This is a genomic window from Bradyrhizobium sp. DOA9 (assembly GCF_000617845.2).
Classification (GTDB): Bacteria; Pseudomonadota; Alphaproteobacteria; order Rhizobiales; family Xanthobacteraceae; genus Bradyrhizobium.
This window is the reverse complement of the sequence record NZ_DF820425.1, coordinates 7,690-236,089: the sequence shown is the minus strand read 5'-3', so window position 1 is coordinate 236,089 and position 228,400 is coordinate 7,690. Positions and strand designations below refer to the sequence as shown.

Here is a 228,400-nt window from a genome sequence, read left to right as displayed (position 1 = left end):
CGAGCAGCGCTGGCCTGCGGAGCGGAACGCGGAAGTCACGACATCGTCGGCGACTTGCTCGGGCAGCGCGGTCGCATCCGCGATCATGGCATTGATGCCGCCGGTCTCCGCGATCAGCGGCACGATCGGCCCCTCCTTGGCAGCCAGCGTCCGGTTGATCGCTCGTGCCACCTCGGTCGAGCCGGTGAAGACGACGCCCGCGACATCAGGATGCGCGGTCAGCACGGCGCCGATGCGGCCGTCGCCGGTGACGAGATGCAGCGCGCTTGTGGGGATGCCGGCCTCGTGCAGCAGCGCGACGGCCTCGCGCGCGATGCGCGGGGTCTGCTCGGCAGGCTTTGCAACCACGCTGTTGCCGGCCATCAGCGCCGCGGTCACCTGGCCCAGGAAGATCGCGAGCGGAAAATTCCACGGCGAGATCGCGACGAACACGCCGCGGCCGCGCAGGCTAAGCACATTGCTCTCGCCGGTCGGGCCCGGCATGGTCGCATCGACGCCGAACAGCTTGCGGCCCTGCGCGGCGTAGTAACGGCAGAAATCGGCGGCCTCGCGCAGCTCGGACAGAGCGTCGTCGAGCGTCTTGCCGCCCTCGGCTTGCAGCAGCGCGATGAAACGGGCGCCGCGGCTTTCCAGGAGATGCGCGGCCTGCTCCAGCGCCGCCGCGCGTGTGCCTGCAGGCGTGCGGCTCCAGCCGGCAAAGCCGGCGCGCGCAGCCGTCACCGCCGCGTTGGCCTGATCCGGTGTTGCGCCAGCGACAGGCTTGAGTTCGGCCGCCTCGCCCCTGACGTCGGCCAGCAGCTGATCCAGTGCGGCCCGCTCACCGAATTCGACGCCGCGCGAATTGCGCCGCTCCGGCGCGAACAGATCGGCCGGCAACGGAATTTTGGCATGAGGCGCCTGTTGCGGCCGGCCGATGGCATCCGCGGGGCGCTGCAGCAGCGCCGTGACAGGCACGCGATAATCGGCCGCCTGCGCCACGAACGACGAATTCGCGCCGTTCTCGAGCAGCCGCCGCACCAGATAGGCGAGCAGATCGCGATGGCTGCCAACCGGCGCATAGGTGCGGTAGGCGATGTCGGGATGATCTTTTGCCAGTTGCTCGTAGAGCGCTTCGCCCATGCCGTGCAGGCGCTGGAACTCGAAGCCGCCGCCATCAGCTGCGAGTTCCAGCACGGTCGCGACCGTCAGCGCGTTGTGGGTGGCGAATTGCGGGAAGATGCGCGGCCGCAAGGCGAGAAGCTTCGTCGCGCAGGCGACGAAGTTCAGATCGGTCATGGCCTTGCGCGTGAACACGGGATAGCCGCCCAGCCCGCGCTCCTGCGCGCGCTTGATCTCGGTGTCCCAATAGGCACCCTTGACCAGCCGCACCATCAGCTTGCGGTCATGCGCGCGAGCCAGCGCATCGACATAGTCGATCACGGCGCTGGCGCGCTTCTGATAGGCCTGGATCGCGAGCCCAAAGCCGTCCCATCCGGAAAGCGAGGGATCGGCGAGCGTTGCCGCGATGACGTCGAGCGACAGCTCCAGGCGGTCGGCCTCCTCGGCATCCACGGTGAAGTTCAGGTCGTAGGTCTTGGCGCGCTGCGCGAGGTTCAGCAGCAGCGGCACCAGCTCTTGCATTACGCGCGTGCGGCTGATCGCCTCGAAGCGCGGATGCAGCGCCGAGAGCTTGACGGAGATGCCGGGCCGGTCGGGCAGGGGATGGTTGCCCGCCGCCTTGCCGATCGTCTCGATCGCGCTGGCATAGGCGTCGAAATAGCGCTTGGCGTCGGCGGCCGTGCGCGCGCCTTCGCCGAGCATGTCGAAGGAATAGCGCGGCTTCTGGCCGGAGCGCGGCCGGGCCCGCTCCAGCGCCTGCTCGATGGTCTCACCCAGCACGAAATGATTGCCCATCAGCCGCATCGCCTGGCGCGTCGCGGTGCGCACCGCCGGTGCGCCGAGCCGCTTCACCAGCCGACCGATGGTGCCGTCGGGCGTCTCGCCCGGCTGGATCACCCGGGCCGACAGGCCGAGTGCCCAGGCCGAGGCGTTGACCAGGAACGCCGTGGACTTGGTCTCGTGATGGATGAAATCGCCCTCGCCAAGCTTGTCCTCGATGAACTGGTCGGCGGTGCGTGCATCGGGCACGCGCAGCAGCGCTTCCGCCAGCACCATCAGCGCCAGTCCCTCCTTGGTCGACAGCGCGAACTCCCGCAGCATGTCCTCGACCCCACCCAGCCGGTCGTCGCGCTTGCGGATGGCCTCGATCAGCCGCGTCGCGGTGCGGTCGATCCGCGCCTCCTGCGCCGGGACGAGATGCGAGGCCTTCAGAAGCCTTGCGGCGATCTCGGAATCATCGGGGGCGGAAGGCGCGGAGAAGGGCGGCGGGATGTTCGGCATGGCGTGTCCTGTGGCTGGAATCCAGGATAAGGCCCGCGTGACCGCAGTTCGATAGACAATCTAGCTAATTTGCCTTAGAAAATGAAGGCAGGAAGCAGCTTGGCCTGATAAATTATGGAACTGGACCGAACCGACCGGAAAATCCTCTCGATTTTGCAGGAGGACGGGCGCATCGCCAATGTCGAGCTCGCCGAGCGCATCGGGCTGTCGCCGACCTCGATCGGCGAGCGGCTGAAGCGCCTGCAGCGCGAGGGCTTTGTCGAAGGCTATGGCGCGCGGCTCAATCCGCACCGGCTCGGCCTTGGGCTCCTGGTGTTCGTCGAGGTGCTGCTGGACAAGACCACGCCGGACAATTTCGAGCGGTTCGCGCGGGCCGTGAAGCTCGCCCCTGAAGTGCTGGAGTGTCACATGGTTGCCGGCGGCTTCGACTATCTCGTGAAGGCGCGGCTGGCCGACATGACCGCCTATCGACGCTTTCTCGGCGAGACCCTGCTGTCGATGCCGGGCGTGCGCGAGACGCGGACCTATGCGGTGATGGAGGAGATCAAGCGCGACGCACCGCTGCCGGTGGGTTAGCGAAGTGCAGTCGCGATTGTCATTGCTGTGGTTCGATAAGCGGTCTTCGCAGGAAAAATAGCTATCCTCGTGCAATCGCAACGCCTGTCGTCGAATGCACCGGCCGTCTTCTTAAAATTTATTGGCCCGCTCCCGGACAAATCCGGGAGGCAGCAAAGGCTGGCGCGGGCTTATACTTTGAGGTTCTCCGCGGAGGTCTTGCCCCGGTTTGCGATCTCTTCGTATTCCACCGTCTGTCCCTCGTTGAGCGTGGACAAACCGGCCTTCTGCACTGCCGAGATATGCACGAACACATCCTTGCCACCCGACGCAGGCTGGATAAATCCATAACCCTTCGTCGGGTTGAACCACTTGACCGTACCTTTAGCCATCACGACTTCTCCGCGGGTCTTCCTCCGAGATCTCGAACCGCCAGTCCCCGCCAACCGGCCGGTTCGGTCCTAACAGGATACGCGGAATGTGGCAGGCTTGGTAGCTCAAACCACATCGCCATTTTGCCGAATTCCGCTCAACTTCGCGGCGTTTCTGCCGCTTTTGCCCGTTTCGCGGTCAAATGGCCGGCACGCGTGCCGGGCGTCCGTCAGTACGTCGCAGCCAGATAATCGACGATCTTGCCGATATCGGCATCGTCGATCGGTGCGCCATAGACCTTGATCATCTTGGTCACCTCGGCCTGCCAGAAGGCCCTCTTGTCCTTCATCGGCGGCTGCGTGGCGACGTAATCGGACGAATGGCAGGCGCCGCAATTGCCCTGCACCACCTCGAGATTGGGACCGGGCTTGAAGGCTGCGACCTCGTCGGGGGTCTTGTAATTGACCGGCGCTGCAAGTGACGAGCCCATCAATGCGGCGACGGCGAGCGTCATGGCGAGGAGAACAATGCGCTGCATGATCGGTCTCCTTCAGGCCACGCTGACGCGGACGGTTTCGACGACGTTGCGCAAATAGCCCGCCGGGTTCCAGCGCGGGGTGTCCGGCTGGGTCTCACCGCCGTTGCCAATGGCGCGGACCTTGAGCTCAACGCTGCCGGATGCGAGCTTCACCGGCAGCTTCCATTCGCGGAAGGCGTACTTGCCGAGATCCTTGCCGAGCTTGGCGCCGACCCAGGTCTTGCCGCCGTCGGTGGAGACCTCGACCTGCTTGATGCCCTTGCCGCCATCGAAAGCGATGCCGCGCAGGGTCACGGCGCCCGCCTTCAGCCTGGCGCCATCGGGAACGCTGGTGATGAAGGAGCGGATGGTGAAGCGATTGATCGGGATCGTCGCCTTCGGCGCGGTGCCCGGCTCGACTGCGTTGTTCGGCGTGTCGGGGATGCGATAGGCCGATTTCATCCAGAAGCCGTCATAGACGTTGTCGATGACGTTGATCTCGTTGAGGTGCTTGACCCAGTAGGTGCCGTAATAGCCGGGCACGATCAGGCGTAGCGGGAAACCGTTGAGGAACGGCAGGTCCTCGCCGTTCATGCCATAGGCCAGCATCACCTCGCCGTCGCTGGCGTGATCGAGATCGAGCGCCTTGATGAAATCCGGCGTCTTGTCGTTGACCGGTCCGTCCATGCCGTTGAAGGTGACCTGCCTGGCGCCGCTTTGCACGCCGGCCATCTCCAGCACCGCCTTCAGCGGCACGCCGCGCCAGCGCGCGCAGCCCATCGCGCCATTGGCGAGTTGGCCGCCGGCAACGCGCGGCTCGAAGAAGCCGCGGCTGTTGCCGGAGCACTGGTTGACGGCGACGATCTCCGTCGCCTTTAGCTTCCTGATGTCTTTCAGCGACAATTTCAGGGGCTTGTCGACCTTGCCCTTGACTTCCAGCGTGAACTTGTCGGGGTCGAGATCGTAGGGCAGGTCGGAGAGGTGATAGCGCACGAAGAATGCGTTGTTCGGCGTGATCGGGCCGTCGTTGAACACCGCAAACGGCGTCTCGAGTTGCGGCGGCCGGCTGGTAAGCCCGATCATCGGCCGCTTCTGCGGATACTTAACCAGCGGCCGTTCGCCGTTGGCGAAGGGCAGGGTCACGGTGTCGAGGGCCAGCGCCTTGGTGGCGCCCAATCCTGCCGCCAGCGCGGCGAGGCCGCTCCCTTGAGCAGATCGCGTCGATCGAACATTCTCGTCTCCTCCCGGAGCTTTTCTTCCGGCCGCGGTCATCACCGTAGCCTGCGCTCATCTGTCGCAACGATTTGGATGAAGTCAATTCGTGCTTTCGCAGCAAGCCCATGCCGCTGCGCTGCAGCAGGCCGGTGTTGCGTCTGTAATGAGATGAGGCGAGCTGCGGCGGCGACGGCGGTGTGCCACACCTCTCCCGCTTGCGAGAGCTTTGCACAAGAGGAGGATTTGCGATTCTCTAGGGCCTGTGGTGGAGGCGGATTCGGATGGCATATCGAGAGGTTGGGCAACCGAGCTTCGCGGACGCGCTGGTATCGCGGCGAGGGAAGGGTAGCCCGGTGCTGAAGCGGATTGGCGAACTGGTCGACTGGGCGGCAGTGGAGAGAGTGCTGAATGGTCTTCCGGAGCCGGAGCGCGGCCCTCCGCCCTATCCGCGACTGGTGCTGTTCAAGGCGCTGCTGCTGCAGCAATGGTATGGGCTTTCCGATCCGGCGCTGGAGGAAGCGCTCGACGACCGGGCCTCGTTCCGCGCCTTCTGCGGCTTTGTGCTGAGCGACGAGACGCCTGATCACACGACGATCTGGCGATTCCGCGAGGCTTTGCAGCGAGCCGGTCTGGACGAGAAGCTGTTCGCCGAGATCCTGCATCAGATCGACGCACGCGGGCTGGTGCTGCGCCGGGGCACATTGATCGATGCGAGCCTGATCTCGGCAGCAGTAAAGCCGCCGAAGCCGCCAGAGGACCCGCAGCCGCCCGGCCCGGACGGCCGTGAACCGAGCAAGCTGGTCAACAGCAAGCGCGATCCAGATGCACGCTGGACCAAGAAGGGCGGCAAGCGGTACTTCGGCTACAAAGCCCATATCGGCATGGATCAGAGTTCGGCCATCGTCCGCCGCAGCAAGCTGACCGACGCTGCGGTCAACGACACGGTGCCCGCCGACGAGTTGGTCTGTGGTGATGAGAAGGCGGTCTATGCCGACCAAGCCTATGACAAGCACGAGCGCCGCAGCGGGCTCGCCGCGCGAGGAATCAAGCCGAGGCTGATGTTCCGGCCGAACAAGCATCATCCGCTCACCGAGCGGCAGAAGCGCTTCAACAATGCCGTGGGAAAGCGCCGCGCACCGGTCGAGCAGGTCTTCGCGCGCCTCAAGGGCAGCTACCGCTGGGCGCGCGCTCGCTATCTGGGTTTGGCGCGCAATCAGACGCATCTGCGCCTGATCTGCCTCGCCATGAACCTCAAACGATGGGCGGTGCTGTGCCCGATAGGAGCCGCAGCGTGACCACCACCCGCCGCTACCCCGCGGCCACGAAAAACAGACGCCCCACCCCTCTGGGGCTACGCGAGGCCGTTCAAAAAAAGCCCCATATCGAACTTCACTCCAGCACAACTCATTACGCAAAGCTCTCGCTTGCGGGAGAGGTCGGCGCGTCCGGGCGATGCGAAGCATCGTCCTGTGCGCCGGGTGAGGGCTCTCTCCTCTAGGGGAGTGTCCCGTTGCGGAGACACCCTCTCCCCAGCCCTCCCCCGCAAGCGGGGGAGGGAGCGCATCGAGCTTGCCGCTCGCTCCTCACGCCGCCACCCGCTCGCTGCGATCGACCAGCCCCGCCAGCTCCCTCGCATTCGCCACCACGCGCACCGCGAGCGGCTCGTCGCGGCCGCGGATGGCGACCTCCTGCTGCGGCAGGGCGTCCTCGGCAATATCAGCGGTGCGGCGAACTTCTTCCGAGACGATGGTCTCGCAGGCCAGCGTCTTGGTCATGTCCTGCAGGCGGGCGGCGACGTTGACGGCATCGCCGAGCGCGGTGAAGACGATGTGATCGCGGTAGCCGATGTCGCCGATGATGACCTCGCCGCCGTGGATGCCAATGCCGAAGCGGATCGGCTGGCGCAGATCGTGGCTCAGGAGATCGTTGAGCGCGTCGATATGCATGGCGATTCCGGCTGCGGCCTTCAGCGCCTGCCGGCACGCGGTTTGCGGGTCGGCCGCGAGCCCGAACAGCGCCAGCATGCCGTCGCCGACGAACTGGTTCGGTTGGCCGCCGTTCTCGATCACGGCCTGCGACACCGCGCCGAGGAAGCGGTTGACGATGAAGACCGTGTCGAACGGCAGGCGCTTCTCGGCCAGCTGCGTCGAGCCGCGCATGTCCACGAACAGGCTGACGAGATAGCGCTCCTGGCCGATGCTTGCGGATGTCGAGGCTTCGCCGCCCGTCGCATGGGTGTGGGGCGCGAAGAGCTGGAAGAAGGAGAGATCTGACGTCGGGCGCAGCTGACAAGCCAGCCGGATCGAGGGATCGGCGGTACCGACGCGGGTAAGTACGAAGGCCTCGCGCTGCGACGGAGTGGGCAGGGTATCATGATCGCCGATGATGCGGATACGGCAGGTCGAGCAGCGGGCGCGGCCGCCGCAGACGCTGGCATGCGGCACGTTGTGACGCAGGCTCGCTTCCAGCACGGACAGGCCCTTGGGAACCCGTACCGTCTTGCCGTTGCCGTAGGACAGCGCGATCATGCCGCCGCGCCGTTCGCGCAGGGCGCGCACGCCGCGCGCCGCCAGCACCAGTCCGAGCAGTCCGAAATAGCCGATGGTGAGACCGCTCGCGATGCGCTCGAGCGTGTCGCCTTCCGCGACCGTGCCGACCTGGCGGCGGCTGAGATGCTGCTTGCGCCATTCGCCATCGTCACTGTCGGCGGCGACGCTGCGGCCGCCCTGGTAGATGCCGAGCAGCGAGAGTGCCGGGATCAGCACCGCTGCCGCGAGCAGATAGGGCGCCGCGCGCGGGAAGAATGGCTTCAGCCGAAGCCAGAAATAGACGCCGATGCAGCCGTGCACCCAGGCAATGAGAAGCAGGATCGTCATCTGCCAGAGCAGGCCCGGCGCCGCGACGAAGAACAGATAGAGCTCCTGCGGATAGAGCTTCTCGTGTCCGTACAGCGTCTGTGCAAGCCGCACGCCGATGACGTGGCCCATGACGAGGACGGGGATGCTCAAGCCGAGCACGAGCTGGAGCGGCTCGATCGTCCGCCAGCGGAACTGGCGGCGCTGATACAGCGCGTAGAGGCCGAGCCCCATATGGATGAGTGCGGCCGTGTAGAACACGATCGCGACCGGGAGGAACTGCCAGAACAGCGTGTGGTAGTAGACCCCGGTCTCCATGGCGTCGACCGAGATGTTGCCGAGCGCATGGTTGAGGAAATGACTGACGACAAAGCAGAACAGGATGATGCCGCAGACGAGCCGCACCTGCCGCACCCCGGTGGCGCCGACGACGGACATCTGTCTGGGAGCAAGGGCCATGATTCGGTTGTATCAGCTCATCGAGGAGACCAGCCAGCGTAGCCTTTAATTCCCCATATGGACAGGTTGTGAAATCACTTGCCCGGGACCATCCCAGGGGAGCTTGCCCCACATTGACTCCCCCTGCCAAGTCGGGGAAAAGCGCGGCCGTGACGATCGCTCCCGACATCTCTGCGAAGCCAGACGGCGCCGAACGCCGCCTCATCCTGATTGCCGCAGCGATCATTGCCGCGATGACGCTGCTCCGCATCGTCTACGCCTCCGCCATCGAGCTGCGCACCGACGAAGCCTATTACTGGACCTGGTCCAGGGAGGCTGCGCTCAGCTTCCTCGATCATCCCCCCGGCATCGCCTGGCTGATCCGCTTCGGGACCGCGATCTTCGGCGACACCAATCTCGGCGTCCGCTTCGGCGGCATCGTCGCGATGCTGGTGACGCAGCTGCTGCTCGCCGACATCGTCCGCCGCCTCACCCATGATGCGCGCGCGATCGCGTTCGCGGTGCTGATGCCGGAGGCCGCGCTCTATTACGGCCTGCTGATGGCCAAAGTCGCGCCCGACATCGCCATGATCCCGTTTGCGGTCGCGATGATATGGTCGCTGGTGCGGCTGGCGCAGGGCGGTGATGGTCGCTGGTGGCTGGCGGCCGGACTGTTCGCGGGCCTCGCGATGCTCTCGAAATTCACCGTGATCATGTTCGCGCCGGCGGTTGCCGCCTTTCTGCTGGTGCCGGATTGGCGCTGGCGCTGGCTGCGCAGCCCTTACCCCTATCTCGCCGTCGTCGTCGCTTTGGCGGTGTTCTCGCCGGTGCTGATCTGGAACGCGCAGCACGACTGGGCCTCGTTCCGCTTCCAGGGCGTGCGCGCCACCGCCAATTACGGCGTTTCGTTGCGTACGACCGGCGATTACATCGGCCTGCAATTCGGCCTGGTCGGCTTCGTCATGCTGCCGGTGGTGTTGACGGGCCTGGTGCTGACGGCGTGGCGCGGCTATCGTACGCGCGAGCCGGTCGCGATCCTGTTGTCGACCGCGGTGCTGGTGCCGTTCGCCTATTTCTTCTTCAAGTCGCTGACGCTTCGCGTCGGTGACACCTGGCCGATGTTCATGTGGCCGGTCGGTTTTGCCGCCACCGCGGTCAATCTCGTCACGATGAGGAAAGAGGGGTGGTCCGCCCGGATGCTGGAATCCTCGCTGTTCTGGGCCAGGACAGCGATCGTCTCAGGGATCGCCTTCGTCATCATCGTGTTCCTCTACTACGTTGCCGCGCCCTGGAATTGGCTCGGCAAGCTCGACCCGATCGGCGCCGAAGCCGGCTACGAGCAGGTGGCCGCGCGCGCGCAAGCCGCCCTCGAGGCGACAGGCGCGACCTGGATCGCGACCACGGACTACCGCACCTACGCCATGATGAGCTGGCTGTTCCGTGGCCGCGTGCCCGTGATCGAGATCAACGAGCGCGGCCGCTTCCAGGATTTCCGCGATCCCGGCATGGACAAGATCAAGGGCCACGCCGGAATCTATGTCGGGCGCGAGCCGGACGATCGTTCATCGCTGTGGGAGAGCATCCCCGCCCAGCGCGAGCAACTCGGCCGGGTCGACCGCCAATGGCGTGGTGTCGTGACGGACACCTATGTGCTGGAGAAGCTGACCGGCTGGACCCCGGAGCTGTCACCGCCCAAGGACTCGCCGCTATTCCAGTGGAAGGTGCTGGCGGGCGCTTACCCTCCCCTGGAGGGGTCCGGGACGAGCGTAGCTCGCCCGTGGTCGATCGCGCGCAGCGCGAGCGGGGTGGGGTGATCTCTCCACGCGGGCAGTGTTGGATGGGGAGAGACCGTCACCCCACCCCGGCTCGCATCGCTGGCGCGCTGCGAGCCGACCCTCCCCCTCCAGGGCAGGGTAAGAAAGCGCCGCTACTCCTCCCCGTCCTTCTTCCGCAGCAGATCGGTCGCCAGATCCGACAGCTTCGGCGGCGGCAGGGCCGCGAACGGCAGCGGCCGCGTGACATCGATCGCGGCCAATCCCAGCCGCGCCGTCAGTAGTCCGTTCAGCACGCCTTCGCCGAGCCGCTGTGACAGCTTTGCCGCAATGCCATGGCCGAGCATCTGCTGCACCAGGCTGTCACTCGCGGCCATGCCTCCGGTGATGGCGAGATGGGCGATGACGTGGCGAAGCAGGCGGATCATGCCGAGCGCGCCGGGACGGCCGCCATAGAGATAAGCGAGCTGGCGGATCAGGCGCAGCGCGGCCACGAGCACGAACAGCACGTCGATTGCCGCGCGCGGGCTCACCGCGGTCACGATCGAGACCTTTTGCGCGGCTGAGGACACCAGCCGCCGCGCCTCGGCATCCAGCGGCGACATCAGCTCGCGCTCGGCGAGGCGGATCATGTCGGCGCCGTCGATGATCTCGCCGGCATGACTCTCCAGCGTGGCGCGGGCACGCGCCAGCTGCGGGTTCTGGTGCGCGATCTTCAGGAGATCCTGCACGATGACGCGGCTCTCCTTGCGATCGTCGCTGGCGAGCACGGCCGTTGCGCGCTGATGCAGCTTCTCGATGGTCGCAAGCCGCGCCAGCCCGAACGCCTCGCGCCCGATCACCACCGCGAGCGCCAGCGCGGTGACGGCGGCGAAGGCAAGCCCGACGAAGCCGAGCGTTTGGTTGCGCGCGAACAGATCCTCGATCAAATGGACGACGCCGAGCCCGGTGCCGAGCAGCGTCAATCCGGCGAGCCCCGACCAGAACAGCGCGCCCCAGGGAAAGCCGCGCCGCGCCGGCAGCGCGGCTTGCACCGGCACCGGCAGCAGCGCCGGATCGGGCTCCGGCGTGATCTGGATGGTGGCGCGACCGAGGCGGCTGGTCTCGTCGGTCTCGGTGACGACGACGCCGGGATCGTCGAGCCGGAACGTCGCCGGCCGCCGGGGCTTCGATCGCTCGGTCATGACAGCTTGTCTCCGATCAGGAACTGCAAGGCACGGTCGAGGCGGATGTGTGGCAGCGTCGGTTCATCCGTGCCCTCGCGCTCGAGCTTCGGCGGGCGGAAGCGCAGGAAGCGGAAATCGCTGTTCCCCGCCGCCTCCGTCGCGAGCCCGCGGAAGGCATCCGCCCCGTTGAACAGCGGTTCGGGATCGAGCGGCAGGTCGCCCGGAAAGGTCGCAACCTCGGTGTTGCCGTCGAAGAACTCGCCGCCGGCGCTTTCGCCTGCGGCCGGTGTTCCCAGGATCGACGGCAACTTGTCGCGGCCCCGGGCCACCTGCGCTTCGCGCGTGGCGCGCACGGCGGCAAGCGCGACGACGTCGATCGCCGCGCCGGTCGTTTCCGCGCGCGCGACCGCGCGCGAGACGGCGCGGCGCAGCACCGCCTCGAGCCGGTCGTGGCTGGAATGATGCAGATGATCCGCCTTGGTCGCCGCGAACAGGATGCGGTCGATGCGCGGCCGGAACAGGCTGGAGAGGATCGTGCTGCGGCCGATGTTGAAGCAGTCGAGAATGCCTGATAGCGCGGCTTCGAGATCGTGCAGCGCCTCGGGGCCGGAATTGAACGCGGCGAGCGCATCGGCCAGCACGATCTGGCGATCGAGCCGCGCAAAATGATCGCGAAAGAACGGCCGCACCACGACGTCCTTGTAGGCTTCGAAGCGCCGCACCATCATCGCCCACAGCGATCCCTCGGGTGCCTGCATGCCCGCGGGCACGTCGAGCGGCGCAAAGGTCAGCGCCGGCGTGTCGGCGAGATTTCCGGGCATCAGGAAGCGGCCGGGCGGCAGCAGGCTCATCGCGAAGCGCTCGTCGCGGCACGCGCGCAAATAATCGGTAAAGAGCTTTGCGGCCGTCAGCGTCGCCTGCTCGTCCTCGCGCGCCTCAGGCTTGAGCGTTGCGAGATGGCTGTGCCACTCGGCCGCGAGATGCGCGCGCGGCGCCTCGCGCGACAGCGCCAGGCTCTCCGCAGACCATTGCTCGTAGCTCTTCTGGAGCAGCGGCAGGTCCAGCAGCCATTCGCCGGGATAGTCGACGATGTCGAGCGTCAGCGTGCGGTCGGCGCCGTTCGGGCGCTGGTAGTCGATCACGAGACGGAGCTCGCTGATGTCCACGGTCGAGCTCGGCCATCGCCGTTCCTCGATCAGCGCGCGCAGATGGCTCTCATAGGAAAAGCGCGGCACGGCATCGTCCGGCTGCGGCGCCAGATGCGCCCGCGCAATCCGGCCCGAGGCATAGGCCTCGAACACCGGAAACCGGCCGCCGCGCGTCAGGCCGTGGATCAGCGCGGTGATGAACACCGTCTTACCGGCACGCGACAGGCCGGTGACACCAAGCCGCACCGTCGGATTGAAGAAATGCTCGCCATAGTCGATCAGCGCCCGCGCCGACAGCCGCGCCTCCTCGACGATATCCTGGAAACTGAATGCCATATGAACGTGAGGGATCTCGGGCGAGGGATACGTAAATCGGATTAGTCACAAAAGTGGCAATTGCCTGAGGAAATTCAAGCTTTCATACTTCCACCGCCTTTGTCGGCAAATCAGCCGCTTGAACGACCCGCCGGTCCCGAAACACCCATACAGAGGCCATTGCCTCGAGCCGTTGCCGGATTGCCATGACCGTCTTCCAGTTGAAGCAGCTTGCATCCTCTTCCGTCCACGCCGGGGCCGACGCGATCGGCTGGGACTACGATCGCGCGGAGCTGATCGCCGACGGCATCGTCCATGGGATCGGCGTGCTCGCAGGTCTCATCGCCGCAACGGTGCTGGTGGTGCTGACGGCGGTCTATGCCGACGCCACCGACATCGCCGGCGTCTCCGTCTATGTCGCCGGCCTGCTCTCGATGCTGGTGCTGTCGGCGACCTATAATCTCTGGCCGGTCTCGCGCGCCAAATGGCTGCTGCGCCGCTTCGACCATTCCGCGATCTATCTCTTGATCGCCGCGACCTATACGCCTTTCATCCTGGCGCTGAAGGACAGCGTGTTCGCGCTGGTGCTGCTCGCCGGCGTCTGGTGCGTGGCAATCCTCGGCATCGTGCTGAAGCTGCTCTATCCCGGCCGGTTCGACCGCGTCTCGGTCGGCATCTATCTCGCGATGGGATGGAGCGGCGTGATGCTCTATGAGCCGGTGGTCAGGGCGTTGCCTGCGCTGGTGCTGGGCTTCATCCTTGCCGGCGGGTTGCTCTACAGCTTTGGCGTGATCTTCCACGCCTGGCGGCGGCTGCGCTTTCAGAATGCGATCTGGCACGGCTTTGTCTTGGCCGGTGCGGCATGCCATTATACCGCGGTGCTCGACCTCGTGTTGAGCTGAGAAGTTTCCGCGAAGCGGTATAATAGGACGAGAGGAGACGTCGCATGCAGGTGACCGGCAAGGTCGTGGTCGTCACGGGCGGCGCTAACGGCATCGGCAAGGCGCTGTGCGAGGCCTTTCACAATGCGGGCGCGGCCAAGGTCGTGGTCGCGGACATGGACGCCGCCAATGCGAGAGCGGTCGCGGCCATGGTCGACGGCGCCGCCTTCAAATGCGACGTCGCGCAGGAAAAGGACGTCGCCCACGTCATCGAGGAGACCGAGCGGCAGTTCGGCCCGATCGCGCTGTTCTGCTCCAATGCCGGCATCGGCGGCGGCTTCGATCCGATGTCGGTCAATGCCGGTGGCGCCTCCGACGAGCCGTGGCAGCGCAGCTGGGCGATCCACGTCATGGCGCATGTCTATGCGGCACGGCATCTGATCCCGCGCATGAAGGCGCGCGGCGGCGGCTATTTCCTCAACACCATCTCGGCCGCGGGCCTGTTGTCGCAGGTTGGCAGCCCGGCCTATTCCACCACCAAGCATGCCGCGGTCGGCTTTGCCGAGAATCTCGCGATCTCGCACAAGGCTCACAACATCAAGGTCTCGATCCTCTGCCCTCAGGGCGTCGACACCAACATGCTGCGATCGATCCCCAAGGGCCCGCAATCCGGCGACGGCGACCTGACGCCCGAGCAGGTGGCGAAAGACGTGCTTGCCGGCCTCGAGCAGGAAACCTTCCTGATCCTGCCGCACCCGCAAGTGCTCGGCTATATGCGCAAGAAGACCGAGAATTACGACCGCTGGATCGGCGGCATGGCCAAGATCCAGGCCAGGATGCGGGAAGAGTTCGGGAAGTAGTCGCTATCGTTGCCGCAAATGACGCTGTCATGCCCCGCCTAGTGCGCAATTGCGCACTAGGCGGGCGACGACACCGAGCTTGTGGCTAGACCGCCGCTTCCACCTCATCTCCCACCCGGCTCGCCCGCAGCGCCCGCGCATAGAGCATCATGCCCTCGCGCACCTTGCGCTGCTCGGCTTCCGTCAACGCTGCCAGCGCGCCGCGCACTTGCTGCCGGCCGAAGGCATGGAGTGCCTCCAACGTGCGCCGGCCCTTCGCCGTCAGCGACAGCTGCTTGCTGCGCGCATCCGCCTCGTCCGGCGTCTCCCTGAGCTCGCCGCAATCGATCAGCTTGCGCACCAGGCGGCTGACGCTGGATTTCTCCAGAAGCAGGAAATCCCCGAGCTCGCCCGAATTCATCGGCCCGCGGATGCCGATCTCCAGGATCGTGTGCACCGCCGAGGGCGGATAGTCCGAGGCCGCCACCGTCGCATCCATGAAGCCGAGTTCGCGCACCATCAGGCGAGATGCGGCGCGGATGTCGTCGATCAGCGAAAGCTCGGCCATCTTGACTCCCGGCATATAGTTGTATCATACAACTATATGCGCGCAACGGCGCGCGCAAGTGTTTTGGAGTAGGCCATGAGCGGAGCTTCGCCGACCGGCATGCGGATGAGCGGGAAGGTCTGCCTGGTCACGGGCGGCGGCAGCGGCATCGGGCGCGCCACGGCCTTGCGGATGGCTACCGAAGGGGCGGACGCGGTCATCATCGCAGGCCGGCGCGAGGCCGAGATCGAGGCCGCCGCCGCGGCGTGCCGCGAGCTCGGCACGGAGGCGATCGCGCTCCAGACCGACATCACGAAGGAAGATGAGGTCGCGCGCCTCGTCGGCACCGCCGTCGCGCGCTGCGGCCGGCTCGACGTCGCCTTCAACAATGCCGGCTTCCAGGAGCGCCGCGCGCCGCTGGAGGAGCAGGGCACCGACACCTACGACAGCGTGTTCGACACCAATGTCCGTGCGCTGTTCCTCTGCCTGCGTCACCAATTGCCGGCGATGCTGGCGCAGGGGCGCGGCTGCATCGTCGTCAATACCTCCGTCAGCGGCGTGCGCAATCCCAATCCGGGCTTCTCGCTCTATTCGGCCTCCAAGGCCGCTGCGATCTCGCTGACGCGATCAGTGGCGCTGGAGAACGCCCCCCGCGGCATCCGCATCAACGCCATCGCGCCGGGCCGCGTCGTCACCGACATGATGCTGCGCTCCGGCGTCGGCGATATCGCGACGGTGAGCGCGGGATTGCCGCTGCGGCGGATGGGGAGCCCGGAGGAGGTGGCGGAGGCTGTGGTGTGGCTGTCGTCGGATGCGTCCTCTTACGTGGTTGGCCACGTGCTGGCGGCCGACGGGGGATTTCTGGCGTCGTAGTTAATGATGCCGTGGCGCCTCAATGCTTCTGCCCGTACAGCACCGGCACCGCGGAATCCACGGCGACCTCGACGAGGCTCGTGCCTTCATGCGCCATGCCGCGCTTGAGCGCTTCGCCCAGCTCCGCCGCCTTCGTCACCCGCACCGCATGGCATCCCATGCCCTCCGCGAGCCGCACGAAATCGATCCCCGGCAGCTCAAGCCCGGGCACGTTGCGCACCTGCATCACCTGGCTGAACGAGCGCATCGCGCCGTAGCCGGAATTGTTGATGACGACGACCGTCAGCGGCAGCTTGCGCTGCGCCGCGGTCCACAGCGCCTGGATCGAATACATCGCCGAGCCATCGCCGATCAGGCAGACCGTGCGCTGTTTCGGCTTGCCGAGCGCCATGCCGACCGCGGCCGGCAGCGAATAGCCGAGGCCGCCGCTCGACATGGTGTAAAAGCTGTCCTGGCCGCGCATCGGCAGGAATTTCTGCATCGCCGGCCGGTGCGAGGGAATTTCCTCGACCAGCGAGGCGCCCTCGGGCAGCGCTCGCGACAGCGCGTGCAGCAGGAGTTCCACCGGCAGCGGATCGGCGGCCTGCGGCGCCGGCGGCAGCGTGCGGCCTTTTGGCGCCGCGCGCTTGCTCTCCGGCAGCAGGTCGAGCAGCAGGCCGAGCGCCGGCTTCATCGTCGCGATGATGCTGGTGCCTGATGGCGTCACCGCGGCGGCATCCGCATCATCCGTGATCTGGAAGATCGTCGCGCCGCCGTCGAAGATCGCGGCATGGCCCTCGACGTGGAAGGTGAACACCGGCGCCCCGATGACGACGACGAGGTCGTGCGCGCGCAGCGCTTCGGACAGCTGCGCCGGCGAGGCGTGCAGGAAACCCGCGAATTGCGGATGCCGCTCGGGGAACGAACAGCGTGCCGAGAACGGGCTGACCCAGACGCTCGCCTTCGTCCTCTCGGCGACACGCACCATCAGCTCCACCGCGCCGGCGCGATCGACACCGGGGCCGACGACGAGGGCAGGGTGTTTGCTTGAGGCGAGCGCCGCAACCAGCGCCTTCATCGGCTCCAGCTCTGGCCCGATCTCGCGACTCACTATCCGCGCCTCGACCGGCGCGCAGGCGTGGGCCCAGTCGTCGATCGGGATCGACACGAAGGTCGGCCCGCACGGCGGCTGCATTGCGGTGTAATAGGCGCGCGCGATCGCGGCCGGTACGTCCTCGGGCCGCGCGGGCTCGACGCTGTATTTGACGTAAGGCCGCGGAAACTCGGAGGCGCGCTCGGCATAGAGGAACGCCTGCAGAGGCAGGATCGAGCGCGCCTGCTGGCCCGCGGTGATCACCAGCGGGGTCTGGTTGCGATGCGCGGTGTAGATGTTGCCGAGCGCGTTGCCGACGCCGGCCGCCGAATGCAGATTGACGAAACCGGCATTGCGCGTCGCCTGCGCATAACCGTCGGCCATGCCGACGGCGGACGCTTCCTGCAGCGCCAGCACGTAGTCGATGTCGTCGGGCCAGTCGCTGAGGAACGGCAGCTCGGTCGAACCAGGGTTGCCGAACACTTTTGTGATGCCGAAGGCGCGCAAGAGGTCGAGCGTCGCCTGCTTGACGGTGACGGACTTGCTGCCGGTCTTGCCGTTCTTGGCCATGGTTTCCGTCCCCGTTGTTTATCGGCGCGCTCCCCGCCCCGTCCGTCATTGCGAGCGAAGCGAAGCAATCCAGGATCTCTCCGCGGAGGCAGTCTGGATTGCTTCGCTACGCTCGCAATGACGAGGAGAGACTATCACCACACCGCAGTCCCCTTCATCGTCGGCTGCCCTTCCGCGTTCGCGGTCCACAACTCCATGCTCTCGCCGCTGTCGTTGGCGTTGACCGAGAACTCCGTGCCTTCGAACAGCGGCTGCAGCCCGCGATACGAGAACTTCTTCGGCGCCTTGCCGCCGTGCAGTTTGGCCGCCATCTCGACGATCAGCGCCGCCTGAAGCGGGCCGTGGAAGATCAGGCCCGGATAGCCCTCGACCTTGGTGACGTAGTCGCGGTCGTAATGGATGCGGTGGCCGTTGAAGGTCAGCGCGGAGTAGCGAAACAGCAGCACGGGATCGGATACATGCGTTTCGCGATGCTGCGCCTTGGGAGGCGGAGGCGGCGCCTTGCCGCCAGCCGGCGCGCCGCCGGTCATCTCGCGATAGACGATGTCCTGCCGCTCGCGGATCGCCGTGCCCCGCGGCGAGGAGATGCTGTGCTCGACCGAGACGAAGCACAGCGTGCCGGTCGAGCCTGATTTCACCTGCACGTCGGCGATGCGCGATGTCCGCGTCGATTCATCGCCGACGCGCAAGGGCTGCAAAAACTCGATCTCGCCGCCGGCCCACATCCGGCGCGGCAGCGGCACCGGCGGCAGAAAGCCGCCGCGGGTTGGGTGGCCGTCGGGCCCGAGCATCGACATCGGGAACACCGGCTGTGCCAGGCACCAGTGCACCGTGAACGGCGCAGCGTCGCCTGCCTTGGGCTCGCCGACCTCCTGGAACAGCGTCGCGCGCAGGCCCTTCACGAGCTGCGCGGTGACGATGTCGGTGGCCTCCTGGCTGCGGCCGATCCATTGCCTGAGATGATCGATGTCGAGCTTCTCGGTCATGACGCCTCGCTCTCTTTATTTGGACTGGGTGCGCTCGCCAATGGCGGGCACGGCGCCGTAGCTACGCGTCTCGCCGACGACGATCGGCGCCGGCGCGGGATAGCTGACGCGGCCGTTCGGCGTGTCGACCTCGATGCGGCGCAGATGCGGATGGTTGGCAAGGTCGGCCATGGTGTTGACCTCGGCAAAGGCGATGTCAGCGTCCGACAGCCGCTTGAGCAGCTCATCGCGCGTCATCTTGCCGAAGGCATCGGCCACCGTCGTGTCGGTGAAGTCGCGGTTGCGCACGCGCTCGACCATGTTGGCGACGCGGGGATCGGCCGGCAGGTCCGGCTGGTCCAGCACCTTCGCGCACAGCGTCTTCCACTCGCGCTCGCTCTGGATCGAGATCAGGATGTCCTTGCCGTCCTTCGAGGTGAACACGCCATAGGGCGCGATTGAGGGATGGCGCAGGCCCATGCGCTTGGGCGGATTGCCGGCTTCGGCATTGAGCAGCGGCACCGTGCACCAATCCGCCATCACGTCGAACATCGAGATGCGGATGTCGGCGCCCTTGCCGGTGCGCCCACGCGCGATCAGCGCTTCCAGGATTGCGGCATGTGCGGTGGCGCCGGTCGCGACGTCGACGATCGACATGCCGACGCGCGAGGCGCCATCGGGATTGCCGGTGATCGAGGCGAGGCCGCTCTCGGCCTGGATCAGGAGATCATAGGCCTTGCGATGCGCGTAGGGGCCCTCGTCGCCATAGCCGGTGATCGTGCACGAGATCAGCTTCGGATAGTCTTTAAGTAAGCGCTCGCGCGAAAAACCGAGCTTGTCCATCGAGCCCGGCTTGAGGTTTTGAATGAGCACATCCGCGCTCGCGATCAGCCTCTCCAGCTCGGCGCAGCCTTCTTTGGTGGCGAGATCGACCACGGCGGATTGCTTGCCGCGGTTGAGCCACACAAAGTAGCTGCTCTGGCCCTTGGCCGCCGCGTCATAACCGCGGGCGAAATCGCCTTCGGGCCGTTCGATCTTGATCACCTCCGCGCCGGCATCCGCCAGGCGCGAGGAGCAGAACGGCGCCGCCACCGCCTGCTCGACCGCAATCACCCTGATCCCGTCCAATGCTCCCATGGCGCGGCCTCAGTACGAGCGCGGCATGCCGAGCACGTGCTCGGCGACGAAGGACAGCACGAGGTTGGTCGAGATCGGCGCCACCTGGTACAGCCGCGTCTCGCGGAATTTGCGCTCGACGTCGTATTCCTCGGCGAAGCCGAAGCCGCCATGGGTCTGGATGCAGGCATTCGCCGCTTCCCAGGACGCATCCGCCGCCAGCATCTTGGCCATGTTGGCCTCGGCGCCGCAGTCGAGCCCGGCCTCGTATTTGCGCGTGGCTTCCTTCACCATCAGCTCGGCCGCGCGCATCGAGGCGTAGGCCTTGGCGATCGGGAATTGGATGCCCTGATTCTGGCCAATCGGCCGGCCGAACACGGCGCGCTCCTTGGCGTAAGTAGTCGCCTTCGCGATGAACCACTTTGCGTCGCCGACGCATTCGGCCGCGATCAGGATGCGCTCGGCATTCATGCCGGAGAGGATGTAGCGAAAACCCTTGCCTTCCTCGCCGATCAAGTTCTCCGCCGGCACCCTCATATCGGTGAAGAACACTTCGGTAGTGGCGTGGTTCATCATGGTGCGGATCGGACGGATCTCGAGGCCGTTATTCTTGGCCTCGCGCATGTCGACGATGAACACCGACAGGCCGTCGGTGCGTTTCTTGACCTGGTCCTTCGGCGTGGTGCGCGCCAGCAGCACCATGAGGTCGGAATGCTCGGCGCGGCTGGTCCAGATCTTCTGGCCGTTGACGATGTAGCTGTCGTTGCCGTCCTTGCGCGCGAACGTCTTCAGCGAGGAGGTGTCGGTGCCGCTGGTCGGCTCGGTGACGCCGAAGGCCTGAAGGCGCAGTTCGCCGCTCGCGATCTTCGGCAGGTATTTTGCCTTCTGCTCGGCATTGCCGTGCCGCAGCACCGTGCCCATCGTGTACATCTGCGCATGGCAGCCGCCGCCGTTGCAGCCGGCGCGCTGGATCTCCTCCAGGATCGCCGCGGCCGCCGACAGTTTCAGGCCGGCGCCGCCATATTCCTCGGGGATCAGCACCGACAGATAGCCGGCCTCGGTCAGCGCATCGACGAACGCCTTGGGGTAGGCCATCTCGCGGTCGAGCTTGCGCCAATATTCGCCGGGGAACTGCGCGCAGAGCTTGGCAACGGCCTCGCGGATGTCGGCGTAATCTTCGGTGTGGTGTTCTTGGCTCATGGCGTTTCCAATTCTCAGCGGCAGTTAAGATAACGCCGGCCAACCCACGGGCGTTGTGAAAACAATGCCCGCCCCCTATGCTCATTTGTTATAGCGTATGGAGTAGCCTTCCAGGATTGGCAAGCATGGATTTCCGGCAGCTCAGGACGTTCAGTTGCGTGGCGGAGCTCGGCAGCCTGTCCAAGGCCTCCGACACCTTGCGCGTGGCGCAGCCGGCGCTCTCCCGGCAGATCAAGCTGCTGGAGCACGAGCTGCGCACCGAGCTGTTCACCCGCAACGGCCGCGGCATGGTGCTGACCGAGGCCGGCCGCCTCCTGCTGGCGCGCACCTCCGGCATCGTGCGGCAGATCGACCAGATCCGCGACGACATCCAGTCGGCCAAGGGCCCGCCCTCGGGGCAGGTCGTGCTCGGCCTGGTTCCGACCGTGAGCTGCGTGCTGTCGGCGCGCTTTGCGCGGCGCTGCGTCGAAAAATTTCCCGGCATCTCGCTGCGCATCGTCGAGAGCTACAGCGGCCATCTGGTCGAATGGCTGCATCGCGGCGAGATGGATCTCGCCATCCTGTACGGCCGCTCGGCCGATCTGCATCTCAACGTGCAGAGCCTGGGGCGCGACACCATCGTCGCGGTCGGTCCGCGCGGCTGCGGCCTGGCGCGCAAGAAGAGCGTCGACATCGGCTGGCTGCTGCGGCAGCGCCTGGTGCTGCCCTCTCATTCCCACGGCCTCCGCGCGCTGATCGAGCACGCCGCGGCCCAGCGCAAGATCAAGCTCGACGTCCAGCTCGAGGCGGATTCGTTCCGCGTGCTGACGAGCCTCGTCGAGGAGGGCCTCGGATTCGCGCTGCTGCCGCCGTCCTCGGTCCACGGCGAGGTCGCGGACGGGCGGCTGGAAACCGCCCCCGTATCCAGGCCGATGACGCGCGAGCTCATTTTCGCTTCTCCAATCGACCGCCCGGCCTCGACCGCCTCGCTTGCCATCACCGCGCTGTTGCGCGAGGAGGTCGCCGCCTGCCGCAAGGACGGCGTCTGGGACATCAAGCTGAGCTAGATGGCGTGTGGTAGAACAGCCGCGCGCCATCGTGCCTTCGCATCTGGCGCGAGCTGTCATGCCGGAATTTTATAGCTGGGACCCATCAGCGAAACCAGCAGTCCAATACGACGCTCAGGCCTTTCCGCGTCATTGCGAGCGCAGCGAAGCAATCCAGACTGTTTCCGCAGCGGCAGTCTGGATTGCTTCGTCGCACCAGTGCAAAATTGCTTCGCAATTTTGTCACGGGCTCCTCGCAATGACGGAGGAGACCGCCGGCGACGGGCGATGGAGCCTACCCCGGAATCCTTACCGGCAACGACTCGTATCCCTTGATAAAGCTGGAATAGATCCGCTTCGGCTCGCCCACCACCTCGATGCGGTCGAAGCGCTTCAGCATCTCCTCCCAGACGATGCGCAGCTGCAGCTCGGCGAGGCGCATGCCGACGCAGCGGTGGATGCCGAAGCCGAAGGAGAGATGGGTGCGCGGGCGCGGGCGGTCGATGATGAACTCGTTCGGATTGTCGAACATCTCCTCGTCGCGGTTGCCCGAGACGTACCACATCACGACGCGGTCGCCCTTGCGGATCGGCTTGCCGCCGATCTCGGTGTCCTGCAATGCGGTGCGACGCATATGCGCCAGCGGCGTCTGCCAGCGGATCACCTCCGGCACCATGGAATCGATCAGCTCCGGATTGGCGCGCAGCTTGTCGTACTGCTCCGGGTTCTCGTTCAGCGCCAGCACCGAGCCGGTCATGGTGTTGCGCGTGGTGTCGTTGCCGCCGACGATGAGCAGGATGATGTTGCCCATGAGGTTGTCGGGGTCCATGTGGCGCGTGGCCTCGTTGTGCGCCATCAGCGACAACAAGTCGTTCCGCGGCGCCGAGTTGACACGCTCGTTCCAGAGCTTGGACATGTAGGCATAGCACTCGTCCATCTCGCGGCGGCGTTCCTCGGCGGAAGCGACGATGCCGCTCTTGGGCAGGGCGGTGGAGACGTCCGACCAGCGCGTCAGCTTGCGCCGCTCCTCCCAGGGGAAGTCGAACAGGGTCGCCAGCATCTGCGTGGTCAGCTCGATCGAGACGCGCTCGACGAAATTGAAGGTCTCGTTGCGCGGCAGATTGTCGAGCACGGTCTGCGAGCGCTGGCGGATCAGCTTGGCCAGCTCGTCCAGGTGTGCCGGCGTGAACATCGGCGACACCGTCTTGCGCTGCGCCGAATGCCGGGGCTGGTCCATCGCGATGAAGCTCGGATAGTCGTAACCTTCCGGCACGTCGCGGATCGAGATGCCGCCGAGCTTGGAGTCCGAGGAGAAGATGCCGTGATTGGTATCGACATGCATGATGTCGTTGTACTTCACCACCGACCAGTACGGCTCGATCGGCGCGTTGGTGCAGTAATGCACCGGCTCTTCCTTGCGCAACCGCTCGAACCAGGGCCACAGCGTGTCGTCCTGGAACAGCCGGGGCGCGCCGGGGTGGAATTGCGCCAGCGGCGTCGCATAGGCTTCCTCGCGGGCCCTGCGCATGCGTTCGGCCTTGTCCACTTTAACCGGCGCTTGGATGTTCATGATCGTGGCTCCGTTGCGTTCGACTCACGCAGCAATCTTCACCGGCAGCGTTTCGATACCCTTCACAAAACTCGAATAGACCCGCTTGGGTTCGCCGACCACATCAATATGGTCGAATCGCTTGAGAATTTCCTCCCAAATAATCTTGAGCTGAAGCTCGGCGAGCCGCAAGCCCACGCAGCGGTGGATGCCGAAGCCGAAGGAGAGGTGGGTGCGCGGGCGGGCGCGGTCGATGATGAACTCGTAGGGCTTCTCGATCGCCTCCTCGTCGCGGTTGCCCGAGACGTACCACATCACGACTTTGTCACCCTTCTTGATCTGCTTGCCGCGGAATTCGAAATCGGAGAGCGCCGTGCGGCGCATATGCGCCAGCGGCGTCTGCCAGCGGATCACCTCGGGCACGAAGCTGTCGAGCAGGTCAGGGTTCTCGCGCAGCTTGCGGTACTGCTCCGGATGCTGGCTCAGCGCGAGAAGCGAGCCCGACATGGTGTTGCGGGTGGTGTCGTTGCCGCCGACGATCAAAAGGATGAGATTGCCGAGGAAGTTCCTGGCGTCCATGTCGCGCGTAGCAGCGCCATGCGCCATCATCGACAACAGGTCGCTCTTGGGCGGCTGTTCGCTGCGCTCCTTCCAGAGGCGGGAGAAATAAGCCGCGCATTCGGCCAGCTCGCCCATCCGCTCGTCCTCGGTCGCGACGAGACCGTCGGGACCGGGAATGGTGGTGGCGACGTCGGACCAGCGCGTCAGCTTGCGGCGGTCCTCCCACGGAAAGTCGAACAATACCGCGAGCATCTGCGTGGTGAGCTCGATCGAGACCTGGTCGACCCAATCGAACACCTCGCCACGGGGCAGCTTGTCCAGGCACTCGGCCGAACGCTTGCGGATGTTGATGGCGAGGTTGTCCAGATGCGTCGGCGTGAACATCGGCGCCACGGTCTTGCGCTGGGCCGCATGGCGCGGCGGGTCCATCGAAATGAAACTCTCGCGGCGCAGATCCGGATCGATGTCGCGGATGGTGATGCCGCCGAGCGCGGAAGCGGAGGAGAACACCGCATGGTTGGTCTCGATCTCCATGATGTCGTTGTAGCGCGTCACCGACCAGTACGGGCCGAACATCGAATCCTTGCAATAGTGCACGGGATCCTCGCGGCGCAGCCGATCGAAATAAGGCCAGAACGTATCGGTCCTGAACAACTCCGGATCGCCCGGATCGAACTGCTCCAGCGGCAGCGACATGGCGCGCTCGCGCAAGGCGTCGAGCTTGGCCGCGCTTTCCATGGTCCCATGCATGACCTTTCTCCCTCGATATCAACCGCGCGTCGTTGAATTCTGCGCTGCGGTATTTGATTTGCAATTACAGCCGGTTGTCAGCGCGGGGGCAAGGGAGAGTTTTGCCACATCCAACCTTCACGAGAGCGTCGAACGGCCGTCACGTCGCCATATGACCGTGACCTCCGACACGCTCCGGGCTGGAGAATCGTGCGAGAAACCGGCTGGAATCGAGCTAAATCGAACCCGCCCATCTTGGGGATCGACTAACCTCTGATCTATAGTTTGGCCCGAACAGATCCGCATCCCGAGGTTGCCGCCCGTGAACGACATGCAATGGACCCACATCGGGGCCGAGCCCTTGCCCCCGCCGCTGCCGCCGACGCGGGTCGATTTCTCCGGCAACCGCTCCGAGTTCCGCAAGCTGGTCACCAAGGGGGCCATGCTGGAGCTCGTCACCTTCGGCTTCTACCGGTTCTGGCTCGTCACCGACATCCGCCGCCATCTGTGGACGCACACCGCGATCGACGGCGATGCGGCCGAATACACCGGACGGGCCAGGGAGCTCCTGGTCGGCTTCCTGTTCGCGCTTGCGATCCTGGTGCCGATCTATCTCGCCTATTTTCTCGTCGGCATCGAGTTCGAGCGCTGGCAGGCCTTTGCCTCGACGCCGCTGTTCATCGCCTTCTACGCCTTCGGCCAGTTCGCGATTTTTCGCGCGCGGCGCTACCGCCTGACGCGCACGGTCTGGCGCGGCGTCCGGTTCTGGATGGACGGCTCGGGCTGGGCCTATTCATTCCGCGCGATGCTGTGGGGCTTGCTGGTGCTCCTGACGCTCGGTCTCGCGCTGCCCTGGCGCGCGGCTGCGCTCGAACGCTACAAGATGCGGCACACCCATTACGGCGATCTCCGCGGCGATTTCGAAGCCGACGGCTGGACCTTCTTCAAGCGCGGCTGGTGGCTGTGGTTGCTCAGCCCGATCGCGGTCGTCGTCTTCCCGCTCGCGCCGTTCTTCTATGCCGAGTTCAAGGCGCGCGAATGGCGCTGGTGGCTCGACGGCATCCGCATCGGCGGCGTCAGCCTGTCCTCGAACCTGCCGCACGACGCCTTCTACGGCCTGTACTGGAAAGTGATCGGGTGGTGGATGCTGCTGACGGTCGCGTTCGCGGCCTATATGGGCGGCAGCGCCTGGCTCGTCGTCTCGCTCACCGGCGTTTCCGCCGAGGAGGTCTTCGCCGGCGACAATGCGACGAAGAGCATCCCGATGGTGGCGATGATGGTGATCGGCTATTTCGCGCTCGCCCTCGCCATCAACATCGTCATGCGGGTCTATCTTCAGCGCGATCTCTGGGCCAAGGTGCTGGAGACCGTCGAGGTGCACGACATCGGGGCCGCGGCGGACGTGCGCGGCAGCGGTCAGCTCGCCGGCGCGCTCGGCGAAGGCTTTGCCGACGGGCTCGATGTCGCGGGATTCTGAGCTGTGAGTGACGTGTTTGCCGGGACCCCGGCGCAGTCGGAAAGGCCGACCATCTTCTTCGACGGCGTGTCGAGCCGCAGACGGCCGGTAACGCTGACGCTCAGTGATGCGCTCGAGATCGTCGAGGACGGCGCGACGCCCGTTCTCTGGCCTTATGCGGACATTCGTCGCGCCGACAGTCCGCCTGGAATCCTGCGCCTGGCTGCGACGTCAGCGCCGCCTCTGGCCCGGCTGGAGATCCGCGATGCCGCGCTCGCCGCGGAGGTGGCCGCCCGCTGCGCGCGCCTCGACGAGCATCGGACCACGCGCAGCGGCGTCGCGAAGATCGTGGGCTGGTCGGTGGCCGCCGCCGTCTCCATCGTCTGCGTCGTCCTGTTCGGCGTACCGCTCGCCGCCGACCGGCTTGCGCCGCTGGTGCCACAGCCCGTGGAGCGGCGCATCGGCGATGCGGCCGAGGTCCAGATGAAGACCATCTTCGGCCGCAGCGCGTGCGAAGACCCCGCGGGCAAGGCCGCCTTCAACAAGCTCGTCAACCGCCTGCGCGATGCGGCCGGCCTCGACGACACCATGACGGCCGGCGTGCTGCCGACCGCGGTGCCGAATGCCTTCGCGCTGCCCGGCGGCAAGGTGTTCGTGCTGAAGGGCCTGCTCGACAAGGCCGAGAATCCCGACGAGCTTGCCGGCATCCTCGCCCACGAGCTCGGCCATCTCAAGCATCACGACAACATGCGCGGCCTGATCTACAATGGCGGCACCTCGTTCCTGATCGGCCTCTTGTTCGGCGACGTCACCGGCTCATCGGCCGTGATCTTCGCCTCGCGCAGCCTGGTCGAAGCGTCCTATTCGCGCGAAGCCGAGACCGGCGCCGACACATTCGCGATCGAGATCATGCATGCGCTCGGCCGTTCGCCCAAGCCCGCGGCCGAGCTGTTGTTCCGCATCACCGGCAAGGAGGGCGGCTCTGGCCTGACGAATATCCTCGCCAGCCATCCGCTGACCGAGGACCGCCTCGCGCGCATGACGAAGGAGGACCGGCCCGCCAGCGGCCCGCCGCTGCTGACCGACAAGGAGTGGCAGGCGCTGAAGGGTATCTGCGGCAGCGGGAAGGTGTGACGACCCGCTGGAAAGGAACAAACGCTCCAGACAGGCATATCCTCTCTGACAACGATAGGATGTAGCGCATGTCTTACGGTCGCTTCGCCGCGATGATCGCGGCCTCCACGCTGATCATGTTCGGGCTGATGTACCTCAATACATTCGCCCTGGAGCACGTCTGGTATAGCCAGACCCGAACCTGGATGGCGCTGCTGATGGGAGCCGTCATGGCTGTCGTGATGCTGGGCTTCATGTGGGGGATGTACCGGAACCGTGCAGCGAACATCGCCATTTTGGCCACCAGCGTCGTGGTGTTTGCGGCCTCTCTGTGGCTGGTCCGCAGCCAGGAGACCGTGTCCGACGTCGCCTACATGAAAGCGATGATCCCGCATCACTCGATCGCGGTGCTCACGAGCGAGCGCGCACACATCAGGGATCCCCGCGTTCGCAAGCTGGCCGACGACATTATCGAAGCACAGGTGCGGGAGATCGGCGAGATGAAACGGCTGATCGAGGAGCCGAAGGAGAGGCCGATGGCGGCAGATGCGAAGGACCTGCCGCCAAGGCCGCCCATCTGACGGTCACTTCGCCGGCGCAGCAGGCGGATTCGATCCGGTCGTGACGCTCGGCGCGTTGTTCGGATTGGTCGAGGTCGCCTGCGGACCCACCTCGCGTCCATTGTAGAAGAAAACGGCCGCGACCACTGCGATCACGAAGATCGCGCCGACTGCCCAGCCGACCGGGCTGTTGCGGCGCGCACGGTCAGTCCTGGGGTCATCATTCTGATAGGTCATCGTGCTCTCCCTGTTGGTGCAGGAGAACCTCGCGCGCTGGAAGCTGTTCCTAAAGCGCGCTCAGCGCTTACCGTGTTCCGTAGGCGCGGTCGCCGGCATCGCCCAGGCCCGGCAGGATGAACCCGTTGTCGTCGAGCCCTTCATCCACCGCCGCGGTCCAGATCGGCACGTCCGGATGCAATCCGCGCAGCCGCTCGAGCCCTTCGGGAGCTGCGATCAGGCAGGCCAGGCGGATGTCCCTGGCGCCGCGCTCCTTCAGCCGGTCGATGGCTGCGACGGCGGTGTTGGCCGTGGCGACCACCGGCGTCACCACGATGGCGAGGCGCTCGCTGAGATCGGAGGGCGATTTGAAGAAATACTCCACGGCGGCAAAGCTGTGCGGCTCGCGGTAGAGCCCGATATGGGCGACGCGCGCGGTCGGCACCAGGTCCATCATGCCGTCGACGAAGGTGGTGCCGGCGCGCAGCATCGGCACGAACACCAGCTTCTTGCCGGCGATCTTGGCCGAGTGCATCGTCGCCAGCGGCGTCTCGATCACGGTGTCGGCGAGCGGCAGGTCGCGCGTCACCTCGTAGCAGAGCAGCATGCCGATTTCCTTGATCAGCTCGCGGAACGACTTGGTCGAGATGGATTTGTCCCGCACCAGCGTCAGCTTGTGCTGCACCAGCGGATGATCGACGATCGTGACGCCTTCCATGTAATGCTCCTGAAATTCACCAAGGCGTCATTGCGAGTGCGGCGAAGCAATCCAGAATCTGTCCGCGGTAGTACTCTGGATTGCTTCGCTGCGCTCGCAATGACGCGCGTGGCCGAAAATCTCTATCCATGCTCTAAAAAACCGTGCCGTCGCTGATCACCTTGAGCGGCGGCGATCCATCGGGACGGCGAGCAAACGCAATGGCGCGGCCCGCCGCCCAGGTGCCGCCTTCGAGGATGCTCGCGAGCGGCAAGGTCTCAAGCGTGCGGCCGAGCTTGGCGCGAATGCGCTCCGCCAGCCTGTCGAGCAATGCAACCGTCAGCGCGCGCCACTCCACGACGAGCAGCGAATCCACGGCGTGCGCACGCGCGGCGTCGGCGGCATCGCGCAGGCGCAGCACCTCATGGTCGACGAACAGGCCGCCATTGCGATATTCGGCAAGGCCCGTGAGGCCGTCGATGTCGGTCACTTTGATGCCGGCGCGCTGCAGCGGCTCGATCAGCGAATAGCTCAGCCATTGCGACAGCTTGTGCAGCGGCACGAGGCCTGCCGTGCCGTCGTCCGCCTTGATCGCGGGATGCCGCCAGCAATCGCCGAGCGGGACGCCCGCGAGCTTGAGCCGCGAGGGCCAGATCGGTCCAAGCTGGTTCAGCACCGCGGACAGAATGGCGGGCGCAGCAATGGCGCCGCCACTCGCTTGCGCCGCGATATGATCGAACAGCCCGCCCGGGCGCGGCGTATCGTGCAAGCCGAAGATTTCAGGGCGTGCTGCAACTTGCTTGCCCAGGCGACGCAGCAGATCGGTGCGCCCCTCGAGGCCGAGCAGCGGATTGTTGTCAGTTACACGGAACCCTGATCGGAGCCGATCGATGGACAACTGCGCGATCACATCCGCATCGACGCGGAAGGGAGAGCGTGGATCGCCGGAAAACGCGCCGTCCACAAACATGTTGAGACTGGCAAGCGCAAGCCCCTCGGATCGACCGAAATCCCTCCTCGTCTTGACGTCCCGGTAGCGCCACGTAGCGCCGGCGCCGGCATCCAGCAGCACGCTGACGATCGCAAGATCGAATTCGGCACGCGCACGCGCGGCGTGATCCGGCCAAGACGCGACTTCCACTTCCTCTAAGGACGACCAGCGGTCGATGCCGCCGAGCACGAAATGCCGCCAGCGCGCATGGAACGGAATGTCGAGCGTCGGATAGGCTTTGCGCGTGACCGCGAGCACGGCCTCGGCAACGCCATCCATGCGGTCGAGATCGATGGTGAAATGGGTGAGCCCGCCGGCGAGGCCGAGCTCCAGCATCTGCCGGGCGCGCGCGCGAACCGCCTTTGCGGTGAGCAGCGCGCGCGCCTGCGATTCCAAGGTCTCCGCCATCGCGATCAGTATTTTTCCAGCGAACGCCCGACCACGCCGTCCACGGACTGCTCCGGCGCGATGTCGGTGGAGTAATAGCCGGCGGCCTTCTTCGCGGCGATCTCGACATGGGCGTCAGCGGGAATCAGCTCCAGCGGGATCGGCACGCGCTCGACGATGTCGATGCCTTGCGAAGTCAGCGCGTCGTATTTCATGTCGCTCATCGACAGGAAGCGATCGATGCGCTTGAGGCCGAGCCAGTGGATCGTGTCCGGCATCAATTGCTGGAAGCGCGCGTCCTGGACGCCGGCCACGCATTCGGTGCGCTCGAAATAAGCGGCGGCCGCATCGCCATCCTCCTGCCGCTTGCGCGCATTGTAGACCAGGAACTTGGTCACCTCGCCGAGCGCGCGGCCCTCTTTGCGGTTGTAGACGACGAGCCCGAGCCCGCCCTCCTGCGCGCCGCGCGCGGATTCCTCGATGCCGTGGATCAGATAGGGTCGGCAGGTGCAGATGTCGGAGCCGAACACGTCGGACCCGTTGCATTCGTCATGCACGCGGCAGGTGACTTTGGTGCGATGGTCCGGCAGTTTCGTCACGTCGCCGAACAGATAGACCGTGGTGCCGCCGATCGGCGGCAGGAACACCTTCATGTCCGAACGCGTGACGAGCTCGGGGAACATGCCGGCGGTCTGCTCGAACAGCGTGCGCCGCAACTCGGTCTCGCCGGTGCCGAAGCGCGTCGCAAGGCCCGGCAGATACCACACCGGATCGATTGCGATCTTCACCACCGAGACGCTGCCATTGGCGTGCACGACCTCGCCGTCGGCGCGCAGCCGCTTTGCGGCGAGCGCGTCGCGGATCTCCGGCAGGTCGAGCCGCGCCCGCGTCACCGCGATGCTCGGGCGGATGTCCGCGCCCTCGGCGATCTCCTGGCGAAAATTCTCGGCGACCAGATGCCCCCAGGGATCGAGCGCGACGATCTTGGCGGGATCGCTCCATTGCGGGAACGGGCCGATGGTCGCGGCCGGAAAGGTGTTGGTGAGGTCAGGCCTTCGAATTGGATCTAGCGCGCCGGCGGAGACGGCGAGCGCGCGATACATCGCGTAGGACCCGCCATGGCTGCCGATCACGTTGCGATCCCCGGCGCGCGACACCGTTCCGATGATCGGTCCCCGCGCGCGCGCATCGGCGGCGCCCCAATGGATGGGAAAGGCGGCCTTCCGGCCCGGCTCCGGATGTGAGGTCAGGCGGATGTGGTCGGTACGGTTGGCACGGCTCATGTCCAGGCTCCCAAAAAGCCAACGGCCCGCCGCTCGGACGGGCCTGGCTCGCTTGCGACGCGAACCGGCGGCGCAAGCTCAATCCAACATATTGTAGCGGCCGGCGACGACAGACAAGTTAATCGTGGCAGGGCACAGGGGCCGTTCGCGGCCAAATTCCCGTCATCAAGAGCGCCGCCGGGCCTGCGAGGCCAGTTTAAGGAATTGAAATAGTTCTATTTTTCGTGTTTTCAAGGAGGTGTTGCTTCGTTTCGTGCGGCGGGCTTCCAGTTCGGCGCACCGCGCTGCCCCTGTCTTGGAGACTGCCATGCCTGCCGCCAGCTACATCGATCCCCGCAACGGAAAGCTCTATCCCCTGGACCAGCCGCGCTGGTGCTCGGACGAGCGCACGCCGCTGCTGGTGACGCCGGGGGCGGGCATCTCGCGCGAGGACATCGATGGCCAGACGCGGTCGCTCTGGCGCTACCGGGCGGCGCTGCCGGTCGAGATCAAGCACCCGATCACGCTCGGCGAGGGTTGCACGCCGCTGGTCGAGCAGCAATGGGGCGCCCTGCGTCCGCTGTTCAAGCTCGAATGGTTCAACCCGACCGGCAGCTTCAAGGATCGCGGCTCGGCGGTGATGCTGTCCTTCCTGCGGCAGATCGGCATCGACGCCATTCTGGAGGATTCCTCCGGCAACGGCGGCTCGTCGATGGCGGGGCTGGGCGCCGCCGGCGGCATGCGCGTCAAGATTCTCGCGCCGGCCTCGACGTCGCCGGCCAAGATCGCACAGGTCCGCGCCTACGGCGCCAGCGTGCAGCTCGTCGAGGGCCCGCGCGAGGAATCCGAAGCCGAGGCCATTCGCCAGTCGAGCCAGACCTTCTACGCCAGCCACAACTGGCAGCCCTTCTTCCTCGAAGGCACCAAGTCGCTGGCCTACGAGATCTGGGAAGATCTCGGTTTTCGCGCGCCCGACAATATCGTCGTTCCCGTCGGTGCCGGCAGCTCTCTGCTCGGCTGCGCCTTCGGCTTCCGCGAGCTGTTGAAGACCGGGCAGATCTCGAAGCTGCCGCGCCTGTTCGCGGCGCAGCCGCTCAATTGCTCGCCGATCGATGCAAGCTTCAAGGCCGGTGTCGATACGCCCGTCGCGCGTGAGGTGAGCAAGACCGTCGCCGAGGGCACCGCCATCAAAAATCCCCTGCGTCTGCGCGAGATCATCGCCGCACTTCGCGAGAGCGGCGGCGGCACCATCGCGCTCACCGAGGACGAGATCGTCGCCGCCCTGCGCCGCCTCGCGCGGCAGGGCCTGTTCGCCGAACCGACCAGCGCCAGCGCCGCTGCGGCGCTTGACAAGCTCGCGGCTGCCGGGGCCATCAAGGCGAACGAGACCACGGTCGCGGTCCTCACCGGCACCGGGCTGAAGGCCGCGACCACTGTTGCCGATCTGGTGCAGTAGCGGCGCTACAACTTGCTCCGTCATTGCGAGCGCAGCGAAGCAATCCAGTCTGTCACCGCGGAATAATTCTGGATTGCTTCGCTGCGCAATGACGAGTGAACTCACCTCACTCCTTCAGGTCATTCACCCGCTTCACCCAGGCGCGCACGTCCTTGAGCACGGCGGGCAGCACCGCCTTGACCTCCGCCACGGTCATGCCCGCCTTGATGCGGGGATCGTACAGCAGGTTGAGGATGTACTGGTCGTAGATGTCGAAATAGCCCATCGAGACGTTGTCGTTGAACATCGTCCAGGGCACGCTCGCGGTGTCGTTGATCGGCCCGAGCGATTGCAGCAGCTCCTCATAGGCGCAATCGAGGAAGGTGAAGTCGCCGTTGTCGACGGTGAGGATGACGTCGGAATGCTCGATCTCGAAATCGTCGTTCTTGCGGAAGCCGGACAGGCATTGCGGATCGAGCGAGGAGCGGATCTCGCGCGCCTTCTCGGCGCCGTAGAAGCTCGAGATGGTGCGGAAGAGATCGCGGTCGCGCACCAGCTTCACGCGCACGTTCGCCGCTTCGTTGGTCTCGATCATGGCGATGTCGAGATGCTGCACACGCTTGCCGATGTCGGCCACGACCTTGGCGAGCTGCGCCTTGCGATCGGCGCGGTCGCTCTCGGCGTAGACGCGCACCGGCCCGTCGAACTTGCGGATGCGGTCGACGCGGCCGGCAAGATGGTATTCGGCGCCGAATGCCGTCTTCAGGAAGCCGTCGACGATCTCGCTGTCGGTGAAGCTCTTCTTCTCTGCGCGCTGGCGCGAGGAGATCGCCGGCAGCTCGCCGGCCGCAGCCATGGTTGCGGTGTCAGGCGCACAGGTGAGCGTGACGAGCGCCAGCAGGGCGAGGCGAAGGCCGGGCGAGGGCGGGACAATTGCGCTCATCGTGCTGTGACGCTGCCGCATTCGCGCCGCGCGCACAAGACCGCAAATTCACGCGCCCTGCCGGTTCCGGCGGTGGCTGCTGTCAGTTGTTCAGCACCACCACGGTGGTGCCGACCGAGACGCGGCTATAGAGGTCGGTGACGTCGTCGTTGGTCATGCGGAAGCAGCCCGAGGAGACGGCCTGACCGATCGTCTCAGGCTCGTTGGAGCCGTGGATGCGGTACAGCGTCGAGCCGAGATACATGGCGCGGGCGCCGAGCGGGTTGTCGATGCCGCCCTTCATGTGGCGCGGCAAGTCCGGCCGGCGCGCCAGCATCTGCGAGGGCGGCGTCCAGTCCGGCCATTCCTTCTTGGCGGTGATCCTGTGCACCCCGGCCCAGCGGAAGCCGTCGCGGCCGACGCCGATGCCGTAGCGCAGCGCCTGCCCGTTCCCGAGTACCAGATAGAGCCGCCGCTCGGCGGTGTTCACCACGACGGTGCCGGGGGCGTAGCTGCCGTTGTACATGACGGTGGTGCGGGGAATCGGGCTCGCGCCGCCGCGGCCGATATAGCCGCCGGAACTGGTGCCCGTGAAATCTATCATCCCCGTCGCGGATGCGTCGGCTGCGCCAGCCAGCAGCAGCGCCATTGCGGCCATCGGTGCGGCAAAAAACCGGATCATTGTCTTCCCCAGAAAAAATCGATTCAACCCGAACCAGAGGCCATATTTGCGCGCATTTCGCAAGCCACGGGCCCGTGAGGGTCGCATCGTTGACGACTGGCGTTACCAAATCGCAACTCCCGCCAATTTGCCGGAAAGCGTTAGCCAAATCCGCGTCTCGTCACGCGGGGCAGAGCCGCAATGCCCGCTATTGCTTTGACGGGCCGCGCGAACAATGATTGACCGAACGGATTACTGGAAACGCCGGTTGCGGGAGCAGACAGAATGAACGGTGCGGAAAGCCTGGTGCGGACGATGGTCAAGGGCGGGGTGGACGTCTGCTTCACCAACCCCGGCACCTCCGAGATGCATTTCGTCGCGGCGCTCGACCGTGTCCCCGGCATGCGCTGCGTGCTCGGCCTGTTCGAAGGCGTGGTGACCGGCGCGGCCGACGGCTATTTCCGCATGAAGGGTACACCGGCCTCGACCCTGCTGCATCTCGGCCCCGGCCTCGCCAACGGCCTTGCCAATCTGCACAACGCCAAGAAGGCCAATTCCGGCATCGTCAACATCGTCGGCCAGCATGCCGTCTACCACATCGGCTACAACGCGCCGCTGACCTCGGACATCGAAGGCCTGGCCCGGCCGATGTCGTCCTGGGTGCGCACCTCGCCGGATGCCAAATCGGTTGCCGCCGACGGCGCGGCGGCAATTGCCGCCGCCAAAAGCGCGCCGCCGCAGATCGCGACCCTGATCCTGCCCGCCGACACCGCCTGGAACGAAGCCGACGGCCTCGCCGAGGTTCCGGCCGAGCAGCAGCGCGCCAGCTATTCGCCGCAGGCGGTCGAGCAGGCCGCGAAGATCCTGCACGGCGACGGCGAGGGCACGCTGCTCCTGATGACCGGCAGCGCGCTCAGCGAGCAGGGTCTGGCGCTGGCCGAGCGCATTGCCGGCAAGACCGGCTGCACGGTGATGGGCCCGACCTTCCGTCCGAAGATGGCGCGCGGCCGTGGCCGTTTCTCGATCGACCGCATCCATTACGTGATCGAGAACGCGCTGCCGATGCTGGCGAAGTTCCGTCACATCGTGCTGGTCGAGTCCGACGATCCCGTGGCGTTCTTCGCCTATCCGAACAAGCCGAGCATGCTCAAGCCGCAGGGCTGCGAGGTGCATCGCATGACCTCCTGGGGCGAGAATTCGGTCGCAGCCCTCGAGGCGCTTGCCGGCGCCGTGAAGGCCAGCACCAGGGACGTCAAGCCGCAGGCCTTGGCTGAGCTGGTCAAGCCGACCGGCGCGCTCACCTTCGCCTCGATCGCGCAGGCCATTGCCTGTGCGATCCCCGAGAACGCGATCATGGTCGACGAATCCCTCACCACCGGCCGCGGCTTCTTCCCGCCGACGGCGGCGGCCGCCCCGCACGACTGGCTGCAGAACATGGGCGGCTCGATCGGCTTCTCGACGCCGCTGTCGATCGGCGCGGCGATCGCCTGCCCGGACCGCAAGGTCATCACCATGGTCGGCGACGGCAGCGCGATGTACACGATCCAGTCGCTGTGGACCCAGGCGCGCGAGAACCTCGACATCGTCACCATCGTGTTCGCCAACCGCATCTACCAGATTCTGCGCGGCGAGTTCGACAATGTCGGCGCCGGCGAGCCCGGCCAGCGCGCCAACGACATGCTGCGCCTCGACCGGCCGACGCTGGACTTCGTGGCGCTGGCCAAGGGCATGGGCGTGCCCGGCCGCGCCGTCACCAACGCCGACGAGTTCAACAAGGCGCTGGCGGAGGCCGTCGCCGAGCCCGGCCCGCGGCTGATCGAAGTGCAGATGTAGGGCGTCAACAGAAGGAGCGCCGTGAGCCCGGAGGCACGATGCAGACCGAGCTGAACAAGGTGATCGCGACGCTCCGGGACTTCTACGCCCAAGAGGGTTTCCTGTTCGAGAAGGATGTCGGCGAGCGGGCGGTGACGCACCGTTTCGCCGTACATCTGGAAAGGCAGTTTTCGGGCTGGTCGGTCGATTGCAATTACGACCGGCTCGGCGAGCGCACGCTGCATCTGCCGCACGGCACCATCATCTCGACCGACGACCATCTCGGCAAGTCGATCTACCCCGATGTCGTCGTGCATCAGCGCGAGATCCCGAACAATCTGCTCGCCGTGGAAATCCGCAAGGCGAGCAATCACACCCCGCTCGAGCACGATCAGCACAAGCTGCGGGCGCTGACCGACGTCCATGTCTGGTTTCCCTATTGGATCGGCGTGCTGCTGGTGCTGGACAGGCTCCATGTGACGACGTCGGAAGTCTATGTCAGCGGTGCCGCCGACGAGGCGCTGTCACGCTGGTTCGCCTCGCGGCTGGAGGAGACCGGCCTCGGGGCGCGCGCATAGCGGCGTGCGAGTGTGACACACGCAGCGATGCCATGACGGCGGGCCATGCCGGTAATGTGATCCCCACCACAGTTCCGGCGGGGGATCGGACCTATTGTCGACGGACTTGCACGCGTCGATGCCGGAGGCCTACGCTGGCCCATTCGGATCAGGCATATTTGGAGGTTCTGATGCAGAAATCATATTTCCTGGCTGCGACGGCAGCGCTGGTGCTCATGATGCAATCGCCGCTCGCGCTGGCGCAGGGCACTCCAGCCACGGGGGGAACCGCTGCGCCTGCCGCGACGAGCACTGCTCCGGCCGCGACGACCACCGACACGTCCAGCCAGCCCGGTGACGGCAAGAAGAGCGCCTCGAAAAAGCCGGCGAAGAAGAAGATGACCCGGCAGCAGGAGATCGATCATTCGGTCGACACCGGCACCGTGCCGGCGCGCTACCGCAGCTCGGTGCCCAAGCAGTACCAGCAGTACATTCCGTTCGACAAACAGTAACGGATCGCACGGCGGCACGACGTGAGCGAACGGTGCCGCCGGTCATTCGGAGCGGGGGGAGTGATGAGTGACGAGGTGAAGGATGCCGGCCTTGTGGCCATGATCAGCAGCATCCTGGGAGGCAACAAGCGCGCGGACAATGTTGCACCGCCTCCGCTCGTCGAGGTGCCGCCGATCGTGCCGGCGGATCCCGCGGAGCCGGTCGAGACGTCCGAAACCGATGCGGCGGCCAAGGCCGAGAGCGCACCCGATGCCGCGCCGGCGACCGCCAAGCCGGCCGAGCCGCTCGCGCAAATCGCCACCACGCGGGAGGGCAAGCGCCTGCTGCCGGCGGAGGCGATCGCCGACCTCGTGCTCGGCGAGCTGCGCAAGCTGGACAACTTCCCGAGCTCCGGCGTTTCGGTTACGGTCTATGGTTACCGGCACTGGAACGCGATGCTCACCTTCGCGCCGTTCTCGACCAGTTTCCAGAACGCAACCCGGTTCCGTCAGGCCGTGCCGGATCTCGTCTTCAGGCTCCGCCGTTTCGTCGAACTTGAGATATAGTCTGGCTCGTCGGCGCCTCAGGGCGTCGCCAACGAAACAGTTCGACAGGATCTTCAATTGAGCGTCGCCTTCACCAAGGAAGAGAGCGCCGAAACCGCGTCCGAGACGCTGTTGCCGGACCGCCCGATCTCGCCGCATCCGAACCTCGTGACCGAAGCAGGCTTCAAGGCATTGCAGACGCAGCTCGCCGAAGCGCGCGCGGCCTATGAAGCCGCGCAAGCCATCGAGGACGTCAACGAGAAGCGCCGGCAGTCGGCCGTTCCGCTGCGCGATCTGCGCTATCTCACCGAACGCTTGCGCACGGCGCAGGTGATGCCCGATCCTGCTTCGACGGAAATCGTCGCCTTCGGCAGCACCGTCAGCTTCAGCCGCGCCGACGGCCGCGTCCAGACCTACCGCATCGTCGGTGAGGACGAGGCCGATCCCAAGGCCGGCTCGATCTCGTTCGTTGCGCCGGTTGCGAGGTCGCTGATGGGAAAAGCGGTCGGCGACGTCGTCGGCACTGGCGCGCAGGAGATCGAGATTCTGTCGATTGCCTAGAGGCGGGCGCCCGGGGAAGCTTGCGTGGCAAAGAGCGCCATCGACAGCAGCAATCCCATTGGCCTAGAGCATGATCCGGAACAGCGCGAGGCCGTCGTCTCCGCCAAACGAAGTTGATGATCGGATGAGACGGTTTTTGTCGGGAGCCTTGCCGTTCTACGCGCTGGCCGGGCTGGCCATGTGCATGTACCTCGTTCTGTACCGGACGAGCCTGTTCGACCTGAATGCCATCGTCCATGGCGCGACCGGGTCGGCATGGTTTCCGGCCTTCATGTTCGTCTGCGTGCTGGTGGAAGCGGTCTTTCCGTATTTCGGCTATTTTCCCGGAACCGCCCTCATCCTGATGTCCGTGGCGCTCAGTCCGAAGGCCGTTGATGGCTCGGTCTTCGCCGCGGCGTGGCTCGCCATCATCCTGGGTGCCGTTCTCAGCTACGGACAGGCTCGTTTCTTCAGGCCGTTCCTGCAGCGGGTGGCCTCCAAGGCGGCCCTGCGCCGATGCGAGTCCCTGTTCGACGCCTATGGCCGCTATGCGCGCATTGCCTTGTTCGTTCATCCCAACGCCTGCGCGATGTATTTCACGGCGCTCGGACTGCTCGGCCGCAGCCTGACGCGCGAGCTCGCTTATCTCTGCGTGGGTGCCGCGGCCGCGGTGGCCATTCTGTTCGTCATCGTGACCAGGCTGGTGTCGTCCGTCGGCCCCACCGACGACGGCGAATTGCAGGTGCTGCTGGCCGCCGCGTTGGTCGCGATCGGGACCTTGATCGGTCTCTACACGGCCTGGCGGCCACAGCGCGCGGCGTGAACCGCCGCTCTCCGCCGTCGTTGCGGGGAGCTCTTGCCGGCAGCGCAACGCCGGTCAGCTCGCTCGATCGGTCGATGAGCCGGTTCGGTCGATCGGGAAGGCCAATCGACGCGTAGTCAATCGAAAATCAACCCCCGGTATGTCTGGTCCGAAGCACCTGATGGTGGAATAATTCCCGGCGATATCTTGATTTTATTTTGACGTCGGCCGCGAACCGGCTGGCGACGTGGATTTTCATCATGGCCGCGCTTCCTCAGGACGTTGTGGCGGATTTGCAGCAGGAGAACGCGCGGCTCCAGGCCGAATTGCGCGCCGCACAGGATCGCGAGACCGCCACCGCGGACATTCTCAGGATCATTGCCAGTTCGCCATCGGAGGTGAAGCCGGTCTTCGATGCAATCGCGAGGCGCGCAAATGCCTTGCTCGGCGGCTTTTCGACGACCGTATTCCGCTTCATCGACGGCCATGCCCATTTGGCGGCGTTCACGCCGACGAATTCTGCCGCCGATGAAGCTTTGACGAAGATGTTCCCGCGTCCGATTTCCGATTTCGAGAGTTTTGCGAGGACAGAGGCCGGCAAGGTGGTGCCCACCCCCGATACCGAAGCGCTGACGAACGACATCAAATTCATCGCGCGCGCCCGCGGCTTTCGCAGCATGTTGTTCGTTCCGCTTGCGACCGGCGGCGTGGTGATCGGCATGATCAGCGTCACGCGGGCCGAGCCGGGGGCGTTCGCTCCGAATCATGTGCAACTTCTGCAGACCTTCGCCGACCAGGCTGTCATCGCCATCGAGAACGTGCGGCTGTTCGACGAGGTGCAGGCGCGTACCGACGATTTGCGGGAATCGCTGCAGCAGCAGACCGCGACCGCCGACGTGTTGAAGGTCATCAGCCGCTCCGCGTTCGATCTGCAAACGGTTCTCGACACGTTGACGGAATCGGCGGCGTCGCTGTGTGGTGCCGACATGGCGGCAATCGTCCGGCACGATGGCGATGGCGGCTACTATCATGCAACCCGGTACAATTTCTCGCCCGAATGGGCCAAGGTCTCGGCGGACGTTCGGCTCAATGCTGGACGCGGCAGCCTGGTCGGGCGCGTCCTGCTCTGCGGCAAGGCCGTGCAGATCCCGGATGTCCTGGTCGATCCCGACTATGCCTATCCCGAGCAACAGAGGGCCGGCGGCTACCGCACCCTTCTGGGCGTGCCCCTGCTTCGGTCCGGAGAAGCGATCGGCGTGCTGTTCCTGGGCCGCAAGACCGTGAACTCGTTCACGGACAAGCAGATCGACCTGGTCTCCACCTTCGCGGATCAGGCCGTGATCGCGATCGAGAATGTGCGGCTGTTCGACGAGGTGCAGGCGAAGACCCGCGATCTCGCCGAATCGCTCCAGCAGCAAACCGCGACTGCCGATGTGCTGAAGGTGATCAGCCGCTCGACCTTCGATCTGCAAACCGTGCTCGACACGCTGGTCGATTCGGCGGCGCGGCTGTGCGAGGCGGAGATGGCCTTCATCATGCGCCGCGAGGGCGATGAATATCAGGCCGGAGCGGCGGTCGGGTTTTCCGAGGACTACATCGCCTTTCTGCAGGCTCATCCGATCGTCCCCGGCCGTGGCACGGTCACGGGTCGAGCCGTCCTCGAACGCCGCCCGGTGCAGATCCTCGACGTCGCGGCCGATCCCGAATACGGCCTGCAGGCGTCGGTCACGATGGCTGGTCAACGCACGGCGCTCGGTGTCCCGCTCCTGCGCGAGAATGAGCCGATCGGCGCGATCGTGATCGCCCGCAAGCGCGTGCAGCCCTTCACCGAAAAGCAGATCGAGCTCGCAGCCACATTTGCCGATCAGGCCGTGATCGCCATCGAGAATGCGCGGTTGCTCAAGGAGTTGCGCGAACGTACTGAGGATCTCAGCGAGTCGCTGCGCCAGCAGACCGCAACGGCCGACGTGCTCAAGGTGATCAGCCGTTCGGCGTTCGACTTGCCCAATGTTCTCGAGACGCTTGTCAGCTCGGCCGCACGGCTCTGCGGCGACCCGAGAGCCGCGATCTATCTCATTGGCGGCGGGCTACTGCACCTGGAAGCCTCCCACAACAACCCACCGGAATGGGTCGCGCTACGCAAGAGCCAGCCGCTTGCGCCGGGCCGCGACACGCCGAGCGGCCGGGCAGTGCTTACTGGCCGGGTCGACCATGTCGCCGATCTCATGAAAGACCCCGACTTCTCGCGGCATGACCTCGCGAGAATCGGCGGCTATCGCGCGACCCTCAACATACCCCTAATACGCGAGGGCACCGCGATCGGGGTTCTCAGTTTGGCGCGACCGGAGCCGGGCCCGTTTACCCAGCGACAGATCGAGATCGTGCAGACCTTTGCCGACCAGGCGGTGATCGCCATCGAGAATGTCCGGCTGTTCGAACAATTGCAGACCAGGACGCGAGATCTATCCGAGGCGCTGACGTACCAGACCGGTAGCGCCAATATCTTGAGGGTGATCGCTTCATCTCCGACCGAAGTCGGACCGGTGCTCGAGGCGATCGTGGAAAGCGCATGCGGGCTTTGTGAGGCATATGATGCGCTGGTCGTTCTGAGGGATGGCGACGATATCGTCATCCAGGCGCACCATGGCCAAGTTCCCGTGGTGTGGAGCCGACGATCGATCAGTGTCGAATCGCCTACCGGCCGGGCGATCATCGATCGCCGCACCGTTCATGTGCACGACCTGCTTGGGCCCGAAGGAGAGCAATATCCAACTGGACGCGAATATGCGCTTCGCTCCAACGTTCGGACCGTCTTGAGCGTGCCGCTCTTGCGCGAAGGCGAGAGCATGGGGGCGATCGTGCTGCGTCGTATGGAGGTGCGCCCATTCGACGACAAGCAGATCACCCTGCTGCAGACCTTTGCCGATCAGGCTGTTATCGCCATCGGCAATGTGCGTCTGTTCGAGCAATTGAATGAATCGCTGGAGCGGCAGACGGCAACGTCGGAGGTGCTGGAAACCATAAGCGCTTCGTCGGGCGGACTCAGTCCGGTCTTCCACAAGATGCTGGAGAATGCGACGCGAATTTGCGGGGCCGGTTTTGGCACCATGAATCTCTACGAGGAGGGCGGCTTTCGCACGGTCGCATTGCACAACGCGCCGCAAGCCTATGTCGATACCCGGCTCTACCAGCACATTCGCCCGCATCCCGCGAGCGGGCTCGGCACCGTCGAGAAGACTCATCAGACGGTTCACATCGACGACATCAGGACGCAGCCGCCCTATGTCGAAGGCAACCCCAACGTTCGCGCGCTCGCCGACCTTGCCGGGGCAAGGACCCTCGTCATCGTGCCCATGCTCAAGGAAGACGAGCTGATTGGCACCATCACGATCTTCCGCCAGGAAGTGAAACCCTTCACGGACAAGCAGATCGAGCTCGTGTCCAACTTCGCACACCAGGGCGTGATCGCGATCGAGAATGCACGCCTGCTGAATGAATTGCGCGAGCGCACGATGGAATTGTCGCAATCGCTCGAGGAATTGCGAAACGCGCAGGATCGGCTGATCCAGACCGAGAAGCTTGCCTCGCTCGGGCAGCTCACCGCCGGCATTGCGCACGAGATCAAGAACCCGCTCAACTTCGTCAACAACTTTGCTGCGCTGTCCTCCGAACTCGCCGACGAACTCGCCGACGCGCTGCGTTCGGCCAATCTGGGCGAGGCGGAGAGGCAGGACATCGACGCGCTGATCCACATGCTGAGAGGTAATTTGGAGAAGATCGTGCAGCACGGAACGCGCGCCGATTCCATCGTCAAGAACATGCTTCTGCACTCCCGTGAAGGATCTGGCGAACGCCGCGCGGCCGACATCAACGCCATCCTCGAAGAGAGTCTCAACCTCGCCTACCACGGTGCCCGCGCTGAAAGAGCCGGCTTCAACATCACGCTCGAAAGAAAGCTCGATCCGTCTGCGGGAGCGCTCGAGCTGTATCCGCAGGAAATCACGCGGGTGTTCCTCAACCTGGTCTCAAACGGCTTCTACGCGGCCGGCAAGCAAAAGGACGCCGCCGGTGACGGCTTCGAGCCGAGGCTGTGCGCGACGACCACAGACCTCGGCGGCGCCGTCGAAATCCGCATTCGCGACAATGGCACCGGCATTCCGGCCGATGTCAGGGAGAAGATATTCAATCCATTCTTCACGACCAAGCCGGCCGGCGAAGGAACCGGTCTTGGCCTTTCGATCTGCCACGACATCATTGTGAAACAGCACGGCGGCAGTATCGAGGTCGATACCGAGCCGGGCGAATATACCGAGTTCATCATTACGCTGCCGCGTACGCGGGCGGCACCGTTGCAGACCGGAGGCAGAAATTGAGCGTCTATATCATGGTGGTCGACGACGAGCCCGATGTCGAGGCGCTGTTCCGCCAGCAGTTTCGGCGCGATCTGCGCGCCGGTCGTTTTCTGATGGAGTTCGTATCCTCGGCACCCCTCGCGTTGCAGCGCGCGGCCGAGATCGAGGATGCCACCCTGATTCTGATCCTGTCCGACATCAACATGCCCGGAATGAGCGGACTGGAGATGCTGCCTATCGTGCGCTCGGCTCGCCCCGATGTACCTGTCATCATGATCACGGCCTATGGTGATGCCGAGACCAGGCGCAAGGCACTGGAGAAGGGCGCCGCCGACCTGTTGACCAAGCCAATCGACTTCGCCGCGCTGCGCCAGGAGATCGATGCGAGGCTCGAGCAGGCTGCATGATTGCAACCACTCTCGAGGACAAGCTGAACCACGCGCAAAGTTGAACGATCGCAGGCGCTAGCCGAATTGAAAGCAGGCATCCTCCGTCAATCTTCGTCGGAAAAATCGGAGATTCAAGATGAAGACGCTCCTGGTCCCGCTTCAGAACATTCCAATGATGACAGCCACGCTCGATGTGGCCGTAAATCTCGCGCGACGATCCGGCGCCTATATCGAAGGTTTTCCACTCCGCTTCGGCATCCCCCAATATGCGGCCGCCGAATTGGCCACCGGCATTCTCCTGGACACGTATCAAGTGATGAGCGAAGCCGAATTGAACGACATGCGCAACTTTTTCGAAGCATTCATGCTGAAGCACGATGTTCCTCGAGCCGCTGTGGGATCGAACCCGCCATGCTTCGGCTGGCTGGAGACCGCGCCCGAGGGCGAAGAATTTGTCGGAAGTCACGGGCGCGCCTTCGACCTGATCGTGATGGCGCGGTCCGACGTCGATGCTGTGGGCCCTCACCGTCGCGCCATTGAGTCCGCGCTTTTCGAGAGCGGCAGGCCCGTTCTGCTGGCGCCGTTGAATGCTCCAAGAAGCGTCGCAACGAACATCATGATTCACTGGAACGGGAGTACCGAGCAAGCGCGGGCAAATGCATTTGCCATGCCGTTGCTTCGTCAGGCCGGAAGGGTGTCGGTCCTGACCGTGATCGGTGGCCAGGCGGTGCCGGGACCATCTGCCGATCAGATCGCTCGGCAACTCCATTACAATGGCATCGCGGCCAGCTTGATCAGCGTTGAACTGGACGGACGCGAAACTGGCGAAGCGGTCCTCGATGCCGCCCGGGCACACGGTTGCGATCTATTGATCAAGGGAGCCTTCACCCGCACGCGGCTACGGCAGATGATATTCGGTGGGGCGACCAGCTATATCATGGAGCACGCGGATTTGCCCGTTCTTATGGCTCACTAGCGCCGCACGGAGGCGGCGCTGTTCTGGGCTACAGACAGGCCCGCTTTGTCAGGCCGCCCCCGAAGCCGATCGGTGTCGAGGTGGCCGCGAGCTTGGGCAGGCTTTGGGCCGACTTGGTCGGCGACCGTGCGCCACGGCACTTGTCCGGCCTCGGCATCGTCCTGCGCGCAAACCCGTGCCCGGACAAGCCGCCGAACGACCAATTCGAATCAAGCGCGGCATGGCCCGGTCATCTCGATGTCGTGTCAGCGTCACAGCCGTTGGTTAACGGAGCGTTCGTGCCAGTACCAAGCCAAAAGCCAGGGAGCAAAGCATGTCGCACCATCACCACGGCGATCATCGCCACATCGGTCCGTTCAAGAAGATCAAGTTTGGAACCAACGCAGACGACACCATTCAAGGGTCGGACCACGGCGACATCATCCTTGGCTTCGGCGGTAATGACACCATCAATGCCGGCCTCGGCGATGACATCGTGTTCGGTGGCCGCGGCAATGATTGGATCGAGGGCGGCAAGGGAAACGATTTGCTGTTCGGGGGAATCGGCAATGACGCCCTGATCGGCGGCGACGGCAGCGACGATTTGCGTGGCGGCCACGGCCGGGATCTGCTCCTCGGCGGCGCAGGCCGGGATCATCTCATCGGCGACGAGGGCAACGATAAGTTCCTGCTCCGCAAGGGCATGGGCGTGGATACGATCGAGCATTTCGATTCCGGCGATCGCATCGACGTCCGCGACTTCAACATTCCAAGCTTCCAGACGCTGATCAATTCCGCGCACCAGATCGGCCACAACGTTCAGATCAATCTGGGCAATGGCGACGCGTTGATCATCGAGCATGCCCGCATTTCTGACCTTCACGCCGAGCAGTTCATTCTCTCCAATGAGGTGAAGGGCGCATCGAGCTCACAGACGCCCTACCTGCTCAGCAGCAATCCCAACGTTTTTACCGAATCGTTGCTGACGACCGGAGACAGCGTGAACGGCTACAAGATGGCCGGCATCCCGGACGGCCTCGGCGCGTTCGACAATGGCGACGGCACCTTCACCGTGCTGATGAACCACGAACTTCCCTCGGCGGCGGGCATTGCTCGCGCTCATGGCGGCACCGGCGCATTCGTGTCGGAGTGGGTGATCGACAAGACGAGTTTGCAGGTCCTGTCGGGCAAGGATCTCATCCACGACGTCTGGATGTACGAGGGCGGCACCTATGTCGACCACAACGCCGGCAACAGCCCGGTGACGTTCAACCGTTTCTGTTCGGCAGACCTCGCCGATTCGGGCGCATTCTACAACGCGCAGACGGGCCTCGGTTTCGACGGCAGGCTCTATCTGAACGGCGAAGAGGGCGGCGTCGAGGGCCGCGCCTTTGCGCATGTCGTCGGCGGTGCCCAGGATGGTAACAGCTACGAGCTGGCCTGGCTCGGCAACATGGCCTACGAGAACGTTGTCGCCAATGCGCATACCGGGGACAAGACGGTCGTCGCCATGATGGACGACGGCCAGAACGGCCAGGTCTACTTCTATTCCGGGACCAAGCAGTCGACCGGCAATGCCATCGAAAAGGCCGGGCTGACCGGCGGCCATCTGCTCGGAATTCACGTGACCGATTTCGAAGGTTCGGCGAATAATGCACCGAGCAGCACCACTGCCCTGGGTGCCGACGAGAAGTCCGCCTTCACCATGATCGATCTCGGAGACGTCAGCGGAAAGACCGGCGCGCTCATCGATTCGGACAGCGAAACTGCAGGCGTGACGAGCTTCCTGCGGCCGGAAGACGGCGCATGGGATACCCTCAATCCCAACCGCTTCTATTTCGTGACGACGAATGCGTTCAACGCGCCGAGCCAGCTGTGGGCGCTGGACTTCACCGACGCGTCGCACCCCGAGCTCGGCGGCACTATCAAGCTGCTGCTCAACGGCAGCGAAGGCCAGCAGATGCTCGACAACATCGCCGTCGACTCCCACGGCAAGGTCATTCTCTGCGAGGACGTCGGCAACAATGCCCACCTCGGCAAGGTCTGGCAGTACGATCCTGCGACCGACGCGGTCACGCAGCTTGCCCAGCACGATGCGAGCCGCTTCGTGACGGGAGGTGCAAACTTCCTGACCCAGGACGAAGAGGCGTCGGGTGTCATCGACGTCACGCATATCCTCGGCAACGCCGGCGAAAACGTCTATTTGATCGACACCCAATCCCACCTCAATGTTGGGGGCGAGCTCGTCGAAGGCGGCCAGTTGCAGCTGGTCCACCAATATCTCGTCTGACGCCAGTAGCCCGACGAAGATACCGCTCGATGTGGAGGTGCCGGGCGTTCCCGCCGGCGCCTCCGCCATTGTCAAACGATTGTCATGAACGATCGACAGTTAGAAGCGGTTTCATCGCTTTTGTCGTGAAGGCCGGTCATTTCAGCACGATCACCATATCGTAAGCCGCGGAGTCATTGCGTGTGATGTTGGCTACGCAAGCAGACGTTGCCGCGGATGAAGGATCGGAGCTGCGCGCTGCCCTTCGATCTTGCCGCACGGCCCTTGTGGGCATCGCGGCCTTCAGCGGGTTGATCAATATCCTCAGCTTGACCGGTTCCCTCTACATGCTGGAGGTCTATGATCGGGTGCTGCCTGGCCGCAGCGTATCCACGCTGGCCGGTCTGACGATCATTGTGGCCCTGCTCTTCGTCCTTCAGGGCACATTGGAAGTGGTTCGCGGTCGAATGCTGGTCCGCATCGGGAACCAGGTCGATTGGCGCATCGGTGACCGCGTCTATGATCTCCTGATTCGCCTTCCGCTTCGCACACGCGGTGGCGGCGACGGACTGCAGCCGCTTCGCGACATCGATACCGTACGATCGGTGATGTCGGGATCCGGTCTTCCTGCCCTGTTCGACCTGCCCTGGTTGCCGTTCTACCTCGCCATCTGTTTTGCTTTCCATCCGCTGATTGGCGCCACAGCCCTCGGCGGCGCGCTCGTGCTGGTGCTGTTGACGCTGGTCACCGACCGGCTGTCCCGGCAATCGGTCCGGAAGGCGTCGAGCTATGCCGCTGCGCGCAACCGCCTTGCCGAAGCCAGTCGCCGCAACGCGGAGGTCTTGATCGCGATGTCGATGTCGTCCCGGTTCCTGGAACGATGGCGGAAGCTGGGCGATGCTCATCGCAGGCAGCAGAGGATCACCAATGATATCTCGGGAGGCTTCGGGGTCACGGGACGCATGCTGCGCATGATGCTGCAATCGGCCGTGCTCGGCGTTGGTGCCTATCTCGTCATTCGACAGGAAGCATCCGGCGGAATCATCATTGCCAGTTCGATCCTGACCGGTCGCGCCCTTGCACCCGTGGATGTCACGATCGGCAACTGGAAAAATTTCATCGCCGCGGCCCAAAGCTGGCGGCGCCTCACCGGACTCATGGCGGCGTTGCCGGCGTCCGCCGAAAGACTGCCGTTGCGGCCTCCGACGCGATTCCTCGTCGTGGACAAGTTGTCCGTCGCGGCCCCCGGCTCGGAAAAGCTCCTGGTCGCGGATGTCAGCTTTCACCTGAAGGCAGGCAGCGCGCTTGGCGTTGTCGGCGCCAGCGGCTCCGGAAAATCCTCGCTGGTGCGCGCCCTTGTCGGCGCATGGCGGCCATCGCGCGGCGTCATCCGGCTCGACGGCGCATCGCTGGAGCAATGGTCGCCTGACGCATTGGGAAATCACGTTGGATACCTGCCTCAGGACGTCGAATTGTTCGAGGGCACCATCGCCGAGAACATCGCACGGTTTGCACCTGATGCTTCGATGGAGCAGATCCTCGCCGCAGCCGAAGCCGCCGGCGTTCACCAGCTTCTCGTCAGCCTGCCGGATGGATACAACACCCAGATCGGCGAGCAGGGCGCATTGTTGTCGGCCGGGCAAAGGCAGCGCGTGGCGCTGGCGCGGGCGCTGTACGGAAATCCCTTCCTGGTCGTGCTCGACGAGCCCAATTCCAATCTGGACATCGAAGGCGAGGAGGCCCTGACGCGCGCAATCCTCGCGGTCCGGGCCCGCGGCGGCGTCGTCGTCATCGTCGCACATCGCTCCAGCGCACTGGCCGCCGTTGACTTCGTGATGACGATGGCCCATGGCCGGCAGCAGGCGTTCGGGTCCAAGGAGGACGTGCAGGCGCTGGTGGCGAGGCGCGAAGCTGGCCCGCCTGCCGGGCCGTTCAAGGTTGTCGTCCCGCAACAGGCCGCATCGACATGATGACCGCGACATACGGCGAAGATCGCAGCCTGCGTCATCATCTGCTTGCCGGCCTTTTTCTGGCGGTGGGGTTGACCGGCGGGATCGGTGGCTGGGCCGCCACCACCGAGCTGTCGGGAGCAGTGACCGCCGCCGGCTCCGTGGTCGTCGATTCCAACGTCAAGAAGGTCCAGCATCTCACCGGCGGTATCGTCGGAGAGTTGATGGTCCGCGAAGGCGACCATGTTCGTGCCGGTGAGACATTGGTGCGGCTCGACGAAACCGCGCTGCGTGCCGGGCTCGCCATCTATACCAAGGGACTGGACGAGATGCGCGCCCGCAAGGCTCGTCTGGCCAGCGAGCGGGACGGCGCCGACCATCTCGTTGTTCCTCAGGAGCTGCTCGATAATTCTTCCGCGGAATTCGTTGCGGCGGTGGGCAGCGAACGCAAGCTGTTCGAATTGCGCGCCAACGCGCGTCGCGGCCAGAAGGCCCAGCTTCGCCAGCGAATCGCGCAGCTCGAGGATGAAATCCGCGGCTTTGCGGCTTTGCAGCAAGCCAAGGCGGAAGAGATCGAATTGATCCAGCGCGAGCTTACCGGAGTGCGCGGCCTCTGGGAGAAGAACCTGGTCCAGATAAACCGCCTTACCCTTCTGGAGCGCGAAGCCGCGCGTCTCAAGGGCGAACTGGCGCAGTCGATCGCGTCCACGGCGCAAGTCCATGGCAAGGTCACCGAAATCGAGCTGCAGATCCTGCAGATCGACCAAGAGCTCAGCAGCGAGGTTGCGAAGGAATTGCGCGAGATCGACGGCAAGATCGGCGAATTCATCGAGCGCAAGGTGACGGCCGAAGATCAATTGAAGCGGGTTGACATACGCGCGCCGCAAAGCGGCGTGGTTCATCAACTCAACGTCCACACGGTCGGCGGGGTGGTAAGCCCGGCCGATCCCGTCATGCTGATCGTGCCGGAAGCCGATCTGTTGATGGTGGAAGCCAAGGTTTCTCCGGCGGACATCGACCAGCTGTACGTCGGCCAACCGGCAAGCCTGCGATTCTCCGCATTCAACCAGCGCACGACGCCGGAGATCGAAGGCAAGGTCAGCCGTATCTCCGCCGATGTGACGCCGGATCAACGCACGGGTCAGAGTTTTTACACGGTACGCGTCTCGATCATGCCCGAGGAGCTGGCGCGACTCGGCAATGTCAAGCTCATGCCCGGCATGCCCGCGGAAGTCTTTGCCAGGACCTACGATCGCAGCATCCTGTCGTATTTCACCAAGCCCCTCCTGGATCAGGTCGCGCGGGCTTTCCGCGAGCGTTGATGCGGGGGGCGCTGCCATCGGCCACCAAGGTTTTCACTTGGCGAGTGACCCGTTCAGGTAGGACCGGGCCGCCCAGGCCCGCTTGGTCCAGTCGAGGTCGTCGAGCGAGCCCTCTCCGCCGAGGTGCCATCCGCTGTTGAGATAGACCAATCGGGCCGGCGATCAGTCGTCGCGCTTAACACTTGCGCCTGAGCCGTGTTCCGCAAGGGCAGGTTTCGCCGGAAGGACATTCCGCGCAGCAGACGGCTCGGAAACTGGCGACCCCATTGCACGCTCGGCACACAAATCGCCGACGCAAGGCGTGATGACGCGATCGCCTTCGCTCAGTCGTTCAACGGCAGCATCAGCGTGCTGTTCGACGTCGTGGACTGCGTTGCTTTTTCCGCCCGTGCGCGTGGTTGCGGAGCAGGGATCGCCGCTTCGGGCTCCGCGAGCTGGCGGCCTGCTCATCGATGCGCTCGGCCGATCCAGCTGCAAAGGTTGTCCTGGAGCCTCTTCCGACAATGCCATCCTGCCCCTGTTTTGCCCGACGGAGCAAGAAAAATTCGGAAAAGTCGTAACCCCTTGATTCCGCTGGTGCGGTCTACTGTGCATGGGGTTGTTTTCGAGTTTTTTGACAGACCGGAAGCAAGACCCGCAAGTCCGTCTACGCTCTTCGAGCTACGCCGGACACGCTTCGCTACTCTTGGGCGTGGCTACGCCACGCGAAGCCTTTTGGCGAAGCGTGGTGGGCGCACAAGGGATCGAACCTTGGACCTCTCCCGTGTGAAGGGAACGCTCTCCCGCTGAGCTATGCGCCCGGGACCATCATGCAGGCGGCCGCAACCTTGCGGCCGGCCGGCACATCGGAGCCCGCGATTTAGAAGTGCCGGCCCATGGTGTCAAGTTTTCAAGGCGGTGCCGGGGCGGAAAACCTTCGGCAGGTCGCGAGGGAAGCCGGATTTCGGCCGGTTACGCGCCCTGCTGGCGGGCGCGGGAGGCGTGGGCCTGGAGCGCGCGGATGCGCTCGGCGAGCGTTCCGCCGCCTTCGGGCAGGCGGGGCGCAGAACCGCTGCTGGTCGCGGCGCCGCCCGTCGCGGCGTCGTTGGCCAGGCGCGGCGCGGGCTTCGGCGGCTGGCCGGCCTCGGCCGCGAGCAGCGCCTCGATCGGCGAGTTCGGGCCTTCGAGCTGCATCGCGAGTTTTGCCACCTCGGCGGCGATGTCGTTGATGCGCTCGCGCAAGAGCGCGTTCTCCATGCGCTCGGTCGCCCAGGAGCTCTCCGCCTGCTGCTGGATGGCGTTGACGTCGCGCTGGAGTTTCGCGCGCTCGTCGCGCGCGCTGCGCAACTGCTCCTCCAGCGCGGCCTTTTCCGCGCGCAGCTGCTCCATCGCGGCCGACGACTTGCCGCCGCTGAGGCCCGCGATCTCGACGCGCAGCTCCTTGATGGTGCGCTCGCTCGCCTCGTTGGCCTGGCGCAGCTGGTTGTTCTCGTAGTCGCGCTCGGCGAGCAGCTTGCCCTGCGTGGCGAGGCGTCCCTCGAGATCGGCGACGCGGCCCGACAGCATCTCGGCCTCCTTGACCTGCGCGATGAGCTGGCGGTCGAGTTCGGTGACGCGCTGGCTCAGATTCTCGACGCGGCCGCGGGCCTCGGCGAGCTCGCGCGAGGCGGTCTCGGAGTCGGTGCGCTCCTGTGCGAGGCGCGCTTGCGTCGCGGCAAATTCCTTCTCGGCATCGCCGACGCGGTGCTTCAGTTCCTCGATCTGCGCCCGCACCGCGACCAGCTCGACCTGGCGGCTCTCCGCCATCATCGAACGGTCGGACAGTTCGGAGTTGATCTTGGCGAGCTCGGCCTGCTTGTCCGTCAACGCGATCTCGGCTTCGCGCAAGGACGCCGTCTTGGCGGCGAATTCCTCCTCGGTGGCGCGGAGCTGCTCCTTCACCGCCTTCTCGCGCGCCTCCAGCGCGAAGATGGTGGCGTTCTTCTCGCCGAGCTCGATCTTCATGCGATTGATGGCGTCGCTCTTCTTGCCGAGCTCGGCGAGCTGGCTCGTGGTCTTGTTCTTGAGCTGCTCGACGCTCATCTCGAGCCGGCGGGCCGACATGGCGAATTCGGCGCGGAGCTGGTCCTTGTCGGCCTGGATCTCCGCCATCGACAGCGGGGTGGCAGCTTCCAACCGGCGCGTGGTCAGGCGCACCGCGCGGTTATGCACCAGCGGCACGATCGCGAGCCCGCACAGCATCGAGAGCAGGAAACCGATCGCCAGGTACATGATCGGTTCGACCATGGGCCAGAACTCCCAAGCTTAAGGAAAAATTCACCAACGACAATGCCATGGCGGGCCGGCAAAAAGCCAGCCCCGCTCTGTCGTTAACCTTGATCGGCGGGCAGTGGGGAGGGCGAGGACCTAGAACGGGTTCCAGGTCGCCCGCGGGGTGTATTTGAGATAGCCGATATTGGCGCCCAGGCGCAGGCCGAGCCCGGAGCGGATCGGCACCAGCACGATGTTGTTGGCGGTGAGCGCCGTCATGCCGAAGCCGCCGATGATGTAGGCCGAGCCGTCGATGCCGGCGAAGCGCTGATAGATCGCGTTGGTGGCGGGCAGGTTGTAGACCAGCGTCATGGTGCGGGCGCCGTCGCCGCCCCAGTCGAAGCCGAGCGAGGGGCCCTGCCAATAGACGCGCAGGTCGCCGGCGTTCTTGGTGTAGAGCGTGCCTTCGCCGTAGCGCAGGCCGGCGACGAAGGCGCCGGAGCCCTCCTCACCCAGGATGTAGCCGTTCGGCAGGCCCCATTGGCTGACCGCCTTCTCGATGATCGAGGCGAGCCCGCGCGAGACGTTGCCGAAGAAGCGATGGCCGGCGGTGACGAGCTCGTCGGGCCCGTAGGTGCTGGGCGTCGGGGTCCGCTGCGGCGGCGGCAGGTCAGGCGGCGGCGCCTGCTGGGCGGAAGCCGGAACGATCCAGCCGATCATCCCGGCAAGCGCGAGCGCAGCAAGGCGTGATGCGAAAGTCATAAAAGAACCCCTGGTACCGAATCCGGTCGCTTCCTTAACCTGACGCCAACAGGCACGGCTCTAGGTTGCGCCGGATGTCCCCTCGACTCGGATGTTATCCGCAGCAACTATGACGGCACAACGGCAGGAAGATAGCCCTTTGCGCCCCGGAATTGCCTTGATCGCCCGCTGCCTCTGCCTGCTGGCGGGCATTTGGATCCTCAGTGCGGGCGGGCCCGCGTGGGCCGCCACCACCGAGCGCATCGTCGTCAACCGCTTCACCGGGGTCGCCATCGAGGGCTTCGACCCCGTCGCCTATTTCGTCACTGGGGCGGCCGTGCAGGGCACGGCGGAGTTCGAGGCGAACCTCTGGGGGGCTGTGTGGCGCTTCCGGAACGAGGGCAACCGCGCCTCTTTCCTGGCCTATCCCGAGATCTACGGACCGCAATTCGGCGGTTATGATCCGGTCGATATCGCCCGCGGCGTCACCGTCGCCGCCAATCCGCATTTCTTCGCGATCGTGGCGCAGCGCCTCTATTTGTTCAGCCGGGAGGACAATCGCGACGCCTTCGTGGCCGACCCCGAGCGCTTCCTCTACGAGGTGGCCAAGCGCTGGCCGGCCCTGCAGGAGAAGCTCGGGCAGTAACGAGCCCGCTCAGTGGCAGCCTACCGCCTCCGGGTCGCCCCAGGCGATGAATTCCGGGATGATGAAGCCGGTATCGCGGCGCTGGCCGAATCGGAGCTCGCCGCCCTTGCCGTCGGTCACCTGGCCGCCGGCCGCGGTCACGACCGCGCAGCCGGCCCCGACGTCCCATTCCGAGGTCGGCCCGAAACGGGGATAGATGTCGGCGCTGCCTTCCGCGATGCGGCCGAACTTCACGGCCGAGCCGCACGTCATCCTGACCGCATTGGGCCTGTCGGCGATGAACGCCTCGCTTTGGGCATCGCCATGCGAACGGCTTACCGCGGCGATCCAGGGCTCCCCCCGGGTCGGCAGCTTGCGGGTGCGGATTGGCTCGGCGGCTGTGATCGTCGCGCCGTCGAACCTCACGCGCTCGGCGCCGTGGCCGACGATGCCGCGCCACATCAGGCCGAGCGCGGGGGCGGAGACGATGCCGAGCAGCGGCACGCCGTCCGTCACCAATGCGAGGTTGACGGTGAACTCGTCGCGCCCGGCGACGAACTCCTTGGTGCCGTCGAGCGGATCGATCAGGAAGAAGCTGCCCTGAAACGGTGGGGAGGCGAGCTGGGTCCGTTCCTCCGACAGCGTCGGAACGTCGCCCGCGAGCTGCGCGAGACCGTCCGCGATGATGCGGTCGGCGGCAAGGTCGGCCTCGGTCACCGGCGAGCCATCCTGCTTGCCGTCGATCCGCATGGCAGCGCGGTTGACGGCGAGGATCGCCTCGCCCGCCTTCACCACCAGCGCGGTCAGCGGCTCCATCAGGCCAAAGGCGGCCGTTCCGTCAATGATCCGCTTCACCTGCATGCCTCATCTGTCGGCAAAATCGTTCCTCGTCCACTGATTCGCCCCGGTCGATTCGCTTGGGCTTATGGCCGCTGAGAGCCGATCGCAAGCTAGCTGCCGCAGGCTTGCGAATGTTAGAACCCGCAGCATCCGTCAAGCATGCGTGATTCGCGGCGTCCAGCGCCGTGCAATTCCAGGAACCCTCCAGGACCCCATTATATGTCTGACGCTTCGTCGCCCGCGACCGCTACTGCTCCCGATATGCTCGAACTCGCCGCGCTCCTGTGCTCGCGGGTCTGCCACGATCTCATCAGCCCCGTCGGCGCCATCGTCAACGGGCTCGAAGTGCTCGACGACGATCCCAAGCCCGAGGACCGCGAGTTCGCGCTCGACCTGATTCGCAAGAGCGCCAAGACGGCCTCCGCCCGGCTCCAGTTCTGCCGCCTTGCCTTCGGCGCGGCCGGCTCCTCCGGCGCGCAGATCGACCTCGGCGATGCCCAGACCATGGCGAAAGGCCATATCGAGGACGGCAAGTGCTCGATCACGTGGAATCTGCCGCGACTGCTGCTGCCGAAGAATCGCGTCAAGCTGCTGCTCAACATGCTGGTCGTCGCCCAGCACACGATCCCGCGGGGCGGCATGCTGACGGTCGATCCGGTCGGCGAGGGCGAGGCGATGAGCTTTCGCATCACCGCGACCGGACACAACGCGCGCCTGCCGCAGAACATCTCGGAGCTCCTGAGCGGCGAGCGCGGTCCGGCTGCGGATGCGCATGCGATCCAGCCTTATTATACGCGGCTGCTCGCGCAGGCCTGCGGGCTCACCGTGACGCTCAAGCCGGAAGGCGAAGCCATCATCGTTACCGCTTCGTAAACGCGAAGCGCCGCTCGCGAAACGTTAATCCAATCTTGACGAGGCGCTTCGGCTTGTCCGGGGCGCCTTATCTCTTTGTTGGTTCCGTTCTTTTGCACATACTCAACCAATATTAAACGCTTTGCGGTGAAGCTGGCCCCATTCCGAAATGGCGCATCACGCCTCGTGCGCGCCCTTCCTGTATGAAGGCCTGTTTTCATGGATGATCTGTTGCGGGAGTTTCTGACGGAGACCAGCGAGAGCCTGGACACCGTGGACAATCAGCTGGTGAAGTTCGAGCAGGAGCCGAACAACGCCAAGATCCTGGATAACATCTTCCGCCTGGTCCACACCATCAAGGGCACCTGCGGCTTCCTGGGTTTGCCGCGGCTCGAAGCGCTGGCGCATGCCGGCGAGACCTTGATGGGCAAATTCCGTGACGGCATGCCTGTCACCGCCGAGGCGGTGACGGTGATCCTGTCCTCGATCGACCGCATCAAGGAGATCCTCGCAGGGCTGGAGGCGACCGAGGCCGAGCCTGAGGGCAACGACCGCGATCTCATCGACAAGCTGGAGGCGATGGTCGAGCAGGGCATGGCCGCAATGTCAGCGTCGGCTTCGCCGATCGCGTCCGGCTCGGCGCAGCCGATGCCGAGCGGCGCTGCTCCCGTTGCCGACGCCCCGCCGCTGGTGCCGGAAGCCCCGGCTGCTGCACCCGCCAAGGAGATGACCACGGGCACGCTGATCGAGCAGACCCTGGAGCGTCCGTTGCGCCCGGGCGAGGTCTCGCTCGACGAGCTCGAGCGCGCCTTCCGCGAGACCGCGATCGAAGCGCCCGTGCCCGCCGCCAAGGCCGAGGCTGCGCCTGCCGCTGAAGCGCCTGTCGCAAAAGAAGCCAAGCCCGCCAGGGAGAAGGCGGCGCCGAAGAAGTCGATCGCCGACGAGAGCGCCGGCGAAGGTGCCAGCATCGCCAACCAGTCGATCCGCGTCAACGTGGATACGCTGGAGCACCTGATGACCATGGTCTCCGAGCTGGTCCTGACCCGCAACCAGCTCCTGGAGATCTCCCGTCGCAACGAGGACACCGAGTTCAAGGTGCCGCTGCAGCGCCTCTCCAACGTCACCGCCGAGTTGCAGGAGGGCGTCATGAAGACGCGCATGCAGCCGATCGGCAATGCCTGGCAGAAGCTGCCCCGCATCGTCCGCGACCTCTCATCCGAGCTCGGCAAGCAGATCGAGCTCGAGATGCACGGCGCCGACACCGAGCTCGACCGCCAGGTGCTCGACCTGATCAAGGACCCGCTCACCCACATGGTGCGCAACTCCGCCGATCATGGCCTTGAGACCCCCGCCGAGCGCCTCGCCAGCGGCAAGGGCGAGCAGGGCACCATCCGCCTGTCCGCCTATCACGAGGGCGGCCACATCATCATCTGCATCGCCGACAACGGCCGTGGCCTCAACACCGAGAAGATCAAGGCCAAGGCGATCTCCTCCGGTCTCGTCACCGAGGCCGAGCTGGAGAAGATGTCGGAAGCCCAGATCCACAAGTTCATCTTCGCGCCGGGCTTCTCGACCGCGGCCGCCATCACCTCGGTCTCGGGCCGCGGCGTCGGCATGGACGTGGTGCGCACCAATATCGACCAGATCGGCGGCACCATCGACATCAAGAGCGTGGCCGGCGAGGGCTCCTCCGTCACCATCAAGATCCCGCTGACGCTCGCCATCGTCTCCGCCCTGATCGTCGAAGCCGCCGGCGACCGCTTTGCGATCCCGCAGCTCTCGGTGGTGGAATTGGTGCGGGCCCGCGCCAACTCCGAGCACCGCATCGAGCGCATCAAGGACACCGCCGTCCTCAGGCTCCGCAACAAGCTCTTGCCGCTGATCCATCTGAAGAAGCTGCTCAAGATCGACGACGGCGCGGCCTCCGATCCCGAGAACGGTTTCATCGTGGTCACCCAGGTCGGCAGCCAGACCTTCGGCATCGTCGTGGATGGTGTATTCCATACGGAAGAGATCGTCGTGAAGCCGATGTCGACGAAGCTGCGTCACATCGACATGTTCTCCGGCAACACCATCCTTGGCGATGGCGCGGTGATCATGATCATCGACCCCAACGGTATTGCCAAGGCGCTCGGCGCCGCCGGCTCCTCGGCCCATGACATGGGCGACGAGAACGGCGCCCATCACATCGGCTCCGGCGAGCAGACCACCTCGCTCCTCGTCTTCCGCGCCGGCTCCTCGCAGCCCAAGGCGGTCCCGCTCGGTCTCGTCACGCGCCTGGAAGAGCTGCCCGCCGACAAGATCGAGTTCTCCAACGGCCGCTACATGGTGCAGTACCGCGAGCAGCTGATGCCGCTGGTCGCCATGGAAGGCGTCACCATCGCCAGCCAGGGCGCCCAGCCGATCCTGGTGTTCGCCGACGACGGCCGCTCCATGGGCCTCGTCGTCGACGAGATCATCGACATCGTCGAGGAGCGCCTCAACATCGAGGTCGGCGGCTCCTCCTCCGGCATTCTCGGCTCGGCCGTGATCAAGGGCCAGGCCACCGAGGTGATCGACGTCGGTCACTTCCTGCCGATGGCGTTCGCCGACTGGTTCACCCGCAAGGAGATGAAGCCGTCGCTGCACTCGCAGTCGGTGCTGCTGGTCGACGACTCGGCCTTCTTCCGCAACATGCTGGCGCCGGTGCTCAAAGCCGCCGGCTACCGCGTCCGCACCGCGCCGACCGCGCAGGAGGGCCTCGCCGCACTGCGCGCCCAGACCTTCGACGTGATCCTGACCGACATCGAGATGCCCGACATGAACGGGTTCGAGTTTGCCGAGACGATCCGCTCCGACAACAACCTGGCTTCGACGCCGATCATCGGCCTGTCGGCGCTGGTGTCGCCGGCGGCGATCGAGCGCGGCCGCCAGGCCGGCTTCCACGATTATGTCGCCAAGTTCGACCGTCCCGGTCTGATCGCGGCGCTGAAGGAGCAGACCGCGGGCGCCGCCGGCGCCTCCGAGCTGAGCCGGGCAGCGGCGTAACCAGCGGGATCAGGAGATACGCTTATGGCCAACAAGATGCAGACCACCGAAGGCGCCATGGTCGAGTACGTCACCGCGATGATCGGCGGCCAGCTGTTCGGCCTGCCGATCTCGCGCGTCCAGGACGTGTTCATGCCCGAGCGCGTCACCCGCGTTCCGCTGGCCTCGCGCGAGATCGCGGGCGTGCTCAATCTGCGCGGCCGCATCGTCACCGTGGTCGACATGCGCGCCCGTCTCGGCCTGCCGCAGCCCGAGGACGGCAAGCTGCCGATGGCGGTCGGCGTCGACCTCCGCGGCGAATCCTACGGCCTCCTGATCGACCAGATCGGCGAGGTGCTGCGCCTGCCCGAGGACGGCAAGGAAGAGAACCCCGTCAACCTCGATCCCCGCATGGCCAAGCTCGCCGGCGGTGTCCACCGCCTCGACGGCCAGCTCATGGTCGTCCTCGACGTCGACCGCGTCCTCGAGCTCGCGCCCGAGATGATGGCGGCCTGATACGGCGGCATTGCCGCCGAGGACTTTGGAAGTGCCCCCGCAAAGGGGGAAGGAAGCAGAGGTTCACATGCGGACTTGTCTCGTCGTTGATGATTCCAGCGTCATCCGAAAGGTTGCGCGCCGGATCCTGGAGGGGCTCGACTTCCAGATCCTCGAAGCCGAGGACGGTGAGAAGGCGTTGGAGGCCTGCAAGCGCGGCCTGCCCGACGCGGTGCTGCTCGACTGGAACATGCCGGTCATGGATGGCTACGAGTTCCTCGGCCATCTCCGCCGCATGCCCGGCGGCGACCAGCCCAAGGTCGTGTTCTGCACCACCGAGAACGACGTCGCGCATATTGCGCGCGCGCTGCACGCCGGCGCCAACGAGTACATCATGAAGCCCTTCGACAAGGACATCGTGACGGCGAAATTTCAGGAAGTCGGCCTGATCTGAGCGATCGCCCGGAGGCTGAACGGATCCTTCGGCGCCTGTTTTCAACTGAACCGTTTCAGTCTGAGTTGGTGAGTAATGAGTGTTGCGTTCGCAGGTAATTCGACCACGGGCACGTCACGCGAAGCCGGGCCGCTGCGGGTGATGATCGTCGACGACTCCGTCGTCATCCGCGGTCTGATCTCGCGTTGGATCGGTGCCGAGCACGACATGGAGGTAGCGGCCTCGCTGCGCACCGGGCTCGAGGCGGTCAACCAGCTCGATCGCATCAATCCCGATGTTGCCGTGCTCGACATCGAAATGCCCGAGCTCGATGGCCTCTCGGCGCTGCCGCAACTGCTCGCGAAGAAGCGCGATCTCGTCATCATCATGGCTTCGACGCTGACCCGCCGCAACGCGGAGATCAGCTTCAAGGCGTTGTCGCTCGGCGCGGCCGATTACATTCCCAAGCCGGAATCGACGCGTGAGGCCTCGGCCGCGGACATCTTCCATCACGACCTGATCCAGAAGATCCGCCATCTCGGCGCGCGGCTGCGCCGCAAATCCGCGGTCGCGAGCCCGCCGCTGGCGCCCGCGAGCCCGGCTCCCGTCGCGCGCGGCCCCGTTGCGCGGCCTGCCGCGCCTGCGCCCGCTCCGGCGGTGCCTGCCCCGTCCTCAGGATCGCCGTCAACGCGTCCGTTCTCGACCCAGGCACCCAAGGTTCTGCTGATCGGCTCCTCGACCGGCGGTCCCCAGGCGCTGATGTCGCTCGTCACCGAGCTCGGCCCCGTGATCGATCGCTTCCCGGTGCTGATCACCCAGCACATGCCGCCGACCTTCACCACCATCCTGGCCGAGCATCTGGCGCGTTCGAGCCGCCGGCCGGCGGCCGAGGCCGTCGACGGCGAGCCGGTCAAGCCGGGACGGATTTACCTCGCACCGGGCGGCAAGCATATGCGCGTCGCGCGCAGCGGCGCTGATCCCGTGATCGCGCTCGACGACGGCCCCGCCGTCAATTTCTGCAAGCCCGCGGTCGATCCGCTCTTCACCTCCGCCATCGACGTCTGGCACGGCAGCATTCTCTCGGTGATCCTGACCGGCATGGGCTCGGACGGCATGCGCGGCGGCAAGGACATCGTCGCCGCCGGCGGCAGCGTGATCGCGCAGGACGAAGCCTCCAGCGTGGTCTGGGGCATGCCGGGTGCGGCGGCCAATGCCGGCATCTGCGCGGCGATCCTGCCGCTCAACCAGATCGGCGCCAAGGTCAACCGCCTGTTCGCGGGAGATCGCGCGTGACACCCACCGACTATGATTATCTGCGCAAGTTCCTGAAAGAGCGCTCCGGCCTCGATCTCTCCGCCGACAAGCAATATCTGGTCGAGAGCCGGCTGCTGCCGCTCGCCCGCAAGGCAAGCCTTCCCGGCATTCCCGATCTCGTTCTGAAGATCAGGAACGGCGACGGCCGGCTTGCGACCGACGTGGTCGAAGCGATGACCACCAACGAGACGTTCTTCTACCGCGACAAGATTCCGTTCGATCACCTGCGCGACACCATCCTGCCGGGCTTGATCCAGGCGCGTGCGGCGCGCAAGTCGCTCCGCATCTGGTCGGCGGCCTCCTCGACCGGGCAGGAGCCCTATTCGATCGCGATGTGCGTGAAGGAGATGGGCTCAGCTCTCGCCGGCTGGCGCATCGAGATCGTCGCCACCGACCTGTCGCAGGAGGTGCTGGAGAAATCCAAGGCCGGCATCTACAGCCAGTTCGAGGTGCAGCGCGGCCTGCCGATCCAGCATCTGGTGAAATACTTCACGCAAACCGGCGAGCTCTGGCAGCTCAACGCCGATATTCGCGCCATGGTGCAATTCCGCCAGCTCAATCTGCTGCAGGACTTCTCGCATCTCGGCACCTTCGACGTGATCTTCTGTCGCAACGTTCTGATCTATTTCGACCAGGACACCAAGGCGGTGATCTTCGAGCGGATGGCGAAGGCGATGGAGGCCGACGGCACGCTGCTGCTGGGGGCTGCCGAATCCGTCGTCGGCATCACCGACGTGTTCCGCCCCATCACTGAGCGCCGCGGCCTGTACCAGCTCAATCCCGCGCGCTCCGGCCGGGCGATGGGCGGGCTGATGCCGCAGCCGCTGAGGGTTGCTGCGGCGAGGTGATACTTTCTTACCTCGCCCCGCTTGCGGGGAGAGGTCGGATTGCATCGAAGATGCAATCCGGGTGAGGGGGACTCTCCGCGAGTCAATCTGTCACCATTTTTGCGGAAGCAGCCCCTCACCCCAACTCTCTCCCCGTAGGAACGGGGGAGAGGAGAAGACCTCACAAAATCGCGTGCGGCAAAAATCGCGAGCGGTTGCCCGTGATCGGGCTCTCGTCCTCGCGGATCGACAGCCCGCAGGGCTCGTGGTTCACCAGCCAGCTTCCGATCACCGGATAGAAGCCCGAAAAGTTCGGCAGCGGTGACAATGCCTGGCGCACGAAGCCTTCGGCGCCGTAGGGGCCTGCCTGCTCGTCGAGCGGCAGTCCGCCGGACACGATCGTGACATTGGCACCCTCGCGCGACAGCAGCGGCTTGCGGACATAGGACGTGCCGAGCTCGGCGGCGAGCGGGTCGTCCTCGAAGAAGGCCGGCAGCAGATTGGGATGGTTCGGAAACATCTCCCAGAGCAGTGGCAAGATGCCCTTGTTGGACAGCACCGCCTTCCACGGCGGCTCGATCCAGCGCGTCGGCGCATCCTTCAGCTTTGTGCCGAAGGCGTCCTGGAACATCCATTCCCAGGGATAGAGCTTGAAGGCGAGCGCGATGTCGTTCTCGTCGAGATCGACGAAGCCGCCGGCCTCGTCGCGCCAGCCGACCTGCTCGATGTCGAGCAGCGTCGTCGAGAGTCCGGCCTGGCGCGCGGTGTCTTCGAGATAAGCGAGCGTGCCGGCGTCTTCCTCGTTGCCGGTGATCCCGGTGAGATGGACGGGACGGCCGCCGGCAATCTCCTTCCATGCCGCGATCAGCCGCTCATGGATGGAGTTGAACTGGTCGGCACGCGCCGGGATGACGCGGCGTTCGATCGCCTGCTCGAGCCAGGTCCATTGGAATACCGCGGCCTCGAAGATCGAGGTCGGCGTGTCGGCATTGTATTCGAGCAGCTTTGCCGGCGACTTGCCGTCGAACCTCAGATCGAGCCGGCCGTAGAGGCTGCGGTCGTCGCGCTTCCAGCTCTCGGCGATCAGGCCCCAGAATGCTTCCGGAATCTTCAACCGCCGCAGGAAGCGCTCGTCGCCGATGACGCGTCCGGCAAGCTCCAGGCACATCGCATCGATCTCGCCGGTCGGCGTCTCGATGCCGCGTTCGATCTCGTCCAGCGTGAAGCCGTAATAGGCGCGCTCGTCCCAATAGCGCTCGCCGTCGATGGTGTGGAAGACGAAGCCGCATCGTGCCGCGGTCTCTCGCCAGTCGTCGCGCTCGAGGCAGGTGATGCGCTGCATGGGTCAGCCGCCGCCGGAGAAGCCGTGACCGAACGAGCCGAAGCCGCCACGGCTCACGCTGCTGTGGCCGGAATCCGACGATGGGCCCGACGAGGAATGGCTCGAGGAATCGCCGCTGAAGAAGCTCGACCGCGACGACCAGCGCGAGCTGCTGCCGCCCGACGAACTGCTGCTGCTGGTGCAGGTCGTGGTCGTCTGTCCGGGCACGGCGCCGGGAGAGGGCTCGCAATTCTGCCGCGGCATCAAGGTGTAGGCGGTGGTGCCGACGGCGATCGTGCCCATCACCAGCAGCGCGACGTGGCCGGAGCGCTTCACCGGCGGGCGCGGCGGCGGCTCGGCCACCGGCCGGCGCTTGCCGAACTCCTTTTTGGCGGGTTTGTCGGCCATATCACTTCGCTATCATGTCAGTAGATCATGCTGGCCGCGTTGAGCAGCCCCGCGGCGAGCGAGGCCAGGCCGAGCCAGATCGCGGGGGCAAGCTCGCCGGCATCGATGCGCTTCGAGAGGTTCGGCACCGGGACCTTGACGAGAAAGAACACGATGACCTGCACGATCAGCGCGATCGTGGCCCAGATCAGGCAGTCCAGCACGTTGGCCGAATGCGCGATGGCGCTGACCAGCGGCGCCACGAAGCCGAGCAGGCTGAGCCCGAGCGCGATCGCCGCGGCCGGCTGGTTGTCGCGAATGAGCTGGAATTCGTTATGCGCCGTGATGCGGGTGTAGACGAACAGATAGGCCACGATCGCGATCAGCCCGGTGCAGAAATAGACCAGGAAGGCGGGCAGGCCGGCCAGTGATTGCAGGATCATCGTTCCCCCATCGTGCAGCGACCATTCGTCGGCAGGGGAAGGCTAGTGGTTCAAACGTTAAGTTTCGGATGAAGCTTCCCCAAAAACGAAAACCCCGCCATTTGCGGCGGGGTCCAGGCTGGGAGGAGCGAGCTTGACTGGGCTCGCGACGTAAAACCCAGGGATCAGGCGGGGATGCGCTCGTCGGCCTCGTGCGGCTCGCGCAGCACGTAGCCGCGGCCCCAGACTGTCTCGATGAAGTTACGGCCTTCGGAGGCGTTGGCGAGCTTCTTGCGGAGCTTGCAGATGAAGACGTCGATGATCTTCAGCTCGGGCTCGTCCATGCCGCCATAGAGATGGTTGAGGAACATTTCCTTGGTGAGGGTCGTGCCCTTGCGGAGCGAAAGCAGCTCCAGCATCTGGTATTCCTTGCCGGTCAGATGCACGCGCTGGCCGCCGACTTCCACCGTCTTGGTGTCGAGGTTGACGACGAGGTCGCCGGTCTGGATGACCGACTGGGCATGGCCCTTGGAGCGGCGCACGATGGCGTGGATGCGGGCCACCAGCTCGTCCTTGTGGAAGGGCTTGGTCATGTAGTCGTCGGCTCCGACGCCGAGACCCTTGACCTTGTCCTCGATGCCGGCGAGGCCGGAGAGGATCAGAATCGGTGTCTTGATCTTGGAGACCCGGAGCTGCTTGAGCACGTCGTAGCCGGACATGTCGGGCAGATTGAGGTCGAGAAGAATAATGTCGTAATCGTATAGTTTTCCGAGATCGACGCCTTCTTCCCCCAAATCGGTCGTGTAGACGTTGAAGCTCTCCGACTTCAGCATCAGCTCGATCGACTGCGCGACGGCGCTGTCATCTTCAATCAGCAAAACGCGCATGCCAGTTCCCCATAGTCGCCGCTCCTGGGCGTCAGGTCGGCCGCATTCGCGGCACTCAACAAAACGCCTTTGAACAACTGATTCGGATCCTGACAACAGATGGTTAACAAACTCTGATTCTGGAACGCAAGTCCCCCGGGTGCAATTTTTGTCGAATCGCCCTAAGGTCTTGCGCGTGAAGCAGCTTTCGTCACCCAGCTCCGTTCAAGTTCCACTTTAAGAGACGGCACTAACCGACTCCCGCGACTCAGCCTTCTTCTGAAGGGGAGCCACGCTCAGTCTCAAAGACAGTGACGCAATGATTAATGATGCGGGTAAACACGAAGTTAAGCGCCGTTCAGAAATATGGCGAAACTTAAGGTTTTCACCGTGATGTCCCGGATGACGAAGGCAGCCCCCTTATGAAGGCTCTTGCCGAACAGATTGGCGACATCGACGGCATCAACATCTATGGCCGCGTCGTCGGCGTTCGCGGTCTGATGGTCGAGGTGGCCGGTCCGATTCACGCGATGTCGGTCGGTGCGCGGCTCGTGATCGAGACCGGCGCCAACCGCACCATTCCGTGCGAAGTGATCGGCTTCTCCGGCAACAATGCGGTGGTGATGCCGTTCGCCGGCCTCGAGGGCGTACGCCGCGGCTGCAAGGCGGTGATCGCCAATGCCGCCAATCAGGTGCGGCCATCCGCGGCCTGGCTCGGCCGCGTCGTCAATGCGCTGGGCGAGCCGATCGACGGCAAGGGACCGCTGCCGCAAGGCGCCTCGCCGATGCCGTTCCGCAATACGCCGCCGCCCGCCCATTCGCGCAAGCGCGTCGGCAGCCCGCTCGATCTCGGCGTGCGCGCCATGAACACCTTCCTCACCTGCTGCCGCGGTCAGCGCATGGGCATCTTCGCAGGCTCCGGCGTCGGCAAGTCGGTGCTGCTGTCGATGCTGGCGCGCAACGTCGATGCCGACGTCAGCGTCATCGGGCTGATCGGCGAACGCGGCCGCGAGGTGCAGGAGTTCCTGCAGGACGATCTCGGCGAGGAGGGCCTTGCGCGCTCGGTCGTGGTGGTCGCGACCTCCGACGAGCCGGCGCTGATGCGCCGCCAGGCGGCGTACCTCACGCTCGCGGTCGCCGAATATTTTCGCGACGAGGACAAGGACGTGCTCTGCCTGATGGACTCGGTGACGCGCTTTGCCATGGCCCAGCGCGAGATCGGCCTGTCCGCCGGCGAGCCGCCCACCGCCAAGGGCTATACGCCGACGGTCTTCACCGAGTTGCCGAAGCTGCTGGAGCGTGCCGGGCCGGGATTGGGCGAGGGCGCCATCACCGCGATCTTCACGGTTCTGGTCGACGGCGACGACCATAACGAGCCGATCGCCGATGCCGTCCGCGGCATCCTCGACGGCCACATCGTGATGCAGCGCTCGATCGCCGAGCGCGGCCGCTACCCCGCGATCAACATCCTCAAATCGGTCTCGCGGACGATGCCGAAATCGGCCGATCCGCAGTTCTGGCCGGTGATCCAGAAGGCGCGCCAGGTGATGGCGACCTATGCCGACATGGAGGAATTGATCCGTCTCGGCGCCTACCGCGCCGGCTCCAGCCCCGAGGTCGACGAGGCGATCAGCCTGAACGAGCCGCTGGAAGCCTTCCTGCGCCAGCGCAAGGACGAAAAGGCATCGCTCGCGGAGGGCTATCGCCAATTGGCGCAAATCCTCGGCAATTTGGAAACGGAACGCTAACTTTGTCCCGTCATCATCCGATCCCACAGAGTAGCAGAGCCGGTCTGGGCCCCCTTCGGGCCCGTGGGGTGACCGGTATCGTCCCACGTGCAGCGGGGGGACTTCTGGGGAGTACGAGTCGATGAAGTCACGAGATACCCTCATCCGCCTGAAGAAATTCCAGGTCGACGAGAAGCGCCGCCGGGTCACCCAGATCGAGACCATGATCGCCGACTTCCAGCGCATGTCGGTCGATCTCGAACGCGAGATCCAGACCGAGCAGGAACGCGCCGGGATCAACGATCCCTCGCACTTCGCCTACCCGACCTACGCCAAGGCCGCGATCCAGCGCCGCGAGAATCTGACCCGCTCGGCCGACGAGCTCAAGGGCCAGCTCGAGGAAGCCAAGGCCGCACTGGCCGAGGCCTTCGAGGAGCTGAAGAAGGTCGAGCTGCTCGACGAGCGCGACCAGGCCCGCGAGCGCGCCGAGGAGAACGCCCGCGAGCAGGCCGACCTCGACAGCATCGGCCTGATGCGCGCCCGCATCGGCGCCGTCGCCTGAACCGCTAGCGCCAGACCATCCAGGAAATTCCAGAACCCGGACCCGCAAGGTCCGGGTTTTCGCATGGGCTGTCCACAGCGTGGCGCCGCGCCCCTTGGTGGTCGGCTTGGCCGCGCGCTATGGTGGCGGGAATGAATGCTGTGCCAGCGACGGCGGTGCCCACCTCTCCCTTGGGAGAGGTCGGCGCGGAGCGCCGGGTGAGGGGTGACGGTCTTCCGTTGGCCCTGCGCCCCCTCACCCGATTTGCTGCGCAAATCGACCTCTCCCCGTCGGGGAGAGGTGAAGGCAAGCGACGGGCCGCGTTTCAGGGGGCTGAATGCTGACGCCAGCAGAGCTGGTCGGGTTGATCGAGGCGGTGGCAAAGGGCGATCAGGCCGCGTTCGAGCGCCTCTACGCCGCCACGCGCGCGAAACTCTATGGCGTCGTGCTCCGTATCTTGCGCAGGCAGGATCTCGCGGAGGAGGTCATTCAGGAGACTTACGTCAAGATCTGGAACAGCGCCGGCCAGTTCAATCCGGCCCTGTCCTCGCCGATCACGTGGATGGCCTCGATCGCGCGCAACCGCGCGATCGACATCGTCCGCAAGAAGTCGGAAGCCTCTATCGAGGAAGAGCCTCAGGCGATGGAGGTGGCGGCCGAAAGTCCCGATCCGCTGGCGCGCCGCGAGATGACCGAGGAGCTGAAGCGGCTCCTGGAATGCATCGGCCGGCTCGAGCCGGACCGTCAGAGGCTCGTGCTGCTCGCCTATTACAACGGCTGGAGCCGCGAGCAATTGGCGGAGAAATTCGTCGCGCCCGTCAACACGGTGAAGACGTGGCTGCGGCGCAGCATGCTGGATATCCGGGAGTGCCTCGGACTGTGATCGCTTGGATGATGAGGGTGGTTCTGGACTGCAATTGATGGCCTATACGGAGGACCATATCGCGCTCGCCGCGGAATACGCGCTCGGTACGCTCGGTGCCGACGAGCGCGCGCAGGTCGAGACCATGATGGCGGTGGACGGAGCGTTCGCCGAGATCGTGCAGGCCTGGGCCTATCGGCTCGGCGTGCTCAACCAGATGGTCGGTTCGGTCGAGCCGCGTCCGATCGTGTGGGAGAACATCAGGGCGGAGATCGCGCGCACGGCCGCCGCGCAGGTCGAGCCGGCGAGCGCCGAGGCTTCGCCGCCGCCACCTGTGCCCGAGTCGTTCTCGCCGGAAGCCGCGGAGTCTCCGCCCGAGAGCTCGCCGCCGCCGGAGACGCTGCAGCCCGAAGCGGGCCCGATCGAGACGCCGCGTCCCGAGCCTGATGCACTTCCGGACGTCGCGCCGCAATTCATTCCGCAAGTTCATGCTCCCGATGCCAACGTCGTCCGCGCGCCGCAGGCGCCACTTGCCGACGACAGCAATGTGATCCGGCTCGAGGGCCGGGTGAAGCGCTGGCGCAACGTCGCATCCGCAATCGGCGCGCTCGCCGCTGCGCTGCTCGTGACGCTTTCGCTGCAGATCTTCCAGCCCGAGGCGCTGCCGGGCGCCTTGCGTCCCGCGCCGCGCATCCAGACGGTCGAGGTAAAGACGCCGGCCGCGCCGCTCGCCGCCTCCGCGCAATATGTCGCGCTGCTGCAGGGCCAGGGCGGCGGCCCCGCCTTCATCATGACCATCGACGGCGCGACGCGGAATTTCACCGTGCGCAAGGTCGGCGCGACACCGGAGCCCGGCAAGAGTTTTGAGCTCTGGCTGATCTCGGACAAGCTTCCGCGCCCGCGCTCGCTCGGCGTGATCGGCGCCGGCGATTTCACCGCGCGTCCGCTGCTCGCCTCCTACGATGCCGAGGTCGTCAATGGCGCGACCTACGCCGTCACCGTCGAGCCGGCCGGCGGCTCGCCGAACGGCCAGCCGACCTCCGCCCCGGTGTTTTCCGGCAAGCTGATCGAGACCGTGCCGCCGGCGCCCGCGCAAAAATAGCTGCCCCGGCCACTGTCGCCACCGTCCATCCTGCCGTCGTATCCCGACAAGTGCTCTGGAATCCGACCCCGATTTGAACCTCCGCCCGGTCCACGGCGTCAAATCCCCGGAATTTGCACGCGGTGATGCCGGAAAGGGCGAGAAAATCAGATGGATGCAGCGAGAACGCCGGGCATCTTCGTTCACCAATATACCGGCCTGCCGCACGGTGCGGCCTTCGAGCATTGGCGCGAGCGGGCCATCGGGGCTTGCGGCCTCGATATCGGGCCGAGCCAGGGCGACAGCATTGATTGCCGGCTGCAGATCAGCGTCTTGGACAACATCACGCTCGCCATTCCGGAAGGCGGCTCGGCGCAATATTCGCGGACGCAGAGTCACCTCGCCGACGGCAGCGACGATCTCGTGCTGATCTCGGCCCATGCGGGGCTCGTCCGCGTCGCCCAGAACGGCCACACCGTCGACCTCGCGCCCGCCCAGATGGTGCTGGTCGACATGAGCGTGACCGGGAGCGTCGGCCACACCGAGGTAGACCGCTTCACCACCATTCGCATGCCGCGCCGTGCGCTGCTCGACATCTCTCCGCGCGCCGAGGACAAGCTCTCGCAGGTGCTCGCCGACGGTGCCGTCGCCGAGACCATCTTCCGCTATCACGCACTCGCCGCCAACCACGCCCCGCATCTCGACGCGGTCGGGCAGCGCCTGACCGCGCAGCACATGGTCGACCTCGTCGGCCTCCTGCTCGGCACCGATGCCGAGCACGCAAGCCGCGCCCGCGGGCGGGGACAGGCGGCGGCCCGCCTCGATCTCATGCGCGCCGACGTGATGGCCGCGCTCGGCCGCAACGATCTCTGCCTCGCCGAAGTTGCCACGCGCTCTGGCCTCAGCCCGCGCCAGGCCCAGCGCCTGTTCGAGCAGGCCGGCACGACCTTCACCGAATTCGTGCTGGAGCAGCGCCTGCTCCATGCGCGAAAACTGCTCGGCGATCCCCGCGCCAGGATGCGCAAGATCAGCGACATCGCGCATTCCTCCGGCTTCTCCGATCTGTCCTATTTCAACCGCGCCTTCCGCAAGCGTTTTGGTGCGACGCCCTCGGAGCTGCGCGAGGGGTAAGTCGCTGGTTCGTAGTTTGTAGGATGGGTAGAGCGAAGCGAAACCCATCGTCTTGTGCAGCTGAAACGATGGGTATCGCTTCGCCCCACCCATCCTACGGCCGCATTTGTTCGCCGCCCGCTGTTGAGCTAATCTGACGCTGCGGGCAGGCCGCAAGTATTCTCTGGAGAGTGCGTGGCGGAGATGGCGCGTATCGTCGTGCTGGGCGCCGGGTTTGCGGGCTTGTGGGCGGCCATCGGCGCTGCGCGCAAGCGCGAGGAGATCGGCGCGAGCGACCGCGACATCGAGATCCGTCTCGTCGACCGCAACCCCTATCACAATATCCGCGTGCGCAATTACGAGGCGGATCTCGCCGAGGTCGCGCTTCCGCTTGCGCAGTTGCTCGATCCGATCGGTGTCAGCCACGGCGTCGGCGAGGTCGAGGCCATCGATCCGGCCCGGCACGAAATCTCACTGGTTACCAGCGCCGGCGCGGAGACGCTGCCCTATGACCGCCTCGTGCTCGCGCTCGGCAGCGAATTGATGCGCCCCAACATTCCCGGCCTTGCCGCGCACGGCTTCGACGTCGACACCTATGCCGCGGCGCTTCGTCTCGAAGATCATCTGGCTTCGCTCGCACGCAGCGCGCCGTCACCGGGGCATTCAACCGTGATCGTGGTCGGCGCCGGCTTCACCGGCATCGAAGTCGCAGCCGAGATGCCGGACCGGTTGGCGCGTGCGGGCATCACCGGCAGCCGCCGCATCATCCTGGTCGATCCCAATCCGAGCGTCGGTGCCAGCATCGGCGCGCTCGCGCGTCCAGTCATCGAGACGGCGCTGGCCTCGCTCGACGTCGAGACGCGGCCCGGCGTGCGGGTCGCCTCGATCGAGGCCGCGGGCCTGCGCCTGACCTCGGGCGAATTCATTCCGGCGCAGACGGTGATCTGGTGCGGAGGGATGCGTGCCAGCCCTTTGGCGGCGAGCTTTCCGGGCGGGCGCGATCGCCTCGGGCGTCTGCTGGTCGATCCCTTCATGCGCCTGGCCGATGTCGGCGGGGTGTTCGCGGCCGGCGACGTCGCCTCGAGCGTGGTCGACGGGCTGCATCCGACCGTGATGTCCTGCCAGTTCGCCCGCCCCATGGGCCGCTTCGCCGGCCACAACGCGGTCGCCGATCTCGTCGGCCTGCCGATGCTGCCGCTGCGGATCGACTGGTACGTGACGGTGCTCGACCTCGGCGCCTGGGGCGCGCTCTATACGGAAGGATGGGATCGTGAGGTGCGCACCACGGGTGCTGCGGCGAAGGCGACCAAGCAGACCATCAACCGCAAGCGGATCTATCCGCCGCTCTCGGGGCGCAAGGACGAGCTGTTCGCGGCGGCTGCGCCGACGGTGCAGGCGCCGCCGCCGACATACGGGGAGAGGCGGAATTGAGCTGAGCGGATCGGTGTCAGCCCTTCCGGAGGATGACATCCGACATGTTCGATCTGGAGCGAGGGCCTCGGCAAACACAGGCGATTCTTCACACGAGCCAACCGACCTCAAGACCTTCAATCAAGGCCGGCGCGGAAACCAGCGCAAAGCGTTCGTACGACATTGCGCGCCATTCTGTCGCTCGGGAGACCTGCGGCAGCAGCTGCTGCGACGTGGGCCGGGTGGACGAAAACGGTGACCGCATCCCGGACGACACCGGCTGCAGCATCGATATCGTCGACTTTTATCTCGCCGCGTCGTTTCGCGTCAGCAAGGATACGGGCGATCAGAGCCGTCATTCTTCGCGAATAGTCCGCGATGATCTCCGGCCTCTCCTCCACAATGCGACGGTACAGCCCATAAACTTCCGCATCCGCCGTGAAGCGCTCCCGCTTGCGTGCGTGCAACGCCAGGACCATGCCTTCCAATCGCTCGGCGAAAGGCCCTTCGGTTTCCGCGAAACGACGAGCCATCTCCTCCTCATCACGCATGGCTTCCAGGACGAGGGCGTCGAACAGCTCGGCCTTGGAGCGGAAATGCCGATAGATCGTCGTGTGCGAGGTGCCCATGGCGCGAGCGATATCGACAACGTTGGTCTTGGCTTCACCATGGCGACGCACCTGGGCGCGTGCCGCGTCGAGAATCTGGGCTCGAAGAGAATTTTCTTCGTCGGAAGAAGGGTTTGCGGGCGGCGGAGCCTTGGACTGCATAGTTCAGTGAATACCGGATCCACCCACATTATGCAAACGAACAAAATATGAAATATGTTCGTTGACTTTTGAACAAGCTGGCGTCAGGCTCGGACATCAACCCGAGAGGTCCGCCATGTCCGCGACTGCTACGTCACCCCGCCTCCACCGCATTGCGCTCGTGACCGGTGGCTCAGGCTTCGTCGGAAGTCACCTGATCGCGCGTCTTCTTGCCGAGGGTTGGGAGGTGCGTGCGCTGGCCCGAAGCGCGGGCAGCGCGGCAAAGGTGAAGCGTCTCGGAGCAAAGCCGGTCTCCGGCGAGCTCAACGACGAGCGATCGCTGCGACAAGCGATGGACGGGTGCGAGGTCATTTTCCACGTGGCCGCGCACTTCAAGCTTTGGGGTCAGCAGAAGGTCTTCAATGCGGTCAACGTCGAAGGCACGCGCGCCGTCGTCAACGCCGCAGCCGCGACGACCAGTGTGCGCCGCGTGGTCGCCGTGAGTGCTGCGGCCGTCGTCATGGGCGATCCCGAGCCAATGTTGAATGCCGACGAGAGTCTTCCTGTTCAAGCGCGCGCCTTCTCGCCTTACGGGTCATCGAAGGCCGAGGGAGAGCGCGTGTTGCTGGCGGCCAATGGCGCGCGACCAGGCCTGGAGACGATCGCATTGCGGCCACCATTCATCTGGGGCGGCGAGATGCCGACCCTTGATCACATGGTGCAAACGGTCAGCGCCGGACGGTGGCAATGGGTCTCCGGAGGCAAGCAGGCGATGTCGAGTTGTCACGTGGACAATCTGTGTCATGCGCTGCTTCTCGCCGCAGACGCGGGTCGGGGCGGCCAGGCGTATTTCGTCGCGGATGCCGAGCAGAGCACTTTGAAAAGCTTCATTTCTTCGCTGCTGGCAACGCGCAAGGTGACTGCACCGGACAAGGCGGTCCCGTTCAGGATGGCATGGACCATGGCTGGTGCAATGGGCTTGGCGTGGCGTCTACTGCGCCTGAAGGGCGAGCCGCCAATTACGCGGCAGATGCTGCGCCTGATCGGCCAGCCATTCACGATCAGCATCCGCAAGGCTCAAGCCGAGTTGGGATACACGCCGCAGGTGACCATGCAGGAAGGCCTGTCCGCGATGTAGCGGCTCGATGCACCCCAGACATGGGAAAGCGCCCGTGGGGGGCGGGCGCTTTCTGTAGTCGACTTGGGGTTGGGGTCGTCTACATATCCACGTGGCGACTTTGGGGGGCTGGTAAAGAGCCGCGTGAATTCACAAAACTCGTCAGATCTCCTTAGCGAACGAGGGAGGCGTTCGAACTGGTGACAACGACCGGCTTGCCGGCCTTGATGACGCGGGCCGTCTGGGTCAGGCCTTCATCCGAACCCGAGCGTGCCGTGAGGCCGAAGCCAGCCACCGCGATCCCTGCGACGAGGGCGACGACCACAATTTTCAAATGGGTCGCGCGATCTGCGCTGTAGATCGAGTGGTTCATGGAAGCCTCCTGCCGCCATCTACCCGAAGTAGTCGCCGGCCGTTTGAGGCAGGTTCATGCTTCCGGTGCCCAACAACGTAGTATTGGGCGGATTCGTTCCCAAGAGGCCATCACAAGAGCGTGATAGGACGTGAAAGGTCGCGATCAAAGGCGACCCCTGATCGTTCTTTTATATAATTATTTCAACGTCGTAATGTACCTCTTGCCGCCCTTTAGGGCTCTTGGTCGGCAAGGCGCCAGGAACTCAAAAACCATTTGCCTGTGACTGAAAAACACACGGCTTCTTAAGGCAAATCAGATGCTTCCGACCGTTTTCAGCCTCGCCCTGGGGTGGATTTCGGCCTGCGACAGCACGGTGGTCTGGGCCCGGAACCGTTCCACCAGGGACCGCACGAAGGGCCGGATGGAAGCGGAGGTGACCAGCACCGGCGCCTCGCCTTCGCGGGCGGCGCGCTCGAAGGCCTCGCGCACGGCCGTCATGAATTCCGACAGTTTCGAGGGCTGCATCGCAAGGCTGCGCTCCTCGCCCTGGCCGATGATGGATTCGGCAAAGGCCTGCTCCCATTTCGCCGACAGCGCGATCAGCGGCAGATAGCCGGCATAGGAGGTGTTCTGGGCGCAGATCTGCCGCGCCAGGCGGGCGCGGACGTGCTCGACCATGGTCGCGGGGTTGCGCGAGAAGGCGAGCGAATCCGCGATGCCTTCGAGGATGGTGGAGAGGTCGCGGATCGAGATGCGCTCGGCGAGCAAGAGCTGCAGCACGCGCTGGATGCCGGAGACCGTGACCTGGCCCGGGACGATGTCCTTGACCAGCTCACTCTGCTCCTTCGGCAGCTCCTTGAGCAGCTTCTGCACCTCGCCGTAGGACAACAGGTCCGACATGTTGGCCTTGAGCAGCTCGGTGAGATGGGTCGAGAGCACGGTCGCGGCATCGACGACGGTGTAGCCCTTGAGCGAGGCCTCCTCCTTGAGGCTGGCATCGACCCAGGTCGCGGGCAGGCCGAAGGTCGGCTCGGTGGTGTGGATGCCGGGCACCTGCACCTGGCTGCCGCCGGGGTCCATGACCATGAACTGGTTCGGCCAGATCTTGCCGGTGCCGGCGTCGACCTCCTTGATCTTGATGATGTAGGTGTTGGCCTCGAGCTGGACGTTGTCGAGGATGCGCACCGCCGGCATCACGAATCCCATCTCGATCGCGAGCGAACGGCGCAGCGCCTTGATCTGCTCGGTCAGGCGGTCGGTGCCGTCGGGGCCGTTGACCAGCGGTAGCAAGGCATAGCCGAGCTCGATCTTGAGGTCGTCGATCTTGAGCGCCGCCGAGATCGGCTCTTCGGTCGCGGCGGCGCCCGGCGCACCCGGCATTCCCGGAGCGGGCGCGGCTTGGGCGGCCGCTTCGGCCTTGGCCGTCACCCGGTTGCGGTTGCGGGCGTTCCAGGCCAGCGCGCCGGCGCCGGCGCCGAGCGCGAGGAAGGGGAGGGTCGGAATGCCCGGCAGCGCCGCCAGCACCAGCATGACGGCCGAGGACATCGCCAGCGCCTGCGGATAGCCGGAGAACTGCTTCATCAGCGCCTTGTCGGCGGCGCCGGAGACGCCGGCCTTGGAGACGAGCAGGCCGGCCGCGGTCGAGACGATCAGCGCCGGCACCTGGGTGACGAGGCCGTCGCCGACCGTCAGCAGCGTGTAGGTGCGGCCGGCGTCGGCGAAGGACATTCCCTGCTGCGCGACGCCGATGATCATGCCGCCGACGACATTGATGAAGACGACCAGGAGGCCGGCGATGGCATCGCCCCGGACGAACTTGGAGGCGCCGTCCATGGCGCCGAAAAAACCGCTCTCGTCCTCCAGCTCCTTGCGCCGCTCCTTGGCGACCTTCTCGTCGATCAGGCCGGCGGAGAGGTCGGCGTCGATCGCCATCTGCTTGCCGGGCATGGCGTCGAGGTGGAAGCGCGCGGCGACCTCGGCGATGCGGCCCGAACCCTTGGTGATGACGACGAAATTGACGATGATCAGGATCGCGAAGACGATGATGCCGATGACGAAATTGCCGCCCATCACGAAGTTGCCGAAGGCCTCGATGACGTGACCGGCGGCAGCCGTGCCCTCGTGCCCGTGCGTCAGGATCAGCCTGGTCGAGGCCATGTTGAGCGACAGGCGCAGCATGGTCGAGATCAGCAGGACGGTGGGGAAGGCGGAGAATTCCAGCGGCGCCTGGATGAACAGCGAGGTCATCAGGATCAGGATCGACAGCGTGATCGAGATCGCCAGGAACAGGTCCAGCACGATCGCCGGCAGCGGAAGGATCAGCACCACCAGGATGGTGAGGACGCCGAGCGCCAGCGCGATGTCGCCGCGCTTGAGGACGGTGACGATGTCGTTGAGGGAGGGGATGCCGGGCTTCGCGCCGCCTACGCCCTGTCCCGCGGTGACGTCGACCATGGTAGCTGCCTCCCCGCGCGACTGCCGTCCGCGCGCCCCAAACGTCTGCGCGGCGGCCGACGGGCCGCCGTTTCGAAAGTGAGGCACCGCACTGGCGTCCACGGGGTTCCTCCCGTTCTACGCGGCCGACGACACTCGACTTCACCCGGCAATTCTTGCCGGGTGTATGGTTAGCAAAGGGTTAACGGGGGGTGGGAAGGTGCGGGACAGGGTGTTTCGGAGCTGCCTGGCGGGGAGGAAGCCGTCATGCCCGGGCTTGTCCTGGCTTGTCCCGGGCATCCACGTTCTTGGTGCTTTGGGCAAGGCGTGGATGGCCGGGACAAGCCCGGCCATGACGGAGCTATCGGCGCAGTCCAAAGGCGAATTGTAAACTACTTCGCCTTCTGCATCTTCGTCACCGTGTAGCCCGACGACGCCTCCTCGGCCTCGAAGGTGATCTTGTCGCCGACCTTCACCTGCTTGAGCATGGCGGGATCCTTGACGCGATAGACCATGGTCATGGGGTCCTCCATGCCGAGGCTCTTGGCCGGTCCGTGCTTGAGCGTGATCTTGCCGGCGCCCTCGTCGATCTTCTTGACCTCGCCGCTGATCGCGGCGCCCTCGGCGGCGAGGGTCGCAGTCGCAAGGCCGATGGTCAGCGCCAGCGCCGAAGCGATACGGATGATGCGGTTCATGTGGATCTCCTGTCGCGTTACTTCACGGTGACCTGGCCGACCATGCCGTATTCGCGGTGGTCGGGAATGAGGCACGAATATTCGAAGGTGCCGGGCTTGCTGAACTTCCAGAGGATCTCGGCCGTCTTCTTCGGCGCAAGCCGCGCCGCATTGGGCTCGTCGTGCTCCATATGCGGGTGCTTCTTCATCTGATCCGCATGCGCGAGGTTTTCTTTGGTCGTGGCCAGCAGGAATTCGTGGTCCTCCTTGCCGACATTGCGCAGCACGAACCGAATCTGCTCGCCGCGCTTCACCTCGATTTTCGCGGGCGTGTAGTCCATCTCGCTCATCAGAATTTCGATGGTGCGCGCGGGCTTCTTGGGATCGCCGGGCTCGCCGGCCGAATAGTTTGCGTGCCCGTGCTTGTCGTGAGCAAAGGCCGGCGCGGTCGAAAGCGCGGCCAGCGCGAGGGCGAGCCTGATCGTGGTCTTCATCGTGGTCTCCGGTTGGTGGTTCATCGAAACGCTCACATCTTGTGCTTCATCGGCGGGCTGCCGGATTTCTGCCGCGCCGGCTCTTTGGCGGGTGCGGCCACCTCGTAGGCGACGGTGCCTTTCGGGAACTTGTACGGACCGGGATCGCGGTAATCGTCGCGCGCGAGGTCCTCGCGGATCTTCATCACGGTGAACATGCCGCCCATCTCGATCGGCCCGAACTGGCCGGTGCCGGTCATCATCGGCAGCGTGTTGTCGGGCGCGGGCATCTCCATGTTGCCCATCGCCATGCCGGTCGAGCCCATGGCCATGCCGTCGGGCGCGAGCTTGCCGACGGCCTTGGCGAGATCCTTGCGCGACACGCCGATCAGGTTGCGCACGTCGTGTCCCATCGAATTCATGGTGTGGTGCGACTTGTGGCAATGGAACGCCCAGTCGCCGGGATTGTCGGCGAGCACGTCGAACACGCGCACCGCGCCGACCGGAACGTCCGTCGTCGTCTCCGGATATTGCGCGCTCTCGGGAATCCAGCCGCCATCGGTGCAGGTCACCGCAAAACTGTGGCCATGCAAATGGATCGGATGGTTGGTCATGCTGAGATTGCCGATGCGCACGCGCACCTTGTCGCCGAGCCTGACCGGCAGCGGATCGATGCCGGGAAAGACCCGCGCGTTCCAGGTCCACATGTTGAAGTCCGTCATCTCGTTGACGTGCGGCAGATAGGTCCCGGGGTCGACGCGATAGGTGCTCATCACGAAGACGAAGTCGCGGTCGACGGCGCGGAAGCCCGGGTCGCGCGGGTGCACGACGAACATGCCCATCATGCCCATCGCCATCTGCACCATCTCGTCGGAATGCGGGTGGTACATGAAGGTTCCGCTCTTCTTCATCTCGAATTCGTAGACGAAGGTCTTGCCCGGCTCGATGTGCGGCTGGTTCAATCCGCCGACGCCGTCCATGCCGCTCGGGATGATCATGCCGTGCCAGTGCACCGTGGTGTATTCGGGCAAGCGGTTGGTGACGAAGATGCGCACCTTGTCGCCCTCGACGGCTTCGATGGTCGGGCCCGGCGATTGCCCGTTGTAGCCCCACAAATTCACCTTCATTCCTTCCGCGAACTCGCGCACCACCGGCTCGGCGACGAGATGGAATTCCTTCCAGTCGCCGTTCATGCGGAACGGCAGCGACCAGCCGTTCAGCGTGACCACGGGGCGATAGTCCGGGCCGCTGATGGGGTGCAGCGGCGGCTGCATCACCACCTTGTCCATGGTGGGTGCTTCCGGGATAGACGCGGCCTGGACGCGGCCTTGAATGGCCGATGCGCCGACAAGCGCGGCGGTGCCTAAAAATCCTCGGCGGGAAAACATCTCGGTCTCCGTCTTCAGTGGCCGCCGCCTTCGGCAGGAGCTGCCGCGGCGACGGTGGTTGGATTGTCGCCAACGGCGGCGGGCAGGCCGCCGCCATTGACGGCGGTCTGCAGATCGGCCTGGGCGAGGAAGAATCTCTGCCTGGCGTCGATCGCGCCGCGCAGCGCGGCGAGACGCTGTCGCGCTTCGGTGAGCAGCGCGAAGATGTCGACCTGCATGCTGGAGAAGCGCAGCTGCATCTCCTCGGTGATGATCTTTCGCAACGGGATGATCTCGCGCTGGTAGTGGCCGGCGATGTCGTAAGTGGAGCGATAGACGCGATAGGCGTCGCGCGCCTCGGACCGCACATTCACGGCCCGCTCGGTCAGGCGGTTGAAGGCGAGATTGTAGGTCTCCGCCGCCTGTCGCACGCGCACCTCGCCGCCGTCAAAGATCGGAATCTGGAACTGCAGGTCGAAGCCGCGCTCGCGGAACGGCGGCCCTTCCGGATCCTGGGTGCGACGGGAGATGCCGGAGATATCGAGCAGCGTCACGAAGCGCGTCGCCTCGGTGAGGTTCAGCGCCTTCGCCAGCGCGGCCAGCTCCAGCCGCGCGATCTGCAGGTCGATGCGATGCGCCACCGCATCGGCTTCGATCGTGGGGAGCGCCAGCGGCCGGCGCGGCAATGGCGGCAGTTGATTGGGCAGGCGGAAGTCGAGACCGTCGTCCCACAGCCCCATCTGGCGCGCCAGCTTTTCGCGCGCGCTTGCCGCCGCCTGTCGCGCGCTGGCGAGGTCGGCGGTGGTCTCGGCATAGAACACCTGCTCGCGGGCCTGGTCGAGCTTGTTGAGCGAGCCGGTCTCGCCGAGCTTGAGCGCGAGCTGTGCGGTCGATTCCGCCGTCGCCTTGGCGTCGGTCAACAGCCCCACCATCTCGTTTGCGGCGACCGCGCGGACATAGGCGCGGCGCACGTCCGAGGCGTGCCGCAGCGTCGCCAGCGCGGCGCGCAGCTGCGCTCCGCGGAAGCGTTCCCGGGCGATCTCGGACCGGAACGGCAGCGTGGCGAGCGCGAGGATGTCGCCGACCACCTGGCGCTCGATCTCGCTGGCGCCGTTGCCTGTGATGCGCGAGACCGCGAACACCGGATTGGGCGGCAGGCTCTGCTCGACCAGCTCGGTCTCGGCCAGCGCCAGCTCGTTGTAGGCGGCCTGCAGTCCCTTGTTGTTGAGCAGCGCGATCTGCACGGCGGCGTCGACGCTGAGCGTGCGCGAGAGCAGCTGCCGGACGCGGGAATCGACCGCGGCGGCACCCTCGGCCGAGCGCACGAAGGCGACGTCCTTGTTGATGGTCTGGCTCGTCAGATCCGAGACCGTCGTCATGCCGCTGTCGGGCGAGAACGCGGCGCAACCGGACATGCTGAGCGCTGCGATGACGAGCAGGCCTCGCGCAAGATGCTGTGACATGGCGCGCTCCCTACCGCTCTTGCTTCGGCTGCGGCGTCACCGCCTCGTTGCGGCCGCGCCATGGTGCCGGCGTCGCAGGCCGCAGGCTGGTGTAGGGCGCGATGGTCGAGCGATAGCCGATCGTGGCCACCTTCGCCGCGGGGTCGGCGGGATCCGCGCTGGCCATGTGCGTGGTTGCCGGCATGCAGCCGGACAGTGCCGACGCAGCAAAGGCCAGCAGCCAAATGACTCGAGAATGTTCACCCACCGCGGATGCGGCAGATTTCGCCCCGGAAAGCGCAAGCATGTCTTGATTCCTGATCTGAAAGACCACAGGTTCGCGCGCGCAAAAGCGCACGTCGAAACCGACGCCGTCATGTCAGATCAGGCGATGGGGGGACGGTAGTGCTGGGGCGGCGCGGCGCTGTGCAGGCTTGGCACGATCTCGGGCGCACAGGTCGACATCGGCCGGACCGGCGTGGCGACGCTGGGCAGATCGGCCGGCAGCGCGCTGACGCACATCATCGCACAGCACGGGCCCACTGTTCCCTTGCCGTCGTGATGATTCGGAACAGGTGCGTCCTTCGCGGCGGTCTGAGAAGAGGTGCCCGCATGCTCGTGCGGAACATCGCCATGGCTCGCAACATGGCTCGCAACCATGTGATGATGCACCGGAACGAGCTCAGCCAGAGCCTCGTCGCCAAGGCAGGGCGCAGCACTGCCCCAGGCAAGGCTTGCGGCCGGCGCGAGCACGCAGAACAGATAGGCGAGGGCGATGATTCGCCCCACCCTGATCCGCACCGATCGCGTCAATCGCAACAACATCCCGCCGACAGGCTCCTCGCGCGGCAATGTTGCACACGCTTATTGCAAACTAATGGCAAAAGACGCATTCGCCAAGAGCTTATTACCGCAGCGCACCGCGCATGCCCAACATCGCGGCAAGCTGGTTGACCATGCGCCGGTCCGCGAACATGGTCCTGCCCGTGCACGCGCCAAATCATCCAGGACAAACACCTGCTTCCTTCACCCCTGATTCCCGTCAGGCCTGGGTGCGGCTCATCCTTGCCCTCGTGATCGGCTCGATCGGCGCCGTCGGCATGTGGGCGGTCGTGGTCGTGATTCCGATCGTGCAGACCGAATTCGGCGCCACGCGCGGCGCGGTGTCGCTGGCCTTCACGCTGATGATGTTCGGGTTCGGGCTCGGCGGCGTGATCGCCGGCAAGATCACCGATCGCTTCGGCATCGTGCCGGCGATGGCGATCAGCATCGCCTTTCTCGGCGTTGCCAATGTGCTCGCTGGACTATCGGGCCAGCTCTGGCAGTTCGTGGCGGCTTATTTCTTCATCGGCCTCGGCACGTCGGCGACCTTCGCGCCGCTGATGGCCGAAGCCTCGCACTGGTTCGAGCGCTATCGCGGCTTGGCGGTGACCATCGTCGCCAGCGGCAACTACGTCGCCGGCGCGATGTGGCCGCCGATCGTGAACTGGGGCACGCAGGAGTTCGGCTGGCGCTACACCCATATCGGCATCGGCATCGTCTGCGCCGGCCTCATGTCGGTGCTGGTGCTGATCCTGCGCGCGCAGATGGGCCGCGACAATGTCCACGATCACGCCAACGCGCCGCCGCCGCGGGTCGATCTCAGGCTGTCGACCAATACGCTGACGGTGCTGCTCTCGATCGCCAGCATCTCCTGCTGCGTGGCGATGGCGATGCCGCAGGTGCACATCGTCGCCTATTGCGGCGATCTCGGCTATGGCGTCGCGCGCGGCGCCGAGATGCTGTCCCTGATGATGGGCTGCGGCATCATCAGCCGGATCGGCTCGGGCTACCTCGCCGACAAGATCGGCGGCATCTACACGCTGCTGGTGGGATCGCTGGCGCAGGGCTTTGCGCTGGTGTTCTATCTGTTCTTCGACAGCCTGACCTCGCTCTATCTGATCTCCGCGATGTTCGGCCTGTTCCAGGGCGGCATCGTGCCGAGCTACGCCATCATCGTGCGCGAGGCGATGCCGGCGAGCGAGGCCGCGACCCGCGTCGGCATCGTGATCTTTGCCTCCGTGTTCGGCATGTCCTTCGGCGGCTGGGTGTCGGGTCTCATCTTCGATGCCACCGGCTCCTATGCCGCGGCGTTCGCCAACGGCGTCGCCTGGAATGCGCTGAACATCGGCATCGTCGTGCTGCTCCTGATCCGCGCGCGGATGCGCTCGGTCAAGACCGGTCCGGGCTTTGCCACTTAAGCCGACTGCCCAGCCTTCAGCAGCGAGCAGCCGGTGATCTTGTAGCTGCCGTCCGCCTGCTGCTCGAGGGTGTAGAGCGCCTCCCAGGCCTCACCATTGGCATCGATGATGTGGACGCGCTGGGCGATCCAGGTGCCATCGCTCTTGCTGTCGCCGAATTCGAAACTCTTGTGACGATAGACCGGCGCGTAGCCGTTCTGCACCATGGACATGAAGATGTCGGGTGCGGGAAAGATCTCCTTGATCGCCGGTGCCGCATGGGAATAGGCCGCCGCCGCATCGTCGCGAACGAAGGCCTGCTCGTGGGCGCGGATGACGCTTTGGGCGGCGGCGACATCGCCGGCAAACGCCGACACGTGATGACAGGCAACAAGGAGAGCGACCAGCAAGGCTGCGATGCGCATGACAGGCTCCGCTTCGAGATCCCGGCGGGTGCGATCCTAGCACATCTGCGGCGGCCGGGCGTGGACTCGTGAAGTCGCGAAACTCAACGCCATTCGATTCCGTATGCATCAATGGGCTGCTGAAAGCCCTTGAGCTGGTGGGCACCCAAGCTTGACACTTGCACGCGATCCCGGATGCAATCCTGTACAGCCTTTGACACGAGAATAGCATCTGGTTCGGCCAACTGACACAAACGTGCGGCCAGTTGAACGGTCGCACCGAAAAGGTCGTTGCTGTCAGCAATCGGTTCGCCGACATCGATGCCAATTCGCACCTGAAGCTTCTCCTTGCTCGCTAGATTAAAGGCTTCAAATGCACGCTGGATGGCGCGGGCGCATTGCACAGAGGCAGCGGCGTCGGCAAAGGATGCCATGATACCATCGCCGGTGTGTTTCACCACATGCCCGCCCTCGTCCTTCAAGGCCCGGCGCACCAGCGCGTCATGAGCCCGAACCATCTCCACTGAACGGGCATCGCCAAGACGCGCCGTCATGCTGGTGGAGCCGACGATGTCGGTGAACATGATAGCTCGCAGCGCCGAATCGAATTTGACATCGTCTGCCGCGCCGCTAGGTGCCGGGTCGGATACCCTCCCCAGAAACGCCTGGACCGCCGAGAGGTCCACTTCGATGACATCTTTCGCTACGTCGCCGTGAGCTTCGTCATGAACCCGCATCGCCGTTCGGATATCCGGTGCGTCAATGAGACAGAAGCCCGTACCGCGCGATTCATCAAACCAGTACGTTAGAAAACGAACGCCGTATCTATCTTGCACTTCCAAATCTTTGCGATGCGCCTCGGCGATATCGGCAGCGGTCAGTCCCGAGAGATCGTGTCGGTCAAGGAAAATTGGCATTGGCAACACCCGATCCAATTCTTCGAAATATGGCCCGAAGTCTGCACCAAGCTTGGAGTTCCCGAAAGTGCCAATCCCCGCGTCCTGATGTCCGCCGCGGGTCACAGCCGCAAATGTTCAGGCCGATCAGCAGATTTCCGGTCGGCCTTCAGAAGCCGGGATTCCTTCGACTATGCGTCCACACCGCCTATGGCTTCCGCTTCGCCGCCGGCTTGGTCGTCTTCGACGAGCGCGCCTTGGCCTTGCCGGGCGGCGGCACGCGCAAGCCGGCGACGAACACGTCGAGCAGGCGCAGCGCCGTTGCCTGCCAGCCGGGCTGGTCGTGCACGTAGCACATGCCGAAGAAGGCGCGCAGCAGATCCTCCGGGCTGATGTCGGCGCGCATCTCGCCGGCTGCGACCGCCCGGTTCAGCAGCGAGCCGATCGCCTTGGTCAGACGCTCGAAGGAGAATGCATGCAGCTCCGACCCGCTCTGCACCGCGAGCGCCAGCGCGGCCATCATCCCCTTCTTGGTCGCAACGAACTCGACGCCTGAGTGCAGCCAGCGCCGTAGCGCCTCGATCGGGTCCTTGGCATTCTTCAGTTGCTCGGCCAGCTCGCTGAGCTGCTCGACCTCGCGGCGGTACACCGCCTCGAACAAGGCCTCGCGGGTCGGAAAATGGCGATACAGCGTGCCGATGCCGACGCCGGCCCGCTTGGCCACGGCTTCCAGGCTCGCTTCCGGACCGCCCGCATTGAACACCAGCTTCGCCGCTTCGAGCACGCGCTCGCGATTGCGCACGGCGTCGGCGCGGGGTTTTCGGGTCTGGTCGGTGTGGTCGTCCATGCCGCGCAATGTAGATCACGAATTGGTTAGATTGAACCCTCGCCGGACCCGTGCAGGGCTGCATCGCGTTGGTGGCGCAGGGGCTTTTGACGAATTCCAGATTTTTCCGCGTCGCCCTTGTTAAGCGGAGGCAGCCTCCGTATCTTCATTCATGCGCCGGCCGCTTCGTGTTCGGGCGGCGCTAGTCGACAGCGGCCACGGCGGTGGCGCGCTGCGCGATGAGCCATGTCCAAATCTGATCGGAGCCTTGTATGAACCACTCCATCAGCCTCACCGTGAACGGTGCGCGGCGCGATTTCGTCCTCGACGATCCGCGCGTCACGCTGCTCGATCTCCTGCGTGAGCGCCTCCATCTCACCGGAACCAAGAAGGGATGCGACCGCGGCCAGTGCGGCGCCTGCACCATTCTGGTCGACGGCAAGCGCATCAATTCCTGTCTCGCGCTCGCCGTCAGCCATGACGGCGCCGACATCCTCACCATCGAAGGCCTCGCGCGCGGCGACCAGCTGCATCCGGTGCAGGCCGCCTTCATCGCCCATGACGGCTTCCAGTGCGGCTTCTGCACGCCGGGCCAGATCATGAGCGCGATCGGCATGATCGGCGAAGGCCAGGCCGGCAACGATCCCGAACGCGTCCGCGAATGCATGAGCGGCAATCTGTGCCGCTGCGGCGCTTACGTCGGCATCGTCGATGCGGTGCTGGACGCGCAAGGACAGATGGACCGGACCAATCAGAGGCGCTCCGCATGAAACAGTTCGATTATGTCAGGCCGGCCACGGTCACAGAAGCCGTTGCGGCGGCGGCGCAGCCGGGCGCGGTCTTTCTTGCCGCCGGCACCAATCTGCTCGACCTGATGAAGGGCGGCGTCAGCCGTCCGGACCGGCTGGTCGACGTCACGCATCTCGATGGCCTCGACGGAATCGAGACTCTCGCGGACGGCTCCTTGCGCATCGGCGCCCTGGTGCGCAACGCCGATCTCGCCCATGATGCGGAGTTCGCGCGGTCCTATCCCGCGGTGGCCGAAGCGCTGCTCTCGGGAGCGTCGGCGCAATTGCGCAACGCCGCCACCGTCGGCGGCAATCTGTTGCAACGGACGCGCTGCGCATATTTCTACGACACCGCCAGCCGCTGCAACAAGCGCGCGCCCGGCTCCGGCTGCGACGCGCGCGACGGCGAGAACCGCAGCCACGCCGTGCTCGGCTGGAGCGAGAGCTGCATCGCCACGCACCCCTCCGACTTCTGCGTGCCGCTGGTCGCGCTCGATGCCATCGTCGAGATCGAGGGCAGAGGCGGCCGGCGCGAGATCGCCCTCGTCGAGCTGCACCGCCTGCCGGGCGATGCGCCCGATCGCGAGTCGGTGCTCGAGCCCGGCGATCTCATCGTCGCGGTACGCCTGCCGCCCGCCGCGCGCGGTTTTGCCGCGCATGCGCGTTACCTCAAGGTTCGCGAGCGCACCTCCTACGCTTTTGCCGTCGTCTCCGCTGCGGCCGCGTTGCGGATCGAGAACGGCAGGATTGCCGAAGCGCGGCTCGCGCTGGGGGGCGTCGCCGCAAAGCCCTGGCGCGCTCGCGCCGCGGAAGATGTGCTGAAGGGGGTCGCGCCCATCGCCGACGCATTCCAGAAGGCGGCCAGGCGTGCGCTCGAAGGCGCAAAGCCGTCCGGCGACAACGCCTTCAAGATCGAGCTCGCGCGCCGCATCGTCGTGCGCGCGCTGACCTTGGCCGCGGCCGGGACGCCCGCGCGTATCCCCGCGTTGCCGGCCTCTCCCTTTGCCTCGACCTCCGGAGCCCTCCATGTCTGAGCTCATTTTGACCAGCGCTCCCGCTCATCTGCGGCACGGCTCGAATATCGGCCAGCCGCTGACCCGCCGTGACGGCATCCTCAAGGTGACGGGGCAGGCGACTTACGCCGCGGACAATCATCCGCCCGGCATGCTGTTTGCCGTGATTGCGACGGCCAGCATCGCACGCGGCCGCGTCGTCTCGCTCGATGTCGCCGCCGCAAAACGTCATCCCGGCGTCGTCGACGTGATGACGCCGGAGCATAAGCCGCCGCTCGCGATCGATCCGGAGATCAAGACCAATCCGTTCGTGTTCCGAATGGAGGTGTTGCAGAGCAACGATATCCGCTACGCCAATCAGGCGATTGCGGTCGTGATCGCCGAGACGTTGGAGGCCGCGACGGAAGGCGCGGCGCTGCTGGCCCCGGCTTACGAGGTGCAGCCTGCGCTCGTCGGCTTTGATGCCGGCGAAAGCTTCGCACCGCCGGTCGTCGGCGTCGGCAATCCCACGGAAAGCCACCGCGGCGATGTCGAGGCGGGCCTCGCCGCGGCCGACAAGCAGATCGACGCAACTTACGAGACGCCGCCGCAATATCATAACGCGATGGAGCCGCACGCGATCGTGGCGCGCTGGGAGGGTGACAAGCTCTTCTTGGACACGCCGAGCCAGGCCATGGTGATGGCTCGCGGCCGCGTGGCCGAGCTGTTTGGCCTCGCGCCTGAAAAGATCCACATCCGCAGCCCGTTCCTCGGCGGCGGTTTCGGCTCGAAGGGTTTTCTGACCGGGCCGCAGATCCTCGGCGTGATGGCGGCGAAGCTCGTCGGCAAGCCGGTCAAGCTGGTGCTGCGCCGCGAGCAGATGTACGGCCCGGTCGGCCACCGCGCGCCGACGCGCCAGCGCCTGCGCCTCGGCACCGACGGAGAGGGACGCCTCACCGCGCTCGATCATCGCGCGCGAACCGTGTCGAGCACGTTCGACGATTTCTACGAGCCCGCCGCCGATGCCTCGCACACGCTCTACGCGGCGCCCGCGATCCGCACCTCGCACGATGCCGTGCGCGTCAACACCGGCACGCCGCTGTTCATGCGTGCGCCGGGCGAGGCCACCGGCTCGATCGCGCTCGAGAGCGCGATCGACGAGATGGCCTCTGCCTGCGGCATGGATCCGCTCGCCTTCCGCCTGAAGAATTACGCCGAGGTCGAGCCGATGACGGGGCGGCCCTTCTCCTCCAAGGCGCTGCGGGCCTGCTACGAGCAGGGCGCCGCGCGCTTCGGCTGGGCCAAGCGTCCGCTACAGCCGCGCCAGATGCGCGACGATGCCGGTCTCTTGGTCGGCTGGGGCATGGGCACCGCGACCTTCCCGGCGCTGATGTTCCAGGCCGAGGCGCGCGCGGCGATCCGGCGCGACGGCTCCGGCGTGATGGAGATCGGCGCGCACGATATGGGGCAGGGCGCCTGGACGGCGCTGGCGCAGATCGCGGCCGATTCCGTCGGCCTCGATATCGACCGCCTCGACTTCAAGTCGGGGACATCAGACCTGCCCGACGCCGGCATCGCCGGCGGCTCGGCGCACACCGCAACGGCAGGGGCTGCGATCCACAGCGCCGGCGCCGCCGTGATCGCTAAGCTCGCCGATCTCGCCACCAGCGACGAGCGCTCGCCGCTGTTCGGCGCCGGCAATGCCGGCGTGATCGCGCGCGAGGGCAGGCTGATCCGCCGCGACGACGAGAGCCGGAGCGAGAGCTATGCCGAGATTCTCGCGCGCGCGGGCGTTGCCGAGATCGAGGCCCGCGGCACCGGCGCGCCGAACCCTGCGGCGATGGAGCAATATGCGATGCATGCCCACGGCGCGGTGTTCGCCGAGGTGAAGGTCGATCCCGAACTCGGCCAGGTTCGCCTCACCCGCATGGTCGGCGCCTTCGCCGCCGGGCGCATCGTCAATCCGCGCATGGTGCAGAGCCAGCTGTTCGGCGGGATGATCTGGGGCCTGTCCTTCGCGCTGCACGAGGAGGCGATCACCGACCGCCGCAGCGGGCGGATCATGAATGCCAATCTCGGCGAGTACCATATCCCCGTGAATGCCGACGTGCCGCCGCTCGACGTCATCACCGTCGAGGAGCACGATCCGCATGTGAATGCGCTCGGCATCAAGGGTGTCGGCGAGATCGGCATCACCGGCAGCGCCGGCGCGGTCGCCAACGCGGTCTGGCACGCCACCGGCGTGCGCGTCCGCCGCTTCCCGATCCGGATCGAGGAGCTGCTGGTGCCATCGTAAAGGGGGAGCGGCTCGCCTCTCCCGCTTGCAGGAGAGGTCGCGCGCCTCCGCCGTTGCGCGATCATGCCTTTATTTCGTGGGCTTTAACGGAACGAGCCGGAGAAATTGGTGATGTCAGGCGAGGCGCGCGCCGGAAACAGGCGTGCGGTCGAGGAATAGTCGAGCCTTCGCCTGCACTTCGCCTCGTCGTCGCCCTCCTTGCCGCTGCGCTTGCTCGCGAACGCGTCGTCGAGACGGTTGACGATCAGCATGGCGTGATCGCGCTCCAGCGTGTCCGGGTTCTTGCGCTGTCCCTCGGCGCGAAATGTGCCGCCGACGATCTTGCCGGTCATCTCGTAGTCGCAGCCGGCCTTCCAATCGCCCTGGTCCCACTTCCAGCCCTGCACGCTCAGCTTGCCGTCCTTGTCGACGGTGATCTTCAGAATCGCGTTGTAGGCGAGCCAGACGCCGGCAAGGCCTGCACGTTTGTCGTCAAATCCTTCGAGCAGCGCGATTCGCTCGCGCTGGAGGGCATCGACGTGATCGCGCGCACTGGTGGTGAAGTGCATCTCCCAGGTCCGTTTCTCCCAGGCCGGATGAAGAAATTCGGGGAATTGCTCGGTCTGTGATTGCACCCAGTTGCGCTGGTCCTCCGTCAGGGCGCGCCGCGTCGAATCGTCGAGCCGCGGCAACAGCGCCTTCCAGGCGCGGTTCAGGCGCTGATCGTTCTCGGCAAGATCGGGATCGGAGCAAATCTCCTCGTCCGTCGCCGTCACCGGGCGCTTACAGTCGAAGGTCGGCGCGACGAACGATGTCTCGGCCTTGCCGGCCGTGTCGGAGCCGCCGCTCGCGAAATAGGTGCCGGTGATCTGCGAGGGATCATCGCAATCGTCGCGATCCCCGATCGTCTCGTCGCCATCGATCAAGACGACGCGAAGGCTCTCGCCCTGGCGACGGAGCTTGATGGTCGGGGGTTTCGCCGGCGCGGCACGCTCTTGGCTCGGCGGTGCTGCGGTATTCGACGCCTCGGCAGCCGGTGTCTGGATCGACCCGCTCAGCCAGCTCCCGGCCTTGGTCACCGTCGTGCTCAGCTTGCATTGCCGATGCTTGTCGCTGCCGTAATAGGCGCTCATGTCGACTGTGATGCGCTGCGCGCCGCTGGCATCCGGCGAGACGGTGAGGCTTCCGAACGCGTTGGCCCATTTGCCGGAGAGCCCGCTGCGACCAAAGCCGCCGGCCATCTCGTCGAGCGCGTCCTTGCGCTGGCGCAGGGTCGCGACAAAGATGTCGCTGAGCTCGGCCTCATCGACCTCCTGCACGGCCTCGGCGGCTTGCAAGATCATCTCGTTGAACCACGCCTGATCGCGCTTGAGGAGCGGCCGGATGTTGACAGGCGCCTTGGCGAGCGCTGCGTCGAACGATTTGTCGATCGCCGCGACCAGTCGGTCGTAACCCTTCTCCTTGCAGGCGGCGGCCTTGGTCGCCCTGTCGTCGCGGTTGGCCGCGCCGCACAGTGTGATCGCGGTCGGCGCACTGCTGGCGGCGCGGAGGTAATCCTCCATGGCGTGGCAGGTGACGGGGGCGAGCAGGGCCGTCGCGCTGATGAGCGCGAATCGGATGGGGGCGAACATGGGCGGCTCTCGGGAAGCGGAATCGTGCCTCCTGCTTGGTCGTCCGCTGCGCCACCGGGGTTCAGGAGAATTCGGGTGCCGTGTCAGAACGTCGGCGGCGTGCAGGCCGAGATCACCTCGCACGGCTTGCCGCCGACGCAGCGGAAGCGATGCGGGCGGCGGCTCTCGAAATAATAGGCATCGCCGGGATTGAGGATGCGGCGCTCGTCCTCGACGGTGACCTCTAACTTGCCCGAGATCACGATGCCGCCTTCCTCGCCGTCATGGACGAGATGGACGCGCCCGGTGTCGCTGCCGGGCTCGTAGCGCTCCTTGAGGATCTGCAGGCTGCGGCCGAACAGATTGTCGCCGACCTGGCGATACGAGATCGGCTTCTTGCCGACCTCGGTGAGCTCCTCGGCGCGGTAGAAGATCTTGCGCCGGGACTCCGGCTCCAGCGCAAAGAACTCGGCGAGCCCCATCGGGATGCCGTCGAGGATGCGCTTGAGCGCGCCGACGGAGGGGTTCATCTGGTTGGATTCGATCAGCGAGATGGTCGAATTGGTGACCCCGGCGCGCTTGGCGAGCTCGCGCTGCGACAGCTTGTGGCGCGCCCTGATGAATCGCAGCCGTCCACCGATGTCGACGCTCATGTCCTGGTCCTAGCCCTGATCCGGTGTTGCAGGTGTTGCGGATCGCGCAAATATGGACCGGGTGCTCCAGCAAGATCAATGGCTTGCAGGTCACCAGAAAAGGACTTGTTGCGCTTTCCAAGCCATGGCTCAGCTATGGCGTCAGCAAAGGAGCGCGGCCGTGACCCTTCATCAGATTCCGAACACTATCAAGACCGACTCGTTCTGGATGCCGTTCACGGCCAACCGGCAGTTCAAGAAGGCGCCGCGCCTGTTCTCCTCGGCCGAGGGCATGCATTACACCACCGTCGACGGCCGCAAGGTGATCGACGGCTCCGCCGGTCTCTGGTGCGTCAATGCCGGCCACGGCCGCAAGCAGATCGCTGCCGCCGTCGAGCGCCAGCTGATGACCTTGGATTTCGCGCCGTCGTTCCAGATGGGCCACCCGCTGGCCTTCGACTTCGCCGAGCGCCTCGCCGAGATCGCGCCAAAGGGCCTCGACCGCATCTTCTTCACCAATTCCGGCTCAGAATCGGTCGATACCGCGCTGAAGATCGCGCTGGCCTATCACCGCGCCAACGGCCAGGCCAGCCGCACCCGCCTGATCGGCCGCGAGCGCGGCTATCACGGCGTCGGCTTCGGCGGCACCTCGGTCGGCGGCATGGTCGCCAACCGCCGCGCGTTCACGACCCTGCTGCCGGGCGTCGACCACATCCGCCACACCCACGATCTCACCCGCAACGCCTTCGCCAAGGACCAGCCCGAGCATGGCGCCGAGCTCGCCGACGATCTCGAGCGTCTCGTCGCGCTGCACGGTGCCGAGACCATCGCCGCACTCATCGTCGAGCCGGTGCCGGGCTCGACCGCGGTGCTGCCGCCGCCGAAGGGCTATCTCAACCGCCTGCGCGAGATCTGCGACAAGCACGGCATCCTCCTGATCTTCGACGAGGTCATCACCGGCTTCGGCCGCCTCGGCACGCCGTTCGCCGCCAACTTCTTCGGCGTCACGCCGGACCTGATGACGACGGCCAAGGGCATCACCAACGGCACCATTCCCTGCGGCGCGGTGTTCGCGAGCCGCAAGGTGCATGACGGCATGATGGTCGGCCCGGAGAATGTGATGGAGCTGTTCCACGGCTACACTTACTCGGCGCATCCGACCGCCTGCGCCGCCGGCATCGCGACGCTCGACATCTACAAGGACGAAGGCCTGCTCACGCGCGGTGCCTCGATCGCCGAATACTGGCGCGATGCGCTGCATTCGCTCAAAGGTCTGCCCAACGTCGTCGACATCCGCAATTGCGGCCTGATGGGCGCGGTCGAGCTGGCGCCGCGCGACGGCGTGGTCGGCGCGCGCGGTTATGACGTGATGGTCGACTGCTTCAACACCGGCCTTTACCTGCGCATGAGCGGCGACAGCTTCGCGATGTCGCCCCCGCTCATCGTCGAGAAGAGCCACATCGACCAGATGATCTCGATCCTCGGCGACGCCATCAAGAAGGTGGCCTGATATTTGCTCTCGCCGTTGCGAGTTCTTCCCTTGCAGCGGCGAGCGCCGCGGGAGTTTGACGAAGCGTGAAAGTTCTGATCCTCGGCAGCGGTGTCATCGGTGTCACCTCTGCCTACTACCTCGCGCGTGCCGGCCATGAGGTGACGGTCGTCGACCGTCAGCCGGAGCCGGCATTGGAGACCTCTTTCGCCAATGCCGGCGAGGTGTCGCCCGGCTATTCCTCGCCCTGGGCCGGCCCCGGCGTGCCGGTGAAGGCGATCAAGTGGCTGTTGATGAAGCACGGCCCGCTGGTGATCCGGCCGAAGCTCGATCCTGTCATGTGGGTCTGGCTGCTCAAGATGCTGCGCAACTGCACCAGCGCGCGCTACGCGGTCAACAAGAGCCGGATGATTCCGATCGCGGAATACAGCCGCGACGCTTTACGCGATCTGCGCCGCGACATCGGCATCCAGTATGACGAGCGTTCGCAGGGCACGCTGCAGCTGTTTCGCTACCAGGCCCAGCTCGACGGCACGGCCGAGGACATCGCCGTGCTCAAGCAATACGGCGTGCCGTTCGAGGTGCTGAGCCGCGAGGGCTGCATCGCGGTCGAGCCGGCGCTTGCGGGCGTGAAGGAGAAGTTCGTCGGCGGGCTCCGCCTGCCGCAGGACGAGACCGGCGACTGCCACATGTTCACGCAGGCGCTGGCCAAGCACGCCCAGGCGCTCGGCGTGCGCTTCCTGTTCAACACCTCGATCGATCGCATCGTCACCGACGGCGCGCGCGTCAGCGGTGTCGCGACCGGCGCCGGCCTGTTGCAGGCGGACGCTTACGTGCTCGCGCTCGGCAGCTGGTCGTCGCGGCTGGCCGCGCCGCTCGGCATCTCGCTGCCGGTCTATCCGGTGAAGGGCTATTCGATCACGGTGCCGATCAAGGACGCTTCCGGCGCGCCGGAATCCACCGTGATGGACGAGAGCTACAAGGTCGCGATCACCCGCCTCGGCAATCGCATCCGCGTCGGCGGCACCGCCGAAATCTCCGGCTATTCGGACAAGCTCTACGACGCGCGCCGCGCCACGCTGGATCATTCGTTGACCGACCTGTTCCCGCGCGGCGGCGATCTGTCCAAGGCGACGTTCTGGAGCGGCCTGCGCCCGATGACGCCGGACGGCCCGCCCGTGATCGGCCCGACCCACTACGCCAACCTCCACCTCAACACCGGCCACGGCACGCTCGGATGGACCATGTCCTGCGGCTCGGGCCGCGTCCTCGCCGACATGCTCTCGGGCAGGAAGCCGGAGATCGACGTCAGCGCGCTGACGGTGGAGCGGTACAAGCACCGGTTCGGGTGACGGCCTCTCCGCGCGTCATTGCGAGGAGCCCTTGCGACGAAGCAATCCAGAATGGTCTCCGCGGCGAGAGTCTGGATTGCTTCGCTTCGCTCGCAATGACGGCGTGGAGATGCCCCGGGATTTCTTCACTCCGCCGCGTGCGTTGAAGCAGCTACCCCGCCCCCGTCACGCAATTCACCCAGAGCACGACCGACTTCGCATCGCTCGCCGGATTGGAAAACCGGTGCGGCCTTCGGCTGGCAAAGCGAAAGCTGTCGCCGGTTTTCAGCGACCACGTCTTACTGTCCACCGTCAGCATCATCTCGCCTTCGAGCACGAGCCCGGCCTCTTCGCCGTCATGGGTGTAGAGCTCGTCGCCGGTGGAGCCGCCGGGCTCCAGATGCACCAGGAACAGATTGAGCTTGTTGTCGGCGCTGGCCGGGCTCAGCAATTGCTTCGACACGCCGGTGCGCCACAGCTTCAGCTCCGGTCGCTGCAGCCCCCGCGTCACGACCTGATCGGAGGCGCCGTCGGCGCTCGGGCTCGCGCCGAACAGCGCGGCGATGCCGACGCCGAGCACGTCGGCGAGCGTTGCCAGCACCCGCAGCGAGGGCGAGGACAGGCCGCGCTCGATCTGGCTGAGGAAGCCGATCGACAGCTCGGTGCGCGCGGCGACCGTCTCCAGCGAGAATTGCCTGACCCGCCTGAGATCCCGGATGCGGCGGCCGACCGCGACGTCCATCGCAGGCTCCGCCGCCTCGGCTTTGGCTTTCATCTTCCTAGCCGGCTTTGCGGCGGCCGGTTTGCGCATTCTTTTGCCACCGCTCACGTCAAACCGCTTCCTTCATGTGCATGAAAACCGCTTGCATCGTCCGCGAAAGTGTGACCAAATTTTCATATTGGTGAAAATAGGCCGAAACGGCCCGGCCCGCAACGTCTGATCGCAACATGCGCGCGCCGCTGCCGGGCAGGCCCAAAAGGGGGATGCGATGAAGCGTTTTGTTCAGGCCGCGATCGCGGCGCTCGCCATTGCCGCAGCCGTGCCGGCTTCGGCGCAACAGGTGCTGAAGGTCGGCTCGACGCCGACGGGCATTCCCTTCACCTTCCTGGACACCAAGACCAACACCATCCAGGGCATCATGGTGGATCTCATCACCGAGGTAGGCAAGGATGCCGGCTTCAACGTGCAGATCGAGCCGATGGCCTTCTCGGCGCTGATCCCCTCGCTGACCTCGAGCAAGATCGACATCATTGCGGCCGCGATGTTCATCACCGCGCCGCGCAAGGAGGTCATTGACTTCTCCGACCCGATCTACAGCTATGGCGAAGGTCTCGTGGTGCCGAAGAGCGACACCAAGGCTTACGCCACGCAGGAGGACCTGAAGGGCGAGACGGTGGGCGCGCAAGTCGGCACCGCCTTCGTCGACGCGCTGAAGAAGACCGGCCTGTTCGCCGAGGTCAAGGCTTACGACACCATCCCGGACATCCTGCGCGACGTGAACACCGGCCGCCTCAAGGCCGGCTACGCCGATTATCCGATCCTCGCCTACAATCTGAAGCAGGGCGGCTTCCCCGAGGTGCGCCTCGTCGACGGCTACAAGCCTGTTACGGTCGGCTCGGTCGGCATCGGCGTGCGCAAGGGCGAGACCGCGCTGCTCGGCAAGATCAACGCCTCGCTCGCCAAGCTGAAAGCCAACGGCACCATCGACAAGATCCTCGATAAATGGGGCCTGAAGGCGCAGGGGTGATCGATAGGATCTGATTCGAAGGCTGCCCGATGAAAGGCTTCTGGCGCGACACCGTCGAGTTCTTCCCGATCCTGATGAGCGGCGTCGCGCTGACGATCGTCGTCACCATCGGCTCGCTGCTGCTCTCGACGGTGCTCGGCCTCGTCTGGGCGATGATGCGGGTCTCCGGCATAAGAGCGCTGTCGATGCTCAGCGCCAGCCTGATCAACGTGATCCGCGGCATCCCGATCATCGTGCTGCTGTTCTACCTCTATTTCGTGATGCCCGATCTCGGCGTCACGCTGTCGGCCTTGCAGGCCGCGATCCTCGGGCTCGGCATCGCCTATTCGGCCTATCAGGCCGAGAACTTCCGCGCCGGCATCGAGGCCATCGACAAGGGCCAGATCGAGGCGGCGCAGTCGATCGGCATGGGCTGGTGGCTCACCATGCGCCGCGTGGTGCTGCCGCAGGCCGTGCGCATCGTGCTGCCGCCCTACGGCAACGTCATGATCATGATGCTGAAGGATTCCTCGCAGGCCTCGACCATCACGGTCGCCGAGCTCGCGCTGCAGGGCAAGCTGATCGCGTCCTCGACCTTCAAGAACACCAGCGTGTTCACGCTGGTCGCCCTGATGTATCTCACCATGAGCATTCCGCTGATCCTCTTGGTCCGTCACTTCGAGAAGCGGGCCGGCAAGCGATGATCGAGCTGAGCGACGTCCACAAGAGCTTCGGTCAGGTCGAGGTGCTGAAGGGCATCAATGCGAGCGTCGAGAAGGGCGAGGTCGTCTGCATCATCGGCCCGTCCGGGTCGGGCAAGTCCACCATCCTGCGCTGCATCAACGGTCTCGAAAGCTACGACCGCGGCGAGATCAGCGTCGAAGGCTTGAAGGTCGATCGCGATGCGCCCTCGATCGTGAACATCCGCACCCAGGTCTCGATGGTGTTCCAGCGCTTCAATCTGTTTCCGCATCGCACCGCGCTGGAGAACGTGATCGAGGGGCCGCTCTTCGTGAAAAAAGAGCCTCGCGCCCAAGTGCTGGAACGCGGCCGGACGCTGCTCGCCCAGGTCGGACTTGCGGAAAAGGCCGACGCGCATCCGCCGCAGCTCTCCGGCGGCCAGCAGCAGCGCGTCGCCATCGCGCGGGCACTCGCCATGCAGCCCAAGGCCATCCTGTTCGACGAGCCGACCTCGGCGCTCGATCCCGAACTCGTCGGCGATGTCCTCGGCGTCATGCGCAAGCTCGCCGACGACGGCATGACCATGGTCGTCGTGACCCACGAGATGGGCTTTGCCCGCGACGTCGCCGATCGCGTGCTGTTCATCGACGGCGGCGTCATCGTCGAGCAGGGGCCGGCGAAATCGGTGCTCAATCAACCGCAGCACGCGCGGACGCAGGACTTTTTGCGCCGCGTGCTGCATCCGCTCTGATTCGGACTCGCCATGACGCGCCTGCCTCTGCCGCCCTCGCTCTATGCCGACACCGCCGTGGCGCCGGTTGCCACGCCGCCGCTCGATGTCGACAGAAGCGTCTCCGTCGCGATCGTCGGCGGCGGCTACACCGGCCTCTCCACCGCGCTGCATCTGGCGGAGCAGGGCGTCGAGGCCGTGGTGCTGGAGGCGCAGGAGCCGGGCTGGGGCGCGTCCGGCAACAATGGCGGCCACACCAACCCCGGCCTGAAGCACGACCCCGATCAGATCGAGGCCGATTTCGGCGCGGAGCTCGGCCGCCGCATGATCGCGTTCGCCTACGGCACGACCAACTTCACGCACGATCTGATCCGCCGTTACCAGATCCCGTGTGAGGCCCGGCAGAACGGCACGTTGCGCGCGGCTTACAATGAGAGCACCGCCGCCGCGATCGAAAAGACTGCGCAGCAATGCATTCGCCGCGGCATGCCGGTGTCGTACCTGAACCGCGAGCAGCTGCGCGAGATGACCGGCACCGACCGCTATATCGGCGCGATGCTGGATACGCGCGGCGGCGATCTGCATCCCCTGAGCTACGCCCGTGGTCTTGCGCGCGCCGCGATGTCGGCGGGCGCGAAGGTCTTTGGCGAGACGCCGGCATTGTCGCTACGCCGCGACGGCTCGCGCTGGCGCATCGAGACGCCGCGGGCAATTGTTCATGCCGACAAGGTCCTGCTCGCCACCAACGGCTTCACCGACGATCTCTGGCCGGCGCTCCGCCGCACCATCGTGCCGGTGTTTTCCTCGATCGCCGCCACCGCGCCGCTCTCCGATGCGATCGCGCGTTCGATCATGCCGACGCGTCCGGTGCTCTACGAGAGCGGCCACATCACGGTCTATTACCGCGTCGATCAGCAGAATCGCCTGTTGATGGGCGGGCGCGGCCCGATGCGCTGGATCAAGTCGCCGCATGACGTTGCCTATCTCATGCGTTATGCGGAGCGGCTCTGGCCGCAGCTCAAGGGCGTTGCCTGGACCCACGGCTGGAACAGCCGGCTCGCCATCACCGGGGATCATTATCCCCATGTGCACGAGCCCGCCGAGAGCATTTTGATCTCGCTCGGCTGCAACGGCCGCGGTGTCGCGCTCTCGACCGCGATGGGCGCGCAGCTCGCCCGCCGCCTGATCGGCGGCACAAGGACCGAGATCGACATGCCCATCACGGGAATCAAGCCGATCCCGCTGCATGCGTTCTGGCCGGTCGGCGTGACCACCGCCGTGATCGCAGGCCGGGTGCGGGACCGGCTCGGCATATGAAAAGGCGCCGCCCGGTGAGGGCGACGCCTTGCTTGAATCCTGGACCGGCTTAGCAGCGACCCTGCTTCCACAGTCCGGGCGGGCACGCGTGACCGCGCCAGCCGACCTTGCGACCCTGGTACCATCCGAACGACTTGCCATGGTGATGATGGCCTATCTTGTGGCCATGACCATGTCCGTGGCCGCCACCATGGCCGCCCTTGGCCAAAGCAGGGCTGGTGAATGTGAGCCCGGCCGCAATGACCAGCGACGCAGCGAGCGCAAGTTTCTTCATATGTCCTCCACGGTGAGCGCCTTTGTCCGTTCAATGAACGGCGTCCGGCTGCCTTAGTTCCCCGCGAATGTGGAGGAGTCGTGACGCTCGCCTGGGTGCGTAATCACGCCAAGGCTCAACGCGCGCTGGCACGATCTTGCTTCGATCTCCGCGTTCAGCTCTCCGCCACCGCATCGGCCCAAGGCTGGAAGATCTCGACTGCGCCGGAATTGAGTTCGCCCTCGCGCATCACGACGCTCGGGAAGGCGAACTTCTGCGGCACCGCCTGCAGCCGGCTCTCTTCATAGTCGAAGCGCGCGGCCAGCGCCTCGCGCACCTCCGCCGGCATGCGCGCATCGCCGATCACCACCGCGCCTTCGCTGGCGTCGATGCGCGGCTGGTGGATGGCGGCGTCGAGGTCCATGCCGTAATCCATCGCGAAGGACACGAGCTGCGTCACTGCGGGCAGGATGCGGCGTCCGCCCGAGGCGCCGACCGCGAGACGCTTGCCGTCCCTGGTCTCGGCGATGACGGGCGTGTAGTTGCAGAGGCAGCGCTTGCCCGGTGCAAGCGAGTTGGTGGTGCCGGGCGTCGGGTCGAACCACATGATGCCGTTGTTCATGGTGATGCCGGTGTGCGGTGTCACGTATCGCGAGCCGAACGACGAAAGCAGCGTCTGCGTCACCGCCGCGATGTTGCCGTGGCGGTCGACCACCGAGAAATGCGTGGTGCAGGCCGGCGCCAGATATTCGGCGCCGAGCGAGCGCTTGCCGTCGGCATCGCCCATGTCCTTCAGCCGTTCGCGGAAGGCGGTCTGCAGGGCGAGCGCATATTCGACATAGGCGCCGGCATCCGGCGCGCCCGCGGGCGTCAAGCTCTGCTGCAACAGGCGCAGCGCATGCGCCATCGTCGGCCCCGCGGTGAGCTCCGGGGTCGCGAACACCTTGCCCTGGCGATAGGGGATCGCCAGCGGCTCGCGTAAGTAGGCGCGGAAGGCGACGAGATCCTCCACCGACAGCGAGCCGCCGTCGGCCTTGATGTCGGAAGCAATGCTCCTGGCGAGATCGCCCTGATAGAAATCGCGCGCGCCCGCGTCGGCGAGATGTGACAGCGTCGCCTTCAGGGCGTCCTGCGGCAGCCGCGTCTCGAATTTGATGCCCCATGGCGCGGTCGGCGGCAGGCCGTTCTTCAGATAGGCGGCCGCGCTCGCGGGGTAGCGTCTGAGGTCGGCGGCCGAACCCGCGATCGTCACCGTCGTCCACCAATCGACCAGCAGGCCTTCGCCGGCGAGCCGGGTTGCCGGCGCGACCAGATCCTTCCATGGCAATTTGGCGTAGCGGCGGTGCGCCTCTTCCATTCCGGCGACGACGCCGGGCACGGCGATCGCGCCGGGACCATGGATGTTGCGATCGTCCTTCACCCGCGGCCAGGGGAAGAGATCGGAGGAGGGGCCTTCGCCGCTGAGCGGATAGTCGGCCGCGCGCAGGCTCTGCGGCGCGCACATGCCGTAGTCGATCACCTCATAGCGATTTTCCTTGGCGCGGTAGAGCACCATCACGCCGCCGCCGCCGATGCCGCTGTTCCAGGGCTCGAGGACGTTGAGGGCAAACGTGGTCGCGACGACCGCGTCGACGCAATCGCCACCCGCGGCCAGCACCTGTGCTCCCACTTCCGCCGCCCGCCGCGATTGCGAAGCCACGATGCCGCCCTTGGATGTGACGGCGGGCTTGCGGATGGTTTGGTTGAGGCTGAACTGCTGAGGCATGGTGTCGTCTTGATGCTCGTCGATGGTTCGCTGCGTTCAATGCGAGGCTCCGCGATTGGCGAAGCGCGCGGACAATGGCACATTGCCGCCAACGAGAACATCCGAACGGAGGCGCGGCATGGCTGGTGTGAAACAGGCGCGGGAGGGCAGTGAGGTGCGGGGCTGCTCCCATCCGTCAAGCCCGGCCATGACGAAAGATAAAAATGTCTGAAAAGCGCCGTAAGCGCCGCCTCAGCGCATGCGATCCAGCCGGCTGGCCTGGTACTTGGCCCGCCATTTCGGGCCGGGGCCGCGCATGTAGTGCAACTCGGGGCGATAGGGGTTGGCCGCGACGCGGATCAGCGTCTGCCATCGGGTGGCGACGAAGCTTAAGGGCTGGCGCAGCAGGCTGAGGGAAGCGAGCGACATGGCATCACCTCAATGCGGCTTGCCGAGCATGGCGGTGAAGGGAAGATCGAAGATCTCCTCGCCCGCGTCGTCGCTGACATGGATCACCCAGTCGCGCCAGTCTTCGGCGCCGGGGGTCTGGATCATCGAGTTCATGATCTGAGCGGCGCGGTCGCGCGCCTCGGTCAGATTGGCGACTGCGGCGCCGTAGCGGTCGATCAGCGTGCCCTCGGTGTTGGAGCAGTGAAAATAGACCTGGACCATAGGCGCCTCCTGTAGAAAGCAAGCGGGACGGCAAACCGATACCACCCCAAGCATTCGCGAAACATTCGGGTCGAGCCCGGTAAGGAAATCTACGGATATTGGTCGGGCCCAAGGTCGTTACAGGTTTAATCACAGGCGGGTGATGACTGGACGGCTCCGAGCCGGCGTGGAACAACGTCCGCGGGAAAGGCGGGGGTGACCGTGAACCAGCTCACATTCGTGCGCGAATGGCGAAATCTCCGCTTGCCTGCAGCCGTCGTTCTTGCAGCGGGCTTGGCCGCCGCGCTGCTCGGCTTGGCCCCGGCCTCGTCCGAGCCGGTCAGGAAGAGCGGCTACGCGATCGGCGCGGATGCCTGCGGCAGCGGCGATCTCGCCTTTCCCAGGATCCAGATCGACATGAAGGCGGGATTTTGCGCCGGTCTCGTCGCCAGCGAAGAGGACCGCCTCAAATTTCCGCGCTCGATCGTCCAGGTGCCCGGTCGCGAGTTGTTCGTGGTCGCCGACATGGGCGGCTGGGGCCACACCGACGGGCGGCTGCTGCTGCTCGATCCGCACGCCCCGCAGGGGCAACGCTTCAAGGATCTGCTGACAGGACTCGAATATCCGTTCGGCCTCGTCATCGGCCCGGACAGGAAGCTCTATGCCTCGACCGCGGAGACGATCTTCCGGCTCGATCCGCTTGCGGATGATCCGCGCAGCACGGTCGAGACCATCATCCGTCGCATGCCCGGCCGCCGGATCACGCTGCCGGATGGCAAGAGGCTCGACGAGAGCGCGCATCCGCTCAAGCAGTTCGTGTTCGATCGCGACGGCCGGCTGTTCGTCAATGTCGGCTCGCACAGCGACGATTGCCTCACGCCTGCGCCGATCACGAAACCCTGCGCGGCGGCCGAGGGCGCGTCCGCGCTGGCCTCGATCTGGCTGTTCACACCTCCCGCAGGCGGCGTGTTTCCGGCTTTGAAGCCCGGCGATCCCGACCCGCCGCACAGCGTCTATGCGCGCGGCTTGCGCAACTCGATGGCCCTCGTGCTGCATCCGAATTTTCCGGATGCCGGCTTCGCCTTCCTGCAGGGCGAGAACGCCCGCGACCTGCCCGACATCTTCAAGCCGAACGAGGAGATCAACGCGATTCTGCAGGGCGGGCATTATGGCTGGCCCTATTGCTATGATTTGTCGACGCCGAGCCCCGAATTCAGGCTCGTGCTGCAATCGGGCACCTACAAGTCGTTCTGCTCGGCCAATGCGCTCTACAAGCCGCCGTTGTCGCTGCTGCCGCCGCACGGCGCGCCGCTCGCGATGCTCTATTATCGCGGCGCCAAATTTCCGGAGCTGGAAGGCAAGCTCCTGGTCGGCCTGCACGGCTATCGGCCGACCGGCAGCCGGCTGCTGGTCTATGACGTCGACGATCACGGCTTTCCAAGAACTTCGTCGGCACCGGTGCGCTATCACGTCAGTTGCGCGGCCGATCCGACCCGCAGCTTCCAGACCGATGCCGGCGAGGTCGCCGCCGCGCCGTTCGAGCAGCTGATTGCAGGCTGGCATCGCGTCAACGGCGCGCGGCCGCAAGGCGCGCCGGTCGGCATGACGGTCGCGGAGGACGGCGCGATCTGGCTGGTCGAGGACAAGAACCAGACCGTGATCCGCATCGATCGCGCAGATGGCGATGCACCGCCGCCGCTCCCTTGCGATACTCGCAGCCAGGCAATGATCGACCAGCTCGCGGCTTTCGTCGCCAGGGACGCGCAGAACAGCGTTCGCCTCACCGCCTTGCGCAAGGGCCTCGTCGAGAAGCACTGCGTCGGCTGCCATTCGGATTTCGGCCTCAACCCGGGGCAATCGGATGCGGAGAAGGACAAAGCGGTGCTGCACTTCATGTTGGCACAGGACGGCTGGATCTATCCGGGCGATCCCGACGCCGGCAGGCTGCGCACGCGCCTGCGCGGCCTTGGCGCCGGGAAGCTGATGCCGCCGGGCGGCGAGAGCCTGCCGAAGACCGAGCCTGGCTATTCGCGCCTGCTCGATATGGCGGACCAGCTCGTCGCAAAGATGGTTCCGGGCACGCGGATGCGGATCAAGCCGGGCCCGCCGCAGCGGAAGTTTTTCAGCAAGACCAACAAGGAATGCGGCGAAATACCGGCCGGCAAGGTCGTCGTCGTGACACAAAGGAGCGCTGTAGACAGACCCGGCTTCAGCCGATTCTTCCGGCCAGCCGATCCCTATCTGAATGGCGAGTGCACCGACGGCGATGGCTATTACATCCGGCAGGAATTTCTGGTGCCTGTGCAGTAGCCTCCTGCTCGCCGCGACGCTGCCGGCCGCTGCCGAAACGAGACTGTTCGAAAGCGCACAGGTGACGCCCGCCAGCGAGTATACCTTCGGCATCGAGGGACCTGCCGCCGATCTCGACGGCAATCTGTTCGTCGTCAATCTCGGCAAGCCCGGCACCATCGGCAAATTGCCCGCCGGTGGCGCCGCCTCCGAGCTGTTCACGACGCTCCCCGACGGCAGCGTCGGCAACGCGATCCGTTTCGATCGCAGCGGCACCATGTTCATCGCCGACTACAAGAAGCACAACATCTTCGCGATCCCGAAGGGCGCGACCGAGCCCGCGGTGTGGTTTCACTCCGACGAGATGAACCAGCCCAACGACATCACCATCGCGCGCGACGGGACTATCTATGCGAGCGATCCGAACTGGAAGGGGCGCGAAGGCCACATCTGGCGCATCGTCAGGGGAGCGGACGGCAAGATGCAGGGGCAGGTGATGTCGGCGCCGCGCGCGATGGGCACGACGAACGGTATCGACCTCAGCCCTGACGGCAAGACGCTCTATGTCGGCGAATCCAGCAACGGCCAGATCTGGTCCTATGCGATCAGCGGCAACGAGCTCACCGCGCCTAAGCTGGTCAAGGCGTTTCAGCCCGACACCATTGACGGCCTGCGCACCGACGTCGCCGGCCGCCTCTACGTCGCGCGCATTCTCAAAGGCACGATCGCGCTGATGAAGCCGACCGGCGCGGTCGAGCGCGAGATCCCGCTGAAGGCCAAGGAGCCGACCAACCTTGCCTTCGGCGGCAGCGACGGCAAGACCGTCTTCGTCACCCAGCGCCAGGGCGGCTTCATCGAGTCCTTCCGAACCGACCAGCCGGGCCGCGAGCATTGTCTGCAGCGCGGCCGGTGCTGAGCTTCGCAAGCGCTCTGCTTATCGCGCAGGGCAGCGCGACGATGGGCGGCATTCTTCTTGCTTGCATCTGGCCGCCGCGGGGATCAAGACATCTGTGGCATCGTCCAGAGCGACCACGGAGTGTTTGAGTGAAAGCCGTCCATACCGAACTGCACCGCAGCCACGATCCGCAATTCTTCCTGGTGCGCGGTGTGGTCAAGCGCACCACCGAGCAGCCGGAGCGCGCCGACCGCCTGCTCAGGGGATTGAGGGACGGTAGGCATCAACTGGTCGAGCCCACAACATTCGGGCAGGGGCCGCGCGCACGCGTTCACAGTCCCGAATATCTGTCGTTCCTGAGCGAAGCCTGGGACGCCTGGACGGCGCTCGGCGATTCCGGCCCGGAGATGATCGGCAATATCCATCCCGTGCGCCACGCCGCGACTTATCCGTCTCACATCGTCGGCAGGCTCGGCTGGCACACCGCCGACACCGCAGCGCCGATCGGCCCGGGCACGTGGGCCGCGGCCTGCGCCGCCACCGACGTTGCGGTCACGGCCGCGCAGATGGTGATGGATGGCGAGGATGCGGTCTATGCGCTCTGCCGTCCGCCCGGCCATCACGCCTATCGCGACATGGCCGGCGGCTTCTGCTTCCTCAACAACAGCGCGATCGCGGCGGCGCATCTGCGGCAGAAGCACGAGCGCGTCGTGATCCTCGACGTCGATGTCCATCACGGCAACGGCACCCAAGGCATCTTTTATGCCCGGCCCGATGTCTACACGATCTCGATCCATGCCGACCCCGTCGCGTATTATCCCTACGTATGGGGCTATGCGCATGAGCGCGGCGAAGGTCCGGGCCTCGGCACCAATCTCAACATTCCGCTTCCCATCGGCACCAGCGATGACGGCTATCTCCAGGCGCTGGACATCGCGCGCAAGGCGATCGAATCCTTTGCCCCCGGCGCCCTCGTCGTCGCACTCGGCCTCGATGCTTCCGAGCACGATCCGCTGAAGGGATTGGCCGTCACCACACCCGGCTTCCGCCGCATCGGCCAGGCCATCGCGAAGCTGGGCCTGCCGACCGTGCTCGTGCAGGAAGGCGGTTATCTCTCGGACATCCTCGGTGCCAACCTCACCTCTGTGCTGGCGGGGTTCGAAGACGCGCGCTGAGATCGCCCTTCCTGCCCCGCCTCACTCGGCCGCTTCGCGGAGCGGCCAGGCATGGCGGCTGATGGGAAGGCCGCCGTCCGCACGGGAGCCGTCCGCGATTGCGAGGCGGTGCGCGGGCGATGGCGAGCACAGCGAGAAGCGCCAGGCGTCCGGATCGTCGACGATGTCGGGCTTGAAGCTGATCTCGATCGCCCCGCGTGACACCTGCATGGCGAAGGCGTCGAGCGGCAGGTTGAGCCCAAAGCCCCTGGCCTTCAGATAGGCCTCCTTGAGCGTCCAATAGTCGAAGAAGCGCTCGATCGCGGCGGGCTCCGGCAGCCCGCGCAAGGTTTCGACCTCCTCCGGCGCAAAGAAGCGAAGCGCGGTGGACAGCGGCGCGACGCGCCGCGACACGGTTTCGACGTCGACCCCGACGGCCTCATGCCGCGACACCACGCAGGCGACGCAGCCGTCGGCATGCGACAGGCTGAAATGCAGCGCGCGCGAGGTGGCCGGTGCTGCGACGAACGGCCGGCCGTAGCGGCCCGCGCCGAACGACCAGTCGGTCGGCGCCACGTTGGAGGCGACTTGCGACAGCGCCAGGCGCAACATGGCATGCGCGAAGATGTACTGTCGCCGATGCCGCTCGAACACGAAGCGATCGGCCCGGGCCCGCTCGTCGACCGAGAGCAGGCGTCGGCACGCATCGACCGCGCCCGGCACGTCAATGGTCTCGATCAGTCCGACAAAGAGTTCGATTCTGTCGTCTGCCATCAATTGGGGCCCATGGCGCCGGGCGGGGCCAAATCCCCCGGTCCCGACGGAAAAAACAACTGAGCAAGAATCAGCCGAGAGGACCGTACCTAGCGGTCCACCCGGGCGAATTCTTGTCGATTTGCAGGCCGGTTTACAGGCGCAAGCTTGTGCGAGCCCCCAAGCTCGACAGACGAGCAGCCGATTCCGAAACTGAAGCTCGAAAACTGAAGCCCGGAGATTCGTCCGGCGTCCCGGCCGGCGAATCTTACTTCTTTTTCTTCTTGGCCTTCTTCGCCCCACCCAGCATCGAAAGGCTGGCGTCGACGTCCTTCAGCGCGGACTGGAGCTTCTTCTTCTCTGCGGTCAGCAGTTTCTGCAGGGCCTTGCGGTCCTTGGCGCTCAACGAGGTGCCCTTGGTAAATTTGATGAAACCCATAACACTTCCCCGGGTGAAAAATGATCATCCCAAATCGAAACGCGGGAATAATCTTGCGCGACGACGCCAAATAATCAAGCTGCAACTTGCTCATTCACAGCTTTGGCGCGTGAACCCGTTTTCCTTGCGCGCTGTCGCACCGTCAGGCCGCCCTGCGGGCGAGCAACCGGCCGAGCGGCGTGCTGGGCTGGGCGATCGCCGCCCTCAGCAGCGCGACGAAATCCTCCATCCATTCGCCGACCACGCGGTCCTCGAGCAAATCGCGCTTGTAATTGCATGATCCCGTGATGCCGGTCGGGCGCTCCTTGAGCATCAGCGACAGCCAGGTCTGGTCGATCGGCAGCACCGGCTGGCCTTCGCGCGCGACGTTGCCGATCGATTCGGTCGCGAGATCCGGGAGATCGAGCGGCTGGCGCAGCGGATTCTGCAGCGTGAAATAGACCTGGAGCAGCGAGGCCGGATCGATCCCCTCCTGCTCCAGTCGATCGGCCAGGACGTTGAACGGCAGCTCCTGCCGCGCATGCGCCTCGAGCACGCTCTGGCGCACCCGCATCAGGGCCTGCGCGAACGACAGATCCGGCGCGATCGTGGTGCGAACGATCACCGTGTTCTCGAACGGGCCGATGATCCGGTCGGTGTCCGGCTGGGCACGATTGGCCATGGCAGTCGCGACCGCGATGTCGGTGCGGCCCGCCCTCGCCAGCAGCATGGCCTTCAAGCCGGCGAGCAGGCACATGAACAGCGTGCAATTGTGCCGGCCGGCGAACGCCGTCAGGCGGATGATCAACTCGTGGTCGAGGCTGACCGGATGATGTCCGGTGGAGGCGCCCGGGCGCGCTTCGCCGTCGAAGAGGGGGCCCGCTCCGCGCAAATTCTCGGTCCAGTCGGCGGCCTGGCGGCGTGCCGCGTCGGTGCCGCACCACCAGCGCTGCCAGCGTGCGACATCCGAAAAGGCCGGTGGCGGCTTCGGTAATGGCGTGGACGGATATCCGGCCAGCGCCGCATAGCGACTCGACAATTCCTCGAACAGCACGCCGATCGACCAGCCGTCGACGACGGCGTGATGCAGCGTCAGCAGCAGCACGTGATCGTCGTCGTGGAGCCGCAACAGCTTGGCGCGCAACAGCGGCGCGCGCGTAATGTCGATCGGTGTATAGGTCTCTCGCTGGATCAGGAGATCGATCTTCCTGAGCTCGAGCGCCTTGCGTCGCTTGTTGTTGTGGGGATGACCGTCGCCGATGGTCTCGACCGTCATGATCCCGAGAAGCGCGCGCGGCGCGGCGATGCGGCTTACGGGCGCATCGCCGCTCCAGGCGAACGCGGTGCGCAGCGATTCGTGCCGGCGCACGACGTCGTCGATCGCCTTTGCCAGGGCGGCCGAATCGAGCGGGCCCTGCAGACGGAAGGCGAAGGGTAGGTTGAACTGCGGCAGCCCCGACAGATTCCGCTCGATCTGCAGCATCTGCTCCTGCCCGATTGATGGCGTCGGCGGCCCGCCTGCAGCCGATCGTGGCAGGCTTGCGGCAGGCTTGCGCGGCTTCGTGGCCACGGCCTGGTCGACCCGCCGCGCCAATCCCTCGATCGTCGGCGCCTCGAAGATGGTCTTGATCGGCAGCGACACGCCGAGCGCCCGCGCGATCCGCGCCATCACCTGGCCGGCCAGCAGCGAATGGCCGCCAAGGTCGAAGAAATTGTCGGTGACACCAATGCTCTCGGCCTTCAGCAGGTCGATCCAGATGTCGGAGAGCACCTTTTCGGTGAAGCGCCGCGCCGGGACGACCGCATCCGGGCCGGACGTTTCCGGCGGGACGGGCGCCAGCAGTGCGGAGCGGTCGATCTTGCCATGGGCGTTGAGCGGCATCTGATCCAGGAACAGGAAGGCGGAGGGGATGGCGTGGCCGGGCAGGCGGCTCTTCAGGAAATCGCGCAGCTCGCTGGCGCTGCTGCGGCTGCCGGGCTTGGCGACGACATGGGCGATCAGCCTGATGTCGCCGCTCGCCTCGCAGCGCGGCTCGACGATGGCGGCGCGCACGCCTGGATGCTCGGCCAGCGCGTTCTCGATCTCCTTGAGCTCGATGCGGTAGCCGCGGACCTTGACCTGATGGTCGGCCCGGCCGAGGCATTCGATCGTCCCGTCGGCGCGGCGCCGGGCCAGATCGCCGGTCCGGTAGAGCCGGCTGCCGGCCTGGCGCACGAACGGATCCGGCAGAAAGCGTTGCCGGCTCTGCGCGGGATCGTTGACGTAGCCGCGGCCCACTCCTGCGCCGCCGATGCAGAGCTCGCCGGTCACGCCGACCGGCTGCGGCTGCAGGTGCGCGTCGAGCACGTAGAGCTGGGTGTTCGGCAGCGGCGCGCCGACCGGGACGTTGCCCGTCGCGATCGCCGGCGCCCTGGTCAGGCGGTGCAGGGAGGCGTCGTCGGAGCATTCCGACGCGCCATAGGCATTGATCAGCGGCACTCTCGGGCAGCAGGCAAACCAGGCGCGGCAGAGCTCGACGGGCAACGGCTCGCCGGTCGAGATCAGCAGCCGCAATCTGGAGAAGGCGCGCCGCATCGGCGCCTCATCCATGCGATCGAGGATGACGCGCAGCAGCGAGGGCACGATCTCGAGCACCGTGATGCCCTCGCGCGCGATCTCGCGCGCCAGCAGCATCGGATCCTGCACGATTGCGTTGCCGCAGACATGGACGCGCGCGCCGACCATGGGACCGGCGAGGAATTGCCAGACCGAGATGACGAAGCTCTGCGGCGCGGTCTGCGCGATCACGTCCCTCGCGGAGAGGCCGAGCTCGGAGATGAGGGAGGCCAGATGGTTCGACAGGCCGCGCTGCTCGATCATGACGCCCTTCGGTGCGCCCGAGGAGCCGGACGTATAGACGAGATAAGCGAGGCTCGAGGCGGCGCGCCGTGCGGCGCGGGCCGGCTTGTCCATCCTTGGCGCGACCGCGTCGTCGAGCTCGGCCACCTGGATGCGCTCGACCAGCGGTTCGAGCAGCGCCTCGACCATGCCAGACTGAGCCCGCCCGGTCAGCAGCATGCGGGCACAGCTCGATCCGAGGATGGTCGAGAGCCGTGCCGTCGGCTGGTCGGGATCGAGATTGACGAACGCGGCCCCGACGCGCTGTGCCGCGATCATCGCGGCGAGCAGGTCGGACCGGCGCTCTGCCAGCAGGGCAACCACGCTCTCGGCGCCGACGCCTTCGCGGGCCAGCCAGCGCGCGGCTGCCCGGCTGCGGTGCGCCAGCTCGCGATAGGTCAGGAACGTGCGACCGTCCGAGATCGCGACGGCGTTCGGCGTCTTCCTCGCCTGACGCTCGAAGCGTTCGCTGAAGTTGCCGCGTTTGGTGAAATCGGCCGGCACGCCCCGGCCCTTCGCCAGCAATTGCCGGCGTTCGGCCTCGGTCAGGAGCGGCAGGCGCGAGATGCGCTGCTCCGGATTGGCGATGACGGCCTTGAGCAGCGTCTTGAACTGGGCGGCCATGGCTTCGATCGTCGCGGCCTCGAACAGATCGGTGGCGTATTCGAAGAAGCCGGTGAAGCGGCCGTCGGCCTCGACCAGTTCGAGCGTGATGTCGAACCGCGCCACCCCGGGATCGACTTCCAGCCGCCGCGTCGACAGGCCGGGAAAACGCGCCGCCTCGATCGAGGCGTTCTGGAGGATGAACATGATCCGGAACAGCGGATTGCCGTCGCTGCGGCGTGCGACCTGCAATGCGCGCAACACCTCCTCGATCGGAAGGTCCTGGTTGCGGTAGGCGTCCAGCGTGACCTGCCGCACCCGCCGCAACATCTCGCCAAAGCTCGGATCGCCGCTGAAATCGTTGCGCAGGACCAGGGTGTTGGCGAACAGCCCGATCAGGCGTTCGCTCTCGATCTGGTTGCGGTTGGCGATCAGCGATCCCGTGGCGACGTCCTCATGCGAGGTGTGGCGGAACAACAGGCATTGGAAGGCGGCGAGCAGCGTCATGAATGACGTGACGCCCTGGTTCTGGCTCAGCGTGCGCAGCTCGGCCGACAGGGATTTCGAGAATTCGAGGTAGTGACGCGCGCCGTGCCCGCTCCAGATCTCGGGCCTCGGCCGATCGGTTCGCAGCGGCAGCATGGTGACGCCGTCGAGCTGGGTCCGCCAATAATCGAGCTGCTCCCTGGCCGCCGGCGTCTGCGCCCAGCGTTGCTGCCAGAGCGCGAAGTCGCGATATTGCAAGGCGGGCCGCGGCAGTGCGGCCGGATGCTTCTTGCGTGCCGCGGCATAGTGGGCGGCGAGCTCCTCCCAGAACAGCCGCTGCGACCAGCCATCGGTGGCGAGGTGATGGACGTTGACCACAAGCGCATGGCTGTTCTGGTCGAACGACAGCAATGTGGCCTTCAGGGGCGGCTCGTGGGCCAGGTCGAACGCATGCTGCGCAAGCCTCAGCGCCTCGCGCCGGATTGCCGCAGGCCGCTTGTCCGCAGGGCACGGCTTGAGCTTGATGCGCTCCAGCCGCGGTGGCGATGGCAGCACGAGCTGCATCGGCTCGCCCTGGCGCTCGATGAAGACCGAGCGCAGCGCCTCATGGCGCGCTGAGATCGCAGCGAGGCCCGCAGACAGCGCGGCGGCGTCGACGGGGCCGTTGAGAACGGCGACTTCGACGACATTATAATTGTAGCGGGTCTGGTCGAGCCGCGAGAGCACGTAGATCCGCTGCTGCTGGAACGACAGCGGTGCGTCGGTGCCCGCGGTGCGGCGCCAGGCCGGCAGCTCCGTCTCGCGCCGGCTTGCGGCGGTCTCGATCCGGGCCGCGAGCATTGCGACCGTCGGGCAGTCGAAGATGTCCTCGAACGAGAAGTCGACATTGAAGCGGTCGCGCAGGCGCGAGCGCATCTGTGTCACCGCCAGCGAATCCGCGCCGAGCGCGAAGACGTCCTGGTCGGCGCCGACCTGCGGCAGCTCCAAGAGGCCGGCCCAGATGTCGGCGAGCTGGCTCTCGATCGCAGTGCGCGGCAGCCGGGTCTCGTGACCTGCGTCGACGGTTGCGATCAGCGCGGCGAGGGCATTGCGCTTGACCTTGCCGCTGGCGCCCTTCGGCAGCGCTGCCAGGCTGCGGATCAGGCTCGGCACCTTGTAGGCCGCAAGCCGCTTTCGTGCGAATTGGCGCAGCTGGTCCGAGGTCGCCTCGGCATTCGGCCGCAGCACCACGATGGCCGCGACGTTCTCGCCGAGCTTGTCGTGTGGGACCGCGAACACGCCGGCCTCCAGCACCGCCGGATGGCCGAGCAGGACGTCTTCCACCTCCAGCGGCGAGATCTTCTGCCCGCCGCGGTTGATGACGTCCTTGAGGCGGCCGACGATGAAGAGATAGCCGTCGTCATCGAGATAGCCGAGGTCGCCGGTCCTGAACCAGCCGTTGCGGAACGCGGCCCGCGTCGCCGCCTCGTCATTATAATAGCCGCGGCTCATGTTCGGGCCGCGCAGCATGATCTCGCCGTGCGCGCCGCTTGCGAGCGTGCGGCCCGCCTCGTCCATGATCGCGATCTCCGGGCCGGCGGCGCGGCCGACCGATCCGACCTTGCGCAGCTCGAACGGATTGGCCGCGATCTGCGAGGCCGCCTCGGTCATGCCGTAGGTCTCGAGCACGGGAACGCCGAACGTCGCCTCCAGCCCGGCGAGAATCGCCGGCGCGAGCGAGGCCGAGGCCGACCGGATCACGCGCAGCGACGACGGCCGGGCGCGGTCGGGGTTCGCCTCCGCCGCCGTCAGCAACGCGCGATGAATGGTCGGCACCGCCGTGTACCAGGTCGGCTGCAGCTGCCGCATCCAGCCGAAGAAGGACGATGCGTCGAAACCGTCGGTGCAGATCACGCTGGAGCCCGCGGCGAGCGCCGTGAGCAGGCCGGAGATCAGGCCATGGGCATGAAACAGCGGCAGGACGTTGAGCAGGCGATCATGCGTCGTGAGCGACAGCGCATGGCCGGCATTGTAAGCGGAGAGACAGACATTGCGGTGGGTCAGCGGCACCATTTTCGGCCGCGCCGCCGTACCTGACGTCAGCAGGATGAACGCGTCGTCGTCGCCGCGCGAAGCGCCGCCGGCATTTGCCGGCCCGATCGCCGGAGCGATGAACGCGCAGCCGCCGAGATCGTCGGCGGGCCCTGCCACGAAATCGATCAATGCGATATCGAGCGCCCTGGCGACGTCGCGGCTCGCCGAGTTCATGTCGGCCCGGGTCACGAGCGCCGTCAGCTTCAGGTCGACGAAATAGCGTTGCAGCTCGTCCGCGGTCAGATCGGGGTTGACGGGGACGCAGGCGCAGCCCGATGCGACTGCGATCAGCGCCAGCGCGGTATCGGCGCCGCGCGGCAGCGCCACCGCGATGCGGTCTGCGGGACCGATGCCGAGCTCACGCAAGGTACGGACCGATTGCCGGATCGATTCGGCCAGCGCGCCATAGCTGAGCGCCGGCCGGCCGGGCGCGAGGAGTGCAGGCGCCGCCGGCGTCCTGCGGGCGTAGAATTCGAGAAGGCCGCTGATATGCGCGAATATCTTCGTTTCGGCCGTGGTGCCGGCGGATGCTTCGTCCGCTTCGGTTGCAATATCCGACAACGCCATTCCCTTTTGGTCCGATTGAGTTATTCTTCCAAGAAGTTGGGGAATGCGTCCAGTCCGAGGTGAAGTTTGGGCCCCAAAATCTGTGGTTGAGGGGCCCTCGAGCCCTTCGACGGAGAGACGGGCAGAATCACCATGCTGGAGAACGAGCCGGGCACGGGTTTGGAAGACGGGCTGAAGCACTGGCTCGAAGGTATCGGCCTCGGGCACTACACCGATCTTTTCGCGCAGCACCGTCTCGATCTCGACGTCATCGGGGATCTCACCGAAGCCGACCTGGTCGAGCTCGGATTGCCGCTCGGCGATCGCAAGCGGCTGCAGCGGGCGATGGCGGCGCTGTTTCAAGCGGAAACCACGGAGGCGCCGGCCGCGGCGGCGCATCCTCAGATCCGGGCGGAAGTCGGAGCCGAACGGCGCCAGCTCACCACCATGTTCTGCGACATGGTGGATTCCACCTCGCTGTCCGCGCAGTTCGATCCGGAGGACGTCCGCGACATGATCGCGGATTTTCGCGAGACCTGCGTCCGGGTGGTCAAGCAGTATGAAGGCTTCGCCGCCCGTTTCGTCGGCGACGGTATCCTGGTCTATTTCGGCTATCCGACCGCACATGAGGACGATGCCGAGCGCGCGGTGCGCGCCGGGCTCGAGATCGTGCGGGTGCTGTCGACGGCACGCGCGGCCGAGCCGCGCGGTGCGCTCACCCATTCACCCGCGGTCCGCATCGGGATCGCGACCGGCCTCGTCGTGGTCGGCGATCTGGTCGGGCAGGGCACCGAAGAGCGCGACTCCGCTGTGGGCGAGACCGTCAATCTCGCCGCGCGCCTGCAAGGGCTGGCGCCGCCCAACGGCGTCGTGATCTCCGCCTCGACGCAGTCGCTGCTGAAAGGGAAGTTCGAATTCCGCAATCTCGGTGTCCACGATCTGAAGGGCATTCCCGAGAAGGCGCAGGCCTGGCACGTGATGCGCGCCTCGCGGGTGGAGACCCGCTTCGCCGCCGCCATGGGCACGCGCCTGACGCCGCTCGTCAATCGCGAGGAGGAGATTGCGCTGTTGATGGGACGCTGGCAGCAGACCAAGGACGGCGACGGCCAGGTCGTCGTCAAGTTCGGCGAGCCCGGCATCGGCAAGTCGCGCATCATCCAGGAGATATTCGAGCGGATATCGGGCGACCGCCATGGACAGGTCTCGCTGCAATGCTCGCCCTATTACACCTCCACCGCGTTCCATCCGTTCGTCGAGCAGCTCAAATTCTCCCTCGGCCTCGATCGCGAGGAGTCGTCCGCGCTGTCGCTGGCGAGCCTGGAGAACGCGATCGCCGCCGCTCATGGCGACATCGAGCAGGTCACTCCGCTGTTTGCCGCGTTGCTGTCGATACCGACCGGGGACCGCTATCCGCCGCTCGAGCTGTCGCCGCAGCAGCAGAAGGACGCCACCGTGGTGGCGCTGGTCAACCATTTCCTCGGCCTTGCCCGCGAGATGCCGCTGGTGATCGCGTTCGAGGATTTGCACTGGATCGACCCCACCTCCCGCGAGGTGATCGACCTCCTGGTCGATCGGGTGCAGAACCGGCCGATCATGGCGATCATCACCGCGCGCTCGGAATTCCAGCCGAGCTGGAACGCGCATTCGCACCTCACCACCCTGGTCCTGAATCGCCTGAGCCGGCAGCTGCGCACGACGCTGGTCGAGCGCGTCGCGGGCCGCGAGCTGCCCAAGGAGGTCGTCGAGGAGATCATCGTCAAGACCGACGGTGTGCCGCTGTTCCTGGAAGAGCTGACCAAGACGGTTCTCGAATCCAATCTGCTCACCGAGCGGCACGGGCGCTACGTGCTGTCGGGACCGTGGCGGCAGCTCGCGATCCCGGCCACCCTGACCGACTCGCTGATGGCGCGGCTCGACCGGATGGGACCCTTCAAGCGCATCGCGCAGATCGGTGCCACGATCGGCCGCGAGTTCTCCTACGAGACGCTGCACGCCGTCGCCAATACGCCGGCCGAGCAGATCGAGGCGGCGCTCAATCATCTGGAGGAGGCGGGGCTGATCATGCGCCGCGGCCATCCGCCGGACGCGCTCTACTCCTTCAAGCACGTGATGATCCAGAACGCCGCGCATGCGAGCCTGCTGCACAGCGAGCGGCGCAAGCTGCATGCGCGGATCGCCCAGGTGCTCGCCGAGATGTATCCGGAGAAGACCGAGCGCGAACCGGAGCTGCTGGCCCATCATTTGACCGAGTCCGGCCAGAGCGACGGCGCCGCCAGCTTCTGGCTCAAGGCCGGCAAGCAGGCGGCCAAGACCGGCGCCAACCTGGAGGCGATCGGCCATCTGCGCCGCGGGCTCTCCGTCGTGCAGGCCAATGCGCGCATGCAGGGCGCGGACGAGATGGAGCTCCAGCTGCGCATTGCGCTCGGCAACGCGCTGATCGCCGCCAAGGGCTACGCGGTGCAGGAGGTCGAGGAGAACTACATTCGCGCGCTGGAGCTGGGCCGTCAGCTCGACGACGACGAAAAGGTCTTCGCCGCCACGCGCGGGCTCTGGGTGTGCCATTTCATCCGGGCCGACCTCACCCGCGCGCACGATCTCAGCGTCGAACTGTTGAAGTTCGCCAAGCGCGAGCGGCTGAACGAGCGGACGCAGCCGGCGCAGCAGACCGGCTATCTGATCGAGGCGCACCGCGCGATCGCGATGACCATGCTCTATCGCGGCCGCTTCGCAGCCTCGCAGCACCATTTGCACCGCTGCATCAACCTGTTCAGCCCCGATCTGCACTCCGATTTGATGGAACGGCACGGCATCGATCCCGGCGTCGTCTCGCTGTCCTATCTCGGGTATCTCCTGTGGTTTCTCGGTCGGCCCGACGCGGCGCGCCAGCACAGCGAACAGGCGATCGCGAACGCCGAGAAGATCCGCCACCCTTTCACGCTCGCCTTCGCGCTGGTGTTCGGCGCCTATCTCCGCCAGCATTTGCGCGACGTCGAAGGCACGCGCGACCACGCCAACCGGGCCATGATCATCTCGACCGAGCACAATTTCCTGCACTGGAAGCAGCAGGCGACGATCCTGCGCGGCTGGGCGCTGGCTCAGCTCGGCGAAGCCGACGAAGGCCTCGGCCAGATGCGCTTCGGCCTCGACGAGTACGAGGCGATGGATTCCTGGCTCGGCGGCTGCTGGTTTCGCTGTCTGCTCGCGGAAACCTACGCCAAGGTCGGGATGCGCGACGCCGCGTTGCGCGCGCTCGACGGTGCGCTCGCGACCGCAAGGCGGACCGGCGATCACTTCTATCTCGCCGAGGTCTATCGCCTGCAAGGCGAGATCACGCTGGCGGGTGGCGACCCGGCGTCGGTCCAGGAGGCGGAGGGTCTATTCGGCCTTTCGCTGGAGATCGCGCGCAAGCAGGGTGCGCTGTCCTGGGAGCTTCGCACCGCCGTCGGCCTCGCGCGGCTGTCGCATCAAGCCGGCAAGCGCGAGCACGCAAGGCTGCTGCTCATGCCGATCGTCGGCAAGTTCAGCGAGGGCTTTTACACGCCGGACCTGAAGCAGGCGATGCAGCTCGTCGACGAGCTCGGGACGGAGACGCCGGTGCGCGAGCAGGCCAATCTGTGACATGAGCGATCTTGCCGCCGCGCGTGCGCGCTATGTCGAGCTGATCGGAAGGCGCGAGCGGATTGCCTCAAAGCGTCTGCTCGATGCGCTTGTCAGTGTTCCTCGTGAGGACTTTCTGCCGAAGGGGCCTTGGCGCATCAAGGGCGAGACGGCGCGCAGCTACCGGCTGACGCCCAGCGCGGATCCGGTTCATCTCTACGAGAATGTGCTGGTCGCGATCGATGCACGCCGTAAGCTCGACACCGGCCTGCCGAGTCTGTGGGCGCATTTCATCGACGTTCTCGACGTCAAGGAGAAGGACCGTGTCGTCCAGATCGGCTGCGGGCTGGGTTATTTCTCTGCGGTACTCTCGAAGATGGTCGGTCCAAAGGGCCGCGTCCATGCGCTTGAATGCGACGAGCGGCTCGCGGCCCGGGCGGCGAGCTACTTGCGCGGCTATGGTAACGTCACGGTCGTCCACGGCGATGGATGCAAGGACGTGGGCGAGCCCGCCGACGTCATCATCGTGCATGCCGGCTTCCCGCACCCGCATCCGCTCTGGCTGCGGTCGCTCCGTCCGCGCGGCCGCCTTCTGGTGCCGCTGACCCAGCGCGACCGCGAAGGCGCCGCCCTCAAGATCACGCGGAGGGCCAAAGGTTTCGAGGCAGAGGCGATCCAGCAGATCCTAATCTTCCCCGGCCATGGCCGCGGCGTGACCGCGCTCGACGACCGCGTCGCCGACTGGTGGCAGCGCGCCTCAGCTCTCGCACCGCTCCGCTTTTCCGCCCTGGAGCAGGGGCTGCCGTCGGATAGCTGACGCCTTCCGGCCCTTGTTCTCGTCAAGCGTCCTTCGTGAACCTGGTAATGACGTCCATGAAGGGCTTTGGCTTGAAGTCGCTGTCGAGCGGCAAGGGGCGGTTGGGCTGCTTGTCCCTGCGGGCGAAGGTGCTGTTGATCCAGCTATGGCGATCCGAGATGCCCCAGGTCAGGATCGAGCGTACCGGGCCGCTGGTCGAGATCGCGGTCAGGAGATCATCGACGCGCTTGGCGACGATTGCGTCGCGCTGGGCCGTATCGGCCGTCAACTTCTGATCGTCGACGTCGAGCTCGGTGACGATCACATCCAGTCCCCAGGAACGGAGCTCGGTGACGAATTCGGCCAACCCGTGCGTGTCGATATCGAGCTCGGCATGCAGGTGCGATTGCAGCCCCACGGCGTGGAGCGGCACGCCCTGGTCGAGCAGGTCCATGACGAGGTTGCGGAACGCGGCGCGCTTGGCGATGAACGAGTCTTTGGCGGATTCGATGTCGTATTCGTTGATCGCGAGCTTCACGAATGGATCGGCCGCGGCCGCGGTTCGGAACGCCAGCGGAATCCAGCGGCTGCCGAGGTTCTGCGACCAGAACGAATCCCGCCTATCGGCAACTCCTTTGGGATTGTCCGGAATCGGCTCGTTGACGACGTCCCACGACGTCAGCTTGTCCTTGTAATAGGACACGACGGTCGCGATGTGATCGACGAACGCACGCTCGACGCCTTTCGCGTCCTTGATCTGCTTGGTCCACTCCGGAATGTCGTGATACCAGGCGAGCGCATGTCCGCGCATCGCGAGGTCGTTCTGCCGGGCAAAGTCCAGGATCGCGTCGGCGCGTTCGAAGGCGAAGGTGTGCGCGTCCGGCCGCAGCATCGGCCATTTCAGCTCGACCTCCGGCACCACCTGGGTGCAATAGGTGCTGATGGCTTCGCCGAAGCGCGGATCGGCTTGCAGGTTCCAGAGGTTGGTCGCGGCTCCAAAGCCGGGACGGCGCTGAGCCAGTCGTGACGCTGGCGCTGCGGACGCGCAGGCGCCTGCCGCAAGCGTCGCGGCACTGCCGAGGAGAAATTCGCGTCTGTCGAGCCTGGTCACGGCGCGGGAATCCTTTCGGAACCAACGCATCATCGTACCAAGCGGTGCGCTGCGACGCCGGGCTTTCCTCTTGTTGGGTTAACCCTTGCCGGACCGCCGCGTCGGTGTAGGGCAAATTTAACGCTAACGCATGAAACCGCCCTCTCCCCGTCATTCGCGGTCCGATCTGCAGACTTATGTGACAATCTTCGGGGATGCTGCGCCGCAGTCCGTTTTTCCACACCATGACCGACTGATGAGCGGTCGCCAAAGTCGCAAGAACGCCACAAGACTGCCACCGGTCCCGTGCTCGCATGCTGAACCGCCATTTCTCGATCTATCTCATGGCCTACATCCTGCCTGCGGCGGTGGGCTTCTTCGCAGTCACGCTCTACACGAGGCTGCTGACGCCGGCGGAGTATGGCATCTATGTCGTCGGCCTCAGCTTTGCCGGCATTCTTGGCGCGGTCTTCTTCGCCTGGATCAAGCTGTCGGTGTCGCGCTATCAGGCAATGTCGGCGGAGGTGGATTTTCGCGGCACGGCGATGGTCGCCTTCGCGCTCACGGTCGCCGTTCTCTGCGCTACGGCCCCACTGGCCGTGCTGTTCCGCGATGATGTCAGCGTCGAGCTGCTGATTGCCAGCATCTTCGTTGCGATCATGGCCAATGCGGTCGATGTCGGCCAGGAGTTCGAGCGCGCCAAGCTGCGGCCCTATCGCTTCGCGGCCATCGCGATCGTGCGCAGCGTGTCGAGCGTTGGCTTCGGCCTGCTTGGTATCTGGCTCGGCTGGGGCGGCATGGGTCTGCTCGCGGCGTTCGGCCTGGGCTCGCTGACCGGCATCATCTTCAATCTCGTCGGTGACCGCACCAGGATCGCGCGCTTTCAGCGCAGTCAGTTCGTGCAATTGGCACGCTATGGATTGCCGCTGACGCTGGCGGGGCTTTCCGTTGCGATCTACTCGGCCAGCGACCGGTTGATCGTCGCCTGGATGCTCGGCAAGGACGCAGCCGGTATCTTCGGCGTCGTCGCCGATCTGCCGCGTCAGTTCATGGTCATGATCGCCGCGAGCGTCGCCTCCGCGACCGTACCGCTCGTGTTCCGGACGCTGCCGGAGAAGAACACGGCAGTGACGCGGGAGCGGCTGACCGAAAGCCTCGAACTGCTGCTGGTCGTCGTGGCGCCCGTTGCGGTCTGGCTCGCGCTTGCGGCGGACCAGGTCGCCGGTACGCTGGTCGGCATCGACTTCCGCGCCGGCGTCTCGGCGCTGTTACCGACGCTGGTGCTCGCGCGGCTTTTCGGCATCGCCAACCAGTTCTACGTGCAGATCAGCTTCCAGCTCGCCGAGCGGCCGTTCATGCTGGCGGCGCAATCCTTTTTCACGCTGGTGATCAGCGTGATCCTGATGTTCGCGCTGATCGGCGGCTACGGCCTTTACGGCGCGGCGCTGGCGACGCTGGCTACCGAGGCGATCGGCTTCCTGGTCGCGCTCGTCCTGATGCGTCGGGCCCATCCGGTCCCGTTCGAGCTCAATCGCCTCGCCGGCATCGCCGCCTCCGCAGCATTGATGGCCGCCGCAATTCTGCTGGCGCGCGCGCAAGCGGGCGGCACCGGCCTCGCCTCGCTCGTCATCGTCAGCCTCGCCGGGGGCCTTGCCTATGCGGCTGCGGCCTGGCTGCTCAATGTTGCGAATGTGCGAACCTTGTCGCTGCGTGTTCTGCGAACGCTGAACCGCAAGGCGTTGGGCGTCTAAGGCGCGATGAGATTTGGACGAATCGTCATCGCGCTTTAGATCTTTGTTTGAGCATGATCTTTTCGGAAAACCGCTTCGTACTTTCCGGATCATGCTGTAGCCGCGCCTCTATGGGCGCGTGCCCGGCGGCTGTCCCGGACATTCTGCCGCAGTGGTCGAGACCAGCTTCGGGCCAGCCCCGGCTCAAGGCCGCCTTCCGCCTGGGCGAGGCGTCGTATATGAGAGATTTGTCGCCGCAACGTGCCGAATCTCGCCACAGAGGGAACGTAAGGCGGCTGCGATTTCTTAATGCAATGATTCCAATCTGACACGTGAGCGACACCAGCCGACTGGCAGTTCGACCGAGGATGGCATGAAAAACCGATCGACGACGGCGCAATCCATCAGGGCGGTGGGGCGCCGGGGGCCTGCCGGAATCATTGCGCTCGTGGCGGCGGCGACCCTTGCGGCGGCCACCCCGGCGATTGCGGCCAAGCAGCAGCGCCAGGTGGCCGAGGCAGTCGCGCCACGGGTGGCCGGCGATCCGATCATGGCGATCGTGTCGATCAAGAGCCAGCAGGTCACGTTCTACGATGCCGAGGGCTGGATCGTCCGCGCGCCGGTGTCGACAGGCACCACGGGACGCGAGACGCCGGCCGGCGTCTTTGCCATCCTCGAGAAGAACCGCGAGCATCGCTCGAGCCTGTATGACGATGCCTGGATGCCGCATATGCAGCGCATCACCTGGAACGGGATCGCGCTGCATGGCGGGCCGCTGCCCGGCTATGCCGCCTCGCACGGCTGCGTGCGGATGCCGTTCGGCTTTGCCGAGAACGTGTTCGACAAGACCTATATCGGCATGCGCGTGATCGTCTCGCCGAACGACACGGTCCCGACCGATATCGCTCATCCCTCGCTGTTCGTGCCCAAGCCGGAGGCCATCGCGGCCGTGCCCGGCCGGGCCGACAAGCTCTCCGCCGAGGCGGAGGAGGCTACACGGGCGGCCGACGAGGCCAAGAAGGCTGCTTCCGCCGCCGCCAAGGAAGCCACCGCGCTCCCCGCTGCGCTACGCAAGCTGGAGCAGCAGAAGGCCCGCGCCGATGCCGAGCTTGCCTTCGCCGACAAGACGCTCGCGAACGCCAAGACGGATCAGACCCGCGCCAAGGCCGAGGAGCTGAAGCAGAAGGCCGCAGCCAAGGCCGCCGACGCAGCGACGCAGCTCGACGCCTTCAGGGCCGCCGCGCAGCCGAAGCGCGATGCCGTGGCCGCGACCAAGGAAGCCGCGAAGACGGCTGCGGCCAGAAAGACCGAGGCGGTCAAGGCCGCGACCGACGCCAAGCTCGCGGGCGAGCCGGTCTCGGTCTACATCAGCCGCGCGACGCAGAAGCTCTACGTGCGCCGGAACACGCACAAGCCGGCGCCCGACGGCGGCGGCGAGGTGTTCGACACCAGCATCGAGGTCCCCGTCACGATCCGCAATCCCGAGCAGCCGATCGGCACGCATGTCTTCACGGCGATGGCCAGGACCGGCACGGGCCTGCGCTGGAGCGTGGTCACGATCGAGAACGGCGACGAGGCCCGCAACGCGCTCGACCGCATCACCATCCCGCAGGATGTGTGGGATCGCATCGGGCCGACCGCGTTGCCGCGCTCCTCGATCATCATCTCGGACGAGCCGCTGAGCAGCGAGACCAATTACCGGACCGAGTTCGTCGCGGTGCTGAGCAACGAGCCGCAAGGCGGCTTCATCACGCGCAAGCCGACCGCGCCCGCCATGGTCGCCAGCGACGACGGCTGGGACGACGGCTTCGGCCTCTTCTTCCAGCAGCGCGATCCGTACGTTCAGCCGGCCAGCCCGCGCCGGCGCAGCCAATACCAGTATTATCAGCCGGCGCAGCCGATGCAGCGGGGCTTCTGGTAAAGGACGCGCCGCGTCGGCCGACGCCCGCGGCCTACGGGCGGGCCTCGATCACTATTGCCTGGATCTTGCCCTCGACCGGGCCGAAGCCATGGCGCATCCGGATCGCCTCGGCAACCATGTCGGTCGCAGCCTGAAGCTTGCCGGCATCCCGGGCCTCGATCTCGCTGCGCAGCGGCGTGCCCTGGCACAGTGCGATGGCGACATATTCGGCTGAAGGCGCGCGGCTGATGTCGGATCGGGTTTCGATCGCGATGTCGCGGAAGCCCGCGCGTTCGAGATCGCTCCTGATGACGGCCTTGTCGTGATAGCCGTGCGGCGTCCTGACCATGAACCGGGGCGGATCATCGGGAAACAGCTTTTCGAGCGCGGCCGTGGCTTCATGCGTCAGCACATTGTCCTCGATGCGGTCCCAGACGTTGAACACGAACGTGCCGTCGCCCTTCAGGACGCGCTTGACCTCTCCATAGGCCTTGATGCGGTCCGGAAAGAACATCGCGCCGAATTGGCAGCAGACCACGTCGAACGCGGCATCGCCGAAGGGCAGGGCCATCCCGTCCGCCTGCTGCCAGGTGATGCGATCGTCATTGGCCTGGCGCTGCGCCGCGACCGCGAGCATCGGCTCGTTGAGGTCGGTTGCAACATATCGAACGCCGCGCGGCAGCGCCGCCGCCACGGCACGCGTTACGGCGCCGGTGCCCGCCGCGATCTCGAGGAGCGTGGAAGGAGAGCGTGCGGCGACGCGCCTTGCGATATCCTCCGCATAGACGGCGAAGATCATCGGCACCAGATACTCGTCGTAGAGCTTCGGAATCGAGCCGGCGAAAACCTTGTCAGTGTCGGGCATGCTGGCCTCGCTGAAGGTTCGGACACGAGGTGCAGGTTACCATGGTTTCCCGCCAGGGCCAGCAACCCCTCGCAGTCGATAGCGGTTTGAGCGGGATGTAGCCACGCTAATCACACCCACCGGCGTGCTCGGGGATATACAAGATCGCGCGCCTATCGCCCGTGCGACCGGGCGCGACAAACGAGATGGTCGAGGGAGATGTGCCCCGGCCCGTAAGCCATGATGCCGAGCGCCATCGCTGCCCAGGTGAGGTGGATCGGCCAGCCGTTGGGCACCGTGAGCTCGACGATCACGGTCATGACCAGCAGCCCGAGCGCGGCGAACCGCGTGCCCAGTCCCAGCGCCAGCAGGACCGGGAACATGATCTCGCCGGAGCCCGACAGGAAGGCCATCATTGTCGGTGCCGGAAAGTGATACGGCCCGCCGGGCAGATGCAGCATGAATTCGTCGCTGAACAGCGTCACGGCAGTGTCGTTGAGCTTGAGGAAGCCGGCCCATTTGAGCATGCCGGAGCGCCAGAACGGCACGGCCAGCGCGAGGCGCAGCACCAGCTGGACCAGCGATGGCATCGCGAGCGCCTGCACCAGATGATTGGCTCTGTCGATGAGTGCTCCGGGCGAGGGCAGGCCGCTGGCGGTCGTCATGGGCTGGTCCGTGATCATGAGGGGTCTCCGCAACAGAGCGAGGTGAAGGCGCCGGCTTCGATCAGGCCGGCGATGTTCGCGGCAAGGTCGAATTCGCTTGCAGCCTCCAGCGCCGCCGCCGCGGCCTCGCCGAGCGGCCGGCCCGACATCAGATGATGCGCGAAGACCGCGCCGCCGGGCGGTAGGCGGCGCACGGTGACGTCGAGCTCACCTCGCGTGATCAGGGCATCCTCCGGCGCCGAGGCATCGATCCGCATGACCGGTGCGTCGTCGCGGTTGGCCGCAAAGATCGTCACGGCGGCGTAGTGCGAGCGCAGGCAGTGCGCGGCCGGGTGCGGAATGAAAACCAGATCAGCCAGGCGATCGGGTGTCACCGCCACGAGCCGGGTCGGCGACAGCGGGGCGGCGTCGGCGGCGTGATAGGCATCGAGCCAGGCCCGCTCGAGACGCGCGACGTCGACGAGCCAGGGCAAATCTTGCGCATGCTCGTAAGCCGCGATGAAGTCCGGGAAGTCGCGGCCGTACTCGAACAGCAGCGGCGATGTCGGCGGCTTGCTGCGCACATGCAAGCGCGCCATGGCGCGGAAGAAGTCGGTGCCGGTGATGCGCTGCACCGCCGGATAGATCGCGGCGATCGCGTCGATCAGGCTGACCGTGACGTTGTTGCGGTAGACGTCGTAGCGCCGGCCAGCGGCCTTGCCGTTGGGGCCGGTCACGACATCGGGCGTGCGGCGTGACGGATCCAGCAGCGCCGGCGCGAACGACGCGGCAAAGCACGAGCCGGCTTCAGGCGGCATGACGGTCTCCTGCCGGCATGGCGGAGGGATGGCGGTCGAGGATCGCCTGGGCGGCCGCGGCTTCCGCTTGCAGCACCGGCCAGTCCGGAATCTTGCTGTCCCATTCGATCAGCGTCGGCACCGGCCCGCGGCGCCGGATGACGATCTCGTAGAGCTTCCAGACGGCGTCCGCGACGGGTCCGTCGTGGCTGTCGATCAACAGCAGGTCCCCTTCGTCGTCGGCCTGCTCGGCATGCCCGGCGAGATGAATTTCCGCGACGCGCGACAGCGGGAAATCGGCGAGGTAGTCGAGCGCCGAATATCCATGATTGGTCGCGGAGACGAACACGTTGTTGACGTCGAGCAGCAGGCCGCAGCCGGTGCGCTCCGCAACGGCGCGGATGAATTCGGTCTCGCGCATGGAGGATTCGCGGAAGGCCAGATAGGTCGAGGGGTTTTCCAGCAGCAGCGGCCGCCGGATCGCCTCCTGCACCTGGTCGATGTGATCGCAGACGCAAGCCAGCGTCGCTTCGGTATAGGGCAACGGCAACAGATCGTTGAAGAAGCTGGTCTCATGCGTCGACCAGGCGAGATGCTCGGAGACCAATGCCGGCTGATAGCGCGCGACCAGGCCGCGGAAGCGCGCCAGATGCGCCTTGTCGAGTGGCCGTGGTCCGCCGATCGACATGCAGACGCCGTGCAGGGAGAGCGGATGATCGCGGCGGATCGCCTCCAGCGCGCGATGCGGCGGCCCGCCGGCGCCCATGTAGTTCTCGGCGTGGACCTCGAAGAAGCCGCGCCGAGGCTTTGCCTCAAGGATTGCCGGGCGGTGCTCGGGCTTGAAGCTCGTTCCGGCAACGCCGCCGATCGGCGTTGCGAAGCGGAGCGGCAGCGCTGCTGGCGGGGCCGGCTTGATCGTGCTCATCGTGCTGCTCCGTTCGTGCTTGCCCTTGGCCGTTACACCGGCTTCAGCGAACCCTTCTTGCCGCCCGGCAGCTCGATGCTGGTGCAGGTGCCGCCCTGCACGAATTTCCAGGCGTTACCCTGGTAGTCGGCGGTCGAGGTGCCCTGGCAGGTCGTGCCCGGTCCCGCCGCGCAATCGTTCTGGCCCTTCAGCGCGACGCCGAAGCACTTCTCTTTCTTGGCAGCGACGGCGGCATCGGCTTCGGCCTTGGTGAGAGGGCCGGCAGAGGCAAGGGTTGCGAGCGCGGTCGACACCGCACCGGCGAGGACGAGGGAGGTCACGGCACGTTTGGCAGACATCGAGGTTCTCCTGTTGGTGGCATCGCCTGGGCGGGGATGCGCGCATGGTCTCCTTCGCTCCGCGCGTCGCCCGCGTTACGGCGGGCTGCTCACGAATCCGTGAGACCGATTGGATCGGGCGCACGGGTGGTGCGCTTGGGTGGGATTAGCGGGCAAGCGGCGGCGAAAAGCCAATGCCTTGGCGCTATCGACACGTTAGAGCGCGAGCATTGGATGCGTCCTGCCAAACTTGGCAGAGGTAACGGACGGTAGGACATCTGCGTACAGCGATGACAGGAGTCGCACCCACCCAAAGGCGGATACAACCATGAACGTCGATCCCGGACGCCAGCTTCGCGCGATCGCAAGGATGACGGTGAGCATCCGCCTTGCCGTGTCCGCGCTGGTGCTGACCGCAATCCTGCTGACCGCGGCGCTTTCCAGCCTGCTGTGGTGGCGCACGGCGGAGGCGGCCAGCCGGCAGCTCGCCTCGACCATCAACGAGCAGATCGTGGCGGCGGTGCGCAAGGAGGTCTCGGCCATCGTCGACGAGGCGCGGGCCGCGCACACCGCGATCCGCACCCTGTTCCTCCAGAACGTGCTCGACACCCGCGAGGCCGACAAGCGCGAGTTCGTCTTTCTCTCGCAATTGCAGTCGCAGGCGACGATTTCCTGGGTCGCGTTCGGCTGGCCCGACGGCTCCTTCTTCGCCGCGCACAAGCTCGGCGATCGACGCCTCGAGATGATGGAGATCTCGCTCACGGATCATCCGGGCGAGCGCCGCGTCGACGAATATGACGTGGTGCCAGGCGACATCGAGTTCGCCAGCCGCCGCTTCGAGCCGACCGGTTTCCGCGTCGCCGATCAGGCCTGGTTCAAGGCCGGGCTCGGCGCGGACGACCCGCAATGGTTCAGGGTGATGGACCACGCGACCGGCGAGCGGCCGTCGATCGCCTTCGCCGGACCGATCGACGTCTACCAGGAGCGGCAAGGCGTGCTTGCCGTCATCATCGAATATACCAGGCTCGCGCGCTTCCTGTCGCAGCTCGAGGTCGGGCGAACCGGCACCGCATTCATCGTCGATAGAAGCGGCGAACTCGTTGCTGCGCCCGACAGGGAGGCCGACGAGCTCCATCCCGCGCGCGGCGACACTGCGCTGCTGCCGCTGGCGCGCGCAGCGCTGGAGAAAGCGGGGGAGGCCGGCCGCAAGGAGGCCTGGCGGAGCCGGATCACCTCGGCCGGCGCGGCCTACGAGGTTGCGCTGACGCCGCTGCCGTTTCCCGGCTGGTCGCTCGCGACCGTGATCCCCGAGGCCGAGTTTCTCGGCCCGGTCGAGACGACCTTGCATCGCCTGATCCTCGGCCTCGCCGTCGGCGCCGTTCTCGCGGCGCTGGCCTCGGCGATGCTGGCGCGGTCCGTCATCGCCGCGCCGCTGTCGCGCGTCGTCGGCGAGCTGCGCCATGTCGAAGCCTTCGCGCTGGAGCAGGTCCGTCGCCACCCGTCGCGGCTCAAGGAGATCGCAAGCCTGTCGGGTGCGATCGCGGAGATGGCATCCGGCCTGTCCGCATTCCGCAAGTTCATCCCGGCCGATCTCGTCCGCGGCCTGCTGCGCCAGGGCGTCGAGGCGAAGCCCGGCGGCAGCGTCCAGGAGCTCAGCGTGATGTTCATCGACATCGCCGGCTTCACCGGGCTGTCGGAGCGGCTCGGCGACCGCGTCGTGCCGCTGCTGTCGCGCTATCTCGACCTCACCTCGGAGATCATCGTCGCCAATGGCGGCACCATCGACAAGTTCATCGGCGATGCCGTGATGGCGTTCTGGGGCGCGCCGCAGCCGCAATGCGATCACGCCGCGCGATGCTGCCGCGCCGCGCTCGCCTGCCGTCTTGCGATCGAACGATCGGGCCTCGTCGACGATCTCGGCCAGCCGCTCCAGATCCGCATCGGCATCAATTCCGGCCGCATGCTGGTCGGCAATATCGGCTCGGAGCTGCGGCTGAACTACACCGTGATCGGCGATGCCGTGAATGTCGCGAGCCGGCTCGAAGGCGCCAACAAATCCTACGGCACGCAGATCCTGATCGGCCAGGCAACCGAACGTCTGGCGCGCGGCACCGTCGTCACGCGCGAGGTCGACAGCATCGCGGTCTACGGACGCGAGGAGGGATTGTCCGTCCACGAGCTGATCGGGATGGCGAACGAGAAGGCGGTTGGCGGCATCGGCTGGATCGCCGACTACGAGCGCGGCCTCGCCGCCTATCGCGTCCGCGACTTCGTCGGCGCGCTCGCCGATTTCGAGGCGGTGCTGAAGCAGCGCCGACACGATCAGCCGGCCGAGCTGATGCGTGACCGCTGCCGTCGGCTCGCCGCAGCTGCGCCCGACGTCAGCTGGCGGCCCGTGGCGGCGTTGGCGTCGAAGTAGCAACATCATCCGCGGACCTGTGGCCCGGATGGAGCGGAGCTTCATCCGGGCTTCAAACTCGGTTACATACTCCCGACATTTCCTGGACGAGCTCGAGACATGAAGACCACATTGCTCAATCCTGAAGACTACACCCGCTCGCCCTGGAAGAACGGCGGCGGCGTCTTCACCGACATCGCGGATGCTCATCGGGCCGATGCGCCGCGGAAGGACTGGGACAGCCTGCTCTGGCGCTTCGCGTCGACGCCGATTGTTGCGCCGGGTCCCTTCTCCCACATGCCCGGCATCGACCGCTTGCAGATGGTCGTCGAGGGCCGCGGGCTGGTGCTGAAGTCGCCGGACGAGCGTGAACCTTTTACGACGGTGCGTTTCACCGGCGAGCTCGAGATCGTGACCGCGCTCGAGGCCGGCCCCGTCGAGGTCGTGAACCTCATGGCGCGGCGCGGTGCGGCGGAGATCGGCCTCGTCGCGCTGAAGCAGCCAGGTGATCACCGGCACCTCGCCGCCGGCACGCATCTGGTTTACGCCCCGCGCGGCGAATGCCGCATCCGTCTCGACGACGAGGATTTTGTGGTTCCCCGCACCGGCACGCTGAAGCTCGAGCTGGACGGGTCGTCGCAGCTTTCGCTCGTCGCGGGTCCGGCGGTGCTGGGGTCGATCCTGCTCCTGGTCTAGAACCTCAGGCCGATGCGCACAATCCATGCAACTGGCCAGGTTGACGCGGCCCCGCCGGCGCACGATATCTGCTTCGCCAAACCGCAGCTCGAGGGGCAGGATATGAATGCGCCGGACACATACGCCCCCACGCAGGCCGACGGCGTCATCGACTGGCTGACCAACGGCACGCGCGACGAGCGCTTCATCGACAACATCTTCGCGCAGATGTGCATCCGCCTGCAGCAGGCCGGCATCCCGGTCAAGCGGTCGACGCTTCACGTGATCATCCATCACCCGCAATGGCTGGGCGCCCGCATGATGTGGTCCGACGGCAAGCGCGAGGCGGAGATCACGCTCGCCGACTACGACGTTCGCGAGCGGTCCGAATATATCGGCAGCGCCGCCAACGAGATCCTTGACGGCGCCGACGAGGTCCGCGAGAAGCTCGAGCAGGATTCCTCGCTCGGTCGCAAGCATGCCCTCTATGACGAGATGCGGGCGCTGGGAATGACCGACTATGTGGCCTGGCCGCTGCTTCACACGCTCGGCAGGCGCCACCTCGTCACCTTCGCCACCGATCGTCCCGGCGGCTTCGAGGACGCCCACATCGCCGGCCTGAAGCAGCTGCTGCCGGTGCTGGCGCTGGTCAGCGAGATCCGCATCAAGAACCGCCTGGCGCGCACCCTGCTGGAGACCTATGTCGGCTCCCATGCCGGCGAGCTGATCCTGGCCGGCGCCACCAGGCGCGGCACCGGCACGACGGTGCGCGCGGCGATCATGATCTGCGACCTCAGGGATTTCACCAAGATCTCCGACAACTGGCCGCGCGACGACGTCATCGACCTGCTCAACGATTATTTCGACGCGATGTCCGAGCCGATCGCGCGGCACGGCGGCGAGATCCTGAAATTCATCGGCGACGGGCTGCTCGCGATCTTTCCGCTGAGCCAGCCCAATGCCTGCGCCAATCTTCTGCACGCCGTGGCCGAGGCGAGGGGAGCCATGGTCGCGCTCAACGAGCGCAACGGCGCGACCGGCCGCGCGCCGCTGAATTACGGCATCGGCGTCCACGTCGGCGACGTCATGTACGGCAATATCGGATCGGCGAGGCGGCTCGACTTCACCGTGATCGGCCCGGCCGTCAACATGGCCTCCCGCCTGGAGACCCTGACCAAGACGCTCGGCAGGAACGTGCTGCTGTCACGCGATTTCGCCGAGCTGGTGGAGAAGGAGTTCGCGCTGGAGCATGTCGGGCGGCACGAGGTGCGCGGCTTCAACGCGCCGATCGAGCTGTATGCCTATCCGGCCCGCGCTATTTCCGGTTAGTTCCGGGGGCGTTCGGCAGGGCCTGCTGGCCGCCTTGGGTTTGTCTGGCCGGATCGTTGTCGCCCGGCCTCACCGTTGACGACTTCGCCGATGCACTCGCGCCGCCGCTGTTGGCGTCCGATGACGTATTGAGGCCGGAGGCGCCCGCGCCGGTGATACCGCCCGTGCCGGTCGAATTGATGCCCGAGCCCGTCCTCGACATCCCCGCGCCGCTTTGCGCGAAGGCGGAAGGGGACGATGCGAGAGCCGCGATGAGCCCTGCGACGACGAGTGCTTTCATGTCCGCTCCTGTGCCAAGCCTCAGGTGCCAGGCCTCAGGCGGCCCCGGCCCGGCGTCCGGGGGCGGGGCTTTGAGCCGGGGCCGCCATTCGCCGAATGGTGAGACCCGGCGAAGGCCAATGCGCGGGAACGCGTGGTCGTTCCAATTTGATGGGGCGGCCGCAAACGCGCTGCATCACGCCGACCAGCGATCCTGCTCTTCCTGGTGCGCGTGCTCGTTCAGCCGGTCGGCGATCTCGTCTGCAATCTGCTCGGTCTCGGCCGAGGCCACCGGCTCGCCCTTGTGGGTCTTCAGCTTGTCCTTGTCGGCTTGAATCGGAAAATCGTCGGGTGTCAGTCCGGTCGTCTTGTTCATGGCGCGCCTCACTGTCTCCACTTGCGGAAAACGCGCGCGAGGGCCGATCGTTGCTTTGAAGATGAAGCCGCTGGCGCCGTCGATGCGCCCCTCGGCTGCAGAACCCGGCGAGAGCGCCTATTGCCGATGTGGAACTCTCCGAATAGGGTTCTTTCAAATCGTCCAACGGTCCTTCCATCGGCCGCAGCTTCATGCCCAAATTCCTCCGCATCGGTGTCCATCAGTCCAACGTCTCCGGATACACGTCGAAGGCGTGGTGCGTCAGGCGGGTCGGCTCGGCGGTCTTCCTGAAATGGGGCGCGGTCGAAGTGCACGGCACGGGCGCCGCGCGCAAGGTCTATTGGTCGCGTCTGCCGCAGGAGAAGACCGTTCGCTGCGGCACCGCGCAAGCCGCGCAGGACTACACCAAGGCCGCGATCGCGCGGCGCCGCAGCCATCGCTATGAGCCGCTGACCGGTCCGATCGCGAACCGTCGGCCGCCGGCCGCAGGCAAGGCCGAGCTCAGGCAGGCGCTCGCCACCATCCTGATCGTCGACATCGTCGGCTCCACCGCGAAGGCGGCGAAGCTCGGCGATGCGCGCTGGACCAAGGTGATGGGCCATTATTACGCGGCGGTCCGTCAGGAACTGAAGACGTGCGGCGGCAAGGAGGTCGTCACCACCGGCGACGGCGTGCTGGCGACCTTCAAGAAGCCCGCCGCCGGCATCGCCTGCGCCACCGCGATCCGGAAAGCCGTGCGCACGCTCGGCCTCGAGATCAGGGTCGGCCTGCACGCCGGCGAATACACCATCAGCGGCGGCGAGATGGTCGGCCTCGCCTTCCACATCGGCACCCGCATTGCCGCGAAGGCGCGCGCCGGCGAGGTGCTGGTGTCGAGCGCGGTGAAGGAGCTGATGGCGACGCAGGCGGCGACCAGTCTGCGGGATCACGGCGTGCACCGGCTGAAGGGCGTGCCGGAGCGGTGGCGGCTGTGGCGGGTGGAGGCGGAGACGCTGCGCCGCGGCTAGCGAGGGCTAGCGATGGGGGATGTTAACCACCCCATCCCTCGTAGGGATTATGACCTGGTTCTGGTTGATCATCATAGTGAGGGGTCGGTTGATGGCGGACCGGCCGTGCCGGTGAATAGGCCCAGGCCGCAGCGGTCCCGGTCGTCACAACACGAGAATGCGCTGTCGCATGATGCCGATGGACCTTGCCTGCCGCGGCGCTCTGGCCTGCCACCGCGGCGCTGACGGGCGCACACAGGATAATCAAGAGGCTCAAAACGAGACCTGATCGCATGGGAGCTTCTCCGATAGACCTACGATGATGCGTTAGATGATCCTCGGTCCACACCCTCGCAATCGGCAACGCCTGCAAGACTGGTAACGTCCTCGGCATCACGCGCCGTTTGGCGGTCGAATTCGTGCGAATCCGCAAACCCCGCACGCGGCTTCATGCCGGCAGTTGCGTCACGGTTTCGAGTCTTTCGTCGCCTTGTGTGTGTCGCGCCATGGTGAGCACGCCGATTTGCCATTCGCGCAGGCGTGATTGTTCACCCACGTGTTTTTTCCGAAGCGCATACCTACCTCATGATCAACCAAGAAATTAGAAGGAAACGCGTTCAACAGAGCAGCCGGTTCGAACTAGCGCGAATGCTCCGCACGAAACAACCACCGTTCGGAGCACGACCATGACTGGATTCAGGACCTTTGTTATTGCAGCGATGATGTCGATTGGCGCGATAAGCTCTGCAAGCGCCCAGTGCCCGTTGTGGGCGATTCAAGATCCAAATTCGTTTCAGGCGCAATATCCCGATCGGGATGTGTTGAACGACTGCGAACTGACGCCGGCAGGCAGAATGGGCCTGGAACGCCCCGGCGGCGCGGCTCCCGTGTTTGGGGCCAACCGGGCTTACGAGGCAACGCCTGGCGTTGCCCGGCACCACGGCTTTCACGACCGATCGCGGTGAGCATCCGGAAATGGATCCTGATGGTCGGATTGCGCTACGCCATAGGCCAGGTCGAACGGGCTGTCAGGATCGAGATCTTCGTTTTGTGCGTCGCGAGGACGGCGTTCTGAATCTCGCTCCCCATGTCGGAACCCGGGCCCCCCGTTCGTCTTGAATCCGTGTCGCCTCGAACCGGAGTTCTGCGTCAATGGCCCCGCGCGCCAATTGGAAAGGCTTCCTGAGATTGTCCCTCGTCACCTGCCCCGTGGCGCTCTATCCGGCCACGTCCGAGAGCGAGAAGATCTCGTTCAACCAGCTCAACCGGCAGACCGGCCACCGCGTCAAATACCTGAAGGTCGATGCGGAAACCGGCGACGAGGTGCCGAACGAGGACATCGTCAAGGGCTACGAGCTCGACAAGGGCCAGTACATCGAGGTCTCCAGGGAAGAGCTCGAGGAGATCGCGCTGGAATCCACCCGCACCATCGAGATCGACGAGTTCGTCGACAAATCGGACATCGACCCCCGCTACCTCATCCGACCCTATTACATCCGCCCCGACGGCAAGGTCGGCCACGACGCCTTCGCGGTGATCCGCGAGACCATCCGCGAGATGAACAAGGTCGCGATCGGGCGGGTCGTGCTGACCAACCGCGAGCACATCGTCGCGCTGGAGCCGATGGACAAGGGCCTGGTCGGCACCCTGCTGCGCTATCCCTACGAGGTGCGCAGCGAGGCCGAATATTTCGACGACATCCAGGACGTGAAGGTCACCAAGGACATGCTCGATCTCGCCCGGCACATCGTCAACCAGAAGGCCGGGCGCTTCGAGCCTGACAAGTTCGAGGACCATTACGAGACCGCGCTGATCGAGCTGATCAACCAAAAGCGCGCCGGCAAGGTGATCCGGCCGAAGGAGCGGCCGAAGGGCGAGAACGTCGTCGACCTCATGGAGGCGCTGCGGCGCAGCGTCGGCAAGGAAGCCGGGAAGCAGGCCGCGCCCGCGAAGGCCGACAAGCCAGGGAAGAAGCCGAGGAAGGCGGCCGCAGGCCAGAAGGAGATGCTGATGCCGATCGCGGGCAAGAAGGCGGCCGCCAGGGAGACATCCGCGAAGAAGCCCGCGGCAGGGGCGCGGCGAAAATCGGCATGAGGCATCCCGGCGGACGGACGCTACCTCGTCGTCCGTGGTCGCTTGTGGAGGCCTCAAAGGCCCTCGTCAGGGCACTCCGGACAGGTATCGCCGATCGAATCGAGCACATCGTTGATCTCCGCGACGGCCTGATCGGCGGAGACGCCGTCCGGCGGATCGCGACGCGCAAGCGCGACCGCACGATCACGAGCGTGCGCGTCGGCACGATCCCTGGCCCAGCCATGCTCCTCGCATTCGCAAATCGCGCCGGCCTCCTGCAGCACATGGATGGCCCATCCGCGCAGTGTCTGGATCGCCGGCCGTCTTTCCCTGATCATCAACATGCGAGATCGCTCCTGCGGGACGAATCCGTGCGCCCGCCAAATCGTTCCGCGCGTTAGCACGGAGCAGGGATTCGCAAACGGCGGGACTGCTTTTGTCCCCGTGTTCCGGAGGGCTGTGGAGAAGGCGAAGGGTTGACGCGGGGTCCGCATGCCCCCGCAAACACGGCAACGAGCCAGGCGGGTCTCCTGCTAGGGGAACCCGGTGCCGAGAGGCGACTTGAGTGGTCATCGGTTCGGAGGAAAAGCCCATGGCCATTGATGCGTTCGCCGGCACCACGCCGCTGTTTCTCCCCGAGCAGTTCTTCGTCGGCCGCCTGGAAGGATGGGCGGTGGTCGAGAGCCTCATTGGCGGGCTGTTGAAGCGGGCGACGATCGCGGCGCATGGCGAGTTGGACGCGGACACCGACACCGTCGTGCTGACCGAAACCTACACCTTCGATGACGGCCACAGCGACACGCTGCGCTGGACCATTCACAAGCTGGACGAAGGTCGATACACCGGCCATGAGAACCGCCTCGAAGGCGAAGCCACCGGCGAGCAGGCCGGTTGTGCATTCCATTGGACGTACACGCGCGACACGCCCCAAGGCGATGGCAAGTCGTTCAAGCTGAACTTCGACGACTGGTTCTACGCGATCGATGACCGCGCCTGCATCGTGCGCGGATCCGCCGGGCGCGCGGGCATTCCGTTCGCGACTGCGCATGTGACTTATCGGAAGCTTTAGGTTTGAGCGACGCGCCCCTGCAGCCCCGCTCCCCTGCGCGCCCTTCTTCCTCGGGATTAACATTTTTGAATCGCGACGGCAGCGAAGCAAAGTACGGTGGGCGTTCCCGAGAGGGATCTTCTGGCGCTGATTGACCAGAGCGGGGGCGGGGGCGTGAATTTCCAGGTGACGGTGTTGAAGATCCTGGTGAGCTATCCGGATGGCTTTGCCGTCATGGAAGACCTCAAGCGCGACATGGCCATCCTGGCAACCAGTGGCCGCGATTGGGCCGACCGGACGAGGCGTCTTGCCAGCCGGGTGCCGGACCTCGACATCTTTTCGCAAGGCCTGGTCGAGCGCATCAGCGGCGGCTGGAGACTGACCTCCAAGGGGCGAGACGTCTTGGCGTTCATGGAAGCCCGCCCGGCACCGAGTGAGCCGAGCCTGGCGTCCCCCGTCAATGAGACATCCCCGCCGGTGGTCGAGATGGCTCCGCGTCCCCCGCTGCCGCAGCCCGCCGACCGGGCCAAGCGGCGGCGCGAGCGCCGAGAGCGCCGCCGCGAAGCCCGCGAACGGGCGAGAGCGAATGCGTCGTGAAGCGGGATTGAGGAGGCACTGAACGAGCGGTCCATCGCTGTGGGCAGCTGCAGCTAGCAACCTCGTGATCCGTCGGCCGGTTTATTCCGCCAGGCTAAGCCTAGATATTTTCTGGACACTGAAGCGTGTCCCGTGGACATCGATTGTGATCAGTGTCTTTCGAAGAGTCATTTTGGCATCCCAGAACCAATCCGCGATAAGCTCCGCCTTCGGCGGTAAATCGCCGTTCAACGTCCAGAGCCTGTCTTGCCAACCTCTGTTGCGAAGCCGGCTCGATACCTCAGACAGCATGCCAGCAGATAGATCTGCAATGGCGCACAGATCTTCGAAGTCGCGCCCGTCAACGTCTTGATCCGTTCTATTTAGACGGAAGGCTCCCATAGGATGGTCAATGTAAAAAGAAGAGAAGCGAGCGGCGGCGACCAGAGCGTCGTCGCGGCGTGACTCGTTTGCTACAAATTCGTCCTGGTCCGTGATCCAAGTGACATTGCCGTAAGGTCGTGACCAGAGCGAGAGCAGGATACCTGTGATATGTACTTTTCGCAGCATTCCCTCTAGCGCGCGAGGATTCCATTTTTCTCTTAAGTTGAGCGCCTCCAGCAGCGAGGCCGACTCGCCTGGGACAATGGATAGCCACTTCTTTCTCTTGTCGATCGCAATTGCGACGAGGTGGCCATCAATACCTGAAGCGGCGGTAAGAAAGGGGATGAGCGCGTTTTGTCGAAGCGGATCGTCAAGTCTTTTGTAAGCCATCCGACGTGCATCGGTCAGATGTCGACGTGCTGCTTGATTATACAATTGCCATTCACCGATTCCTTCCCGAGCAATCAGGTAGCAGTAAATCAAATGGGTCGCCTTCTTGTGTTCCCCACCATAATCCGAAGCTATGACTAAATGCGCGCTTTCGCGCGGCGTTGGCTCGGATGCTGCTAGTATCTTCTGTATCGAGTGACCCCACCCCCATAACTTCCGCACTGCTATGTTGCGGGGGGTGAGTAGTTGCCAGCGATCGTTGTTCTCGGGGACTAGGATCATGTGGCTTCCGTGGTGGTCTAAGTCCACCATTGCAAATGGAGAACAACACAGGAGCGCAGTTAGCGAGTTCAGTTCTCCTTGCGACAACAACGATAATGAGGTTGAGGAACGCGTCTCCGTGGCTCCCAATCTGGAAAGTCGATAACATTCTCCTTTCGGAGTTGAGCGGCAAGTTGATTGACAGCGGTCAATCTCACTACATGCTTAGCGAGAACGAGTGGCCAGAGATCTTTGTACAAGATCGGATTTAATTTATCAGGCGTCAATGCAACCAAGGCGGCGCGCGCTTTGTTTTTCTCAGACTCAAGGAAGGTACTCGCTTCATTTTCATTCATTTCATGAAATGAGCCGAACATCTCGGTCTGGCGGGATTTGGCCTCAGCCTTATCCACCTTCGTTGCGGCGCGTGTGGCCGCTTGTGCTTCGAGCGCCTTAACTTGGCAGTCTCGAAAGACCTCCAAGCCGCGGTCGTGCCTCGTGCCGTAGAAAAGTGAGTACAGAGGACGATCACGGTCCGGACGCAAGATCGTCGTTTCGCAAACATGCTTGAAGTTGCCGGCCTGAGAGAGACACTCTGTGAATGCGGCGACCAAGACTTCCTTGCGCTGATCAGAAGTGGTGCTCTGGCTGAGCTGCTGCCTCCAATCCCCTGAGGGAAGTAACTCGTTTAGACCCGTCACCACGACAGAATCATCAATGCTGGCAGCGCGATTGATGAATTCGAACATGAAATTGAATAGTACTTCCGAGTTAGGCCGCGCCAGCATCGGTTGCAGCGCATTGAGTGGAATTCGCCAACCCTTAGGATCCAGCAGGAAAAAGGAAAATGCGTCCCTTGGTATTTTCGAGAGAATGTTGGGTATTAGGCCCACAAAATCTCCCTTTTGCGGTATGATCTCAATGTCGGGAAATTTCGGCGGAAGCTTTTCGAGTTCTTTAAATGCGCTGGCGGACTTTTCTATCAGTATCGCCGTCATCTTGACGTCGCGGCGTTTGCCTTTCCAGGCTGCTTTCGCGGTGCGAAGAGTGCGCAGCGCAATTCCAAAAGACGTATCTTCGTGATGCTCATTCGCGCTTTGCCAGGGGCCTGCGAAGCCATCAACATAAACGATGTGGGGGTAAACGCTCGCCGTCTTGTGCACGAGCGCTTCCAGGTATCGCTCGAGCAGAACGTGTTTTACGTAAGCCTGCTCACGACCTTTATAATCTTCAAGAGAGACCATCACTCGGCTGCGTCAACAAATCTCTGTTTGGTCGGAAATTGGCTCCATTCTTCGCCATCTAGATCGCGGCCACCTGACTTAGGCCGAAAGCCGCCCCACTGTTTAAAGAAGAATGGAACACCTTCAGAAAGACACTGATCGCGGATTTCGCGAACCCAGTCTGGGCTCATTGGGCGCGCACGGGGACCACTCTCGCCACCGACAATCACCCAGTCGATTTCCGTGAGATCGAGCTTCCCAATGCGTCCAATGAGCGGCTCGATTGAGAGGAAGCGAACGCCAGCTGGAGCATCTTGTAGGTGTCTTACGCGACTCAGCTTCGTGCCATCTTCGACAGATACGCCAAACCAGATATGGTTCGGACCCCGATCGTCTCCATAACGCCGCTTTAGAAAATTTCGCATGAGCGATGAGCGCTTGGTTAGGACCTGGAACGTGTGCCAATTAGCGCTCTCCATTGTGTCGCATACTCTGGAAATGAAGGCAGCCGGGATCTCCTTATGAAAGAGGTCGCTCATGGAATTTACAAAGATCATTCGGGGTTCACGCCACCTCAGCGGCTGCTCTATGCGCTCAGGCCGCAGTGTAAGGTCGAACCCTGTTTCGAAAGGATGGCCGGGCGTTCCGCGAAAGCGCTCCGAAAACCGCTCGGCGTAGCAATTGTCGCAGCCTGCACTGATCTTAGTGCATCCCGTGACGGGGTTCCACGTTGCGTCAGTCCACTCGATCGATGTTGAAGTTGCCATTGTAACCCCGGCGCGCCAGTCTATTATAGAACAATCTAAGATAGTTGAAACCATCTTCTGCTTGATGGGATTACTACCGGAAATCTCGCGCTTTGACGTTAAGGGCCTTGGCGGGGCGTGGACTACCGACAGCCGTGAAACTTCGCGATCAGAATGACGAAGCTAAGATTGGGTCGGGAGCGGTGATCAAAGTAGCGGGGCAGCTAGTGGGCCCGGCAGGACTCGAACCTGCAACCAGACCGTTATGAGCGGCCGGCTCTAACCATTGAGCTACAGGCCCCGCCGCGAGGCGGCCGCAGGTAGAAGCGGCCGGCAACGGTGCGCGGTTCGTTTACAGGGCCGGAGGCGGGGGTGCAATGCTGGCTCTGGCCGATGGGAACGCCGGCACGGCGTCATGGCTCATTTGCGAATACCCGAAATTCTCCGATGATGCCTGTATAACCCTGTTTTGCCCGACGGAGCAAACCGCTTTTCCGCAGGTTTTTCGAGCTGGGCAGTAACCCATTGAAATCACTGGCCTCGTCTACTGTGCATGGGGTTGTTTTCGCAGTTTTGTTTTGAGAGGGCCTGTTGGCCCCCTCAAATGCATCCGAACCCGGCGCCGGGGCCGCCGCCTAGTCCACCGAGACCCCGGCGAACTCGACCACCTTGCGCCACTTCTCGGTCTCGTCCGCGACCAGCTTGCCGAACTCGGCCGGCGTCATCGGCTTGGGCAGGCCGCCGACGTCCTTGAGCTTTGCCACCAGCTTCGGGTCCTTCAGCGCTTCGCCGACGGCCTTGTTGAGGGTCTCGATCACTTCCGGCGGCGTTCCCTTCGGCGCGGAGATGCCGTAGAAGCCGACCGATTCGAAGCCCGGCACGGTTTCGGCGATCGCGGGCACGTCGGGCACGCTCGGCCAGCGCTGCGGCGAGGTCACGCCGAGCGCGCGGACATTGCCGCCCTTCACCTGCTCCATCGCCGAGGGCAGATTGTCGAAGATCAGCTGCACCTTGTTGGAGATGATGTCGGGGAAGGCGACGGCCGAGCCGCGATAGGGCACGTGCACCATGTCGCACTTCGTCATCGCCTTGAACAGCTCGGCCGACATGTGCACCGAGGTGCCGTTGCCGGAGGAGGCATAGGTGATCTTGCCGGGATTGGCCTTGCAATAGTCGATGAATTCCTGAACCGACTTCGGCGGAAACGCGTTGGAGACGACCAGCATGTTGGTGAGCTGCATGATGCTGGCGACTGGGGCGGTGTCGCGCAGGAAGTCGAACGGCAGCTTCTTGTAGAGCGAGGTCGAGATCGCGTTGTTGGGCGCGACGAACAGCAGCGTGTAGCCGTCCGGCGGCGAACTGATCGCGGCGGCGGCGGCGATGTTGCCGCCGGAGCCGGTGCGGTTCTCGACGATGAATTGCTGGCCGAGCCGGTCCGACAGCCACTGCGCCATGATCCGCGCCACGATGTCGACCGGGCCGCCGGGGGAAAAGCCGATCAGCCAGTGCACGGGACGGTCGGGATAGGCCGCGGCGGCGGGAGGGGTGGCGCTGAAAAGACCGAAGAGGACTGCGAGCCCGAAAACACTCTTGCGCAAAATTCGCAACATGACACCTCCCATTGTTCTATTGTCGTTGGCCGCATGCTTTCACAAAAACCGGTTTCTGCCTATATCGCCGCAAGTCGGTGTTGACGCGGCTCCGTCAGGGACGACCATGAGATTCGCGATGATCCTTCTCGGCGCGGCGCTGCTCGCCAGCCCCGCCGCCGCCCAGACCGGAGGCACGGCCATTCCGACCGCGACGATCAGCTCGACGATCAGCTTGGGAACGGCGACGCCCGGCGGCGGCTTCCCGCTCTACGGCAACGCCTTCGCTGAGGTGATGAACGCGGCCGATCCGCAACTCACCATCGCCCCGCGCAACACCAAGGGCAGCAACGAGAACATCCCGCTGCTGGAAAAAAGCGAGCTCGATCTCGCGCTGGTCGCGGGCGAGCCGGCCTACGAGGCCTTCGCCGGCATCGGCCGTGCGCCTGTGCGCTTGAAGATCCTCGCCGCGATCTATTCCAATCCCGGCCTATTCGTGGTGCGCGCCGACAGTCCATTCAAGACGATCCGCGATCTCGTCGGTCAGCCCGTCGCGTTCGGCGCCAGGGGCTCCGGCCTGCCGATCCTGGCGCGCTATGTGCTCGATGGTCTCGGCCTCAAGCAGGACGAGGACTTCAAGGCGGTTTATCTCGACCGCGCCGGCGACGGCCCGGCGATGGTCGAGGACGGCCGCGTCGCTGCGCTCTGGGGCGCCGGCATCGGCTGGCCCGGCTTCGCCGCGGTCGCATCGAGCCCATCGGGCGCACGCTTCATCGCGCCAGCTGCGGACGAGATCGCGCGCATCCGCGCCAAGCATGCGTTCCTGAAACCGCTCACCGTGCCGGCCGGCTCCTACCCCAAGCAGACCGAGCCGATCGCCTCGCTCGGCTCCTGGAGCTTCATCCTCACGCGCGAGGATCTGCCCGACGACGTCGCCTACCGCCTCGCCAGGACGCTGCACGGCAATGAGGCGACGTTCTGCAAGAAGCTGGCGCAAGCCTGCGAGACCACGGCGGCAAACACCGTCGCGGCGGCGCCGAGGCCGGAGCTGATCCATCCAGGCGTCGCAAAGTACTTCCGTGAGATCGGCGTGATGAAGTAGGACGCGGCGGCACCCACAGCCGTCATGACCGGGCTTGACCCGGCCATCCACACGTCACCGCGATTGAGGAAAGACGTGGATGCCCGGGTCAAGCCCGGGCATGACGAATTGCGCGTGTTTCGCTACGTCACTTCTTCACCATCGCGCACGCCGGGTCCGGCGGGCCGAACGCCTTGTCGCCGGAGATCGTCGTGAGGATCTTGTAATAATCCCACGGATATTTGCTCTCCTCCGGCGTCTTCACCTGCACCAGCCAGAGATCGTGCACCATCAGATTGTCCTCGCGAAGCTTGCCGTTGCGGGCGAAGAAATCCTCGATCGGCTTCTCGCGCATCTTCGCGGCCACCTTCAGTGGATCGTCGCTGCCGGTCTCCTTGATGGCGTTGAGATAGTGCATCACGGATGAATAGACGCCGGCCTGCCACATCGACGGCATCTTGTTCATCTTGGCGAAATAGCGCTTCGACCATTCGCGCGTCTTGTCGTCCATGTCCCAATAGAACGAGGTGGTCAGCAGCAGGCCTTGCGCCGCCTGCAGGCCGAGGCCGTGGATGTCGGTGATCAGCGCCAGCAACGCCGCCATCTGCTGGCCGCCCTTGAACACGCCGAACTCGGCGCCGGTCTTGATCTCGTTCATGTTGTTGGGCGGGCCGGCCGCAATGCCGATGATCTTGGCCTTCGAGGCCTGCGCCTGCAGCACGAAGGAGGAGAGGTCGGGCGTTGCCAGCGGCGGCCGCACCGAGCCCAGCACCTTGCCGCCATTGGCGGTGACGACGGCGGAGGCGTCACGTTCAAGAGAGTGCCCGAAGGCGTAATCGTCGGTGATGAAGAACCAGCTGTCGCCGCCGCGCTTGACCACGGCGTCCGCGGTGCCGACCGCGAGCGCGCGGGTGTCGAACACCCATTGGATCGCATAGGGCGAGCAGAACTTGCCGTGGAAATCCGCGGTGCCGGTGGAATGGGTGATGAACAGCCGCTTCTTCTCGTTGGCGATGTTCTGCACCGCGAGCCCGACCGCGGAGACCGGCACGTCGACGATCAAATCGACCTGCTCGACGTCGAACCAGCGCCGCGCCAGCGAAGCGCCGATATCGGCCTTGAGCTGGTGATCGCCGACCACCACGCTGATCGGCTTGCCGAGCACCTTGCCGCCGAAATCGTCGATCGCCATCTGCGCCGCGGTCACCGAGCCCTGGCCGGTTGGCGCCGAGGCCGGGCCGTTCATGTCGGTGAGCACGCCGATCTTGACGACGTCGTCGGAAACCTGCGCCACGGCCGCGCCCGGCACCAGCGCTGCCGCCAGTGCGGCCGCGACCGGCAGTCCAAATCTCGTTGGATACACGCTTGTCCTCCCTGATCCGGCTCATTGGCCGGTGTTGCAATCCCGGGTTTGGCCCGGGCTGAATTGGTTTCTTTTGCAACTATTAGGGGCCAGGCGTCAATGTCAGGCTGCGAAGCGGATCTGTCCTGCGGGGGAGGGATCGTAGCCGGTCAGCTCCTCCGCGCGCTGGCGCAGCCGCCGCTCGGTCATGAAGCGGAGCAGGGCCTGCATGGCGGGGCGGAAATAGCTGCGCTGCCGCATCGCAAGGTCGAAATTCTCCCAGACCAACGGCACGAAATCGAGGCCGGCCGAACGCGCCGCCGCGCGCGTCGCGATGCCGCAATCGGCCTGGCCGGCGCGAACCAGCTCGGCCAGATCGGGGCCGGTCAGCGCCGGCGTCTCGATGCGGCGCAAGTCCCGCATCGAGGCACCCGCGCGCTTAAGCAGCACGTCGAGCAGCATCTGCGCGCCCGTGCCCCGCTGCCGCGTCGCCATCCGGGCGCCGGCTGCGAGTACGTCGGCCAGGCCGTGCAGGTGCTTGGGATTGTCGTGTGGCAGCACGAGACCTTCTTCGCGGCGCACGAACGCGACCAGCACCGCATCATGCAGGTCCGGCGTGGTCCGCAGCGCTTCGATGCTGGCATCGCCGGCGAGATTGTCGGAGCCGTCCAGGGCGTGGAAGTGCACCGCCGCGGCCATCACCTCGTTGCGCTGCAGGCGCTCGAGCCCGCGTGCGCTGCCCTCGCTCATCGATCCGAGTCCGGAGCCGGACTCGCGCAGGCTCCAATCGAGCAGCTCGTCGTGGCTGCCGCCGACGACCGGCGGCGGCTCGGCGATCAGCATGCCGGCCGGGCGCGCCAGGCCCGACAGGACCCAGAGGTCGAGCTCGTGCCGTGGAAACAGCCATTTCCCCGTCACCTTGCTGCAGGGGATCGCACCGGTGGTGACGAGTTCGTAGAGCTTGCGTTCGCCGAGCCGAAGGTAGTCGGCAGCTTCGCTGGTGGTCAGGAATTCCATCCTGCATTCCTATGCAAATTCTTGCTTCTTTTTGACGTCCGACGCAGGTGGAATTCTGCATTTCAGATATTTGTCGCGGGAACCATGCCTGATGATCTCGCTGCTTTGCAACACATCCGCACGCGCGATTTCTGCTTTGGTGAACGATCCCAAAGCGATCGTTCGCGCGCTACGTCTCGAAGATATTGCCGAAGTTTCCCGACTTGCGGCGCAAAAGCGCGTCACGAGTGCGGCGCAATCGATCATCATCATGATCGCGTCATAGCTGAGGGAACCCGATCATGGGCCGCCTGTCCGTTGCATTTGCGCTCCTCTGCGGCCTTGTTGCAGGCATGGCGTCGTCGTCCGCGGAGGACCGCGCCATCGTCCTCGCCACGACGACGGCGACGCAGGAGTCCGGCCTGCTCGACTATCTGCTGCCGCTCTTCCGCGACAAGACCGGCACCGACGTCACCGTGATCGCGCGGCGCGCCGACGAGGTGCTCGATGGGGCGCGGCGTGGCGAGGTCGACGTCGTGCTGATGCACGCGCGGCCCCAGGAGGAGAAGTTCGTCGCCGACGGCTTTGGCGTGAAGCGCTACGACGTGATGTACAGCGACTATGTGCTGATCGGGCCGAAGAGCGATCCCGCGGGCGTGAAGGGCAAGGACATCGCGACCGCGCTGAAGGCGATCGAAGCCAAGGGCGCCCCGTTCGTCACGCGCGGCGATCGGTCGGGCACCCACGCCGCCGAGCTCGCGCTCTGGATCGTCGCCGGCATCGACATTGCCGGCGCCAAGGGCGCCTGGTATCGCGAGGCCGGGTCCGGCATGGCCGCGGCGCTCGAGGCCGCGCGCGCCGCCAATGCCTATGTGCTGGCGGATCGCGGCAGCTGGATCGCCTTCGTCGATCGCGGCCATCTCGACATCGTCGTCGAAGGCGACCGGCGGCTGCTCAACCAATATGGCGTGATGCTGGTGAACCCTGCGAAGTTCCCGAACGTGAAGAAGGACCTCGCGCAGACCTTCGTCGACTGGCTGACGTCGCCAGAGGGCCAAACGGCGATCGCCGGCTACAAGGTCGACGGGCAGCAGTTGTTCTTCCCCAATTCGGACAGGTCGGGGGGCTGAGGCCGGCACCGCCGGCGGTTGCCAAAGCGCGCGATGCATGGTCCTCATGGTGCATGACCCAGCGCCTGCCGCCCTCGCTCACGCCGCTCGACACCGCGCTCGCCGCGCTGCTGCGGGGCGTTGATCCGGTCATGCCGGTGGAGTTGCCGCTGGCGGAGGCGATCGGCTGCATCGCGGCGGGCGCTCCGCTGCTCGCCGCCCATCCATTGCGCGACATTGCGGCCGCAGATGGTTGGGCGCTATCCGCCAGCGATCTCGTCGGTGCGTCCGCTTACTCACCCGTGCCGCTGGCAAGGGCCCCTGCATGGGTCGAGGCGGGTGATGCCATGCCGGCGGGATGCGACTGCGTGCTCGATGCGGGCGCCGTGGAGATGTCCGGGCCGCTCACGCAGGTGCTGGCGGAGGGCGCGCCGGGGCAGGGTGTCCGGCGCGGAGGCAGCGACATCGTGGCACGCACGCCTGCCAGCGCCGAGGGCTATCCGGTCGCTGCGGCGGACCTGCTGCTCGCGCGCGTTGCGGGCCTGGAGAAAATCGGCGTGCGGCGGCCCCGGCTGCGGATCGTCAACGTGCCGGGCGCAACTGCAACGACGCATATGATCGCCGAGATCGCGCGTGCAGCAAGATTGGACGTGGAAACGCATCAGGCGCGTGCGCGCGATGAGGCGTCGATTGCCGACGTGCTCGATGCGTCATCCTGCGATGGTCTGCTGATCATTGGCGGTAGCGGCGTCGGCCGCCACGACGCCGCCATCGCGGCCCTCGCCCGGTGCGGCGAGGTGATGGCGCACGGCCTTGCGCTCCAGCCGGGCCGCACCGCCGCGGTCGGACGGCTGGGACGGATTCCCGTCATCGCCTTGCCCGGCTCGTCCGATCAAGCGCTTGCAGCCTGGCTTGCGCTCGCGCTGCCGCTCGCGGACCGTTTGTCGGCGCGTCGGCCGCGTCGAAAAATGTCGCTGCCGCTGGCGCGAAAAATCGCCTCCAGCGTCGGCATCGCGGAGATCGCTTTGCTGGCCGAGGAACATCGTGCCTGGATGCCGCTTGCTTTGGGCGAATGGCCGCTCCAGACAATCGCCTGTGCGGATGCATGGCTGCTCATTTCGGCCAGCGACGAGGGATTTGCCGCCGGTACGTCGATCGATGCCGATCTGATGCGGGCGTGATAAGGGTTCTGGCATGACGATGATCCCGAGATCACCGGACCGCAGCGCGCTCGAGCAGGAGCAGTTCCTCAAGATCCTCTCGCGCGAGGAGGCCTTGGCGCGCTTCGAGGCGGCCTTGTTCCCGCGCGAGCTTCGAACCGAAACGCGCAAGCTCGCAGCCGCGCTCGGCGTGGCACTCGCCGAAGATGTCACGGCGCCGATCGACGTGCCGCCGTTCGACCGCTCCAATGTCGACGGCTTTGCCGTGCGCTCCGCCGACCTCGCGACGGCCGGCGAGGGCGCGCCCGTGCGCCTCGCGCTGAATGGCGAGACCATCCATTGCGGGACCGCGCCGATACTGCAGGTGGCGGCCGGAACCGCAACGACGATTGCCACCGGAGGTCCGTTGCCGCGCGGCGCCGATGCCGTGGTCATGGTCGAGCACACCCAGCCGGCCGGCCAGGATGCGATCGACATCCGTCGCGCGGTCTCGCCGGGGCAATTCGTCTCGTATGCCGGATCCGACATCGCGCGCGGCGAGGCGCTGCTGCGCGCCGGCACCATCATCGGCTCGCGCGAGATCGGCATGCTGGCGGCTTGCGGCATCGCCGAGGTAAGTGTCGCGCGCAGGCCGCGGGTTGCCGTGATCTCCACCGGCGACGAGCTGGTTCAGCCCGGCGAGGTGCTCGCGCCCGCCGAGATCTACGATACCAACGGCGCCATCGTCGCTGCCGCGATCGACGAAAACGGTGGCGAGGCCGTCTTCGTCGGCGCCATTCCGGACGACGAAGCCAGGCTCGAAGCCGCCATGCGCAACGCGCTCGCGGATGCCGACATGCTGGTGCTGTCGGGAGGCACGTCGAAAGGCGCGGGCGATCTCTCTCATCGCATCATCGGCCGGCTCGGCGCTCCCGGCATCATCGCCCATGGCGTTGCGCTCAAGCCAGGCAAGCCGCTGTGTCTTGCGGTGTGCGACGGCAAGCCGGTGGTGATCCTGCCGGGCTTTCCGACCTCGGCGATGTTCACCTTCCACGACATGATCGTGCCGGTGCTCCGCCGCATGGCCGGATTGCCGCCGCGCTCCGATGCCAAGGTCAACGCGACCGTGCCGGTGCGCATCGCCTCCGAGCTCGGCCGCACCGAATTCGTCATGGTCTCGCTGGTCCAGGGCAGGGAGGGCCTCATCGCCTATCCCTCCGGCAAGGGGTCCGGTGCGATCACGTCCTTTGCACAGGCGGACGGCTTCCTGCGCATCGACGCACTTGCCGATCAGATGCCGGCCGGGACCGTAACCGAGGTGACGCTGTTCACGCCGCATGTGCGCGTGCCGGATCTCGTCATCGTCGGCAGCCATTGCACTGGCCTCGATCTCGTCACCGCACAGCTCGCGCATGCCGGCCTCACCGTGCGCTCGATCGCAGTCGGCAGCCTCGGCGGGCTTGCGGCGGCCAAGCGTGGGGAATGCGATCTCGCGCCGATCCACCTGTTCGACGACAGAAGCGAGACCTACAACACGCCCTATCTCGTCGAAGGCCTCGAACTGATCGCCGGCTGGCGGCGGATGCAGGGCATCGTCTTCCGCAAAGGCGACAAACGTTTCGAAGGTCTTGGTGCGAAGGACGCCGTCGCGGCGGCGCTCGCTGATCCCGCCTGCATCATGGTCAACCGCAACCAGGGCGCCGGCACCCGCATCCTGATCGACCGGCTGCTCCGCGGCGCGCGCCCGGAAGGCTATTGGAACCAGCCGCGCTCGCACAACGCCGTTGCCGCCGCCGTGGCGCAGCACCGCGCCGACTGGGGCATGACCATTGCGCCGGTTGCCCACGCCGTCGGCCTCGGTTTCATTCCGCTCGCGGAAGAGCATTATGACTTCGCGCTGGTGAGTGCGCGAAAGCAACGGCCGGCCGTGCAGGCGTTTCTCGACGCGCTCGGCTCGAACGAGGTACGCGCGTCGCTCGCGCGTGCGGGCTTTCGGCCCGCATAGATAATAGATGACAGCGGACTCAAGCCGCGCGATGAGTCTACGGCTACGACACGTGGTCGGTACCGCTGGCGGCCTGAGCGGCCTGCTCTCGCTTGCGTTCACGATCGTCGGCCTCGGCAAGCGCACGCCGCGCGGCGGGCGGCAGCGGCTTTGGATCCGGCGGCACCTCGACGATGTCAGGCTTGCTCAGCTGCCTCGTGCGATCGATCGTCTCGGAGAGGTCGAAGACGAAGTCGACGAATTCGAAGATGGTGTTCAAGAGGGGGCGGCCATGGCTTCGTCCGGAGAATGTCCAGACCTGTGGTCGCTCCCGTTCCCGGTCCGGTTCAAGACGTCATGAACTTGGAGGGGCGCCGCAGCGACCAAGGGACATGAGCCAGATCATGACCGCCTCGACGCCCCTCAATTTCCGCAAGCTTGCTGCACTCGTCGCGGCGGCCGGTACGCTGTTCTGGCTCTATACCTTCTACCATATCGCGAATGTCCCGCCCGGGGACGGCAGCGGCTTTCAATGGCTCGCCGTCTTTCCGCTCGGCATGGTCTTCGGCCTGTTCTTTCTGCCGGCCTGGGTGCTGGTGGCGATCGGCCGACTGCCGCGGTTCACCATTGGCGTCGGCCTCTGCGGCCTGATCGCCTTCGCGATCATCTGGGCGCAGCTCCTCAACGAGTTTCCGAAATCATAGAGTCGTTAGGACGCGTCATCCAGCGCCGCCAGCCGCTCGGCCTCGGCAACGTCCTCGACGGTGTTTGCATTGAAGAACGGATCGAGCGGCTCGGTCGGCCAGGTCACCGTTGCGAGCGGATAGCGCGCTGTCCAGCGGTCGATCTTGCGGAGGTCTTCGACCACGAGCGCGTGGCGCAGCTCTTCGCGCAAGGCGACGCGCCACAGCCCGATCACCGGATGCGACTGACCGCCTGATGCGGCGACCGCAAGCTGCGCGTTCTCACGCGCGCGCGCCTCATGCAGCTGCGCGACGAGATCGCGCGGCAGGAACGGGCAGTCGCCGGCGGCGCTGAGCACCCATTCGATCTCCGGCCGGCTCGCCGCAGTCCAGTCGAGCGCCGCGAGGATGCCGGCGAGGGGACCGGGGAAGCCGGGCACGTCGTCGGCGATCACCTGCAGGCCGAATGCGGAAAAGCGTGCGGGATCGCCGTTGGCATTGAGAATCAGTCCGCTGCACTGGGGCGCAAGGCGCGCGATCACGCGCTCCAGGATGGTGCGGCCGCCGATGCTGCGCATCGGCTTGTCGCCGCCGCCCATGCGGCGCGCGAGCCCGCCGGCAAGCAGCACGCCAAGAGTCGGCGGAACATGCGTCGCGGACATGTCAGTCATCACCGCCTTCGCCCTTGCGCTTGTGCTTGGCCGATTCCTCTTCGACATAAGCAAGGTTCTGGTCGTAGACGATGCGCTCTTCGCCTGCGAGGGCGATGAAGCGCTTGCCGCGCGTGCGTCCGACCAGCGTCAGGCCAACCTGCCTTGCGAGATCGACACCCCAGGCGGTGAAGCCGGAGCGCGACACCAGGATCGGAATGCCCATGCGGACGGTCTTGATCACCATCTCCGAGGTGAGGCGTCCCGTGGTGTAGAGGATCTTGTCGGAAGCGTCGACGCCGTGGCGGTACATCCAGCCCGCGATCTTATCGACAGCGTTGTGGCGGCCGACGTCCTCGGTGTAGCAGAGCGGCTCACCTTCCTTGCACAGCACGCAGCCGTGGATCGCACCCGCTTCCAGATAAAGCGAGGGCATGGTGTTGATGGTCTGCGTCATCTGGTAGAGCCAGGAGGTGCGCAGCTCAGCCTTGGGCAAGGCGACGCTCTCGACCGCCTCCAGGAGATCGCCGAAGGCGGTGCCCTGCGCGCAGCCGGAGGTCTGCGTGCGCTTCTTCAGCTTGGCCTCGAAATTGGTGTGATGCTCGGTGCGCACCACCACCACCTGGAGGTCGTCGTCGTACTCGACCTCGGTGACCACATCGTTATATTTCAGCATGTTCTGGTTCAGCAGATAGCCGAGCGCCAGATATTCCGGATAGTCGCCGATCGTCATCATGGTGACGATCTCCTGGGCGTTCAAATAGAGCGTCAGCGGCCGCTCCATCGGCACCTTGATCTCGACCCTGGCGCCGGTCTGGTCGGTGCCGGTCACGCTCTGGGTCAGGCGCGGGTCGTCCGGATTGGGGACGATCAGGGGCACCGGGGCTTTCTCGATCTTCATCATGGCGGCGAGGTTAGCATGACATTCGGGTCAAGCCGATATAAGCATGGCCGGGAAAGGGCAAAATGCCTCCGCTCGTCATTGCGAGCGAAGCGAAGCAATCCAGAGTCTTTCCGCGGCGGCAGTCTGGATTGCTTCGCTGCGCTCGCAATGACGCGGAGGGACCGGGGTTCCACAAGGGACCTGGGTCGTTCGCGGACACGGAGCTGACATGAAAGTCATCGGCCTTGCGGGCTGGAGCGGGGCGGGCAAGACCACGCTGTTGACGCGGCTGATCCCGCATTTCAACGCGCAAGGCCTGCGCGTCTCCGTCATCAAGCATGCGCATCACCGGTTCGACGTCGACGTGCCCGGCAAGGATTCCTGGCGGCATCGCGAGGCCGGCGCGGCCGAGGTGCTGGTTGCTTCATCGAATCGCTGGGCGCTGATGCATGAGCTGCGCGGGGCGGCGGAGCCGCGGCTGCCGGAGCTGCTCACGAAGCTTTCCGCGGTCGATCTCGTCGTGGTCGAGGGCTTCAAGCGCGAGCCGCATCGCAAGATCGAGGTGCATCGTGCCGCCAACGGCAAGCCGCTGCTGTTTCCCGACGATCCCGGGATTGCCGGGATTGCGACCGACGTCGCGATTGACACGAGGCTCCCGACTGTCCATCTCGAGGATATCGAAGGCGCTGCGGCATTGATGCTGCGGGCGGCGATGCCGGTCGAGGAAGCTTTGGCAAGAAGCGCCGCGATACGCTGACGAGGTACCATGGCGCAACTGTCGGACGATTGCTTTGCCTTCGGCGGCCCGATGATGTCGGTCGACGAAGCCGTCGGCCTCATCACGACGCGCGTCAACGCGATCGTCGATCTCGAGACGGTGGCGCTGGTCGATGCGGACGGGCGCGTGCTCGCGCGCGATGTGGCCGCGCCTTTGCCGCTGCCGCCGTTCACCAACTCCGCCGTCGACGGTTACGCCGTGCGCAACGCCGACCTTCCGGCAAGCGCAGAGCAGGCCTTCCCGCTCGACGGCCGCATCCAGGCCGGCGGCCTTGCGCAAGCGCCGATCAAGCCCGGCCACACCGCGCGCATCTTCACCGGCGCGCCGATGCCGCCGGACGCGCAGACCGTCTTCATGCAGGAAGACGTCCGCATCGACGAGTCCGGCAGGATCGTGCTGCCGCCGGGGCTGAAGCGTGGGGCCAATGTGCGGCCCGCAGGCGAGGACATTGCGCAAGGTCAGGTCGCGCTCCGCGCCGGCCAGCGCCTGCGGCCGCAGCATCTCGCCCTTGCCGCTGCGTTCGGCCTGACCAGGCTCGACGTCGTCAGGCGTATCCGCGTCGCCGTGTTCTCGACCGGCGACGAGCTGGCATCGCCCGGCGAGCCGCGCGCCGCCTCGCAATTGTTCGATTCCAATCGCTTCATGCTGATGGCGATGCTGCGGCGGCTCGGCTGCGAGGTCAGTGATCTCGGTATTCTGCGCGACGAGCGAACGTCGCTGGCGCGCGGCCTGAAGCAGGTTGCAGGCGGCCATGACCTGATCCTCACCACCGGCGGCGTCTCGACCGGCGAGGAAGATCACGTCAAGGCGGCGGTGGAGAGCATCGGCTCGCTGGTGCTGTGGCGGATGGCGATCAAGCCCGGTCGTCCCGTGGCGATGGGCATCATCGACGGCACACCGCTGATCGGACTGCCCGGCAATCCCGTCGCGAGCTTCGTGACTTTCGTCCACGTGGTGCGACCGACGGTGTTGGCGCTGTCGGGCGCCTTGCCGGAGCCGCTCTTGCCGATCCCGCTGCGCGCGGCGTTCACCTACAAGAAGAAGGCCGGGCGGCGTGAATATGTGCGCGTCTCGCTGCGGCGCGCGCAGGACGGCGGGCTCGAGGCGATCAAGTTCCCGCGCGAAGGGGCCGGGCTGTTGTCCTCGCTGGTCGAGACCGACGGCCTCGTCGAGCTCGGCGAGGACATCACGAATGTCGAGCCGGGGCAGGACGTGGGCTTCCTGCCCTACGCCAGCCTGATCTGATCCCGCCTAACGTTGACGCAGCCGTTCCCCGTCGCCATGGTGCGGCCATGACCAGGACGACACTCGATCTCACCGGGCTGAAATGCCCGCTGCCGGCGCTCAAGACGCGCAAGGCGCTCAAGCCGCTCAAGGCAGGCGACCAGCTCGAAGTTCACTGCACCGATCCGCTCTCGGTGATCGATATCCCCAATCTCATTCGCGAGACCGGCGACAAGGTCGAGATCACCGAGCGCAACGAGGCGCGCATCGTGTTCGTGGTCGAAAAGAGCAACGCCCCGTAGAAAGGGGAATGTTCACGGCGGCGGCCTTTGTGCCCCCGCTGCAGCCTTGGAGGGGGCATTCGATAGGACTTCGCTATCGCAGCATGGGACACCTTTATTGATCTCCCGACCAATTCGGGCTTCGTTCCATGATTGGCGCCGAACACAACGCCCTCAAGGGCAGCGTCCAGGGTTGCCTTGGGCTCCGCTTGAGCCGTGCAGCTAACCGCTTCCACCAGCGCGATAATTTTCTTGGCATCTGGCATGCCAGGAGTTAGAAGTGGAGCCGTTCTGAAAGACGAGATCGAGACGACGAGATGAGCCACGAGGACGTGCACAAGGTCCGCTCCTTCGAGCATCCCGGTGAGGGACGCCGACGCGCCAAGGCGACCCCCAAGGGGCGGCAGGTCGATCCCACGGCCGCGCACGAGATCGAGCTGTTGCTCGGCGACAGGCCGCGGCGTCGCGATCTGCTGATCGAATATCTGCACCTGATCCAGGACAAGTACCATCAGATCTCGGCCGCGCATCTGGCCGCGCTCGCCGACGAGATGAAGCTCGCCTTCGCCGAGGTGTTCGAGACCGCGACCTTCTACGCGCATTTCGACGTGGTGAAGGAAGGTGAGCCCGACATTCCCCCGCTGACGATCCGCGTCTGCGATTCGCTCACCTGCGCGATGCTTGGGGCTGAGAAGCTGCTCGAGGATCTGCAGAGTGCGTCAGGTCCCGGCATCCGCGTCGTGCGCGCGCCCTGCGTCGGCCGCTGCGACACAGCGCCGGCCGCCGAAGTCGGGCACAATTTCGTCGACCACGCCACCGTCGCCAACGTCATGGCGGTCGCAAAGGCCGGCGACACGCACGCGCATCTGCCCACATATACCGAGTACCATGCTTACGTCGCCGATGGCGGCTACAAGCTGCTCAACCGCCTGCGCTCCGGCGAATTGTCGAAGGACGATCTCCTGAAAGCGCTCGACGACGCCTCGCTGCGTGGCCTTGGCGGCGCCGGCTTCCCCACCGGCCGCAAATGGCGCGCGGTGCTCGGCGAGCCCGGCCCGCGGCTGATGGCGATCAACGGCGACGAGGGCGAGCCCGGCACGTTCAAGGACCGCTATTACCTCGAAACCGATCCGCATCGCTTCATCGAGGGCATGCTGATCGGCGCGCATGTGGTGCAGGCCTCCGACGTCTACATCTACCTGCGCGACGAATATCCCGCTTCGCGCGAGATCCTCGAGCGCGAGATCGCAAAGCTGCCGCCGGGCGGCCCGACGCTGCATATGCGCCGCGGCGCGGGAGCTTACATCTGCGGCGAGGAATCCTCGCTGCTGGAGAGCATCGAGGGCAAGCGCGGCCTGCCCAGGCACAAGCCGCCTTACCCGTTCCAGGTCGGCCTGTTCGGCCTGCCGACGCTGATCAACAACATCGAGACGCTGTGGTGGGTGCGCGATATCGTCGAGAAGGGCGCCGATTGGTGGAAGGGCCATGGCCGCCACGAGCGTCACGGCCTGCGCAGCTTCTCCGTCTCGGGCCGCGTCAAGAACCCAGGCATGAAGCTGGCGCCCGCCGGCATCACCGTACGCGAGCTGATCGAGGAATATTGCGGCGGCATGGCGGATGGCCATCAGTTCTACGCCTATCTGCCGGGTGGTGCGTCCGGTGGCATTTTGCCGGCAGCGATGGACGACATCCCGCTCGATTTCGGCACGCTGGAGAAATACGGCTGCTTCATCGGCTCGGCTGCGATCGTGATCCTCTCGCACAAGGACAGCGTGCGTGCGGCTGCGCTGAACCTGATGAAATTCTTCGAGGACGAGAGCTGCGGCCAATGCACGCCGTGCCGCGTCGGTACGCAAAAGGCGGCGCTGCTGATGCAAAGGCCGGTCTGGAACCGTGCCTTGCTGGAAGAATTGAGCCAGGCGATGCGCGATGCCTCGATTTGCGGGCTCGGACAGGCGGCATCGAATCCGCTGTCCTCCGTGATCAAATATTTCCCTGACGAGTTCAAGGAAGCGGCCGAATGACCAAGATTACGTTCGAGCTCGACGGCAAGCAGGTCGAGGCCAAGCCCGGCGAGACGATCTGGCAGGTCGCAAAACGCCAGGGCCGCGACATCCCGCATCTCTGCTATTCGCCGGCGCCGGATTATCGCCCCGACGGCAATTGCCGCGCCTGCATGGTCGAGATCGAGGGCGAGCGCGTACTGGCCGCATCCTGTAAGCGCACGCCGTCAGTCGGCATGAAGGTGAAGACCGAGAGCGCCCGCGCGACTGCTGCGCAAAAAATGGTGATGGAGCTGCTCGTCGCCGACCAGCCGGCGCGCGAGACCAGCCACGATCCGGAGTCGAAGTTCTGGCAATGGGCCGAGACCACCGGCGTCACGGAGAGCCGTTTCCCGGCCGGCGAGCGCTGGGCCACCGATGCCAGCCATCCGGCGATGCGTGTCAATCTCGACGCCTGCATCCAGTGCGGCCTGTGCGTGCGGGCCTGCCGCGAGGTCCAGGTCAACGACGTCATCGGCATGGCTTATCGTAGTCACGGCTCGAAAATCGTGTTCGACTTCGACGATCCCATGGGCGAGTCGACCTGCGTTGCCTGCGGCGAATGCGTGCAGGCCTGCCCGACCGGCGCCTTGATGCCGGCCGTCATGCTCGACGACAAGCAGACGCGCGTCACCTATGCCGACAAGAAGGTCGATTCGCTCTGCCCGTTCTGCGGCGTCGGCTGCCAGGTCACTTACGAGGTCAAGGACGAGAAAGTGATCTATGCGGAAGGCCGCGACGGGCCCGCCAACCACAATCGTCTCTGCGTGAAGGGCCGCTTCGGCTTCGACTACATCCATCATCCGCATCGCCTGACCAAGCCGCTGGTGCGGCTGCCGAACGCGAAGAAGGATGCCAACGACCAGGTCGATCCGGCCAATCCGTTCACGCATTTCCGCGAGGCGAGCTGGGAAGAGGCGCTCGACATCGCCGCCAAGGGCCTCGTCAAGATCCGCGACGAGAAGGGCGTAAAGGCATTGGCCGGCTTCGGCTCGGCCAAGGGCTCTAACGAAGAGGCCTATCTGTTCCAGAAGCTGGTGCGCACCGGCTTCGGCTCCAACAACGTCGATCACTGCACGCGTCTGTGCCACGCTTCGTCGGTTGCGGCGCTGTTCGAAGGCCTGAGCTCAGGCGCGGTGTCGGCGCCGTTCGCCGCGGCCATGGACGCAGAGGTCATCGTCGTGATCGGCGCCAATCCGACCGTGAACCATCCGGTCGCCGCGACCTTCATCAAGAACGCAGTCAAGCAGAACGGCGCAAAGCTGTTCGTGATGGATCCGCGCCGGCAGTCGCTGTCGCGCCATGCGACCAAGCATCTGCAGTTCAAGCCCGGCTCCGATGTCGCCATGCTGAACGCGATGATCAACACGATCATCACCGAAGGCCTCACCGACGACCAATACATCGCCGGCTACACCGAAGGCTTTGAGGACCTCAAGGAGAAGATCAAGGAATTCACGCCGGAGAAGATGGAGCCGATCTGCGGCATCCCGGCGCAGACCTTGCGCGAGGTGGCGCGCACCTATGCGCGCGCGAAATCCTCGATCATCTTCTGGGGCATGGGCATCAGCCAGCATGTCCACGGCACCGACAATGCGCGCTGCCTGATTGCGCTGGCGCTGATCACCGGCCAGGTCGGCCGTCCCGGCACCGGCCTGCATCCGCTGCGCGGCCAGAACAACGTGCAGGGCGCCTCCGACGCCGGTCTGATCCCGATGTTCCTGCCGGACTACCAGCCGGTCGGCCGCGACGACTTGCGCGGGGCCTTCGAAAAGCTCTGGCAGCAGGATCTCGATCCCGTCCGCGGCCTGACCGTGGTCGAGATCATGAACGCGATCCATGCCGGCGAGATCAAGGGCATGTATATCGAGGGCGAGAATCCCGCGATGTCCGATCCCGATCTGCAGCACGCGCGTCAGGCGCTCGCGATGCTCGATCATCTCGTGGTGCAGGATCTCTTCGTCACCGAGACGGCCTTCCATGCCGACGTGATCCTGCCGGCCTCGGCCTTCGCCGAGAAGGACGGCTCCTTTACCAACACCGATCGCCGCGTCCAGCTCGCGCGTCAGGTGATCAAGCCGCCGGGCGATGCGCGTCAGGATCTCAGGATCATCCAGGAGATCGGCAAGCGCATGGGCCTGCCGTGGAATTATGCCGGACCAGGAGACGTCTTCACCGAGATGGCCGAGCTGATGCCGTCGCTGAAGAACATCACCTGGGAGCGGCTGGTGCGCGAAGGCGCGGTCACCTATCCGGTCGACGATCCGAACAAGCCCGGCAACGAGATCATCTTCACCACGGGCTTCCCGACCGCGAGCGGCCGCGGCAAGATCGTGCCGGCCAAGGTGATCCCGCCGGACGAGATTCCCGACGACGAATATCCCATGGTGCTCTCGACGGGCCGCGTGCTGGAGCACTGGCACACCGGCTCCATGACCCGCCGCGCCCAGGTGCTCGACCAGATCGAGCCCGAGGCGGTCGCGTTTATGTCGCCGAAGGACATGCGCAAGAAGAAGCTGGTGCCCGGCGACTTCATTCGCCTGGAGACGCGCCGCGGCGCCGTCGAGGTCAAGGTCCGCTCCGACCGCGACGTGCCGGAGAACATGGTGTTCATGCCGTTCTGCTACGCGGAAGCCGCTGCGAACCTGCTCACCAACCCGGCGCTGGACCCGTTCGGCAAGATCCCGGAATTCAAGTTCTGCGCGGCAAGGGCCGAGCGCGCCGAGATGCGGGACGCGGCGGAGTAGGGGACGTCATGGGTGGGGCGCATGGTGCCCACACCGTCATTGCGAGCCAACGGGTCCGCGCGAAGCGCGGCCCGATGACAGGCCCCGCGAAGCAATCCAGACTGCCTCGCCGGCGGGATCCTGGATTGCTTCGTCGCTTCGCTCCTCGCAATGACGGTGCTACATGTAACGCATGTCCAAAGTCACCCCCGCCACACGCGCGCTCACCGCCGCCGGCGTCGCCTTCACCGTTCACACCTACGACTATGATCCCGACGCCGAGAGCATCGGGCTGCAGGCGGCCGCCGCGCTCGGCGAGGACCCGGCGCGCGTCCTGAAGACGCTGATGGCGCTGGTCGACGGCAAGCCGGTCTGCGTGGTCGTGCCGTCCGACCAGGAGGTCTCGATGAAGAAGCTGGCCGCGGCGGCGAGCGGTAAATCGGCGCAGATGATGAAGCCGCCCGAGGCCGAGCGCGTCACCGGCTACAAGGTCGGCGGCATCAGCCCGTTCGGCCAGCGCAAGCCGGTACGTACGGTGATCGAGCAGAGCGCGCTTGCGCATGATCTCGTCTATCTCAACGGTGGCCAGCGCGGCCTGCAGGTGCGGCTCAAGCCTACCGATGTCAGGGATGTCCTGAAGGCGGTCGTGGCGGATGTGCTGGCGTGAGCGCGATGGAGCGGGATCATGAGGCGGCCAGTTCTGGCGCGGCTCGCGGTATTGCTCGGCCTCGCGTTTCCTGCGGAGGCACATGAGATCAACCTCGTCACGGCACGGGTGGCGCTGAGCCCCGATCGCACGGTCAGCGCCGAACTCGGATTGAAGGGCAGCGATGTCGATCGCCTGATCGGCACAAAGATCTATGATGCGAGACGGGACGCGGTCGATCCCGCCGCCGTCGAAGCGGCCAAGCCCGCGATCCTCGCCTATATGGGCAGGCATCTGGCCGTTACAGGAGGTGCCGAGGCCTGCTCCGCCGGAAATGCAGCGATCCTGGCGGACGGTGACGGCATCGTCTATCGCAACAGCTTCGCCTGTGCCGACGCTGCCGGCGATATCATCTATCGCTCCACCGTGCTGACGGAGAAAGACAGGACCGCGCGGCAGGTGGTGCTGATCGCGCAGGGCAGGTCCGAGACGCAGGCCTTGCTCGACGCCGACAACACGACGGTGACACTCTCGACGGCGCCGCCGTCGCTGTTCTCCACGATGCAGCGTTATCTCGTCACCGGCGTCGAGCACATCTTCCTCGGTTACGATCACGTCGCATTCCTGGTCGCGATCGTCCTGTGGGCGCGCCGGCTCATGCCGGTCGTCAAGATCGTGACCGCCTTCACCATCGCGCACTCCCTGACGTTGTCGCTGGCGGCCCTGAACGTCCTGGTCATCCCGAGCCGCATCGTGGAGCCCGCGATCGCGGCTTCGATCGTGTTTGTTGCGGTCGAGAACTTCTTTTCGCGCGACATCGACAAGCGCTGGCGCGTCGCTTTTCTGTTCGGCCTGATCCACGGCTTCGGCTTCGCCGGCGCGCTGCGCGAGATCGGCCTGCCATCCGATGCGATCGCGCCGGCGCTGGCCGCCTTCAATGTCGGTGTCGAGATCGGGCAGATCGCGATCGTCGCGCTGATGCTGCCGGTACTTGGCCTGCTGGACCGCGTGACCGCGGCCGGCCGGGAGAAGCCGGCACGAGCGGCAGGGCCGGTCTATGCCATGTCCGCAATGATCGGCCTGCTCGGCGGCTATTGGCTGCTGACGCGCGCCTTCGAGGCGTGATCCGGCAGGCGACCTACTGCTTCTGCAGCAGTTTCAACCGGCAGCGGAGAGCTTCGCGGATGTGTGCACGCGCGAGCTGCTCGGCCTTGTCGCCGTTACGGGCGGCGATCGCATCGATGATCTTCCGATGCTCGCCGTGGCTGGTCGTCGGGCGTCCCGCCACCGTGAAGGTGGTCGGGCCGAGCAGGGCGATCCAGTCCTGCAATTCCCGCGAGGCGTTGTCGAGATAGCGGTTGCGCGCGGCGCGGCAGATGGCCTCGTGGAAGGCGCGGTTGAGCCGTGCCATTTCGGCGGCCTCGGTCGCCTCGACGAAGGCCTGCTCGATATCCCTGAGCGCATCGATCTCCGGTGCTGAGGCGTGCCCGGCGGCGAGCCGCGCGGCGGCGCCTTCCATGATTTCGCGCATGACGTAGAGCTCGAGCACCTCGGAGATGTCGAGATTGCGGACGATCAGGCCGCGGCCGCCGGCGGGCTCGACGAAGCCGCGCGCGGCGAGGCGTCCCAGGGCTTCGCGAACCGGCGTGCGGCTCACTTTCAGCCGCTGTGCGACCTCTTCCTCACGCAGGCGGTCGCCGGCGCGGTAGCTGCCGGCCTGGAGCGCCTCGCAGAGCGAGCGAAACACCGCTTCGCCGAGCGCAACGCCGCCGCGTGCAATCATTCCACCTGAGTTCGCCGGGCGTCTGGCCATTGTCCCTCGACGCGTATCCTGCCCATGCAGAGATGCCGCTTGCATGGCTGTTGTATATCTTTGTATACAAAGGTGCGCAATGGCCATCGGGGAGGCCGCCTGCGGAAAGAATGTCTCCAATTTGGCCGTATCGGGCAACGGGATGAGCAGCAAATACGACGTGCTGGTGGTCGGCGGCGGCAATGCCGCTCTGTGCGCGGCGATCGCCGCGCGCCGCGGCGGCGCGTCAGTGCTGGTGCTGGAGGGTGCACCAAAATTCTATCGTGGCGGCAATACCCGCCACACCCGCAACATGCGCTGCGCCCATGACGCCACGACCGAAATCCTGACGGGCCCCTACACCGAGGAGGAGTTCTGGGAGGATCTGTTGCGTGTCACCGGCGGGCAGACCGACGAGGTGCTGGCGCGCCACATGATCCGCGAGTCCAAGGACATCCTGAACTGGATCGTGGAGCAGGGCGTGCGCTGGCAGCCCTCGCTCGGCGGCACGCTGAGCCTCGGCCGCACCAATTCCTTCTTCCTCGGCGGCGGCCGCGCGATGCTGAACGCGCTGTATCTGACTGCGGAGCGGCTCGGCGTCGAGGTCGAATACGATGCCGAGGTCACCGATCTCGTGATCGAGGACGGCATGTTCCTCGCCGCGCGCCTCAAACGGCCGGTCAAGGGCGAGACCGAGATCCGCGCCACCTCGCTGGTTGCCGCAGCCGGCGGGTTCGAGGCCAACATCGAGTGGCTGAAGCAATATTGGGGCGAGGCCGCCGACAATTTCCTGATCCGCGGCACGCCCTATAACCGCGGCTCGATCCTGAAGATGCTGCTCGACAGGGGTGTGCAGGAGGTCGGCGATCCCACCCAGTGCCACGCGGTTGCGATCGATGCCCGCGCGCCGAAATTCGACGGCGGCATCATCACGCGGCACGACTCCGTGGTGTTCGGTATCGTCGTCAACAAGCACGCCCAGCGCTTTTACGACGAAGGCGAGGACATCTGGCCGAAGCGCTACGCGATCTGGGGCCGGCTGGTCGCGGCGCAGCCCGAGCAGATCGCCTACATCGTCTTCGATTCCACCGTCTTGACCAGCTTCATGCCGACGCTGTTTCCACCGATCGCCGGCCAGACGATCGCGGAGCTCGCCGGCAAGCTCGAGCTCGATCCGGTCGCGTTGGAAAAGACCATCACCGAGTTCAACGCCGCCGTGCGGCCGGGGACCTTCGACCATACCATTCTGGATGATTGCGTAACCGAGGGCATCACGCCGCCGAAGACGCATTGGGCGCGCCGGATCGAAGTGCCGCCTTATCTCGCTTATCCGGTGCGGCCCGGCATCACCTTCACCTATCTCGGCACGCGCGTGAACAAGGAGGCGCGGATGCTGATGAAAGGCGGCAAACCGTCGGCCAACATGTTCGCGGCTGGCGAGATCATGGCAGGCAATGTGCTCGGCAAGGGCTATGCCGCCGGCATGGGCATGACCATCGGCAGCGTGTTCGGGCGGATCGCAGGACGGGAAGCGGCGAAACATGCACGGAACTAGGATTCTCGACGAAGCCGACCGTCTGATGACGGTCTGCAATTCCTGCCGCTATTGCGAGGGCCTGTGCGCGGTGTTTCCGGCCATGGAGATGCGGCGCGCCTTCTCGGACGGCGATCTAAACTATCTCGCCAATCTCTGCCATGCCTGCGGCGCCTGCTATGTCGACTGCCAGTTCTCACCGCCGCACGCGTTCAACGTCAACGTTCCGAAGACGCTGGCGGTCGCGCGCGCCGAAGCCTATGCAGCCTATGCCTGGCCGCGGGCGCTCTCAGGCACATTTGCGCGGAACGGCCTCGTCATCAGCATCGTCGCCGCGCTCAGCATGGCGGCATTCATCCTCGGCTTCGTGGCCGTGAACGACCGCGGCGTGTTGTTCGGCGTGCACACCGGGCCCGGCGCCTTCTACAAGCTGATGCCGCACAACGCGATGGTCGCGCTGTTCGGCGCCGCATTCCTCTACGCGATCCTAGCCCTCGTCATGAGCGTGCGTGCCTTCTGGCGCGACATCGGCACACCGATCGGCGGCCGCACCGATGGCAGCTCGATCTTCCAGGCGATCCGCGATGCCGGCGAGCTGCGATATCTCCATGGCGGCGGCGTCGGTTGCTACAACGAGGACGACAAGCCCACCGACCGGCGCAAGCTCTATCACCACCTGACCTTCTACGGCTTCCTGCTCTGCTTCGCCGCGACCTCCGTGGCGACGCTGTATCACTACCTGCTCGGGCGCGAAGCGCCGTATCCGTGGTGGGACCTGCCGGTGGTGCTGGGCACGCTCGGCGGCATCGGCCTGATCGCCGGGCCGATCGGCCTGTTCGCCGCCAAGATGCGGCGCGATCCGGCGCTGCTCGACGAGTTCAGCTACGGCATGGACGTCGGCTTCATCGCCATGCTGTTCCTGACCGGCCTCACCGGAATGCTGCTGCTGGTGCTGCGCGAGACCGCCGCGATGGGCCCGTTGCTCGCACTGCATCTCGGCGCCGTGTTCGCGTTGTTCATCACCATGCCCTACGGCAAGTTCGTGCACGGCATCTATCGCTTCGCCGCGCTGGTGCGCTACGCACAGGAGCGGCGGACGGCCGCGTGACTCGCGCGCCGCCCGTCTCGGAACCTCTCACGCCACCACGCGCTCGGGCGGGGATGCCTGCTCGCGGGCCATCGTCGTCGCGGTGACATAGTCGGTCTTGCCGGTGCCGAGCAGCGGCACCTTGTCGACCACCATGATCGTCGCGGGCACGGTCAGCTCGGAGGCGCCGATCGCCTTGGCCTGGGCCTGCATCGCGCTGCGCTCGGCATTCTTCTCCGTCGTCAGCAGCACGATGCGCTCGCCCTTGCGCTGGTCGGGGATCGAGACCGCGACCGAGCCGGCCTGCGGCCATAGCGACGCCGCGATGGCTTCGACCGCCGACAGCGAGACCATCTCGCCCGCAATTTTGGCAAAGCGCTTGGCGCGGCCCTTGATGGTGATGAAGCCGGCCGGGTCGATCGATACGATGTCGCCGGTGTCGTGCCAGCCGTCGGGAAGCACTTCGAGCACGCCGGGATTTTCGGCCCTGAGGTAGCCCAGCATCACGTTCGGGCCGCGTACCGACAGCCGTCCGCCTTCCTCGATGCCGGGGACCGGATCGAGGCGGCTTTCCATCAGCGGCGACAGGCGACCGACGGTGCCGGGACGGTTGGCCATCGGCGTGTTCATCGCCAGCACTGGCGCCGTCTCGGTGACGCCGTAGCCTTCGAGGATGCGGATGCCGTAGCGCTCCATGAAGACCTGCCGCGTGCGGTCTTTGACCGCCTCGGCGCCGGCGATCACGAGACGCAGGGTGCGGAAGTCGTAAGCGTGCGCCGAGCGGGCATAGCCGGTGAGGAACGTGTCGGTGCCGAACAGAATGGTCGCGCCGGTCTGGTAGATCAGCTCGGGGACGATCCGGTAATGCAGCGGCGAGGGGTACATGTAGATCGGGATGCCTGCCAGCATCGGCATCATCATTCCTCCCGTGAGTCCGAACGAGTGGAATACCGGCAGCACGTTGAACACCTTGTCGTTGGCATTGGCGTCGACCCGTGCCAGCGCCTGCGCCGCGTTGGCGAGGATGTTGCGATGGGACAGCACGACGCCCTTGGGCGTTCCTTCCGAGCCCGACGTGAACAGCACCACGGCGGGATCGTTGGCCTGGCGAGGCACGCGCGGCGTGGTGCCGGCGAGCAGGCCCTTGACCTTGTCGCCGATGCCGATCGAGGCACGGACGTCCTCGAGATAGACCACGCGCGCTTCGGCCGAGATCGCGGTCATCAACTTGTCGAGCTTGCCCTTCTCGATGAAAGCCTTCGAGGTCAGCACGGTCTTGACCTGCGCAGCCTTCATGGCGGCGAGCACGTTGACCGGGCCGGCCGAGAAGTTGAGCATCGCCGGCACGCGGCCGCTGTTCTGCAGCGCCATGAAGACGACGGCGACGCCCGCGGAGTTCGGCAGCAGCACACCGACATTCTCGCCGATCGCGGTGCCGTCCTCCAGCTTGCGGCTCAGCACCTGCGCGCCGAGGATCAGCTTGCGATAGGTCAGCTTGGTGCCGAGCGCGTCCTCGATGATGACCTTGCCGGTGTCGCGGTCGCGATAGGCGTGTCCGAGCGCTTCGAACAGCGTGTGATCGAGCATGGCGTTCTTGACGAGAGCGTCGATCATGACGTCCTGCAGCGCGGCGCCGGCGGCGTTGCGGCGGGCCTTGCCCTTGAGCGCTTGGTCGACCGGAAGCTTGACTGGCGGCAGGATCGTGACCGTCACGCGCGGAAACCAGGACCGCTTGATCTGGCTGGAGTTGAGATAGCTGAGATAGGAGCGCTGCGCGCCTTCGATGCGGACGGGCACGACCACGGCGTCGGCCTTGTCCGCGATCATCGCGGTGCCGTCATACACCTTCATCAGCGAGCCCGAGACGGTGATCCGTCCTTCCGGGAAGATCACGACCGGCTCGCCCGCGGCGACGAGCTTGATCAGGTCGCGCGCGGCCAGCGGCTTGGTCGGGTCCATGGTGTAGTGCTTGACGACGCGCAGGAACGGCTTGGCCCACCAGGCCTTGGCGATGCCGGTATCGACCGCAAAGCTCGCGTCGATCGGCAGCACGGCGTGCAGCAGCGGGCCGTCGATCAGGCTGACATGGTTGGGCGCGATCAGCATGCGCGTGCCCGGAGGCGGCAGGTTTTCGAGCCCGCGGATCTCGGTGCGGAACAAAGCGCGGAACAAGAGCCCGCCGGCATCGCGCACGCCTTCCTTGCCCCACTTGGTCAGCACGAACCACACCGCGCCGAAGCTGGCGAGGCCGAGGCCGAGGAAGATCCAGCCGATATGGAGGCCCGCCGCCTGCAGCAGCGCGACGAACAGCGAGCCGACCACCATGAAGGCAGCCTGCAGCACGTTGCCGGCCGCGATGATGCGGGCGCGTTCGGAAGGTTGCGACCAAGCCTGGACCGCGGCAAAGGACGGCACGACGAACAGGCCGCCGCCGAACGCGAAGGCGACGAAGTCGGCCAGCATGCGCAGGCCGGCGAACGAGGTCGCAAAGCCGAGCGCGGTGATGTCCTGCCCCTTGGCGGTCACGCCGATCGCCCAGGCGAGATCGAGGCCGGCAAAGCCCATGATGATGGCGCCGATCGGCACCAGCGCGAGGTTCGGGCGGACGTGGCTGAGGCTTGCCGCGAACAGCGAGCCGATGGCGATGCCGATCGCGAAGATCGCAAGGCACAGCGTCACCACGCCCTCGGTGCCGCCGACGACATCCTTGACCAGCGCCGGCAGCAGCGACAGCACGATGGCGCCGACCAGCCAGAACCAGGAGACGATCACGGTGCCGTCCCACAAGCGATGGTCGGCATATAACGTCCTGAGCAGGCTCACCGTCGAGGTCCAGGGGTTGGCGTCGACAGGCAGGTCTGGCGCGGAGGGCGTCGTCTGCGGAATGCGGGATGCGAACGCCCAGGACAACACGGCCAGCGCGACCACGGCCGATGCGACCCAGCCCATATGCGCGGAGCCGGCCACGAACTGGCCGCCGGCGACGGTGCCGAGCAGGATCGCCATGAAGGTCGCGCCTTCGACCAGCGCGTTGCCGGTCGCGAGCTCGCCGAGCTCGAGCTGGTCGGGCAGCATGGCGTATTTCACCGGGCCGAACAGGGCGGCGATGGTGCCGAACAGCGCGAGCGCTGCGAACAGCAGCGGCACCGAATGCAGGAAGAAGCCGGCTGCGGCAAAGCAGGCGGCGAAGATCTCGACGAATTTGAGCCGCCTTGCGACGACGGACTTGACGTATTTGTCGGCGAGCTGGCCGCCGAGCCCGGACAGGATGAAGTAGGGGAAGATGAAGACGGCGCCTGCGACCGTCACCAGCGCATCGCCGTGGCCGGTCGCCGCGCTGTAAAGCAGGATGATGACGAGTGCGTTCTTGAGCACGTTGTCATTGAGCGCCGAGAAGAATTGCGCCCAGAACAGCGGCGCGAAGCGGCGTGACGACATCAATTCCCTGATCATGACCAGTCCTGTTCCAAAAAGGCAGCCTGAGATTGTTGGTTGTCCATGAAGCGTCACGACCGGAAGGGCGCGGGGCGAACCATTGCGCGGCAACGAAGTTGCTGGCCTGCTCTGTCCCCTCGGTTCCTCCGATCCTGTTGGTCTCCAATTGGCCTCGTTAGGTTCGCAAATATCCGGCCGAGGCCACGGCGGGCTCGGGCGCGAGCGGCCTCGCTCGCCCGGATATGGCGCCGGGCGATGAAGGAAAAGCTGAAACGCATCGCTGAAATCCGCCGGATCGGCCGTGCACGTCCGGACATGGTGAGTCCATCCTTGCAGCCGGCGCTTGCATTCGAGCCGACCCGCGCGCGCGCCTCAGGTGAGATGGGCGAGCTGGCGAAACGGCGAGAGGCGGCCGAGCAGGCTGAACCGCCGCCGCTCCTGACGCGCACGGGCGCGATCGGCCCGCCACATCCGGAAGGTCGCCCGGCGCTCGGCGAGCACGCCCGCGACATCGCAGGCATTGGCGATCCGGTTGATCGGCGCCATGGCGAACCGCAGCACGGCCCGGCCGAGCCCGGTCACGAGGGCGACGGCGTCATCGACGAAGGTGGTGGCGATATCGACAGCAAGGGTTTGCATTTTCCAGGTCTCCAGGTTAAGTTGAACAATGTTCACATGAGTAGCTCGAAAATGAACAATGTTCAAGAAGAATCGCTGCGCGACCAGAAAAAATTTCGGCGCCGGCTCCAGATCGTGGAGATCGCCCGCGGCATCATCTCAGCTAAGGGGCTGAGATCATTGAAGGTTCGGGACGTCGCGGAGGCCGCCGGCTGCTCGATCGGCAGCGTCTATAACGAGTTCGGGGACTTCGATGGGGTTATCCTGACCGTCAACCGGGAGACGGTCCAGGCGCTCACGGCCCGGCTGCGGGGTGTTCCGGCCGAGGATCCGGTTCGCCAGCTCTATGGGCTCGCCGAAACCTATCTCGACTTCTTCGCGGCGCACGCCAACCTGCTGCGCTCCCTGTTCGAGCATCGGATGGAGGACGACCGCCCCTATCCGGACGATATCCTCCAGATGGTGATGGATGCGTTCGCGCTGATGCATCCGCCTTTGGTGCGGCTATTGCCGGACGCGGATGACGTGAAGATCGCGCTGCTGTCGCGCACGCTGTTCTCCGCCGTTCATGGCATCATCTCGCTCGGCCTCGAGGAGCGCATGGTGGCCGTGCCGTCGCAGATGCTGCGCCAGCAGATCGAGCAGTTCGTCGACACCCATCTCAGAGGTCTCGGCATTCTGCCGGTCGGTGCACCTCTGTCCCGATGAGGTGCCGCGGCTACCAGGTGTAGCGCAGGCTCCCGGTGCCGGAATAAGCGGTGCTGCGGGCCGCGAACTCGCCGTCGAACCTGGCCGACAGGGCAACACCGTTCGAAAATTTCAGCTCGGCACCGGCGGATGCGAGGGCCGCATCTTTCGCCGGCGCCGCGCCGTTGACGGTGAAGCTGGCGCCGGGCAGGGCCTGGAAGGCGGCGGCGAGCGTCGGGTCGCTCACCCAATCATGGGCCCAGGCCGCGCGAGCCCGCACCGTCAGGACGGCATTCGGCGAAACCAGCGTCGCCCGATCGAAGCGTGCGCCGAGCTCGCTCCTTGTGTCGGAGGCCGTGCGTCCCCGATAGGTCAACCCAAAACCGCTGCCGGCCGGATCAGCCTCGGCATAGGTCGGCGTGCGAAAGACTTGCGCCTGCGCAGCCGCGTAGGGCGTGAAGCCGCCGATCGGTGTGGCGAAGCGATAGCCGCCCTCGATGCGGCCACCGACGGTCTGAGCATCGAACCTTGCGCTGAGCCGGTTGCCGAACGGTGCCAGGCGGTCCGTCGACATCCAATGATTGGCAACGGCGAGAGAGGCGGCGAAATAGGCGGATCCGCTGCGGATCGCAGTGTAGACGCCGGCCTGGATCGCATCGCTCCTGCCGCCGCCGATCGCCTGCGCGAGGTCCCATTTGGTGCCACCGCCGGAGAGAGCGAAGCCGACGATCGCATCGCGGCTGAAATGATAGTCGGCGCCGGCCGCAACGCCGACGGCGCGCGCGTGGAGGTCGTGGCTGCCGATCACGACCGGATCGCCACTGGTGCGGTTGGTGCCGCCGAACGCCGCGCCCCAGGCCGTCCAGCGTTCGGCAAAGGTCGGAGCTTTCGTCGGCGGGGCGCCCAGAATCTTGTTGTAGGCGAGGGCAATATCTTCCGGCAGCGCGGCGCGCTCCGGGCTGAAGCCGAACGCGGTGTCGCCGGCGCTCGTGCCACCGCGTCCGCTCACGAACGGATCGAGCATCAGGCTGAGGAACTGGCTGGTGAACTGGAACGCGCCCTGTTGCGCGCCGGTGGCGGCTTCGCCCGAGAGCTGGTCGAGATTGTAGCGGAGCTGGGCATCGCTTTGCCCTGCGAAAGACGAGAGGAAGGGCAGATTGGGGCCAAGTGCGCTCAGCGCGCCGGCCACTTCCTTCTGGTTCTGCGTCTGGGCGACGGTGAGGAATCCGCTGTTGTTGTAGTTGAGCGTCAGGAAAACGTTGAATCCGTCATAGCTGAGGGAGGACGCGAACAGCTGCGGATTGTATCCGCTGACAGTCACGCTCGAGAAACTCCCGGTGAGGCCAGCCGTTGTGCTGAGGATGGTATACTGCGTCGAGGGGTTGTAGGCGCCTGCAAGTGTGGTGACGGCGACGGTGCCGCCTCCCAGCGTCGCGATCGTGGCGGCAATCTTGTCTGATTGCCCGGCGGCATTGACCGAGATCGCGTAGATCGACCCTGACTGGAACGCCGCATTGGTGTTAACGACGAGCTGACCGAGGTTGCCGGGCGCGACCGTGCCGCCCGGCAGCACGGTGAGCGATCCGATCGTGCCGTTGCCACTGAGCGTGCCGCCGCTGACGACCGTCCCGCTGTTGGGCACCGCCCCGTTGACGATGAGGGTGCCGGCCTGGACGATCATGCTGGCCGCGTCCATCGTGGTTCCCGTCAGCGTCCAGGTGGAGCTGCCGGTCTTTTCCAGAACCTCGAATTCCCGGAACTGCTTGGCCGCGCCGTATGCGCCGAGGTCGAACGAGCCATTGGCCGTTCCGCCGAAGCGCAGCGTGTCCAACCCGTTCCCACCCACGACCCAGCCCGTGACGTTTGATCCGGCACGCAGCTCGAAGACGTCGCTCCCGTCTCTGAGGTCGACGGCAGTGCTGACCCCGCTGCTGCTGATCGCACCCGAGTTGACGATGGTGTCTTGACTGTTCGAGCCGATAATTGCCGTGCCGACACTCGAGATCGTTCCGGCATTGTTGATGACGTTGCCGTCAGCTGCGCTGTTGAGATCGATGGCAGCGACATTGCCGGACTGCACGAGGCCGCTCGACAAGATGTTCACCTGGTTGTTCCCCGCTCCAGCGCCGATGCTGATTCCGATAGCTCCGAGGGCGCCGCTTCCCACCGTGCCGGCGATCTCGACGACGTTGTTGCTCGAATTGGCGAGGCCGATGCTCGCCGAGCCAAGGGGTGTCGATGCAACAACCGCTCCGGCATCGATCGTTATGGTGTTGTTGCCTCCACCGCTCACGTCGATGCCGTCGTTGATGCTGGATGTGACCGACGCGTTGCCGAAGACCCTGACTGCGCTGTTGGATGCGAATTGAAGAAATATGCTCGCAAAGGTGGGGTCGCTCACCGTGGTCGCGGTGGTGCCGTCCCCGATGTTGACGGTGACGCCGGTGACCACGGCTGCTGTTTTGATCTGAGTGTTGTTCCCGACGCAGGTAATTGAATCGCCCGATTGAAGCGTCGTCAGCGTGCCGCTCCCGGTCACCACACACACCGCTTGTGCCGGCGTGATGAACCCCGGCAGCGAGCCGCCCAGGGCACCGATCGTGGTGCTCAAGAGAAGCGCGCGCCGCCGGGACGTCGTTGCACGAACGATATTGCGCGGGGCGATCAAATCATTCCAAGGCACTTCCAAACTCCTCTCGCGGCGCGATCCGGGTGGATTCGCACCCGCAGCATCGGGCCCACTCATGCTTAGCGAGGGAGGTCCCAGCCATCGTGGACCGGGGCGCAATGCGAAATGTCCGGATGCGAAGAGCGCTGCTTTTTCAGAGCGATGTGGCCGCGGCGTCACAACTGTGCGGCGTCGCTGCATTGTCAGGCACGCCGGGATGGATCGGAGCGCCATCGGGCGGGCGTGAGGCGCCTCAACCTGATTGCGACGGTCGCCGGAGATGAATTTGGTGCCAGGCGGCGATCAGCCTCTTGCCGCGACGGCTTCGCGAGGCCGCGGCGTGACGGCCAGGACGCCCGGTTTTCCATTCTCGACCTGAACGCGGTTGCGTCCCTTTTCCTTGGCGCGGTAGCAGGCGGCATCGGCGCGCCGCATCGCATCCTCGAGCGTGACGTTGCCGTCGGCGATGCAGGCGACCCCGATGCTGGCGGTCACGGCAAAGCAGCGGTCGTCCCAGGTGAAATTGAACAGCTCCAGCGACCGGCGCAGGCGCTCGGCGATATCGACGGCATCGAAGGGCGAGCATCGTGGCAGGATCAGGCCGAATTCGTCACCGCCGAGCCGGGCTACCAGATCATGCGCATGCCGGTCCTGCTGCAGCAGGCGCGAGACCTGGCAGAGCAGGCGGTCGCCGGCGAGATGGCCGCAGCTGTCGTTGACGCTCTTGAACTGGTCGAGGTCGAGCAGGATCAGGGCGAGCGCACCCGTTGCGGCATTGTCCAGCTCGGCTTGCAGGCGCGCCTCGAAGGCGCGGCGGTTGGAGAGGCCGGTCAACCAATCGTGCGATGCCTGCCAGGCCAGGCGCTCCTTCTCGGCATGCAAGGCGTCTTCGAACGTCTGCCGTTGCCGCACCAGCCGCCGCGTATGCCAGACCAGCAGCAGGATCAGCGCCGCCGCGGTGAGGATGTTGATGCCCGTCAGCATCAGCTTGATCGCGCGGGATCCTTCACCGAGGACGGCGGAGAACCGCCTGGCATGCACCGTGAATTGGGTGTTGAGCTCGGAGAGCCGAGACGACAGAAACTGCACGCGATCGTCTTGGATGGGGCCGTTCGCCAGCTCCGACCGGATCAGCTCGCCGAACACGCTGAGCTCGAGCAAGATGGGATCGGTGGCTCTCCACTCCTGGATCGCTTCCTGGAGGAAGCTGACGCGGTTGAAGTAGCGATAAAGCCAGATCAGCCCCGGCACGTCATCGGGGTGGTTGCCGCCCTGCAGGAAGCCGATGCGGGCGGTCTCGACGTCGACCGGATCGCGCTCCAGCGCCCAGCGCGCGAACTCGTCGCCGATGGGAACGGCGAGGGAGGCCTGGTACTGCGTGAATTGGCCGGGATCACCCGAATGCAGGTAGAGATTGAGGAAATAGACGGCATTCTTCTGCGAGCGTGACCACAGCGCTTCGCCGGCGACATAGGCGCGGACCGACGACATCACCTCGAGACTGAATCCCGCGATCGCCGCCTGGAGCACGACGACCATCACGAAAGGCGATACGAGCTTGATGACGTGAAGGAAGCTGTGTCCCTTCATCGACGTTGCTGTTCTGCGAAACACCCTGGCGTTCCTCGAATCGCGCAATGCCCCCGGCGGAGCGCTGCGCCTGCGCGTGAATTAGATGCGACGGTTGCTTAACCCGTCCTGAAAAAAGCGAGGGACTGCGCCACACGGTGAAGGCGATGTGAGCTGGATGCGCGCAGATCGTTTCAAATGCCGATCAACCGATATTGGCGCGGTATCGGCGATGAGCGCTACACTCGCTCCGAGCGTCGTGATGCGCGTGTTGTCAGACCAGCACCGGCTTGCGCACGCGACCGGCGTCGCCGAACACGCGCAGGTAACGTTCGATTTCCGAGGGCAGGCCGGTCGCCTTCTCCGGATTGTCGGAGAGCTTGACGGCCGGACGGCCGTCGACCGACGAGACCTTGCAGACCAGCGAGATCGGATCGAGGCTGATGGAGCCGTCCGGCGTGCAGCCGACGAAATCGTTGGTGAGGTTGGTGCCCCAGCCGAAGGAGAGGCGCACGCGCCCCGCGAAGTGGCGATAGGTGTCCTCGATCGAGCCGACGTCCATCGCGTCGGAGAAGACCAGCAGCTTGTCCTTGGGGTTGCGGCCCTTCTTCTCCCACCAGGCGATGATCTCGTCGCCGGCCTGGATCGGCGGCGCGCTGTCGGGGCGGAAGCCGGTCCAATCGGCGACCCATTCCGGTGCATCGCGCAGGAAAACCTTGGTGCCGAAGGCGTCGGGCAGCGCGATCAGCAGATTGCCGCCATAGGTCTGGCGCCATTGGTCGAGAATGCGGTAGGGCGCCCAGCGCAATTCCTCGTCGTCCCTGGCGAGAGCGGCCGCTACCATCGGCAGCTCGTGCGCGTTGGTGCCGATGGCTTCGAGATCGTTGTCCATGGCGAGCAGCACGTTGGACGTGCCGATGAAGGAGGAGCCGAGGCCTTCCTTCACCGCCTCGACGCACCAGCGCTGCCAGAGGAAGCCGTGACGGCGGCGCGTGCCGAAGTCGGAGAGCCGCAGGCCCTCGAGCTGGCGCAGCCGTTCGACCTTGGTCCACAGCTTGGCCTTGGCGCGGGCGTAGAGCACGTCGAGCTCGAAGCGGCCGCGGCCCTTCATCGCCGCGCGCGAACGCAGCTCGTTGAGGATCGCAAGCGCCGGAATCTCCCACATCGTGGTGTGGGTCCAGGGGCCGTGGAAATGCAGCTCGTACTGGCCCTCGACCTTGCGCAGCTCGTATTCGGGCAAGCGGAATTCCGCCAGCCAGCGGATGAAATCCGCCGAGAACATATGGGTCTTGCCGTAGAAGGTGTTACCGGCCAGCCAGATCAGCTCCTTCTTGGTGAAGCGGATGGTGCGGGCATGGTCGAGCTGGGCGCGCAGCTCGGCCTCGTCGATGATCTCGGCAAGCCGCACATGGCGCGAGCGGTTGATGACCGAGAAGGTCACCTGCTGATTCGGGTAATCCTCCCGAATCATCTGCAACATCAATAGTTTGTAGAAGTCGGTATCCAGCAGGCTGCGGATGATGGGATCCAGCCGCCAGCTGTGATTGTAGGTCCGGCTCGCAATGTCGGTCACTGTCATGGGGGGATTTTAGCGCGGCTCCCACCGCGCAACCAGTGGGTTTGGGAAGGGCAGTCTTGCGAAGCGCGGCACCTGATATCAGGCTTGAGACCTGGAGGTCAGGACTTGCCGGCCGTCGCCGCGACGGCCTCGAGCTGGCTCCTGACCCAGCGATGGGCAGGATCCTTCTGGTAGCGCTGGTGCCAGACCATGAACATCGGCAGCTCGGCCAGGGTCTTCGTGCGGGACGCCAGCGGAATCGGTGCTTGCGCAAAGCCGCGCATCACGCCGGACGCGAGCAGGCTCGGCATGCTCGCCAGCATCTGCGAGCCGCGCAGGAAGGACGGCACGCCGGAGAAGCTCGGCACCGAGATGGCGATATCGCGGTGCAGCCCGTTCGCCGCCAGCCGGCGGTCGAAGTCGAGCCGCTCATTGTCGGTATAGACCACGGTAACGTGACGCGCCGCGAGATAGGCATGGCGGCTGGCCGGCGCGGCACGTGCCTTTGCATCGTAGTAGCAGACGTAGTGATCCCTCAGCAGCCGCTTCTGCACGATGTCGACGCCGGAGGGCGGCAGCGGCGTGATCAGGAGGTCGCAGCGGTTCTCGCGCAGCATCGCGGGCGAGGGCGATTGCGAGGGGATCACGCGCAGGTTCAGGCTCTTCACTTGTGCGGCGACGTGATCGAAGAACCGCGGCAGCAGCAGGTCGCGCTGGAAGTCGTTGGCGGCAATCGTGAGCGAGAGCTGGGCGCGCGGCGGCTCGAACGTGACGCCGCCGGCAAAGCTGCGCATCTCGTCGATCAACGCGCGTGCCTTCGTCGCCAGCGCCTGGGCGTGGGCAGTCGCGACGATGCCGCGGCCGGATTTCGCGAACAGCGGATCGCCTGCGATCCGCCGCAGCTTGTTCAACCCGTGGCTGACGGCCGATTGCGTCAGGCCGAGCCGCGTCGCCGCCGCAGTCACCGATCCCTCCTCCAGCACGGCCAGAAACAGTTCGAGGGCGTGGCCGTCGAGGGCCAAATGATCGATTTCCTTCATGCAATTCATTATAATTCATCTATTTATCTTGAGAATAGGGCGGCTCATTATCTCCCGATAAGCCGCGCCCGGACCGGGGCGCCCCCAGGGAGAGACAACGCCGATGAACGTCCAGGCGCCAGCCTTGCAGGATTCCCGCCTCAACCGCCCCGAGCCGTTCAGGCCGAGCGACGGCGGCTTCTTCCAGCGCGATCGTTCGATCCATCCGCCGGCGCATGCGCCGGGCTACAAGTCCTCCGTGCTGCGCTCGCCGCGCCAGTCGCTGCTGTCGCTGGAGAACTCGATCTCGGAGATGACAGGGCCGGTGTTCGGGCACAACGATCTCGGCCCGCTCGACAATGATCTGATCCGCAATTACGCCAAGGACGGCGATCCCATCGGCGAGCGCATCATCGTCCACGGCCGCGTGCTGGACGAGACCGGCCGCGGCGTCCCGAACACGCTGGTCGAGTTCTGGCAGGCCAATGCCGGCGGCCGCTACCGGCACAAGAAGGACACCTATCTGGCGCCGATCGATCCCAACTTCGGCGGCTGCGGCCGCGCGCTGACCGACGACACCGGCTACTATTACTTCCGCACCGTGAAGCCGGGTCCCTATCCCTGGCGCAATTACGTCAACAGCTGGCGTCCCGCCCATATCCACTTCTCGGTGTTCGGCTCGGGCTTTGCGCAGCGGCTGATCACACAGATGTATTTCGAGGGCGATCCGCTGATCCCGGTCTGCCCGATCCTGACGACGATACCGGACCAGGATGCGCTCGACCGCCTCGTCGCGCCGCTCGACCTCAACGCCTCGGCGCCGTTCGACTCGCTGGCCTATCGCTTCGACATCGTGCTGCGCGGCCAGCGCTCCACCTATTTCGAAAATCGCACCGCGGGGAACTGAACTCCATGCCGCAGCAGCTCAACTATCTCAAGGAAACCGCCTCGCAGACCGCCGGGCCCTACGTCCATATCGGCCTGATCCCGGCCATGGCCGGCTTCGACATCTTCGAGAAGAATTTCTCCAACGTGCTGGTGACGCCGAACACGAAGGGCGAGCGCATCACGCTGGAGGGCAAGGTGCTCGACGGCACCGGCACGCCGCTGCGCGACGTGCTGCTGGAGATCTGGCAAGCCAATGCAGCCGGACGCTACAACCATCCGGCCGATCGCTCGGCCGGCGCGCTGGATGACGAGTTTCGCGGCTGGGGCCGCGCCGGGTCCGACTTCGACAGCGGCCTCGTCACCTTCGAGACCATCAAGCCGGGCGCGATCACCGACAGGACGGGGCGCAAATGCGCGCCGCACGTCAACCTCTGGATCGTCGCGCGCGGCATCAACATCGGCCTCAACACGCGGCTCTATTTCTCGGACGAGGAAGCCGCCAACGCTGCCGATCCCGTCCTCAACCTGATCGAGCAGCCGGTCCGCCGCAAGACATTGATCGCAACCCGAAGCGAGCGCGCCGGCAAGGTCGTGTACGCCTTCACGATCAATCTGCAGGGGCCGGAGGAGACGGTGTTCTTCGACGTGTGAGGTGCCGCGCGGCCGTCTTCCGATCATTGCACCCGGTCGTCACGCCTGATCGTTCCGCGCGCGAGGAATTGCGGTGGCTGGCGCACCTCGCGCGCTCCCGGCCGGTCGGGTGGATCGCGCCCGATTTTGGGCTTCAACTCCACCAAATCGATGAATACGTCCGCCTGCCGGCGCAGGTCGTCGGCGACCATGGGCGGCTGAGTGGAGAGTGTGGAGACGACCGTCACGCGGACACCGCGGCGTTGCAGGGCCTCCACCAGCGAACGGAAATCCCCGTCGCCCGAGCACAACACGATCTGATCGACATGCTGGGCGAGCTCCATCGCGCTCACGGCAAGGTCCACATCCATGCTGCCCTTCACCTTGCGGCGGCCGGTGGTGGCGTCGATGAACTCCCTGGTGAGCTTGGTGACGACCGTGAACCCGTTGTAGTCGAGCCAGTCGATCAAGGGGCGGATCGACGAATATTCCTGATCCTCGATGATGGTCGTGTAGTAGAAGGCCCGTAACAGCGTAGCTCGGCTTTGAAATTCGCTGAGCAGGCGTCTGTAATCGATCTCGAAGCCGAGCGCCTTGGCGGTGGCATGGAGATTGGAGCCGTCGATGAAGAGCGCGCTCTTCCCAAGCGAAGACATTATGCACAACTCCCGGGTTCGGCACCGACCGTTTGGCCAAAATGGCGCGCCGTGTCGGCGGGAAACGACTTGAATGCGCCGATGGCTTGCTAAAAAGCGGCGCAGACGACCGGACAGGGTTGGCCGCCTTGCGCCGAGGGTCGGGAGGTTCCATGCCACCAGCGCCAGGGCGCCGAATGCCGTTACGCTAGGGCTTGGGCACGCCCCGCTCAATTGTACGGAGGTAAAGGGTCTCTATCCAAAGGAAGGGGCGCCATATACGAAGGTAAATGGCAACCGAGAGACCGCGCGGCGCGTCGATCGGATATGTCCTGGTCCTTTGTCCGGTGCTTCAGTCTTCGCCGTCATGGAGCCGCGCGCGAAACGCGCGTGGCGATACGCCCGTGGCGGCGGCGTAGACCCGGCTGAAATAGGCGGGGTCCTCGAAGCCGAGGGCGTAGGCGATCGTCGAGACCGGCAGGTTGGTGTAGACGAGGCTGCGCCGCGCCTCGCGGATCAGGCGGTTGAGGATCAAATGCGAGGCGGTGTCGCCGGTCGCCGCCCGCGTGATCCGGTTGAGATGCGTCGGGGTCACCGATAGCGCCCTGGCATAGTCGGCGACGCTCCAGCGCTCCAGATGATGCTGCTCCAGCAGCGCCTCGAAGCGGCGGAACAACCCGCTTTCCGCGGTGCCGTTGCCGCCGCTCTCGCCCGTGAGCGCGCGCGCCACCAGCCCGATCATGGCCGACGACAGGGCGCGGAGCACATGCGCACGGCCGAAGTCGCGCGCGGCGTGCTCGGCGAAGATCTGCTTCATCGTGGCGCGGATCTGCGGCGTGCCGCGCACCACGGCCGACCGCGACAACGCACCGCGCAGGCCCTCGGCGGCCAGCAGCGCCTCATCCAGAATCTCCGCGGCGATGGTCAACACCCACCCTTGCGTATCGGGCACGAAGCGGAAGCCGTGGACGTGGCCGACCGGCACGTTGACGATCTGCATTGGCCTCAGCGGCACCACGCGCCCATCGAGCGTCGCCTCGCCGCCACCGCGCTCGATCAGCAGAACCTGGTGCAACCGGGCATGGCGGTGCACGGCCAGCGTCCAGTCGTGCAGCACCGAGCGCGAGGCGATCGTCTCGCAATGCACGACATCAGGCAGATCGCCGGACTCGCCGAACAGATTGTAGACCCGGATCGCCGGGGCGGGGGTCGCGCTTCTCATGTTCGAATAGTACAAGACAAAGGCGAAACCCTCCATCGGTTTGCGAGGCAAAACATGCAAGAAAATGCCGACGGGAGGACGCAAAAATGAAAGTTCAGGTCTGTATCATCGGCGGCGGGCCGTCGGGGCTGCTGCTATCCCAGCTCCTGCACCTCAAGGGCATCGACACCATCCTGCTGGAGAAATACAGCCGCGACCACGTGCTGGCCCGGATCCGGGCGGGCGTGCTCGAGCATGGCTTTGCCGAGCTGATGCGCGAGGCGCAGTGCGGCGAGCGGATGGACCGCGAGGGCGAGATCCACAACGGGTTCGAGATTGCCCATGACGGCGTGCTGTCCCACATCGACCTGCACAAGCATTCCGGCGGCAATTCGGTGCTGGTCTACGGCCAGACCGAGCTGACGCGCGACCTCTACGAGGCGCGCGACCGGGCCGGCGGCAAGGTCGTTCACAATGCCGAGGACGTCACGCCGCACGATCTGACCTCGGATCGGCCCTATGTGACGTATCGCTCGAACGGGCAGACGATCCGCGTCGATTGCGACTACGTCGTCGGCGCCGACGGGTTCCATGGCGTCAGCCGCAAGTCGATCCCGAAGGACGTGCTGCGCGAATACGAGAAAGTCTATCCGTTCGGCTGGCTGGGCGTGCTGTCGCGCACGAAACCGGTGTCGCCCGAGCTGATCTACGTGAAGCACGAGCGCGGCTTTGCGCTGTGCTCGCTGCGCTCGCAGGTGCTGAGCCGCTACTACATCCAGGTGCCCTTGACCGACAAGGTCGAGGACTGGAGCGACGATGCGTTCTGGGCCGAGCTGAAGCGCCGCCTGCCGGACGAGGTCGCCGGCCGCCTGATCACGGGCCCGTCGATCGAGAAGAGCATCGCCCCCCTGCGCAGCTTCGTCGCCGAGCCGATGAGCTATGGCCGCCTGTTCCTCGCCGGCGATGCCGCGCACATCGTGCCGCCGACCGGCGCCCGCGGATTGAACAGCGCCGCGTCCGACATCTACTATCTCTATCACGCGCTGCTCGCGCATTATCAGAGCGGCGACGATGCCGGTCTCGAGGGCTATTCCGCCAAGGCGCTCGCGCGGATCTGGAAGGCACAGCGCTTCTCCTGGTGGATGACGATGCTGCTGCACCGCTTCCCCGACCGGATCGAATATGAGGATCGGCTGCAGCAGACCGAGCTCGACTATCTGCTCTCGTCCGAGACGGCGCAGCGTCTGCTCGCGGAGAATTATACGGGGCTGCCGTTCTAGGCGATCATCACTCTTACCCTCCCCTGGAGGGGGAGGGTCGATCGCGCGCAGCGCGAGCGGGGTGGGGTGATCTCTCCTCTGGGGCACTGTCGGACGTGGAGAGACCTTCACTCCACCCCGTCTCTCATCTTCGCTACGCTCAGATGCGAGCCGACCCTCCCCCTCCAGGGGAGGGTAAGAGCCCCGCTACTTTCCTTCCAGCGTATTGACCGGTGTCCAGTCCGGCGGCGGCGGGTTCTCCGTCAGCACTGTCGCACGCTTGGCGAACCGCGCTGATGCAGGATCGATATTTGCCACGCCGCCGAACGCCTCGGCCGCCTTCGCAAACTCCCGTGCCCGCCAGCACGCCAGCCCCTCCGCATAGGCTGCGGCCACCTTGGCCTGCTCGGCACTTTCCGCGCCGGTTTCCGCGAGCGGCTCGAACACCCTGATCGGCTCGCCGCGGCCCTGCACCCTGATCGCGTCGAGTTCGCGCCAGGCGAAGCTATCGCCGGTCTGCGCCATCGTCGTTTCGGAGGCCATGATCGCGGTGCCGTAATATTTGTTGGCGCCCTCGAGCCGCGACGCCACGTTCACGGTGTCGCTCATCACGGTGTAGTTGAAGCGGCGGCGGGAGCCGATATTGCCGACCACGGCTTCGCCGCTGTTGAGCCCGATGCGATGCGACAGGCCGTGACCGGCGAAGGCGGGATGGCCGGCATTGAGCTCGGCCAGCTTCTCGTGGCAGTTCAGCGCGGCCCGCACCGCATTGCGTGCGTGGGCGGGATCGTCGGCCGGCGCGCCGAACATGGCGACGATGGAATCGCCGATATATTTGTCGACGTAGCCGCCATGGCTTTCGATGATGTCGGTCATGGCGGACAGATATTCGTTCATCAGCGTCACCAGCTCGCCCGGCGTCATCGTCTCGGCGATCGACGAGAATCCGCTGAGGTCGGAGAAGAACATGGTGACGTTGCGCAACTCGCCGCCGAGCGCCGGCATCTTGCCGGAGGCGACCATGGTCTCGATCACCTCGGGCGCGAGGTAAAGGGCAAAGCTCTTGCGCAGGAAGCGCTCGTCGCGATCGGCCAGCACGAAGCGATAGCCGATCATGATCGCGAGCGCGGCAAGGCTTGCGAGCGCCGGCTCCGTCAGCGGCAGTGCCAAGGCATGGACGAAGGCGCCGACGGCAACGACCGCGTAGACGATCGTGAGGCCGAGCCAGGCGATCAGAGCGCCACTCGGTGCGAGCGCGCCGGCCGCACAGGCGATGATGGCCGCGAACGCGATCGTGAGAAGGGTCCGCGCGGGCGTGCCGAGCTCGGTCACGGCATCGTGCTCGATCAGGTTCCGGACCGCAGCGGCGTGCACGAACACGCCGGCGACGTCGCTGCGCTTCCTTTGCGCGGTGCTGGCAGGCGCGGGCGTGGCACATCGTGCCGACGGCGTCCCGTCATAGCCGCCGGACAGCCGCATCGAGGTGAGCTTGCGGTCCTCGAAGTTGAGGATGGTGCCGAGCAGAACGACCTTGCCATCGAAGGCGCGGCGAAAGAAATCGCGGTCGCCTTTCTCGACGCAGGCGCGCAGATCGGCAAAGGAGAAGGTCGGAACGTCGCGGCCGAGGCCGCGGAAGTTGAGCGTCAACGTGTTCGGTACAGTGCTCGGGATCGCGTAGCCGGATAGCTCGGCCGCACCGGATGGCACAATCTCGAACTTCGCGCCGAGCGCGCGGGCGGCGAGTTCGACCGCCATGGTGGGCACCGGCTTGCCATCGATGGAGAAGCTGAGCGGCATCCGCCGGATGACGTCGTCCGCATCGGTGTGGACATTGAGCGCACGGACGTTGTTTCGCACCGCCAGCTGCTGCGCACGGTAGGGCACTTCCGGATGGTCGTTGCTCAGGATCTCGCCGAGCACCAGCTTGCCCGCGTCCGAGATCTGCCGCAGCGCGATCAGATAGTCCCGGTCAAATCCGCGCAAGCGGGCACCGAACGGCGCGTCGCCAAAGGGAATCTCGGACTGCTCGATCGAGTTCTTGAAGATGACGTCGAAGCCGATCACCTTGGCGCCGCCGTCGCTGATGCTGCCCAGCACCCGGCCGATCTCGCGTGTCCAGGTCTGCGTCGGCGATCCCTTGAACGGCGGCGTCTCGTAGGTTTCGCCGTCGATGGCCACGACGACGACCGGAGATGTCGCGGGATCGCGGCGGTCGCCATCGATCTTCCCGCGCAGTGCGGTGAGGATGTCGAGCGAGAGGCCTTGCAACGTCTGCAGCGGTGGGGCCGTGAAGATCGCGCCCGCAAGGATCGCGATCAGAATCGCCGCAACGATGTCCCGTCCCCCGATCCGCCGCATCGCCCCGTCGCCAATTCCGCTTATTCGAGTCCGCCTATTCGAGCCGCAGCAGGCGGCCGATGATCGGGTTCGGCGAGGAGGTGGCGCTGGCATCGATCTGGAAGGCGTAGCGCTTGGCACCGAGAATGGCGAGGTAGCTGCCGCCAGGGGTCAGTGTCTTTCCGGCCTTGGCGAAATCATAGAACTTGCCGCCGACCATGGCCTCGCCCTTGAGCGGCACGCTGATCGTGGGCTCCTTGCCGTCGGTGCGCTCGATCACCAGCGTGCCGCCGGCTTTGGCTTGCACCACTGGCGAGACGCCGTAAAGCGTCGGCAGCCTGGCGGGCCCGCCCTTGGCGTCCGAGCGCACGGTGCGGAAGGTCGTTGCGGCGCTCTGGTTCGCTTCACGTTCTGAGAGCTTGGCGGCATTGGTATCGCAGGGCACCTTTTCCCGCTTGACCTCGCCAAGCTGCACGGTGCTCTGCTCGGCGCCGACCAGAACGACACCTTCGCTGATGGTCTCGCGCTGGCAGGATTTCAGGTAGCTGAGCGTGACGCTCGCCTTGGGCCCGAGCTTGATGATCTTGCCCGGCGCCACATAGTCCATGAATGCGATGCCGTCGACCTTGCCCTGGATGTCCTCGACGATCGCAGCGGGAGTCTCCGCCACAGCGGGGGCCGCAAGGCAGAATGCGCCGACACAGGCGCCGATCAGGCTTTTCATGGGAATTCTCATCCAATTCGACGATGCTCTGGTGCCCGTCCTGGTTCGATGCCTAGCAGCAGGGCGCCGGGGCAAGTGTGACCAGAATCACTCTTGGTTCTTGGTGCCACTCTAGCAGGAACAGGTTCAAACCGGCGACCGGAGAAAAATGGTGCCGCGGCAAGATGTTGGTGGATTGGTCGGGTCAGGCCGTGGGGATTGCCTCGGCCGGATGGCTCTCGTCTGACGAGCTGGCTGCCGCACGCTCCATATCGGGAGCCAGAGGGGCGGCGGCGCTCGGCAAAGGAATCGTCCGCTGACCGCCGGCGATCTCGACCACCTCGTCCCAGCGCGACAGGAAAGCCTCGACGCAGCCCGGGTCGAACTGCCGGCCCGCGTTCTCGACCAGGTAGTCGCGCGCGACCTCGAGCGGCATCGGCTCCTTGTATGGCCGCCGCGTCGTCAGGGCGTCGAAGACGTCGGCGACCGCCACCACGCGCGCGGCGATCGGAATTGCATCCGCCTTCAGTCCGCTCGGATAGCCCGCGCCGTCCCAGCGCTCGTGATGCCCCGCGGCAATTTGCGCGCCAAGCCGGATCAGCTCGCAGCTGGAATCTGCCAGGATGCGCTCGCCGATCGTCGCATGCGTCCTGATCACCGCCATCTCCACCTCGGTGAGCCGCACCGTCATCTCGGCGCTCTGCGGCTGCTTGGGCAGGAAATCGGTTGCACCGGCCTGCAGCGCTTCCATCTTGAGGTCGTCGGTCTGACGCGAGGTGATCATCGCGATCGGGATGTCGGCGCGGCCGGGAAGCCTGCGGAAGGTGCGGATGAAGCTGATGCCGTCCATATGCGGCATCTCGTAGTCGACCAGGACCAGATCGAAGGCGCGCTCCTGGGCGCAGGCCAGCGCCTCCACGGGATCGAGGAAGGTGGTGGCCTCGACCAGTCCTTCAGCCTCGATGTGGCGTTTCAGGAAATTGAGGACGGAGCGGCTGTCGTCAACCAGGAGCGCTTGGGTCAGCATCGGGCTCTGTTCGCTGGCAAAGGCACGAACCCAAGCCAATACCGAAGCGGATTAACACGAAGCAAATTTGACGGGCATGTGCGTGTCCAGCGCGATGTGGGCAGGTTGTGCATGTCTGCACATGGTTGCGCGAATTTCTGAAAAATGTGACCCGTAGTTGTACGAATGCCCGCGTTAGGAGTTTGCTCACCGGATTCGCGTCAAACGAGTAGTGGAATTTTAGCAGAGGCGGGTGCAGCGATGGCGCTCAATCCCACGGAGCCGAAGTGGTCGTTGCGGTTGCCCGCCGATTGCAGCATTGCGGCCATCCGCAACGTCTATGATCTCGTTCGCGAGGCATTCGGCCGTCAGGAACGGCTCGAGATCGACTGCTCCAGCGTCGACAAGGCCGACGTGACCTCGATCCAGCTGCTGCTGTCGACCGCCAGGACGGGCGAGGCCCAGGGTCGCCCGGTGGTCCTGACCTCCTTCTCACAGTCCTTGCGCAATACCCTTCGCCGCGCCGGCTTCGCCAGCGAGGCGATGATCGATCGGCATTTCCCGCAAAAGAAAGATGGCACCTGATGGCCACGATTCTGACCGTCGACGATTCCCCAAGCATTCGGCAAATGATCAAGGTGGTGCTCGAGCCCGCCGGTCACAACGTGATCGAGGCCGGCGACGGCGCGCAAGGGCTCGCCAAGGCGCAGGCGGGCAAGCTCGACCTCGTCATCACCGATCTCAACATGCCCGTCATGAACGGGCTGGAGCTGATCCGCGCATTGCGCAAGCTGCCGAGCGCGGTCGGCATGCCCATCGTGTTCCTGACCACCGAATCCAACGACACGGTGAAGCAGGAGGCCAAGAGCGCCGGCGCCACCGGCTGGATCACCAAGCCCTTCAAGCCTGAACAATTGCTCGCCGTGGTCGGCAAGCTGGTGCGCGCATGAGCGCGATGGACCCGACCGAGGTCTTTCGTCAGGAAGCCAGCGAGCTGTTCGAAGTTCTCGAAGGGGCCCTGCTCGATCTCGGCCAGCGTCCCGACGATCGCGAGCTGGTCGATTCCGCTTTCCGCGCCCTGCACACCATCAAGGGCTCGGGCGCCATGTTCGGCTTCGACAAGGTCGCCTCCTTCACCCACGAATTCGAGACCGCCTTCGACCGCGTCCGCAAGGGCGAGATCAAGCCGACGCAGGAGCTGATCTCCGTCGCGCTTGCCGCCAAGGACTACATCCGCGCCTTGATCGAGGATCCGCAGTCGACCGACGACATCATTGGCGAGGCCATCCTCGACGACCTCAGGCGCTTCGTGTCGTCGGACCAGCCTTCCGCCCCGGCTGCCGAGATCGCCGAGGCGCCGCCGCTGGCGCCCAGCGCGAGCAGGCAGGCCGGCTGGCACCTCTACATCGAGTTCGAATCCCATATCCTGCGCAACGGCTCGAACCCGCTCGACCTGTTGGAGGATCTCTGCAAGCTCGGCCCCTGCTTCGTCGTCCCCGTCACCGACGGCATTCCGTTCCTCGACGAGCTGGACCCGGAAGATTGCTATCTGAAGTGGGACGTCAAGCTGCACGCGGCCTGCGACAAGGACGCGATCGACGACGTCTTCATGTTCGTCCAGGACGAGATGAAGCTGACGCTCTCGCCACTCGAGCAGGTCGAAGCGCCTGCGCCGATGCCGCTGTTCCAGCTGCTCGACGAGGAGCCGGTCGTCGCAGAGATGGCTGCGCCGGTCGTCGAGGTTGCTGTTGCGCCCGTTGCGGTGCAGCCCGCTGCAACGACCGAACCCAAGGCCGAAGTCGCAGCCGAGTCGAAGCGCGAGGCCGCGACGGCCCGCAGCCAGGAGGCAAAGCAGGAACGGGGCATCGCCACCGTCCGCGTCCAGGCCGAACGCCTCGACGAGCTGATGGACCGCGTCGGCGAGCTCGTGATCGCCCAGGCGCGGCTGACCCAGCTCGCTTCGACCGGCTCGGACCTTTCGATCAAGATGATCGCCGAGGAAATCGAGCGGCTTGCATCCTCCTTGCGCGACACCACGATGGGCGCGCGCATGGTGCCGATCGGCTCGCTGTTCGGCCGCTTCCGCCGCCTCGTGCACGATTTGTCGCGCGATCTCTCGAAGCCGGTCGAGTTCGTCACCTCTGGCGAAGACACCGAGCTCGACAAGACCATGATCGAGTGCCTGGCCGACCCGCTGGTGCACCTGATCCGCAATGCCATCGACCACGGCATCGAGGACACCGCGACGCGCGCGGCCAATGGCAAGACCGAGCAGGGCCGGATCGAGCTCGCCGCCGTGCATTCCGGCGCGCAGGTGCTGGTCACCGTGAAGGACAACGGCGGCGGTCTCAACACCGCGCGCATTCGCGCGAAGGCGGAAGAGCAGGGGCTGATCGCAGCCGGCGCCGTGCTGAGCGACCACGAGATCCACCAATTCCTGTTCCACCCCGGTTTCTCGACTGCGCAGACGATCTCGGCGTTGTCGGGCCGCGGCGTCGGCATGGACGTGGTCAAGCGCACCATCGAGAACATGCGCGGCTCGATCGACCTGGCGACCCGGCCGGGCCAGGGCACCATTGTGACGCTGCGCCTGCCGCTCACGCTCGCGATCATCGAGGGCCTCCTGATCCGCGTCGGCGAAGGCCGCTACATCATTCCGCTGTCGGCGGTGGAGGAATGCATCGAGCTGACCGCCGAGGACGAACGCTCCCGCGGCCGCAATTTCCTCAACGTGCGCGGCAATCTCGTGCCCTTCCTCCGGTTGCGCGAGATCATGACCGCCTCCGGCATGCCCGACCGGCACCAGAAGACGATCATCATCTCGACCGGCGAGACCCACGTTGGTCTGGTCGCCGACCAGATCATCGGCAACCACCAGACCGTGATCAAGTCGCTGTCCAAGCTGCACTCCGACGTCACCATCTTCTCCGGCGCGACGATTTTGGGTGACGGCACGGCGGCGCTGATCCTCGACGTCGCGCAGCTCGTCGCGCTGGCGCAGTCGAAGGTCGAGAAGCAGCATATCAGCGAGGCGGCGTGATGAACGACGGTTTGGCGGGCGAGCACCAGTCCGGCGCGATGCAGGTCGTGATGATCGGCCTCGGCGAGGAGAAATTCGCGCTCGACGCCGGTCTCGTGCGCGAGATCATCGACCCCGTGCCCGTGACCAAGGTCGCAGGGGCGCGCGCCTTCGTTCCCAGCGTGATCAACGTGCGCGGCAATGTCATTCCGCTTGCCGACCTGCGCATTCGCTTCGGCATGCCGCAGCTCGACAACTCGGCTGACACGCGCATCGTCGTCATCGAGCTCGAGCTCGACGGTGAGCCGGTCCTGGTCGGCGTCACTGCGGACAAGGTCTACGAGGTCACGGAGATCTCGCGGACGGACGTGCAGCAGACGCCGCGCGTCGGCATGCACTGGAAGCCGGAATTCATCCGCTTCATCGCGAAATGGCGTGACGAGTTCGTCATCGTTCCGAACATGGAACGCATTCTGAATTGAGACGAGGTCTCGGCGAGACCGGATAGGGGCTGGAAATGAGATTTACCGTCAAGGCAAAGCTTGCCAGTGCGTTCGGCGTGGTCCTGTTGCTGTCGATGGCGGCGGGTGGTCTGGCTTACGTGAAGCTGAGCGAGATGATCGACACCGCCGATAACCTCGTGGCGCGCGCCGGTCGCATGGAACGGGCAGCGGAGATCGAGCGGGGTATCCTGCTCCAGGTTCGCGCCGAGAAGAATCTGCTTCTGGCGCCCGATAGCGAAGCGGATGGCTTCGTCGCCGAGATCGCCAAGCAGCGCGAGGCGCTTTTCAAGCTGAAAGAAGAGATCTACGCCGCAGCCTCCCCGGAAGGCAAGAAGCTGATCGAGAGTTTCGGCGCCGCCTACGCCCGGATGAATGCCGTTCAGGACGACGCGCTCAAGACCGCCCGGACTAACAGGCCGAAAGCCGTCGAGCAGTCCGCCGTCGAGGTGCGCAAGGCGGTCCGCGAGGCGATGGACGCCGCCCACCTCTATATCAGCAACGTCAAGAAGAACATGGCGGACCGGGCCGCCTCGGCGCATGAGGACGGCAATCGAGCCCACGTCATGCTGGTCTCGGCGGTGGGTGCATCGCTCGTGATCGGCCTGATCGCCGCGATCTGGATCTCCCTCAGCATCTCCCGCGGGCTCGGCCGTGCGGTCGGCCTCGCCGGTGCGGTTGCGGCCGGCGATCTGAGCCAGACGATCAACGTCTCCAGCAACGACGAGATCGGCGATCTCGTCACATCGCTCAACAAGATGGTCGAGAAGCTCCGCCGCGTCGTCGAGGAAGCGCTCACGGCGGCACAGAACGTCTCGGCCGGCAGCCAGGAGCTGTCGGCCAGCGCCGAGCAGCTGTCGCAGGGTGCGACCGAGCAGGCCTCGTCCGCCGAGGAGGCTTCGTCCTCGATGGAAGAGATGGCCTCGAACGTCAAGCAGAACGCCGACAATGCCAACCAGACCGAGAAGATCGCGGCGCAATCGGCCAGGGACGCCGAAGCCAGCGGTGTTGCCGTCGGCCGGGCCGTCAGCGCGATGCAGACCATCGCCGAGAAGATCACGATCGTGCAGGAGATCGCGCGTCAGACCGACCTGCTCGCGCTCAACGCCGCGGTCGAGGCCGCGCGCGCCGGCGAGCACGGCAAGGGCTTTGCCGTCGTCGCCTCCGAGGTACGCAAGCTGGCCGAGCGCAGCCAGGCTGCGGCCGCCGAGATCGGCACGCTGTCGACCGAGAGCGTGAAGGTCGCGCAGGAGGCGGGACAAATGCTGTCAAAGCTCGTGCCCGACATCAAGAAGACCGCGGAGCTGGTGCAGGAGATCACCGCGGCCTGCCGCGAGCAGGACGTCGGCTCGGCCCAGATCAATCAGGCCATCCAGCAGCTCGACAAGGTCGGCCAGCAGAACGCCAGCGCCTCCGAGCAGGTGTCCTCGACCTCGGAGGAGCTTGCATCGCAAGCCGAGCAGCTCCAGTCCACCATCTCGTTCTTCCGGATCGAGCATGCCGGCCGGGAGGAGGCTGCGGCCCCCGTGCAGATCGACCGCGCCGTCAGCCAGCTGCGGGCCAAAGCCGCACACATGGCGGCGGCGGACCGCGGCATCAGGAAGCCGGCGCCCGTCCGCAAGCCGGCACGCGCAATGAAGGTCGCCGGCGGCGGCGGTTTCGCCTTCGACATGCATGACGGCGAGGACGAGCGCGACGCCGAGTTCCAACGCTGATCAGCCGGTTCGGCTCTCATGCCGGACCGCATTCATTTGCAACCATCGGATCCCTGGACTGCATCATGGCCGCAACCTCGCAATATCTGACGCTCGGGCTCGCCGGCGAGACGTTCGGCATCAGCATCCGCAATGTCCGCGAGATCCTCGATATGCGGCCGATCTCGCGGCTTCCGCACGCGCCGAGCTTCCTGCTCGGCATGATCGACGTGCGCGGCAGCGGCTATCCGATCGTCGACCTCCGGACCAAGCTCGGCCTGCCGAGCGTAGCGGCCACCGAAGCCACCCGCATCATCATCCTCGACGTGCCGATGAAGGATCGCCTGGCCGGCGTCGGCTTCGTCGCCGATTGCGTTTTCGAGGTCACCGACATCGACGAGCAGGCGATCGAGCCCATCCCCGAGGTCGGCGGCAAATGGCAATCCGATTATGCCGCCGGCATCGGCCGCAAGGGCGAGAAGTTCGTCGTCATCTTCGACCTCGCCAAGCTGATGGCGAACGACAAGATCCCGGAAGGGCGCGACGCCGGTGCTGATGCGCCGCGCGCCGCCTGAGTTCGCAAGAGTAAGCGTGGTCAAGCGTAAACACCCCAATTCGAACCAACGAGACTGACATGAGATTCACCGTCAAAGCCAAGCTTGCCAGCGCGTTCGGCGTCGTCATTCTTCTTTTCATCATAGCAGGCGTCGTAAGCTACACGAAATTGTCCGACATGGCCGCCACCGCGGAGTCCATGGTGCTTCGCGCCAAACGGATGGAGAAGGCCGCCGAGGTCGAAAAGATCATTTGGCAGCAGCTCAGGGCGGAAAAGAACGCAATCCTCGGAACGCCAAGCGAAGCCGATGAATTCGCCGTGCAGGCCGCCAAGCTCCGCGACGAGGCAACCAAGATCAGGGACGAGGTCTACGCGCTCGCCAGCGAGGGCGGAAAGAAGTTGCTCGACAACTTCGCGAGTGCTTACGCGAGGATGAACGCCTATCAGGAAGAGACGATCAGGCTGGCAAAGACGGACAAGGCGAAGGCGACCGAACGCTCGATGGGAGATGGCCGTAAGGTGGTCGCAGACGCCACCGAGGCGATGGGGGCCTATGTTGCGAATTCCAAGCGGCAGATGGCCGAGCAGGCTGTGCAGTCCAGCGAAGAGAGTCGTCGCGCGCAGTTGATCCTGATCGTGCTCGTCATCGTCTCGCTCATCGTTGCGGCAATTGGCGCAGTTTGGATCTCGATCAACATCAGCCGGTCCCTCGCCAAGGCCGTCGGGCTGGCGGATGCCGTGGCGATTGGTGATCTCAGCCACAAGATCGATGCGTCCAGTAACGACGAGATCGGCGATCTGGTCAAATCTCTGAACGCGATGACCGCCAATCTCAATGCCACGGCGGCCGTCGCCAACGAGATCGCACAAGGCAATCTCACCGTCGAGGCCAAGCCGCTGTCGGACAAGGACACGCTGGGTCTCGCGCTCGAGCGCATGGTCGAGAAGCTTCGCCAGATCGTGTCGGAGGCCCTGACCGCGGCGCAGAACGTCTCCGCCGGCAGCCAGGAGCTCTCTGCCAGCGCCGAGCAGCTGTCGCAGGGCGCGACCGAGCAGGCCTCGTCCGCCGAGGAGGCCTCCTCCTCGATGGAGGAAATGGCCTCCAACGTGAAGCAGAATGCGGACAACGCCAACCAGACCGAGAAGATCGCCGCGCAGTCCGCCAAGGACGCGGAAGCCTCCGGCGCCGCCGTGGGCCGCGCGGTCAACGCCATGCAGACCATCGCCGAGAAGATCACGATCGTGCAGGAGATCGCGCGGCAGACCGACCTGCTCGCGCTCAACGCGGCGGTCGAAGCCGCGCGCGCCGGCGAGCACGGCAAGGGCTTTGCAGTGGTCGCCTCCGAGGTGCGCAAGCTCGCCGAGCGCAGCCAGGCGGCCGCGGCCGAGATCGGCACGCTCTCGGCCGATACGGTGAAGGTCGCGCAGGAGGCCGGCGCGATGCTGGCAAAGCTCGTTCCCGACATCAAGAAGACGGCCGAACTGGTCGAGGAGATCACCGCGGCCTGCCGCGAGCAGGACGTCGGCTCGGCCCAGATCAACCAGGCGATCCAGCAGCTCGACAAGGTCGGCCAGCAGAACGCCAGCGCATCCGAGCAGGTGTCCTCGACCTCGGAGGAGCTCGCCTCGCAGGCCGAGCAGCTGCAGTCGACCATCGCCTATTTCCGCATCGAGCAGGGCGCAAGGAGCCAGGCGGCCGCGCCGATCGACCGCGCGGTCAATCAGCTGCGCGCCAAGGCGGCTACCATGGCAGCTACCATGGCGGCGGCCGAGCGTCCGGCCAGGAAGCCGCAGGCCAAGCCGGCCCGCGCGGTGAAGGTCGCCGGTGGCGGCGGCTTCGCCTTCGACATGAACGATGGCGAGGACGCCCGGGACGCCGATTTCCAGCGCTAATACCCACTAGGGCTCCCGTGGACCGGTTCGTTCAGGTGCGGACCGGTCCGCTTTCAGCGGCGACGTGAACGCGTAGGATTCAAGATGGCCAGGATGGCCCGACATTCAATGCAGGCGGCCGTTGCGAACCTGGGTCGTCGCCCATGATGCCCGCCCTGCAGGATGCGGCCGTGCATCTGTCGGACCGCCATTTCCGGACCATCGCCGAATTGATCGAGAGCCAGGTCGGCATCAAGCTGCCGCAGGGCAAGCGGCTGATGCTGGAGGGACGGCTGCACAAGCGCGTGCGGGCGCTCAACTTCTCCGGCCTCAATGAATATGTCGAGAACCTTTTCGAGGCGGATCATTTCGAGACCGAGCTGACCCATCTCATCGACGTGGTGACGACCAACAAGACCGACTTTTTCCGCGAGCCGCAGCACTTCACGTTCATGCGGGACGTCGCGGTCCCCGCTTTGCTCAGATCGCGCGGGCGCAAGGAGGCGAGCCTGAAGATCTGGAGCTCGGCGAGCTCCACCGGCATGGAGGCCTACACCACCGCGATGGTGCTGGACGACATGATTCGGAACGGCTCGCGCTTCCAGTACCGTATCCTCGGCACCGACATCTCGACCGCCGTGCTGCGCCTCGCCAGGACGGCGATCTACACCCGCGACGTGCTCGCGCCGGTGCCGGAGCCGTTCGTGAAGCGCTATTTCTCGTCCTCGCGCGACAAATCGCGCGGCGAGGTGAGGATCATACCCGAGCTACGGCGCATGACGCACTTCATGAGGATGAACCTCATGGACAAGTCCTATCCCGTCGATCGTGACGTCGACATCATCTTCTGCCGCAATGTCCTGATCTATTTCGAGCGCGAGACTCAGCGCAAGGTGGTCGAGCAATTGTGCGGCCATCTGCGTCCGGGCGGCTATTTGCTGGTCGGCCATTCGGAATCGATGATTCACAGTGCCGTGCCCGGGCTGAAGCAGGTTCAGCCAACCATCTTCCAGGTCTAGGCGGAGCGCAACCACGATGCCGAGGGAGAAAGTTCGCGTGCTGATCGTGGACGATTCGGCGTCGGTGCGCCAAATCCTGCTGACGATCCTGAGTGAAGACCCCGAGATCGAGGTGATGGCGACGGCGTCCGACCCGTTCGTGGCAGCCAAGCGGCTCGAGAAGGAGCTGCCCGACGTCATCATTCTCGATCTCGAAATGCCGCGCATGGATGGCCTGACCTTCCTGCGCAAGATCATGGCTCAACATCCGATCCCGGTGATCATCTGCTCCTCGCTGACGGAAGAGGGCTCGAACGTGATGTTCGAGGCCTTCGAGGCGGGGGCAGTCGACATCGTGCCGAAGCCGAAGATCGACACGCGGCAGGCGCTGCTCGAATGCTCGACGCGGCTGCGCGAGGCCGTGAAATCGGCCGCGCGCGCCCGGGTGCGTCCGCGGGCGGAACGCCGCGCCATCGAGAAGAAGCTGACCGCCGATGCCATCATCCCGCCGCCGGTGCAGGGCAGGGTGCGGCCGACCACCGAGCGCATCGTGTGCATCGGCGCCTCGACCGGCGGCACCGAAGCGCTCAACGACGTCCTGGAAATGCTGCCGTCGCATTGCCCGCCGCTTCTCATCGTCCAGCACATGCCGGCGGGCTTTACCGCAGCTTTCGCCAGGCGTCTGGACAGCGTCTGCCAGATCCGGGTCAAGGAGGCCGCAGACGGCGAGCCGGTGCTGCCGGGCTGGGCCTATATCGCACCCGGCGCGCGGCACATGCTGCTCCAGCGCATCGGCCTGCGCTATCAGATCGCGATCAAGGACGGGCCGCCGGTGTCGCGGCATCGCCCCTCGGTCGACGTGCTGTTCCGCTCGGCCGCGCAGCATGCCGGCGCCAACGCGCTCGGCGTGATCATGACCGGCATGGGCGATGACGGCGCGCGCGGTATGCTCGAGATGAAGAAGCTCGGCGCCGCGACGCGCGCGCAGGATGAAGACAGCTCCGTGGTGTTCGGCATGCCCAGGGAAGCCATCGCCCATGGCGGTGTCGAGAAGGTCGTTCCGCTGCACCAGATCCCGCGCGAGATCATGCTCTGGTACCAGGCCGGGCATCCCGCGGTGGCAGGCTGACGGCAATGTCGCTCATTTCGGCCATTACGCTTACCGAGGCGATCGCAGGGATCGAAGACGTCTCCTCGCGCATCGAGGACGTGTTCGCGCGCGTCGGCCACGAGCTCGGTCGCGGCCATCTCATCTTCCAGGAGCTAAACCAGGGTCTCGCAGCGCTTTCCGCCGAGCTCTCCGGCGCAGAGATCGAGGGCGCCGCGACGGCGCTGCAGGAGATCGCCGCGCGGCTCAGCGAGCTGGCGCAGGCGCTGCCGGCCGAGACCGCCCTGCTCGAGACCATCGGCAAGGGCACGGCGGAAGCGTCTGGTCTGCTCAAGCCGCTGTTCAAGCACATCCAGATGATCACCATCATCGCCCGCAGCGCGCGGATCGAGGCGGCCTCGCTCGACGGCGATCGCGAGGGCTTCCTCGCCTTCACGCAGGAGGCCTACGATCTCGGCAAGGCGGTGCAGGGCGCGATCGAGGGCTGCGCGCGCGATCAGCAGCGCCTGTCCGAGGCGGTGGCCACCGCATTCGGGCGGCAGAAGGAGTTCGAGGGCCGTTACCGCAATCAACTGGCGGCGGAGAGCTCCGAGCTCGGCTCCGCCTATTCCGCATTGCGTGATCAGCGCGGCAACAGCCGCCATCTCGCCGATCTCGCGAGCGCCAGCACCAGGAAGATCGCCGAGGCCGTCGGCAGCGCGATCATCTCACTTCAGGCCGGCGACAGCACGCGCCAGCGCCTCGAGCATGTCGCTCACGGCCTCCGCCTCGCGTCCGGACCTGTCCCGAGCCTCGCTCCCGAACCTGTCGCCAGCGAGGACGGCGCGCGCACGATCTGTCAATTGCAGGCGGCCCAGCTCAGGGATGCGCAGCGCGAGTTCGGCGGCGACATCGGCCAAATCGTTCGCGCGCTGACCGCCATCCTGCACGACGCGGGCAGTGTCGTCGGCCACGGCCGCACGCTGTTCGGCGGCGAGAACGGCGGCTCGTCATCGTTCCTGGCGCACATCAAGCAGACGCTGGCGCACGCCTCGACCCTGATTGCGACCTGCGAAGGCGCCGGCCGCTCCGTGGACGAGGCGCTCGCGATCGTCGAGGATACACTGACGAAGTTCCGTCAGGCGATCGCCGGGCTCGCCGAGGCGACGGTCGACATCACGCTGATCGGCATGAACGCGGGGCTCAAGGCGAGCCATCTCGGCAGCCGCGGCAGCGCTTTTGTCGTCATTGCCAACGAGCTGAAGGCCACCGCCGACCAGGTCTCGCTGGGGGCGGGACGTTTGAGGCCGGTGCTCGATGGTATCGAGCGCTCGGCGACGGAGCTGAAGCAGCTCCGCGTGCAGGGCGATCCCACCCAGCTCACCCAGCTCGAGCCGCAGATTCTCCAGGCGCTGCGCGAGGTCGAGGCCGGCAACGAACGGCTCGGCAGGCTGATGAGCCGGCTCGTCGACGAAGGCGCGGAATTCGAGCGGCTGATGAATTCGGCGCAAGGCCTGATGAGCACGCTCGGCGAGGGGTCCGCGGCGCTGCCCGCGGTCGCCGCGCGACTCGAGGCCGCGGTCGCTCAGGAGCCGCGGCCGCAGGCGCAGGACGAAGCCATGCTCGACGAGCTGTTTGCGCGCTACACGATGGAGCGCGAGCGGGACGTTCACCGCCAGTTCCTGCAGACGCTCGGGTTGACCTCGGTCGCCGCCGCGCGCCGGGTCGAGGCCGTCGAAGCTGCCGATGACGGCATCGAATTGTTTTGACGTTGCGGCGAGCGTCCTCGCCGGCGCCCTGCGGCAATTGACCGATTGATTTTGCAGGGCATTAACCGTGGCGGAATGCTCGCCGTGTCGGTCATTGTCGCGCCTCAAGCTTCGTTGCAAATACGCGTGGAAATCACGGGTGGACGGTTCCATGCTGAAAGAGGGCAAATATGCGGCGTGGTTCAGAACCGCGCATGCGCAAGGCACCGGTATCGTGCATCTGGCCCAGGGACGGATCTCGGGCAGCGACAGCTTCTTCAACTATGGCGGCTCCTATCAATTCGACGACGACCAGCATTTCACGGCCGTCCTGACCACGCGGCGACATGCCGACGGGCCGCCGACCGTGTTCGGTGTCGATGAGGTCGAGGTCGAGCTCTGCGGTGTGTATAGCGGTGCGATGGCGACCTGTTCGGGGACGGCCCGGCAAGCGCCCGACGTGAGGCTCGAAGTGACGCTTATCTACAGCCAGGAAGACGCGCGGGCTCCCGACGCCCGTGGCGCGGTCGTGAAGCTCAAGGCCGACAAGCTGCCCAAGAGGCTCGACAGCCGTTCAAGGTCGCGGCCTCCGTTCACGACGAACTCGTCGAAGTAAAGCCGGATCGGAAACAATCGGCGCGATTCCATGCGCGCCTGTCGCCCGATTAGCATCGCATTGACGTTGTTGTCTCGAATTCTCGCTGCGGCAACTCTGCCTTTAGAAGCGGGAGCTAGCCTCGAGGTAGATCAAGTGTGGTGCCGATCGAGCGTGGTGGAAGAACATGCCTCAAATCTGGATGACATATGACGAGCTCGGCGCGCTTTGCGGCTGCGGTGCAACGGAAGCCCGGGACCGCGCCATCCATATGTCGCTAGATCGTCGCAAGAGCCGCGACGGCGCAACGCGCGTCAAGCTCGATCTGGCGCTCACGGCCAGGTTCCTGGCGTCCGTTCGCGCTGCGGATGTCGATCTCGACTGCGCCATTGAAGCGCTGCACGACACCCACCGCCAGTTGGCCGAGCACCTGGTTCCCTCCGGGCGTCACACGCGGCGCGGGGCGGCCTGAGCCGGCGCGTGATGCGCTTGCGTATTCCGCTGCTTGCGCCGAGGCGATGCGTACCGCTTCAGGACGGTGGTCTGGGCAGGAACGCCAGGATCATCTGGGCCAGCATGACGCCCACGGTGCCGCCTGCCGCCTTCTGCAGCACGTCGAGAAAGCCGGGATCGCGGTCGGGTATGAAGGCTTGCATCAGCTCCAGCCCCATGGCGACCGCGATGACGAGCGAGCAAGCGAGGCCAAGCCGTCCCGGCAGCAGGAACGACAGCAGGAAGCCGAGCAGGCCATAGGCGCTGAAGCGCTCGATCACGACGATCCAATAGGCCTCGTGGTGCCCCAACAGCGCGGGCCGGCCCGACAGCCTCGCCAGCGTGGCGTAGACGATCAGTGCCAGACAGATGCTTGCGGCTGCTATGAGGTGGCTCCTGCGCATGGTGCCAATCAGCTCTTCTTCGCCGGTTTCGACTTCAGGGAAAGACCAAGCCGCAACGCCATGCGCTTGACCGCATCGGGCGAGCGCCCGAGAGCTTTCGCTGCCTGCTCCAGCGAGGCTGAAGACTTGGCCAGCTCCATGAGCCGGCGATCTTCCTTGAACGACCAGGGCCTGCGCGCCATAACCGAAATGATCCTCTCGTCGACACAATGACAAAGCCGCCAAGCGGACCCATGTTCGCTCGACGGCTTTGCTTGGGTGGGCCGAGCTTGGGGGAGCCCGTGCGAGAGATGGATAAGCAATCGTTGAGAGTTCGCAACAAACAACGCGGGTTAAGCTAACCTCTCAACCTTACCGCGATGAAGTTGGCGCGCGAGGCTCCGTACGAGACCGGAGATCGGGTCAGCAATGTCGTCCGAGACGCAGCTCAATGGCGGGTCTTGCTGCCTCGATATTTCGATCGCGTTCGTTCCGGGCCTTGGATGCTTCAAGCTTTGTTAACTATGTCTGGCCGATGGTAGCTGCCTGAATCTCGAAGGTGGGATGGCCCGGATGTTTCAGCTGTTCCTGAGAGCGCGCGCGCACAATCTTCTCGGCTCGCGTCGGGATGAGAAGACCTTCAAAGCCCGCTCTGCCGAGCGTGACGCGGAGACGGACCGCGCGCGAATCGGTGCAGTCCTGGCGGCGATCGAGACGGCGTTGCAGGAGGCGGAGAGGGAGCAGGCCGGGCTCACGCGGCGTGTCGACGATGCGCTCGCGCGTGCATCCGTCACCTTTGGCAACGGCACCGACGAATATCTCGAGCGGGAGCCGCTCGACAATCACCATCAGGATCTCTTCGCAGCTGACATTTCGAACGGTCAGCGGCGGCTCAAGGAACTGGCGAGCAGCATCGCTCATCTGAGATTCGTCAAGACCGCGATGCTCACGCGTTTCCCGGAATTCAGGCCGACGCAGCTCAACAGCTGACGCCGGGCGGCGTCAAACGGCGGGCCGGCAGAGCGCCGCGAGCTGCGGCTGCCGAGCCGGCAGCAGGTATCCCGGGTTTCACCGCGACGTTTCAGGGAGCGCTCTTGCCGCCTCGGCAACGCTTCGTTGCGGAAGATACTTGAGCAGACATGCGGCCAGATAGCCGATCTGCACCAGCACGGCGAATACCAGGAACGACGAGAGAGGTTGCGACGAGCTCGCATGGACGGCGAGGCCGCCGACGAGGATCACTGGCGGGAGCACGAGCACCCGAAACCAAAGTCCCAAGGCAAGTCCTGTCCATACGGCGTAGGCGGCGAGCATCGTCACGGTAGCACCCCAAAGTGTCACCGCACGATTATCCTGGCCGGTCTAACGTTGGTTTAAGTCACTCGGCAAAATTGTCTGGTTCGAGCCAATTCAGGTCGCTTGGCCCGACCGAGAACGTCGAACATGCCAAACGCAGCTCGATTTGCGCTTGCCACGGCACCCAACGCGCGTTCGAAGCGGTTCGCGCGGTGGGCCGCCATGCTTGGAAGGAATGATCATCGCGAGGTCACGATGGCATTGATGTTCGCCGCGTTCGTCGTGGCGGCATCCAGCGGCGCCATCACCTTGATGAATTCGGTCGACGGCGACTCGGCGACCGAAATCACGTCGTGATCCCGCATCCTGAATGAGTCGGCCTGGAACCAGCCGTCCGGCTTGCTCATGTCGAACTTGTAGACGGCCGGCACCTGCACGGTGGGGAAGCCCCTGACGTCGAGGCCGACACTGTCCATCAACCGCTTCGGCTCGAAGCGATAGACGAAAACCGACTTCGAATTGGCGCGGCTGCCGTCGAGGCCGCCGGCCTTGGCCAAGGCCTCGGCGAGCGACATGTCGTTGTTCTCGAACGTGAAGCGACGATTGTTCGTGCCGCCGATGGAGCCGGGGGAGGGCGTCGATCCGAACGCCATGAACACGCGCGGAACCCGCGTCAGGAAGATGACGTCGCCCGGCGCCAGCAAGACGTCTTCGGGCGGGCGGCGAACCACGGCAGCGAGATACTGGGTGTATGTCCGGCCGGCGCGCTTGAGCGTCACGGTGACTTCATAGTCCGGATATTTCGGTCCTCCGGCTCGCGCGATCGCCGCCAGCAGGCGCAGGCCGCCCGGATCGATCGGAAAACGCGCCGGCGAATTGACCTCGCCGAGGACGCTGATCTGGTTGCCGCGCTGCTCCGCGATGGCCACCACGACCTGCGGCTCGATCGCGCGCTCCTTGAGACGGTCGCGGATGATGCCGGAAACCGCCTGCGGCGTCAGGCCGGCGACCTTGATCGAGCCTGCATAGGGAATGGTGATGCTGCCGGACTGGTCGACCTGTTGCCGCGGTATGTCGACGAAATTTCCGGCCCTGACGCCCGCTTCGCCCGGAATGAACAGGCCGCCGGCCTGCGCTTCGAAGACCGTGACAGTGAGGATGTCGCCGATGCTGATCGGCGCGTTGCGGTGACCTCCCGGGATGGACGCGAAGGAGATGCCGGTCCCATTCGTGATCGTATTGGTGGCTTGAAGCACCACGGGATTGATCGGCATCAGGACATACGGCAGGGGCACTGACGGTTCGGTGACGATCGCCGCGTTCTCCTGGACTGCAGCGGAGTCCGGCGCGTCCATCGGGATGAAGCCAGCGCAGCCGGTCATCGTCACTAAGGTCAAGATCGACACCGCGAGGTGGCGGATGACGATCTCAATTGAACTTCTTGTCTCGGTGACCACTACATCCTCACGCACGTCGCTAAGCTTGGGTATTCGTAGCAATGATCGGCTCGTCGAGTCACTCTCGTCCGGTTTCGCTGGCGCGAAACGCCATTCCTTGTGTCCTTCATGCAACGCGAACTGATCGCCGATCATTGCGATAGTGATGAGCAATTGAGCAATGTGTCTTCTTTTGGGTGCACACGAACGATGAGGCGGAAGTTCGCCACGAGGCCGTCACGTTTCAGACACGATGCGGCAGGCTTGAACTTCGCCACCTATCTCGCGAAGTCATCGAGCGGGTTCCATTGCGCTCGCGCCCGAAGGCCGGGTTTGGGATGCTTCGGACAATCGCAGCAATTCTGCTCGCCAATGACGTGTCGCGGATGCGCGCGCAACTTTCCTGACAAGTCACCTTGCAGTCGGCAAACGATCCCTTGCCTGCGATCGCCGCGGTCCGCTCTCTTTCTCACGCTCGGCGCGCTGGTCTTGCTTGAACGGCACCCGTCTCTGGGCCCTCTGATCGGGAATTGAGCGCGCTTTGCGTTACGGAAGACAGTCGTGACAACGTGAGACCGTGCATCGAAGTAGCCGCGCCTTGCTCCCTCAGGTTTTGGGAATGAAAGGGATTCTTAATTGCGTTTGAAAGCGGTTCACTAATACGAGAGTGGTACCGTAGGGAAATAGTGGTAACGCAAGCAGGAATTGCCGTTGTGTCAGTGACATCTGCATTGGTCGAAGCAGCCCTATCGGCGCGGCGATCGGGCGGAACCTGCTTTACGACAGAGATCGAAGCGAAGTTCGAGGCCGATACTCTCGCCAAACGCAATCAACGACTGATTACGGGGCTGCTGGTATCGGCGCCGCTCTATAACCTCTTCCTCATCGCGGATTGGCTGCTCGTGCCGGACGTCGTGCGGCTGGCAATCTGGCTGCATGTTCTGGTCGTAACTCCCTGGATGCTCCTTGCAGCTTGGCTCATCTCGAGAAAGCCGCGCCCCTTTGTCCGCGAATGTCTTGCGGCCAGCGTGCCCCTCCTTATCATCATGCAGATCGACCTCTGCTTTGCATTCACCAACTCACCCGGTGCCGCTCACTATCAGTACGTAGTCATTCCGACGCTGTTGTACACGAACGTCTCGTTGCATCGTTTGCGATTTGCCTCTGCTCGCGCGGTCACCGCGCTGATCGTGGCGATCCACGTCTCCCTGGTGCTCTGGGTAGACTACATCTCGTCTGCCGTGGCGGCCATCATCGTGATCCAGGTCATCATCTGCGCGTACATCACTCTGGTCGCGAACTACACGATGGAGCGCGACCTCAGGAGATCCTATTTGTTCTCGCTGAGGGACCGCCTGCTCCATGCCGAGGCGGATGCCGCGTCCCGCCGTGATCCCTTGACGGGCTTGGCCAACCGCTTTCATCTGGATGAAGCACTCAAGGAAATCTGGTGCGCGTCCGAGTTCACCAATGTGCCGGTTTGCGTGATCATGGTCGATATCGATCATTTCAAGCGTTTGAACGATCGCTACGGGCATGGCGCTGGAGATCTTTGCCTCAAGCGGGTCGCTGCGATTCTGTCCGGCGAGTTGCGCTTTGGACGTGATCTTGCCGTCCGATATGGCGGCGAAGAGTTCCTGCTGTTGCTGCCGGACATGGATCTCATGGAAGCGGTTCGCGTCGCCGAGCGCACGCGCAGGTCGATCGAAAGCGCCGCGATACCGAATGCTCTTGGACTTTCAGGTGTCGTCACCGCCAGCTTCGGCGTCGCGGCCTCGATCCCGTCTGATCTGGGTTCGTCGGATCTGGTCGCAGCCGCGGACCAAGCGCTCTATGCGGCAAAAAGCAATGGTCGAAATCAGGTTTGGCCGCCGCTCGCGACGAAAATCTCTCTTATCGACCGTACGAGCAAGAGTCAGGTTGGATCGCAGTAGCCGCCGCTAGAGCATGATCCGGAAAAGTGTGAAGCGGTTTTCCGAAAAGATCATGCTCAAGCAAAGAGCTAAAGCGCGATGACGATTCAACCCAATCTCATCGCGCTTTAAACGCCGGGCTCGGCGCGGCTGGTGCGGGTGAGCGCGGCACGTTCGAGATCCCATGCCCGCTGCAGGCGCTCGGCACTGGTCGCGTTCAAAATGCCGGTCCAGGCCTGAGCGAGGGCCGTGACGCCTTCGTGCAGGCTTGGCGCTTGTCCGGCCGACCAGTCAGGCAAGCCCATCGGCACGCTGATCGCCCACGACCAGCGCTCGCCCGACCGATAGACGTTCCCGATCACGCGCCGCTCATGGACGACGACATAGTGATCCTTGACGTCCGGCCACCGAAGCTTCGCCTTGAGAGAAACGGACTTCTTCATCGAGGAGACTCGTGACTGAATGACTTTGACTGCAATGATCCGAACGCGTGGTTAGCTGAAGCGAAGTTTCCAAGCTTGATCGGAGTACATGGATTTGGCACTATGCCGGCATATTTGGAGACGCACATGTATAAGTCATGCCTTGTTGCGATTGTAGCCGCCGCCTGCCTCTGTGCATTGCCCGCCAGCGCCCAGACCGGCCCGTACCCCTTCGGCGACGAGCCTTATCGGTTGGACTGGTATCCCGACCCCGCGACCGCGACCGGCTGCTTGAAATGGAATTGGCAGCAGCACCATTGGGACAATTACTGCCCGGTCGTCGTCCAACCCAAGGCTTACATGTACCCTCGTGCGAGGGCCGTCGTCGTTCGCGCCAAGGGTTAGAGCATGATCCGGAAAAGTGTGAAGCGGTTTTCCGAAAAGATCATGCTCAAACAATAACCTATAGCGCGATGACGATTCATCGTGATCGCATCGCGCTTTAGCGAGCAACGAGCGGTGCCTTGCGCAGGCGCCGCTCCGGCATGCCAATCAATAGTTCTCGATCGTGCAGGCGATCTGGCTGTGCTTGCCGAAGTTCAGCAGCGCATTGCCCCGGAAGCCATCGACCCAAATGCCGCGGCCGGCATAGCGATAGCCCACGCCCATCGGCACCATGCGAACATGGACGCCACCGGAGTGGCCGGTCCGGAGCGAGGCCGTGACCACCTCGCCGGCGACCGAAACGGCGATCGGGCACAGCGGATATTGTCTGCCGTTCTCGCAGACAAAGACGAGCTCGGAGCAGCCGCCGACCGCGGCCGGCGAGGCCCGCAGGGCCATGTCCGCCGCGGCGGCCGGGCGAGAAGCTGCAGTCAGAAGCAGGCCAAAAACCACGGCCGCAATAAGCGTGCTGGATCGATTGCGCATCGCCGCTCCAAAATAGGTAAACAATCTCTCGCTAAAAGAGCAAAAAGCAGCTGCTGCGTCAAACCCGCAAGGGGGGTGGAGCGGGCTGCTTCGCACGAGATATGTCGTCCGTTGCAATCCTGCATCGGTCGTCCCCTTCGTCAGGGACGCTCGTCGTCCATCTCCGCCTCTGAGCCGGCTCCCTGCTCGGCCGTGACGGGGCACCGGTATTGGAAATCTGGCAAAACCTTCCGACCTTCGGCGGCTCCAGCCCGGAGCTCCCAGGTATTTCGAAAATCGCGAATATCAGCAATTAGCGGGAGCGGGCCGCCCTTTTTATCTCGGCGATGCCCGAACTGCCCATCAGGGCGACGGGCTCCCAGTGACTAACCTGGGTTACCCCCTTTGATGGAACTCGGGAAAAAGTGGAAATTTGTGTTTACAACTTGTGCAAAAGACGATTAACTATTTACCTCTTGGAAAGGAATGTGCCTGTCGCGATTTGTCGGACATGTACAACTTCATGCGAAGCATTCGCAGGCGTTTGATTCATGAGTGCATGTAGCGTCTTTGAGGTGTGGGTTTAATTCGCCGGAACGCGCTGTTCGCGTTACCGGCTTTTTTGTTGCCTCGGCTGCAATGAAGCGGCCGACCAAATTAGAAAGAGGATCGGATTTTTTAGGTAGGCGGATCGGATTTTTGCTGGACGTGACGTATTCGAACTTCCTCCCTCGTGACAGTCAGGAGGCCAAGTCTGTGAAAGAATTTCTAGAACATTAGGTTTCGAGCAGGGCCGGTCGATTTCAGGCGCCCCCACTCGCACATCGCGATCGACGAACTCTTCCAGCGCCCATGAACTTTGCGTTCACGGGCATCGCGGTCGCGCGCCTAAAACTGCTGTGGCCGGCCACAGCAGCGGGTTGATTGCTTCGGAAAAAATGAGTGACACCACAGGAGTTTGCAATGGCTACAGAGATCGATCTCACGACTGCGGGTTCGCAAACCACCATCGACGGCGCCATTTTTCTCGACTCCGCCAACATCGGCTCGGGCACCGGCAACTACAATACGTTTCTTGCCCTGAGCCCAACGCCTTCCCAGTCCGGAAACGAGCAAGGGTTCAATTCCGACGACACGCCACCGATCAACTCGACCAACGAAGACATCGATCAAGCGAAGACTCACACGGTCCTGCTGTCCAATGTGCCTATCATCGTCGTCAATGGCGTCGAATATTACGAATTCCGCGTCGATCTCAACGAGGCCAACAGCAACCCCAACGGCCAAATATCGCTGGACCAGTTCAAGATCTATTCCTCGAGCAGTGGCACGATCGAAAGCACCACGACGCTCTTCACTCAGAACCTCGTCTACAACATGGATGGAGGCGGCGACGTCTCGCTGAAACTGAGCGAAGTGTCGACCGGAAGCGGCACCGACGATTACGCAGTCCTGGTTCCCGTCTCGAAGTTTGCCGGCCTCGATCCGGCGACAACCTACATGTATCTCTATGTCGACATGGGCTCGCTCGGCGGAGACTATGTCGCTGCTGGCGGCTTCGAGGAATGGAATCTGCAGACGGCGGGAACGCTGAAGGGCACGAAGTTCAGTGACATCGATTCAGATGGCGTCAAGGACGCGGGCGAGCCCGGCGTCGCGGGCGTCACAATTTTCATCGATGCCAACAAGAATGGCGTGCTGGACGCAGGCGAGCGATCCACGGTCACGGATGCCAACGGCAATTACACGTTCTACGGTGTGCCGCTCGGCACCTGGCAGATCGACGAAGTAACGCCGGCAGGCCAGACGCAGACCACCGGAAACTACGAGACCGTCACCATCAGCAGCGTAGGCCAGGTCGTTACGGTCGACCCGATCGGAAATCACATTCCGCAGCCGGCGCTGAACGTCACTAAGACGGTCCATGATGTCGACGGCAACACCACGACTAAGGTGGTGGACAAGGCCGGCGATGTGGTCAACTACACGATTACGGTCGAGAACACCGGCGAAGTGGACCTGACCGGGATCACGGTGACCGACAAGGTCGAGGCGGGCGGAGCGACCAACGCGACCTATGTGAGCGGCGACACCGACGGCGACAACAAGCTCGACGTCGGCGAGACCTGGACTTACACCGCGAGCTACGTGGCGACCCAGGCCGACATCGACAGCAACGGCGTGACCGGCGATGGCGACATCGACAACCTTGCCACCGCGGACAGCGACCAGACCGGCCCGGACACCGACACGGCGTCGGTGCCGATCGTGCGCAATCCGGCGCTGAATGTCACCAAGACGGTCCACGATGTCGACGGCAACACCACGACCAAGGTGGTGGACAAGGCCGGCGACGTGGTCAACTACACGATTACGGTCGAGAACACAGGCAATGTGACCCTGACCGGGATCACGGTGACCGACCAGGTCGAGGCGGGCGGAGCGACCAACGCGACCTATGTGAGCGGCGACACCGACGGCGACAACAAGCTCGACGTCGGCGAGACCTGGACTTACACCGCGAGCTACGTGGCGACCCAGGCCGACATCGACAGCAACGGCGTGACCGGCGACGGCGACATCGACAACCTTGCCACCGCGGATTCGAACGAGACCGATCCTGATACAGCCACGGCGTCGGTGCCGATCGTGCGCAATCCGGCGCTGAATGTCACCAAGACGGTCCACGATGTCGACGGCAACACCACGACCAAGGTGGTGGACAAGGCCGGCGACGTGGTCAACTACACGATCACGGTCGAGAACACAGGCAATGTGACCCTGACCGGGATCACGGTGACCGACAAGGTCGAGGCGGGCGGCGCGACCAATGCGACCTATGTGAGCGGCGACACCGACGGCGACAACAAGCTCGACGTCGGCGAGACCTGGACCTACACCGCGAGCTACGTGGCGACCCAGGCCGACATCGACAGCAACGGCGTGACCGGCGATGGCGACATCGACAACCTTGCCACCGCGGATTCGAACGAGACCGATCCCGATACAGCCACGGCGTCGGTGCCGATCGTGCTCAATCCAGATCTCGCGATTACGAAGGCGGCCGTTGTTGAAGACGGTCATGCCGACCATGCCGGCGATCTGATCGACTACACGGTCGTCGTCACGAATACCGGCAACGTGGCATTGACGGGCGTGGTGGTCACGGACACCTTCGAGGGCGGTGCGCCGGTGATCCTCACGAACTTCAACAGCGCGACCAACACCTTCAGCGGCGACACGGATGGCGACGGCAAGCTCGATGTCGGTGAGGTCTGGACCTATACGTACAAGCACACCCTCACCCAGAGCGAGCTCGATACCCAGGGCGTCGACGGCGACGGCAGCCTCGACAACGTGGCAAGCGTGACGACGAACGAGACCGGGCCTGATGAGGACGACGCTCATATCCCGGTCGAGTTGGGGCCAGGCGTGCGGACGCCAGGCTTCTGGTCGCAGAACACGGGCCAAAATCAATGGACCAAGTTCTGGGACGGCATCGTCGGTAATGAGCCAAAGCAGGCCGGCACCAATGGGTTTGCCGATGGTGAAATTACCTATGCCGTGGATTCCAATCATGACGGCGTCATCAACAATTCCGACCAGAAGGGCTTGCTGATTGGCGATTATGACAAGGACGGAATCGAGGATCCCGGCGAAAACGTGCTGTTCATCTCGACGGCCGACGCGCTGACGTTGTTGAACGCCTCGTCCAAGCAGGTCCAGGACGGGCGCTATATGTTGGGCCGCGACCTGGTCGCAACCTGGTTGAACTATCTCGAAGGAAACGCGATCGGCGACGGCACTGCCGGCACTGCGAAGTACGATATCAACCAGTCCGTCTATTGGTTTGAGGCGACCCAGGCGAGCCCGGGCGCTTCGACGTCATCGGCGGATTTCCACACCTTGAGTGTAAAGGACGACCTTTCCAGCGGTGCTATCAAGACGAGCTCCCCGCTGTGGACTAGTCCGATCGACGTGGTGGTGCTTGGACAGCCGATTCATACTGATCTTGCGGCGAGCACGCTGCATAGTCAGCTTGATCACTACAACAACTTCGGTTCGGTCTAGGCGGAGAATGTTTGAGGTCCCAACGGGGTTGCCCCCGTTGGGACCCGGCCTTCACAAGATGGCGCGTTAGGAGTTGCTATTGGCGGGGCCGTCTCGCGGTGAGCCTACGGCGTTAAACATTCCCTCAATGAGAGGCAGAAGGAGGAGCCATCTGCGCTATACTCCACACTTTGCGGCAATCTTATTCCGGTTGAGACATGACTTGTTTTTGTAGAGGGGCGGGGATTTCCGCCGCGGTTCGTGAGTAATTCATCTGGTGGAGCTGGCGAAGTCCGGCGTTTGCTGCAGAGTTGCAGAGGTTATTTCGTTACCGCGGCAATATTCAGCGGGGCCATCAATCTGCTCTACCTGGCCGGGCCGCTCTACATGCTGCAGGTCTATGATCGCGTGATCTCGAGCGCGAGCGAGATCACGTTGTTGATGCTCACGATTGCGCTGCTTCTGGCGCTGGTGGCGCTTGCCGGGCTCGATGCAATCCGCGCACGGATACTGACCCGGGCCAGCATCCGTCTCAATCAAAAGATCGCGTCGCGCGTCATGACTGCGATCATAGATCGTCCAACGAGCACGGGCGGCGCCCGCAGCCAGTCGCTGCGCGATTTCGACACGTTCCGTCAGTTCGTCACCGGGGCCGGGATTCACGCGATCTTCGATCTGCCCTGGGCGCCGATCTACATCGCCGTCATCTTCGCCCTGCATCCCTTCCTGGGCGCGTTTGCGCTTGCCTGCTCGATCATCCTGGTGCTGATGGCTCTGCTCAGCGAATGGTTGGTGAAGCTGCCGCTGACGGAGTCGAACGAAGCCGCCGCGCGCAGCTACAGCTTCACCGAAATGAGCCTGCGCAACACCGAGGTCATCCGCGCCATGGGCATGACCTACGGTCTGTTGCGGCGCTGGAGCCGAGATCGCGACCGGATGCTGGAGCGGCAGGTGGCCGCGAGCGATCGTTCCAGCGTCATCCAGAGCCTGATCCGCTTCCTGCGGCTTTCCATGCAGTCGCTGATCCTGGGCCTTGGCGCTTACCTGGTCATTGAACGACTGACAACCGTCGGCGCGATGTTCGCCGCCAGCATCCTGCTTGGTCGGGCCTTGCAGCCGGTCGAGCAGATCGTCGGTTCCTGGCGCGGGCTCGTGTCGGCGCGGGGTGCGTTCCTGCGCGTCCGTGAATTGCTGCTGGCCCAACCGGTGCTCGACTCCGGGCTGGCGCTGCCCAGGCCGAAGGGCCAGCTCTCGGTCGAGGCGCTTTCCTTTGTGCCCCCCGGTGGTGGAAAACCCGTTCTGCGCGGCATCACCTTCTTCATCGAGGCGGGAGAGGTCCTCGGTGTCATAGGTCCCTCGGGCGCCGGAAAATCGACGCTCTCGCGTCACCTCGTCGGCGTGCTGACGCCGTCGGCCGGAGCGGTGCGGCTGGACGGCGCCGATGTCACGACCTGGGTCAAGCAGGCGACCGGCGATCACGTCGGATATCTGCCTCAGGATATCGAGTTGTTCTCCGACACGGTGGCGGCCAACATCGGACGCTTCGATGAAGGGACCGGAAGGGAGATCATCCTCGCAGCCAAGCTTGCCGGGGTTCACGAGATGATCCTGAGATTGCCGAGCGGCTACGATACCCAGGTCGGCGAAGGCGGGGCGATCCTGTCCGGCGGCTTCCGCCAGCGCATCGGCTTGGCGCGTGCGGTCTATGGCAACCCCAGCCTCGTCGTTCTCGATGAACCCAGCTCCAATCTGGACGTCGAAGGCGACGCTGCGCTTGCCGACTGCATCATGCAATTGAAGAAGCGCGGGACGACCGTCGTCATTGTCTCGCACCGCCCCGCCACCATCGGCGTCGTCGACAAGATACTCGTCCTCAGGGATGGGGTCGCCGAGATGTTCGGGCCGCGTGGCGAGGTCATGTCACGCTTGACCCGTCCCGTGCCCGTGAACGCGGTGCAAAGCTCCAGCAGTTAGGCGTCTTCCATGGCCATTGTCGACGGGAATTTCAGCGATATCGCAGCCGGCCGGGGCACCGCGGGCAGCGCCGGCGGACCGCCCAGCGATTCCATCAGGCGCATCGCGCTTGCGGGCTGGATCATCATCGCATTGTTCTTTGGCGGGATCGGGGGCTGGGCCGCCACGGCGCCATTGAACGGGGCCGTCGTCGGCAACGCCGTGGTGAAGGTCGAAGGCAACCGCAAGAGCATCCAGCATCTCGACGGCGGCATCGTCAAGGAATTGTTCGTCAAGGAAGGCGATCCGGTCAATGCAGGTGACGTCCTGCTCCGCCTCGACGAGACGCAGGCGAAGGCGGAATACGATGTTCTGTCGCAGCAATTCATGGTGCTTCGGGCCACCGAAGTTCGCCTGCTGACGGAGCTCAATCGCGGTTCCGAGCTGCTCATGCCCGCCGATCTCAAGGCGGGACAACAGGACAACTACCTTCAAAGCGTCTGGACCGGCCAGGTGAGCCAGTTCGAAAGCCGCCGCGCCGCGCTGGAGGGGCAGCGGAGCGTGATCCGCGAGAAGATCAACCAGCTGGGGTCGCAGATCGTCGGCGCCGAAGCCCAGGTCAAGGCGTACACCGATCAGATCTCCTCGGTTCAGGCGGAGGCCGACAACATCAGGCCGTTGGTCGAGAGGGGGCTGATTGCGCGGCCGCGGATCCTGCAGCTCGAGCGTACGGCCTATGGTCTCGACGGTCAGATCGCCGATGCCAATGCCAGCATCGCCAGGGCACGCCAGGCGATCGCCGAACAGCAGCAACAGATCGCGCAGCTCGACAACGACCGGATGGCCGACATCACCAAGGACCTGCGGGACACCCAGGCCAAGCTGCTCGAGGTGATCCCAAAGGCCCTGAACGCCAAGGCGGTGCTCGGCCGGATGGAGATCCGCTCGCCCTATGCCGGCCGCGTGGTCGGGCTCGCCGTGTTCTCGGTGGGCGGCGTCATTCAGCGCGGCGAGAAGATCCTCGACGTGGTGCCGGTGCGGGACGGGTTGACCATCGAGGCGCAGATCGCGGTCGAGGACATCAGTGACGTCCGCCCGAACATGGCAGCCGAGGTTCACCTGACGGCCTACAAGCAGCGCATCATCCCGATCATCCACGGCGAGGTCACCCAGATCTCGGCCGACCGGCTGACCGACCCGAAGACCAACAATCCCTATTACACGGCGTTCGTCCGCATCGACGAGGCCGAGCTTGCGGCGATGCCCAACGTCAAGCTCTATCCGGGCATGCCGGCGACCGTGATGATCCCGACCGTGCAGCGCACCGCCTTGGAATATATCGTCGGGCCGCTGATCATGTCGTTCAACCACTCGTTTCGCCAGAAGTAGGTTGTTCGTTGAACGTGCTATTCGGGGCAGCGAAGGACGCAATCTGGCCTTTAGCTGATCCGTAAGGTCTGGAAAGTAAGCTCTACGCCACGATTTGATGCCCTACCATTTTGCTTCCACCGAGCTGCCCCGCGTGGCTCTCTACGATTTCAATTTTGAATGCAGTCGGCGGGTCTGGTCCGTCTGGAACGCGTTGGCAGCCTCAGCAAGCTGCCAGATCTTGATCGATCCGATGCCCGCCGCGCCAGAGAGATATGATGGAAAAATTGGACGAACTCGACCCCGAGCATGCGGCCGCCGTATCGGCGGAGGCGCTCGACTTGATGAAAGAGCTGGGCATCCCGCTGGTCCCGACCAATTTCACGGTCTGGTTCGTCTACGTGCTGGGCAGATCGGCCGGCCTTCGTCAGACCATAGACGTTCTGCGCTCCAATCATCGGCGGTTCGACAAGGCGACCAACCAGGAATTGTACGCGAGCTTTCTGGCATCCAACACCCTTGCTCACGCCGGCCAAACCGTCCCTGAAGAGCTCAGCGCAATCCTGTTGAACGTGCGACAGGATCTTTCCGGGGCCGTCGCCGACAACCGGGTCCACGCTGAAGGGCTCAGGGCCGTTGAAGCCTCGCTTCGACCTGCCGGCGATCCGAACCTGGCGCTTGCCCGGCTCAGCGAGCAGCTTGCAGCGGCAACGGAGCGCGCTTCGGTCCTCGAGGCGAAGCTGGTCAACGCCTGCAGCGAGGTGGAGAAGCTGAGAAGCGATCTCGACCAGGCCGAGCTGCGATCGAAGACGGATGCGTTGACGGGACTTGCAAACCGCCGGGCATTGGAGGCCTTCATCCGCGCGGCTCAAATCAGGGCCATGGAGCAGGGCGAACCCCTGAGCGCGTTCATCGTGGATATCGACAATTTCAAGACGTTCAACGACAAGTACGGGCATCAGCTCGGTGATCAGGTCCTCAAGGTCGTTTCAAGCTGCGTGCGGGAGGGCGTGAGGGACAGGGATCTCGCCTCGCGCTACGGAGGCGAGGAGCTGATGTGCGTGCTGCCCGGCGCGACGATCGATGTCTGCCGGCAGGTGGCCGAGCGGATCCGTTCGCGGATCGCCGCGGCCCAGATTACGAAACGAGCCACAGGCGAGCGGATCGGCCAGGTCACCGTATCCGTCGGGGTCGCGGAATTCCTGCCCGGAGAGAGTTTCGAGGCGCTGTTCGAAAGGTGCGACCGCGCGATGTACCGGGCGAAACAGGACGGACGCAACCGTACTGTCGCGCTGTGATCCCGTCTCGTGCCGGCGGCGCCATCGAGGTCGCGCGAGCACGCTAAGTATTGCTACGGGTGTCGGCGCAGGTTCCCAGGCGGGATCCCGGGTGCTAGGGTTTCGCTTGCGTAGCGACGCTTCCCAAAGCCAGCCCCGGGAAGAACGGCGCCGCCAAAAAAGTGACCTTTGGCCCGCCTCCGTACCTTTCATTGCCGGAGGCGGGCTCCCTTTCCCGCCATTTGTCCGGCCAAATTGAAGGGCCACTTTCGGTCGCCCCAATTGAAAGGGGCCACCTTTCGGCGGCCCCTTGCCGGTTGAAATCTTGTTCGGGAATGAAATGCCAGCCCCGGCGATGCCTACGTTAGAGGTACGCCAGGACCGAAGCGATTCCGGACAAATACTGTATGAAGCGCTGTCCCATGCGCGGAGGGTGCCGTGACGATCGGCGGCCGCGCCTAATCGTTCGGGTGACAGACCAGCCGGCGCGGATGCTCGGAGCCGAGCTCGGACATCAAATAGGCCGGCGCCCGGCTTTGCTGAAACAGGCGCTCGGCCAGATCGCCGTCGCAGCGCTTGATCTTGGTGACATAGTCGCACCATTCGTTGTCGCGCGGCTGCCGCAGGCGGGGATCGAGGTCGGGGCAGGGCCGCTCGTCGACCAGATAGGCAGCCTGTCCGTGCGCTGCGCCGGAGCTCATCCAGCAGCAGACGAGAAAGACGGATAGAGCGGAATGAATGCGCATGGCTGTCCCCGGCGGCCTTCGTTCAGCTTCTCCCATGCTTCGCTCGAACGCAAGCGCGAGGCGGCGCGGATCAACACGAAAGAGACGGACGCCGCGCGCTATGCTAGTCTTTCCCGCCCGCGTGTGATTTGCGCTCACCAGCTTTTCTGTCTCTCGGGAGGATTTTTCGTGAAACGATTGATGTTACCGGCAGCGCTGCTGTCGCTGATTGCAGCCTGTGTCACCGGTCCGGCAAACGCCCAGCGGATGCAGGAGATCGTCGCCACCGAGACGATCGAGCTTCGCGCCGAGCAGGCGCGCACCTTCACCCTGGATCAGCCGGTCAACCGGTTCTCGCTGTCCGTCGAGGACATCGCGCAGGTCATTCCCGAAACCGATCGCGTCTTCACGATCCGCGGCCTGAAGGCCGGGCGCGTGCTGATGACGGCCTATGCCGCCGACGGCCAGGTGGTGCACCGCTCCAACATCATCGTGGACCAGACCCAGGGCCTGGTGAAGATCTACCGCGCGGACGTGAAGGACTATGTCGGCTTTTACTGCACCGCCCGCTCCTGCGGCCGCGCCGACCCCGATGCCAAGCCGCTGCCTTACGGCGCGACGCCGGAGACCCAGCAGCGCGCCGAGCCCTCCGGCCCCAGCGTCGGGCCGCCGCGGGAGCCTCGCTGACGCAGGAGACGGTGAGGCCGGCCGTGGCGCGTGACGCATAGCGCGTTGGCGCGTACGGCCGAGTGTCTTCGGAATTTCGGATTGGGCCTGGTCGTCATCGACCAGCCGGCGGGCGATTTTTTTGTCGCGGCCTGGCGCAGGTGACGCGCGCCGCCAAGCCGGGCTCTGCCAATCGTTTCGTCAAAAAACGGCCGATTGCCCGCCGACGATGCAGTTCGGGCCTTCCGAACGAGCATCCACCCCGTTTTTGCCGCTCGGGAAAAGTTCCTCACCGTACTCGCCCGGACGCCCACAGTAAGGTTAAAAAAGGATTAGCAGGTGACAACTTTCCCGGGAAAGAGTAGCAATTGATCTCAGTTGGCTCAATTTTACCGGCCAACGGTAACGGTCAGTTCATCTTTAGTAAGAGGGATTTTCTCCAATGTTGAAGCATTACATCAAGACCACCGAAGCCCTGAAGCAGCTGCGCAAGGACCAGGACGGCGTCGTGTCGTTCGAGTACATCATCGTCGCCGCCGCTGTGATCACCGTCGTGATCGGCTTCTTCGCCGGCACCGGCAGCACCAGCCTCACGGCCGCGCTGACCGCTGCGGTCGGCAAGGTCACCACGGCTATCGCGCTTCCTCTCTAAGCTTCAAATGGGAGGAGGAAGACGATCCGTTTTCCTCCTCCCACTGCATATTATTCCCGAGCCTGTACTTAAGTCGGGTTGGCTGCACGGCCTCGTTTCAAATTTCTCTGCGTAGCGGCTGTCGCTGCTTTTATCCCGTGCTGCTGGTCCGATGATAATTCGCTTCCGACCACGCGATACGGTGATCGGCAGCGTCGCCCGGATAATCGGAGGCCAGTTCGCAAGTCCGTAACGGACTTCGATATTTTTACCAGCGTTACATTGAGGTGCCGCGAGGCACGAGTTTCATGAGTTGGATCATTTCCATAGTTTCCATTTTGGAAGTCCTGTTGTTGCTGCATGTCGCGACGCTCGACATCGCAACACGAACAATCCGTAATGAGATTTGCCTCGCGCTTGCGCTGCTCGGAATCGTCAGTCAGTTGGGGAGCCCGATGCAGCTTGTGGAATCGCTGATCGCGGCTGCCATCCTCTTTCTGTTGCTGCTGGCCATCTACATGCGGGGATGGATGGGCGGCGGCGACGTCAAGCTGCTGGCTGCTCTGGCGGTCGGCCTTTCCTTGAACGGCATCATTCAAATGCTGGTCGTCACTGCGTGGGCCGGCGGCGTTCTCGCCCTGCTGCATGTGACCATGCGCAACCTGCCATCTCCCCGGCTCGCTCCCGCCGGAGCGTCGTTCGCGCGCCGCGTCTATGCCATCGAACGCTGGCGTCATCTGCGCCACGCACCATTGCCTTACGGCGTTGCCATCGCTTGCGGCGGCATCTGGGCCATTTTCAGTCGAGGATTTTGACATGTCATCCGCCTTGCGCATCTCGATCATCATGGTCCTGTTGCTCGCGACCACGGCCCTCGGGCTCATCGCCTACAACATGAACCTGCCGAGGCAGGTCCCCGTCCAAATTGTGGAAAAGGGGCCGGCGGCGCCTGCGACGGTCGGCTACTACGTCGCGACCCGAGCGTTGCCGAAGGGGACGTTGGCCCGCCAGGAGGATTTCACGCTCCGCCAGGTGCCGCCGGATCGCGTCCCGACCGGAGCGATCCTCGAAACGCCGGAATCGGCAGCTGGGCTCCCCGGCTCCCTGGTGCGCAAGTTCGTGGACGCCGGCAGCCCGATCACGTTGCAGGACATCCTGCGTCCGCGCGATCGCGGCTTCCTCGCCAGCGTGCTGGCCCCTGACAGCCGCGCCATCAGCATCAAGGTCGACGAGGAGTCCGGCGTCTCGGGCCTGGTCCGGCCGGGCGATCATGTCGACGTCGTGCTGACCCAGGTGTTTGAGAAGGCGGATCCCGCCCGTCGCGCCATGAGCGAAACCGTTCTGCGCAATGTCCGCGTTATCGCGATCGACCAGGAGATCGTGCAGGGCGGACGCGGCGTCAGCGCCGTGACAGGCAAGCTGCCGCAAACGGTGTCGCTGGAGCTGACCCAGGAGCAGGTCAAGAAGGTCACGGTCGCCAAGCAGCTCGGCACGCTGTCGCTGGCGGTGCGCGCCGCTATCGACCAGTGGGACAAGGGCGACACCGGCTCGATCTCGAGCTGCGACGTCTCGCCGGAGCTTGCGCGCCAGAATGCGATGGCGGGGCAGCGGACGGCGGTGGTCGTTCATTCCGGCGGCGAGGTCAAGCAATACACGGTCCGGAAGCAGGACTCAGAAGGCGGCGAGGTTGCCGTGAGCTGCGACGGATCGGACGCGTCCAGCAAGACTGCAAGCGCAATTGGCTATGCCGCCAGGCTGCCGGAGAAACGTTGATGAACATGGCATTGGTCACTCCGCCCCAGGAAACGACGTCCCTCGTCGCGCGCAACCGGATCGTCTGTTTCGTCAACGACGAGATCAGCGCCGGCGCTCTGAGCAAGGGCCTCGAAGGGAGCAATCTCTCCATCAAGCACGGCAGCATCCGCAACGCCATCAAGATGCTGGAGACGGACACGGATCTGTTCGCCCTCGTCACCGACATCAGCGGCATCGATGATCCCTTTCCCGAGCTGGAGCGCCTCGCCGGCGTCTGCCCGCCGGATGTCCGCGTCGCCCTGGTCGGCGACAACAGGGAGATCACGTTCTATCGCCATCTGATGGATCTCGGCCTCACCGAGTATCTTCCCAAGCCGCTGACGCGGGACGTCGTGCTGGACCAGCTGCGCCCCAAGCTGCTGGGTGATGTCTCGCACGTTGCGGCCGATCGCGCCGGGCATGTGGTCTCGATCTGCGGCGCGCAAGGTGGCGCCGGCGCCACCAGCATCGCCATCAATCTCGCGCTGCAGATCGCCGAGACCACCAAGGCCAAGGTCGCGCTGCTCGATCTGCACCTGCAGGGCGGCGAGACTGCCGTGATGCTGGGCGTTCGGCCGGGGCCGGGGCTGCGGATCGCGCTGGAGAACCCGATGCGCGCCGACACCTTGTTCCTCGAGCGCGCGGCCATCGAGGTCAACGACCGGGTGTCGCTGATCTCGGCCGATGAGGAGCTCGACGCGCAGCTCGACATCACCGAGGCGGGGGTGCGGCACGTGCTGGGCCTGCTGCGCCAACGCTTCAACTACGTCGTCGTCGACGTGCCGGTGCCGTTCCCGCCGTCGATGCATTCGGTGATCGAGCAGTCGCGTCACGTGCTGGTGCTGCTGGAAGCCGAGGTCACCGGGCTTCGCAACGCCCATGCGCTGCGCACCGCCGTCACCAACATCGCCGGCAAGGACCGGGTGTTCACGCTGCTCAATCGTGCCGATCGTGCCGGTGGGCTTCCCATGGCCACGATGGTCAAGGCGCTCGGCGCCGAGCCGGACATGGTGATTCCGGATCTCGGCAAGGGCATGACCCAGGCCGTCAATCTCGGCATCCCCGCGCTCAAGCACGTCAGGAAATTGCGACGTCATTTGGCGCCCATCGTCCGGGAGATCACCGGCATCGGCGCCGAGCGCAAGGGCCGGTTGCGGAGGCTGCTGCGGCTATGAAGAAATTCGGTCGACGCCCCGACGACATGCCGGAAGGTTTGCCTGCGCTGGCGACAAGCCCTCTTCCGCCCATGCCCGTGGCCCCCGCGCCGCCGGCGAGCCCCTCCTTGTCATCTCCAGGCGCAGCGAGCTTCGAGGTGACGCCGAGGCGCGAAGAGAGTGCAGTCCATCACCCCGTCATGCCGGCCTCGCTGCGCGAGAAGGTCATCGAGCAGATCGATCCGGCGGTCGCGGCGACGGTGTCCCGCGATATCCTGCGGCGGCAGGTCGAGGAGATCATTCACGGCATCGCCAACCAGGACCGGCTCGAATTGTCGGGCCGCGAGCAGGTGATGCTCGCGGACGAGATCGCCGACGACATGACCGGCTATGGCCCGCTCCGTCCGCTGCTGATGGATCAGTCGATCAGCGACATCATGATCAACGGGCCCAGCAACGTCTATGTCGAGCGGAGCGGCAAGCTGGAGCGGATCGCGGTGCGTTTCCGCGACAACGACCACATCGCCTCGGTGGCGCAGAAGATCGCGGCCCAGGTCGGGCGCCGCGTCGACGAATCCAGCCCCATGGTCGACTGCCGCCTGCCGGACGGCAGCCGCGTCAACATCATCCTGCCGCCGCTCGCGATCCACAGTCCCTGCATCTCCATCCGCAAGTTTCCAAGCCACCGTCTGAACTTGGCCGGCATGGTCGAGAACGGCTCGATGACCCCGGCCATCGCGAAGCTGCTGGAAATCGCCGGCCGGTCCCGGCTCAACGTCCTCGTCTCCGGCGGCACCGGCTCCGGCAAGACGACCCTGCTCAACGCCATCAGCCAGTTCATCGGTCACAACGAGCGCATCGTCACCATCGAGGATGCGGCCGAATTGCAGCTCCAGCAGCCGCACGTGATCAGCCTGGAAACCCGGCCGCCGAGCCTCGAAGGCACCGGGCAGGTGACGCAGCGCGATCTCCTGTGGAATGCGCTGCGTATGCGGCCCGACCGGATCGTGGTGGGCGAGGTGCGCGGGGCCGAGGCCTTCGACATGCTCCAGGCCATGAACACCGGCCATGACGGCTCGATCTCCACCGTGCACGCCAACAGCACCCGCGACGCCCTGACTCGCGTCGAGAACATGGTGCAGATGGGCCAGGTCAATCTGCCCTCACGGGCGATCCGGGCCCAGATCGTCGCGGCCCTGGATCTCATCGTCCAGGTCGAGCGCATGCGCGACGGACAGCGCCGCATCGTCCAGGTCAGTGAGGTGACCGGCCTGGAAGGCGAGGTGATCACCACCAACGACATCGCGGCTTTCGAGTACAAGGAGGAAGACGTTCACGGGCGGATTCTGGGCACATACACATCGACCAACGCGATCCCGAAATTCAAGAGCCGTCTGGTCTATTTCGGGCTGGATCGCGCCTGGGCCGAGGCCATGAGGCAGATATGATCCCTCAATCCGCGATCCTGATCGTTCTTGTTCTCCTGCTGTGCGCCACGGTCGCATCCTTGTGGCTCGACTCACGTGAGAAGCGGTTTGACCGCCAGCTGTCGACGGCTCTCAAGACCACGACAAAGGAGAGCCTGCCGACAATCCGCAGGTCCGAGGCCGCGCCTCGCTCCCAGTTGATCCATCTTTTGGCCAACTACAGGCCTGAAGTGAATTACTCGCTGCATCCGGCTTACGTATTGCTCTCGGCATTTGTCGTCGCGTCGGCAGTATTCTACGTCGTCAGCTTCTTCGAATACCCTCTGGCCTACGCGTCGATCGCAGCCGCGATTGCTGCCGTCCTCGTGATGCGGGGTCTTTTTGGATGGCAGCGGCGCCGGTTCGTTGACGGGCTCTTTCGACAGCTTCCGGATACCATTCAGATCGTAACCAGTACGGTTCGCTCCGGCCTGCCTGTGCAAGAGGCCTTTCGTACCATCGCGCGCGATATGCCGGAGCCGACCGCTGGTCAGTTTGCGATCGTATGCAGCGAGCTGGGCACGGGAAGAGCTCCCGACGAAGCGGTTGAAGCGGTCTATCGGAGAACGGGCGTCACGGAATACGGTATCTTCGCGGTGACGCTCGGGGTTCAGTTGAAGTCTGGCGGCAGCTTATCCGAGACATTGCAGACTTTGGGCGAAACCATCAGTCAGCGTGTTGCCCTTGCTGCTCGCGCAAAAGCACTGGCCGGCGAAGTGATCTTCTCGTCGCGCGCGCTCACGTTCGCGCCGCTCATCATTGGCGGAATCATCTACAAGATGAGTCCGCAATCGATCGAGCCGCTCTTCCTGGACCCGATTGGCAACAACATGCTGGCTTACGCGGTCGTCTCGGTGTTGACCGGGCACTTCGTGATCCGGTGGTTGATCCGAAGGGAGACGACGCTATGACCGCTGGTCTCGGTTTCGCGTCGCTTGCCATCGTAGCGGCCACCGCAACGCTCCTGTTGGTTATTCGTGAAATGCACCTGCGGGCATTGAACACCCGGGTGTCGAATGCCGTACGGGGCGTTCCCACGGCGTCGCACGACGTGACGGGTTGGATCTCGTCCATCGGCCTGCGCTATCGGCGCTTCTACGCCGAGGAGAACCTGGATCAGCTGCGAGCCGTCTTGAAGTCGACGGGCTTCAACCATCACAAGACTCTGCCGATCTGGCTTGGCATCAAGATCGTCAGCATGGTTCTCTTGCCGGTCGTTATCTTTGTTGGCGCGCAACTTTCGGGAAGTGAGCTGAAGGATGTTCTCCTCCTGACGCTTGTTGGCCTGGTCGTCGGGATTGTAGGTCCGCGGCTGATCTTGTCTGTGCTGAAGCGGCGTTTCGATGCCGCAATCAGGCTGGGCACGCCGGATGCGATAGATCTTCTGGTCGTCTGCAGTGAAGCCGGAATGGGGCTCGAGGGGGCATTGGAGCGCGTAGCTGCGGAAATGGACCAGACCAATCCGGCTATGTCTCGCGTCCTGTACGGGCTTCTGGACGACCTCCGGTTACTGCCGAATCGTTCCGATGCGTTCGAGAAGATGGGCCTTCTGTCGGATGGACTCCGCCGCTTCGGCACCATGATCAGCCAGAGCCTGCAATACGGAACGCCATTGAGTCAGGTTTTGCGCAGCATCGCCGCGGATCTTCGGCGGGAACGGATCACCAAGCTTGAGGAGCGCGCTCACAAGCTCGGTGCCAAGCTGACAATCCCGATGGTGTTGTTTCTCCTGCCGGCCATGTTCGTCATCCTGGGCGGGGGGCCGCTTTTGAATTTGATCCGCGTGCTGAAGTAGGTCGGCGCGCGCACAGGAAATTGCACGGCGAGGCAGGCATGGGCCGCAACATTTCGTTCATCAGGGATCAACGCGGGACTGTTTCGTTTGAACTGCCCCTTGTCTGTCTTTTCATCCTTGTGACGATCCTGTTTCCGCTGGCTGACGTTGCGATCGCCGGTTTCAGGTATCTGTCTGCGCATCAGGCTTTGCGGGATATGGGGCAGTTCACCCAGTATAAGCCGCCGAGCGACGTCACCAGCTCATCCGCGGTCAGCGACTGGAAAAGCTCACTGCCATCGACTGTCGGCGGCTATCGCATCACTGCGGAGGTGTACTGTGATGGCACCCCCGCTCCGTGCGATTCAGGCGCAACATTGCCCAAATATTACACCTTCACGACGAGCTTCTCGTTGTCTCCGATCATTCTCAAATCGCTGTTGTGCAGCACCTGCACAGTCACTTATTCAGAACGATTTCAGTAGGAGGGCATCGTGCGAAACCTTCGTGACTGCCGTCGGGGCTCCGTTGCATTCGCATCCGTCATCGCGCTGGTGCCGCTGGTTGGAGTCATCGCGCTCGGAGCCGAGGCAGGTTCATGGTACGTGACCAAGCAACACGCTCAGAGCGCCGCTGATGCGGCGGCGTATTCCGGCGGTTTGACTCTCGCCTGCACGATCTCCGGAAGCACCAATTGCGATGCGGGGCAGGACTATGTTTACCGCGGCAAGCAGTTCGCCGCACAGAACTCGTTCTGCAATTCCGGCGAGTCGTTTGCGGGCTGCGCGCTTCCGGCAGGTACGTTGCGGACGGTTGAGATCGATCGAGGTAGCTATTCTGCGGGCGCGTGGGCGAGTTCGGGGAGTGGCAATTTCGTTCGTGCCGTTGTGACCCAGCAACAGCCGACATACCTTGCCGGTGTGCTTGGCCTGTCGACCGCCAACATCCGCGCTCAAGCGATTGTTGAGATCCAACATCCGAAGGACCTTTGTGCGTTGGGACTTGGCCCATCTACCAGTGCTCTTACAATCGGCGGCAGCAGCAACATCACCGGAAATGGTTGTGGCCTGATGTCGGACAATAGCGTCAAATATAACAGTACTCCGAATTTCAGTGGTTCGGGGTGGGCCGTTTATGGTGCAAGTGGTTGTCTCGCTTCATCAGGTCATTGCGACCTTAGCGTGCCCTATAATTACAACGTGCTGCCTGCGACAAATCCGCTGGAGATTCTGAATGTTGAATCGTTCAATAGTTGGACCGGAACTGGCAACAAGGATCCGCGAACTGAAGTAAAACCCTGTCCTCCTACGGCCCCTTCCGGCACGAATAGGTGCTATTCGATGGCGCCTAACAGCGGCCTCGGTAGCAAGGGTGCATACACAAGGTTAACAGTGTCGACGGGGGAGTATGTAGATTTCAAACCAGGAACTTACTTCTTTTATGGCGCAGCAATAAGTATCACCGGTGGGACAGTCGTCTGTACGGAGTGCACATCCTGGCCGCCTTCAGGCGAAGGCTTAGGCGTAACGTTCGTACTGCTCGGCGATTCCAATCTTTCCATCAGTGGCACTGCTACTGTTACCTTATCTGCTCCTGCAACCAATACTTTCTCTTCGCATTTGAATGGCGTTTTGATTGACGATCAGGCTCCGAACAAGAGCAAGAATGCTGTCAGCATCAACGGTGGCAACGTTGCCTTGGGCGGTGCGCTGTATTTTCCCAACGTCGACGTTTCTTGGAGCGGATCGGTTCAGAATACCAATACGAGGTGTACCGAGGTGATCGCCAATACGCTTACGATAAACGGTAGTGCTTACCTCAGCACGGACGGCTGCGCCCCCGGCACGATCGCCAAGACCCAAGTCGTTGCTCTGGTGAAGTGATGAGGAAGCTCGACAATCGCGGAATAGCCGCCTTCGAATTCTGCGTGGTCGCCGGGGTGTTCTTCATGCTGGTGTTCGCGATGGTTGACTTCGGGCGGTATGCGATCACGATGCAGTCGCTCCGGCACCTCGCGGGAGCGGGCGCTCGTGCCATGATGATCGCGTGCTACACCCCTGCCGTCATCAGCAACAACTCACCCGCCGGCTGCACGGGCGACTATCTCTCCAGCACGGAGAAGCAGAACACCGCCCCCTTCCTTTATGCCGGCGGCCTCACCCCTACGATCGACACGACGTCGGGAGGGGGGATGCTGACCGTTACGGCGCGTCAACCGGGGTTCGCGATGTTGATTCCGATTTGGGGCACGTCGCTGAATGCGCCAAGCGCCTCGACTCAGGTTCCGTTCTCGCCTTGAACCGAATTGTCCCGACATCGCCATGGCTTAGGCATTCTCATCGCCGGTCGTAGGTTGGTGCGATGGCACCTGTTGATTGTGCGCGTGTGCGAGGCCCGTTCTGCTGTCAATAGCAGAGCAAAGTGGTGCCGGAGGGCAACATTTCCCAGTTTTCTGTGGCGTTGCCGCACCGCAATGGAGGTCTCGCCTTGCCAATTCCTCCCGGGATTGATGATGATCCTCAGGCAGGCGATTTGGCGGGCGGTTTTGGCGTCCGAAGTTCCACCGGGACGAGGATGCCCGGTAACGGTTTGTAGTTGAACGAATTGTAAGCTTCGTGGCGTTGCGTGCGAAGGAGAGTTGCTAAGGCGCCCGGGACTACATTGTTGGGCAGTCGCAGAATGCGGCAAGGGGTATCGAAATGGGTGGCGGTCGCGTTTTCATGGGGGCCGGAAGCAGGCGTTTCGTCCTGAGCGTGTTGGCTCTGGGCGCCGGCCTTGCGTTGGTCGGTTCCGCGGACCGCGCCGCCGCAGCCGACCGGCGGGTGCCCGGCGGGGGCGTCTTCGTCAGCGAGATGAACGACGTCCAGCGCGTCAAGGTCATCGTCAACAAGTCCAGGACCTTCCGGGTCGACCAGGCCTTCGCAACCATCGTTGCGGGCTCGTCGGAAATTGCCGACGTGAAGTCGCTGAGCGATCACCTGATCTACATCCAGGGCAAGCAGACCGGCACCACCAACGTCATCCTGCTCGACTCGTCGATGAAGCAGATCGGCATCCTCGACGTCGAGGTCGCCATCGATACCAACAGCCTGCAGCAGAACATCCGCGCCAGCACCGGCTCGCAAGGCATCCGCGTCTCCTCATCCGAGGGGCAGGTGGTGCTGAGCGGCACGGTCTCCGATGCCGTCGCCGCCGAGCGCGCCATGTCGATTGCCACCGGCACGGTTGCCAAGGGGGGCACCGTCGTCAACGCGATGAGCGTCGCCGCGCCGCAGCAGGTGATGCTGGAGGTCCGCTTTCTCGAGGCGAGCCGCCAGGCTGGTCGCGAACTCGGCGTGAACCTTTATGCCGCGAATGCCAGCGGGTCGAATATTGCCAATTCCGGGCGCGGTGGGCCGACTTCGATCAACACGAACAGCGGCCGGGTCGATATGCCCAATGTCGGTCCTCCGGCCGGGACGATTCCTCTTTTGGGAACGGCAGGGACGCTCATCGGGAGTGCTGGCGGGGTAGCTCCGACACCGTTTGGAACCCTGTTGACCAGCATTCTGAGAACCAGCAACGGCAGCTCAGTCGATTTGCTGATTTCGGCCCTGGAAACCAAGGGGCTGGCTCGCCGACTTGCGGAGCCGAACCTGACTGCGCTTTCAGGGGACTCCGCGCGCTTTCTCGCGGGTGGCGAGTTTCCGGTGCCGATACCGACCAATACCACCGCCGGCTTTCCGACGGTGACGATCGAGTACAAGAAGTTTGGCGTCGAGCTGGCTTTCGTTCCTACCGTCCTCTCGCGCGGCGTGATCAACCTCCGGGTCGAGCCATCGGTCAGCGAACTCGATTTCGCCAATGCGGTGACGATTCAGGGCACGACGGTACCTGCGCTGACCCGTCGTGATGCGCGCACCACCGTCGAACTGCGCGACGGCCAGAGCTTCGCCATCGCCGGCCTGCTCCAGACCCGCAACCGCCAGGACGTCTCGCAATTGCCCTGGATCGGCTCGGTGCCGGTGATTGGAACCCTGTTCAGCAGCAAGTCCTATCAGCAGGAGGAAACCGATCTCGTCATCATCGTGACGCCGCGCCTGGTGGCGCCGGCCGCGCCCGGCCAGCAACTGGCCTCGCCGCTGGATTCGCGCCTGCCGGCCAACGATGTCGATTTCTTCCTCAACGGCCAGATGGAAGTGCGCAAGCGCTACAACGACTACGTCAATTCCGGCGGCGAGGTGAAGGGGCCCTACGGCCACATCATCGCGCCCGAGCTCAGGACGCCGCCTCCGCCGCCGCCCGCGGCGGCCGGCGACCAGGCCGTCGTGAAAACCCTCAACTGAAGGACGCGAAGATGACCATCAGGTATCTGGCTCTGTGCGCGCCCGTCCTGCTCGGGGGATGTTACGGCCTCGCCGGCCATGACGAGGTGGACCGCTACTTCCAGCGCTCCGACACCATCACCATGAGCGCCGGCGATGCCAAGCAGGTCAACGCCGCCACCCACACCATCACGCCCTGGCCGCGCTATGTCGGCGACACCCGGATCGCCACCGATGCGCGCCGTGTCGGCGCCGCCGTGACCCGATATGGCAACAGCAAGCAGCCGACAGATCAGCTTCCGGATATCGGCGATGCGACCAAGCAAATGGGAGTACGGCCCACACCGACTCAGAGCATCGACGTGCAAGGTTTGGGCGCTGGATCGTCGGCCGGTATCTCGGTACCTGTTGGTGGCGCGGCCGTGAGATAAGAAAGCAAAGTTATTTCAATTATATAGCTACTGTGCATGGGGTTGTTTTGCGGGATTTTTTTGGGGGCTGGCAGAGGTTAGGGAAAGCCGGCGGGGGACAAGGACTGATGCGGCGTCTGATCCTGATGCTGACCTGTTGCTGGCTCGCGACCGGCCTTGCCGCGTGCGACTACACGGTGCGGCAGGCCGCGATCGTCGCGCCCGTCGACGCCGGCGGCCCCGACCCCGTTCAGGAGCCGACCGACGTCAAATATTATCCGTCGGACGAGCCGGTGCGCCTGGGGCTGGAGCATTTCAACCGCGGCAATTACGGCATCGCCAACCGCTATTTCCGCGACGGCGTCGAGAAGTCGCCGAAGGACCTGACCGCGTGGATGGGACTTGCGGCGAGCTATGACCGCCTGCGCCGCTTCGATCTCGCCGACCAGGCCTACGCCCAGGCCATCCGCCTCGGCGGCGAGACCGTCCAGGTCCTGAACGATCAGGGCTATTCCTACATGCTGCGCGGCAATCTGTCGGCGGCGCGCCGCAAGTTCGAGAAGGCCTACGCGCTCGACCCCGGCAATCCCGTCATCGCCAACAATCTCGAGCTGCTCAACGGCAGCCGGCGATTCATCGAGCGGCCGCCGAACAACCAGCCCTGAGCCGCCTTAACCGCCGGTTGAGGCCGTTCCGCTTTCCGGGCGGGAGCCTCGGAACTCTTAAGACAGGATCAACGTTTGCGACGTTAGTCTTGTCACATGAGTCGGCTGTTCAAACTCCAGTTTCTCGGACCCCTGGCCCTGTTCGTGGCGACGCTGTCGGCCGAGCTGGCCGCCCTCGCGCTCGAGCGCGCCCCGTCCTCCGCGACGCTCTGGTACCTGAACCTCAGGGTGTTCGGGCTGTTTCAGCGCAGCCACGAGGCGCTGGCCGGCTACACCGACCTCGCAGGCGTCCAGCTGTTCGGGATCGCGCTGCCGATCTTCGCGCTGGCCTGTCTCGGCCTGATGATGCGCTCCAAGCTGCCGCTCGCCGTCTCCACCCAGTTCGCCGCCGGCTACGCCGGCTTCCTGCTGATGTCGTGGCAGAGCCCCGCATCCGCGGCGAGGCAAGCCTCGTTGGGCTGGATCGCGGTGCCCTCGGGGGAAGGGTTCTACCTGCTCGCAGGGATCCTTTCGGCCACGCTGATGTCGTGCATCGTCTCCCACCTCCTCTATTTGCGTGCGCCCCGCGCGGCCTCAAGCCCGATGGCGTCGTGATCCTCGCCGCAGCTAAAGCGGGATGGCTTTAGTCTGAATCGATTTGGGATTCCCAAATCAGTTTGTTTCTGATTCACCATGCTTGCTGGAAGGAGGCCAGCATGGATGGGCAAGCCGTACTCTCTAGATCTTCGTAAGCGTGTCGTGGCCGCGATCGAGGGCGGGATGTCCCGTAATCGGGCCGCCAAGCAGTTTGGGGTCGCGATCAGCACCGCCATTGGCTGGATGAAGCGGGTCGATGAGACCGGCAGCGTCGAGCCTAGTCAGATAGGCGGCTACAAGCCGAAGGCGATTTCGGGCGAGCATGCAGTCTGGCTGTCGCGTCGGATCAAGGACGGCGATTTCACTATACGGGGGCTCGTGGCCGAGCTTGCCGGACGCGGCCTGAAGGTCGATTACCACTCGGTGTGGGACTTCGTGCATGCCGAGAAGCTCAGCTTCAAAAAAAAGCGTGGCGGCTGGCGAACGCGATCGACCCGACGTGGCGCGGCGGCGAGCTCAGTGGGCAAAGTATCAAGGTCAGGTCGAAGCTGAGCGGCTGGTCTTCATCGACGAGACCTGGACCAGGACCGATATGGCTCCGCTGCGCGGATGGGCACCGCGCGGGCACAGACTTCACGCCAGGGTTCCCCACGGCCGCTGGAAAACCATGACCTTCCTGGCGGCCCTGCGCCATGACCGGATCGATGCGCCATGGTTCATCGAGGGGCCGATCGATGGCGCGAGCTTTCGCGCCTATGTCGAGAAGGTTCTTTTGCCCGTCCTTCGACCCGGCGATATCGTCGTCTTGGATAACCTCGGCAGCCACAGGAGCAAGGCAGTTCGTCAGCTTATCCGTTCGGTCGGCGCCAAGCTCTTTTTCCTGCCAAAATACTCGCCCGACCTGAACCCGATCGAACAGGTCTTTGCAAAGCTCAAGCACCTGCTCCGCAAAGCTGCCGCGCGAACCGTCGAGGCCGTCTGCACCGCAATCGGCCACGCACTCGATGCCTTCACCTCAGAGGAATGCGCCAACTACCTCAAAAACTCAGGCTATCGAACTTAATGCCATCACGCTTTAGTTCAGTGATAATCAGGAGCAACGCTCTCTCAGCCGTCATTGCGAGCGGAGCGAAGCAATCCAGTATCCCTCCGCGGCAAGACTCTGGATTGCTTCGCTGCGCTCGCAATGACGAGGACCTACAACCGCGGCATGCTCGCAGGCCGCACCTCGCGCGCTTGCGCCGCCAGCCTGATGCCGGCGTTGGCCGCGCCAAAACCCTGATAATTCCTGCGCTCGACGATCTCGAAGAAGAAGCGCTCGTCGAAGATGTGGGTGTAGACCTGGAAGAACTCGCCGTCGCCCTCGCGGTCGTAGAGGATGTGGTTGGCGCGCAGCTGCGCCATCAGTTCTGGCGAAAGATCGTATTTGGCTTCGATGTCGTCGTAATAATTATCGGGGATGTCCAGGAAGCCCGCGCCGCGCTGGCGCATCGCGGCGACGGTGGCAAAGATATCCCGGCATGCGAACGCGACATGCTGCACGCCTGAACCAAAAAACTCCGAGATAAAGCGCGCCGGCAGGGTGCGGTTGGCGGAGGAGCCGTTGAGCACGAAGCGCAGGCTCTGGTCGGCGTTGACGATGGCCTGGCTCTGCACGAGGCCCCTGGGGTCGGCGATCTCCATCTGCGGCAGGCGCTTCAGGTCGAGGATGCCGGTGTAGAACAACAGCCAGGACAGCATCTCGTCATAGGGCATCGACTGCGCGATGTGGTCGACCGCGAGCAGCGCATCGGCGCTGGCATCGCTCGCGACAGGCTCGAAATCGGTGTCCCAGTTCTTGCCGGCCTGGTCGAGGAAATAGAGCAGGCTGCCGCCGACGCCGTGGATCGCGGGGATCTCGAGCTCGCCCGGCCCGACCGGCTGGTAAAAGGTGCGCGCCTTCAGCGTCTCGGCGCGCTGCATGGCGCGGCCGGCATCGTCGACGTCGAGCGCGATGGCGCAGACGCCGGGCCCGTGAGTGACGTAATGGGAATGCGCAAAACCATCGGTCTCGCAATTGACGACGAGCTCGACCTCGCCTTGCGACCAGCGCTCCACCGCCTTGCTGCGGTGCTGGCCGCTCTTGCGAAAGCCGAGCTGTGAGAACAGGCGGGCAAGCTCGCCGGCCTTGCTCTCGTTGACGGCAAACTCGATGAAGCCGGTGCCGCGGCTCTTCGCCTTGGGAGCCAGCGGCTTGCCGGCAAAGTTCGGCCAATCCGGTGCGAGCTGGTCCTCCAGCAGAATCAGCGAGCGCAGGCCGTCGACCGCGGTCTGCGCGGCCGAGCCGGCGCGGAACTGGTCGTTGAAAATTTCCAGCGACAGCGGCCCGGCGTAACCGGTCGCCGCGATCTCCGCCATGAACTCGCCGACCGGCAGGTCGCCCTGGCCGGGGAAAGAGCGGAAGTGCCGGCTCAACGACAGGATGTCGAGCTCGAGCCTCGGCGCGTCGGAGAGCTGCACCAGAAAGATCTTGTCGCCGGGGATCGAGGCCATGGCGCGGGTCGGAAAGCCAGGTGCCAGCGCGTGGAAACTGTCGAGGATGACGCCGATCGCGGGATGATCGGCGCGGCGCACGATCTCCCAGGCATCGCGATAATCGTTGACGTGGCGGCCCCAGGCCAGCGCCTCGTAGCCGACGCGCAAGCCACGCTTGACCGCGCGCTCGCCGAGCTCGCGAAAATCCTCTGCCGCGCGGTCGATGCCGCCGAGCGAGGCGGGCGAGACGTTGGAGCAGATCAGCAAGAGATCGGTGCCGAGCTCCTGCATCAGGTCGAACTTCCGCTCCGCGCGCGCGAAGTTGCGCGCGCGCTGCGGCTCCGGCATGCCTTCGAAATCGCGGAACGGCTGGAACGCGCAGATCTCGAGATCGAGGTCGCGGCAGAGTTTTGCGATGTCGCGTGGGCCGGCGCCGAACGACAGCAGGTCGTTCTCGAAGATCTCGACCGCATCGAAGCCGGCGGCGGCGATGGCGCGGAGCTTTTCGTCGAGGCTGCCTGAGAGCGAGACGGTGGCGATCGATCGCTTGTTCATGCGGCCTGCTCCATGATCTGCCCCGGCGAGGTCGCTTGTCCCGTGTGCGCGGCCGCGCTGACGGCTTCGACGACGGCAAGCGTTCCCATCGCGTCCTCGACCGAGATCAGCGGCTGTTCGCGGCCGGCGATCATTGCACAGAAATGCCGGAGCTGCTCGACCAGCGGATCGAAGGCCGGCGGCGCGATGGTCGCCCGCGACAGCGGCGCGTACCAGCCGGGCTGCCGCGCGTATGACCACAGCTCCATGTTCGGCACGGCGAGCGAACCCGCCGTCCCCGCGAAGATGTAGCAGGGCTGGTCCTGCTTGGGATAATCCCGGTTCTCGCCCGAGGAGAGCTCCCAGCTCCACGGCGCCGGCGTCGCATCCGACACGGTCACCGTTCCCAGCGCGCCGCTCGCAAAGCGCAGCAGCAGCGCGGCGGTGTCCTCGACCGCGAAGCCGCGCACCCTGTTCGAGGTCAGCGCCTGCACCTCGACGATCTCGCCGCAGATGAAGCGGAGATTGTCGATGTCGTGGATGAGATTGATCAGCAGCGGCCCGCCGCCCGCTTCGCGCCGCCAGGCGGCCTCGAAATAATCGTCCGGCTTTTTCAGCAGCCACAGCCCGACCACGGCCGTGAGCTGGCCGAGCTTGCCGCCCGCCACCATCTCGCGGGCCGATTTGATGATCGGATTATGCCGCCGGTGGTGACCGACCAGCAGCGGCACGCCGGTGCGTCTCACCGCCGCGCACAGGCGCTGCGCACTGGCAACCGTCTCGGTCACCGGCTTCTCGATCAAAGCCGGCACGCCGATTTCGACGCAGTCGAGCGCCATCGGCAGGTGCAGCGTGTTGGGTGAGGCAATGACGAGGCCGTCGGGCTTTTGTTCTGCCAGCAGGGCGCGATGGTCCGCATAGCAGGGCACGCCATGCGCCAGCGCATAGTCCTTCGCGGCGGGCGAGGGATCCGCGATGCCGGCGAGCACGCAATCCGGGGAGGACCTGATCAACTCGACATGGCGACGGCCGATCAGGCCGGCGCCGACCACGGCGATCCGCAGCTTCGCGCTCATGCCGCACTCTCCTCCATGGCGCCGCCGAGGAAGAGCTGCCCGATGCGCGGATCGTTCAGAATGCGCCTGGCGTCGTCCACCATGCGGGTCTGGCCAAGCTCGAGCACGATGCCGATATCGGAGATCTCCAGCGCCGAGCGTGCGTTCTGCTCGATCATCAGGATGGTGACGCCGCGGTCGCGCAAGCTCTTGAGGATGTCGAAGGTCTGCTGCACCATCAGCGGCGACAGGCCGATCGAGGGCTCGTCGACCAGCACCAGCTTCGGCTCGAGCAGCAGCGAGCGGGCGATCTCCAGCTGCTTCTGCTCGCCGCCTGAGAGCGTCGAGGCCTGCTGCGCGGATTTGCGCCGCAGCGCCGGGAACAGGTCGAGCGCCGCCTCGATCCGCTTCGGCAGGTCGAGGCCCTTGTCGGCGGCGACGCCGCCGAGCTCGATGTTGTGGCGCACCGACAGCTCCGGAAAGATGTTGCGGCCCTGGGGCACATAGCAGATGCCGGCATTGAGCAGCGCGCGCTGGCTCAAATTGGTGACGTCGCGGCCGGCGAAGCTGATCTTGCCTTCGCGCAGCCTAAGCAGGCCGAAGATGGCCTTGAACACCGTCGATTTGCCGGCGCCGTTCGGGCCGATGATGGTGGTGATGGTCGCCTGCGGCACGGCAAACGTCGTGCCGTTCAGGATCGTCATCTTGCCGTAGCCGCCG

205 protein-coding genes, 2 tRNA genes and 3 pseudogenes (1 of these 210 cut by a window edge) are annotated in these 228,400 nt (G+C 65.0%); 118 read left to right on the top strand and 92 right to left on the bottom strand.

Translation table 11 applies throughout. The features are described 5' to 3' along the window. Positions 1–2,379 carry the 5' portion of a bifunctional proline dehydrogenase/L-glutamate gamma-semialdehyde dehydrogenase PutA gene (gene putA / locus BDOA9_RS01020; RefSeq protein WP_025032088.1) on the bottom strand. It extends 621 nt beyond the left edge of the window, so 2,379 of the gene's 3,000 nt are visible here — the first part of the coding sequence; it begins with the start codon at positions 2,377–2,379; its stop codon lies beyond the left edge, outside the window. Between the two features lie 114 nt (positions 2,380–2,493). Here putA and BDOA9_RS01015 point away from each other — a divergent pair, with 114 nt between their 5' ends. Then, positions 2,494–2,955: an Lrp/AsnC ligand binding domain-containing protein gene (locus tag BDOA9_RS01015; RefSeq protein WP_025032087.1), complete on the top strand. Its 462-nt coding sequence runs from the start codon at positions 2,494–2,496 to the stop codon at positions 2,953–2,955. A gap of 170 nt (positions 2,956–3,125) precedes the next feature. Here the strand turns inward: BDOA9_RS01015 and BDOA9_RS01010 are convergent, their stop codons facing one another. From BDOA9_RS01010 to sorA, 3 genes and pseudogenes are all read right to left on the bottom strand, one after another. Beyond that, positions 3,126–3,326 (bottom strand): cold-shock protein, encoded by a 201-nt coding sequence (locus BDOA9_RS01010; RefSeq protein ID WP_008563500.1) that lies wholly within the window; start codon positions 3,324–3,326, stop codon positions 3,126–3,128. 209 nt (positions 3,327–3,535) lie between these two features. After that, complete coding sequence (gene sorB / locus BDOA9_RS01005) at positions 3,536–3,844, bottom strand: SorB family sulfite dehydrogenase c-type cytochrome subunit (protein ID WP_025032086.1); 309 nt, start codon at positions 3,842–3,844, stop codon at positions 3,536–3,538. A 12-nt stretch (positions 3,845–3,856) separates the two neighbouring features. Beyond that, positions 3,857–5,055 (bottom strand): annotated as a pseudogene (sorA, locus tag BDOA9_RS01000) (SorA family sulfite dehydrogenase catalytic subunit). A 264-nt stretch (positions 5,056–5,319) separates the two neighbouring features. On the opposite strand from sorA, the gene BDOA9_RS00995 reads away from it, so the two are divergent. Next, positions 5,320–6,333 (top strand): IS5 family transposase, encoded by a 1,014-nt coding sequence (locus BDOA9_RS00995; protein ID WP_025032085.1) that lies wholly within the window; start codon positions 5,320–5,322, stop codon positions 6,331–6,333. Between the two features lie 288 nt (positions 6,334–6,621). On the opposite strand, the gene BDOA9_RS00990 is transcribed toward BDOA9_RS00995, so the two are convergent. Continuing rightward, on the bottom strand, positions 6,622–8,352 hold the full coding sequence (locus tag BDOA9_RS00990) for an adenylate/guanylate cyclase domain-containing protein (protein WP_152033076.1): 1,731 nt from the start codon (positions 8,350–8,352) through the stop codon (positions 6,622–6,624). Positions 8,353–8,585: 233 nt separating this feature from the next. On the opposite strand from BDOA9_RS00990, the gene BDOA9_RS00985 reads away from it, so the two are divergent. Continuing rightward, positions 8,586–10,145: a glycosyltransferase family 39 protein gene (locus BDOA9_RS00985; protein ID WP_082847903.1), complete on the top strand. Its 1,560-nt coding sequence runs from the start codon at positions 8,586–8,588 to the stop codon at positions 10,143–10,145. A 113-nt stretch (positions 10,146–10,258) separates the two neighbouring features. Here BDOA9_RS00985 and BDOA9_RS00980 read toward each other — a convergent pair whose 3' ends face one another. Together BDOA9_RS00980 and BDOA9_RS00975 are read right to left on the bottom strand one after the other, a co-directional pair. After that, positions 10,259–11,287: a YcjF family protein gene (locus BDOA9_RS00980; protein ID WP_025032083.1), complete on the bottom strand. Its 1,029-nt coding sequence runs from the start codon at positions 11,285–11,287 to the stop codon at positions 10,259–10,261. Beyond that, entirely contained in the window at positions 11,284–12,753 is a 1,470-nt protein-coding gene (locus BDOA9_RS00975; RefSeq protein WP_025032082.1) for a YcjX family protein, read from the bottom strand. The genes BDOA9_RS00980 and BDOA9_RS00975 overlap by 4 nt, the downstream gene beginning before the upstream one ends. Before the next feature lie 185 nt (positions 12,754–12,938). Here BDOA9_RS00975 and trhA point away from each other — a divergent pair, with 185 nt between their 5' ends. Together trhA and BDOA9_RS00965 are read left to right on the top strand one after the other, a co-directional pair. Further along, entirely contained in the window at positions 12,939–13,634 is a 696-nt protein-coding gene (trhA, locus tag BDOA9_RS00970; RefSeq protein WP_025032081.1) for a PAQR family membrane homeostasis protein TrhA, read from the top strand. A gap of 44 nt (positions 13,635–13,678) precedes the next feature. Beyond that, positions 13,679–14,473 carry an SDR family oxidoreductase gene (locus BDOA9_RS00965; RefSeq protein WP_025032080.1) on the top strand — a complete coding sequence of 265 codons (795 nt, stop codon included), beginning with the start codon at positions 13,679–13,681 and terminating at the stop codon, positions 14,471–14,473. An 85-nt stretch (positions 14,474–14,558) separates the two neighbouring features. Here the strand turns inward: BDOA9_RS00965 and BDOA9_RS00960 are convergent, their stop codons facing one another. Beyond that, positions 14,559–15,020 carry a MarR family winged helix-turn-helix transcriptional regulator gene (locus tag BDOA9_RS00960; RefSeq protein WP_082847902.1) on the bottom strand — a complete coding sequence of 154 codons (462 nt, stop codon included), beginning with the start codon at positions 15,018–15,020 and terminating at the stop codon, positions 14,559–14,561. A gap of 75 nt (positions 15,021–15,095) precedes the next feature. On the opposite strand from BDOA9_RS00960, the gene BDOA9_RS00955 reads away from it, so the two are divergent. Beyond that, entirely contained in the window at positions 15,096–15,872 is a 777-nt protein-coding gene (locus BDOA9_RS00955) for an SDR family NAD(P)-dependent oxidoreductase (RefSeq protein ID WP_025032078.1), read from the top strand. A gap of 19 nt (positions 15,873–15,891) precedes the next feature. On the opposite strand, the gene mdlC is transcribed toward BDOA9_RS00955, so the two are convergent. From mdlC to BDOA9_RS00935, 4 genes are all read right to left on the bottom strand, one after another. After that, the gene (gene mdlC / locus BDOA9_RS00950) at positions 15,892–17,514 is read right to left on the bottom strand and encodes a benzoylformate decarboxylase (protein WP_025032077.1); all 1,623 of its coding nucleotides are present in this window, start codon (positions 17,512–17,514) and stop codon (positions 15,892–15,894) included. 134 nt (positions 17,515–17,648) lie between these two features. Further along, entirely contained in the window at positions 17,649–18,500 is an 852-nt protein-coding gene (locus BDOA9_RS00945) for an FAS1-like dehydratase domain-containing protein (protein WP_025032076.1), read from the bottom strand. 15 nt (positions 18,501–18,515) lie between these two features. Beyond that, positions 18,516–19,616 (bottom strand): CaiB/BaiF CoA transferase family protein, encoded by a 1,101-nt coding sequence (locus BDOA9_RS00940; protein ID WP_025032075.1) that lies wholly within the window; start codon positions 19,614–19,616, stop codon positions 18,516–18,518. Between the two features lie 9 nt (positions 19,617–19,625). Further along, positions 19,626–20,795 (bottom strand): acyl-CoA dehydrogenase family protein, encoded by a 1,170-nt coding sequence (locus BDOA9_RS00935; protein ID WP_025032074.1) that lies wholly within the window; start codon positions 20,793–20,795, stop codon positions 19,626–19,628. A 125-nt stretch (positions 20,796–20,920) separates the two neighbouring features. Between BDOA9_RS00935 and BDOA9_RS00930 the strand changes: the two genes are divergently transcribed. Beyond that, positions 20,921–21,841 carry a LysR substrate-binding domain-containing protein gene (locus tag BDOA9_RS00930; protein ID WP_025032073.1) on the top strand — a complete coding sequence of 307 codons (921 nt, stop codon included), beginning with the start codon at positions 20,921–20,923 and terminating at the stop codon, positions 21,839–21,841. Positions 21,842–22,115: 274 nt separating this feature from the next. Here BDOA9_RS00930 and BDOA9_RS00925 read toward each other — a convergent pair whose 3' ends face one another. Both BDOA9_RS00925 and BDOA9_RS00920 read right to left on the bottom strand, forming a co-directional pair. Beyond that, positions 22,116–23,390 (bottom strand): cytochrome P450, encoded by a 1,275-nt coding sequence (locus tag BDOA9_RS00925; protein WP_025032072.1) that lies wholly within the window; start codon positions 23,388–23,390, stop codon positions 22,116–22,118. A gap of 24 nt (positions 23,391–23,414) precedes the next feature. Continuing rightward, the gene (locus tag BDOA9_RS00920; protein ID WP_025032071.1) at positions 23,415–24,680 is read right to left on the bottom strand and encodes a cytochrome P450; all 1,266 of its coding nucleotides are present in this window, start codon (positions 24,678–24,680) and stop codon (positions 23,415–23,417) included. 310 nt (positions 24,681–24,990) lie between these two features. Between BDOA9_RS00920 and BDOA9_RS00915 the strand changes: the two genes are divergently transcribed. The 3 genes from BDOA9_RS00915 to BDOA9_RS00905 all read left to right on the top strand — a co-directional run bounded on the left by BDOA9_RS00915 (position 24,991) and on the right by BDOA9_RS00905 (position 27,809). Continuing rightward, positions 24,991–26,136: a DUF898 family protein gene (locus BDOA9_RS00915; protein WP_192859643.1), complete on the top strand. Its 1,146-nt coding sequence runs from the start codon at positions 24,991–24,993 to the stop codon at positions 26,134–26,136. A 3-nt stretch (positions 26,137–26,139) separates the two neighbouring features. Further along, on the top strand, positions 26,140–27,249 hold the full coding sequence (locus BDOA9_RS00910) for a M48 family metallopeptidase (RefSeq protein WP_025032069.1): 1,110 nt from the start codon (positions 26,140–26,142) through the stop codon (positions 27,247–27,249). Between the two features lie 68 nt (positions 27,250–27,317). Continuing rightward, positions 27,318–27,809 carry a DUF305 domain-containing protein gene (locus tag BDOA9_RS00905; protein ID WP_025032068.1) on the top strand — a complete coding sequence of 164 codons (492 nt, stop codon included), beginning with the start codon at positions 27,318–27,320 and terminating at the stop codon, positions 27,807–27,809. A 3-nt stretch (positions 27,810–27,812) separates the two neighbouring features. Here BDOA9_RS00905 and BDOA9_RS00900 read toward each other — a convergent pair whose 3' ends face one another. From BDOA9_RS00900 to BDOA9_RS00885, 4 genes are all read right to left on the bottom strand, one after another. After that, positions 27,813–28,025, bottom strand: a complete 213-nt coding sequence (locus tag BDOA9_RS00900) for a hypothetical protein (RefSeq protein WP_025032067.1) — start codon at positions 28,023–28,025, stop codon at positions 27,813–27,815. 67 nt (positions 28,026–28,092) lie between these two features. Then, positions 28,093–28,722, bottom strand: coding sequence for a uracil phosphoribosyltransferase (upp, locus tag BDOA9_RS00895; protein WP_025032066.1), 630 nt, complete (start codon positions 28,720–28,722; stop codon positions 28,093–28,095). A gap of 133 nt (positions 28,723–28,855) precedes the next feature. Then, positions 28,856–30,100 (bottom strand): URC4/urg3 family protein, encoded by a 1,245-nt coding sequence (locus BDOA9_RS00890; protein ID WP_025032065.1) that lies wholly within the window; start codon positions 30,098–30,100, stop codon positions 28,856–28,858. A 5-nt stretch (positions 30,101–30,105) separates the two neighbouring features. Then, positions 30,106–31,362, bottom strand: a complete 1,257-nt coding sequence (locus tag BDOA9_RS00885; RefSeq protein ID WP_025032064.1) for a GTP cyclohydrolase II — start codon at positions 31,360–31,362, stop codon at positions 30,106–30,108. Positions 31,363–31,669: 307 nt separating this feature from the next. Here BDOA9_RS00885 and BDOA9_RS00880 point away from each other — a divergent pair, with 307 nt between their 5' ends. Continuing rightward, on the top strand, positions 31,670–32,797 hold the full coding sequence (locus tag BDOA9_RS00880) for a threonine synthase (protein ID WP_025032063.1): 1,128 nt from the start codon (positions 31,670–31,672) through the stop codon (positions 32,795–32,797). A gap of 106 nt (positions 32,798–32,903) precedes the next feature. On the opposite strand, the gene BDOA9_RS00875 is transcribed toward BDOA9_RS00880, so the two are convergent. Continuing rightward, positions 32,904–33,719 (bottom strand): DUF2927 domain-containing protein, encoded by an 816-nt coding sequence (locus BDOA9_RS00875; protein WP_025032062.1) that lies wholly within the window; start codon positions 33,717–33,719, stop codon positions 32,904–32,906. An 82-nt stretch (positions 33,720–33,801) separates the two neighbouring features. After that, a complete protein-coding gene (locus BDOA9_RS00870) occupies positions 33,802–34,380 on the bottom strand; it encodes a L,D-transpeptidase (protein ID WP_025032061.1) in 579 nt (192 codons plus the stop codon). 264 nt (positions 34,381–34,644) lie between these two features. Here BDOA9_RS00870 and BDOA9_RS00865 point away from each other — a divergent pair, with 264 nt between their 5' ends. The 13 genes and pseudogenes from BDOA9_RS00865 to BDOA9_RS00810 all read left to right on the top strand — a co-directional run bounded on the left by BDOA9_RS00865 (position 34,645) and on the right by BDOA9_RS00810 (position 50,343). Then, complete coding sequence (locus BDOA9_RS00865; protein WP_025032060.1) at positions 34,645–36,192, top strand: acetolactate synthase large subunit; 1,548 nt, start codon at positions 34,645–34,647, stop codon at positions 36,190–36,192. Positions 36,193–36,230: 38 nt separating this feature from the next. Further along, positions 36,231–36,749 carry a hypothetical protein gene (locus BDOA9_RS00860; RefSeq protein ID WP_025032059.1) on the top strand — a complete coding sequence of 173 codons (519 nt, stop codon included), beginning with the start codon at positions 36,231–36,233 and terminating at the stop codon, positions 36,747–36,749. 170 nt (positions 36,750–36,919) lie between these two features. After that, positions 36,920–37,240: a hypothetical protein gene (locus BDOA9_RS00855; protein ID WP_025032058.1), complete on the top strand. Its 321-nt coding sequence runs from the start codon at positions 36,920–36,922 to the stop codon at positions 37,238–37,240. Positions 37,241–37,303: 63 nt separating this feature from the next. Next, entirely contained in the window at positions 37,304–37,786 is a 483-nt protein-coding gene (locus tag BDOA9_RS00850) for a hypothetical protein (RefSeq protein ID WP_025032057.1), read from the top strand. Positions 37,787–37,843: 57 nt separating this feature from the next. Continuing rightward, positions 37,844–38,326, top strand: coding sequence for a transcription elongation factor GreA (gene greA / locus BDOA9_RS00845; RefSeq protein WP_025032056.1), 483 nt, complete (start codon positions 37,844–37,846; stop codon positions 38,324–38,326). 124 nt (positions 38,327–38,450) lie between these two features. Beyond that, on the top strand, positions 38,451–39,128 hold the full coding sequence (locus BDOA9_RS00840; protein ID WP_025032055.1) for a membrane protein: 678 nt from the start codon (positions 38,451–38,453) through the stop codon (positions 39,126–39,128). A 239-nt stretch (positions 39,129–39,367) separates the two neighbouring features. After that, entirely contained in the window at positions 39,368–43,480 is a 4,113-nt protein-coding gene (locus BDOA9_RS00835) for a GAF domain-containing protein (protein ID WP_244521437.1), read from the top strand. Further along, the gene (locus BDOA9_RS00830) at positions 43,477–43,866 is read left to right on the top strand and encodes a response regulator (RefSeq protein ID WP_025032053.1); all 390 of its coding nucleotides are present in this window, start codon (positions 43,477–43,479) and stop codon (positions 43,864–43,866) included. Before BDOA9_RS00835 ends, BDOA9_RS00830 begins: the two co-directional genes overlap by 4 nt. Before the next feature lie 118 nt (positions 43,867–43,984). Continuing rightward, positions 43,985–44,824: a universal stress protein gene (locus BDOA9_RS00825; RefSeq protein WP_025032052.1), complete on the top strand. Its 840-nt coding sequence runs from the start codon at positions 43,985–43,987 to the stop codon at positions 44,822–44,824. 313 nt (positions 44,825–45,137) lie between these two features. Continuing rightward, positions 45,138–45,437, top strand: a pseudogene (locus tag BDOA9_RS40100) (calcium-binding protein); the annotation flags it as partial. A 75-nt stretch (positions 45,438–45,512) separates the two neighbouring features. Continuing rightward, entirely contained in the window at positions 45,513–47,093 is a 1,581-nt protein-coding gene (locus BDOA9_RS00820; protein WP_275507658.1) for a DUF839 domain-containing protein, read from the top strand. Positions 47,094–47,278: 185 nt separating this feature from the next. Continuing rightward, positions 47,279–49,042, top strand: a complete 1,764-nt coding sequence (locus tag BDOA9_RS00815) for a type I secretion system permease/ATPase (RefSeq protein WP_025032050.1) — start codon at positions 47,279–47,281, stop codon at positions 49,040–49,042. After that, positions 49,039–50,343, top strand: coding sequence for an HlyD family type I secretion periplasmic adaptor subunit (locus BDOA9_RS00810; RefSeq protein ID WP_025032049.1), 1,305 nt, complete (start codon positions 49,039–49,041; stop codon positions 50,341–50,343). Before BDOA9_RS00815 ends, BDOA9_RS00810 begins: the two co-directional genes overlap by 4 nt. A gap of 42 nt (positions 50,344–50,385) precedes the next feature. Here the strand turns inward: BDOA9_RS00810 and BDOA9_RS39335 are convergent. From BDOA9_RS39335 to BDOA9_RS00795, 4 genes and pseudogenes are all read right to left on the bottom strand, one after another. Further along, a pseudogene (locus BDOA9_RS39335) lies at positions 50,386–50,502 on the bottom strand (SDR family NAD(P)-dependent oxidoreductase); the annotation flags it as partial. 566 nt (positions 50,503–51,068) lie between these two features. Next, a tRNA-Val gene (locus tag BDOA9_RS00805) sits at positions 51,069–51,143 on the bottom strand. Positions 51,144–51,294: 151 nt separating this feature from the next. Continuing rightward, positions 51,295–52,608: a hypothetical protein gene (locus BDOA9_RS00800; RefSeq protein ID WP_025032048.1), complete on the bottom strand. Its 1,314-nt coding sequence runs from the start codon at positions 52,606–52,608 to the stop codon at positions 51,295–51,297. 120 nt (positions 52,609–52,728) lie between these two features. After that, complete coding sequence (locus tag BDOA9_RS00795; protein ID WP_025032047.1) at positions 52,729–53,334, bottom strand: DUF1134 domain-containing protein; 606 nt, start codon at positions 53,332–53,334, stop codon at positions 52,729–52,731. A 139-nt stretch (positions 53,335–53,473) separates the two neighbouring features. Here BDOA9_RS00795 and BDOA9_RS00790 point away from each other — a divergent pair, with 139 nt between their 5' ends. Continuing rightward, on the top strand, positions 53,474–53,959 hold the full coding sequence (locus BDOA9_RS00790; RefSeq protein WP_025032046.1) for a YHS domain-containing (seleno)protein: 486 nt from the start codon (positions 53,474–53,476) through the stop codon (positions 53,957–53,959). Positions 53,960–53,968: 9 nt separating this feature from the next. Here the strand turns inward: BDOA9_RS00790 and BDOA9_RS00785 are convergent, their stop codons facing one another. Continuing rightward, entirely contained in the window at positions 53,969–54,799 is an 831-nt protein-coding gene (locus BDOA9_RS00785) for a 3'(2'),5'-bisphosphate nucleotidase CysQ family protein (RefSeq protein ID WP_152033074.1), read from the bottom strand. Between the two features lie 198 nt (positions 54,800–54,997). Between BDOA9_RS00785 and chpT the strand changes: the two genes are divergently transcribed. The 6 genes from chpT (at position 54,998) to BDOA9_RS00755 (ending at position 61,726) form a co-directional block, all read left to right on the top strand. Further along, complete coding sequence (chpT, locus tag BDOA9_RS00780; protein WP_025032044.1) at positions 54,998–55,651, top strand: histidine phosphotransferase ChpT; 654 nt, start codon at positions 54,998–55,000, stop codon at positions 55,649–55,651. Between the two features lie 198 nt (positions 55,652–55,849). Beyond that, on the top strand, positions 55,850–58,657 hold the full coding sequence (locus BDOA9_RS00775) for a hybrid sensor histidine kinase/response regulator (RefSeq protein ID WP_025032043.1): 2,808 nt from the start codon (positions 55,850–55,852) through the stop codon (positions 58,655–58,657). A gap of 24 nt (positions 58,658–58,681) precedes the next feature. Beyond that, positions 58,682–59,152 (top strand): chemotaxis protein CheW, encoded by a 471-nt coding sequence (locus BDOA9_RS00770; RefSeq protein WP_025032042.1) that lies wholly within the window; start codon positions 58,682–58,684, stop codon positions 59,150–59,152. Positions 59,153–59,219: 67 nt separating this feature from the next. Then, complete coding sequence (locus tag BDOA9_RS00765; protein WP_007600538.1) at positions 59,220–59,585, top strand: response regulator; 366 nt, start codon at positions 59,220–59,222, stop codon at positions 59,583–59,585. Positions 59,586–59,660: 75 nt separating this feature from the next. Next, the gene (locus BDOA9_RS00760) at positions 59,661–60,857 is read left to right on the top strand and encodes a protein-glutamate methylesterase/protein-glutamine glutaminase (protein WP_025032041.1); all 1,197 of its coding nucleotides are present in this window, start codon (positions 59,661–59,663) and stop codon (positions 60,855–60,857) included. Next, positions 60,854–61,726, top strand: a complete 873-nt coding sequence (locus BDOA9_RS00755) for a CheR family methyltransferase (protein ID WP_025032040.1) — start codon at positions 60,854–60,856, stop codon at positions 61,724–61,726. Before BDOA9_RS00760 ends, BDOA9_RS00755 begins: the two co-directional genes overlap by 4 nt. A 160-nt stretch (positions 61,727–61,886) precedes the next feature. Here the strand turns inward: BDOA9_RS00755 and BDOA9_RS00750 are convergent, their stop codons facing one another. The 4 genes from BDOA9_RS00750 to ctrA all read right to left on the bottom strand — a co-directional run bounded on the left by BDOA9_RS00750 (position 61,887) and on the right by ctrA (position 64,722). Further along, positions 61,887–63,047: a glutathionylspermidine synthase family protein gene (locus BDOA9_RS00750; protein WP_025032039.1), complete on the bottom strand. Its 1,161-nt coding sequence runs from the start codon at positions 63,045–63,047 to the stop codon at positions 61,887–61,889. 3 nt (positions 63,048–63,050) lie between these two features. Then, positions 63,051–63,434: a hypothetical protein gene (locus BDOA9_RS00745; RefSeq protein WP_025032038.1), complete on the bottom strand. Its 384-nt coding sequence runs from the start codon at positions 63,432–63,434 to the stop codon at positions 63,051–63,053. 17 nt (positions 63,435–63,451) lie between these two features. Beyond that, on the bottom strand, positions 63,452–63,856 hold the full coding sequence (locus BDOA9_RS00740) for a DUF350 domain-containing protein (protein ID WP_025032037.1): 405 nt from the start codon (positions 63,854–63,856) through the stop codon (positions 63,452–63,454). Positions 63,857–64,020: 164 nt separating this feature from the next. Further along, a complete protein-coding gene (ctrA, locus tag BDOA9_RS00735) occupies positions 64,021–64,722 on the bottom strand; it encodes a response regulator transcription factor CtrA (protein WP_016848562.1) in 702 nt (233 codons plus the stop codon). Positions 64,723–65,123: 401 nt separating this feature from the next. Between ctrA and fliI the strand changes: the two genes are divergently transcribed. The 6 genes from fliI (at position 65,124) to BDOA9_RS00705 (ending at position 71,453) form a co-directional block, all read left to right on the top strand. Next, entirely contained in the window at positions 65,124–66,449 is a 1,326-nt protein-coding gene (fliI, locus tag BDOA9_RS00730) for a flagellar protein export ATPase FliI (RefSeq protein ID WP_025032036.1), read from the top strand. 121 nt (positions 66,450–66,570) lie between these two features. After that, complete coding sequence (gene fliJ, locus BDOA9_RS00725) at positions 66,571–66,990, top strand: flagellar export protein FliJ (protein WP_025032035.1); 420 nt, start codon at positions 66,571–66,573, stop codon at positions 66,988–66,990. Positions 66,991–67,306: 316 nt separating this feature from the next. Beyond that, complete coding sequence (locus BDOA9_RS00720) at positions 67,307–67,852, top strand: sigma-70 family RNA polymerase sigma factor (RefSeq protein ID WP_025032034.1); 546 nt, start codon at positions 67,307–67,309, stop codon at positions 67,850–67,852. A gap of 37 nt (positions 67,853–67,889) precedes the next feature. Continuing rightward, positions 67,890–68,933: an anti-sigma factor gene (locus BDOA9_RS00715; protein ID WP_025032033.1), complete on the top strand. Its 1,044-nt coding sequence runs from the start codon at positions 67,890–67,892 to the stop codon at positions 68,931–68,933. A 150-nt stretch (positions 68,934–69,083) separates the two neighbouring features. After that, entirely contained in the window at positions 69,084–70,043 is a 960-nt protein-coding gene (locus BDOA9_RS00710) for a helix-turn-helix transcriptional regulator (RefSeq protein ID WP_025032032.1), read from the top strand. A 183-nt stretch (positions 70,044–70,226) separates the two neighbouring features. After that, a complete protein-coding gene (locus BDOA9_RS00705) occupies positions 70,227–71,453 on the top strand; it encodes an NAD(P)/FAD-dependent oxidoreductase (protein ID WP_025032031.1) in 1,227 nt (408 codons plus the stop codon). Between the two features lie 116 nt (positions 71,454–71,569). Here BDOA9_RS00705 and BDOA9_RS00700 read toward each other — a convergent pair whose 3' ends face one another. Next, the gene (locus tag BDOA9_RS00700; protein ID WP_025032030.1) at positions 71,570–72,202 is read right to left on the bottom strand and encodes a TetR/AcrR family transcriptional regulator; all 633 of its coding nucleotides are present in this window, start codon (positions 72,200–72,202) and stop codon (positions 71,570–71,572) included. Positions 72,203–72,317: 115 nt separating this feature from the next. On the opposite strand from BDOA9_RS00700, the gene BDOA9_RS00695 reads away from it, so the two are divergent. Then, complete coding sequence (locus BDOA9_RS00695) at positions 72,318–73,319, top strand: NAD-dependent epimerase/dehydratase family protein (RefSeq protein ID WP_042335363.1); 1,002 nt, start codon at positions 72,318–72,320, stop codon at positions 73,317–73,319. A 151-nt stretch (positions 73,320–73,470) separates the two neighbouring features. On the opposite strand, the gene BDOA9_RS00690 is transcribed toward BDOA9_RS00695, so the two are convergent. The 8 genes from BDOA9_RS00690 to BDOA9_RS00650 all read right to left on the bottom strand — a co-directional run bounded on the left by BDOA9_RS00690 (position 73,471) and on the right by BDOA9_RS00650 (position 80,831). Continuing rightward, positions 73,471–73,671 carry a hypothetical protein gene (locus tag BDOA9_RS00690; RefSeq protein WP_025032028.1) on the bottom strand — a complete coding sequence of 67 codons (201 nt, stop codon included), beginning with the start codon at positions 73,669–73,671 and terminating at the stop codon, positions 73,471–73,473. 294 nt (positions 73,672–73,965) lie between these two features. After that, positions 73,966–76,107: a flagellar biosynthesis protein FlhA gene (gene flhA / locus BDOA9_RS00685; protein ID WP_025032027.1), complete on the bottom strand. Its 2,142-nt coding sequence runs from the start codon at positions 76,105–76,107 to the stop codon at positions 73,966–73,968. Between the two features lie 371 nt (positions 76,108–76,478). After that, the gene (locus BDOA9_RS00675; RefSeq protein ID WP_025032025.1) at positions 76,479–76,781 is read right to left on the bottom strand and encodes a copper-binding protein; all 303 of its coding nucleotides are present in this window, start codon (positions 76,779–76,781) and stop codon (positions 76,479–76,481) included. Between the two features lie 17 nt (positions 76,782–76,798). Next, positions 76,799–77,254 carry a cupredoxin domain-containing protein gene (locus BDOA9_RS00670; RefSeq protein WP_025032024.1) on the bottom strand — a complete coding sequence of 152 codons (456 nt, stop codon included), beginning with the start codon at positions 77,252–77,254 and terminating at the stop codon, positions 76,799–76,801. A 32-nt stretch (positions 77,255–77,286) separates the two neighbouring features. Beyond that, positions 77,287–78,621, bottom strand: a complete 1,335-nt coding sequence (locus BDOA9_RS00665; RefSeq protein ID WP_025032023.1) for a multicopper oxidase family protein — start codon at positions 78,619–78,621, stop codon at positions 77,287–77,289. A 14-nt stretch (positions 78,622–78,635) separates the two neighbouring features. Then, positions 78,636–80,063 (bottom strand): TolC family protein, encoded by a 1,428-nt coding sequence (locus BDOA9_RS00660; protein ID WP_025032022.1) that lies wholly within the window; start codon positions 80,061–80,063, stop codon positions 78,636–78,638. Positions 80,064–80,073: 10 nt separating this feature from the next. Beyond that, positions 80,074–80,349 (bottom strand): hypothetical protein, encoded by a 276-nt coding sequence (locus BDOA9_RS00655; RefSeq protein WP_025032021.1) that lies wholly within the window; start codon positions 80,347–80,349, stop codon positions 80,074–80,076. Positions 80,350–80,426: 77 nt separating this feature from the next. Then, positions 80,427–80,831 carry a hypothetical protein gene (locus BDOA9_RS00650; protein WP_244521572.1) on the bottom strand — a complete coding sequence of 135 codons (405 nt, stop codon included), beginning with the start codon at positions 80,829–80,831 and terminating at the stop codon, positions 80,427–80,429. Between BDOA9_RS00650 and BDOA9_RS38675 the strand changes: the two genes are divergently transcribed. Both BDOA9_RS38675 and BDOA9_RS00645 read left to right on the top strand, forming a co-directional pair. Further along, positions 80,818–81,078 (top strand): hypothetical protein, encoded by a 261-nt coding sequence (locus BDOA9_RS38675; RefSeq protein ID WP_192859666.1) that lies wholly within the window; start codon positions 80,818–80,820, stop codon positions 81,076–81,078. The two genes, BDOA9_RS00650 and BDOA9_RS38675, sit on opposite strands and share 14 nt — an antisense overlap. Beyond that, entirely contained in the window at positions 81,017–82,282 is a 1,266-nt protein-coding gene (locus tag BDOA9_RS00645; RefSeq protein WP_025032019.1) for an MFS transporter, read from the top strand. Before BDOA9_RS38675 ends, BDOA9_RS00645 begins: the two co-directional genes overlap by 62 nt. On the opposite strand, the gene BDOA9_RS00640 is transcribed toward BDOA9_RS00645, so the two are convergent. From BDOA9_RS00640 to BDOA9_RS00630, 3 genes are all read right to left on the bottom strand, one after another. After that, complete coding sequence (locus tag BDOA9_RS00640; protein ID WP_025032018.1) at positions 82,279–82,686, bottom strand: DUF4864 domain-containing protein; 408 nt, start codon at positions 82,684–82,686, stop codon at positions 82,279–82,281. The genes BDOA9_RS00645 and BDOA9_RS00640 overlap by 4 nt on opposite strands. An 83-nt stretch (positions 82,687–82,769) precedes the next feature. Continuing rightward, complete coding sequence (locus tag BDOA9_RS00635) at positions 82,770–83,582, bottom strand: nickel-binding protein (RefSeq protein WP_025032017.1); 813 nt, start codon at positions 83,580–83,582, stop codon at positions 82,770–82,772. Positions 83,583–83,769: 187 nt separating this feature from the next. Further along, positions 83,770–84,408 carry a TetR/AcrR family transcriptional regulator gene (locus BDOA9_RS00630; RefSeq protein WP_025032016.1) on the bottom strand — a complete coding sequence of 213 codons (639 nt, stop codon included), beginning with the start codon at positions 84,406–84,408 and terminating at the stop codon, positions 83,770–83,772. Positions 84,409–84,659: 251 nt separating this feature from the next. On the opposite strand from BDOA9_RS00630, the gene BDOA9_RS00625 reads away from it, so the two are divergent. From BDOA9_RS00625 to BDOA9_RS00615, 3 genes are read left to right on the top strand one after another with little or no spacing between them, the layout of a single operon-like run. Next, positions 84,660–85,157: a (2Fe-2S)-binding protein gene (locus BDOA9_RS00625; protein WP_025032015.1), complete on the top strand. Its 498-nt coding sequence runs from the start codon at positions 84,660–84,662 to the stop codon at positions 85,155–85,157. Next, a complete protein-coding gene (locus tag BDOA9_RS00620; protein WP_025032014.1) occupies positions 85,154–86,209 on the top strand; it encodes an FAD binding domain-containing protein in 1,056 nt (351 codons plus the stop codon). The genes BDOA9_RS00625 and BDOA9_RS00620 overlap by 4 nt, the downstream gene beginning before the upstream one ends. Continuing rightward, positions 86,202–88,463 carry a xanthine dehydrogenase family protein molybdopterin-binding subunit gene (locus BDOA9_RS00615; protein ID WP_025032013.1) on the top strand — a complete coding sequence of 754 codons (2,262 nt, stop codon included), beginning with the start codon at positions 86,202–86,204 and terminating at the stop codon, positions 88,461–88,463. Before BDOA9_RS00620 ends, BDOA9_RS00615 begins: the two co-directional genes overlap by 8 nt. An 83-nt stretch (positions 88,464–88,546) precedes the next feature. Here the strand turns inward: BDOA9_RS00615 and BDOA9_RS00610 are convergent, their stop codons facing one another. Beyond that, positions 88,547–90,073: a lysozyme inhibitor LprI family protein gene (locus BDOA9_RS00610; protein WP_025032012.1), complete on the bottom strand. Its 1,527-nt coding sequence runs from the start codon at positions 90,071–90,073 to the stop codon at positions 88,547–88,549. Positions 90,074–90,156: 83 nt separating this feature from the next. Continuing rightward, entirely contained in the window at positions 90,157–90,705 is a 549-nt protein-coding gene (locus BDOA9_RS00605; RefSeq protein WP_018646206.1) for a cupin domain-containing protein, read from the bottom strand. A 160-nt stretch (positions 90,706–90,865) separates the two neighbouring features. Between BDOA9_RS00605 and BDOA9_RS00600 the strand changes: the two genes are divergently transcribed. Both BDOA9_RS00600 and BDOA9_RS00595 read left to right on the top strand, forming a co-directional pair. Continuing rightward, a complete protein-coding gene (locus BDOA9_RS00600; protein WP_025032011.1) occupies positions 90,866–92,194 on the top strand; it encodes an aspartate aminotransferase family protein in 1,329 nt (442 codons plus the stop codon). A 65-nt stretch (positions 92,195–92,259) separates the two neighbouring features. Then, the gene (locus tag BDOA9_RS00595; RefSeq protein WP_025032010.1) at positions 92,260–93,525 is read left to right on the top strand and encodes a D-amino acid dehydrogenase; all 1,266 of its coding nucleotides are present in this window, start codon (positions 92,260–92,262) and stop codon (positions 93,523–93,525) included. A gap of 151 nt (positions 93,526–93,676) precedes the next feature. Here the strand turns inward: BDOA9_RS00595 and BDOA9_RS00590 are convergent, their stop codons facing one another. Continuing rightward, positions 93,677–94,315: a helix-turn-helix domain-containing protein gene (locus BDOA9_RS00590; protein WP_025032009.1), complete on the bottom strand. Its 639-nt coding sequence runs from the start codon at positions 94,313–94,315 to the stop codon at positions 93,677–93,679. Between the two features lie 178 nt (positions 94,316–94,493). Here BDOA9_RS00590 and BDOA9_RS00585 point away from each other — a divergent pair, with 178 nt between their 5' ends. From BDOA9_RS00585 to BDOA9_RS00570, 4 genes are read left to right on the top strand one after another with little or no spacing between them, the layout of a single operon-like run. Further along, the gene (locus tag BDOA9_RS00585) at positions 94,494–95,252 is read left to right on the top strand and encodes an ABC transporter substrate-binding protein (RefSeq protein WP_025032008.1); all 759 of its coding nucleotides are present in this window, start codon (positions 94,494–94,496) and stop codon (positions 95,250–95,252) included. Positions 95,253–95,281: 29 nt separating this feature from the next. Then, on the top strand, positions 95,282–95,935 hold the full coding sequence (locus BDOA9_RS00580) for an amino acid ABC transporter permease (protein WP_025032007.1): 654 nt from the start codon (positions 95,282–95,284) through the stop codon (positions 95,933–95,935). Beyond that, the gene (locus tag BDOA9_RS00575; RefSeq protein ID WP_025032006.1) at positions 95,932–96,663 is read left to right on the top strand and encodes an amino acid ABC transporter ATP-binding protein; all 732 of its coding nucleotides are present in this window, start codon (positions 95,932–95,934) and stop codon (positions 96,661–96,663) included. Before BDOA9_RS00580 ends, BDOA9_RS00575 begins: the two co-directional genes overlap by 4 nt. A 12-nt stretch (positions 96,664–96,675) precedes the next feature. Next, positions 96,676–97,959, top strand: a complete 1,284-nt coding sequence (locus BDOA9_RS00570; RefSeq protein WP_025032005.1) for an NAD(P)/FAD-dependent oxidoreductase — start codon at positions 96,676–96,678, stop codon at positions 97,957–97,959. Positions 97,960–98,008: 49 nt separating this feature from the next. On the opposite strand, the gene BDOA9_RS38670 is transcribed toward BDOA9_RS00570, so the two are convergent. The 4 genes from BDOA9_RS38670 to BDOA9_RS00555 all read right to left on the bottom strand — a co-directional run bounded on the left by BDOA9_RS38670 (position 98,009) and on the right by BDOA9_RS00555 (position 100,628). Beyond that, positions 98,009–98,233 carry a hypothetical protein gene (locus BDOA9_RS38670; RefSeq protein ID WP_192859531.1) on the bottom strand — a complete coding sequence of 75 codons (225 nt, stop codon included), beginning with the start codon at positions 98,231–98,233 and terminating at the stop codon, positions 98,009–98,011. Positions 98,234–98,387: 154 nt separating this feature from the next. Then, on the bottom strand, positions 98,388–99,977 hold the full coding sequence (locus BDOA9_RS00560; RefSeq protein ID WP_025032003.1) for a gamma-glutamyltransferase family protein: 1,590 nt from the start codon (positions 99,975–99,977) through the stop codon (positions 98,388–98,390). A gap of 231 nt (positions 99,978–100,208) precedes the next feature. Beyond that, complete coding sequence (locus tag BDOA9_RS38665; protein WP_192859530.1) at positions 100,209–100,385, bottom strand: hypothetical protein; 177 nt, start codon at positions 100,383–100,385, stop codon at positions 100,209–100,211. A gap of 9 nt (positions 100,386–100,394) precedes the next feature. Beyond that, the gene (locus BDOA9_RS00555) at positions 100,395–100,628 is read right to left on the bottom strand and encodes a DUF6894 family protein (protein WP_025032002.1); all 234 of its coding nucleotides are present in this window, start codon (positions 100,626–100,628) and stop codon (positions 100,395–100,397) included. Positions 100,629–100,829: 201 nt separating this feature from the next. Here BDOA9_RS00555 and BDOA9_RS00550 point away from each other — a divergent pair, with 201 nt between their 5' ends. From BDOA9_RS00550 to BDOA9_RS00540, 3 genes are all read left to right on the top strand, one after another. Beyond that, on the top strand, positions 100,830–102,917 hold the full coding sequence (locus BDOA9_RS00550) for a PQQ-dependent sugar dehydrogenase (protein WP_042335626.1): 2,088 nt from the start codon (positions 100,830–100,832) through the stop codon (positions 102,915–102,917). Then, positions 102,874–103,812: an SMP-30/gluconolactonase/LRE family protein gene (locus BDOA9_RS00545; protein WP_025032000.1), complete on the top strand. Its 939-nt coding sequence runs from the start codon at positions 102,874–102,876 to the stop codon at positions 103,810–103,812. Before BDOA9_RS00550 ends, BDOA9_RS00545 begins: the two co-directional genes overlap by 44 nt. A gap of 128 nt (positions 103,813–103,940) precedes the next feature. Continuing rightward, positions 103,941–104,966: a histone deacetylase family protein gene (locus tag BDOA9_RS00540; protein ID WP_025031999.1), complete on the top strand. Its 1,026-nt coding sequence runs from the start codon at positions 103,941–103,943 to the stop codon at positions 104,964–104,966. A 21-nt stretch (positions 104,967–104,987) separates the two neighbouring features. Here BDOA9_RS00540 and BDOA9_RS00535 read toward each other — a convergent pair whose 3' ends face one another. From BDOA9_RS00535 to BDOA9_RS00530, 3 genes are all read right to left on the bottom strand, one after another. Next, positions 104,988–105,719, bottom strand: a complete 732-nt coding sequence (locus BDOA9_RS00535) for a 4'-phosphopantetheinyl transferase family protein (RefSeq protein ID WP_025031998.1) — start codon at positions 105,717–105,719, stop codon at positions 104,988–104,990. Positions 105,720–105,966: 247 nt separating this feature from the next. Next, a complete protein-coding gene (locus BDOA9_RS38660) occupies positions 105,967–106,137 on the bottom strand; it encodes a hypothetical protein (protein ID WP_192859529.1) in 171 nt (56 codons plus the stop codon). A 142-nt stretch (positions 106,138–106,279) separates the two neighbouring features. After that, a complete protein-coding gene (locus tag BDOA9_RS00530) occupies positions 106,280–112,723 on the bottom strand; it encodes a non-ribosomal peptide synthetase (RefSeq protein ID WP_025031997.1) in 6,444 nt (2,147 codons plus the stop codon). A 132-nt stretch (positions 112,724–112,855) separates the two neighbouring features. On the opposite strand from BDOA9_RS00530, the gene BDOA9_RS00525 reads away from it, so the two are divergent. Both BDOA9_RS00525 and BDOA9_RS00520 read left to right on the top strand, forming a co-directional pair. Continuing rightward, positions 112,856–116,320, top strand: a complete 3,465-nt coding sequence (locus BDOA9_RS00525; protein ID WP_025031996.1) for an ATP-binding protein — start codon at positions 112,856–112,858, stop codon at positions 116,318–116,320. Position 116,321: 1 nt separating this feature from the next. After that, a complete protein-coding gene (locus BDOA9_RS00520) occupies positions 116,322–117,116 on the top strand; it encodes a protein-L-isoaspartate O-methyltransferase family protein (protein WP_025031995.1) in 795 nt (264 codons plus the stop codon). Positions 117,117–117,138: 22 nt separating this feature from the next. Here BDOA9_RS00520 and BDOA9_RS00515 read toward each other — a convergent pair whose 3' ends face one another. Further along, positions 117,139–118,206, bottom strand: coding sequence for an endo-1,4-beta-xylanase (locus BDOA9_RS00515; protein WP_025031994.1), 1,068 nt, complete (start codon positions 118,204–118,206; stop codon positions 117,139–117,141). 293 nt (positions 118,207–118,499) lie between these two features. Between BDOA9_RS00515 and BDOA9_RS00510 the strand changes: the two genes are divergently transcribed. Together BDOA9_RS00510 and BDOA9_RS00505 are read left to right on the top strand one after the other, a co-directional pair. Next, a complete protein-coding gene (locus tag BDOA9_RS00510; RefSeq protein WP_025031993.1) occupies positions 118,500–119,936 on the top strand; it encodes a lipopolysaccharide biosynthesis protein in 1,437 nt (478 codons plus the stop codon). 352 nt (positions 119,937–120,288) lie between these two features. Continuing rightward, positions 120,289–121,836, top strand: coding sequence for a L,D-transpeptidase (locus tag BDOA9_RS00505; protein ID WP_025031992.1), 1,548 nt, complete (start codon positions 120,289–120,291; stop codon positions 121,834–121,836). Positions 121,837–121,867: 31 nt separating this feature from the next. Here the strand turns inward: BDOA9_RS00505 and BDOA9_RS00500 are convergent, their stop codons facing one another. The 5 genes from BDOA9_RS00500 to BDOA9_RS00480 all read right to left on the bottom strand — a co-directional run bounded on the left by BDOA9_RS00500 (position 121,868) and on the right by BDOA9_RS00480 (position 125,363). Next, on the bottom strand, positions 121,868–122,680 hold the full coding sequence (locus BDOA9_RS00500; protein WP_025031991.1) for a class I SAM-dependent methyltransferase: 813 nt from the start codon (positions 122,678–122,680) through the stop codon (positions 121,868–121,870). 152 nt (positions 122,681–122,832) lie between these two features. Beyond that, positions 122,833–123,342 carry a DoxX family protein gene (locus BDOA9_RS00495; RefSeq protein ID WP_025031990.1) on the bottom strand — a complete coding sequence of 170 codons (510 nt, stop codon included), beginning with the start codon at positions 123,340–123,342 and terminating at the stop codon, positions 122,833–122,835. Beyond that, positions 123,339–124,121: an HvfC/BufC N-terminal domain-containing protein gene (locus BDOA9_RS00490; protein ID WP_025031989.1), complete on the bottom strand. Its 783-nt coding sequence runs from the start codon at positions 124,119–124,121 to the stop codon at positions 123,339–123,341. Before BDOA9_RS00490 ends, BDOA9_RS00495 begins: the two co-directional genes overlap by 4 nt. Further along, on the bottom strand, positions 124,111–125,025 hold the full coding sequence (gene bufB, locus BDOA9_RS00485; RefSeq protein ID WP_025031988.1) for an MNIO family bufferin maturase: 915 nt from the start codon (positions 125,023–125,025) through the stop codon (positions 124,111–124,113). The genes BDOA9_RS00490 and bufB overlap by 11 nt, the downstream gene beginning before the upstream one ends. A gap of 32 nt (positions 125,026–125,057) precedes the next feature. Further along, positions 125,058–125,363 (bottom strand): BufA1 family periplasmic bufferin-type metallophore, encoded by a 306-nt coding sequence (locus tag BDOA9_RS00480; RefSeq protein WP_025031987.1) that lies wholly within the window; start codon positions 125,361–125,363, stop codon positions 125,058–125,060. Positions 125,364–125,670: 307 nt separating this feature from the next. On the opposite strand from BDOA9_RS00480, the gene BDOA9_RS00475 reads away from it, so the two are divergent. The 3 genes from BDOA9_RS00475 to BDOA9_RS00465 all read left to right on the top strand — a co-directional run bounded on the left by BDOA9_RS00475 (position 125,671) and on the right by BDOA9_RS00465 (position 129,744). Next, entirely contained in the window at positions 125,671–127,761 is a 2,091-nt protein-coding gene (locus tag BDOA9_RS00475; protein ID WP_025031986.1) for an adenylate/guanylate cyclase domain-containing protein, read from the top strand. Positions 127,762–127,860: 99 nt separating this feature from the next. After that, positions 127,861–128,436 (top strand): HutD/Ves family protein, encoded by a 576-nt coding sequence (locus tag BDOA9_RS00470; RefSeq protein ID WP_025031985.1) that lies wholly within the window; start codon positions 127,861–127,863, stop codon positions 128,434–128,436. Positions 128,437–128,538: 102 nt separating this feature from the next. After that, on the top strand, positions 128,539–129,744 hold the full coding sequence (locus BDOA9_RS00465; RefSeq protein ID WP_025031984.1) for an adenylate/guanylate cyclase domain-containing protein: 1,206 nt from the start codon (positions 128,539–128,541) through the stop codon (positions 129,742–129,744). Here BDOA9_RS00465 and BDOA9_RS36590 read toward each other — a convergent pair. Both BDOA9_RS36590 and BDOA9_RS00460 read right to left on the bottom strand, forming a co-directional pair. After that, on the bottom strand, positions 129,731–130,024 hold the full coding sequence (locus tag BDOA9_RS36590; RefSeq protein ID WP_082847769.1) for a hypothetical protein: 294 nt from the start codon (positions 130,022–130,024) through the stop codon (positions 129,731–129,733). The two genes, BDOA9_RS00465 and BDOA9_RS36590, sit on opposite strands and share 14 nt — an antisense overlap. Positions 130,025–130,198: 174 nt before the next feature. Further along, complete coding sequence (locus BDOA9_RS00460) at positions 130,199–130,378, bottom strand: hypothetical protein (protein WP_025031983.1); 180 nt, start codon at positions 130,376–130,378, stop codon at positions 130,199–130,201. 191 nt (positions 130,379–130,569) lie between these two features. On the opposite strand from BDOA9_RS00460, the gene BDOA9_RS00455 reads away from it, so the two are divergent. From BDOA9_RS00455 to ku, 3 genes are all read left to right on the top strand, one after another. Further along, positions 130,570–131,385, top strand: coding sequence for an adenylate/guanylate cyclase domain-containing protein (locus tag BDOA9_RS00455; protein ID WP_042335358.1), 816 nt, complete (start codon positions 130,570–130,572; stop codon positions 131,383–131,385). A 665-nt stretch (positions 131,386–132,050) separates the two neighbouring features. Beyond that, positions 132,051–132,329, top strand: a complete 279-nt coding sequence (locus BDOA9_RS36585) for a hypothetical protein (protein ID WP_042335357.1) — start codon at positions 132,051–132,053, stop codon at positions 132,327–132,329. A 187-nt stretch (positions 132,330–132,516) separates the two neighbouring features. Then, positions 132,517–133,458: a non-homologous end joining protein Ku gene (ku, locus tag BDOA9_RS00450; RefSeq protein ID WP_025031980.1), complete on the top strand. Its 942-nt coding sequence runs from the start codon at positions 132,517–132,519 to the stop codon at positions 133,456–133,458. 53 nt (positions 133,459–133,511) lie between these two features. Here the strand turns inward: ku and BDOA9_RS00445 are convergent, their stop codons facing one another. Beyond that, positions 133,512–133,781: a hypothetical protein gene (locus tag BDOA9_RS00445; protein WP_025031979.1), complete on the bottom strand. Its 270-nt coding sequence runs from the start codon at positions 133,779–133,781 to the stop codon at positions 133,512–133,514. Positions 133,782–134,029: 248 nt separating this feature from the next. Here BDOA9_RS00445 and BDOA9_RS00440 point away from each other — a divergent pair, with 248 nt between their 5' ends. Together BDOA9_RS00440 and BDOA9_RS38655 are read left to right on the top strand one after the other, a co-directional pair. Further along, positions 134,030–134,506 carry a DUF3833 family protein gene (locus BDOA9_RS00440; protein WP_025031978.1) on the top strand — a complete coding sequence of 159 codons (477 nt, stop codon included), beginning with the start codon at positions 134,030–134,032 and terminating at the stop codon, positions 134,504–134,506. A gap of 153 nt (positions 134,507–134,659) precedes the next feature. Next, complete coding sequence (locus tag BDOA9_RS38655) at positions 134,660–135,082, top strand: hypothetical protein (protein WP_025031977.1); 423 nt, start codon at positions 134,660–134,662, stop codon at positions 135,080–135,082. Between the two features lie 81 nt (positions 135,083–135,163). Here the strand turns inward: BDOA9_RS38655 and BDOA9_RS00430 are convergent, their stop codons facing one another. From BDOA9_RS00430 to BDOA9_RS00410, 5 genes are all read right to left on the bottom strand, one after another. Further along, entirely contained in the window at positions 135,164–136,117 is a 954-nt protein-coding gene (locus tag BDOA9_RS00430; RefSeq protein ID WP_152033067.1) for a hypothetical protein, read from the bottom strand. 68 nt (positions 136,118–136,185) lie between these two features. Next, positions 136,186–137,340 (bottom strand): three-Cys-motif partner protein TcmP, encoded by a 1,155-nt coding sequence (gene tcmP / locus BDOA9_RS00425; RefSeq protein WP_025031975.1) that lies wholly within the window; start codon positions 137,338–137,340, stop codon positions 136,186–136,188. Then, positions 137,340–138,086 (bottom strand): DUF5131 family protein, encoded by a 747-nt coding sequence (locus BDOA9_RS00420; protein WP_025031974.1) that lies wholly within the window; start codon positions 138,084–138,086, stop codon positions 137,340–137,342. The genes tcmP and BDOA9_RS00420 overlap by 1 nt, the downstream gene beginning before the upstream one ends. Before the next feature lie 207 nt (positions 138,087–138,293). Beyond that, positions 138,294–138,366, bottom strand: a tRNA-Ile gene (locus BDOA9_RS00415). A 334-nt stretch (positions 138,367–138,700) separates the two neighbouring features. Then, positions 138,701–139,675 carry a Bug family tripartite tricarboxylate transporter substrate binding protein gene (locus BDOA9_RS00410; RefSeq protein ID WP_025031973.1) on the bottom strand — a complete coding sequence of 325 codons (975 nt, stop codon included), beginning with the start codon at positions 139,673–139,675 and terminating at the stop codon, positions 138,701–138,703. A gap of 106 nt (positions 139,676–139,781) precedes the next feature. On the opposite strand from BDOA9_RS00410, the gene BDOA9_RS00405 reads away from it, so the two are divergent. Then, a complete protein-coding gene (locus BDOA9_RS00405) occupies positions 139,782–140,756 on the top strand; it encodes a TAXI family TRAP transporter solute-binding subunit (RefSeq protein WP_025031972.1) in 975 nt (324 codons plus the stop codon). A gap of 127 nt (positions 140,757–140,883) precedes the next feature. Here BDOA9_RS00405 and BDOA9_RS00400 read toward each other — a convergent pair whose 3' ends face one another. After that, positions 140,884–142,098 carry an ABC transporter substrate-binding protein gene (locus tag BDOA9_RS00400; RefSeq protein ID WP_025031971.1) on the bottom strand — a complete coding sequence of 405 codons (1,215 nt, stop codon included), beginning with the start codon at positions 142,096–142,098 and terminating at the stop codon, positions 140,884–140,886. A gap of 102 nt (positions 142,099–142,200) precedes the next feature. Then, positions 142,201–143,094 carry a helix-turn-helix transcriptional regulator gene (locus BDOA9_RS00395; RefSeq protein WP_025031970.1) on the bottom strand — a complete coding sequence of 298 codons (894 nt, stop codon included), beginning with the start codon at positions 143,092–143,094 and terminating at the stop codon, positions 142,201–142,203. Between the two features lie 91 nt (positions 143,095–143,185). Here BDOA9_RS00395 and BDOA9_RS38650 point away from each other — a divergent pair, with 91 nt between their 5' ends. The 4 genes from BDOA9_RS38650 to BDOA9_RS00380 are packed head-to-tail and all read left to right on the top strand — an operon-like array spanning position 143,186 to position 147,326. After that, a complete protein-coding gene (locus tag BDOA9_RS38650) occupies positions 143,186–143,359 on the top strand; it encodes a hypothetical protein (RefSeq protein ID WP_192859528.1) in 174 nt (57 codons plus the stop codon). 16 nt (positions 143,360–143,375) lie between these two features. Continuing rightward, the gene (locus BDOA9_RS00390; protein ID WP_025031969.1) at positions 143,376–144,203 is read left to right on the top strand and encodes a substrate-binding domain-containing protein; all 828 of its coding nucleotides are present in this window, start codon (positions 143,376–143,378) and stop codon (positions 144,201–144,203) included. A gap of 53 nt (positions 144,204–144,256) precedes the next feature. Continuing rightward, a complete protein-coding gene (locus tag BDOA9_RS00385; protein WP_025031968.1) occupies positions 144,257–145,363 on the top strand; it encodes a molybdopterin-binding protein in 1,107 nt (368 codons plus the stop codon). Between the two features lie 13 nt (positions 145,364–145,376). Further along, entirely contained in the window at positions 145,377–147,326 is a 1,950-nt protein-coding gene (locus tag BDOA9_RS00380) for a molybdopterin biosynthesis protein (RefSeq protein ID WP_025031967.1), read from the top strand. Positions 147,327–147,369: 43 nt separating this feature from the next. Here the strand turns inward: BDOA9_RS00380 and BDOA9_RS00375 are convergent, their stop codons facing one another. After that, the gene (locus BDOA9_RS00375; RefSeq protein ID WP_025031966.1) at positions 147,370–147,585 is read right to left on the bottom strand and encodes a hypothetical protein; all 216 of its coding nucleotides are present in this window, start codon (positions 147,583–147,585) and stop codon (positions 147,370–147,372) included. Positions 147,586–147,697: 112 nt separating this feature from the next. On the opposite strand from BDOA9_RS00375, the gene BDOA9_RS00370 reads away from it, so the two are divergent. Further along, positions 147,698–148,009, top strand: coding sequence for a hypothetical protein (locus BDOA9_RS00370; RefSeq protein ID WP_025031965.1), 312 nt, complete (start codon positions 147,698–147,700; stop codon positions 148,007–148,009). A 5-nt stretch (positions 148,010–148,014) separates the two neighbouring features. Here BDOA9_RS00370 and mobA read toward each other — a convergent pair whose 3' ends face one another. Further along, positions 148,015–148,659 carry a molybdenum cofactor guanylyltransferase MobA gene (mobA, locus tag BDOA9_RS00365; RefSeq protein ID WP_192859527.1) on the bottom strand — a complete coding sequence of 215 codons (645 nt, stop codon included), beginning with the start codon at positions 148,657–148,659 and terminating at the stop codon, positions 148,015–148,017. Continuing rightward, the gene (gene fdhD, locus BDOA9_RS00360; RefSeq protein WP_025031963.1) at positions 148,652–149,542 is read right to left on the bottom strand and encodes a formate dehydrogenase accessory sulfurtransferase FdhD; all 891 of its coding nucleotides are present in this window, start codon (positions 149,540–149,542) and stop codon (positions 148,652–148,654) included. Before fdhD ends, mobA begins: the two co-directional genes overlap by 8 nt. Positions 149,543–149,750: 208 nt before the next feature. Between fdhD and mobB the strand changes: the two genes are divergently transcribed. The 7 genes from mobB (at position 149,751) to BDOA9_RS00325 (ending at position 158,343) form a co-directional block, all read left to right on the top strand. After that, entirely contained in the window at positions 149,751–150,278 is a 528-nt protein-coding gene (gene mobB, locus BDOA9_RS00355; protein WP_025031962.1) for a molybdopterin-guanine dinucleotide biosynthesis protein B, read from the top strand. Positions 150,279–150,287: 9 nt separating this feature from the next. Then, positions 150,288–151,544, top strand: a complete 1,257-nt coding sequence (locus BDOA9_RS00350; RefSeq protein ID WP_025031961.1) for a molybdopterin molybdotransferase MoeA — start codon at positions 150,288–150,290, stop codon at positions 151,542–151,544. A gap of 47 nt (positions 151,545–151,591) precedes the next feature. Continuing rightward, complete coding sequence (locus BDOA9_RS00345; protein ID WP_025031960.1) at positions 151,592–151,825, top strand: sulfurtransferase TusA family protein; 234 nt, start codon at positions 151,592–151,594, stop codon at positions 151,823–151,825. Between the two features lie 296 nt (positions 151,826–152,121). After that, positions 152,122–153,828 (top strand): NADH-ubiquinone oxidoreductase-F iron-sulfur binding region domain-containing protein, encoded by a 1,707-nt coding sequence (locus tag BDOA9_RS00340; protein ID WP_025031959.1) that lies wholly within the window; start codon positions 152,122–152,124, stop codon positions 153,826–153,828. Further along, a complete protein-coding gene (gene fdhF / locus BDOA9_RS00335; protein WP_025031958.1) occupies positions 153,825–156,593 on the top strand; it encodes a formate dehydrogenase subunit alpha in 2,769 nt (922 codons plus the stop codon). The genes BDOA9_RS00340 and fdhF overlap by 4 nt, the downstream gene beginning before the upstream one ends. Positions 156,594–156,765: 172 nt before the next feature. Beyond that, positions 156,766–157,239, top strand: a complete 474-nt coding sequence (gene ybaK, locus BDOA9_RS00330; protein ID WP_025031957.1) for a Cys-tRNA(Pro) deacylase — start codon at positions 156,766–156,768, stop codon at positions 157,237–157,239. Positions 157,240–157,257: 18 nt separating this feature from the next. Then, positions 157,258–158,343 (top strand): HupE/UreJ family protein, encoded by a 1,086-nt coding sequence (locus BDOA9_RS00325; RefSeq protein ID WP_025031956.1) that lies wholly within the window; start codon positions 157,258–157,260, stop codon positions 158,341–158,343. 13 nt (positions 158,344–158,356) lie between these two features. Here BDOA9_RS00325 and BDOA9_RS00320 read toward each other — a convergent pair whose 3' ends face one another. After that, positions 158,357–159,031 (bottom strand): GntR family transcriptional regulator, encoded by a 675-nt coding sequence (locus BDOA9_RS00320; protein ID WP_025031955.1) that lies wholly within the window; start codon positions 159,029–159,031, stop codon positions 158,357–158,359. A gap of 142 nt (positions 159,032–159,173) precedes the next feature. Between BDOA9_RS00320 and tcuA the strand changes: the two genes are divergently transcribed. Both tcuA and tcuB read left to right on the top strand, forming a co-directional pair. Further along, positions 159,174–160,565, top strand: a complete 1,392-nt coding sequence (tcuA, locus tag BDOA9_RS00315; RefSeq protein ID WP_025031954.1) for an FAD-dependent tricarballylate dehydrogenase TcuA — start codon at positions 159,174–159,176, stop codon at positions 160,563–160,565. Beyond that, positions 160,552–161,652: a tricarballylate utilization 4Fe-4S protein TcuB gene (gene tcuB, locus BDOA9_RS00310; RefSeq protein WP_025031953.1), complete on the top strand. Its 1,101-nt coding sequence runs from the start codon at positions 160,552–160,554 to the stop codon at positions 161,650–161,652. Before tcuA ends, tcuB begins: the two co-directional genes overlap by 14 nt. Before the next feature lie 27 nt (positions 161,653–161,679). On the opposite strand, the gene BDOA9_RS00305 is transcribed toward tcuB, so the two are convergent. Both BDOA9_RS00305 and BDOA9_RS40005 read right to left on the bottom strand, forming a co-directional pair. Beyond that, the gene (locus BDOA9_RS00305) at positions 161,680–165,084 is read right to left on the bottom strand and encodes an acyl-[ACP]--phospholipid O-acyltransferase (protein WP_025031952.1); all 3,405 of its coding nucleotides are present in this window, start codon (positions 165,082–165,084) and stop codon (positions 161,680–161,682) included. A gap of 354 nt (positions 165,085–165,438) precedes the next feature. Further along, on the bottom strand, positions 165,439–165,705 hold the full coding sequence (locus BDOA9_RS40005; RefSeq protein WP_025031951.1) for a hypothetical protein: 267 nt from the start codon (positions 165,703–165,705) through the stop codon (positions 165,439–165,441). Positions 165,706–165,756: 51 nt separating this feature from the next. Here BDOA9_RS40005 and BDOA9_RS00295 point away from each other — a divergent pair, with 51 nt between their 5' ends. Next, the gene (locus tag BDOA9_RS00295; protein ID WP_025031950.1) at positions 165,757–166,392 is read left to right on the top strand and encodes a TetR/AcrR family transcriptional regulator; all 636 of its coding nucleotides are present in this window, start codon (positions 165,757–165,759) and stop codon (positions 166,390–166,392) included. Between the two features lie 10 nt (positions 166,393–166,402). Here BDOA9_RS00295 and BDOA9_RS00290 read toward each other — a convergent pair whose 3' ends face one another. From BDOA9_RS00290 to BDOA9_RS00275, 4 genes are all read right to left on the bottom strand, one after another. Continuing rightward, complete coding sequence (locus BDOA9_RS00290) at positions 166,403–169,054, bottom strand: autotransporter outer membrane beta-barrel domain-containing protein (RefSeq protein WP_244521436.1); 2,652 nt, start codon at positions 169,052–169,054, stop codon at positions 166,403–166,405. A 288-nt stretch (positions 169,055–169,342) separates the two neighbouring features. Further along, positions 169,343–170,653 (bottom strand): GGDEF domain-containing protein, encoded by a 1,311-nt coding sequence (locus BDOA9_RS00285; RefSeq protein ID WP_025031948.1) that lies wholly within the window; start codon positions 170,651–170,653, stop codon positions 169,343–169,345. Positions 170,654–170,882: 229 nt separating this feature from the next. Continuing rightward, the gene (gene pncB, locus BDOA9_RS00280) at positions 170,883–172,187 is read right to left on the bottom strand and encodes a nicotinate phosphoribosyltransferase (RefSeq protein ID WP_025031947.1); all 1,305 of its coding nucleotides are present in this window, start codon (positions 172,185–172,187) and stop codon (positions 170,883–170,885) included. Positions 172,188–172,285: 98 nt separating this feature from the next. Further along, complete coding sequence (locus tag BDOA9_RS00275) at positions 172,286–173,215, bottom strand: LysR family transcriptional regulator (RefSeq protein WP_025031946.1); 930 nt, start codon at positions 173,213–173,215, stop codon at positions 172,286–172,288. Positions 173,216–173,309: 94 nt separating this feature from the next. Here BDOA9_RS00275 and pcaH point away from each other — a divergent pair, with 94 nt between their 5' ends. Together pcaH and pcaG are read left to right on the top strand one after the other, a co-directional pair. Then, positions 173,310–174,092, top strand: coding sequence for a protocatechuate 3,4-dioxygenase subunit beta (pcaH, locus tag BDOA9_RS00270; protein WP_025031945.1), 783 nt, complete (start codon positions 173,310–173,312; stop codon positions 174,090–174,092). Between the two features lie 5 nt (positions 174,093–174,097). Beyond that, positions 174,098–174,724 (top strand): protocatechuate 3,4-dioxygenase subunit alpha, encoded by a 627-nt coding sequence (pcaG, locus tag BDOA9_RS00265; RefSeq protein WP_025031944.1) that lies wholly within the window; start codon positions 174,098–174,100, stop codon positions 174,722–174,724. 23 nt (positions 174,725–174,747) lie between these two features. Here pcaG and BDOA9_RS00260 read toward each other — a convergent pair whose 3' ends face one another. Together BDOA9_RS00260 and BDOA9_RS00255 are read right to left on the bottom strand one after the other, a co-directional pair. After that, positions 174,748–175,359 (bottom strand): LabA-like NYN domain-containing protein, encoded by a 612-nt coding sequence (locus BDOA9_RS00260; protein ID WP_152033065.1) that lies wholly within the window; start codon positions 175,357–175,359, stop codon positions 174,748–174,750. 331 nt (positions 175,360–175,690) lie between these two features. Next, complete coding sequence (locus BDOA9_RS00255) at positions 175,691–176,596, bottom strand: helix-turn-helix domain-containing protein (protein ID WP_025031942.1); 906 nt, start codon at positions 176,594–176,596, stop codon at positions 175,691–175,693. Between the two features lie 50 nt (positions 176,597–176,646). On the opposite strand from BDOA9_RS00255, the gene pobA reads away from it, so the two are divergent. Then, a complete protein-coding gene (pobA, locus tag BDOA9_RS00250) occupies positions 176,647–177,819 on the top strand; it encodes a 4-hydroxybenzoate 3-monooxygenase (protein ID WP_025031941.1) in 1,173 nt (390 codons plus the stop codon). Between the two features lie 186 nt (positions 177,820–178,005). Here the strand turns inward: pobA and BDOA9_RS00245 are convergent, their stop codons facing one another. The 3 genes from BDOA9_RS00245 to BDOA9_RS00235 form a co-directional block, all read right to left on the bottom strand. After that, positions 178,006–180,156, bottom strand: a complete 2,151-nt coding sequence (locus BDOA9_RS00245; RefSeq protein ID WP_025031940.1) for an adenylate/guanylate cyclase domain-containing protein — start codon at positions 180,154–180,156, stop codon at positions 178,006–178,008. Between the two features lie 34 nt (positions 180,157–180,190). After that, the gene (locus BDOA9_RS00240) at positions 180,191–180,859 is read right to left on the bottom strand and encodes a hypothetical protein (protein WP_025031939.1); all 669 of its coding nucleotides are present in this window, start codon (positions 180,857–180,859) and stop codon (positions 180,191–180,193) included. A gap of 184 nt (positions 180,860–181,043) precedes the next feature. Continuing rightward, entirely contained in the window at positions 181,044–181,865 is an 822-nt protein-coding gene (locus BDOA9_RS00235; RefSeq protein WP_025031938.1) for an HD domain-containing phosphohydrolase, read from the bottom strand. Between the two features lie 240 nt (positions 181,866–182,105). On the opposite strand from BDOA9_RS00235, the gene BDOA9_RS00230 reads away from it, so the two are divergent. The 12 genes from BDOA9_RS00230 (at position 182,106) to BDOA9_RS00175 (ending at position 194,385) form a co-directional block, all read left to right on the top strand. Further along, a complete protein-coding gene (locus BDOA9_RS00230; RefSeq protein ID WP_025031937.1) occupies positions 182,106–182,429 on the top strand; it encodes an STAS domain-containing protein in 324 nt (107 codons plus the stop codon). After that, on the top strand, positions 182,429–182,794 hold the full coding sequence (locus tag BDOA9_RS00225; RefSeq protein ID WP_008142319.1) for a response regulator: 366 nt from the start codon (positions 182,429–182,431) through the stop codon (positions 182,792–182,794). Before BDOA9_RS00230 ends, BDOA9_RS00225 begins: the two co-directional genes overlap by 1 nt. Continuing rightward, positions 182,791–184,884: a chemotaxis protein CheA gene (locus BDOA9_RS00220; protein ID WP_025031936.1), complete on the top strand. Its 2,094-nt coding sequence runs from the start codon at positions 182,791–182,793 to the stop codon at positions 184,882–184,884. Before BDOA9_RS00225 ends, BDOA9_RS00220 begins: the two co-directional genes overlap by 4 nt. Continuing rightward, positions 184,884–185,345, top strand: a complete 462-nt coding sequence (locus BDOA9_RS00215; RefSeq protein ID WP_192859526.1) for a chemotaxis protein CheW — start codon at positions 184,884–184,886, stop codon at positions 185,343–185,345. Before BDOA9_RS00220 ends, BDOA9_RS00215 begins: the two co-directional genes overlap by 1 nt. Before the next feature lie 35 nt (positions 185,346–185,380). Continuing rightward, positions 185,381–187,078: a methyl-accepting chemotaxis protein gene (locus BDOA9_RS00210; RefSeq protein ID WP_025031934.1), complete on the top strand. Its 1,698-nt coding sequence runs from the start codon at positions 185,381–185,383 to the stop codon at positions 187,076–187,078. Between the two features lie 65 nt (positions 187,079–187,143). After that, on the top strand, positions 187,144–187,632 hold the full coding sequence (locus tag BDOA9_RS00205) for a chemotaxis protein CheW (protein ID WP_025031933.1): 489 nt from the start codon (positions 187,144–187,146) through the stop codon (positions 187,630–187,632). A 59-nt stretch (positions 187,633–187,691) separates the two neighbouring features. Continuing rightward, a complete protein-coding gene (locus BDOA9_RS00200) occupies positions 187,692–189,506 on the top strand; it encodes a methyl-accepting chemotaxis protein (RefSeq protein ID WP_025031932.1) in 1,815 nt (604 codons plus the stop codon). A 143-nt stretch (positions 189,507–189,649) separates the two neighbouring features. After that, positions 189,650–190,504, top strand: coding sequence for a CheR family methyltransferase (locus BDOA9_RS00195; RefSeq protein WP_025031931.1), 855 nt, complete (start codon positions 189,650–189,652; stop codon positions 190,502–190,504). 16 nt (positions 190,505–190,520) lie between these two features. After that, positions 190,521–191,612: a protein-glutamate methylesterase/protein-glutamine glutaminase gene (locus BDOA9_RS00190; protein WP_025031930.1), complete on the top strand. Its 1,092-nt coding sequence runs from the start codon at positions 190,521–190,523 to the stop codon at positions 191,610–191,612. A gap of 5 nt (positions 191,613–191,617) precedes the next feature. Continuing rightward, entirely contained in the window at positions 191,618–193,339 is a 1,722-nt protein-coding gene (locus BDOA9_RS00185; RefSeq protein ID WP_025031929.1) for a hypothetical protein, read from the top strand. A gap of 151 nt (positions 193,340–193,490) precedes the next feature. Further along, positions 193,491–193,934: a hypothetical protein gene (locus BDOA9_RS00180; protein ID WP_025031928.1), complete on the top strand. Its 444-nt coding sequence runs from the start codon at positions 193,491–193,493 to the stop codon at positions 193,932–193,934. Positions 193,935–194,100: 166 nt separating this feature from the next. Further along, positions 194,101–194,385: a hypothetical protein gene (locus BDOA9_RS00175; protein ID WP_025031927.1), complete on the top strand. Its 285-nt coding sequence runs from the start codon at positions 194,101–194,103 to the stop codon at positions 194,383–194,385. A 58-nt stretch (positions 194,386–194,443) separates the two neighbouring features. On the opposite strand, the gene BDOA9_RS00170 is transcribed toward BDOA9_RS00175, so the two are convergent. Both BDOA9_RS00170 and BDOA9_RS39855 read right to left on the bottom strand, forming a co-directional pair. Then, entirely contained in the window at positions 194,444–194,809 is a 366-nt protein-coding gene (locus BDOA9_RS00170) for a VanZ family protein (protein ID WP_025031926.1), read from the bottom strand. 8 nt (positions 194,810–194,817) lie between these two features. Beyond that, on the bottom strand, positions 194,818–194,949 hold the full coding sequence (locus BDOA9_RS39855; RefSeq protein ID WP_256375429.1) for a hypothetical protein: 132 nt from the start codon (positions 194,947–194,949) through the stop codon (positions 194,818–194,820). A 412-nt stretch (positions 194,950–195,361) separates the two neighbouring features. Here BDOA9_RS39855 and BDOA9_RS39330 point away from each other — a divergent pair, with 412 nt between their 5' ends. Further along, entirely contained in the window at positions 195,362–195,778 is a 417-nt protein-coding gene (locus BDOA9_RS39330) for a hypothetical protein (RefSeq protein WP_025031925.1), read from the top strand. 78 nt (positions 195,779–195,856) lie between these two features. On the opposite strand, the gene BDOA9_RS00160 is transcribed toward BDOA9_RS39330, so the two are convergent. Together BDOA9_RS00160 and BDOA9_RS00155 are read right to left on the bottom strand one after the other, a co-directional pair. Next, positions 195,857–196,108 carry a hypothetical protein gene (locus BDOA9_RS00160; RefSeq protein ID WP_152033063.1) on the bottom strand — a complete coding sequence of 84 codons (252 nt, stop codon included), beginning with the start codon at positions 196,106–196,108 and terminating at the stop codon, positions 195,857–195,859. Positions 196,109–196,323: 215 nt separating this feature from the next. After that, a complete protein-coding gene (locus tag BDOA9_RS00155; RefSeq protein WP_244521435.1) occupies positions 196,324–197,694 on the bottom strand; it encodes a polysaccharide biosynthesis/export family protein in 1,371 nt (456 codons plus the stop codon). A 557-nt stretch (positions 197,695–198,251) separates the two neighbouring features. Between BDOA9_RS00155 and BDOA9_RS00150 the strand changes: the two genes are divergently transcribed. Then, positions 198,252–199,454, top strand: coding sequence for a diguanylate cyclase (locus BDOA9_RS00150; RefSeq protein ID WP_025031922.1), 1,203 nt, complete (start codon positions 198,252–198,254; stop codon positions 199,452–199,454). Positions 199,455–199,561: 107 nt separating this feature from the next. Here the strand turns inward: BDOA9_RS00150 and BDOA9_RS00145 are convergent, their stop codons facing one another. Next, complete coding sequence (locus tag BDOA9_RS00145) at positions 199,562–199,876, bottom strand: hypothetical protein (protein WP_025031921.1); 315 nt, start codon at positions 199,874–199,876, stop codon at positions 199,562–199,564. 126 nt (positions 199,877–200,002) lie between these two features. Between BDOA9_RS00145 and BDOA9_RS00140 the strand changes: the two genes are divergently transcribed. Next, positions 200,003–200,260, top strand: coding sequence for a hypothetical protein (locus tag BDOA9_RS00140; protein WP_042335616.1), 258 nt, complete (start codon positions 200,003–200,005; stop codon positions 200,258–200,260). 147 nt (positions 200,261–200,407) lie between these two features. Here BDOA9_RS00140 and BDOA9_RS00135 read toward each other — a convergent pair whose 3' ends face one another. Beyond that, positions 200,408–200,785, bottom strand: coding sequence for a hypothetical protein (locus tag BDOA9_RS00135; RefSeq protein WP_025031919.1), 378 nt, complete (start codon positions 200,783–200,785; stop codon positions 200,408–200,410). A gap of 942 nt (positions 200,786–201,727) precedes the next feature. On the opposite strand from BDOA9_RS00135, the gene BDOA9_RS00130 reads away from it, so the two are divergent. The 4 genes from BDOA9_RS00130 to BDOA9_RS00115 all read left to right on the top strand — a co-directional run bounded on the left by BDOA9_RS00130 (position 201,728) and on the right by BDOA9_RS00115 (position 209,433). Further along, positions 201,728–204,835, top strand: coding sequence for a DUF7507 domain-containing protein (locus BDOA9_RS00130; RefSeq protein WP_025031918.1), 3,108 nt, complete (start codon positions 201,728–201,730; stop codon positions 204,833–204,835). Positions 204,836–205,114: 279 nt separating this feature from the next. Next, the gene (locus BDOA9_RS00125) at positions 205,115–206,788 is read left to right on the top strand and encodes a type I secretion system permease/ATPase (protein WP_025031917.1); all 1,674 of its coding nucleotides are present in this window, start codon (positions 205,115–205,117) and stop codon (positions 206,786–206,788) included. A gap of 9 nt (positions 206,789–206,797) precedes the next feature. Then, positions 206,798–208,156 carry an HlyD family type I secretion periplasmic adaptor subunit gene (locus BDOA9_RS00120; protein WP_025031916.1) on the top strand — a complete coding sequence of 453 codons (1,359 nt, stop codon included), beginning with the start codon at positions 206,798–206,800 and terminating at the stop codon, positions 208,154–208,156. A gap of 266 nt (positions 208,157–208,422) precedes the next feature. Continuing rightward, a complete protein-coding gene (locus tag BDOA9_RS00115; RefSeq protein ID WP_192859524.1) occupies positions 208,423–209,433 on the top strand; it encodes a GGDEF domain-containing protein in 1,011 nt (336 codons plus the stop codon). A 437-nt stretch (positions 209,434–209,870) separates the two neighbouring features. Here BDOA9_RS00115 and BDOA9_RS00110 read toward each other — a convergent pair whose 3' ends face one another. Further along, complete coding sequence (locus BDOA9_RS00110) at positions 209,871–210,158, bottom strand: hypothetical protein (RefSeq protein WP_042335349.1); 288 nt, start codon at positions 210,156–210,158, stop codon at positions 209,871–209,873. A gap of 168 nt (positions 210,159–210,326) precedes the next feature. Here BDOA9_RS00110 and BDOA9_RS00105 point away from each other — a divergent pair, with 168 nt between their 5' ends. The 16 genes from BDOA9_RS00105 to BDOA9_RS00025 all read left to right on the top strand — a co-directional run bounded on the left by BDOA9_RS00105 (position 210,327) and on the right by BDOA9_RS00025 (position 224,640). Further along, the gene (locus BDOA9_RS00105; RefSeq protein WP_192859523.1) at positions 210,327–210,824 is read left to right on the top strand and encodes a pilus assembly protein N-terminal domain-containing protein; all 498 of its coding nucleotides are present in this window, start codon (positions 210,327–210,329) and stop codon (positions 210,822–210,824) included. A 421-nt stretch (positions 210,825–211,245) separates the two neighbouring features. Next, on the top strand, positions 211,246–211,455 hold the full coding sequence (locus BDOA9_RS00100) for a Flp family type IVb pilin (protein ID WP_025031912.1): 210 nt from the start codon (positions 211,246–211,248) through the stop codon (positions 211,453–211,455). 287 nt (positions 211,456–211,742) lie between these two features. After that, a complete protein-coding gene (locus tag BDOA9_RS00095) occupies positions 211,743–212,249 on the top strand; it encodes an A24 family peptidase (RefSeq protein WP_025031911.1) in 507 nt (168 codons plus the stop codon). Between the two features lies 1 nt (position 212,250). Next, the gene (cpaB, locus tag BDOA9_RS00090) at positions 212,251–213,207 is read left to right on the top strand and encodes a Flp pilus assembly protein CpaB (protein WP_025031910.1); all 957 of its coding nucleotides are present in this window, start codon (positions 212,251–212,253) and stop codon (positions 213,205–213,207) included. Beyond that, positions 213,207–214,403, top strand: coding sequence for an AAA family ATPase (locus tag BDOA9_RS00085; RefSeq protein WP_025031909.1), 1,197 nt, complete (start codon positions 213,207–213,209; stop codon positions 214,401–214,403). Before cpaB ends, BDOA9_RS00085 begins: the two co-directional genes overlap by 1 nt. Further along, entirely contained in the window at positions 214,400–215,830 is a 1,431-nt protein-coding gene (locus BDOA9_RS00080) for a CpaF family protein (RefSeq protein WP_025031908.1), read from the top strand. Before BDOA9_RS00085 ends, BDOA9_RS00080 begins: the two co-directional genes overlap by 4 nt. After that, positions 215,827–216,759 carry a type II secretion system F family protein gene (locus tag BDOA9_RS00075; protein ID WP_025031907.1) on the top strand — a complete coding sequence of 311 codons (933 nt, stop codon included), beginning with the start codon at positions 215,827–215,829 and terminating at the stop codon, positions 216,757–216,759. The genes BDOA9_RS00080 and BDOA9_RS00075 overlap by 4 nt, the downstream gene beginning before the upstream one ends. Continuing rightward, positions 216,756–217,643 carry a type II secretion system F family protein gene (locus tag BDOA9_RS00070; protein WP_025031906.1) on the top strand — a complete coding sequence of 296 codons (888 nt, stop codon included), beginning with the start codon at positions 216,756–216,758 and terminating at the stop codon, positions 217,641–217,643. Before BDOA9_RS00075 ends, BDOA9_RS00070 begins: the two co-directional genes overlap by 4 nt. A gap of 38 nt (positions 217,644–217,681) precedes the next feature. After that, positions 217,682–218,107: a hypothetical protein gene (locus BDOA9_RS00065; protein WP_025031905.1), complete on the top strand. Its 426-nt coding sequence runs from the start codon at positions 217,682–217,684 to the stop codon at positions 218,105–218,107. 9 nt (positions 218,108–218,116) lie between these two features. Beyond that, a complete protein-coding gene (locus tag BDOA9_RS00060; RefSeq protein ID WP_042335346.1) occupies positions 218,117–219,505 on the top strand; it encodes a pilus assembly protein TadG-related protein in 1,389 nt (462 codons plus the stop codon). Next, positions 219,505–219,921, top strand: coding sequence for a TadE family protein (locus BDOA9_RS00055; RefSeq protein WP_244521434.1), 417 nt, complete (start codon positions 219,505–219,507; stop codon positions 219,919–219,921). Before BDOA9_RS00060 ends, BDOA9_RS00055 begins: the two co-directional genes overlap by 1 nt. A gap of 400 nt (positions 219,922–220,321) precedes the next feature. Beyond that, the gene (locus BDOA9_RS00050) at positions 220,322–221,947 is read left to right on the top strand and encodes a type II and III secretion system protein family protein (RefSeq protein ID WP_025031902.1); all 1,626 of its coding nucleotides are present in this window, start codon (positions 220,322–220,324) and stop codon (positions 221,945–221,947) included. A gap of 11 nt (positions 221,948–221,958) precedes the next feature. Then, positions 221,959–222,357 carry a hypothetical protein gene (locus tag BDOA9_RS00045; RefSeq protein ID WP_025031901.1) on the top strand — a complete coding sequence of 133 codons (399 nt, stop codon included), beginning with the start codon at positions 221,959–221,961 and terminating at the stop codon, positions 222,355–222,357. A gap of 107 nt (positions 222,358–222,464) precedes the next feature. Next, positions 222,465–223,001 carry a tetratricopeptide repeat protein gene (locus BDOA9_RS00040; RefSeq protein ID WP_025031900.1) on the top strand — a complete coding sequence of 179 codons (537 nt, stop codon included), beginning with the start codon at positions 222,465–222,467 and terminating at the stop codon, positions 222,999–223,001. A 96-nt stretch (positions 223,002–223,097) separates the two neighbouring features. Then, positions 223,098–223,595, top strand: coding sequence for a hypothetical protein (locus BDOA9_RS00035; RefSeq protein WP_025031899.1), 498 nt, complete (start codon positions 223,098–223,100; stop codon positions 223,593–223,595). Positions 223,596–223,700: 105 nt separating this feature from the next. Then, positions 223,701–224,640 (top strand): IS630 family transposase gene (locus BDOA9_RS00025; protein ID WP_445291806.1). Its coding sequence is split into 2 segments (ribosomal slippage): positions 223,701–224,036 and positions 224,038–224,640, totalling 939 coding nucleotides; the frame shifts between segments, so codons are not numbered across the junction. Between the two features lie 134 nt (positions 224,641–224,774). Here the strand turns inward: BDOA9_RS00025 and BDOA9_RS00020 are convergent. From BDOA9_RS00020 to BDOA9_RS00010, 3 genes are all read right to left on the bottom strand, one after another. Further along, positions 224,775–226,646, bottom strand: a complete 1,872-nt coding sequence (locus tag BDOA9_RS00020) for a bifunctional sugar phosphate isomerase/epimerase/4-hydroxyphenylpyruvate dioxygenase family protein (RefSeq protein ID WP_025031896.1) — start codon at positions 226,644–226,646, stop codon at positions 224,775–224,777. Further along, entirely contained in the window at positions 226,643–227,701 is a 1,059-nt protein-coding gene (locus tag BDOA9_RS00015) for a Gfo/Idh/MocA family protein (protein WP_025031895.1), read from the bottom strand. The genes BDOA9_RS00020 and BDOA9_RS00015 overlap by 4 nt, the downstream gene beginning before the upstream one ends. Beyond that, on the bottom strand, positions 227,698–228,400 hold a 703-nt coding region (locus BDOA9_RS00010; protein WP_025031894.1), incomplete at its 5' end, for an ABC transporter ATP-binding protein. The genes BDOA9_RS00015 and BDOA9_RS00010, both read right to left, overlap by 4 nt.

Coding starts and splice junctions, on each gene's coding strand:
- BDOA9_RS01015 (WP_025032087.1), top strand. CDS start 2,494: ATGGAACTGGACCGAACCGACCGGAAAATCCTCTCGATTTTGCAGGAG.
- BDOA9_RS01010 (WP_008563500.1), bottom strand. CDS start 3,326: ATGGCTAAAGGTACGGTCAAGTGGTTCAACCCGACGAAGGGTTATGGA.
- sorB (WP_025032086.1), bottom strand. CDS start 3,844: ATGCAGCGCATTGTTCTCCTCGCCATGACGCTCGCCGTCGCCGCATTG.
- BDOA9_RS00995 (WP_025032085.1), top strand. CDS start 5,320: ATGGCATATCGAGAGGTTGGGCAACCGAGCTTCGCGGACGCGCTGGTA.
- BDOA9_RS00990 (WP_152033076.1), bottom strand. CDS start 8,352: ATGGCCCTTGCTCCCAGACAGATGTCCGTCGTCGGCGCCACCGGGGTG.
- BDOA9_RS00985 (WP_082847903.1), top strand. CDS start 8,586: ATGACGCTGCTCCGCATCGTCTACGCCTCCGCCATCGAGCTGCGCACC.
- BDOA9_RS00980 (WP_025032083.1), bottom strand. CDS start 11,287: ATGACCGAGCGATCGAAGCCCCGGCGGCCGGCGACGTTCCGGCTCGAC.
- BDOA9_RS00975 (WP_025032082.1), bottom strand. CDS start 12,753: ATGGCATTCAGTTTCCAGGATATCGTCGAGGAGGCGCGGCTGTCGGCG.
- trhA (WP_025032081.1), top strand. CDS start 12,939: ATGACCGTCTTCCAGTTGAAGCAGCTTGCATCCTCTTCCGTCCACGCC.
- BDOA9_RS00965 (WP_025032080.1), top strand. CDS start 13,679: ATGCAGGTGACCGGCAAGGTCGTGGTCGTCACGGGCGGCGCTAACGGC.
- BDOA9_RS00960 (WP_082847902.1), bottom strand. CDS start 15,020: ATGGCCGAGCTTTCGCTGATCGACGACATCCGCGCCGCATCTCGCCTG.
- BDOA9_RS00955 (WP_025032078.1), top strand. CDS start 15,096: ATGAGCGGAGCTTCGCCGACCGGCATGCGGATGAGCGGGAAGGTCTGC.
- mdlC (WP_025032077.1), bottom strand. CDS start 17,514: ATGGCCAAGAACGGCAAGACCGGCAGCAAGTCCGTCACCGTCAAGCAG.
- BDOA9_RS00945 (WP_025032076.1), bottom strand. CDS start 18,500: ATGACCGAGAAGCTCGACATCGATCATCTCAGGCAATGGATCGGCCGC.
- BDOA9_RS00940 (WP_025032075.1), bottom strand. CDS start 19,616: ATGGGAGCATTGGACGGGATCAGGGTGATTGCGGTCGAGCAGGCGGTG.
- BDOA9_RS00935 (WP_025032074.1), bottom strand. CDS start 20,795: ATGAGCCAAGAACACCACACCGAAGATTACGCCGACATCCGCGAGGCC.
- BDOA9_RS00930 (WP_025032073.1), top strand. CDS start 20,921: ATGGATTTCCGGCAGCTCAGGACGTTCAGTTGCGTGGCGGAGCTCGGC.
- BDOA9_RS00925 (WP_025032072.1), bottom strand. CDS start 23,390: ATGAACATCCAAGCGCCGGTTAAAGTGGACAAGGCCGAACGCATGCGC.
- BDOA9_RS00920 (WP_025032071.1), bottom strand. CDS start 24,680: ATGCATGGGACCATGGAAAGCGCGGCCAAGCTCGACGCCTTGCGCGAG.
- BDOA9_RS00915 (WP_192859643.1), top strand. CDS start 24,991: ATGCAATGGACCCACATCGGGGCCGAGCCCTTGCCCCCGCCGCTGCCG.
- BDOA9_RS00905 (WP_025032068.1), top strand. CDS start 27,318: ATGTCTTACGGTCGCTTCGCCGCGATGATCGCGGCCTCCACGCTGATC.
- BDOA9_RS00900 (WP_025032067.1), bottom strand. CDS start 28,025: ATGACCTATCAGAATGATGACCCCAGGACTGACCGTGCGCGCCGCAAC.
- upp (WP_025032066.1), bottom strand. CDS start 28,722: ATGGAAGGCGTCACGATCGTCGATCATCCGCTGGTGCAGCACAAGCTG.
- BDOA9_RS00890 (WP_025032065.1), bottom strand. CDS start 30,100: ATGGCGGAGACCTTGGAATCGCAGGCGCGCGCGCTGCTCACCGCAAAG.
- BDOA9_RS00885 (WP_025032064.1), bottom strand. CDS start 31,362: ATGAGCCGTGCCAACCGTACCGACCACATCCGCCTGACCTCACATCCG.
- BDOA9_RS00880 (WP_025032063.1), top strand. CDS start 31,670: ATGCCTGCCGCCAGCTACATCGATCCCCGCAACGGAAAGCTCTATCCC.
- BDOA9_RS00875 (WP_025032062.1), bottom strand. CDS start 33,719: ATGAGCGCAATTGTCCCGCCCTCGCCCGGCCTTCGCCTCGCCCTGCTG.
- BDOA9_RS00870 (WP_025032061.1), bottom strand. CDS start 34,380: ATGATCCGGTTTTTTGCCGCACCGATGGCCGCAATGGCGCTGCTGCTG.
- BDOA9_RS00865 (WP_025032060.1), top strand. CDS start 34,645: ATGAACGGTGCGGAAAGCCTGGTGCGGACGATGGTCAAGGGCGGGGTG.
- BDOA9_RS00860 (WP_025032059.1), top strand. CDS start 36,231: ATGCAGACCGAGCTGAACAAGGTGATCGCGACGCTCCGGGACTTCTAC.
- BDOA9_RS00855 (WP_025032058.1), top strand. CDS start 36,920: ATGCAGAAATCATATTTCCTGGCTGCGACGGCAGCGCTGGTGCTCATG.
- BDOA9_RS00850 (WP_025032057.1), top strand. CDS start 37,304: ATGAGTGACGAGGTGAAGGATGCCGGCCTTGTGGCCATGATCAGCAGC.
- BDOA9_RS00840 (WP_025032055.1), top strand. CDS start 38,451: ATGAGACGGTTTTTGTCGGGAGCCTTGCCGTTCTACGCGCTGGCCGGG.
- BDOA9_RS00835 (WP_244521437.1), top strand. CDS start 39,368: ATGGCCGCGCTTCCTCAGGACGTTGTGGCGGATTTGCAGCAGGAGAAC.
- BDOA9_RS00825 (WP_025032052.1), top strand. CDS start 43,985: ATGAAGACGCTCCTGGTCCCGCTTCAGAACATTCCAATGATGACAGCC.
- BDOA9_RS00815 (WP_025032050.1), top strand. CDS start 47,279: ATGTTGGCTACGCAAGCAGACGTTGCCGCGGATGAAGGATCGGAGCTG.
- BDOA9_RS00810 (WP_025032049.1), top strand. CDS start 49,039: ATGATGACCGCGACATACGGCGAAGATCGCAGCCTGCGTCATCATCTG.
- BDOA9_RS00800 (WP_025032048.1), bottom strand. CDS start 52,608: ATGGTCGAACCGATCATGTACCTGGCGATCGGTTTCCTGCTCTCGATG.
- BDOA9_RS00795 (WP_025032047.1), bottom strand. CDS start 53,334: ATGACTTTCGCATCACGCCTTGCTGCGCTCGCGCTTGCCGGGATGATC.
- BDOA9_RS00785 (WP_152033074.1), bottom strand. CDS start 54,799: ATGCAGGTGAAGCGGATCATTGACGGAACGGCCGCCTTTGGCCTGATG.
- chpT (WP_025032044.1), top strand. CDS start 54,998: ATGTCTGACGCTTCGTCGCCCGCGACCGCTACTGCTCCCGATATGCTC.
- BDOA9_RS00775 (WP_025032043.1), top strand. CDS start 55,850: ATGGATGATCTGTTGCGGGAGTTTCTGACGGAGACCAGCGAGAGCCTG.
- BDOA9_RS00770 (WP_025032042.1), top strand. CDS start 58,682: ATGGCCAACAAGATGCAGACCACCGAAGGCGCCATGGTCGAGTACGTC.
- BDOA9_RS00765 (WP_007600538.1), top strand. CDS start 59,220: ATGCGGACTTGTCTCGTCGTTGATGATTCCAGCGTCATCCGAAAGGTT.
- BDOA9_RS00760 (WP_025032041.1), top strand. CDS start 59,661: ATGAGTGTTGCGTTCGCAGGTAATTCGACCACGGGCACGTCACGCGAA.
- BDOA9_RS00750 (WP_025032039.1), bottom strand. CDS start 63,047: ATGCAGCGCATCACCTGCCTCGAGCGCGACGACTGGCGAGAGACCGCG.
- BDOA9_RS00745 (WP_025032038.1), bottom strand. CDS start 63,434: ATGGCCGACAAACCCGCCAAAAAGGAGTTCGGCAAGCGCCGGCCGGTG.
- BDOA9_RS00740 (WP_025032037.1), bottom strand. CDS start 63,856: ATGATCCTGCAATCACTGGCCGGCCTGCCCGCCTTCCTGGTCTATTTC.
- ctrA (WP_016848562.1), bottom strand. CDS start 64,722: ATGCGCGTTTTGCTGATTGAAGATGACAGCGCCGTCGCGCAGTCGATC.
- fliI (WP_025032036.1), top strand. CDS start 65,124: ATGAAGGCTCTTGCCGAACAGATTGGCGACATCGACGGCATCAACATC.
- fliJ (WP_025032035.1), top strand. CDS start 66,571: ATGAAGTCACGAGATACCCTCATCCGCCTGAAGAAATTCCAGGTCGAC.
- BDOA9_RS00720 (WP_025032034.1), top strand. CDS start 67,307: ATGCTGACGCCAGCAGAGCTGGTCGGGTTGATCGAGGCGGTGGCAAAG.
- BDOA9_RS00715 (WP_025032033.1), top strand. CDS start 67,890: ATGGCCTATACGGAGGACCATATCGCGCTCGCCGCGGAATACGCGCTC.
- BDOA9_RS00710 (WP_025032032.1), top strand. CDS start 69,084: ATGGATGCAGCGAGAACGCCGGGCATCTTCGTTCACCAATATACCGGC.
- BDOA9_RS00705 (WP_025032031.1), top strand. CDS start 70,227: ATGGCGCGTATCGTCGTGCTGGGCGCCGGGTTTGCGGGCTTGTGGGCG.
- BDOA9_RS00700 (WP_025032030.1), bottom strand. CDS start 72,202: ATGCAGTCCAAGGCTCCGCCGCCCGCAAACCCTTCTTCCGACGAAGAA.
- BDOA9_RS00695 (WP_042335363.1), top strand. CDS start 72,318: ATGTCCGCGACTGCTACGTCACCCCGCCTCCACCGCATTGCGCTCGTG.
- BDOA9_RS00690 (WP_025032028.1), bottom strand. CDS start 73,671: ATGAACCACTCGATCTACAGCGCAGATCGCGCGACCCATTTGAAAATT.
- flhA (WP_025032027.1), bottom strand. CDS start 76,107: ATGGTCGACGTCACCGCGGGACAGGGCGTAGGCGGCGCGAAGCCCGGC.
- BDOA9_RS00675 (WP_025032025.1), bottom strand. CDS start 76,781: ATGAACCGCATCATCCGTATCGCTTCGGCGCTGGCGCTGACCATCGGC.
- BDOA9_RS00670 (WP_025032024.1), bottom strand. CDS start 77,254: ATGAAGACCACGATCAGGCTCGCCCTCGCGCTGGCCGCGCTTTCGACC.
- BDOA9_RS00665 (WP_025032023.1), bottom strand. CDS start 78,621: ATGTTTTCCCGCCGAGGATTTTTAGGCACCGCCGCGCTTGTCGGCGCA.
- BDOA9_RS00660 (WP_025032022.1), bottom strand. CDS start 80,063: ATGTCACAGCATCTTGCGCGAGGCCTGCTCGTCATCGCAGCGCTCAGC.
- BDOA9_RS00655 (WP_025032021.1), bottom strand. CDS start 80,349: ATGCTTGCGCTTTCCGGGGCGAAATCTGCCGCATCCGCGGTGGGTGAA.
- BDOA9_RS38675 (WP_192859666.1), top strand. CDS start 80,818: ATGATTCGCCCCACCCTGATCCGCACCGATCGCGTCAATCGCAACAAC.
- BDOA9_RS00645 (WP_025032019.1), top strand. CDS start 81,017: ATGGTCCTGCCCGTGCACGCGCCAAATCATCCAGGACAAACACCTGCT.
- BDOA9_RS00640 (WP_025032018.1), bottom strand. CDS start 82,686: ATGCGCATCGCAGCCTTGCTGGTCGCTCTCCTTGTTGCCTGTCATCAC.
- BDOA9_RS00635 (WP_025032017.1), bottom strand. CDS start 83,582: ATGCCAATTTTCCTTGACCGACACGATCTCTCGGGACTGACCGCTGCC.
- BDOA9_RS00630 (WP_025032016.1), bottom strand. CDS start 84,408: ATGGACGACCACACCGACCAGACCCGAAAACCCCGCGCCGACGCCGTG.
- BDOA9_RS00625 (WP_025032015.1), top strand. CDS start 84,660: ATGAACCACTCCATCAGCCTCACCGTGAACGGTGCGCGGCGCGATTTC.
- BDOA9_RS00620 (WP_025032014.1), top strand. CDS start 85,154: ATGAAACAGTTCGATTATGTCAGGCCGGCCACGGTCACAGAAGCCGTT.
- BDOA9_RS00615 (WP_025032013.1), top strand. CDS start 86,202: ATGTCTGAGCTCATTTTGACCAGCGCTCCCGCTCATCTGCGGCACGGC.
- BDOA9_RS00610 (WP_025032012.1), bottom strand. CDS start 90,073: ATGTTCGCCCCCATCCGATTCGCGCTCATCAGCGCGACGGCCCTGCTC.
- BDOA9_RS00605 (WP_018646206.1), bottom strand. CDS start 90,705: ATGAGCGTCGACATCGGTGGACGGCTGCGATTCATCAGGGCGCGCCAC.
- BDOA9_RS00590 (WP_025032009.1), bottom strand. CDS start 94,315: ATGCGCAAACCGGCCGCCGCAAAGCCGGCTAGGAAGATGAAAGCCAAA.
- BDOA9_RS00585 (WP_025032008.1), top strand. CDS start 94,494: ATGAAGCGTTTTGTTCAGGCCGCGATCGCGGCGCTCGCCATTGCCGCA.
- BDOA9_RS00580 (WP_025032007.1), top strand. CDS start 95,282: ATGAAAGGCTTCTGGCGCGACACCGTCGAGTTCTTCCCGATCCTGATG.
- BDOA9_RS00575 (WP_025032006.1), top strand. CDS start 95,932: ATGATCGAGCTGAGCGACGTCCACAAGAGCTTCGGTCAGGTCGAGGTG.
- BDOA9_RS00570 (WP_025032005.1), top strand. CDS start 96,676: ATGACGCGCCTGCCTCTGCCGCCCTCGCTCTATGCCGACACCGCCGTG.
- BDOA9_RS38670 (WP_192859531.1), bottom strand. CDS start 98,233: ATGAAGAAACTTGCGCTCGCTGCGTCGCTGGTCATTGCGGCCGGGCTC.
- BDOA9_RS00560 (WP_025032003.1), bottom strand. CDS start 99,977: ATGCCTCAGCAGTTCAGCCTCAACCAAACCATCCGCAAGCCCGCCGTC.
- BDOA9_RS38665 (WP_192859530.1), bottom strand. CDS start 100,385: ATGTCGCTCGCTTCCCTCAGCCTGCTGCGCCAGCCCTTAAGCTTCGTC.
- BDOA9_RS00555 (WP_025032002.1), bottom strand. CDS start 100,628: ATGGTCCAGGTCTATTTTCACTGCTCCAACACCGAGGGCACGCTGATC.
- BDOA9_RS00545 (WP_025032000.1), top strand. CDS start 102,874: ATGGCTATTACATCCGGCAGGAATTTCTGGTGCCTGTGCAGTAGCCTC.
- BDOA9_RS00535 (WP_025031998.1), bottom strand. CDS start 105,719: ATGGCAGACGACAGAATCGAACTCTTTGTCGGACTGATCGAGACCATT.
- BDOA9_RS38660 (WP_192859529.1), bottom strand. CDS start 106,137: ATGGGTTTCATCAAATTTACCAAGGGCACCTCGTTGAGCGCCAAGGAC.
- BDOA9_RS00530 (WP_025031997.1), bottom strand. CDS start 112,723: ATGGCGTTGTCGGATATTGCAACCGAAGCGGACGAAGCATCCGCCGGC.
- BDOA9_RS00525 (WP_025031996.1), top strand. CDS start 112,856: ATGCTGGAGAACGAGCCGGGCACGGGTTTGGAAGACGGGCTGAAGCAC.
- BDOA9_RS00520 (WP_025031995.1), top strand. CDS start 116,322: ATGAGCGATCTTGCCGCCGCGCGTGCGCGCTATGTCGAGCTGATCGGA.
- BDOA9_RS00510 (WP_025031993.1), top strand. CDS start 118,500: ATGCTGAACCGCCATTTCTCGATCTATCTCATGGCCTACATCCTGCCT.
- BDOA9_RS00505 (WP_025031992.1), top strand. CDS start 120,289: ATGAAAAACCGATCGACGACGGCGCAATCCATCAGGGCGGTGGGGCGC.
- BDOA9_RS00500 (WP_025031991.1), bottom strand. CDS start 122,680: ATGCCCGACACTGACAAGGTTTTCGCCGGCTCGATTCCGAAGCTCTAC.
- BDOA9_RS00495 (WP_025031990.1), bottom strand. CDS start 123,342: ATGATCACGGACCAGCCCATGACGACCGCCAGCGGCCTGCCCTCGCCC.
- BDOA9_RS00490 (WP_025031989.1), bottom strand. CDS start 124,121: ATGCCGCCTGAAGCCGGCTCGTGCTTTGCCGCGTCGTTCGCGCCGGCG.
- bufB (WP_025031988.1), bottom strand. CDS start 125,025: ATGAGCACGATCAAGCCGGCCCCGCCAGCAGCGCTGCCGCTCCGCTTC.
- BDOA9_RS00480 (WP_025031987.1), bottom strand. CDS start 125,363: ATGTCTGCCAAACGTGCCGTGACCTCCCTCGTCCTCGCCGGTGCGGTG.
- BDOA9_RS00475 (WP_025031986.1), top strand. CDS start 125,671: ATGAACGTCGATCCCGGACGCCAGCTTCGCGCGATCGCAAGGATGACG.
- BDOA9_RS00470 (WP_025031985.1), top strand. CDS start 127,861: ATGAAGACCACATTGCTCAATCCTGAAGACTACACCCGCTCGCCCTGG.
- BDOA9_RS00465 (WP_025031984.1), top strand. CDS start 128,539: ATGAATGCGCCGGACACATACGCCCCCACGCAGGCCGACGGCGTCATC.
- BDOA9_RS36590 (WP_082847769.1), bottom strand. CDS start 130,024: ATGAAAGCACTCGTCGTCGCAGGGCTCATCGCGGCTCTCGCATCGTCC.
- BDOA9_RS00460 (WP_025031983.1), bottom strand. CDS start 130,378: ATGAACAAGACGACCGGACTGACACCCGACGATTTTCCGATTCAAGCC.
- BDOA9_RS00455 (WP_042335358.1), top strand. CDS start 130,570: ATGCCCAAATTCCTCCGCATCGGTGTCCATCAGTCCAACGTCTCCGGA.
- BDOA9_RS36585 (WP_042335357.1), top strand. CDS start 132,051: ATGACTGGATTCAGGACCTTTGTTATTGCAGCGATGATGTCGATTGGC.
- ku (WP_025031980.1), top strand. CDS start 132,517: ATGGCCCCGCGCGCCAATTGGAAAGGCTTCCTGAGATTGTCCCTCGTC.
- BDOA9_RS00445 (WP_025031979.1), bottom strand. CDS start 133,781: ATGTTGATGATCAGGGAAAGACGGCCGGCGATCCAGACACTGCGCGGA.
- BDOA9_RS00440 (WP_025031978.1), top strand. CDS start 134,030: ATGGCCATTGATGCGTTCGCCGGCACCACGCCGCTGTTTCTCCCCGAG.
- BDOA9_RS00430 (WP_152033067.1), bottom strand. CDS start 136,117: ATGATCCTAGTCCCCGAGAACAACGATCGCTGGCAACTACTCACCCCC.
- tcmP (WP_025031975.1), bottom strand. CDS start 137,340: ATGGTCTCTCTTGAAGATTATAAAGGTCGTGAGCAGGCTTACGTAAAA.
- BDOA9_RS00420 (WP_025031974.1), bottom strand. CDS start 138,086: ATGGCAACTTCAACATCGATCGAGTGGACTGACGCAACGTGGAACCCC.
- BDOA9_RS00410 (WP_025031973.1), bottom strand. CDS start 139,675: ATGTTGCGAATTTTGCGCAAGAGTGTTTTCGGGCTCGCAGTCCTCTTC.
- BDOA9_RS00405 (WP_025031972.1), top strand. CDS start 139,782: ATGAGATTCGCGATGATCCTTCTCGGCGCGGCGCTGCTCGCCAGCCCC.
- BDOA9_RS00395 (WP_025031970.1), bottom strand. CDS start 143,094: ATGGAATTCCTGACCACCAGCGAAGCTGCCGACTACCTTCGGCTCGGC.
- BDOA9_RS38650 (WP_192859528.1), top strand. CDS start 143,186: ATGATCTCGCTGCTTTGCAACACATCCGCACGCGCGATTTCTGCTTTG.
- BDOA9_RS00390 (WP_025031969.1), top strand. CDS start 143,376: ATGGGCCGCCTGTCCGTTGCATTTGCGCTCCTCTGCGGCCTTGTTGCA.
- BDOA9_RS00385 (WP_025031968.1), top strand. CDS start 144,257: ATGACCCAGCGCCTGCCGCCCTCGCTCACGCCGCTCGACACCGCGCTC.
- BDOA9_RS00380 (WP_025031967.1), top strand. CDS start 145,377: ATGACGATGATCCCGAGATCACCGGACCGCAGCGCGCTCGAGCAGGAG.
- BDOA9_RS00370 (WP_025031965.1), top strand. CDS start 147,698: ATGAGCCAGATCATGACCGCCTCGACGCCCCTCAATTTCCGCAAGCTT.
- mobA (WP_192859527.1), bottom strand. CDS start 148,659: ATGACTGACATGTCCGCGACGCATGTTCCGCCGACTCTTGGCGTGCTG.
- fdhD (WP_025031963.1), bottom strand. CDS start 149,542: ATGATGAAGATCGAGAAAGCCCCGGTGCCCCTGATCGTCCCCAATCCG.
- mobB (WP_025031962.1), top strand. CDS start 149,751: ATGAAAGTCATCGGCCTTGCGGGCTGGAGCGGGGCGGGCAAGACCACG.
- BDOA9_RS00350 (WP_025031961.1), top strand. CDS start 150,288: ATGGCGCAACTGTCGGACGATTGCTTTGCCTTCGGCGGCCCGATGATG.
- BDOA9_RS00345 (WP_025031960.1), top strand. CDS start 151,592: ATGACCAGGACGACACTCGATCTCACCGGGCTGAAATGCCCGCTGCCG.
- BDOA9_RS00340 (WP_025031959.1), top strand. CDS start 152,122: ATGAGCCACGAGGACGTGCACAAGGTCCGCTCCTTCGAGCATCCCGGT.
- fdhF (WP_025031958.1), top strand. CDS start 153,825: ATGACCAAGATTACGTTCGAGCTCGACGGCAAGCAGGTCGAGGCCAAG.
- ybaK (WP_025031957.1), top strand. CDS start 156,766: ATGTCCAAAGTCACCCCCGCCACACGCGCGCTCACCGCCGCCGGCGTC.
- BDOA9_RS00325 (WP_025031956.1), top strand. CDS start 157,258: ATGAGGCGGCCAGTTCTGGCGCGGCTCGCGGTATTGCTCGGCCTCGCG.
- BDOA9_RS00320 (WP_025031955.1), bottom strand. CDS start 159,031: ATGGCCAGACGCCCGGCGAACTCAGGTGGAATGATTGCACGCGGCGGC.
- tcuA (WP_025031954.1), top strand. CDS start 159,174: ATGAGCAGCAAATACGACGTGCTGGTGGTCGGCGGCGGCAATGCCGCT.
- tcuB (WP_025031953.1), top strand. CDS start 160,552: ATGCACGGAACTAGGATTCTCGACGAAGCCGACCGTCTGATGACGGTC.
- BDOA9_RS00305 (WP_025031952.1), bottom strand. CDS start 165,084: ATGATCAGGGAATTGATGTCGTCACGCCGCTTCGCGCCGCTGTTCTGG.
- BDOA9_RS40005 (WP_025031951.1), bottom strand. CDS start 165,705: ATGCAAACCCTTGCTGTCGATATCGCCACCACCTTCGTCGATGACGCC.
- BDOA9_RS00295 (WP_025031950.1), top strand. CDS start 165,757: ATGAACAATGTTCAAGAAGAATCGCTGCGCGACCAGAAAAAATTTCGG.
- pncB (WP_025031947.1), bottom strand. CDS start 172,187: ATGACAGTGACCGACATTGCGAGCCGGACCTACAATCACAGCTGGCGG.
- BDOA9_RS00275 (WP_025031946.1), bottom strand. CDS start 173,215: ATGAATTGCATGAAGGAAATCGATCATTTGGCCCTCGACGGCCACGCC.
- pcaH (WP_025031945.1), top strand. CDS start 173,310: ATGAACGTCCAGGCGCCAGCCTTGCAGGATTCCCGCCTCAACCGCCCC.
- pcaG (WP_025031944.1), top strand. CDS start 174,098: ATGCCGCAGCAGCTCAACTATCTCAAGGAAACCGCCTCGCAGACCGCC.
- BDOA9_RS00260 (WP_152033065.1), bottom strand. CDS start 175,359: ATGTCTTCGCTTGGGAAGAGCGCGCTCTTCATCGACGGCTCCAATCTC.
- BDOA9_RS00255 (WP_025031942.1), bottom strand. CDS start 176,596: ATGGAGGGTTTCGCCTTTGTCTTGTACTATTCGAACATGAGAAGCGCG.
- pobA (WP_025031941.1), top strand. CDS start 176,647: ATGAAAGTTCAGGTCTGTATCATCGGCGGCGGGCCGTCGGGGCTGCTG.
- BDOA9_RS00245 (WP_025031940.1), bottom strand. CDS start 180,156: ATGCGGCGGATCGGGGGACGGGACATCGTTGCGGCGATTCTGATCGCG.
- BDOA9_RS00240 (WP_025031939.1), bottom strand. CDS start 180,859: ATGAAAAGCCTGATCGGCGCCTGTGTCGGCGCATTCTGCCTTGCGGCC.
- BDOA9_RS00235 (WP_025031938.1), bottom strand. CDS start 181,865: ATGCTGACCCAAGCGCTCCTGGTTGACGACAGCCGCTCCGTCCTCAAT.
- BDOA9_RS00230 (WP_025031937.1), top strand. CDS start 182,106: ATGGCGCTCAATCCCACGGAGCCGAAGTGGTCGTTGCGGTTGCCCGCC.
- BDOA9_RS00225 (WP_008142319.1), top strand. CDS start 182,429: ATGGCCACGATTCTGACCGTCGACGATTCCCCAAGCATTCGGCAAATG.
- BDOA9_RS00220 (WP_025031936.1), top strand. CDS start 182,791: ATGAGCGCGATGGACCCGACCGAGGTCTTTCGTCAGGAAGCCAGCGAG.
- BDOA9_RS00215 (WP_192859526.1), top strand. CDS start 184,884: ATGAACGACGGTTTGGCGGGCGAGCACCAGTCCGGCGCGATGCAGGTC.
- BDOA9_RS00210 (WP_025031934.1), top strand. CDS start 185,381: ATGAGATTTACCGTCAAGGCAAAGCTTGCCAGTGCGTTCGGCGTGGTC.
- BDOA9_RS00205 (WP_025031933.1), top strand. CDS start 187,144: ATGGCCGCAACCTCGCAATATCTGACGCTCGGGCTCGCCGGCGAGACG.
- BDOA9_RS00200 (WP_025031932.1), top strand. CDS start 187,692: ATGAGATTCACCGTCAAAGCCAAGCTTGCCAGCGCGTTCGGCGTCGTC.
- BDOA9_RS00195 (WP_025031931.1), top strand. CDS start 189,650: ATGATGCCCGCCCTGCAGGATGCGGCCGTGCATCTGTCGGACCGCCAT.
- BDOA9_RS00190 (WP_025031930.1), top strand. CDS start 190,521: ATGCCGAGGGAGAAAGTTCGCGTGCTGATCGTGGACGATTCGGCGTCG.
- BDOA9_RS00185 (WP_025031929.1), top strand. CDS start 191,618: ATGTCGCTCATTTCGGCCATTACGCTTACCGAGGCGATCGCAGGGATC.
- BDOA9_RS00180 (WP_025031928.1), top strand. CDS start 193,491: ATGCTGAAAGAGGGCAAATATGCGGCGTGGTTCAGAACCGCGCATGCG.
- BDOA9_RS00175 (WP_025031927.1), top strand. CDS start 194,101: ATGCCTCAAATCTGGATGACATATGACGAGCTCGGCGCGCTTTGCGGC.
- BDOA9_RS00170 (WP_025031926.1), bottom strand. CDS start 194,809: ATGCGCAGGAGCCACCTCATAGCAGCCGCAAGCATCTGTCTGGCACTG.
- BDOA9_RS39855 (WP_256375429.1), bottom strand. CDS start 194,949: ATGGAGCTGGCCAAGTCTTCAGCCTCGCTGGAGCAGGCAGCGAAAGCT.
- BDOA9_RS39330 (WP_025031925.1), top strand. CDS start 195,362: ATGTTTCAGCTGTTCCTGAGAGCGCGCGCGCACAATCTTCTCGGCTCG.
- BDOA9_RS00145 (WP_025031921.1), bottom strand. CDS start 199,876: ATGAAGAAGTCCGTTTCTCTCAAGGCGAAGCTTCGGTGGCCGGACGTC.
- BDOA9_RS00140 (WP_042335616.1), top strand. CDS start 200,003: ATGTATAAGTCATGCCTTGTTGCGATTGTAGCCGCCGCCTGCCTCTGT.
- BDOA9_RS00135 (WP_025031919.1), bottom strand. CDS start 200,785: ATGCGCAATCGATCCAGCACGCTTATTGCGGCCGTGGTTTTTGGCCTG.
- BDOA9_RS00130 (WP_025031918.1), top strand. CDS start 201,728: ATGGCTACAGAGATCGATCTCACGACTGCGGGTTCGCAAACCACCATC.
- BDOA9_RS00120 (WP_025031916.1), top strand. CDS start 206,798: ATGGCCATTGTCGACGGGAATTTCAGCGATATCGCAGCCGGCCGGGGC.
- BDOA9_RS00110 (WP_042335349.1), bottom strand. CDS start 210,158: ATGCGCATTCATTCCGCTCTATCCGTCTTTCTCGTCTGCTGCTGGATG.
- BDOA9_RS00100 (WP_025031912.1), top strand. CDS start 211,246: ATGTTGAAGCATTACATCAAGACCACCGAAGCCCTGAAGCAGCTGCGC.
- BDOA9_RS00095 (WP_025031911.1), top strand. CDS start 211,743: ATGAGTTGGATCATTTCCATAGTTTCCATTTTGGAAGTCCTGTTGTTG.
- cpaB (WP_025031910.1), top strand. CDS start 212,251: ATGTCATCCGCCTTGCGCATCTCGATCATCATGGTCCTGTTGCTCGCG.
- BDOA9_RS00085 (WP_025031909.1), top strand. CDS start 213,207: ATGAACATGGCATTGGTCACTCCGCCCCAGGAAACGACGTCCCTCGTC.
- BDOA9_RS00080 (WP_025031908.1), top strand. CDS start 214,400: ATGAAGAAATTCGGTCGACGCCCCGACGACATGCCGGAAGGTTTGCCT.
- BDOA9_RS00075 (WP_025031907.1), top strand. CDS start 215,827: ATGATCCCTCAATCCGCGATCCTGATCGTTCTTGTTCTCCTGCTGTGC.
- BDOA9_RS00070 (WP_025031906.1), top strand. CDS start 216,756: ATGACCGCTGGTCTCGGTTTCGCGTCGCTTGCCATCGTAGCGGCCACC.
- BDOA9_RS00065 (WP_025031905.1), top strand. CDS start 217,682: ATGGGCCGCAACATTTCGTTCATCAGGGATCAACGCGGGACTGTTTCG.
- BDOA9_RS00055 (WP_244521434.1), top strand. CDS start 219,505: ATGAGGAAGCTCGACAATCGCGGAATAGCCGCCTTCGAATTCTGCGTG.
- BDOA9_RS00050 (WP_025031902.1), top strand. CDS start 220,322: ATGGGTGGCGGTCGCGTTTTCATGGGGGCCGGAAGCAGGCGTTTCGTC.
- BDOA9_RS00045 (WP_025031901.1), top strand. CDS start 221,959: ATGACCATCAGGTATCTGGCTCTGTGCGCGCCCGTCCTGCTCGGGGGA.
- BDOA9_RS00040 (WP_025031900.1), top strand. CDS start 222,465: ATGCGGCGTCTGATCCTGATGCTGACCTGTTGCTGGCTCGCGACCGGC.
- BDOA9_RS00035 (WP_025031899.1), top strand. CDS start 223,098: ATGAGTCGGCTGTTCAAACTCCAGTTTCTCGGACCCCTGGCCCTGTTC.
- BDOA9_RS00020 (WP_025031896.1), bottom strand. CDS start 226,646: ATGAACAAGCGATCGATCGCCACCGTCTCGCTCTCAGGCAGCCTCGAC.
- BDOA9_RS00015 (WP_025031895.1), bottom strand. CDS start 227,701: ATGAGCGCGAAGCTGCGGATCGCCGTGGTCGGCGCCGGCCTGATCGGC.